Annotated in this window: 212 protein-coding genes, 8 tRNA genes and 1 riboswitch (2 of these 221 only partly in view); of the genes, 117 read left to right on the top strand and 103 right to left on the bottom strand. The window is 35.8% G+C overall.

Going from position 1 to position 230686, the window contains the following annotated elements; all coding sequences use genetic code 11:
* The 11 genes in view from F1847_RS04960 to F1847_RS04910 are tightly spaced (at most 24 nt apart) and all read left to right on the top strand, a layout consistent with a single transcriptional unit that may run on beyond the window.
* A protein-coding gene (locus F1847_RS04960) for a hypothetical protein (protein ID WP_150071986.1) crosses the window boundary here: on the top strand, positions 1 to 365 show its 3' portion. It extends 631 nt beyond the left edge of the window; the window shows 365 of its 996 coding nt (coding positions 632–996); its start codon lies beyond the left edge, outside the window; it ends in the stop codon at positions 363 to 365.
* Positions 366 to 384: 19 nt separating this feature from the next.
* Positions 385 to 1179: a MinD/ParA family protein gene (locus F1847_RS04955; RefSeq protein WP_150071985.1), complete on the top strand. Its 795-nt coding sequence runs from the start codon at positions 385 to 387 to the stop codon at positions 1177 to 1179.
* 18 nt (positions 1180 to 1197) lie between these two features.
* Positions 1198 to 1947 (top strand): sigma-70 family RNA polymerase sigma factor, encoded by a 750-nt coding sequence (locus F1847_RS04950; RefSeq protein WP_150071984.1) that lies wholly within the window; start codon positions 1198 to 1200, stop codon positions 1945 to 1947.
* 5 nt (positions 1948 to 1952) lie between these two features.
* Positions 1953 to 2336, top strand: a complete 384-nt coding sequence (locus F1847_RS04945; protein WP_150071983.1) for a response regulator — start codon at positions 1953 to 1955, stop codon at positions 2334 to 2336.
* Between the two features lies 1 nt (position 2337).
* Positions 2338 to 3141 carry a hypothetical protein gene (locus F1847_RS04940; protein ID WP_150071982.1) on the top strand — a complete coding sequence of 268 codons (804 nt, stop codon included), beginning with the start codon at positions 2338 to 2340 and terminating at the stop codon, positions 3139 to 3141.
* Positions 3142 to 3143: 2 nt separating this feature from the next.
* Positions 3144 to 3485, top strand: a complete 342-nt coding sequence (locus F1847_RS04935) for a hypothetical protein (RefSeq protein ID WP_150071981.1) — start codon at positions 3144 to 3146, stop codon at positions 3483 to 3485.
* 4 nt (positions 3486 to 3489) lie between these two features.
* A complete protein-coding gene (locus tag F1847_RS04930) occupies positions 3490 to 4290 on the top strand; it encodes a hypothetical protein (protein ID WP_150071980.1) in 801 nt (266 codons plus the stop codon).
* A gap of 24 nt (positions 4291 to 4314) precedes the next feature.
* The gene (locus F1847_RS04925; RefSeq protein ID WP_150071979.1) at positions 4315 to 4686 is read left to right on the top strand and encodes a PleD family two-component system response regulator; all 372 of its coding nucleotides are present in this window, start codon (positions 4315 to 4317) and stop codon (positions 4684 to 4686) included.
* A gap of 3 nt (positions 4687 to 4689) precedes the next feature.
* On the top strand, positions 4690 to 5718 hold the full coding sequence (locus tag F1847_RS04920; RefSeq protein ID WP_150071978.1) for a chemotaxis response regulator protein-glutamate methylesterase: 1029 nt from the start codon (positions 4690 to 4692) through the stop codon (positions 5716 to 5718).
* Positions 5719 to 5722: 4 nt separating this feature from the next.
* A complete protein-coding gene (locus F1847_RS04915; protein WP_150071977.1) occupies positions 5723 to 6544 on the top strand; it encodes a protein-glutamate O-methyltransferase CheR in 822 nt (273 codons plus the stop codon).
* 17 nt (positions 6545 to 6561) lie between these two features.
* The gene (locus tag F1847_RS04910; protein WP_150071976.1) at positions 6562 to 7455 is read left to right on the top strand and encodes a DnaJ C-terminal domain-containing protein; all 894 of its coding nucleotides are present in this window, start codon (positions 6562 to 6564) and stop codon (positions 7453 to 7455) included.
* 28 nt (positions 7456 to 7483) lie between these two features.
* Here F1847_RS04910 and F1847_RS04905 read toward each other — a convergent pair whose 3' ends face one another.
* Together F1847_RS04905 and F1847_RS04900 are read right to left on the bottom strand one after the other, a co-directional pair.
* Positions 7484 to 8080 (bottom strand): HNH endonuclease, encoded by a 597-nt coding sequence (locus tag F1847_RS04905; protein ID WP_150071975.1) that lies wholly within the window; start codon positions 8078 to 8080, stop codon positions 7484 to 7486.
* A 2-nt stretch (positions 8081 to 8082) separates the two neighbouring features.
* Complete coding sequence (locus tag F1847_RS04900; protein ID WP_150071974.1) at positions 8083 to 9132, bottom strand: hypothetical protein; 1050 nt, start codon at positions 9130 to 9132, stop codon at positions 8083 to 8085.
* 264 nt (positions 9133 to 9396) lie between these two features.
* Here F1847_RS04900 and F1847_RS04895 point away from each other — a divergent pair, with 264 nt between their 5' ends.
* The 5 genes from F1847_RS04895 to F1847_RS04875 all read left to right on the top strand — a co-directional run bounded on the left by F1847_RS04895 (position 9397) and on the right by F1847_RS04875 (position 12891).
* On the top strand, positions 9397 to 9777 hold the full coding sequence (locus tag F1847_RS04895) for a hypothetical protein (RefSeq protein WP_150071973.1): 381 nt from the start codon (positions 9397 to 9399) through the stop codon (positions 9775 to 9777).
* 2 nt (positions 9778 to 9779) lie between these two features.
* A complete protein-coding gene (locus tag F1847_RS04890; protein ID WP_150071972.1) occupies positions 9780 to 10715 on the top strand; it encodes a ketopantoate reductase family protein in 936 nt (311 codons plus the stop codon).
* A gap of 261 nt (positions 10716 to 10976) precedes the next feature.
* Positions 10977 to 11318, top strand: a complete 342-nt coding sequence (locus F1847_RS04885; RefSeq protein WP_150071971.1) for a helix-turn-helix transcriptional regulator — start codon at positions 10977 to 10979, stop codon at positions 11316 to 11318.
* 18 nt (positions 11319 to 11336) lie between these two features.
* Positions 11337 to 12617: a permease gene (locus tag F1847_RS04880; protein WP_150071970.1), complete on the top strand. Its 1281-nt coding sequence runs from the start codon at positions 11337 to 11339 to the stop codon at positions 12615 to 12617.
* Between the two features lie 34 nt (positions 12618 to 12651).
* The gene (locus F1847_RS04875) at positions 12652 to 12891 is read left to right on the top strand and encodes a thioredoxin family protein (RefSeq protein ID WP_150071969.1); all 240 of its coding nucleotides are present in this window, start codon (positions 12652 to 12654) and stop codon (positions 12889 to 12891) included.
* Here the strand turns inward: F1847_RS04875 and F1847_RS04870 are convergent.
* From F1847_RS04870 to F1847_RS04845, 6 genes are all read right to left on the bottom strand, one after another.
* On the bottom strand, positions 12883 to 13533 hold the full coding sequence (locus F1847_RS04870) for an energy-coupling factor ABC transporter ATP-binding protein (protein WP_150071968.1): 651 nt from the start codon (positions 13531 to 13533) through the stop codon (positions 12883 to 12885). The genes F1847_RS04875 and F1847_RS04870 overlap by 9 nt on opposite strands.
* A gap of 10 nt (positions 13534 to 13543) precedes the next feature.
* On the bottom strand, positions 13544 to 14293 hold the full coding sequence (gene cbiQ, locus F1847_RS04865) for a cobalt ECF transporter T component CbiQ (protein WP_150071967.1): 750 nt from the start codon (positions 14291 to 14293) through the stop codon (positions 13544 to 13546).
* 12 nt (positions 14294 to 14305) lie between these two features.
* The gene (locus F1847_RS04860) at positions 14306 to 14929 is read right to left on the bottom strand and encodes a hypothetical protein (protein ID WP_150071966.1); all 624 of its coding nucleotides are present in this window, start codon (positions 14927 to 14929) and stop codon (positions 14306 to 14308) included.
* Entirely contained in the window at positions 14919 to 15524 is a 606-nt protein-coding gene (gene cbiM, locus F1847_RS04855; RefSeq protein WP_150071965.1) for a cobalt transporter CbiM, read from the bottom strand. The genes F1847_RS04860 and cbiM overlap by 11 nt, the downstream gene beginning before the upstream one ends.
* Positions 15525 to 16322: a DUF4198 domain-containing protein gene (locus tag F1847_RS04850; protein ID WP_150071964.1), complete on the bottom strand. Its 798-nt coding sequence runs from the start codon at positions 16320 to 16322 to the stop codon at positions 15525 to 15527.
* Positions 16323 to 16429: 107 nt separating this feature from the next.
* On the bottom strand, positions 16430 to 17653 hold the full coding sequence (locus F1847_RS04845) for a 2,3-bisphosphoglycerate-independent phosphoglycerate mutase (protein WP_150071963.1): 1224 nt from the start codon (positions 17651 to 17653) through the stop codon (positions 16430 to 16432).
* Positions 17654 to 17749: 96 nt separating this feature from the next.
* Here F1847_RS04845 and mtgA point away from each other — a divergent pair, with 96 nt between their 5' ends.
* The gene (gene mtgA, locus F1847_RS04840; protein ID WP_240702766.1) at positions 17750 to 18574 is read left to right on the top strand and encodes a monofunctional biosynthetic peptidoglycan transglycosylase; all 825 of its coding nucleotides are present in this window, start codon (positions 17750 to 17752) and stop codon (positions 18572 to 18574) included.
* A gap of 6 nt (positions 18575 to 18580) precedes the next feature.
* On the opposite strand, the gene F1847_RS04835 is transcribed toward mtgA, so the two are convergent.
* Entirely contained in the window at positions 18581 to 19012 is a 432-nt protein-coding gene (locus F1847_RS04835) for a hypothetical protein (RefSeq protein WP_150071961.1), read from the bottom strand.
* A 298-nt stretch (positions 19013 to 19310) separates the two neighbouring features.
* On the opposite strand from F1847_RS04835, the gene F1847_RS04830 reads away from it, so the two are divergent.
* The 7 genes from F1847_RS04830 (at position 19311) to F1847_RS04800 (ending at position 25398) form a co-directional block, all read left to right on the top strand.
* The gene (locus tag F1847_RS04830; RefSeq protein ID WP_150071960.1) at positions 19311 to 19823 is read left to right on the top strand and encodes a BCAM0308 family protein; all 513 of its coding nucleotides are present in this window, start codon (positions 19311 to 19313) and stop codon (positions 19821 to 19823) included.
* 3 nt (positions 19824 to 19826) lie between these two features.
* On the top strand, positions 19827 to 20684 hold the full coding sequence (locus tag F1847_RS04825; protein WP_150071959.1) for a universal stress protein: 858 nt from the start codon (positions 19827 to 19829) through the stop codon (positions 20682 to 20684).
* A gap of 13 nt (positions 20685 to 20697) precedes the next feature.
* Positions 20698 to 21732 carry a sodium:calcium antiporter gene (locus tag F1847_RS04820; protein WP_150071958.1) on the top strand — a complete coding sequence of 345 codons (1035 nt, stop codon included), beginning with the start codon at positions 20698 to 20700 and terminating at the stop codon, positions 21730 to 21732.
* 6 nt (positions 21733 to 21738) lie between these two features.
* Entirely contained in the window at positions 21739 to 23013 is a 1275-nt protein-coding gene (locus F1847_RS04815) for a folylpolyglutamate synthase/dihydrofolate synthase family protein (RefSeq protein WP_150071957.1), read from the top strand.
* 199 nt (positions 23014 to 23212) lie between these two features.
* Positions 23213 to 23566, top strand: coding sequence for a Rho termination factor N-terminal domain-containing protein (locus F1847_RS04810; protein WP_150071956.1), 354 nt, complete (start codon positions 23213 to 23215; stop codon positions 23564 to 23566).
* A gap of 12 nt (positions 23567 to 23578) precedes the next feature.
* Positions 23579 to 24466 (top strand): phosphoribosylaminoimidazolesuccinocarboxamide synthase, encoded by an 888-nt coding sequence (locus F1847_RS04805; protein WP_150071955.1) that lies wholly within the window; start codon positions 23579 to 23581, stop codon positions 24464 to 24466.
* 8 nt (positions 24467 to 24474) lie between these two features.
* Positions 24475 to 25398, top strand: coding sequence for a ParB/RepB/Spo0J family partition protein (locus tag F1847_RS04800; protein ID WP_168194270.1), 924 nt, complete (start codon positions 24475 to 24477; stop codon positions 25396 to 25398).
* Positions 25399 to 25406: 8 nt separating this feature from the next.
* On the opposite strand, the gene holA is transcribed toward F1847_RS04800, so the two are convergent.
* Genes holA through F1847_RS04785 form a run of 3 tightly spaced genes read right to left on the bottom strand, consistent with a single transcriptional unit; the run spans position 25407 to position 31120 of the window.
* Positions 25407 to 26489 carry a DNA polymerase III subunit delta gene (gene holA, locus F1847_RS04795; RefSeq protein ID WP_150071953.1) on the bottom strand — a complete coding sequence of 361 codons (1083 nt, stop codon included), beginning with the start codon at positions 26487 to 26489 and terminating at the stop codon, positions 25407 to 25409.
* 6 nt (positions 26490 to 26495) lie between these two features.
* Positions 26496 to 27932 carry a pyruvate kinase gene (gene pyk, locus F1847_RS04790; RefSeq protein ID WP_150071952.1) on the bottom strand — a complete coding sequence of 479 codons (1437 nt, stop codon included), beginning with the start codon at positions 27930 to 27932 and terminating at the stop codon, positions 26496 to 26498.
* Positions 27929 to 31120, bottom strand: coding sequence for an EAL domain-containing protein (locus tag F1847_RS04785; protein ID WP_168194269.1), 3192 nt, complete (start codon positions 31118 to 31120; stop codon positions 27929 to 27931). The genes pyk and F1847_RS04785 overlap by 4 nt, the downstream gene beginning before the upstream one ends.
* A gap of 204 nt (positions 31121 to 31324) precedes the next feature.
* Here F1847_RS04785 and F1847_RS04780 point away from each other — a divergent pair, with 204 nt between their 5' ends.
* The 6 genes from F1847_RS04780 to hisC all read left to right on the top strand — a co-directional run bounded on the left by F1847_RS04780 (position 31325) and on the right by hisC (position 37315).
* A complete protein-coding gene (locus F1847_RS04780) occupies positions 31325 to 31774 on the top strand; it encodes an Rrf2 family transcriptional regulator (protein ID WP_150071950.1) in 450 nt (149 codons plus the stop codon).
* A gap of 22 nt (positions 31775 to 31796) precedes the next feature.
* On the top strand, positions 31797 to 33128 hold the full coding sequence (locus tag F1847_RS04775; RefSeq protein ID WP_150071949.1) for a cytochrome ubiquinol oxidase subunit I: 1332 nt from the start codon (positions 31797 to 31799) through the stop codon (positions 33126 to 33128).
* Positions 33129 to 33152: 24 nt separating this feature from the next.
* The gene (gene cydB / locus F1847_RS04770; protein ID WP_150071948.1) at positions 33153 to 34172 is read left to right on the top strand and encodes a cytochrome d ubiquinol oxidase subunit II; all 1020 of its coding nucleotides are present in this window, start codon (positions 33153 to 33155) and stop codon (positions 34170 to 34172) included.
* Between the two features lie 136 nt (positions 34173 to 34308).
* Complete coding sequence (locus F1847_RS04765) at positions 34309 to 35055, top strand: ABC transporter ATP-binding protein (protein WP_150071947.1); 747 nt, start codon at positions 34309 to 34311, stop codon at positions 35053 to 35055.
* 14 nt (positions 35056 to 35069) lie between these two features.
* Positions 35070 to 36224, top strand: coding sequence for a SufD family Fe-S cluster assembly protein (locus tag F1847_RS04760; protein ID WP_150071946.1), 1155 nt, complete (start codon positions 35070 to 35072; stop codon positions 36222 to 36224).
* A 2-nt stretch (positions 36225 to 36226) separates the two neighbouring features.
* Positions 36227 to 37315, top strand: a complete 1089-nt coding sequence (gene hisC / locus F1847_RS04755; RefSeq protein WP_150071945.1) for a histidinol-phosphate transaminase — start codon at positions 36227 to 36229, stop codon at positions 37313 to 37315.
* Here hisC and F1847_RS04750 read toward each other — a convergent pair.
* On the bottom strand, positions 37304 to 39010 hold the full coding sequence (locus F1847_RS04750) for a bacteriohemerythrin (RefSeq protein ID WP_150071944.1): 1707 nt from the start codon (positions 39008 to 39010) through the stop codon (positions 37304 to 37306). The genes hisC and F1847_RS04750 overlap by 12 nt on opposite strands.
* Before the next feature lie 241 nt (positions 39011 to 39251).
* Between F1847_RS04750 and F1847_RS04745 the strand changes: the two genes are divergently transcribed.
* A tRNA-Pro gene (locus F1847_RS04745) sits at positions 39252 to 39325 on the top strand.
* A gap of 209 nt (positions 39326 to 39534) precedes the next feature.
* Here the strand turns inward: F1847_RS04745 and F1847_RS04740 are convergent.
* Positions 39535 to 40539, bottom strand: a complete 1005-nt coding sequence (locus tag F1847_RS04740) for a chordopoxvirus fusion protein (protein ID WP_150071943.1) — start codon at positions 40537 to 40539, stop codon at positions 39535 to 39537.
* A gap of 567 nt (positions 40540 to 41106) precedes the next feature.
* Between F1847_RS04740 and F1847_RS04735 the strand changes: the two genes are divergently transcribed.
* Positions 41107 to 42687: an MBL fold metallo-hydrolase gene (locus F1847_RS04735; RefSeq protein ID WP_150071942.1), complete on the top strand. Its 1581-nt coding sequence runs from the start codon at positions 41107 to 41109 to the stop codon at positions 42685 to 42687.
* Positions 42688 to 42706: 19 nt separating this feature from the next.
* Positions 42707 to 44560, top strand: a complete 1854-nt coding sequence (locus F1847_RS09535) for a sugar phosphate nucleotidyltransferase (protein ID WP_370516789.1) — start codon at positions 42707 to 42709, stop codon at positions 44558 to 44560.
* Here the strand turns inward: F1847_RS09535 and F1847_RS04720 are convergent.
* From F1847_RS04720 to F1847_RS04710, 3 genes are all read right to left on the bottom strand, one after another.
* Positions 44523 to 44597 (bottom strand) — tRNA-Ala (locus tag F1847_RS04720). The two genes, F1847_RS09535 and F1847_RS04720, sit on opposite strands and share 38 nt — an antisense overlap.
* A gap of 70 nt (positions 44598 to 44667) precedes the next feature.
* Complete coding sequence (locus F1847_RS04715; protein ID WP_150071941.1) at positions 44668 to 45333, bottom strand: bacterio-opsin activator; 666 nt, start codon at positions 45331 to 45333, stop codon at positions 44668 to 44670.
* Positions 45334 to 45349: 16 nt separating this feature from the next.
* The gene (locus tag F1847_RS04710) at positions 45350 to 46237 is read right to left on the bottom strand and encodes a KaiC domain-containing protein (protein ID WP_150071940.1); all 888 of its coding nucleotides are present in this window, start codon (positions 46235 to 46237) and stop codon (positions 45350 to 45352) included.
* A 361-nt stretch (positions 46238 to 46598) separates the two neighbouring features.
* Here F1847_RS04710 and F1847_RS04705 point away from each other — a divergent pair, with 361 nt between their 5' ends.
* The 4 genes from F1847_RS04705 to lnt are packed head-to-tail and all read left to right on the top strand — an operon-like array spanning position 46599 to position 51571.
* Positions 46599 to 48197 carry an L-lactate permease gene (locus tag F1847_RS04705; protein WP_150071939.1) on the top strand — a complete coding sequence of 533 codons (1599 nt, stop codon included), beginning with the start codon at positions 46599 to 46601 and terminating at the stop codon, positions 48195 to 48197.
* Positions 48198 to 48199: 2 nt separating this feature from the next.
* Positions 48200 to 49186 (top strand): ADP-glyceromanno-heptose 6-epimerase, encoded by a 987-nt coding sequence (rfaD, locus tag F1847_RS04700; protein ID WP_150071938.1) that lies wholly within the window; start codon positions 48200 to 48202, stop codon positions 49184 to 49186.
* Positions 49177 to 49995 (top strand): transporter associated domain-containing protein, encoded by an 819-nt coding sequence (locus F1847_RS04695; protein ID WP_150071937.1) that lies wholly within the window; start codon positions 49177 to 49179, stop codon positions 49993 to 49995. The genes rfaD and F1847_RS04695 overlap by 10 nt, the downstream gene beginning before the upstream one ends.
* Positions 49973 to 51571, top strand: a complete 1599-nt coding sequence (gene lnt / locus F1847_RS04690; RefSeq protein ID WP_150071936.1) for an apolipoprotein N-acyltransferase — start codon at positions 49973 to 49975, stop codon at positions 51569 to 51571. The genes F1847_RS04695 and lnt overlap by 23 nt, the downstream gene beginning before the upstream one ends.
* Here lnt and F1847_RS04685 read toward each other — a convergent pair.
* The 15 genes from F1847_RS04685 to F1847_RS04615 all read right to left on the bottom strand — a co-directional run bounded on the left by F1847_RS04685 (position 51537) and on the right by F1847_RS04615 (position 64978).
* Positions 51537 to 52112 carry a UbiX family flavin prenyltransferase gene (locus F1847_RS04685; protein WP_150071935.1) on the bottom strand — a complete coding sequence of 192 codons (576 nt, stop codon included), beginning with the start codon at positions 52110 to 52112 and terminating at the stop codon, positions 51537 to 51539. The two genes, lnt and F1847_RS04685, sit on opposite strands and share 35 nt — an antisense overlap.
* Positions 52094 to 52531, bottom strand: a complete 438-nt coding sequence (gene rnhA / locus F1847_RS04680) for a ribonuclease HI (RefSeq protein ID WP_150071934.1) — start codon at positions 52529 to 52531, stop codon at positions 52094 to 52096. Before rnhA ends, F1847_RS04685 begins: the two co-directional genes overlap by 19 nt.
* Positions 52532 to 52597: 66 nt before the next feature.
* Positions 52598 to 54220: a methyl-accepting chemotaxis protein gene (locus F1847_RS04675; RefSeq protein ID WP_150071933.1), complete on the bottom strand. Its 1623-nt coding sequence runs from the start codon at positions 54218 to 54220 to the stop codon at positions 52598 to 52600.
* A gap of 35 nt (positions 54221 to 54255) precedes the next feature.
* Positions 54256 to 54729, bottom strand: a complete 474-nt coding sequence (locus tag F1847_RS04670; protein WP_150071932.1) for a chemotaxis protein CheX — start codon at positions 54727 to 54729, stop codon at positions 54256 to 54258.
* A 51-nt stretch (positions 54730 to 54780) separates the two neighbouring features.
* Positions 54781 to 55263: a chemotaxis protein CheW gene (locus F1847_RS04665; RefSeq protein ID WP_150071931.1), complete on the bottom strand. Its 483-nt coding sequence runs from the start codon at positions 55261 to 55263 to the stop codon at positions 54781 to 54783.
* A gap of 17 nt (positions 55264 to 55280) precedes the next feature.
* Positions 55281 to 57983 (bottom strand): chemotaxis protein CheW, encoded by a 2703-nt coding sequence (locus F1847_RS04660; RefSeq protein ID WP_150071930.1) that lies wholly within the window; start codon positions 57981 to 57983, stop codon positions 55281 to 55283.
* 121 nt (positions 57984 to 58104) lie between these two features.
* On the bottom strand, positions 58105 to 58962 hold the full coding sequence (locus F1847_RS04655) for an LD-carboxypeptidase (RefSeq protein WP_150071929.1): 858 nt from the start codon (positions 58960 to 58962) through the stop codon (positions 58105 to 58107).
* Positions 58941 to 59711: a type III pantothenate kinase gene (locus F1847_RS04650; RefSeq protein WP_150071928.1), complete on the bottom strand. Its 771-nt coding sequence runs from the start codon at positions 59709 to 59711 to the stop codon at positions 58941 to 58943. Before F1847_RS04650 ends, F1847_RS04655 begins: the two co-directional genes overlap by 22 nt.
* A gap of 7 nt (positions 59712 to 59718) precedes the next feature.
* Entirely contained in the window at positions 59719 to 60540 is an 822-nt protein-coding gene (locus tag F1847_RS04645; RefSeq protein WP_150071927.1) for a 50S ribosomal protein L11 methyltransferase, read from the bottom strand.
* A gap of 61 nt (positions 60541 to 60601) precedes the next feature.
* Positions 60602 to 61834: a M48 family metallopeptidase gene (locus F1847_RS04640; protein ID WP_150071926.1), complete on the bottom strand. Its 1233-nt coding sequence runs from the start codon at positions 61832 to 61834 to the stop codon at positions 60602 to 60604.
* Positions 61835 to 62911: a prephenate dehydratase gene (gene pheA / locus F1847_RS04635; protein WP_150071925.1), complete on the bottom strand. Its 1077-nt coding sequence runs from the start codon at positions 62909 to 62911 to the stop codon at positions 61835 to 61837.
* Positions 62904 to 63140 (bottom strand): YlxR family protein, encoded by a 237-nt coding sequence (locus F1847_RS04630; RefSeq protein WP_150071924.1) that lies wholly within the window; start codon positions 63138 to 63140, stop codon positions 62904 to 62906. Before F1847_RS04630 ends, pheA begins: the two co-directional genes overlap by 8 nt.
* Positions 63133 to 64398: a transcription termination factor NusA gene (gene nusA, locus F1847_RS04625; RefSeq protein ID WP_150071923.1), complete on the bottom strand. Its 1266-nt coding sequence runs from the start codon at positions 64396 to 64398 to the stop codon at positions 63133 to 63135. Before nusA ends, F1847_RS04630 begins: the two co-directional genes overlap by 8 nt.
* A gap of 17 nt (positions 64399 to 64415) precedes the next feature.
* On the bottom strand, positions 64416 to 64883 hold the full coding sequence (rimP, locus tag F1847_RS04620) for a ribosome maturation factor RimP (protein WP_150071922.1): 468 nt from the start codon (positions 64881 to 64883) through the stop codon (positions 64416 to 64418).
* 23 nt (positions 64884 to 64906) lie between these two features.
* Positions 64907 to 64978 (bottom strand) — tRNA-Gly (locus F1847_RS04615).
* A gap of 190 nt (positions 64979 to 65168) precedes the next feature.
* Here F1847_RS04615 and F1847_RS04610 point away from each other — a divergent pair.
* The 5 genes from F1847_RS04610 to F1847_RS04590 are packed head-to-tail and all read left to right on the top strand — an operon-like array spanning position 65169 to position 71557.
* Entirely contained in the window at positions 65169 to 66461 is a 1293-nt protein-coding gene (locus tag F1847_RS04610; protein ID WP_150071921.1) for an adenylosuccinate synthase, read from the top strand.
* Between the two features lie 7 nt (positions 66462 to 66468).
* Entirely contained in the window at positions 66469 to 67860 is a 1392-nt protein-coding gene (locus F1847_RS04605; RefSeq protein WP_150071920.1) for a biotin carboxylase N-terminal domain-containing protein, read from the top strand.
* Positions 67861 to 67871: 11 nt separating this feature from the next.
* Positions 67872 to 70082, top strand: coding sequence for an acetyl-CoA carboxylase carboxyl transferase subunit alpha/beta (locus tag F1847_RS04600; RefSeq protein ID WP_150072760.1), 2211 nt, complete (start codon positions 67872 to 67874; stop codon positions 70080 to 70082).
* 27 nt (positions 70083 to 70109) lie between these two features.
* Positions 70110 to 70769 carry a hypothetical protein gene (locus F1847_RS04595; RefSeq protein ID WP_150071919.1) on the top strand — a complete coding sequence of 220 codons (660 nt, stop codon included), beginning with the start codon at positions 70110 to 70112 and terminating at the stop codon, positions 70767 to 70769.
* Complete coding sequence (locus F1847_RS04590; protein WP_150071918.1) at positions 70757 to 71557, top strand: biotin--[acetyl-CoA-carboxylase] ligase; 801 nt, start codon at positions 70757 to 70759, stop codon at positions 71555 to 71557. The genes F1847_RS04595 and F1847_RS04590 overlap by 13 nt, the downstream gene beginning before the upstream one ends.
* Here the strand turns inward: F1847_RS04590 and carB are convergent.
* From carB to rpsT, 4 genes are all read right to left on the bottom strand, one after another.
* Positions 71545 to 74799, bottom strand: a complete 3255-nt coding sequence (gene carB, locus F1847_RS04585) for a carbamoyl-phosphate synthase large subunit (RefSeq protein WP_150071917.1) — start codon at positions 74797 to 74799, stop codon at positions 71545 to 71547. The two genes, F1847_RS04590 and carB, sit on opposite strands and share 13 nt — an antisense overlap.
* 47 nt (positions 74800 to 74846) lie before the next feature.
* Positions 74847 to 76655: a SurA N-terminal domain-containing protein gene (locus F1847_RS04580; protein ID WP_150071916.1), complete on the bottom strand. Its 1809-nt coding sequence runs from the start codon at positions 76653 to 76655 to the stop codon at positions 74847 to 74849.
* Positions 76656 to 76965: 310 nt separating this feature from the next.
* Positions 76966 to 77042, bottom strand: a tRNA-Ala gene (locus tag F1847_RS04575).
* 6 nt (positions 77043 to 77048) lie between these two features.
* Positions 77049 to 77330 (bottom strand): 30S ribosomal protein S20, encoded by a 282-nt coding sequence (gene rpsT, locus F1847_RS04570; protein WP_150071915.1) that lies wholly within the window; start codon positions 77328 to 77330, stop codon positions 77049 to 77051.
* A gap of 97 nt (positions 77331 to 77427) precedes the next feature.
* On the opposite strand from rpsT, the gene F1847_RS04565 reads away from it, so the two are divergent.
* On the top strand, positions 77428 to 78579 hold the full coding sequence (locus F1847_RS04565) for a DUF3108 domain-containing protein (protein ID WP_150071914.1): 1152 nt from the start codon (positions 77428 to 77430) through the stop codon (positions 78577 to 78579).
* A gap of 2 nt (positions 78580 to 78581) precedes the next feature.
* On the opposite strand, the gene gltX is transcribed toward F1847_RS04565, so the two are convergent.
* The 3 genes from gltX to kdsB are packed head-to-tail and all read right to left on the bottom strand — an operon-like array spanning position 78582 to position 81576.
* A complete protein-coding gene (gene gltX, locus F1847_RS04560) occupies positions 78582 to 79988 on the bottom strand; it encodes a glutamate--tRNA ligase (protein WP_150071913.1) in 1407 nt (468 codons plus the stop codon).
* Between the two features lie 50 nt (positions 79989 to 80038).
* Positions 80039 to 80845, bottom strand: a complete 807-nt coding sequence (amrB, locus tag F1847_RS04555) for an AmmeMemoRadiSam system protein B (protein WP_150071912.1) — start codon at positions 80843 to 80845, stop codon at positions 80039 to 80041.
* 2 nt (positions 80846 to 80847) lie between these two features.
* Positions 80848 to 81576: a 3-deoxy-manno-octulosonate cytidylyltransferase gene (gene kdsB, locus F1847_RS04550; protein WP_150071911.1), complete on the bottom strand. Its 729-nt coding sequence runs from the start codon at positions 81574 to 81576 to the stop codon at positions 80848 to 80850.
* A 141-nt stretch (positions 81577 to 81717) separates the two neighbouring features.
* On the opposite strand from kdsB, the gene infB reads away from it, so the two are divergent.
* The 15 genes from infB (at position 81718) to F1847_RS04475 (ending at position 98722) form a co-directional block, all read left to right on the top strand.
* Positions 81718 to 84372, top strand: a complete 2655-nt coding sequence (gene infB / locus F1847_RS04545) for a translation initiation factor IF-2 (protein ID WP_150071910.1) — start codon at positions 81718 to 81720, stop codon at positions 84370 to 84372.
* 27 nt (positions 84373 to 84399) lie between these two features.
* The gene (locus F1847_RS04540) at positions 84400 to 84690 is read left to right on the top strand and encodes a DUF503 domain-containing protein (protein WP_150071909.1); all 291 of its coding nucleotides are present in this window, start codon (positions 84400 to 84402) and stop codon (positions 84688 to 84690) included.
* Positions 84691 to 84703: 13 nt separating this feature from the next.
* Entirely contained in the window at positions 84704 to 85057 is a 354-nt protein-coding gene (gene rbfA / locus F1847_RS04535) for a 30S ribosome-binding factor RbfA (RefSeq protein WP_150071908.1), read from the top strand.
* A complete protein-coding gene (locus F1847_RS04530) occupies positions 85050 to 86030 on the top strand; it encodes a bifunctional oligoribonuclease/PAP phosphatase NrnA (protein ID WP_150071907.1) in 981 nt (326 codons plus the stop codon). The genes rbfA and F1847_RS04530 overlap by 8 nt, the downstream gene beginning before the upstream one ends.
* Positions 86017 to 86967, top strand: coding sequence for a tRNA pseudouridine(55) synthase TruB (truB, locus tag F1847_RS04525; protein ID WP_150071906.1), 951 nt, complete (start codon positions 86017 to 86019; stop codon positions 86965 to 86967). Before F1847_RS04530 ends, truB begins: the two co-directional genes overlap by 14 nt.
* Positions 86968 to 87855 carry a lysylphosphatidylglycerol synthase transmembrane domain-containing protein gene (locus F1847_RS04520; protein ID WP_150071905.1) on the top strand — a complete coding sequence of 296 codons (888 nt, stop codon included), beginning with the start codon at positions 86968 to 86970 and terminating at the stop codon, positions 87853 to 87855.
* The gene (locus F1847_RS04515) at positions 87846 to 88460 is read left to right on the top strand and encodes a MarC family protein (protein ID WP_150071904.1); all 615 of its coding nucleotides are present in this window, start codon (positions 87846 to 87848) and stop codon (positions 88458 to 88460) included. The genes F1847_RS04520 and F1847_RS04515 overlap by 10 nt, the downstream gene beginning before the upstream one ends.
* Positions 88461 to 88516: 56 nt before the next feature.
* The gene (locus F1847_RS04510; RefSeq protein WP_150071903.1) at positions 88517 to 89899 is read left to right on the top strand and encodes an amino acid permease; all 1383 of its coding nucleotides are present in this window, start codon (positions 88517 to 88519) and stop codon (positions 89897 to 89899) included.
* Positions 89900 to 90112: 213 nt separating this feature from the next.
* Positions 90113 to 91396: a TolC family protein gene (locus tag F1847_RS04505; RefSeq protein ID WP_150071902.1), complete on the top strand. Its 1284-nt coding sequence runs from the start codon at positions 90113 to 90115 to the stop codon at positions 91394 to 91396.
* Positions 91393 to 92595, top strand: coding sequence for an efflux RND transporter periplasmic adaptor subunit (locus F1847_RS04500; protein WP_150071901.1), 1203 nt, complete (start codon positions 91393 to 91395; stop codon positions 92593 to 92595). Before F1847_RS04505 ends, F1847_RS04500 begins: the two co-directional genes overlap by 4 nt.
* Positions 92580 to 93269, top strand: a complete 690-nt coding sequence (locus F1847_RS04495) for an ABC transporter ATP-binding protein (protein WP_240702866.1) — start codon at positions 92580 to 92582, stop codon at positions 93267 to 93269. Before F1847_RS04500 ends, F1847_RS04495 begins: the two co-directional genes overlap by 16 nt.
* Positions 93253 to 94470, top strand: a complete 1218-nt coding sequence (locus tag F1847_RS04490; protein WP_150071900.1) for an ABC transporter permease — start codon at positions 93253 to 93255, stop codon at positions 94468 to 94470. The genes F1847_RS04495 and F1847_RS04490 overlap by 17 nt, the downstream gene beginning before the upstream one ends.
* Before the next feature lie 29 nt (positions 94471 to 94499).
* Complete coding sequence (locus F1847_RS04485) at positions 94500 to 95675, top strand: ABC transporter permease (protein ID WP_168194268.1); 1176 nt, start codon at positions 94500 to 94502, stop codon at positions 95673 to 95675.
* A 45-nt stretch (positions 95676 to 95720) separates the two neighbouring features.
* Positions 95721 to 97877, top strand: a complete 2157-nt coding sequence (locus F1847_RS04480) for an ATP-dependent helicase (RefSeq protein ID WP_150071898.1) — start codon at positions 95721 to 95723, stop codon at positions 97875 to 97877.
* A 5-nt stretch (positions 97878 to 97882) separates the two neighbouring features.
* The gene (locus tag F1847_RS04475) at positions 97883 to 98722 is read left to right on the top strand and encodes a hypothetical protein (RefSeq protein ID WP_150071897.1); all 840 of its coding nucleotides are present in this window, start codon (positions 97883 to 97885) and stop codon (positions 98720 to 98722) included.
* Here the strand turns inward: F1847_RS04475 and mfd are convergent.
* Positions 98705 to 102118, bottom strand: coding sequence for a transcription-repair coupling factor (mfd, locus tag F1847_RS04470; RefSeq protein WP_150071896.1), 3414 nt, complete (start codon positions 102116 to 102118; stop codon positions 98705 to 98707). The genes F1847_RS04475 and mfd overlap by 18 nt on opposite strands.
* 314 nt (positions 102119 to 102432) lie before the next feature.
* Between mfd and F1847_RS04465 the strand changes: the two genes are divergently transcribed.
* On the top strand, positions 102433 to 105885 hold the full coding sequence (locus F1847_RS04465) for an AAA family ATPase (RefSeq protein ID WP_168194267.1): 3453 nt from the start codon (positions 102433 to 102435) through the stop codon (positions 105883 to 105885).
* Here the strand turns inward: F1847_RS04465 and F1847_RS04460 are convergent.
* The 8 genes from F1847_RS04460 to F1847_RS04425 all read right to left on the bottom strand — a co-directional run bounded on the left by F1847_RS04460 (position 105836) and on the right by F1847_RS04425 (position 115363).
* A complete protein-coding gene (locus F1847_RS04460) occupies positions 105836 to 106189 on the bottom strand; it encodes a PilZ domain-containing protein (protein ID WP_150071894.1) in 354 nt (117 codons plus the stop codon). The genes F1847_RS04465 and F1847_RS04460 overlap by 50 nt on opposite strands.
* A 12-nt stretch (positions 106190 to 106201) precedes the next feature.
* Positions 106202 to 108850, bottom strand: coding sequence for a valine--tRNA ligase (locus tag F1847_RS04455; RefSeq protein ID WP_150071893.1), 2649 nt, complete (start codon positions 108848 to 108850; stop codon positions 106202 to 106204).
* Between the two features lie 34 nt (positions 108851 to 108884).
* Positions 108885 to 109769 (bottom strand): acetylglutamate kinase, encoded by an 885-nt coding sequence (gene argB / locus F1847_RS04450; RefSeq protein WP_150071892.1) that lies wholly within the window; start codon positions 109767 to 109769, stop codon positions 108885 to 108887.
* A gap of 12 nt (positions 109770 to 109781) precedes the next feature.
* The gene (locus F1847_RS04445; protein WP_150071891.1) at positions 109782 to 110123 is read right to left on the bottom strand and encodes a cupin domain-containing protein; all 342 of its coding nucleotides are present in this window, start codon (positions 110121 to 110123) and stop codon (positions 109782 to 109784) included.
* Between the two features lie 10 nt (positions 110124 to 110133).
* Positions 110134 to 112215: an STT3 domain-containing protein gene (locus F1847_RS04440; protein ID WP_150071890.1), complete on the bottom strand. Its 2082-nt coding sequence runs from the start codon at positions 112213 to 112215 to the stop codon at positions 110134 to 110136.
* Between the two features lie 93 nt (positions 112216 to 112308).
* Positions 112309 to 113469: a lytic transglycosylase domain-containing protein gene (locus F1847_RS04435; protein ID WP_150071889.1), complete on the bottom strand. Its 1161-nt coding sequence runs from the start codon at positions 113467 to 113469 to the stop codon at positions 112309 to 112311.
* Complete coding sequence (locus tag F1847_RS04430) at positions 113439 to 114227, bottom strand: sugar phosphate isomerase/epimerase (RefSeq protein ID WP_150071888.1); 789 nt, start codon at positions 114225 to 114227, stop codon at positions 113439 to 113441. The genes F1847_RS04435 and F1847_RS04430 overlap by 31 nt, the downstream gene beginning before the upstream one ends.
* Before the next feature lie 5 nt (positions 114228 to 114232).
* Positions 114233 to 115363, bottom strand: coding sequence for a DegT/DnrJ/EryC1/StrS aminotransferase family protein (locus F1847_RS04425; protein WP_150071887.1), 1131 nt, complete (start codon positions 115361 to 115363; stop codon positions 114233 to 114235).
* 100 nt (positions 115364 to 115463) lie between these two features.
* Here F1847_RS04425 and F1847_RS04420 point away from each other — a divergent pair, with 100 nt between their 5' ends.
* The 10 genes from F1847_RS04420 (at position 115464) to F1847_RS04375 (ending at position 121599) form a co-directional block, all read left to right on the top strand.
* Positions 115464 to 116258, top strand: coding sequence for a glycosyltransferase family 9 protein (locus tag F1847_RS04420; RefSeq protein ID WP_150071886.1), 795 nt, complete (start codon positions 115464 to 115466; stop codon positions 116256 to 116258).
* 98 nt (positions 116259 to 116356) lie between these two features.
* On the top strand, positions 116357 to 116965 hold the full coding sequence (gene yedF, locus F1847_RS04415; protein WP_150071885.1) for a sulfurtransferase-like selenium metabolism protein YedF: 609 nt from the start codon (positions 116357 to 116359) through the stop codon (positions 116963 to 116965).
* A 78-nt stretch (positions 116966 to 117043) separates the two neighbouring features.
* Positions 117044 to 117117: transfer RNA gene (locus tag F1847_RS04410), tRNA-Met, on the top strand.
* A gap of 25 nt (positions 117118 to 117142) precedes the next feature.
* Positions 117143 to 117352, top strand: a complete 210-nt coding sequence (locus F1847_RS04405; RefSeq protein WP_150071884.1) for an amphi-Trp domain-containing protein — start codon at positions 117143 to 117145, stop codon at positions 117350 to 117352.
* A gap of 14 nt (positions 117353 to 117366) precedes the next feature.
* Positions 117367 to 117438 (top strand) — tRNA-Cys (locus F1847_RS04400).
* Positions 117439 to 117463: 25 nt separating this feature from the next.
* Complete coding sequence (queD, locus tag F1847_RS04395; protein WP_150071883.1) at positions 117464 to 117838, top strand: 6-carboxytetrahydropterin synthase QueD; 375 nt, start codon at positions 117464 to 117466, stop codon at positions 117836 to 117838.
* On the top strand, positions 117798 to 118466 hold the full coding sequence (locus F1847_RS04390; protein WP_240702865.1) for a radical SAM protein: 669 nt from the start codon (positions 117798 to 117800) through the stop codon (positions 118464 to 118466). Before queD ends, F1847_RS04390 begins: the two co-directional genes overlap by 41 nt.
* 44 nt (positions 118467 to 118510) lie before the next feature.
* Complete coding sequence (locus F1847_RS04385; protein ID WP_150071882.1) at positions 118511 to 119464, top strand: RNA polymerase sigma factor RpoD/SigA; 954 nt, start codon at positions 118511 to 118513, stop codon at positions 119462 to 119464.
* Complete coding sequence (locus F1847_RS04380; RefSeq protein ID WP_150071881.1) at positions 119424 to 121031, top strand: lipopolysaccharide assembly protein LapB; 1608 nt, start codon at positions 119424 to 119426, stop codon at positions 121029 to 121031. The genes F1847_RS04385 and F1847_RS04380 overlap by 41 nt, the downstream gene beginning before the upstream one ends.
* On the top strand, positions 121006 to 121599 hold the full coding sequence (locus tag F1847_RS04375; protein ID WP_150071880.1) for a hypothetical protein: 594 nt from the start codon (positions 121006 to 121008) through the stop codon (positions 121597 to 121599). The genes F1847_RS04380 and F1847_RS04375 overlap by 26 nt, the downstream gene beginning before the upstream one ends.
* Positions 121600 to 121609: 10 nt before the next feature.
* On the opposite strand, the gene F1847_RS04370 is transcribed toward F1847_RS04375, so the two are convergent.
* The 7 genes from F1847_RS04370 to F1847_RS04340 form a co-directional block, all read right to left on the bottom strand.
* Positions 121610 to 122827, bottom strand: a complete 1218-nt coding sequence (locus F1847_RS04370; RefSeq protein ID WP_150071879.1) for a hemolysin family protein — start codon at positions 122825 to 122827, stop codon at positions 121610 to 121612.
* On the bottom strand, positions 122827 to 124092 hold the full coding sequence (locus F1847_RS04365; RefSeq protein WP_150071878.1) for a hemolysin family protein: 1266 nt from the start codon (positions 124090 to 124092) through the stop codon (positions 122827 to 122829). The genes F1847_RS04370 and F1847_RS04365 overlap by 1 nt, the downstream gene beginning before the upstream one ends.
* Entirely contained in the window at positions 124089 to 124928 is an 840-nt protein-coding gene (locus F1847_RS04360; RefSeq protein WP_150071877.1) for a hypothetical protein, read from the bottom strand. Before F1847_RS04360 ends, F1847_RS04365 begins: the two co-directional genes overlap by 4 nt.
* 9 nt (positions 124929 to 124937) lie before the next feature.
* The gene (locus F1847_RS04355; protein ID WP_150071876.1) at positions 124938 to 125540 is read right to left on the bottom strand and encodes a hypothetical protein; all 603 of its coding nucleotides are present in this window, start codon (positions 125538 to 125540) and stop codon (positions 124938 to 124940) included.
* A gap of 114 nt (positions 125541 to 125654) precedes the next feature.
* Positions 125655 to 126074 (bottom strand): universal stress protein, encoded by a 420-nt coding sequence (locus F1847_RS04350; RefSeq protein ID WP_168194266.1) that lies wholly within the window; start codon positions 126072 to 126074, stop codon positions 125655 to 125657.
* A 13-nt stretch (positions 126075 to 126087) separates the two neighbouring features.
* A complete protein-coding gene (locus tag F1847_RS04345; protein WP_150071874.1) occupies positions 126088 to 127233 on the bottom strand; it encodes a cation:proton antiporter in 1146 nt (381 codons plus the stop codon).
* 26 nt (positions 127234 to 127259) lie between these two features.
* A riboswitch (Fluoride riboswitch) is annotated at positions 127260 to 127331 on the bottom strand.
* A 21-nt stretch (positions 127332 to 127352) separates the two neighbouring features.
* Positions 127353 to 128162, bottom strand: a complete 810-nt coding sequence (locus F1847_RS04340; protein WP_150071873.1) for a prenyltransferase/squalene oxidase repeat-containing protein — start codon at positions 128160 to 128162, stop codon at positions 127353 to 127355.
* Between the two features lie 298 nt (positions 128163 to 128460).
* Here F1847_RS04340 and nikR point away from each other — a divergent pair, with 298 nt between their 5' ends.
* Entirely contained in the window at positions 128461 to 128883 is a 423-nt protein-coding gene (gene nikR / locus F1847_RS04335) for a nickel-responsive transcriptional regulator NikR (RefSeq protein ID WP_150071872.1), read from the top strand.
* Positions 128884 to 129000: 117 nt separating this feature from the next.
* Positions 129001 to 130617, top strand: coding sequence for an acyl--CoA ligase (locus tag F1847_RS04330; RefSeq protein WP_150071871.1), 1617 nt, complete (start codon positions 129001 to 129003; stop codon positions 130615 to 130617).
* A gap of 37 nt (positions 130618 to 130654) precedes the next feature.
* Here F1847_RS04330 and rnr read toward each other — a convergent pair whose 3' ends face one another.
* Positions 130655 to 132802: a ribonuclease R gene (gene rnr, locus F1847_RS04325; protein WP_150071870.1), complete on the bottom strand. Its 2148-nt coding sequence runs from the start codon at positions 132800 to 132802 to the stop codon at positions 130655 to 130657.
* A 5-nt stretch (positions 132803 to 132807) separates the two neighbouring features.
* On the bottom strand, positions 132808 to 133089 hold the full coding sequence (locus F1847_RS04320) for a hypothetical protein (RefSeq protein WP_150071869.1): 282 nt from the start codon (positions 133087 to 133089) through the stop codon (positions 132808 to 132810).
* Positions 133090 to 133250: 161 nt separating this feature from the next.
* Here F1847_RS04320 and F1847_RS04315 point away from each other — a divergent pair, with 161 nt between their 5' ends.
* Both F1847_RS04315 and F1847_RS04310 read left to right on the top strand, forming a co-directional pair.
* Complete coding sequence (locus F1847_RS04315; RefSeq protein ID WP_150071868.1) at positions 133251 to 133712, top strand: hypothetical protein; 462 nt, start codon at positions 133251 to 133253, stop codon at positions 133710 to 133712.
* A 318-nt stretch (positions 133713 to 134030) separates the two neighbouring features.
* Positions 134031 to 134168: a transposase gene (locus F1847_RS04310; protein ID WP_150071867.1), complete on the top strand. Its 138-nt coding sequence runs from the start codon at positions 134031 to 134033 to the stop codon at positions 134166 to 134168.
* Between the two features lie 274 nt (positions 134169 to 134442).
* On the opposite strand, the gene F1847_RS04305 is transcribed toward F1847_RS04310, so the two are convergent.
* The 3 genes from F1847_RS04305 to F1847_RS04295 are packed head-to-tail and all read right to left on the bottom strand — an operon-like array spanning position 134443 to position 138444.
* On the bottom strand, positions 134443 to 135645 hold the full coding sequence (locus F1847_RS04305) for a glycosyltransferase (protein WP_150071866.1): 1203 nt from the start codon (positions 135643 to 135645) through the stop codon (positions 134443 to 134445).
* Positions 135642 to 136265, bottom strand: a complete 624-nt coding sequence (locus F1847_RS04300) for a DUF5752 family protein (RefSeq protein WP_150071865.1) — start codon at positions 136263 to 136265, stop codon at positions 135642 to 135644. The genes F1847_RS04305 and F1847_RS04300 overlap by 4 nt, the downstream gene beginning before the upstream one ends.
* Positions 136258 to 138444: a bifunctional alpha,alpha-trehalose-phosphate synthase (UDP-forming)/trehalose-phosphatase gene (locus F1847_RS04295; RefSeq protein WP_150071864.1), complete on the bottom strand. Its 2187-nt coding sequence runs from the start codon at positions 138442 to 138444 to the stop codon at positions 136258 to 136260. The genes F1847_RS04300 and F1847_RS04295 overlap by 8 nt, the downstream gene beginning before the upstream one ends.
* Before the next feature lie 113 nt (positions 138445 to 138557).
* Between F1847_RS04295 and F1847_RS04290 the strand changes: the two genes are divergently transcribed.
* The 7 genes from F1847_RS04290 to F1847_RS04260 all read left to right on the top strand — a co-directional run bounded on the left by F1847_RS04290 (position 138558) and on the right by F1847_RS04260 (position 144402).
* Entirely contained in the window at positions 138558 to 139022 is a 465-nt protein-coding gene (locus tag F1847_RS04290; RefSeq protein WP_150071863.1) for a helix-turn-helix domain-containing protein, read from the top strand.
* Between the two features lie 86 nt (positions 139023 to 139108).
* On the top strand, positions 139109 to 139543 hold the full coding sequence (locus F1847_RS04285) for a hypothetical protein (RefSeq protein ID WP_150071862.1): 435 nt from the start codon (positions 139109 to 139111) through the stop codon (positions 139541 to 139543).
* A gap of 271 nt (positions 139544 to 139814) precedes the next feature.
* On the top strand, positions 139815 to 141245 hold the full coding sequence (gene gatB, locus F1847_RS04280; protein ID WP_150071861.1) for an Asp-tRNA(Asn)/Glu-tRNA(Gln) amidotransferase subunit GatB: 1431 nt from the start codon (positions 139815 to 139817) through the stop codon (positions 141243 to 141245).
* Positions 141242 to 142366, top strand: coding sequence for an S-methyl-5-thioribose-1-phosphate isomerase (mtnA, locus tag F1847_RS04275; RefSeq protein WP_150071860.1), 1125 nt, complete (start codon positions 141242 to 141244; stop codon positions 142364 to 142366). The genes gatB and mtnA overlap by 4 nt, the downstream gene beginning before the upstream one ends.
* Positions 142356 to 142979 carry a redox-sensing transcriptional repressor Rex gene (locus F1847_RS04270; protein ID WP_150071859.1) on the top strand — a complete coding sequence of 208 codons (624 nt, stop codon included), beginning with the start codon at positions 142356 to 142358 and terminating at the stop codon, positions 142977 to 142979. Before mtnA ends, F1847_RS04270 begins: the two co-directional genes overlap by 11 nt.
* A gap of 35 nt (positions 142980 to 143014) precedes the next feature.
* Positions 143015 to 143455 (top strand): dUTP diphosphatase, encoded by a 441-nt coding sequence (dut, locus tag F1847_RS04265; RefSeq protein WP_150071858.1) that lies wholly within the window; start codon positions 143015 to 143017, stop codon positions 143453 to 143455.
* Entirely contained in the window at positions 143452 to 144402 is a 951-nt protein-coding gene (locus tag F1847_RS04260; protein ID WP_150071857.1) for an FAD-dependent thymidylate synthase, read from the top strand. The genes dut and F1847_RS04260 overlap by 4 nt, the downstream gene beginning before the upstream one ends.
* A gap of 49 nt (positions 144403 to 144451) precedes the next feature.
* On the opposite strand, the gene F1847_RS04255 is transcribed toward F1847_RS04260, so the two are convergent.
* From F1847_RS04255 to F1847_RS04240, 4 genes are all read right to left on the bottom strand, one after another.
* Positions 144452 to 144685 carry an FmdB family zinc ribbon protein gene (locus tag F1847_RS04255; RefSeq protein WP_150071856.1) on the bottom strand — a complete coding sequence of 78 codons (234 nt, stop codon included), beginning with the start codon at positions 144683 to 144685 and terminating at the stop codon, positions 144452 to 144454.
* A gap of 125 nt (positions 144686 to 144810) precedes the next feature.
* Positions 144811 to 145338, bottom strand: a complete 528-nt coding sequence (infC, locus tag F1847_RS04250; protein WP_150071855.1) for a translation initiation factor IF-3 — start codon at positions 145336 to 145338, stop codon at positions 144811 to 144813.
* An 81-nt stretch (positions 145339 to 145419) separates the two neighbouring features.
* Positions 145420 to 147363, bottom strand: a complete 1944-nt coding sequence (gene thrS, locus F1847_RS04245) for a threonine--tRNA ligase (RefSeq protein ID WP_150071854.1) — start codon at positions 147361 to 147363, stop codon at positions 145420 to 145422.
* 40 nt (positions 147364 to 147403) lie between these two features.
* A tRNA-Val gene (locus F1847_RS04240) sits at positions 147404 to 147478 on the bottom strand.
* Between the two features lie 201 nt (positions 147479 to 147679).
* On the opposite strand from F1847_RS04240, the gene lpxD reads away from it, so the two are divergent.
* Complete coding sequence (gene lpxD, locus F1847_RS04235; protein ID WP_150071853.1) at positions 147680 to 148702, top strand: UDP-3-O-(3-hydroxymyristoyl)glucosamine N-acyltransferase; 1023 nt, start codon at positions 147680 to 147682, stop codon at positions 148700 to 148702.
* A 34-nt stretch (positions 148703 to 148736) separates the two neighbouring features.
* Here lpxD and F1847_RS04230 read toward each other — a convergent pair whose 3' ends face one another.
* Together F1847_RS04230 and F1847_RS04225 are read right to left on the bottom strand one after the other, a co-directional pair.
* Positions 148737 to 148895: a BFD-like (2Fe-2S) protein gene (locus F1847_RS04230; RefSeq protein ID WP_150071852.1), complete on the bottom strand. Its 159-nt coding sequence runs from the start codon at positions 148893 to 148895 to the stop codon at positions 148737 to 148739.
* Between the two features lie 20 nt (positions 148896 to 148915).
* Positions 148916 to 149434, bottom strand: coding sequence for a flavin reductase family protein (locus tag F1847_RS04225; RefSeq protein ID WP_150071851.1), 519 nt, complete (start codon positions 149432 to 149434; stop codon positions 148916 to 148918).
* 333 nt (positions 149435 to 149767) lie between these two features.
* On the opposite strand from F1847_RS04225, the gene F1847_RS04220 reads away from it, so the two are divergent.
* Complete coding sequence (locus F1847_RS04220) at positions 149768 to 150652, top strand: GGDEF domain-containing protein (protein ID WP_168194265.1); 885 nt, start codon at positions 149768 to 149770, stop codon at positions 150650 to 150652.
* Here F1847_RS04220 and tadA read toward each other — a convergent pair.
* The 6 genes from tadA to kdsA are packed head-to-tail and all read right to left on the bottom strand — an operon-like array spanning position 150642 to position 155280.
* Positions 150642 to 151112, bottom strand: a complete 471-nt coding sequence (gene tadA, locus F1847_RS04215; protein WP_150071849.1) for a tRNA adenosine(34) deaminase TadA — start codon at positions 151110 to 151112, stop codon at positions 150642 to 150644. The two genes, F1847_RS04220 and tadA, sit on opposite strands and share 11 nt — an antisense overlap.
* Positions 151113 to 151117: 5 nt before the next feature.
* Positions 151118 to 152761 (bottom strand): 4-hydroxy-3-methylbut-2-enyl diphosphate reductase, encoded by a 1644-nt coding sequence (gene ispH, locus F1847_RS04210; protein ID WP_150071848.1) that lies wholly within the window; start codon positions 152759 to 152761, stop codon positions 151118 to 151120.
* Positions 152758 to 153510: a DNA repair protein RadC gene (gene radC, locus F1847_RS04205; RefSeq protein ID WP_150071847.1), complete on the bottom strand. Its 753-nt coding sequence runs from the start codon at positions 153508 to 153510 to the stop codon at positions 152758 to 152760. Before radC ends, ispH begins: the two co-directional genes overlap by 4 nt.
* A 9-nt stretch (positions 153511 to 153519) precedes the next feature.
* The gene (gene lptC, locus F1847_RS04200) at positions 153520 to 153999 is read right to left on the bottom strand and encodes an LPS export ABC transporter periplasmic protein LptC (protein ID WP_150071846.1); all 480 of its coding nucleotides are present in this window, start codon (positions 153997 to 153999) and stop codon (positions 153520 to 153522) included.
* Positions 153966 to 154499, bottom strand: a complete 534-nt coding sequence (locus tag F1847_RS04195) for an HAD family hydrolase (RefSeq protein WP_150071845.1) — start codon at positions 154497 to 154499, stop codon at positions 153966 to 153968. Before F1847_RS04195 ends, lptC begins: the two co-directional genes overlap by 34 nt.
* Positions 154465 to 155280 (bottom strand): 3-deoxy-8-phosphooctulonate synthase, encoded by an 816-nt coding sequence (gene kdsA / locus F1847_RS04190; RefSeq protein ID WP_150071844.1) that lies wholly within the window; start codon positions 155278 to 155280, stop codon positions 154465 to 154467. Before kdsA ends, F1847_RS04195 begins: the two co-directional genes overlap by 35 nt.
* 77 nt (positions 155281 to 155357) lie before the next feature.
* On the opposite strand from kdsA, the gene F1847_RS04185 reads away from it, so the two are divergent.
* From F1847_RS04185 to F1847_RS04150, 8 genes are read left to right on the top strand one after another with little or no spacing between them, the layout of a single operon-like run.
* On the top strand, positions 155358 to 156935 hold the full coding sequence (locus tag F1847_RS04185) for a radical SAM protein (RefSeq protein WP_150071843.1): 1578 nt from the start codon (positions 155358 to 155360) through the stop codon (positions 156933 to 156935).
* A gap of 52 nt (positions 156936 to 156987) precedes the next feature.
* Positions 156988 to 157293, top strand: a complete 306-nt coding sequence (locus F1847_RS04180) for an MTH1187 family thiamine-binding protein (RefSeq protein ID WP_240702863.1) — start codon at positions 156988 to 156990, stop codon at positions 157291 to 157293.
* A 16-nt stretch (positions 157294 to 157309) separates the two neighbouring features.
* Positions 157310 to 158512, top strand: a complete 1203-nt coding sequence (locus F1847_RS04175; RefSeq protein WP_150071841.1) for an argininosuccinate synthase — start codon at positions 157310 to 157312, stop codon at positions 158510 to 158512.
* Positions 158509 to 159165: a fructose-6-phosphate aldolase gene (gene fsa, locus F1847_RS04170; protein ID WP_150071840.1), complete on the top strand. Its 657-nt coding sequence runs from the start codon at positions 158509 to 158511 to the stop codon at positions 159163 to 159165. The genes F1847_RS04175 and fsa overlap by 4 nt, the downstream gene beginning before the upstream one ends.
* Before the next feature lie 35 nt (positions 159166 to 159200).
* Positions 159201 to 159794: a phosphatase PAP2 family protein gene (locus F1847_RS04165; RefSeq protein ID WP_168194264.1), complete on the top strand. Its 594-nt coding sequence runs from the start codon at positions 159201 to 159203 to the stop codon at positions 159792 to 159794.
* A gap of 28 nt (positions 159795 to 159822) precedes the next feature.
* A complete protein-coding gene (locus tag F1847_RS04160) occupies positions 159823 to 161181 on the top strand; it encodes a glycosyltransferase family 39 protein (RefSeq protein WP_168194263.1) in 1359 nt (452 codons plus the stop codon).
* Positions 161182 to 161183: 2 nt separating this feature from the next.
* Positions 161184 to 162515, top strand: coding sequence for a DNA repair protein RadA (gene radA / locus F1847_RS04155; RefSeq protein ID WP_150071837.1), 1332 nt, complete (start codon positions 161184 to 161186; stop codon positions 162513 to 162515).
* A 2-nt stretch (positions 162516 to 162517) separates the two neighbouring features.
* Entirely contained in the window at positions 162518 to 163123 is a 606-nt protein-coding gene (locus tag F1847_RS04150) for a TVP38/TMEM64 family protein (protein WP_150071836.1), read from the top strand.
* On the opposite strand, the gene hisF is transcribed toward F1847_RS04150, so the two are convergent.
* The 3 genes from hisF to cutA all read right to left on the bottom strand — a co-directional run bounded on the left by hisF (position 163113) and on the right by cutA (position 164572).
* Positions 163113 to 163892 (bottom strand): imidazole glycerol phosphate synthase subunit HisF, encoded by a 780-nt coding sequence (gene hisF / locus F1847_RS04145; protein WP_150071835.1) that lies wholly within the window; start codon positions 163890 to 163892, stop codon positions 163113 to 163115. The genes F1847_RS04150 and hisF overlap by 11 nt on opposite strands.
* Positions 163893 to 163977: 85 nt before the next feature.
* Positions 163978 to 164181, bottom strand: a complete 204-nt coding sequence (locus F1847_RS04140) for a zinc ribbon domain-containing protein (RefSeq protein WP_150071834.1) — start codon at positions 164179 to 164181, stop codon at positions 163978 to 163980.
* Positions 164182 to 164239: 58 nt separating this feature from the next.
* Positions 164240 to 164572 carry a divalent-cation tolerance protein CutA gene (gene cutA / locus F1847_RS04135; RefSeq protein ID WP_150071833.1) on the bottom strand — a complete coding sequence of 111 codons (333 nt, stop codon included), beginning with the start codon at positions 164570 to 164572 and terminating at the stop codon, positions 164240 to 164242.
* 184 nt (positions 164573 to 164756) lie between these two features.
* Between cutA and ndk the strand changes: the two genes are divergently transcribed.
* Both ndk and thiL read left to right on the top strand, forming a co-directional pair.
* Entirely contained in the window at positions 164757 to 165179 is a 423-nt protein-coding gene (gene ndk / locus F1847_RS04130) for a nucleoside-diphosphate kinase (RefSeq protein ID WP_150071832.1), read from the top strand.
* The gene (gene thiL / locus F1847_RS04125; protein ID WP_150071831.1) at positions 165179 to 166120 is read left to right on the top strand and encodes a thiamine-phosphate kinase; all 942 of its coding nucleotides are present in this window, start codon (positions 165179 to 165181) and stop codon (positions 166118 to 166120) included. Before ndk ends, thiL begins: the two co-directional genes overlap by 1 nt.
* A 57-nt stretch (positions 166121 to 166177) precedes the next feature.
* Here thiL and F1847_RS04120 read toward each other — a convergent pair whose 3' ends face one another.
* The gene (locus tag F1847_RS04120; RefSeq protein ID WP_150071830.1) at positions 166178 to 166621 is read right to left on the bottom strand and encodes an Hsp20/alpha crystallin family protein; all 444 of its coding nucleotides are present in this window, start codon (positions 166619 to 166621) and stop codon (positions 166178 to 166180) included.
* A 194-nt stretch (positions 166622 to 166815) separates the two neighbouring features.
* Between F1847_RS04120 and clpB the strand changes: the two genes are divergently transcribed.
* The 12 genes from clpB to rsfS all read left to right on the top strand — a co-directional run bounded on the left by clpB (position 166816) and on the right by rsfS (position 180662).
* A complete protein-coding gene (gene clpB / locus F1847_RS04115) occupies positions 166816 to 169407 on the top strand; it encodes an ATP-dependent chaperone ClpB (protein ID WP_150071829.1) in 2592 nt (863 codons plus the stop codon).
* Positions 169408 to 169541: 134 nt separating this feature from the next.
* Positions 169542 to 170048, top strand: coding sequence for a ribosome hibernation-promoting factor, HPF/YfiA family (gene hpf, locus F1847_RS04110; RefSeq protein WP_168194262.1), 507 nt, complete (start codon positions 169542 to 169544; stop codon positions 170046 to 170048).
* Between the two features lie 3 nt (positions 170049 to 170051).
* Positions 170052 to 170924, top strand: a complete 873-nt coding sequence (gene rapZ, locus F1847_RS04105; RefSeq protein WP_150071827.1) for an RNase adapter RapZ — start codon at positions 170052 to 170054, stop codon at positions 170922 to 170924.
* Positions 170917 to 171351 carry a ribosomal protein S18-alanine N-acetyltransferase gene (rimI, locus tag F1847_RS04100; RefSeq protein WP_150071826.1) on the top strand — a complete coding sequence of 145 codons (435 nt, stop codon included), beginning with the start codon at positions 170917 to 170919 and terminating at the stop codon, positions 171349 to 171351. The genes rapZ and rimI overlap by 8 nt, the downstream gene beginning before the upstream one ends.
* Before the next feature lie 15 nt (positions 171352 to 171366).
* Positions 171367 to 175545, top strand: coding sequence for a PEP/pyruvate-binding domain-containing protein (locus tag F1847_RS04095; protein ID WP_168194261.1), 4179 nt, complete (start codon positions 171367 to 171369; stop codon positions 175543 to 175545).
* Complete coding sequence (locus tag F1847_RS04090) at positions 175542 to 176762, top strand: type I glyceraldehyde-3-phosphate dehydrogenase (RefSeq protein ID WP_150071824.1); 1221 nt, start codon at positions 175542 to 175544, stop codon at positions 176760 to 176762. Before F1847_RS04095 ends, F1847_RS04090 begins: the two co-directional genes overlap by 4 nt.
* Positions 176763 to 176777: 15 nt before the next feature.
* Entirely contained in the window at positions 176778 to 177206 is a 429-nt protein-coding gene (nusB, locus tag F1847_RS04085) for a transcription antitermination factor NusB (RefSeq protein WP_150071823.1), read from the top strand.
* Positions 177193 to 177882: a (d)CMP kinase gene (cmk, locus tag F1847_RS04080; protein WP_150071822.1), complete on the top strand. Its 690-nt coding sequence runs from the start codon at positions 177193 to 177195 to the stop codon at positions 177880 to 177882. Before nusB ends, cmk begins: the two co-directional genes overlap by 14 nt.
* Entirely contained in the window at positions 177879 to 178187 is a 309-nt protein-coding gene (locus F1847_RS04075) for an HNH endonuclease (RefSeq protein WP_150071821.1), read from the top strand. Before cmk ends, F1847_RS04075 begins: the two co-directional genes overlap by 4 nt.
* A 1-nt stretch (position 178188) precedes the next feature.
* Positions 178189 to 180033 (top strand): glutamine--fructose-6-phosphate transaminase (isomerizing), encoded by a 1845-nt coding sequence (gene glmS / locus F1847_RS04070; RefSeq protein WP_150071820.1) that lies wholly within the window; start codon positions 178189 to 178191, stop codon positions 180031 to 180033.
* Between the two features lie 38 nt (positions 180034 to 180071).
* Complete coding sequence (locus tag F1847_RS09345; protein ID WP_150071819.1) at positions 180072 to 180275, top strand: DUF6485 family protein; 204 nt, start codon at positions 180072 to 180074, stop codon at positions 180273 to 180275.
* Positions 180276 to 180278: 3 nt separating this feature from the next.
* Positions 180279 to 180662 carry a ribosome silencing factor gene (gene rsfS, locus F1847_RS04060; RefSeq protein ID WP_150071818.1) on the top strand — a complete coding sequence of 128 codons (384 nt, stop codon included), beginning with the start codon at positions 180279 to 180281 and terminating at the stop codon, positions 180660 to 180662.
* On the opposite strand, the gene hflX is transcribed toward rsfS, so the two are convergent.
* Entirely contained in the window at positions 180556 to 182334 is a 1779-nt protein-coding gene (hflX, locus tag F1847_RS04055) for a GTPase HflX (protein WP_150071817.1), read from the bottom strand. The two genes, rsfS and hflX, sit on opposite strands and share 107 nt — an antisense overlap.
* 499 nt (positions 182335 to 182833) lie before the next feature.
* On the opposite strand from hflX, the gene F1847_RS04050 reads away from it, so the two are divergent.
* Complete coding sequence (locus F1847_RS04050; RefSeq protein WP_150071816.1) at positions 182834 to 183931, top strand: glycosyltransferase; 1098 nt, start codon at positions 182834 to 182836, stop codon at positions 183929 to 183931.
* A gap of 356 nt (positions 183932 to 184287) precedes the next feature.
* Here F1847_RS04050 and F1847_RS04045 read toward each other — a convergent pair whose 3' ends face one another.
* The 15 genes from F1847_RS04045 to F1847_RS03975 all read right to left on the bottom strand — a co-directional run bounded on the left by F1847_RS04045 (position 184288) and on the right by F1847_RS03975 (position 200272).
* A complete protein-coding gene (locus F1847_RS04045) occupies positions 184288 to 185403 on the bottom strand; it encodes a glycosyltransferase family 4 protein (protein WP_150071815.1) in 1116 nt (371 codons plus the stop codon).
* On the bottom strand, positions 185388 to 186509 hold the full coding sequence (locus tag F1847_RS04040) for a hypothetical protein (RefSeq protein ID WP_150071814.1): 1122 nt from the start codon (positions 186507 to 186509) through the stop codon (positions 185388 to 185390). Before F1847_RS04040 ends, F1847_RS04045 begins: the two co-directional genes overlap by 16 nt.
* On the bottom strand, positions 186473 to 186727 hold the full coding sequence (locus tag F1847_RS04035) for a hypothetical protein (RefSeq protein ID WP_150071813.1): 255 nt from the start codon (positions 186725 to 186727) through the stop codon (positions 186473 to 186475). Before F1847_RS04035 ends, F1847_RS04040 begins: the two co-directional genes overlap by 37 nt.
* A gap of 1 nt (position 186728) precedes the next feature.
* Complete coding sequence (locus F1847_RS04030; protein WP_150071812.1) at positions 186729 to 188024, bottom strand: nucleotide sugar dehydrogenase; 1296 nt, start codon at positions 188022 to 188024, stop codon at positions 186729 to 186731.
* The gene (locus F1847_RS04025; RefSeq protein ID WP_150071811.1) at positions 188017 to 189231 is read right to left on the bottom strand and encodes a glycosyltransferase; all 1215 of its coding nucleotides are present in this window, start codon (positions 189229 to 189231) and stop codon (positions 188017 to 188019) included. The genes F1847_RS04030 and F1847_RS04025 overlap by 8 nt, the downstream gene beginning before the upstream one ends.
* Positions 189228 to 189992: a DUF2334 domain-containing protein gene (locus tag F1847_RS04020; protein WP_150071810.1), complete on the bottom strand. Its 765-nt coding sequence runs from the start codon at positions 189990 to 189992 to the stop codon at positions 189228 to 189230. Before F1847_RS04020 ends, F1847_RS04025 begins: the two co-directional genes overlap by 4 nt.
* Positions 189982 to 190623, bottom strand: a complete 642-nt coding sequence (locus tag F1847_RS04015; RefSeq protein ID WP_150071809.1) for a class I SAM-dependent methyltransferase — start codon at positions 190621 to 190623, stop codon at positions 189982 to 189984. Before F1847_RS04015 ends, F1847_RS04020 begins: the two co-directional genes overlap by 11 nt.
* Positions 190614 to 192533, bottom strand: coding sequence for an asparagine synthase (glutamine-hydrolyzing) (gene asnB, locus F1847_RS04010; RefSeq protein WP_150071808.1), 1920 nt, complete (start codon positions 192531 to 192533; stop codon positions 190614 to 190616). The genes F1847_RS04015 and asnB overlap by 10 nt, the downstream gene beginning before the upstream one ends.
* 10 nt (positions 192534 to 192543) lie before the next feature.
* Entirely contained in the window at positions 192544 to 193782 is a 1239-nt protein-coding gene (locus tag F1847_RS04005) for a glycosyltransferase (RefSeq protein WP_150071807.1), read from the bottom strand.
* Between the two features lie 18 nt (positions 193783 to 193800).
* Positions 193801 to 194808: a bifunctional 2-polyprenyl-6-hydroxyphenol methylase/3-demethylubiquinol 3-O-methyltransferase UbiG gene (locus tag F1847_RS04000; RefSeq protein ID WP_150071806.1), complete on the bottom strand. Its 1008-nt coding sequence runs from the start codon at positions 194806 to 194808 to the stop codon at positions 193801 to 193803.
* Positions 194808 to 196127, bottom strand: coding sequence for a lipid II flippase MurJ (locus tag F1847_RS03995; protein ID WP_150071805.1), 1320 nt, complete (start codon positions 196125 to 196127; stop codon positions 194808 to 194810). Before F1847_RS03995 ends, F1847_RS04000 begins: the two co-directional genes overlap by 1 nt.
* A gap of 209 nt (positions 196128 to 196336) precedes the next feature.
* Positions 196337 to 197545 carry a tyrosine--tRNA ligase gene (tyrS, locus tag F1847_RS03990; RefSeq protein WP_150071804.1) on the bottom strand — a complete coding sequence of 403 codons (1209 nt, stop codon included), beginning with the start codon at positions 197543 to 197545 and terminating at the stop codon, positions 196337 to 196339.
* Positions 197546 to 197588: 43 nt separating this feature from the next.
* Positions 197589 to 199094 carry a uroporphyrinogen-III C-methyltransferase gene (gene cobA / locus F1847_RS03985; protein ID WP_150071803.1) on the bottom strand — a complete coding sequence of 502 codons (1506 nt, stop codon included), beginning with the start codon at positions 199092 to 199094 and terminating at the stop codon, positions 197589 to 197591.
* 27 nt (positions 199095 to 199121) lie between these two features.
* On the bottom strand, positions 199122 to 200036 hold the full coding sequence (gene hemC, locus F1847_RS03980) for a hydroxymethylbilane synthase (RefSeq protein ID WP_150071802.1): 915 nt from the start codon (positions 200034 to 200036) through the stop codon (positions 199122 to 199124).
* Between the two features lie 20 nt (positions 200037 to 200056).
* A complete protein-coding gene (locus tag F1847_RS03975; protein ID WP_150071801.1) occupies positions 200057 to 200272 on the bottom strand; it encodes a zinc ribbon domain-containing protein in 216 nt (71 codons plus the stop codon).
* A 182-nt stretch (positions 200273 to 200454) separates the two neighbouring features.
* Here F1847_RS03975 and F1847_RS03970 point away from each other — a divergent pair, with 182 nt between their 5' ends.
* From F1847_RS03970 to F1847_RS03950, 5 genes are read left to right on the top strand one after another with little or no spacing between them, the layout of a single operon-like run.
* Entirely contained in the window at positions 200455 to 203541 is a 3087-nt protein-coding gene (locus tag F1847_RS03970) for an AIR synthase-related protein (protein WP_240702861.1), read from the top strand.
* Between the two features lie 28 nt (positions 203542 to 203569).
* Positions 203570 to 204895, top strand: a complete 1326-nt coding sequence (gene hisD / locus F1847_RS03965) for a histidinol dehydrogenase (RefSeq protein ID WP_150071800.1) — start codon at positions 203570 to 203572, stop codon at positions 204893 to 204895.
* Positions 204892 to 206238, top strand: a complete 1347-nt coding sequence (locus F1847_RS03960; protein WP_150071799.1) for an ATP-dependent 6-phosphofructokinase — start codon at positions 204892 to 204894, stop codon at positions 206236 to 206238. Before hisD ends, F1847_RS03960 begins: the two co-directional genes overlap by 4 nt.
* Positions 206238 to 208085 carry an ATP-dependent zinc metalloprotease FtsH gene (gene ftsH, locus F1847_RS03955; protein ID WP_150071798.1) on the top strand — a complete coding sequence of 616 codons (1848 nt, stop codon included), beginning with the start codon at positions 206238 to 206240 and terminating at the stop codon, positions 208083 to 208085. Before F1847_RS03960 ends, ftsH begins: the two co-directional genes overlap by 1 nt.
* Positions 208082 to 209743: a hypothetical protein gene (locus tag F1847_RS03950; RefSeq protein ID WP_150071797.1), complete on the top strand. Its 1662-nt coding sequence runs from the start codon at positions 208082 to 208084 to the stop codon at positions 209741 to 209743. The genes ftsH and F1847_RS03950 overlap by 4 nt, the downstream gene beginning before the upstream one ends.
* 63 nt (positions 209744 to 209806) lie before the next feature.
* Here the strand turns inward: F1847_RS03950 and queF are convergent, their stop codons facing one another.
* Positions 209807 to 210178 carry a preQ(1) synthase gene (gene queF, locus F1847_RS03945; RefSeq protein WP_150071796.1) on the bottom strand — a complete coding sequence of 124 codons (372 nt, stop codon included), beginning with the start codon at positions 210176 to 210178 and terminating at the stop codon, positions 209807 to 209809.
* A gap of 209 nt (positions 210179 to 210387) precedes the next feature.
* Between queF and F1847_RS03940 the strand changes: the two genes are divergently transcribed.
* The 5 genes from F1847_RS03940 to F1847_RS09335 all read left to right on the top strand — a co-directional run bounded on the left by F1847_RS03940 (position 210388) and on the right by F1847_RS09335 (position 215070).
* Positions 210388 to 212103, top strand: coding sequence for a methyl-accepting chemotaxis protein (locus F1847_RS03940; protein ID WP_150071795.1), 1716 nt, complete (start codon positions 210388 to 210390; stop codon positions 212101 to 212103).
* A gap of 56 nt (positions 212104 to 212159) precedes the next feature.
* Complete coding sequence (locus F1847_RS03935) at positions 212160 to 212930, top strand: MBL fold metallo-hydrolase (protein WP_150071794.1); 771 nt, start codon at positions 212160 to 212162, stop codon at positions 212928 to 212930.
* Positions 212931 to 212945: 15 nt separating this feature from the next.
* Positions 212946 to 213809: a methyl-accepting chemotaxis protein gene (locus F1847_RS03930; protein ID WP_150071793.1), complete on the top strand. Its 864-nt coding sequence runs from the start codon at positions 212946 to 212948 to the stop codon at positions 213807 to 213809.
* A 156-nt stretch (positions 213810 to 213965) separates the two neighbouring features.
* Positions 213966 to 214610 carry a radical SAM protein gene (locus F1847_RS09340; RefSeq protein WP_240702859.1) on the top strand — a complete coding sequence of 215 codons (645 nt, stop codon included), beginning with the start codon at positions 213966 to 213968 and terminating at the stop codon, positions 214608 to 214610.
* A 31-nt stretch (positions 214611 to 214641) separates the two neighbouring features.
* Entirely contained in the window at positions 214642 to 215070 is a 429-nt protein-coding gene (locus F1847_RS09335) for a hypothetical protein (protein ID WP_240702857.1), read from the top strand.
* 31 nt (positions 215071 to 215101) lie between these two features.
* On the opposite strand, the gene F1847_RS03920 is transcribed toward F1847_RS09335, so the two are convergent.
* On the bottom strand, positions 215102 to 215995 hold the full coding sequence (locus F1847_RS03920) for a TIGR01777 family oxidoreductase (protein ID WP_168194260.1): 894 nt from the start codon (positions 215993 to 215995) through the stop codon (positions 215102 to 215104).
* Between the two features lie 42 nt (positions 215996 to 216037).
* Complete coding sequence (locus tag F1847_RS03915) at positions 216038 to 216808, bottom strand: undecaprenyl-diphosphate phosphatase (RefSeq protein WP_150071791.1); 771 nt, start codon at positions 216806 to 216808, stop codon at positions 216038 to 216040.
* Positions 216809 to 216971: 163 nt separating this feature from the next.
* On the opposite strand from F1847_RS03915, the gene fmt reads away from it, so the two are divergent.
* Positions 216972 to 217904: a methionyl-tRNA formyltransferase gene (gene fmt / locus F1847_RS03910; RefSeq protein ID WP_150071790.1), complete on the top strand. Its 933-nt coding sequence runs from the start codon at positions 216972 to 216974 to the stop codon at positions 217902 to 217904.
* Here fmt and secD read toward each other — a convergent pair.
* The 8 genes from secD to F1847_RS03870 all read right to left on the bottom strand — a co-directional run bounded on the left by secD (position 217897) and on the right by F1847_RS03870 (position 230076).
* A complete protein-coding gene (gene secD / locus F1847_RS03905; protein ID WP_150071789.1) occupies positions 217897 to 220479 on the bottom strand; it encodes a protein translocase subunit SecD in 2583 nt (860 codons plus the stop codon). The two genes, fmt and secD, sit on opposite strands and share 8 nt — an antisense overlap.
* A gap of 18 nt (positions 220480 to 220497) precedes the next feature.
* Positions 220498 to 221331 (bottom strand): metal ABC transporter substrate-binding protein, encoded by an 834-nt coding sequence (locus tag F1847_RS03900; protein WP_150071788.1) that lies wholly within the window; start codon positions 221329 to 221331, stop codon positions 220498 to 220500.
* A 132-nt stretch (positions 221332 to 221463) separates the two neighbouring features.
* On the bottom strand, positions 221464 to 222615 hold the full coding sequence (locus F1847_RS09215) for a chordopoxvirus fusion protein (RefSeq protein WP_168194259.1): 1152 nt from the start codon (positions 222613 to 222615) through the stop codon (positions 221464 to 221466).
* Between the two features lie 324 nt (positions 222616 to 222939).
* Positions 222940 to 224076 carry a chromate efflux transporter gene (gene chrA, locus F1847_RS03890; RefSeq protein WP_150071787.1) on the bottom strand — a complete coding sequence of 379 codons (1137 nt, stop codon included), beginning with the start codon at positions 224074 to 224076 and terminating at the stop codon, positions 222940 to 222942.
* Between the two features lie 324 nt (positions 224077 to 224400).
* Entirely contained in the window at positions 224401 to 226917 is a 2517-nt protein-coding gene (locus F1847_RS03885) for a cation-transporting P-type ATPase (RefSeq protein WP_150071786.1), read from the bottom strand.
* Positions 226918 to 227192: 275 nt separating this feature from the next.
* Positions 227193 to 229151, bottom strand: coding sequence for a hypothetical protein (locus tag F1847_RS03880; protein ID WP_150071785.1), 1959 nt, complete (start codon positions 229149 to 229151; stop codon positions 227193 to 227195).
* A gap of 3 nt (positions 229152 to 229154) precedes the next feature.
* Positions 229155 to 229601, bottom strand: a complete 447-nt coding sequence (locus F1847_RS03875; RefSeq protein WP_168194258.1) for a DUF3617 family protein — start codon at positions 229599 to 229601, stop codon at positions 229155 to 229157.
* 402 nt (positions 229602 to 230003) lie between these two features.
* Positions 230004 to 230076 (bottom strand) — tRNA-Glu (locus tag F1847_RS03870).
* A gap of 386 nt (positions 230077 to 230462) precedes the next feature.
* Here F1847_RS03870 and F1847_RS03865 point away from each other — a divergent pair.
* On the top strand, positions 230463 to 230686 hold the 5' end (the start) of the coding sequence (locus F1847_RS03865) for an aldehyde ferredoxin oxidoreductase family protein (protein ID WP_150071783.1). 1576 nt of this gene lie beyond the right edge of the window; only the first 224 of its 1800 coding nucleotides appear in the window; its start codon is at positions 230463 to 230465; its stop codon lies beyond the right edge, outside the window.

Genomic DNA, 230686 nt, shown 5'->3' with positions numbered 1-230686 from the left:
CCCAAAGTTTAAGTAAATATGATTACATCTTGGTTGATACTCCGGGAATTAATAAAAAATTTAGTATATTGGATTTAGAAGAACTTTCGCAAGCTCTCTCTTTTTTGAGGTTCCAATGGGTAGTTAAGGCTACTGAACATTTTGAGTTTGGGTTAAGGTTGTGGGAAAAGATAGAAAAACTTCCAGTAGAGGGAATTTTTTTAACCTTTACGGATAAGATAAAAAACAGCCTACCTATAATTTGGTTGTTAGAAAGTAACCTTCCTCCTTTAACATTTATTTCCAATGGAGAAAGGGTGCCTGAAGACCTTGTAAAAGCTGAAGAAGAAATTTTAATAAAGTTATTTTTAAGAGGTTTTGAATAAAAAAAGAGTTGGAGGTTTTATGAGAAGCATAGCTGTTGCAAGCGGAAAAGGTGGGGTAGGTAAAACCAGTTTTGTGATAAACCTTTCGTTATCACTAACTCAGCTTCAACAAAAAGTTTTGATTTTTGATGCAGACCTTGGTCTGGCTAATGTAGACGTGATGCTGGGCATTTCCCCTAAGTATGACATAAGATATGTGCTTAACGGTGAGATGAGCCTAAAGGATATCATCTACCCCACAGAATACAACTTTGATATCATACCAGCAGGCTCTGGAGTGGTAGAACTTACCCATCTGACCTCTATACAAAAACTTTTGTTAAAAGAACAGATGGAAGAGGCTTTTAAAGGCTATGATTATTTAATTTTTGACTCTTCAGCCGGTATTTCAGAAAACGTGCTTTTTTTCTTTTTATTAGGGGGAGAAAGGATAGTCCTTTGTACTCCAGAACCAACCTCTATAGCCGATGCTTATGCTTTGATAAAGGTAGCTTATAAAAAACATCGTATCAAAGATTTTTACTTGGTGGTCAACATGATAAACCAAGAGGAGGACGGAAAGAAAATATATCAACAATTGCTTTATGTCCAAGAAAAGTTTTTACCAGAAATAAAACTTTCTTATCTTGGTGGTATCCCATATGATGAATGCGTAAAAAAAGCCATCAGGTCTCAAATCCCTTATCTCCTGTTATGTCCTGAAAAACCTTGTAGTTTAAAGATTAAAGAAATAGCCTATAAACTTATGAAGTATAACCCACAAGCCTCTCAAGGTTTAGAGGCTTTTTTAGAAAGGGTAGTTTCTTTAGGATAAAGAAGGAAAGGATGATTTATGGTCCCTAAAATCATCAATAAAATACTTTATCAAAAACCCCCTTTAGAAAAGGTAATAGAGGAGTTTTTGCCTACTATTAACTACTGGGCTAATAGATATGCTTTTCAAGGACAGCCAGTAATAAGCAAAGAAGATTTGGTATCTGTAGGAGTTATAGGCTTGATAGAGGCTTATCATCGTTATGATCCAACTAAGAAAGTAAAGTTTAGGACTTTTGCTGAATTTAGAATTAAAGGGGCTATGCTTGATGAAATTCGAAAAATAGATATAATACCAAGAAGTATAAGAGATAAAATAGATGAATTAGAAAATAAAGTAAAAGATTTATATAAAAATTTAGGAAGAATGCCAGAAGAAGGAGAAATCGCCCAGGCTATGAACCTTAGTTTAGAGGAATATCACAAGTTTTTAGAACACATAAAGGGCATTACTTTCATAGACATTCAAAGTTTTAAACAAAAGATGCCAGACTTAGAAGAAGAAGATATTTTTGAATTTATAGGAGATACTAAGGAAGATCCTTTTGAAAAGTATTCTCTCAAAGAGCTTCAAGAGGGGCTTGAAAAGGCTTTAGAATACCTTACCGAAAAGGAGCGTTTGGTTTTAGCCCTTTATTATTATGAAGGGTTAACGATGAAAGAAATCGCCAAGGTTTTAGAGTGTACAGAAAGTAGAGTTTCCCAACTTCACAACCAAGCTATAATTAAACTTAGAAGTATTTTAAACCAACCTAAAACAGGAGGTTAAGGGTTATGTCTTTAAACACAGACCTTAAAGTTCTGGTAGTAGATGATTTTGCTACGATGAGGAAGATTATAAAAAACATTTTGACCCAGTTAGGTTTTAAAAACATTTTTGAGGCTGACGACGGCACTTCAGCTTTGGATTTACTTAAGAAAGAAAAGATAGACCTTATCATTTCTGACTGGAACATGCCTAAGATGAGTGGGCTTGATTTATTAAAAGCAGTGAGAAATGACCCTAATTTAAAAGACATTTTGTTTGTGATGGTTACGGCTGAGGCACAAAAGGATAATGTTATCGAGGCTATTAAACATGGGGTTAATCAATACATAGTAAAACCTTTTACTCCTGAAACTTTAAAGGAAAAATTAGAAAAAGTCTTAGGAGGATAGTTTGGACGAAGAGCTAAAAAAAAACTTAGAAGAAATTAAAAAAGAAGTAGAAGAACCGTATTCTCAAGAGGAAAAACGGGTTGAATCTCAAGACCAAAAAGAGGTAGGTTCTGAAGAATTAAAGCCTGAAGAACAATCAGTTAAACAACCAGAGGAAAATCTTCTTTCTCCTGAAAAAGTTTCAGGTTTAGTAGAAGAACTGGTAGAAAAACCTGAAGAACCTTACTCCCAAGAAACAACCGTTGAACAAAGTGATAAAACTAAAAAATTTAGTCTTTTAAAAAATATATGGTTTTGGGGTATATTAGGTTCTATAGTTTTTCTTTTGGCAGGGGTTTACCTTATCTATAAAATTCTTTTTTTTCAGAAACCTCAAGAACCCCTTAAGACAGAGCTTTCTTCAGAAAAGACAGAACCTTCCTTTTCTAAGGAAACACCTGTTAATGCTACCGAAACTTCTAAGGTAGCTAAGATCATAATTTCCAAAATAGAACAAAAAGAAAACTATTATCCTTATAAATTTGAAATAAAAGAACTTTTAATTCCGGTAGAAAACAAAAACTACCTAAACGTAGACTTAGTGTTTTATTTTGATAATAGCACAACGATGAAAGAAATAGTAAACCAAGAAACCGCTTATCGGGAGTTTATTTATGAAAGATTACAAAAAGTACCTATATCTGTTTGGTTTGATCTTAACAAAAAAAAGGAGCTTGAAGAGGGTTTAAAAGAAGAGATGAAGAAAAAGGGATTACTTCCTGTCCCTCAAAAAATTGAAATAGAAGGGGTGGTGTTTAGAGGTTAAAAATGGGTAGTCTAACCATTACTTTTTTAGTCCTCTTAGTGGTGGTAGACCTTTTGATGATAGCAGGTTTTGTGTTTTTTTATTTAAAGTTTAAGAGGGTTTTTGACCTTCCTTGGGAAGAAATTAAAGAAAGCATAGACAGGGCTCAAGATTTGGTTAAAAAGTTAGAAGAATTACAAAAGACCAGTAAAACTTCAAGAGAGGGTCTTTTAGAAAATAGGTCAGTTAAAGATCAGGTGATTTATTTTTATGAAAAGGGTCTAACTCCTAAAGAAATAGCAAAACGTCTTAAAATAAGCGAGGCAGAAGTAGAGGTTATTTTAGCTTCTAAAAAACTAAGGTAAGCTTATGCAAATTACCGCTCCTGCTCCAATACTCTATCTTCCTGAAAACCTTTGGTTTCTTTTCAATCGTCCGGGAAGGGAGCTTATCATTAAGGTGTTGGGGATAGAAGGTAAAACCTTAAACCTTGAGTTAGGAGGGGAAAAATTTCAGGCGAGAATAGCAGGGGCAATTAATCCAGAAGATTTTAAGGTAGGAGAAAACATAAAAGTAAAGGTTTTACAAACAGGTAATCCTGTAGTCTTACAGGTTATTTCTGGAGAAAAAATCAGTTCTGACTTAAAAATTTTATATCTTATTTCTCAAGTAGGAAAAAGGGAAGGGGAACAAAAATTTCATGTTAAAGAAGAGTTAAACCTTCTTTCTACCCTCTTAACAGACCTTTTTGTCAAAAAAGACAAAAAGACTAAATCCTTAGAAGAAGGTATTAAAGAACTTTTAGGAGACAAGGTTAAATCTTCAGCCCTTGTTTATCAGGAAGATAAGTTGTTTATCCCTTTTCTGTTTAACGATGAACGTTCTTGGGGATATGTAGAGTTAGGGCCCCCTCAAGAAAGAAAAGGTAAGGTAAAACTTTTTTACCTTAAGTTTTATGGAGAATATTTAGGATTGGTTGAATGTTTTATAAGCTATGACGAAAGAGAAATCCTTTTAGAGCTTTATTTTTATAACCAAGAGGCCTATGAACTAGCAAAAAAAGAGTATAAAAATTTAAAAGACCTCTTTATTTTAAACCAAATTCAGTTTATAATTAAATTATATCTTGAGGAAAGTTTACCGGGTTATATTTTAGAAAAACAGGTTTAAAAAGTTTTAAAGAGGTAAAGTTAGATGAAGAAAGCACTAGTAGTAGATGATTCAAATGCTATAAGGCAGATAGAAAGAAAATATTTAGAAGAAATGGGGTTTGAAGTTCTTGAGGCAGAAAACGGTGAAGAAGCCTTAAAGGTTGTTAACGAAAACCCCGACATTCAGCTTATTTTGCTTGATTGGCATATGCCAGTGATGAACGGCTATGAATTTTTAGTGAAACTGCGGTCAAATCCTAAATGGTCTGACATTAAAGTTATGATGGTTACTACAGAAAATCAACAAAAAAGTGTAATCGATGCCATCTTGGCAGGGGCTAACGAATATTTGATGAAGCCTTTTGATAAAGAAATGCTTGAAACAAAAATTAGGTTTCTTCTGGAGGGTTTCTAATCGATGATTCGTGTCCTTGTAGTAGATGATTCCGCTATTATGAGAAAATTGATAGTGGATATATTGAAAGAAGAAAAAGATATAGAAGTAGTTGATACCGCCAAAAACGGGAAAGAAGCTATAGAAAAAGCTAAGACTTTAAAGCCAGATGTTATTACTTTAGACATAGAAATGCCTGAAATGGATGGGATTGAGGCGCTTAAATTTTTGAGAAAAGAAGTGCCTTCTACTAAGGTTATCATGTTTTCTTCTTTAACCCAGGAAGGGGCTAAAGCCACCATAGAGGCTCTTGCGTTAGGGGCTTATGACTTTGTCCCTAAACCCTCTACCAAATCTTTTTTAGAAAGTGTAAAACAAATCAAAGACCAGCTTATCCCTAAAATAAAAAGTGTTGTTCCTTTAAAGAGGATACAATCTATCTATCGACCTTCTCAGGTTAAAAAGGTTTTTAAAAAAGAAGATTTAAAAGTTTTAGGGATAGGGGTTTCTACCGGGGGACCACAAACTTTAATGCAGATTATACCTAAGCTTCCTAAAAGTTTTCCTGTACCTATCCTTATCGTCCAACATATGCCTCCTGTTTTTACCAAACAGCTTGCTGAGCGTCTTGACTCTCTTTCTGAGCTGAAAGTAAAGGAAGGTGAGCAAGGAGAACCTGTCCGGTCCGGTATGGTTTATATAGCCCCTGGAGATTTTCATATGGTGGTGAAAAAAGATAATGCAGAACCTAAAATTAGACTTCATCAAGGCCCTCCTAGAAATTTTTGTCGTCCTGCAGTAGATGAACTTTTTGAATCAATAGCCGAGGTTTATGAGGGTGCTTCTGTAGGGCTTATTCTTACAGGTATGGGTAGCGATGGAAAAGAAGGGGCTAAAAAGATAAAAGAACAGGGTGGGGTGGTTTTAGCGCAGGATGCTGAAACTTCTATTGTTTTTGGAATGCCAAAAGCTGTAATAGAAGCAGGTTTAGCCGATGAGGTTTTAAGCCTTGATCAAATACCCCAGAGATTAAAAGAAATTTTTAAGGTGTAAAAAGATGCAAAGAGAAATTTTTGAATTTTTTACCACTTTAGTTGAAAAAATAAGCGGTATTTCTTATAAAGAAGGTAAGGAGTATCTAATAGAAAGTCGTTTAAATGAACTTGCTTTAACCTTAGGGTATAAAAACCTGGAGGACCTTTATAGGGTTATAAGGAGTAAGGCAGATTATAAACTGATAAACGAGATTGTAGATTCTCTTACCACTAACGAAACTTACTTTTTTAGGGATCAGCATCCCTTTGATACCCTTAAAAATAATATTTTACCCGAGTTGTTTAAAAAAAGAGAAATAGAAAAGAAAATTTCTATTTGGTCTGCCGCTTGTTCTACAGGACAAGAGCCTTATAGTATCGCTTTGCTTCTTCATGAATACTTTCAAGCCTATCTCAAAACTTACCAGATAGAAATTTACGCTACAGACATATCTAAAAAAAGTATCGAAAAAGCGAAAACAGGGGTTTATAACCAAATAGAGGTTAACAGAGGGTTACCTGTAGTCTTTTTAGTTAAATACTTTAAACAAGAGGGTGCCAACTGGAAGATAAACGATAACCTAAAGAACATGGTTCGTTTTGACTTGTTAAACCTTCTTGAGACCTCTCAAAAGGTTAGAACTAAATTTGACATTATTTTTTGTCGTTATGTGCTTATTTATTTTGCCGCTGAGACTAAACAAAAAGTTTTTAAAGACCTCTGGAATGTGTTAAAACCTGGTGGTTATTTGATTTTAGGAGCAACAGAAATAGCTCCGGTTTCTTTCCCTGACATGGAGAAAAAGGTTTTAGGGAAGACGGTTTGCTATTATAAAAAAGACTAAACTTTGGCCTTTGAAGTATGAATTTTAAACAGTTTAGTTCCTTTGAAGAGGCAAAAAGATTTTTTAGAGAAAGGGTTAAAAAACTTCATCCTGACAGAGGAGGAAATAAAGAGGAATTCTTAGAACTTATAAAAAACTATGAAGAGTTTTTTCAATCTTATCAAAAGATTTCTAAAATCAAAGTCTTACAAAGACCTATTTTAAAAGGAAATTATTTTTTCTCTGTCCTTGAGTTAACCGTAGAAGAGGTTGCCCTTGGTGGAAAAAAGAAGGTTGAAATCCCTGGAGAAGAAAGGGTATGTCCAAAATGTGAAGGCTTAGGTAAAAAAAGAGAGGGTCCTATTTCTAAATGTGGTTTTTGTAAAGGTGTAGGTTTTGTTGAAACGTTTGACCAAAGGAAAGAAACCATTTCTTACCTTACCTGTCCTTATTGTAAAGGTCAAGGGGTAATCCTTACTGAAAAATGCGATGAATGTAAAGGTAAAGGTTATGTTAAAGTGCTCAACGAGTTTTGGCTGGACCTTCCTTTAGGATTAAAGGAAGGAGATTATGTTTTTGTAGAAAAAGAAATACTTGGGGTTGACTATGACCTTTATTTAGAGGTAATCATCAAACCTCATCCTTATTTTTCTCTCCAAAACGGAGATCTTATATACCGTTGTCAAATTCCTTTCTGGGAAGTCCTTATAGAAGATTTTATATCTATCAAGACCTTAGAGGGGGAGGAAAGGGTTCCTTCTAAACTTTTTACTGAAGGACGTCCGGTGATCCTTAAAGGAAGAGGTCCGTTTTTGCCTGACGGAAAGAGAGGAAACTTAATCGTGGAATATCAAATCTATTTACCTCAAAACCTTACTCAAGAAGCTAAAGAGTTATTGAAAAAATTAGTGGACTTAATAGAAAAAAATTAATCTTTTTTATAAAAATTTTTTAAACTCTTTAATCGATTATTCCTGCAAAGTCTAAGAAGACTTTCCAAGTTTCCTTTTTATTTTTAGGAAACTCTTCTAAAATAAGGGCCTGCCACTTGGGAGGCTTAGGTGGTTTTAAAAGCCTAAGTCCTGCTTCTTCAGGGGTTTGATTCCCTTTTTTTAAATTACATTTTTTACAACAGAGGACTACGTTAGTCCAGACGGTTTTACCACCTCTGCTTTTAGGGATCACATGGTCTATGGTCCTATCCTTGGGATTTTTTAAAATTTTTCCGCAGTATTGACAGGTAAACCTATCTCTTAAAAACAAATTTTGTCTTGAAAAAATAACCTCGTTTTTAGGAAGGCTTTCATAAAAAGGCAAGTAAATGGCTTCAGGTATAAGGATAGAGATAGAAGGACTTTTTATTATCTTAGCTCCGTTTTCATAAAACATACTTATCTTTATCCAATCGTCAAAGGTATGGGTGGTCCAATCTGGGGTTATAACCTTAGCTGTACCTTTTACCAAATGGCAAATAGCCTTCTGAACAGTGGTTATTTGGACTGCTTGATAATACTTGTTTAACACTAAAACTTTTTCATGTAGGAGCGATTTTCCCATGTTTATAAATTAAGAGCTTTTTTAAACTGTTTAAGCCAATCCAAGGCTTTTAAAGCTAAATCCTCAGGAAGGCTTCCTAAACCACAAGCCGGAGTAAAAAGACTTCTTTTTAAGATTTCTTGTTCAGCAAAACCGGTTTTGTTAGCCAGATCCTTCAATTGGACCTTAAACCGATTTAATATCTCCTCAAAACTTACCTCCTTTAACTGGGCACTGTCTGTAGGCACAACCCCCCAAGCTAAATACTTATCTTCTTTCTTTAGAAAGTTTTTAATATCTTCTGCATAAATACTTAATTTTTCGTAAAAATTAAAACTATCAAAACTTAAGATATCTATTTCAGAATTTAGGGGAAGGTCCCAGGAGGTATTGGCGCAGATATGAATACCTGTTAGAAGGTTAAAATTTTTAAGACCTAAGGCTATTTCGTTTAACATGTTAAGGACTTCTTCTTTGGTAATGGTAATAAAGGAAGAAGAACCAAAACCTGCAAGACCTGGTTCATCAAGAAAGATGATGACTATCGGTGCGACCTTTTTAAGTTTTAATCCTTGGGCTAAGGCTTTAAGAAAAACAAACTTAACGATAAGGTCTTTAAGTTCATCTTTAAAAATAGGACTTTCTCCAGTATGAAGTTTTAGTCCAGAGGCTAAGGTAAACGGTCCGGTAATTTGACCTTTTACTAACCGGGGATTTACCTCAGAGGCTATTTCTAAAAAGACCTTAAAACCTAAGGAGGTAGCCTCAGTTAACTCAAACTTAGCTAACTCATTTAATTGATTTTCTTCAAGGATTTTAAGGTAGGTCTCGTAAAAGTTTAACATTTGTTCTTCGAACTCAGGTGAAGAAGTATCTAAACATTCTTTTTCCCAGTTAAAACCAGGAAGACCTTCGTTAAACTGAACCAACATTCCTTCATTTTTGCGTTTAGAAAGTTGAGGCCAGGCAGGGATGTCTAAATATTCGAACACTAATTTTACAGCTTTTTCAGCCTCAAAAAAAGGAAGGCTTCCTATGTGGGTGGTTTTAAAGTTTTCAGGAAGGATACCCATCTATCGTGCCTCCTTGTCAGTTTAAAAGTCTAAAGTTTTTATAACTTTAACTAAAAATTTTAAAAAAGGCAATACAAAGGTTGAAAATATCTTGTTTTTTTATCAACCACGCAATTTAAAAATGAAAGAAAAATCAAACCTTTATTTTACATAATATACATTATCGGAAGTTAATAAACAAAAACTTAAAAGTTCAACCTACCTTTATCTGATAAAAAATGTTATAATTAAACTTTCAGAAACCTTGATAAAGGAGGTTCTAAGGTGAAATCTTGGTTTATTTATGTGTTTGGGAGATGGATTTTGCTTTCTGGTATAGCCGGTGCATTGATGCAATATCTTTTAAGCGATATGCTAAAAATACACACCATACCGGCTTTTCTTCTTAATCAATTTATCTTGGCTAATGTCTTTTGGTTTATAGATAAAGCTATTTTTAGAGGTTATTTTAGCATTCCTCACATTACCCTTTGGCAAATAGAAAAAAACGTAAAATGTGCTGATTGCGGAGTTATAGGAGAAGGATACAGGGTGGTAAAGGCAAAAAATTATGACCGTCTAAACGACCCTGAACCTGAATTTAGGTGCTCTACTTGCAGAGAACGTAAGCTTGAAGAGTTAAGAAAAAGAGGCATAGAGGTGTAACCATGAAAGTGTTAGCGTTTGGGTTAGGTGCCTTAGGAACGGTTTTTGCAGTTTCTTTAAAAAATGCAGGTTATGAAACCTATGCTTTTATTAAAGAAAACCACCTTTCCCAGTTAAAACAACCCCTTCGAATTACCGGTCTTTTTGGAGAAAAACAAGCTGTCATAGACGGATATTTTACCCAACCTAACGACCTAAAATCTTTAGACCTTGACTTAATAATCCTTACGGTCAAGGCTTTTGATACCGAGAAAGCCCTTTTGCAGATAAAAGAATTTATAAAACCAAACACTTTGCTTTTGATCGCACAAAACGGTTATGGAAACTACGAAAAGGCTACCCAACTGATCCCTAAAAATCAGATAATTCTTTCAAGGATTATTTTTGGGGCTAAGTTGATATCTCCTGGGGTGGCTAAGGTTACTGTTTTTGGGGACGACGTAGTTATAGGACAACCAGAAAACACCATCCCTAAAGAAACGTTAGAAAACTTAGCTAAAGTTTTTACTCAAGCGGGAATTCCTACCAGGGTATCTGAAGAGGTTTATTCCATCCTTTGGGAAAAAATCATCTACAACTCAGCCTTAAACCCCTTAGGAGCCCTTTTAGAAAGGACCTACGGAGAACTTGCCGAAAACTATGAAACTCGATTTCTTATGGATAAAGTTATAGAAGAAATTTTTGAAGTCTTAAAGGCCTATAATATTAAAATCAGATGGGATAACCCAGAAGATTATAAAAAACATTTCTATCAAAAACTTATCCCTCCCACAGCAGCCCATTATCCTTCTATGTATTATGACCTCAAAAACAGAAAAAAAACAGAGATAGACGCTCTAAACGGAGCCATCGTAAACCTTGCCGAGCAAAAGGGACTAAAAACTCCTGTTAATAAGTTTATTACTCTGATGGTCAAACAAATAGAAACAAACTTTTAATCCTCTCTTACTTCTTCAAAGATTTTTAATTTTTAATCGGCATTGTTTACCGTCTGTTCGTTCCCAAATCATCCAAAATCAAGGAATTGTTTTCTAACCTCTTCTAAAGTGTTTTTTGTTTGGCTTATAAGCAAAATTTAATTTTAAAATGGAAATACCGGTGTGTTTAAAAGTTTTTTTAAAGTATTAAAAATTACCCTTGACATATTGTTATTTAGCTATATAATAATTTTTAAAAATAACTAAAGGGGGTTCGGTTAGATGAACCTAAAATATAGGTTTTCTAAACTTTTCAAAGCCCTTTCTGACCCTACCAGACTTGAAATTTTAGTCTTATTATCCATAAGACCTCATTGTGTTTGTGAATTGGTAAACATTATAGGTTCTTCACAGCCTACCATTTCAAGACACCTTCAGGTATTAACCGAGGCAGGGATAACTGTTTATAAAAAAAATAAATCTTTTATCATATATAAGCTTTCCCCTCAAGATGAGTTTATAGCCAAAGTCATAGAGGTTTTCCTTGAGGAAATAAAAAAACAATCTTTATACCAACATATAGCCGCTAAAACCACCATGGTTTCTGAATTTTTAAATCCATAGAGGTTATAGGAGGATTAGATGTGGAAAAAAGAACTTAGATTTTTATTAGCTGCTGGGTTTATTTTTTTATTTTTTTATTTTTTGCCTTTTGATCAAAGGGTTATAGTAGGTTTAAAAGAAGCTGTTTATTTAACGCATGAATACGCAAGAGAACATGTCATTTTTTGTTTATTACCTGCTCTTTTTATCGCCGGAGCTATTTCCACGTTTTTGTCTGAGGCTTCGGTGATGAAATATTTAGGTGCGCAGGCCCCTAAACATGTTTCTTACAGTGTAGCCAGCGTCTCAGGGGCTATTCTCGCTGTCTGTTCTTGCACGGTCCTTCCTATTTTTGCAGGAATTTATTTTAGAGGTGCAGGTATAGGTCCTGCTACCACCTTTCTTTACTCCGGACCGGCTATAAACATTTTAGCCATAGTGCTTACCGCTAAAATTTTAGGTTTGAACATAGGTATTGCAAGGGCTATAGGAGCAATATTAGGAAGCATTTTAATAGGACTTTTAATGGCTTACCTTTTTAGAAAAGAAGAAAAAATAAGGTTAGGTGAGATGGAATTAACCGAAGAACCTGAAACCATCCCTTTTTATCAAAGGGTTACCTTACTTGCTACTTTAGTAGGTATTCTGATTTTAGCTACCTGGGGAGGTAAAACAGGTATAGCTGGGATTATTTTTTCGTTAAAGTGGTATCTCGTTTCTTTTTTAGTTTTATTACTTGGTGTTGAAGTGGTTTTTTGGTTTGGAGTTTCTGCTACGATGTTATTGATTACAGCCTTACTGGTAGGGTTAACCCAAGTTGTTTTTCACGAAAAAGAAATCACTTTTCTCGTGGGTTTGATAGGATTTAGTTATGCCCTTTATAAAACCAAAGGTGAGATGGAAAAATGGTTTCAGAACACCTATCTTTTGGGAAAACAAATTTTACCGCTACTTTTAGCCGGAGTTTTTGTAGCAGGTTTTTTCTTAGGAAGGCCTGGACATGAAGCCTTTCTTCCTTCCTCTTATATAGCCTCTTTAGTGGGTGGTAATTCCCTTTGGGCTAACTTTTTTGCCAGCCTTGTAGGGGTTTTGATGTATTTTGCCACTTTGACCGAAGTGCCTATTGTGCAAGGGCTTTTAGGGTCTGGTATGGGATATGGTCCTGCTTTGGCACTTTTGCTTGCTGGACCAAGCGTAAGTTTACCCAGCCTTTTGGTGTTGAAAAGTATTTGGAGGGTTAAAAAAACCTTAGTTTATGGAGGCTTAGTAATTGTTTTATCTACTATTTTAGGATATATTTTTGGATTTATAACACGATAAAAATTTACTAAAAATTTCAGGAGGAGGTTAAAACATGACGAAATTTGTAAAGGTTTTTGGTCCAGGGTGTTTAAAATGTGAAACTCTTTATGAAAACGTCAAAAAAGCCGCAGAAGAATTAGGAATAGAGACTTTCATAGAGAAAGTTCAAGACATTAAACAGATGGCTCTTTTTGGAGTTTTTAAGACCCCAGGATTATGGATAGATGGACAAGTAGTTTCTCAAGGAGAAGTTTTATCTGTGGAAGAGATTAAAAAGCTGCTATCAAAATAGTTGAAAAAGTTTACCTTTTTCCAATTTATAAATTTTATTGGTAACCTCTTTGAGAAATTCTATTTCATGAGAAACTATGAGATAGGTAGATTGCGTCTTTAAAAATTCTATCAGTTTGGTTTTGCTTTGGTCATCAAGGCCTGAAGAAGGTTCATCTAATAGATAGCAGAGAGGGTCCATGGCAAAGATTCCGGCTAAAGCAACCAGCTTTTTTTCTCCTCCTGAAAGCTTATAAACAGGACGTTCTAAAAGATGGGATATACCAAAAAATTGGGCTACCTTTTTTATTATTTCTTTAACCTCTTCTGAAGTTTTTCCCATATTAAGAGGGCCAAAAGCTATGTCTTCTTTTACCGTGGGGCAAAAAAGTTGAGAGTCTGAATCCTGAAACAAAAGGCCTATCTTTTGTCTTATTTCTATAAAGTCTTTTTCTTCTTTCCTTTCTTTTTCTAAAATAACTATCCTTCCTTTTAAGGGTTTAAGAAAACCCATAATAAGGTAAAGAAGGGTGGTTTTCCCTGCTCCATTATGACCGATAAGCCCTATTCGGTCCCCTACCCTAACCTCTAAGTCTAAACCATCAAGCACCACACGGTCGTTATACTTAAAAATTAAGCCTTTGAGTTCTATCAGTTTTTCCATAGAAAAGATATTATAAATTAAAAAAGTAAATTAAAAAGATAACCGCTATGGAGAAAAAAGCGAAAACCAAGTCTGAAGTTTTTAAGAAAAAGTGGTTTAAAACCGGGAAAAAACCTTTGAAACCTCGAGCTAACATGGCTCGGTAAACCTCTTCTGACCTCTCAAAACTTTTAACCAGAAGAGAGGCTACTAAATAACCATAGGTTTTGTAGGTTTTAAGGTCGTTTTTAGGAACAAAACCTCTTGCCAAGGCTGCTCTTTTTATTTTAAGATATTCTTCATGTAAAACGGTTATATACCTATAAAAGACAAAAAACACGGTTACCAATTTTGCCGGAACCTTAAAATGAAGCATAGCGTGAGCTAAAGCAAAAACATTAGAAGTGCCAAGTAATGCAATCGTAGCCATTAAAATGGCATTACATTTTAAAGTAATAATAAGGGCTTGGTGTACACCTTCTAAACTAACCTTAAAATAAGCAGTCTCTATTATATAAGGATTTGATTTATACATAAAGGGGACAAAAACCCAGAAAAATAACAAAAAACCATTAGCCGGAATAAGTCGGTTTAAGACTTTTTTAAACTCAAGTTTCGCTAAGATAAGAAAAACTATACCGGTAATTAAATAAAGAAAAGGAACCAACAACCCCTTGGCAGCGATACATAAACTCACAAAAAACAGAAAAACTATAATCTTAACCCGAGGGTCAAAAGAATGAAAAATAGACCTTCCCTCAGCAAAAACCTCTAAATGCATCTTTCTATAACCTTAACTTTTCTTAGCTTTTAACATAGCCAACAAACCTAAAACCCCAACGATATAACCTATTCCTCCTAAAATGTCTTGCAACCTAACCCTGTTTAAATCTTTTTTTAAATCTAAAAAATTTACCTTAAAGGAGTTTAACTCTTCGTCTAAGACCTCTTTTACTGCAGCCTTTATCAAATCTTTATCTATTTCTACTTGTCTTGTATTTTTTACATCAATTTTTTTGATATCTTCTTTATTTTGCATGTTAATCATTTCTTTTTTTGTGTCTTTATTTGCAGATTTATTCGCAAGAGGTTCTTCTTTTATCCCTTCTAACTTTTTTTCTGCCAGATGTCCTTCTCCTGCTATCAGTCTTACCAATAAAGGCTCTTTTTCGTTGATTTTAATTTCAAACCTACCCTTTTCGTCTGTTATGGTTTGGGCTATTTTGTTTCCTTTTAAGGAACAAACTTCCACAGTGCATTTAACACAGGGAGCACCGTTAGCAAAGTAGCCTTCTCCAGAAACCTTCTCTCCTTCTCTAAACACAAACAGGTTAACCTTATGGGCTAAACCAATATCATAAAAAGTTAAACATAAAAATAGTAATAATCCTAATCTACTAAAAAATCTAAGCTTCATTTTTTAATACCTCTGGTTTTATTTTTAGGAGATATACCAAGATAAACCCGGTTACCAACCCTTCTACCACCGCGATAGGTAGATGGGCTATAACCAGAGTTTCACAAAGCACCAAAAATTTTTTTTCGGTAAAATAAAGGGAAAGGGCGGTTAAAAACCCAGCCCCCAAAATACTTAAGGTTCCAGCTAAAAAACCGGATACAAAGGATAGTTTCTGATTATCCTCTGCAATAAATCTTTTAAAAAGATAATAACAGACCACCCCAGGGAAGGCCATGTTAAAGGTGTTTATCCCTAAGGTGGTAAACCCTCCAAACTGAAAAAAAAGTGCCTGAAGCAACAGACCTAAAAAAACCGCCACAAAGGTGTTCCACCCAAGAAGGATACCTACCATCCCGTTTAGTACTAAATGGGCGGCTGAAGGACCTATCGGCACGTGAATAAGAGAGGCAATAAAAAAGGCGCTTGAAAGCACTGCCACTTCAGGAATTTTTTTGACAGAAAGAAGCTTTAAAGCAATAGCTAAACCGGTTAAGGTTAATCCCCATCCTGCTATCAAAACAGGTGGGGAAAGCACTCCTTCTGAGATATGCATTTATTTGCCACCTCTTTTAGGTTTGGGATAAGCCTTTACCCAAAGGACTGCGTCTAACTCTAAAGGATATTCCTTTCCATCAGCACCTTTTATCTTTCCACCATCGGTAATCGCTGAAAAACCCCACCATCCTTCCCAAGGTATGGCATACTCAAAAAAGCCGTTGGCATCTGTTTTTACTACTTGGGTAACCAGGCTATCATAAGGGGCTTTTAACCCTTGGGTATTAAGATATTCTACCTCAACCTCAACATTAGCCGCAGGTTTACCGTCAACAAGCACCTGTCCTTTAAACAGGTTGCCTTCCCATAAAGCAAAAGGCTTAACCATAGGGATGATTTCTGCTTTAAGGCCTAAAGGCTGATCCCATCCATCTTCTTTACCAAACGCAGAAATAATCACCTTGGTGATCTGCTGAATGTATTTTTCTTCAGCTGGTTCAAAGTAAGGTTCTGGGTCTACATAAAGCTGATATACCCCAGGTTTTTTAAGGTTTAAATTGGTGATATATTTAGGCACCTTTTGGTTGCTTCCTTTGGTAGAAGGAATTAACTCTATCTTCCAGTCAACAGGAATTATTTCTCCTTCTACGATAAGCTCACTTTTTTTGATCTTAAAATTCATATGAGGTCCACCTTCCATCGGATGGGTAAAAAGTGACTCCACCTTAACAGGTTTATTTTGGATCACCACATTGTCTACCTCAGGCTTTAAAACTAAAAAATGGGCACAAGAAAAGGTAGCACTAATCAAAATAGTAGATGTGCTTAAAATTACACTTTTAAAAATTTTTCTCATTTTTATCCCCCTTTTTTAATTTAGTAGCTACAAATGATAGCTATAAACCTAATTTTAATTTTGTCAATAGCTAAACTTAACGATCGTTAAAAACTGACCATTAAGGTTTAAGCCCCGAATTTTTTAAGTCTTCCTGCATGGGCTAAGAGAAGGGGCATAAGTTTATAGGCATAAAACATCCCTAACTCACCTTTTAGACATTCTCTTTCAGTAAATCTTTCAGAGGTATTACCTAAAACATAAGGAGAAAAAATAAGGGTAGGCACAGGATGCCAAGAATGCCCCTTCATAATACATGGGGTAGAATGGTCTCCGGTGATACAAAGGACTGTAGGGTTTAAATTTAAAATTTCAGGAAGGCTCTGATCAAAAGTTTCTATTATTTTTACCTTCCCCTCGGCGTTTCCGTCTTCTCCGTAAGAATCGGTTTTTTTTATATGTATAAAAAAGTAATCGTAGTCTTCCCAAACTTCCTTTAAAGTTTGTATTTCATCTTTTATATCCATGCCTTTAAAAGAAAGTATTTTCATCCCTACCAGGCTTGCCAATCCTTTATACATCGGATAGGTAGCTATACAACATGGGTTTAGTCCGAACCTTTCTTGTAAAGTAGGAAGATTAGGTTTTACAGAAAAACCTCTAAGCAGCACAAAGTTAGCTTTAGGTTCATCTTTTAAAATTTCTGAAGCTTGAGTAATAAACTTAGAGACAACCCCTATTATCTTTTTCACTTCAGGTGTGGGAGAGGAAAGCGGTAAGGGTGCTTTTCCTAAGACTTGAGGGTCTGTATCGTTTATTAGGTTTACGGCTTCAGGTACCTTTTCTGGAAACCTGAAAACCACCACAAAACGATGTTCCATCCCAGGTTTTAAAATAATCTCAACATCCTCTATGTTTTTTATCTTTTCAGAAAGTTTAGCGATCAATCTTTGGTTTTCTTCGGTTGGTATTCTTCCTGCCCTTCTATCTATCACGATGGGGGTTTGTTGATGGTATTCTACGGTAGCAAAATTTCCTCTTACTGCAACGTCTGTGTCTCTCAATTCTATCCCTACCCCTAAGGCCTCTAATACTCCACGCCCTATGGTAATTTGAGAAGGGTCATATCCAAAGATACCAAGATGTCCTGGACCGCTGCCTGGGGTTATGCCATAGTCTACAGGAATATGAAGTCCTGTAGCTGATTTTTTGGCCAATCGATCGAGGTTCGGGGTATAAGCTAACTCTAAGGGAGTTTTTCCTTCTTTTACAGGTAGGTCCCCTATTCCGTCAAGGACTACTTTGACAATTTTCCCCTCTCCTTTTTTGATAAGACCTTCAACAAGCCCCATCGTTTTCCTCCCTTTTGTTTTTTCTCTATTTTATCATATAATTATAAAACCATGAAAACTTTAAAACTACTTTTTTTGTCGTTAGGAATTGGTTTTTTGGGTTATTTGGTCGGTTATCCACTGTTAGTTGATGTATCTTCTTTAAAAACTCAAAATCCAAAGCTTACGGCTATGATGAAATATAGGATGAAACAGTGGGAGAAAGAAGGGAAAAAGGTCCAAATAAGACAAATCTGGGTTCCCTTAAGTAGTATCTCTCCTTATCTAATCAAAGCGGTATTAATAGGAGAGGACGACAAATTTTATAGGCACGAAGGGTTTGACTTTGAAGGTATCAAAAAAGCCTTAGAAAAAAATTTGAAAGAAGGAAAACTTAAATATGGAGGAAGCACTATTTCACAACAGCTTGCTAAAAATCTTTATTTGAGCCCGTCTAAAAACCCTATAAGAAAAATCCAAGAGGCTATCATTACCCTAAGACTTGAAAAAACTTTATCAAAAAAACGTATTTTAGAGATATATCTTAATGTTGCAGAATGGGGAGAAGGTATTTTTGGGGCTGAAGCAGCGGCTAAACATTATTACGGAAAAAGTGCTAAAAACCTTACCCCTTGGGAAGCGGCAAGATTGGTAGCAGTACTTCCTAATCCTTTAAAATATAATCCTTTAGGAAATCAACCTTATGTAGAAAAAAGAAGTCGATTAATCTACTTTATCATGAAAAAAAGAGGTATCATAAAAGAAGAATATAAAAATATAGAAAATGAAACTGAAGACATAACCGAACCTGCTCTTGACTCTCTACAGTCTGAAACACCTGAAGAAAAACCTACCCAGCCTGTATCAGAACAAACACCGGTTTTAGAGCCTACTAAAGAACCCCCATTAGGAGAAGATAAAAACCAAGAAAAAACAGAATAAAGAGTTTTAGTATATAGATTTATCCTTCCAAATTTCTTCTAAGCGTTCTGTTTCTGCATCTTTTTCTTGGATAGACTTTTCCCAATCTATTTTTTTCTGAAACAGTTCTACCTCATGTTTAATCAGCTTTTCTTTAAACTCTGGATGAGAAAGATAAGGAAGGGCTACGTTGAGGAAACCTTCTTTCATGGTAGAAAATAGCTGATTTATCTGGTCTTCAGGCACAAAATTTCTTTCTTTCCTATAACGGTAGTAAACCTTTCCGTCGGTTTTTTCCAGAAAAAGATTATAATAAGTGTCATTAGCAAAGTCTTTTTTTTCAGGTTCAACCCCGACCTGGATTAAAAGCCCTACCAACCACCTGTCTCCAGCAAGTCTTCTGGAGTAATCCCATATTTCTAACGTTAATCCATTTTCAAGTTGTATCTTATCAACCATTTTTCCCTCCCAAAGTGGTATATGATGTTTAGATGGTGGTAACCATCTGTAAGCCATAAAAGTAAATTTAATAGAGAAACCCTAAAAGTCAACCTATAATAGTGTAGCCTTGGAGGTAATCTAAACTATCCACATAATTAGAGAATAAAGAACTAAAAAAGCATCTTATAAAAGGGATTGTCTAATTATCATCCAACAGAAAATTTATAACCAATCGTTGGTTTCATTGACAACAAGCAGATAAGTAATTATATTTTTAAAAAGAAGTAAAAATTAAAAGATTTCAAAAGGAGGATTTATGAGTAAAAAAGGAGATAAATGGATTAAACATAGGTATGTGTTTGAAACCAACGAAGATCCCTATGCAATGAAAGAGGCTCCTTCTGGAGAGGCTATTTGTCCAAGATGTAAGGCTGTGTTTAAAGATAAACGTTGGGTTATAGACGAAGAGTTGTACGAAGAGTTGAAAGAAAGCGATAGTGTTCCTCAAATTATCTGTCCTGGTTGTAGGAAAGCTATGGACCAATATGCAATGGGTTATCTTTATATTTCAGGAAACTTTTGGGAAACTCATAAAGGGGACATCATGAAGCTTCTAAACAACGAATATGAAAGGGCACGTAACATTAATCCGTTACATCAAATCATAACCATCAACGAAGAAGACGGTAAAACCGTTATTGAAACTACTACCGACCATTTAGCCCAAAGATTGGGAAGGGCTTTATATAGAGCTTATAAAGGAGATTTAGAGTTTAGATGGTCTAAAGGAGATAAATTAGTAAGAGTATACTGGTATAGAGACAAATAACCGATGAGTTTAACCATAGCCTTTGCCATAGATTTTAAAAAATTAACCCCTAAAGTAATAACTTCTGGTCTTTTCCTAAAAAAATATTTTCCCGAAGTTTCTAAAATAATCCTCTTTCATGCTATAGAATACTTTTTAACACCTCCTGCCTATTTACAGCCTTACTTAGAAAAAGAAAAACAAAGATTAGAACAAGACCTAAAAGCCCTTAGTCAAAGTTATTTCAACGAAGAAATTAAAAAAAATATAACCATCGAGACCAAAGTTATCTTAGGAAACTTTTGGGAGGCACTTTCTAAGTTTATCCATCAAGTTAATCCTTTTGTCGTGGTTTTAGGTTATTTACCCCATCTTTTAAAAGTACCTACTGCAGAAAAAATGGTTGAAAGATTAAACTGTAATTTTTTGGTGGTAAAAGAGACCCCGCTTACTAAACTTAAAAGATTGGGGTGTCTTATAGACTTTTCTGAATCAAGTAAAATGGGTTTAAACTTAACTACTCTTTTAAGTAGGAATCCTGAGGTAGAGGTATTCTGTTTAAATGTGATACAACCACCAGATTTTATTAAGAAAACTTTCTTAAACCATGATCCTTTAGAAGAAGAAATAAACCAAAGAAATCGCCTTTGGCAAGAATGGTTGAAAAGTTTTTCAAACAATCAAGAGTTTATCCAAAAATTAAGGTTTGAAATCGCTGTGGGCAATCGGCTTGAAAAGATAGAAGAATTCGTAAAAAAACAACAGATAGATTTGCTAATCATGGGTAAAAGAGGTAAAATGGTTCAAAAAGGTTTAGGCTCTATCGCCAGAGAGGTTATCAAAAAAATCGAAATCCCTATTTTGGTAGTAGATAAAGTTTAAAAAGGGTTTACTTATGGATGTGATTTTACTAATTACAGCATTATTAATAATATTAATCTGTGCTGAAGTTTTTACTAATGGAGTAGAAAACCTTGGAAAAGCACTTTCTTTATCTCAAGCGGTGGTAGGTAGTGTGTTAGCGGCAGTAGGCACAGCCCTTCCAGAAACGATTATCCCCTTGGTAGCCATCCTTATGTATAAAGGAGAGGAAGGTTCTGCCATAGGAATAGGGGCAATTTTAGGAGCCCCTTTCATGTTGGTTACCGTGGGTTTGTTTTTAGTAGGTTTAGGCGTTTTCTTAAGCTATTTTTTGAAAAGAAGAAAGGTTTTAGAGGTCCATCTTGAGCCTCAAACCTTTAAAAGGGACTTTACTTTTTTTTTGATAAGCTTTTCCTTAGCGATCTTTTTTCCCTTTTTCTTAGAAAACAATCGGTTTGTACATTATGTAATTGCTTTTTTATTGCTTATTAACTATATAATCTATCTTTTTTTTACCTTTCGTGCAGAAAGTTTAGAGCTTGAGTCTGAGGAAAAACTTTATTTAGGAAAATTGGCAGAAAAGTTATTAGGTATCAAAAAATTTTCAAAAGTTCATATGGTGTTTTTATCTTTTACTCAAGTGTCTTTAGCGCTTATGTTGATGGTTAAAGGTGCTCATCTTTTTGTAGAAAAATTAGAAATTTTATCTCGTAATTGGGGGTTAAATCCTTTACTTTTTGCCCTTTTAATTGCTCCGGTAGCTACTGAACTTCCTGAAAAGTTTAACAGCTTAATCTGGACGATGAAAGAAAGGGATATTTTAGCGCTTGGTAATATGACCGGAGCTATGGTTTTTCAGTCTACCTTTCCTGTAAGCGTAGGACTTATTTTTACCAACTGGCAAGTAGAGGGCTTGGCTCTGATTTCAGCCATTATCGCCATAGCCTTAGGAGGTTTATATCTCTTTTTTTTAACCTTTTTTAAAAGGGTTCCTCTTTATCTTTTTCTAATATCTGGATGGTGTTATTTAGTTTACGGATATTTAGTAATCAAAAGCTTTTTCGGTTAAAATTTTATGTCTTCAATTTTAACCTGGTTATACAACTTAGGTTTTCATCGGATAAGACCTGGTTTAACAAGAATTACTAAGGTCTTAGCAAGGTTGGGAAATCCTCAAAAAAAATTAAAAATCATTCATGTTGCTGGGACCAACGGAAAGGGGTCTACCTCTGCTATTTTAGCTGAACTTTTAAAACACCAAGGTTTTAAGGTGGGACTTTATACTTCTCCTCATCTTTTTAAGCTTAACGAAAGATTTAAGGTTAACGGCCAAGACATACCGGATGAAATCCTTGAATCATTAATAAAAGAGGTTAAAGAAAAATCTCAAGATTTAAACCTAACCTTTTTTGAGGTTACCACTGCCGTTGCTTTTCTTTATTTTTTTCAAGAAAAAGTAGATTTTGCTGTGATTGAATGCGGTATGGGTGGAAGGCTTGATGCAACCAACGTGATTTTTCCTAAGGTAAGTATAATTACTAACGTTGGCCTTGAACACACTAAATACTTAGGAGATACTTTAGAAAAAATAGCCTATGAAAAAGCAGGAATTATCAAAAGAGGGGTTCCCTGTGTTTTGGGAAACATCAAGCCCCAAGCTTTGCCGGTGTTTCTTCAAAGATTATCTCAAGTAAAAGCACAAGGTTATTTTTTAAACAAAGATTTTAGGGTTATTAAAAACAAACAACTTTGGGATTATCACGGAGAAAAGACCTTTAAAAATATGTTTTTAAACCTATTAGGAGATTACCAAGGGGAAAATTTAGGTTGCGCTTTAAAAACCCTTGAGATATTAGAAAACAATAAATTTTTATCTATAGATGAAAAGGCGGTAAGAAAAGCCCTTAAGCAGGTTAGGTGGAAAGGGAGATACGAAAAAATAAAGGTGAAAACCAAAGAATTCTTGATAGACGTAGCCCATAATCTTGATGGAGTAGAAGCTTTGGTAAAAGACCTTATAGCCAAAGAAGGCTATAAAAAGAGGTTTTTACTTATTTTAGGGGTTACCAACGAAGACGGACAAAAACCTTATTTGGACATGTTTTTAAGATTAGAACAAGTTAGTAAAAAAACCTATATATGCGAGTTTCCTTCTCAGAGAAAAATAGTCAGCCTTGTAGAATGGAAACAAACTCTGAAAAATAAGGCCCAAAAGGTTGAATTTTTTTCTTCACCTGATAAGGCTTTAAAGTCTGCTTTAAACGAAGAAATTACTAAGGTTTTGGTTACCGGTTCTATCTATTTTGTGGCAGAATTTTTGAAAACCTTAACTCTTCACCTCGAAACATAGGGCTAAAGGTGAAGAGGCTAACCTCAAATTAAGCCTTTATCCGAGGGGGCATCCTTTTTCTCCTATCCCACAAAATGAGGACTTCTTTAAATTTTAAGAAGCTTTTTAGTTTATTGATTTCTTTAAATTTTATGATAACTTAAAGAAAATTTAGCTTTTAAAATATTTTTCAAATTTCTTAGAGAGGAGGTTAAGGGCGATGGAAGAGGTAAAACAAGAGGAAACCAGAGAACTTCCTAAGTTGGAAAAAAAGCTTGAAAAGATGACCATCAAGGAATTAAGAGAAATTGCCTTACAAATACCAGAAATTTCAGGCGTTCATGGAATGAACAAAGAAGAACTTATATCTGCCTTGAAAAAGGTTTATGGAATAAAGGAAGAGCCTAAGAAAATTGGGGCTTCTATGAGAGAAATCAAAGCTAAGGTTAAAAAATTTAAAGCCTTAGCCGAAGAAGCTAAAAAGAATAGAGATTGGGTAAGATACGAAAGGTATAGAAGATTAGCCGCTGCTTTTAAAAAGAGAACAAGAAAACTTGCTAAGTCTATAGCATAAAAGAGGAAAGCTATGTCTAATGCTGTGTTGGAAACCAACTTAGAAAAAGTTTCTCTTTTAAAAAGGGGTAAGGTTAGAGACATCTATGACCTTGGAGATAAGCTTTTAATCGTTGCTACAGATAGGATTTCAGCTTTTGACGTGGTCCTTCCCACCCCTATCCCTGATAAAGGGAAAATCTTAACTTTAATGAGCCTTTTTTGGTTTGACTTTTTAAAAGACTTGGTAGACAACCATCTTATTACTGCAAACGTTGAGGAATATCCAGAGGTCTTGAAAGAATATAAAGAAATTTTAGCTCAGAGAAGTATGTTGGTTAAAAAAGCAAAGGTTTTACCGGTAGAGTGTATCGTGAGAGGTTATATCACCGGGTCTGCCATGAAGGAATATCAGCAAACCGGCCAGGTTTGTGGTATACCTTTGCCTCCGGGTTTAAAAGAAGCTGACAAACTTCCTGAACCTATTTTTACCCCTTCAACCAAAGCAGAATTAGGAGAACATGACGTTAACATCACCTACGAAGAGATGGAAAGATTAGTAGGTAGCGAGGTTGCTCAGTTTTTAAAAGAAGTTTCGTTAAAGATTTATAAAAAAGCCTCAGAGTATGCCGAAACCAAAGGAATTATCATCGCAGACACAAAGTTTGAGTTTGGGGTTTATGAAGATAAGATTATTTTGGTAGATGAGGTTTTAACCCCTGATTCTTCAAGATTTTGGCCTAAAGATGAATACCAGCCTGGTAAACCTCAGAAAAGTTTTGATAAACAATTTATAAGAGATTGGTTAAAATCTATTTCTTGGGACCCTCAACACCCTCCAACCATTCCTGAAGAAATAGTGCTAAAAACCCGTGAAAAGTACTTAGAGGCCCTTTATAGACTTACTGGAAAGACTTTATAGTGTTGAACTTGTTTTGGGAAAAAATAGACCTTTCTTACCTGAACATAGAAGACAGGACCTATCTTTTTTCTTTTCCTAAAAGAAAAGACTTATTACTTGAGAGTATCAAACGATGTGGGGTCCTTCAGCCCCCTATCGTTTATCTTAAAGAAGACGAATCTTTTCAAATAGTCTGCGGAGAAGGCCGAGTTTTAGCTTGCCAAACCCTTGAAATCAAAAAAATTCCAGTGTTGATTTTAAAAAATAAATCACCTAAGGACCTCTTGCTCCTTTCTTTAGAAAGCAACCTTTTTCGGAATTTAAACTTGGTTGAAAAGGCGGAGTTTATTAAAAAAGCTCTATCTCTTTTTAGCTTAGAACAAATAGCAAATTTGATGGAAAAAATAGAACTTCCTTCTAATAAAAATTGGCTTGATATTTTACTTGAGATAAGTAAGTTAGACGACGCATTTAAACATTTGATCGTTAAAGATCAATTAAACCTTCATGTTTTGAAATTTTTTAAGTTTTTAAGTCCCACAGAAAAGACAGAATTTTTAGAGATGATAAATTTGCTTAATTTAAGTTTTAGTGAGCAAAGAGATGTTTTGGAAAAACTTTTAGACTTAAAACGTCGTTTAGACCTCCCCTCTTTACTTACTGAGGAGCTAAAAGAAGCCTTAAAGCAAAAGGATTTTAACCAGAGAAGAAAAATTTTTTTGGAAAGATTAAAAACCCTTTACTACTCGAACCTCTCAACCAAGATGTTAGTTTTAAAACCTCTTTTAGGAAGGATACAAAAAGGCGGGGTAACCGTAAAACAAGACCCCTACTTAGAAAAAAAAGAAATTGAGCTTGCTTTTAAGATTAAAAGTACTCACGAATTATCAGAAAAAATAAAATTTTTAACAGAAAATAAATCAGTTTTAGAGCAGATTTTAGAAACTATTTAAGACTTTTATTAATTAAGACTTTTATTAACCAAGGTTTTTTGCCAGAGGTTGATAAAAAGTTCTTTAAAGACCAGATAAGGATTTTTAAACTCCTTTTTTAGGGCTATTTCAGCCCTGTATAGTTCTTCAAAAACTTGGGGTAGGTTTTTGATTTTTTCTAAATATTTTTTAAGGTTAAAAATTCGGTAAGGGTGGCGTTCGGTTAAGACCTTAGGAATTTCTTCTAAAGGGCTATTTTTGGTCTCCTCCCATTTTTTGGCAAAATGGCTAAACCTTTCCTCCTTTTTCAATTCAGGATGTTTTTCTAAAAACTCCTGTAAAATGTGTAATAGTTTGAAAAACTTATAAAGGTAGCCTAAAATTTTATGAGGCTCCTCTTTGTGGTCTAACAATTGGGCTACTATTCGGTAGGCCTTTTCAGGCCCGGCTTTAAAAAAGCTATCCTCTACCATAAAAAGCATTTCTTCCTCAAGAGGGATGGTAACCGCCCATATATCTTCTTCTGAAATCATCGGTTTATCTTTGGCATAAAGAAGAAGCTTATCAAGCTCGTTTATAAAATGTTGATAGTCCTTCCCCACCAAAGAAAGAAAAAGCTCGGTGGTTGCCCTATCCATCGTTTTGTTGGCATTTTTAAGTCTAAAAATAAGTTCTGTTTCTAAAAAGTCTTCTTCTTTTTTAAAATCAAAAAATAAGATAGCTCCTTTTTGCAAAGCAAACTGATACAAAAGTCTATTTTCTTCAAATTTTTCTGCAATAATAAACCAAGTAAATACCTGATTTTCTTTTTCTAAACTTTTTACGATTTCTGCTTCTTTAGAAGGTTCTAAATTTTCTCCGCCTAAGATTAAGTAAAACTTTCTTAATCCAAAAAGTCCTTCTTGATAACCTTTTGTCTTTGCAAAAACCTTTTTATCTTCTTTATCGTTTAGGTTATAAGTTTCTATCGTAGTCCCTTTGTCCAACAAAAGGGTATAGATTTCTCTTGCCTTTTCTTTGCATAGTTTTTCTTCGCCTATAAAAAGATAGACAGGTGCAATACGGTTTTTCTTAGCAAGTTCTAAAGTTTTAGAAAAGGTCAGGACCGGCATAGCCGTTTATTCGCTTAATATATCCTGAATTTGGTCTGGTTTAATCAACCTTATTAGATTGGTAGACCCAACCTTTCCTACAGGGTATCCCATCGTTAAAACTAAGGTATCTTGTTTTTTTATCAAGCCTTCTTGATAAGCTTTGCACAAAAACTCTTTTATCATCGCCTCTGTCGTGTTTATCTCAGAAAGAACAAGATAAGGATAGACCCCCCAGATTATCGTAAGACGCCTTAAGACTTTTTCGTCATGTACGTTGGCTAAAATCAATTCCTTAGGTCTAAATTTAGCTACCCTTATGGCTGAACTTCCGGACTTGGTGAAAACAACGATGGCTCTTGCTTTAACCTCAGAGGCCAGAACGCAACTACTGTAGGCAATAGCAAAGTCTGAAGGTACTTCCTGACAGGTTTCCTTCAGGTAAGGATAGATTTTTTCTGCTTCTTGGATGGTTCTTACCATGGTTTTTACGCATTCTACAGGAAAGTTGCCGATAGCGGTCTCGTCTGAAAGCATAAGAGCATCGGCACCGTCTAAGACGGCGTTAGCTATGTCTGAAACATCTGCCCTGGTAGGCATGGTAGAATTTATCATAGAGGTTAACATTTGGGTAGCAATGATTACAGGTTTGCCTAATTTTTTAGCTTTTTCTACCAGTTGTTTTTGTATTACAGGGACTTTCTCTATAGGAACCTCTACCCCTAAATCCCCTCTTGCTACCATCAATCCATCTGCTACCTCTAAAATCTCTTCTATGTGTACTAAGGCGTTCTGGGTTTCTATTTTAGCAAAAACAAGCTGTCCATTACCAAACCTTTTTACTATTTCTTTACAAGCTATCACATCATCTTTTTTGTTTACAAAGGATAGAGCCACAAAGTCTATTTCATTTTCTAAGCCAAAAATCAGGTCTTCTCTATCCTTGGAGGTAAAAGCCGGTATAGAAAGGGAAACGCCTGGAAAGTTTAACCCCTTTTTAGAAGAAATAACCCCTCCCTGCACCACCTCGGTAATAACCTTGTCTTCTAATTTTTTTATTACTTTCAATTTTACCAGGCCATCAGCTACATAGATAAGGTGTTTCTCTTTAAGTTCTTTTAGTATTTCGGGGTATTCTACCGAAACCTTTGCACATTCTTCGGTTTTTTCCCCTAAAATCTTAGTCTTATGTAATTCCAGCACTTCTCCTGCATGGACTAAGAAGGGTTTTTTAACCTCTCCTATCCTAATTTTCGGACCTGAAAGGTCTTGTAAAATACCTACAGGGATTTTTAATTCAAAAGAGGCCTTTCTGATAAGGTTTATGCTTTGTTTATGATAGGCATGGTCTCCATGGGAAAAGTTTAGTCTAAATACGTTAACACCGGCTTTTATAAGTCTTTTTATCAAAGACAGGTCCTGGGTCTTGGGTCCTATGGTAGCTATTATCTTGGTTTTTTTCATAGTTCAGGCTTTTTATAGTTTTTTATATATTCTAAACACTCTTCCTCTGACATAGGTTTGGCAAACAAAAATCCCTGGAAGTAATCACAACCTAAACTTTTTAACGCCTCAAACTGTTCTCTGGTTTCAACCCCTTCGGTTACGGTTTTTATGTTTAGCTTTTTGGCTAAAGAAATGATGGTTTCTAAGACGAAATAAGTTTTTTTATCGTTTAAAAAATCTTTAATAAAAACCTGGTCTATTTTTAGAAAATCTATCGGAAGGTCTTTTAGGTAATGTAGAGAAGAATATCCTGTTCCGAAATCGTCTACAAAGATGTTTATTTTATAAAACTTTAATCTTTTTAAAAGTTTGCTTGCCTGCTCCAGATTTGCAGCAAGAGCATGTTCTGTGATTTCGATGCCTAAGCAACAAGGTATAAGGTGTAAAAGTTCAGCTTTTTTATACAGAATTTCAAAAATGTGCATGGTTTCTAAACTTTTTGAAGAGATGTTTATTGAAATGGGTTTTTGAAATCTTTGTAGGTTTGCTAAGTTTTTTTCCACACTCAACCATTCAAACTCTTTTAGATAAGGACTGTTTTCTAAATATTCTATAAAATCTCCGGGAGGAAAGATCTTTCCGTTTTCTTTTATCCTGACCAAGGCCTCAAGGCCAACTATCTCAAGCTCTGAAGAAAAATAAGGTTGATAGTAGAAGACAAACAAGTTCTCTTGCACGGCTTTTTTGACCAGCCTTTCTACGAAAAAGATATTTTCTACCTGTTTTTCTACGTAAGGGTTAAACACCTCTATCACATTTGGACCTTTTTTCTTAACCTCGCTTAACAAGATGTTAGCTTTGCGCCATAATTCAAGGAAGTTGTTACCGTCTTCTGGATAAAAAACGATACTTCCCTGAAACTCCAAAAGCAACCTCTCTCCCGGTTTGACCTCTATAGGTTGGTTAAAAATTTGATGTAGCTGTTTTATCAAATTATAAGTTTGCTTTTTATCGTAATCTACCAGAAAAAAAGCAAAACTATCCCCTACCGGTCGTGAGATTAAAGCGTTAGGAAAGGTTTCTTTTAGTCTTTGGGCAACGGTTATCAAAACCTTATCCCCTGCCTCAAGCCCATAAAAATGGTTTATGTAAGAAAAGTTATAAAGGTCTAACAGGACAAGAATCCCCTCTTTTATCACATTAGATATTCCAGTTATTTTTTGAGCAATGCCTTGATAGTTTAAAAGGCCTGTAAGAAGGTCTTGGTTTAGTATTTTTTGCTTTTCCATCTCAAAAACTATTTCTTTAGTCAAATTTTTACCTGAGATAACTATCTTTTTTTGGTCAGAAAATCGCACCGATCCTAATTTTAACTCAAAAAAATGTCGGTTTTTAGATAATAAGATGGATACGATTTTTTTTATAATTTGTCCTTTTTGTAAGATTTGTTCTACTTCTTCAGGAGTAATCCCTAAAAAGCTGAAAAGATTGATACTAAAAACGTTGTCTTCTAACTCCAACTGTTTATAACCGGTAGAGTTTATGTATTCTATCTGCCCCTTATCGTTAGAGATGATTAAAATTTCATCGCTCTGTTTAATAAATTCGTTAAAAATTTGGACCCTAAAAGCAAGGTCTATTTTTTTTAAAACAAAGGAAAGGTTGTTTTGTAGTTCCTCTAAAAGCTCGAAATACTCTTCGGTAAAAAAATTAGGTTCTTTAGACCAGAGGACTAAGACATGAGATACCCTTTGCCCTTTCAAAACAGGAAGGCTACAAACCGACCTTACTTTAAATTCTTTAAGTTTTTCTAAGACTTCTTGAGGATAGGGATGTTGGTTTACGTCTGGTATTAAGTTTATCTTTTTTTCATGAAAACTTTTGTAAAAACTAAAAGTCTTGTTTTCTAAAGAAAAAAAGTTTTTCTCTACAGAGGTGATAAAACTTAAGCTTTCGGGATAGTAAAACATAGGCTTTACCTGTTTAGTTTCTTCGTCAACCTCCCCAACCCAAACTCCGGCTAAATCTAAAGCGTTATAAAGCACCTCAGAAACCTTATGAAACATCTCCTTTTCTGAATAAGTTTCTATCAGTAATCTGTTGACCTCTTTTATTACCTCTATAAACTCTTTATACCTAACCTCAGGGGTTACGTCTATACCTAAGGCTATACCTGCAAAATCTCCTTGAAAAAGGACGGTATTTGCATAAATATTAAACATTCTTTTCCGTCCTTCCTTAGTTTTAACAGGGATTTGATGATAAACAGCAGAGAAAAACTCCCCAGTACATCTTCTTTTTATTCTTTCGCTTATAAGAAGCTTAATTTTTTCATTAAAAAGAAGATCTTCTAACTTATAGTTTTTTATGTCTTGAGGTTCATATTTTAGAGCTTTTAATAAATATTCATTAGTCATTAGGATTTGGTTGTCTCGGTAGATTAATACCCCTAAATGAGGTGATTTATAAAAGGTTTCATAGATTAAAGCTTTTTCCCATAGGTTTGACAAAAGGTCTGGTAGTAAAGAAAAAGTTTGGATCAATTTATCTTCTTCTTGAGAGATAGGTTCTACCTGAATGTTTTCTATGATAAAAAGGTTTAGAAAAAAATCTTTTAACCACAAAAAATAAGAAGAGTTGGTATTAATTAAAAAAAAGTGACTATAATAAGAATAAAGGGGTAAAAAAGTTATGGTTTCATTTATTAGGTCTTGGTTTTTTTTAAAAAAGTCCTCAGATAAGAGGGCTAAATCTATCTGATCCTTTAAAAAAGCTTGTTTTATTTGCTCTTGGGAAGGATAAAAAATAGGTAAAATTTGAGTTAAAGGTACAGGAAGTTCTTGATAAATGTTTAAAAGAAGATTAAGCAGACAAGAATTTTTTAGAAGCCCTAATTTAAAAAACTCTTTTTGTTTTAGTTTTGAAACCTTTTCTTTAAAGAGCAATCCAAAATCTTTATGTCTGATCTCTTGAATTTTGGCTACAGGAATAAATCCCTTTTTTCTACTTTCACAGGTAGCACAAAAAGAAGCAAAATAAAGGTCTGGGTAAGAAGTTGTGGAAAGGTTAAATTCTTCTTCTAAGTTTTGAAAAATTTTAAGTTCTACTTCTAACCCAGTTTTTTGGTTTATCTCTCTGGCTATTCTTTCCCAAAAGGAGGCTTTATCCTTTTGACAGCTGCAAACCCTAAAAACTATTCTATCCATCGCCATTTCCGAAACAATTTTGTTAGTTTTTTATTATTATACTCAGTCAATACATATAAATCAAGGGCGATAATATTTTAACCATTGTACTATACTTTTTTATAAAAAATGTGGGATTTTGTTATTAAATTCCTATTGACGTTTTAAATTTTTTTTTTAAAATAAAATTTAAGTGGACTAGATTAATCTACTTAAGGAGGGCTTTTGGAGTTTACGGCTGCACAAGACTATGCTATAAGGATGGTTCTTTATCTTTCTTGTATTTTATTGTCTAAGGGAAAAATCATTGCTTCCAGAGAGGAAATTTGTCAACAAATGGGGATACCTAAGGCTTTTTTGGCTAAACTAGCTCAATTTTTAGAGAAAAAGGGGATATTAGCCATAAAAAGAGGAAAAAACGGAGGATATTTACTGGTTAAAAACCCTGCTGAGATATCTCTTTTAGAGGTAGTTGAGGCTTTTGAAGGCCCGATAACCTTTGCCAGGTGCTTTGTGAAAAAAGAACAATGCAACAGGATATCTTTTTGCCCGGTTAACAAGGTTCTTCAAGAAATAAACCAGTGTTTTAGAGAAAAGCTTTCCTCTTATACTTTTGATAAGCTTGCTAAAGCAGAATTAATGCTTTATCAGGAGAAACAACAAGAGAAACGATAAAAACCAAAAGGGAGGTGGTTTTATGGATGTGTTATGGTTGTCGAGGCTTCAGTTTGCAGCCGCTGCTATGTTTCATTTTTTGTTTGTTCCGCTTACCTTAGGGTTATCTTTTCTTACCGCTATCTATCAAACGTTATGGCTTAAGACCGGGGATGAGGATTTTAAAAGGGCAGCAAGGTTTTGGGGTAAGATTTTTCTTATCAACTTTGGTTTGGGGGTGGTTACAGGGATAACCTTGGAGTTTCAGTTTGGTACCAACTGGCGTTATTATTCTGAGTATGTAGGAGATGTCTTTGGTCCTTTATTGGCGATAGAAGCTACTTTAGCCTTTTTCCTCGAATCTACCTTTATCGCGGTATGGTGGTTTGGATGGAATAGACTTAATCCTAAGATTACTACCACTGCTATCTGGTTAACTACCATCGCCTCAAACATTTCTGCTGTTTGGATTTTACTTGCTAACGGCTGGATGCAAAACCCCGTAGGCTTTGAGATAAGAAACGGAAGAGCAGAGCTTACAAACTTTTGGGAGCTTTTAACCAATCCTTTTGGTTGGTCTCAAATTTTACATGTATTACCAGCCAGTTTCAGTCTTGGTGGATTTTTTGTCTTAGGTGTGTGCGGTTATCATTTACTTAAAAAGAGGGAATTAAGTTTCTTTAAAAAATCTTTTAGAATAGCCGCTATTTGGACCCTAATTTGGGCTATAGTGGTAGTTGTGCTTGGACATCACCATGGAGCTGTAGTAGCTAATACCCAGCCTACTAAGTTGGCTGCGATGGAGGCTCTCTGGGAAACTAAAAAAAGTGCCGATTTTGCTCTTTTACTTATTCCTGACGAAAAAAACGAGAAAAACGTGGTAGAGGCTTTTAAAATACCTGGGATGGTAAGTCTTCTTGCCTATCACAATTTTAATGCCGAGGTTAAAGGGCTAAAGGAATGGCCTAAAGAAGAAAGGCCTCCTGTTGCTCTTACTTTTTGGAGTTTTAGGCTTATGGTTGGGCTTGGGTTTCTTTTCCTTTTCCTTGGTTTATGGGCTTGCATAAGAAGAAACAGCCCAGAAAACTGCCCTACCCTTTTAAGGCTCCTTATCGTTAACATTCCATTACCTTATATTGCCTGTCAACTTGGTTGGATAGTAGCTGAGGTAGGAAGACAGCCTTGGATAGTCTATGGGATGATGAAAACCCAAGACGCGGTATCTCCTATTTCTGTTACCCAAGTAGCCATTTCTTTTCCTGCTTTTATCATAGTGTATGGGATTTTAGGTTTTATCTGTTTTTGGCTGATTCTAAAAACAGCAATCAAAGGACCTGAAAAAGAGATAGAAGTAGCTAAAACTTTAGGATATTAAAATAACACAAAAGGAGGTGAAAACATGGAAGGGAACATCTACCAGATAATATGGTTTATCCTCTGGGCTGTGCTTTGGACAGGTTATTTTGTTTTAGATGGGTTTGACTTAGGGGCTGGGTCAGCCTTCTACCTTCTCGGCAAAAAAGAAGAGGAAAAAAGGGCCATCTATCAAGCCCTTGGTCCTTTTTGGGACGGAAACGAGGTTTGGTTAATCACCGCCGGAGGGGCTACCTTTGCCGCCTTTCCTAAAACTTATGCGGTGATGTTTAGCGCCCTTTATTCTGCTTTGCTTTTACTTCTTTTTGCCCTTATCATCAGAGGGGTTTCTATAGAATACCGTAATAAATACGACAAACCTGTTTGGAAAACCCTCTGGGACTTAGGATTTTTTTTAGGAAGCATACTACCGCCTTTTCTTCTTGGGGTGGCTTTTGCCAACATCTTTCAAGGTATCCCAATGGATGAAAAAGGTATCTATCATGGCTCCTTGTTTACCTTACTTAATCCCTTTGGACTTTTAGGTGGAATACTCTTTGTATTTTGTTTTGCCGCCCATGGTTGCAACTGGATTGCCTTTAAAACCAACGGAGATTTAGCAGAAAGGGCGGCTACTTTGTCTAAAAAATTTACGGCCATTACCTTGGTTTTAGCAGCCCTTTTCTTCTTTGGTGCCTATCTTTCTACCAATCTATGGCAAAATTATTTTAATTTCCCCTTGCTTTTAGGTTTCCCTATTTTATCTATAGCAGGATTTTTGATGGTTTTCCCTTTACTTACCAAAAAAAACTTTTTGGGGGCTTTTTTAGCCTCGGCTGTAGGTATCTTAGGTTTTTCTGCTTGGGGGTTTACAGGCCTATTTCCCAACATGCTTCCCTCTTCTTTAAACCCAGCCTGGAACCTTACCATCTATAATAGTTCTTCAAGTCTCCTTACCCTTCAGATAATGACCGTAGTAGCTTTGATCTTCGTACCTATAGTCCTTGCTTATACCTTCTGGGCTTATAAAACTTTTAGTTTTAAGATTTCTTCCAAGGAAAATTAACTTGAAAAGATAGGGGGCTATATGTGTCCCCTATCTTTTATTTTAAACCAATCAATTTTTTTGTTCCTTGACTTTTTACATTTTTAAATTAATTTGCTAAACATAAGGTTTAAAATCTTTGAAAGAGGTGAGGTAGATGAAAAACTTATTAGAGATAGAAGACCTTTGGGTTGAAGTAGAAGGAAGAGAGGTTTTAAAAGGCATTTCGCTAAAAATTCCAGTGGGCGAAACCCATGTAATCTTTGGTAGAAATGGTTCAGGAAAAACTTCTCTTTTGATGACCATCATGGGTTTTCCTACTTATAAGGTAAAGCATGGTAAAATCTACTTTAAAGGAGAGGATATAACCAACCTACCTCCTTATGAAAGGGCTAAGCGAGGAATAGGAATTATGTTTCAAAGACCACCTACCATTAGAGGAGTAAAACTAAGAGATATTTTAAAACTTTGTGCTAAAGAGAACAACGTTAAAATAGAAGAACTTGCCAGAAGTTTTAACTTTGAAGCCTTTTTAGACAGAGAGGTAAACAAAGGTTTTTCAGGAGGGGAAATAAAAAAAAGCGAACTCATGCAATTACTGGTCCAAAACCCAGACTTAGTCTTACTTGATGAGCCAGAATCTGGGGTAGACGTAGAAAACCTAAATCTTATCGGTCAGATGATAAAAAAGTTATTGCAAAAAGATACCCCTCACAAACCCAGGACCAAAAGTGGTTTAATCATCACCCATACAGGGTTTATTTTACAGCATGTTGCGGCAGACCTGGGTTATGTGATCATGGATGGGGAAATCTACTGTACTGGCAACCCAATAGAAATCTTTGAAGGTATACAAAAAGTTGGATATGAAGGTTGTAAAAACTGTTTGAAAAGACTGGCATAAAAGGAGGAAAAAACATGGCTGAAGATAACCTTCTCAAAGAATTTAAATCCGCTAAGGAAGGTAATATTCCTAAAGACCTTTCTGAGCTTACCGAGGAAGAAAAAGAAAGACTAAAGTTTTTAGGGCTTGATTCTTCTTTAAAACGAGAAGGAGAATATGTCCAAATAGACGCTAAACCGGTTTTATGTAAAAAACAGGTAGAAGGCCTTGAAATCCTTCCGATAACCGAAGCTTTGAAAAAATACGATTGGATCTCAGATTACTACTGGAAACTTCTTTCTCCTGACAAAGACGAGTTTACTAAGGCTACGGCTAAGGACCTTGACGATGGCTATTTTATAAGGGTTCTTCCAGGTTATAAAATAGTATATCCTGTGCAAACCTGCCTTTATATAAGGACTGAAAAGGTGGCCCAAAAGGTTCATAACATCGTTATAGTAGAAGAAGGAGCAGAGTTAAACTTGATTACCTCTTGTTCGGTTCATCCTCATGTGGATTCTGCTTTTCATATAGGTGTTTCCGAATTCTTTGTTAAAAAGAGAGCTAAGCTTACCTTTAGCATGCTTCACGTTTGGGGTGAACAAACCATGGTTAGACCAAGGACCGGGGTTTTGGTAGAAGAAGAAGGGTCTTACATCTCTACTTACGTAAGCCTTTATCCGGTAAAAGACATACAAACCTCTCCGGTTTGTAGGCTTGTAGGTGAGGGAGCTAAGGCTTCTTTTGTAAGTATCATAGCCAACCAACCTGGTTCTAAAATAGACATAGGTGGAGAAGTGTGGTTAGAAGCCCCTAACACCAGGACCGAAATCATCTCAAGGACGGTGGTTTATGGAGGAGAAAACATAGCCAGAGGTAAAATTGTGGCTAAGGCACCTAAGGTTAAAGGGCATTTAGAGTGTCAGGGACTGATGCTATCTGACCAAGGCATCATGAGGGCTATACCTCAGCTTGACAGTCATTTTTATGACGTAGAGCTAACCCATGAGGCAGCAGTAGGTAAGATAGCTAAGGATGAAGTAGAATACCTTATGGCAAGAGGATTAAGCGAAGATGAGGCAACCTCACTTATAGTAAAAGGATTTTTAACCGTTAAGGTTGAGGGTATTCCCCCCATGCTACAAAAACAGATAGATAAAGTCCTTGAAACCGCTAAACTGGGGTTTTAGCTATGGAATTTAAACCTTATTTAAAAAAACTAACCCCCTACCCTCCTGGAAAAACCGTTGACGAGATAAGAAGAGAATTAGCAATAGAAGGCCCGGTTTATAAGTTTAACTCAAACGAAAACCCTTTAGGTCCATCTCGCAAAGTGGTTAAGGTAATAAAAGAACTTGCTAAAACAGTCCATCTATACCCAGAGGCAAGCTATATAGAGCTAAAAAAAGCTCTTGCCGAAAAATGGGGGCTTTCTCCGGAAAATTTCGTGTTAGGAAATGGGTCTAACGAGGTTATCGAACTGGTTTTTAAGGCGTTAGTAAACCCAGGAGATGAGGTTTTGGTAAGTCAACCCAGCTTTTTGATGTATGAAAAGTTTGCTCAAATCTATGGGGCTAAGGTTAAGACAGTCCCTCTTGATAAAGACCTAAAGCATCATATACCTGGTCTATTAAAAAAACTCTCTAGAAAAACCAAGGTTATCTTTTTAGACCATCCAAACAACCCTACAGGAAGCGTTTTAGGACCAAAGGATTGGGGACTTTTGTTTAAAAACCTACCAGAAAACGTTTTGGTGGTAATAGATGAAGCTTACGGAGAGTTTATAGAAAACCCAGAAGTCCCTATAGGTATAGAATTTTTGCAAAACGGTTTTAACGTGCTGGTTTTAAGGACTTTTTCTAAAGCCTATGGCCTTGCAGGTTTGAGGTTAGGTTATGGTATGGCTGAAAAAAACTTAGTTAAAGTTTTGGATGCGCTAAGACAACCTTTTAACCTAAACCTTTTTGCTTACAAGGCTGGTTTAGCAGTCTTAAACGACCAAGCTTATCTAAAAAAAAGCCAAAAGGTGGTAAAAGAAGGTAGAAAATACCTAACCTATGAGCTTTCAGCCCTTGGTTTTAAGGTATATCCTTCAGAAGCCAATTTTATCATGGTCGATTTTGGCAAGTTTTGTGAAACCATCTACCAGAGCTTGTTAAAAAAGGGACTTCTTCTTAGACCGCTTAAACCTTATGGCTTTCCAAATGCTTTAAGGATTACTATAGGACTTCCAGAACAAAACAAAATTTTGGTTGAGGCTATAAAAGACCTACTTGGTTAAGTAAATTTTTACAAAATCCTCTACAGGCATGGGCTTTCCAAGATGGTATCCTTGAAGCAAGTCTACCTTAGACTTTACCAACATATCCATTATCTCTTGGTTTTCTACAAATTCGGCTATGGTTTTAACCTTTAAATCCTTAGCTAATCTTACGATACCCCTAAGTACCTTTAGGTTATCCTCTGTTTGTAGACATTCTTTAACAAAATCTCCGTCAAGTTTGATAAAATCAGGCTTAAATTTTAAAAGATAGCTAAATGAGGCATAACCAGCCCCAAAGTCATCTACCGCTAAAAAGATGTTGTTTTGTCTCGTTTTTTCTTTGATAAGAGGCACAAGGTCTACAAAATTAATAAGCGAAACCTCAGTAACCTCTAACACCATTTTACATCCAACCTTTTGGGTTAAGGTTATCCAATCTTCTATTTCGTAAATCAATCGCTCAAACTTTTCAAAAGAGGTAATAGCTCTGTTGATAAATAGCATATAACCCTTAAACTTGGGAAGTTCTGGATGGTTTTTCAACTTTTTAAACATTATCTCCTCTAAACGGTCTAAGTAGCCTAAATTTAAAGCAACTTTAACAAATTCTCCTGCTGAAATAACCCTGTTCTCTTTTTCTGAATAGATCCTAAGTAAAACCTCACCCCCCACCACCTTTTTGTGTTTGGTTGAAAAGATGGGTTGAATAAAAGGAAAGACCAACTCCTTTTCTAACACCTCGTCTAAAATGCTTTTCACTTCATCAGTTTTTTTTATCTCAAGATAGTCCTGTTCGGTAAACATTATCCAGCGGTTTTTACCTTCTTCTTTAGCCTTTTTAAGAGCTATCTCAGCCTTGATCAAAAGGTCTTTTGGGTCGGTTCCATGCTTAGGATACAAAACTACTCCTAAGGAAATTTTAAACTTTATAAACTCAAACCTTTCTTCTTCTAACAGTTCAAACCTATAGTTTTCTACGACCTTAAAAACCTTTTCTATGGTTTGAAATGTCCTTAAAAAGCTTTCATTATCTGTCAAAAGGATAGCAAATCTGTCTCCTTCAAATTTACCTAACCAAAGGTTAGGCTCTTTTAGTTTGTTAGAGAGATGTTTAGCAAAATCTTCTAAGATCAGGTCTCCTACATCGAATCCATACCTAAGGTTTATAAAATAAAAATCGTCTATGTCAAAAATCATAAAAGAAATAACCTCTCTCCTGTGGTTTATGAGTTCGGTAAATTTTTCTAAAAGTTCTTCTTTAGAGAAAAATCCATATACCTTATAAAGGTCTAAGGGTGTTTCAATCGGAAGTCCTGTAAGGTAAGTTTTTATGTGTTTGTCTAAGGTTAAGATATGAGATAAAAGCCATTTTTTTAGAAAGCTGAGAAGCTCCAATCCAAAAGCTTTTAAGTCCTCTTGGGGAAGCTTGGCATAAAACTCTTCGATTTTTTTGATAAAATCCTGATGAGCCCTTTTATGTTGAGAAAGTTTGGGATAATCATGACTTTCCATAAAGGCTTCTTCAGCCTCAAAATGATATTGAGTATAATCGCGCAACTCTTGTAATATTTCCAAGATATTCTCTCTAAGGAACTTTGGTTTTAAAAATAAGGTAGTATACAATCTATTGATAATATGCACAAGCATTTTATGTTGATTATCTATAAACTTGATCCCTATTTCAAAATCAGAATTCCATTCTATATAATCCATAAAAACCCTCTTTTAAAGATTTTATAAATTATTTAAAAATTTATTATACAATATTAATTGCAGTTAGTTAAGTTCCAAAAATTTATTAACTCTAAAATTAATCTCGGATTAGCCGAGGGAAACCACAGAAATGTTTTTTTGAAAAAATTACTTAGCCTAAGAAGATAAGAGGTGAGAACTCGGTCGGTAAAATCTTGAAAAATTTGTTAAAGGGTTTTTAATATAACAAATGATAAAATTTCGGGGCGTAGCTCAGCTTGGTAGAGCACCGGCTTCGGGAGCCGGGAGTCGCAGGTTCAAATCCTGTCGCCCCGATGTTTTTTGGTAAATAAATTCTTTAACATCCCCTAAAATCCTTTTTTATGGTTATAACTCCGTGATTGGTTTGCAATGTTGTTTTAAAATACTTGTTTCCTTCAACAATACAAATATTTCGGCTGGTTTTAAGAAGCGTTTTATTTGCCCATTTTATGATATTTTCCAGTGTTTTTTTTTGGTCTTCACAATCTAAATAATATTGAGAGTTAGTCGAAGTCGTAGGAGAAATAGATTTTAATTCCTTTCTCTTTAGCGTATTCCTCTACTTGAGGTGAGGTTTGATAGGTTACGCAGAGAAGGAGTTTTTCTTCTGGAAATATTTTTTTGAGGCGTTCAACTTTTTTCAAGAAGGCATCTATGTCTGATTTTTTCAACTGGGTTTTTGCTTCACCCAGAATGACGATTTTTTTATCTCTTATTTTTGCCCTGCCAAGGATGTTTACCTCTTCATAATGTTGAGGACTAATTTCGACAAACTTTCTTACAAGCCGTCCTTCTATTTCGACTCCGAAGTTTTCTTTGAGAAGTCTGGGGAGGGCCTTGTAGGCTCTGTCTTCTAAGGAATAGCCAATAGCATGGCTCAAACCACCGAGTTGTTCCCTTGTAATCTTGTGTTCTTTTATAAGGCAGTTTAATCTTTCTTCAGTTTTTTTCTGGGCTTCAGCAAGCTGGTCTACCCTGATAGCAAGCTGATTTAGTCTTTCTTCAGTTTTTTTCTGGGCTTCAGCAAGCTGGTCTACCCTGATAGCAAGCTGATTTAGTCTTTCTTCAGTTTTTTTCTGGGCTTCAGCAAGCTGGTCTACCCTGATAGCAAGCTGATTTAGTCTTTCTTCAGTTTTTTTCTGGGCTTCAGCAAGCTGGTCTACCCTGATAGCAAGCTGATTTAGTCTTTCTTCAGTTTTTTTCTGGGCTTCAGCAAGCTGGTCTACCCTGATAGCAAGCTGATTTAGTCTTTCTTCAGTTTTTTTCTGGGCTTCAGCAAGCTGGTCTACCCTGATAGCAAGCTGATTTAGTCTTTCTTCAGTTTTTTTCTGGGCTTCAGCAAGATCATTTACCGATTTTGTTAGTTTTTCTATTTCTGCTTTGAGTTCAAGGAAATCTTCCCTTTTTACGATTTCACCAAGGAATTTAACAAGTTTAATAAAGGCGGTTTTTGTTTTAGGGTCTAATTCTTCTAAGGTTTCGTAAAGGTCAATCGGTATTACTTGCATTTTATCTGGTCCTCAAGTTTATCTCATAGTAAATATTAAGCTTAAATTTAAAGTTTATCAAGCCCTTTTTATATTTTTTGTGGTTACTATTTTGATATGACTTTAATGTTTCTCATCTTAGAGAAAAGCTAAAAGAAATTCATGGAATCCGTTTAAGTTAAGAGACTTTAAGACAAATACTTATTAAAGGCGGTTTACACGAACCAAGGAATAAAAGAAGGCTATACCGCAGAAAGAGAAGGATGCCAAAGGCTGAACTTCTTGTTTAGATGGATTCTTCTCAACATAGATGGCTTGAGCATATAAGTGAGCCCTGTTGGTTTGTTGCTATGATAGATTTCATGGAGAAGGGGATTGAAACTAAAAAACTGAAAACTAAAGATGTAACATTTCAGACTGGGAATAAAATGTGATATATCTTTAGTAATAACAAGCCCTTTTTTATTTTTTCTTGGCTTTCTAATAGTTATTGAACTTTATTGTCGATGATTTTTGGTAGAAGAATAGAAAAGTTGTGATAAATTAATAAAAATTTAGAAAAGAAATTCAGGTTAAGGGTGTTACCTTATGGAGATTGCTTCAATTCCTAAGGCTTTTGAACTTTATAAAGGCTTAGATGAACAAGCTTTTTTTATAAAAATGAAAGTATTTGTTCCAGACAGACCAGGCTCTTTGGCAAGGCTTGCTGAGCTTTTTGGCAAAAACCAGATAAACATCGTTTATTTCTACTACAACCGGTCTGAACATCCTAACAGGGTTATCATAGAAGGTAAGTTTAAGGATATAAGTTCCTGGGATAGAGTTTATCAAAGTTTAGCAGAGCAAGGCTTTTTTGAAGAAATCTATCAAGAAAATTTTGAGATTACCGAGCCCGAAGGGGTTTTTAAACTGGCTATATTTGTAGAAAATAAGCCAGGCACCTTAGCAACCATCGCTAAACTGCTAAAAGAATACCAGGCTAATGTGGTTTACATGACCTTTAATGAATATCTTTCTGAAAACAAGGCTATTATTGCTTTTTATCTTTCAGAAAAACAAAAGGCACAGGAACTTTTATATTCTTTAAACCAAGCAGGTTACCATTATAGCTTAGAGTATTTAGGGAAAGAAGAAGAAACCAATAGGCTTTTAGGATTAAACCTTCTTGAAAGGTTTTATTTTAACCTAAGAAAAGTCCTTTCAGAAGAAGAGGTAGCAGAAATAAAAAGATTGATAGAGGCTTCTAAGTATCTTTCTGAAAGTTTGATTAACTTTAATAAAGAGGCTGGAAAAAACTTGGAAGCCGGTGAAGTTTTCGGAAACATCCTTAACTTTGCCATTTACTCAAGGACAAAGATAGGTCCTAACTTTTCTTTTACACGTTTACCCAGCATCCCTTTAGGAGACGCCATCCTACACACCTTTAAACCTCCTACTGGAGGAAACCTTTATGTATTTCAAGTAGACCATGAATATTATCTGATAGACACCTGCTACGGTATTTACTATCAAGACATAAAGGACATGTTTTATAAGCAAGGGATAGATCCTGAAAACATCAAAAAAATTTATCTTTCTCATGCTGACGCAGACCATGTAGGACTTACAGGACATTTTGAAGAGGAGTTTCAGACCGAAGTATGGTGTCATAAAGATGCCTTAGGGGTTATGGAAAAGGAAAATCGAGTTTATGGGGTCCCTACCCCGCTTTATGAGCTTAATCATTATTTTACCATTTTGGTAAACTATTTTACCAAGACTAAATTTCCTAAAAATCCTAAGGTGTTTAACCATCAAAAGGTTTATGAAACTTTAAACGGTTTTCCGGTGATAGATTTTTTTAATATAGGAAGTCTAAAGTTTAAGGTTATAGAAAGTTTAGGTGGGCACATCCCAGGACAGGTGTTTTTCTTATGTGAAGAATTTGGCCTTCTTTTTACTGCAGACTACCTTCTTTATGTCCCCAGTCTTACAGAAGAAGAAAAAAAGGTGCTTAACATACCTAAATTTTTGATGACAAGCACCAACGCTAACTCATCTCTTTTTAAAAAAGAGATGGAACTTTTGAAAGTTTTGGCAAAAAACCTTGATGAAAAACTTAAAACCCAAGGTAGAGGCCTTATTATTTTCCCGGGGCATGGAGACTATTATCCTGCACGGGTCCTTTAATAGGGTAAAAGACAGGTAGATGAAAATTAAAGCCTTTATTCTTGCAGCAGGCTTAGGCACAAGACTCCGTCCCCTCACTGAAGAACTACCTAAGCCTCTTATTCCTTTATTAGGAAAACCTATCATCGAATACGTATTTAATAATATAATTAAGCTAAACCCTGAAGCTGTGGGGATAAACCTACATTACAAACCAGATAAAATTTTAGATTGGGCAAAAAGGTTTCCTTATAAAGGATGGTTATGTTTTTCTTATGAAGAATGCATTTTAGGTACCGGAGGAGGTTTAAAAAAAGCCAGCAAATTTTTAAAGGATGCCTTGTTTGTAGTGCATAACGCCGACATCCTTGCAGAAATAGATTTAAAAGAGGTTGTTAAGTTTCATTTAGAAAAAGAGGCTGTAGCTACTTTAGTGGTAAAACCTAATCCTTTAGCGAATAAAGTTTTCATAGACGAAGAAGGCAGGTTTTTAGGGGTTGAACCCTTTTATCCCCCTCAAAAGTTTTATCAAAAAACCGGGTTTACCGGTATAGCTGTTTATAGTTCTAAGTTTTTAGATTGCTTGCCTGAAGGTCCGTCTTCGGTTTTAGACGGATGGATAGAAGCCTTAAAAAAAGGCTGGCCTGTTTATACCTACGAATTAAAAGGGGTATGGTTTGACATAGGTAACCCTGCTTCTTATTTAAAAGCCCTTGTACATCTCTTAAGAATCCAAGGAGAAAACTTATATCTTTGTCCAGGGATAAATACAGACGGGGTTGAGTTTCAAGGCTATGTTTCGATAGAAGAGGCTTATCAGCTTAAAGAAGGAAGTTTTTTAGAAAACGTGGCAGTAATCTTCCCTGGGGGTAAAGTTTCAGGAAGTTTTAAAGATGGAATTTTAGGGAAAGATTTCTTTATCTCGGTCCCAAGGGAAGCATTTTTACAACCTTCTGAAGAAGGGTTTTTGATAGGATATGGAGGTTCTGACAGAAGATTTTATCGAAAAAACGGTTTAATTAAGATGAAGGTAGACCATATAGACGATGATTTTTTTAGAACGGTAGAATACCAAAAGTTTTTAAAGAAAAATGGAGTAAGGGTCCCTTCCATTTTAGGGGTTTATTCAGAGAAAAAAGAGATAATTTTTGAAGATTTAGGAGATCTATCCCTTTATACTTGGCTAAAAGGCAAGAAAAACCTAAATCTAATAAAAAATATGTATCAAGCCGTGCTCGATGAGGTGGTAAAGCTTCATACCATTCCTTTAGACCGTTCTTGCTTAAAAATGTTTAGGGTTTTTGATTATGCTTATTTCAGATGGGAAACCAATTATTTTAAGGAAAAGTTTTTAGAGGCTCTGGCAAAAATTTCGGTTAACCAAAAATTAGAGGAAGAGTTCGAACGGTTAGCAAAAACATCAGATAGTTTCCCTAAAAATCTGATACACCGAGATTTACAATCTCAAAACATAATGATCAAAAAAGGTCTTCCCTATCTTATAGATTATCAAGGAGCAAGGATAGGCCCTGCTGGTTATGACATAGCTTCTCTTCTTTGGGACCCTTATTATCGACTTGAAAAACAACTCAGAGAGGAGCTTTTGGAATACTATATAGAGACTCGCCAGAAAAAAGACCCAACCTTTGAAAAAGACATATTTTTAGCCAGCTTACCCTATTTAAGAGTGCAAAGGCATCTACAAGCCCTGGGGGCCTATGCCAATTTAGCCTTGTTTAAAGGAAAAAAATATTTTTTAAAATTTATTCCTCAAACCCTTGAATACCTAAAAGAAGAAGTAAAACTATTAAGACTTTTTCAGTTGGAAAACACGCTTAAGGATTTAGAAAAAGAAATGGTGGAGCCGGTGGGACTTGAACCCACGACCTCGTGAATGCCATTCACGCGCTCTCCCTCTGAGCTACGGCCCCAGATAAGGTTGAAACTTTTTATAAAATAACCTGTTTGTGTGTTTTGTCAATATCTAATCTTTTAAAATTTTTATTCCTCATTCTGGGCTTTTTTTAAGGTTAAATAGTCCTTTATCTCCTTTAAAAGTTGGGCAGGATTTTTAATAGGGTATTGGATATGGGTTATAATTTCCTCTAAAGAGACCCCTTTTACCGAAAGTCCGGCAAACTTTTCTTTTAATACCTCCGGGGTTTCTATAGGATATTTTAGTCCTTTAGATTTTTTAAGTACTAAATAAGCCCAAGGGATTTCTAAAGTTTTGGCTATGTCTTCTGCCACCACAGAACAATAATGTAGCAAGGTTTGGGCTTCATGACCTTGTTTAATCTCTTTGTAAGCTAATTTAGCGATACCTCCTGCGGTGTGAACCTTTAACTCTTTAACCTCTTCGTTAACCAATTCCTCAAAGGCTTTTATTTTTTGTAAAGCAAGCTCTGGGTCTGCCCTTAAGATATTTTTTACGGTGTTTTTAGTAAGCCCTACCTTTTCTGCGATTTCTTCGTCGGTTTTTACGTATTCTTCTTTTAAGACCACCACAAAGGCAGCCCTGGCTAAAGAGGGTAACCAAGTAAGGGTTCTAAACTCAGCAAGCTTGCTAAGACCACCTAAAAGGTCTATGGCTTTAAAAAACACACGACTAACCAAATGCTCTAACTCTGCCTCTGAAACGGTAGGACTACTTATTTGTATAACCATCGTTTCCCCCCCTTTTTTATTTTTGAGAAATAGGTTCCTTTATTACCACCAACCCGGTTTCAGTAATTTCAAGAAACCGGGTTTTGGTGTCATGACCACACATCCTGCAACCATCTATCCTAAACAGTCTTACTATCTCTCCTATTTCTTTTTTATACATTTTGGCTTTAAAACCCGAATCGATAAGCTCCTTAGCTAAAACCATCGTTCCATCAACTATATGACCCACGGCATATCCACCGGCAGCCTCAGCGGTAAGTTCTTCATGTCCACTTCTTTTTTGAGATACAAAAAGGGCTGTTTGATACCACTTTTTCATAAAATTATAAAGCCTTCTCACCACATTTCTGGCTAACATTTCTTTCGTCTCAAAAAGACCGGTTACTGAGTCTATGATCGTAAAGTTGGCTTTATAGGTTTGAATGGCATAAGCTAAGGTAGCTAAAAGGTCAGGGAGGCTTTCCCTAAGTTTGGTTGAAGAAGCAGCGTCTATAAGAATGAGATTGTCCTCAAAATCCTTAAAATTTAGGCCCATAGCATTAGCTCTAAGCTCTAAGGAAGCGGCTAAAAAATTAGCCGGAGTTTCTACCGTAATAAAAGCTACCTTTTCTCCTTTAGAAGCTTGTTTGACAGCAAATTGTTCTACCATTAAAGACTTCCCTGTATCAGAGACCCCGGTGATGTTAAAAACCGAATAAGCAGGAATTCCTCCTAAATGTTTTTTAACCAACTTGCCGTTTTCTGAAACCACTATATAAAAAAGGGGGTCAAGCCCTTCTATTCCTGTAGGAACACCGTAAAGTTTAGGTGCCTTTTTTAAAGCCTCTCCACCCTTATAGATGGATTTTAGATCAGGTTCCCCTATTCCGTAGAGATTCTCCTTTTTTTCTTGGGTCTTTTCCATCTTTTAACTCCTTACCGGTTTTTATAAAAAAATAAGTTTTATATTATTCTTTTTCAAGAAAGAAAAAACTTATTTAGCTAAGAAAATAGCAGAAAATAGAAATTTTTAAAATCTTTGGGGACATCTGGTGGTACCTCTTAAAACCTAAAGAGAAAAAAATACATGTATGAAAATATCTTAACCATACTTGAAATAAGAGCTCTTAGGTTTCATTTTTTTTGTGAAAAAAGTTTCATTTATATGGATTTCAATAGTAATAAGATTACTTTAAAAAAAAGTCCTTTAAGGTTGATTTTTTAGCAAAAAATGCTAAAGATTTAACTTGTTATTTGGTTAACTAAAATCATTAAGGGGGTTAACTATGGAGGTGTTTTTAGCGGTTTTTCCTCTTTTGGTGGTTTTTTTAGGGATGGTCTTTTTTCATCGCTCTGGAACCTTTGTTTCTATCCTTGGATGGGTGCTTGCGGTTTTGGTAGCGGTTGTTTACTTTAAGACCCCTTTTTTTGTGGCTTTAGGGGCTACTTATATGGGTATTGTCAAGGCCTTGGGCATAACCTTAGCCGTGCTTTTTACGATGTTTCTCATCTTTTTAATGAGAGAAACAGGGGACCTCAAAAATTTAATAGACTATATTAAAGGAATAGTAAAAACCAAGGAAGAACAAACCCTTTTTTTGGGAATGGGTTTTGGGTCCCTTAGTACTGCCCTTGGAATGGTTACCCCAGCGATGTTCCCCCCGATTTTCAGGATTTTAGGTTTTTCTCCAGTAGCTGCCATAGCTATCAGCATCCTTTGTTATGACCCGCTTACTTCTTTTGCCTTGTTTTCTATCCCGATTACCTTACCTGCTAAAGTAGCCCTTTCTTTTGGGATTAATCCTCCTGGTATAAATGGGCTTGAGGAATTTATCTGGGATTTTACGTTTAAAATCAGTCTTTTTTTACCTATAATTTCTCCTTTTTTTGCCTTTCTTATGATTTATACTGTGGGAGGTTGGGGTGCCCTTAGGAAAAACTTTTTACCTGGATTTTTATCTGGACTTGTCCTTTCCCTTTCTGCCCTCTTCTGTGCTTATACCAGAATTTTTCCTGTAGAAATCATAGGAGTAATTTCTGGTTTAGCTACGATGGTTTTTGTATATTTTTATTATAGGCTGAAAAACGTAAACGGACCAAGTAGCGAAGAGAGGGTACGTTTTAGTTTAGGTATTCTAAAATCGGTTTCCCCTTTTATCCTGCTTATAATCTTTTCTTTTATTGTAAACCTTGCTCCTATAAAAGCAAAGCTTGCCTCAGCCTTAGGAGATGCAGAGGTAATACATGTTTTTGCAGATAAAAAAGAAGACTTAAACATCCTTAGCAATGTATGGTTTTGGATTATGGTGGTTTCTATCTTTTCTATTTTTATACTTAGGCCTTCTTCAACTCAACTTAAAAACGCCTTTTTTCTCTGGATGAAACGTTCTTGGGGTCCGTTTTTAGCCTATTCTTTGTTTTTTGCCGTAGCCTTTATAATGGCCTGGTCTGCTATGGATGTAATCGATGGAAAACTCGTTCCTACACCTTATTTTAAGGACTACAACATGGACCGGTTGATAGCCCTTTTTCTTGCAAACACCTTAGGTGATTTATATCCAATTTCTGCACCTTTTTTGGGAGTTTTGGGGACCTTTGTAGGAGGAAGTTCTACTGCCTCTAACGTTCTTTTTGCCAAAATTCAGTGGGAGGCAACCCTTTCTACCGTAGGAGCCGGAGCCTTTATGTGGATTTACGCAGCCCATTCAGTAGGAGGTGGAATTGCTTCAGCCATAACTCCTGCTAAGATAACCAACGCAGCCGCTACCATCGGTGTAAAAGGTAAAGAAGAAGGACAGTTTATCAAAGCGGTCATTCTGCCAGTGCTTGCAATAACTTTAGTTTCTGGTATTTTAACGTTAATCTTTATAAAACTTTGGGGATAAACATGCAAACACCTCGCATAATAGTAACCGGCGGCGCTGGTTTTATAGGTTCTAATTTGGTGGAAGCCTTAAATCAAAAAGGAGAAGACCGTATCCTTATAGTCGACCATCTAAAAGAAAGCCCTAAGTGGAAAAACCTCTTAGGGCTTAAATTTTTAGACTATATCCAGAAAGATGAATTTTTAACCCGGATTGAACGAAACCATTTTAAAGAAGTTAAGGCTATCATTCATTTAGGTGCCTGTAGCGACACAACCGTTAATGATTTTGACTTCCTCTATAAAAACAACTACCTGTATTCCCAAAAATTAGCCCTTTTTTCTTTATCACATGGGATAACCTTTATCTACGCCTCTTCTGCCGCTACCTACGGTGATGGTTCTCTTGGCTTTTCTGATAACGAAGACCTTATCCCTAAGTTAAAGCCTTTAAACCCTTACGGATTTTCTAAACAGCTGTTTGACCTTTGGGTTTACTATAATGGACTTACTGACCAGGTGGTTGGCCTAAAATATTTTAACGTTTTTGGGGAAAAGGAGTTTCATAAAGAACAGATGAGAAGCGTTGTTTTAAAGGCTTACGAACAGATTAAAAAAGAAGGAAAGGTAAGACTTTTTAAGTCTTACCATCCTGACTATCCTGATGGAGGACAGCTACGGGATTTTATTTATGTAAAAGACGCAGTAGAAGTTACCCTTTTCTTTTTAGAAAACCCAAAAATAAAGGGAATTTTTAACGTAGGAACTGGTAAGGCTCGTTCTTTTAAAGATTTAGTCACCGCTGTGTTTTCAGCTTTAAACCTTCCGGTTAATATTGAATACATAGACATGCCAGAAAATTTGAAAAAACAATATCAATATTTTACTCAAGCAGACATTACCAAATTAAGAAAGGTAGGTTATAATAAAGAAATGTATACCCTTGAGGAGGCAGTAAAAAGCTACGTTTCTTGGCTAGAACGACAAAACCTTTTTAGCCTATGGGGATAGACTATCTATCAGAGTTTTTAAAAAAAATCTTTCGTATTCCTTCAAGATCCTCTAAAATATCTGAAATAGAAGAAGACATCAAAGAGGTTCTTGAAGACTATAAGGAAGAAAAGGTTGTTTCTGAGTTTGAAGAAAGACTTTTCTTAAACCTCATAAACCTTAAAGTCATAGAGGTAAGAGAAATCGTCATTAACAGACAAGAGCTGATAGGGTTTGATCTATCTTATAGCTGGGAAGAAATCTTAGAGATTCTTTCTCGTCATCCTTTTTCTTTTTATCCAGTATATCAGAACGTTTTAGACCATTTGGTAGGATATGTATCTCTAAGAGACCTTGTAAGAGGTATTAAACAAAAAACTTATATTTGGCAAGACTGGATCAAAAAGCCTCTTATCATACCTGAAACCCTCTCGCTTATGCAGGCTATAGAAAAAATGGTGGAAAAACAAGAAGAAGTAGCTTTTGTAGTAGACGAGCTTTCAGAGATAACCGGAATGATAAGGTTAAAAGACATTTTGTATGAAATCATAAAGCCCTCACCTTCTTGTCCATTACCAGACTCTCAAGGCTGGTTGTTAGTCCCGGGCACTTTTAAGATAAGAGAAATAGAAAAGTGCTTTGGGATAGAATTATCTAAAGGGGATTTTGAAACCATTTCCGGGCTCATTATAGAACATCTTAAGCGCATTCCAACCTCAGGAGAAAGAATTTTACTTCCCTCTTTAGAAGTAAAAATCATTCAATCAGACGGAAAAAAGATAGAACTTTTAAAGGTTAGAAAAAGAGATGAAAACCCTGCTGGATCTTAATCTGCTTTTGTCTTTTCTTTCAGGAATTTTTCTTACCTTAGCTTTTCCTAAATGGAATCTTTGGCTGGTAGCTTTTTTGGGGTTGATACCTCTTTTTTGGAGTTTAAGCTTAGCTAAAAGTTCTATTAAAGCCTTTATCTATGGTTTTGGGTTTGGTTTTTTTCATTTTACCACTTTGCTTTACTGGATAGTCTATACTTTAACTAAGTACGGAGGACTGAACCTTTTTTTTTCTATGTTTTTACTCCTTATTGTGTCGGCTTATCTTGCCCTTTTTTATGCCTTGGGATTAAGCATAGCCTATAGATGTCAGCTTTTTAACCAGCCTACGTTGGTAAAAGGTTTTTTAGTAAGTTTTGTCTGGGTAGGTATAGAATGGCTTAGGGCTAACCTTTTAACCGGTTTCCCTTGGGGTCAGATAGGTTATGTGGCTGCTAATTTTTCTCCTCTTTTACAACTGGCTGAAGTAGGCGGAGTTTGGGTGTTAAGTTTTTTTCTGGTTTGGGTTAATTACTTTGGCTTTTTGTTGTTAACCAAAACTACAGAAACTAAGAATTGTTTTAAGGTTTTGATAAACCCGCATACCTTGGCCTTTTGTTTCTTAACTGTTTTGCTCTTGTTTTCTGGTTTTTATCTAAAGGTACGCTGGGAAAAACTGGTTAAAGAAGAGACTAAAGAGTTTAAAATAGCCCTTCTTCAAGGAAACATTCCTCAAGAAATAAAGGAATCTAAACAGATAGAAATCTCGTTTCAGGTTTACAGAAACTTAGCTTTAAATGTCCTTAAAGAAAAACCAGACTTGATTTTGTTTCCTGAAACAGCTTTTAATTTTTATTTTCCCTATGAAACCAAACCTACCGCTGAACTTCTTCTTTTCCTTGATGAACTTAAAAATGAGGGGAAAAAGTTTAACTTGGTCCCTCGGGTGGTTTTTGGAACTTTTAGATTAAGCTATACCCAAGGTCAACCTAAGGCTTATAACAGTCTTATCGTCTGGGATGGTAAGGATTTTGTAGACTTTTATGATAAGGTAAAGCTTGTACCGTTTGGTGAATATGTTCCTTTATTAGAATATTTCCCGTTTTTAAAAAAGATTTCTGTAGTAACCGATGTTCTAAAACCAGGTTTTTCAAAAAATCTGTATCTACCTTTAGATAATGGGTTCATCAAGGCCACCCCTCTTATCTGTTTTGAAAGTGCCTTTGGTGAGATTTTAAGAGAAAGGCTAAAAGAAAACACCCAGTTGGTCTATATCGCTACCAATGATGCCTGGTTTGGTCAAACTTCAGCCCCTTATCAACATTTTCAGATGGCAGTAGTTAGAGCAGTAGAGGCAAGAAGGTTTACCGTTCAAGTAGCCAACTCTGGCATCTCAGGAATAATAGACCCAACCGGCAAAATCCTTACCCAAACCCCCCTTGAAAAAGAAGCTGTGATTACCCATACCGTAAAACCTCTTTATCAACCTACCCTTTTCACCAAGACCGGACCCATCCTTGGCATAGTCGGTTTTGGGATCTTGGCTTTGATGGGATTGGTTGTTATTCTTCCTCGCAGATATCTTCCCAACCTTTAAAACCCTGTGGTTTAAATCCTAAAAATAAAAGCAGTCTTTTAACAAAAAACCTAAGCAACTCTTCTAAGGTTTTAGGCCTTTGATAAAATGAGGGCATAGCCGGAAAAATGACCGCCCCTGCTTGTAGACAAACTTCCATGTTTTTTAAATGGATTAGGTTTAAAGGGGTCTCTCTTACTACCAGAACCAAGGTCTTTTTTTCTTTAAGCATAACGTCTGCCGCCCTTTGAAGCAGGTTTCTTGAAACACCATGGGCAATAGCCCCAAGGGTGCCCATACTACAAGGTATGATAACCATCCCAGAATACATAGAAGACCCACTCGCAGGACCTGCGGTAATTTCTGTCTCTTGATATACTCTTGAGGCTAAGTTTTTAAGTTCCTGCCAAGAAGTGTTCAGCTCTGTCTCCCAAACCTTTTTTCCTGCCTCGGTAATGATAACCTCTGCCCTAACCCCTAAGGTCCTTAATTCTTGAAGAAAAACCTTGGCATAAACCGCTCCACTTGCCCCTGTTATCCCTACTAAGTATTTTTTTTCCATTTTTCCGCACTTTTTTTGGCTATTTGGTCTACTTTTTCGTTAAAAAGGTCTCCGCTGTGGGCTAAAACTTTTTTAAAAGAAACCTTGTGTTTTTGAAGAAGGGCATCAAGCCTTTCCCAGAGTTCTCTGTTTTTAACCGGTTTTCCGTCTGATGTCTTATAACCTCTTTTTTTCCAGTTAGGAAGCCATTCTGTAGCTCCTTTGATTACATACTCTGAATCACAAAAAATCGTAATCTCTGTAGGCTCTTTAAAAACTGAAAGACCTTGAATTACTGCCTCAAGCTCCATTTGATTGTTTGTAGTAAAAAAAGCCCCTCCAGTAATAATATGTTCTTTATCATCTTCTAAAATCAAAACCGCCCAGCCTCCAGGCCCAGGATTCCCTAAACAAGCACCATCTACATAAACCTTAACCATAAAAACCTAAAGAGGGTTGACTGCTTTATAACCTTTTAAGCAGCCAACCCAATCAATCTTTTAGTTTTAAACCCTAAACTTTTCTACAGAGGCCTTAAGTTCATTACCCAGTTTGGCAACCTCTTCGGTGGTAGCAACCACCTGTTCTACTCCAGCCTCTAACTCTTTAGTAGCATCAGCAACGCTTCCTACATCCTTTGCCATAGCCTCAGCCGTTACACTCATCTCTTCTGTTGCAGAGGCTATGCTCTGTATCATCTCTTGCAGCCTCTCGGCGGCATCTGCTATCTTAGCTAAGATATTGGCAGCTTCTTCAGAAAGCTTAGCCCCGGTCTCTACCTTTTCACCGATTTCATCTACCTCTCTTTTAACCTCAGAAACCACACTTTTTATCTCTCTTATCGTATTTGCTATCTCATCGGTAGACTTGTTGGTTCTTTCAGCAAGCTTTCTTATTTCTCCTGCAACCACAGCAAAAGACTTACCGTGTTCCCCAGCCCTTGCCGCTTCAATCGTTGCGTTTAAGGCAAGAAGGTTTGTTTGTTCGGCTACGTCTTTTATAAACTCTATTACGTTTTCAATGGCTTTGGTTCTTTCTTCTAAGGTATACATAACCTCTTTAAGCTTATCTGCGGTTTTTTCGATAATCTTTACTTCAGAGGCGGTTTTTAAGGTATAGTTTTCTCCTTCTTTTGCAATTTCGGCGGTTTTTTTAGATTCTTCTAAGATGTTGGTTGTGTTTTTAGCGATGTCAACCACAGTTATGCTCATCTCTTCGGCGGCAGAGGCGATTTGGGTTGCCTTTTGGGTCTGGTGCTCAATGCTTGACTTAAACTGCTTGGTTATGGCTGAAAGCTCTTCGCTTGAGCCAGCAAGGGCAACCGATACATGCTTAACCTCTTCGATAAGGTTACGAATGGCTAAAAGAGACTCTTTTAAGTCTGCACTCATAAGTCCTATTTCGTCACGGCTGTCCACAGCAACCTCAACCGCAAGGTCTCCTTCTCTAACCCGAGAAAGAGCTTGCCTAAGCTTATCGATAGACCTTCTGATAGAAGTAGTAACCCCAAATACAACTGTTATAGAAATTAGTACAAAAACTATACCAAAAACAACCAAAACTACAAAAAGTCTTTTTATTATAGATAAAACTTCAGATGCTCCTTCTTCAGCAGCATCGCCGTAAAATTTAACCAATTCGTCAAGGCTTTTTTCTATGACATGGGTTTTGGGTATTACTTCTTTTTCATAAAAAGCTATAGCTTCTGCTGTATTGCCTGCTAAGACAAGCTCAAGCGCTTTGTTGGTGACCTCTCTGGCAGAAACTATAGCATCTTCTACGGCTTTTAAACGTTTTTTTCCCTCCTCTGAACGGGTAGTGGCTTTGAGAAAATCTATGGCTTTTTTATATTCTTCCCGGGCTTTAAGTATAGCGTTATAATACTCTTTTCTTTTTTCAGGATTATTTGCTAAAAAAAGTTTGGTTATATTATAATGAACTCCTACCATGGCTTCTCTTCTTACCTTAGCGGCTGCAGTGATTTTATCAGCCCTTTCGTCTAAATCCTTTACGTCTTTATTTATGATATAAAGAGAATACAAGGTAAAAAAAGAAATACAGCCTACGATTAATAAAATAATTCCAAAACCAGCAATCAATTTTTTAGTGATACTCCAGTTCTTAAACATAGGTTTCCCTCCTTTTCATTAAATTGTTAAAAGACTTATTTTTTTCCTAAACCAAACTCAACGATAAGGTCAAGCCCATCTCCCAAGCTATACAAGAAGGAAACCCTGGGGATTTTGCTTGGTATTTCTATTTTATGGTCTACTCCGGTAACGATAGAAGGGGTGGATCCTTCAAGCTTTAATCCAAACTTTTCAAGTTCCCTTCTAAAAACACCGCTTATCTGGTTGGTAAGCTCACCGGCGGCGTCAACCGCCTCTTTGTTAAGGTCTGTGGTTTCTTCCCCTAAGATGTTTTTCATAAACTCAAAGATGATGCCCTTGTTGTAGCTCACGATAAGAACCCCTTCGAGCTTGTCTGAGGCTAACCCTACGATTACTGAAACATCCTTAAAGCCTTCGTTGTCCTGCCTTACTTTGGTCTCTTTTAAAACCGGTGTTTTCATGAGATACATTCCGATAACCTCTTCTACAGCCTTTTTTACACAATCTGCGATAGCCTGAGCGTTCATCTTTTAAGCCCTCCTGTTATTAGGATTGGTTAATTTTTTAAACTTTTAAAGCTAAAGCAGTTTATCTACATCAAAGATAAGTAATATCTTATCAGGAAGTTGATATACGTTTTTTATGTATTCCTTAGAAATACCTTCCACTTTTTCTGGTGGTTTTTCTACCTTATCAAAGGGGACTTCTAAAATGTCTCCTATCCTTTCTACTACAAAAGATACTGGGGCCTCTCCTTCGTTTTTTATGATAAGGTTAATCGTAGGCTTAATCTGTTCTTTTAAGTTAACCCTTTTAGCAAGGTCCATCACCGTTACTATTTGGCCTCTTAAATTCATAATCCCTAAAATATAATCATCTGCTAAAGGAACCGGGGTTATTTCAGTATCTTTGTTTATCTCCATGATTAATTCTGCTGGGATTCCGCACAAAAAGTTGCCTAAATAAAAGGTAACAAAGGTTATCGTTTCTTTTACCGCCAACTTTTGATCTTTTTCCTTAGATAAAAGAACTTTTTCATCTTCTTTTTTTACAATATCCATATCTATTTACCTCCTTTTTAGCTTAAAAGCTGATTAATCCTTTCAAGCACCTGGTCTCTTTGAAGTTTTACTTCATAACCGTTTGCACCGAGTTCAAACACCTTCTTCTTAATGTCCTCTCCTGCAAGGGCGGTAACTACGATTACTGGAAGTTTGCTAAACTGTGGATTTGCCCTTAGTTCTTTTAACAGCTCAAAGCCGTCCATCTCAGGCATCTCAATGTCTGTTATTATTAAATCAAAGTGTGGGTCAATGTTTAATTTTTCTAAAGCTTCGCGTCCGTTTTCTACACAAACCACCTCAAACCCCATAGCAGAAAGGTAATTTTTCATCATATTTCTAAAGAAAGGTGAATCCTCTGCCAATAAAATCCTCTTAACATGTATTTCCTCTTCTTTTATTTTGACGATAAACCACTCTGGATCATACATTTCTATAACTTTATAAATGTCTATAAAAAGAACGGTTTTTCCGTCTATAATCTTATGTCCTAATATCCCAGGATGGTTATACAAACCTTCTTCTATTTCAAGGGTGGTTTCAAAAGTATCAACTACAGCCGAACAAAGGATAGCACAAGTCTTGTCTCTTTCGGTAAAGAAAAGGACGGTATACTGGTCTTGATAAGGAAGTCCTTGCAAAGGTAGGTAGTTTTCAAGTCTGATAACTGGAACCACCTTTTCTTCATAAAGAATAACCTCTTTTCCTCCTACAATCTGTAGTTCTTCTGCTTTTACTTTGTCAAGCCTTGAAATAAGGGCTATAGGTAATGCCAAACGGTCAGGTCCTACGTCAAAGAGAAGTAAGAAATAGGTTTCTTCTTTAGAGGTTTTGATGGTGACACCTTTCATGTCATGACGTTTCTCTACCTCTTCTACACTTAATCCTATATATTTAGAAAGTCCAACCACATCAAGTATTAACGCCAATGCACCATCACCCATGATGGTAGCACCTGAATAAACCGGTATATCTTTAAACCATTTTCCTAAGGGTTTTACCACGATTTCTTCAGAGTTTAAGATTTCATCAACCAGCAGTCCTAACACCCTCTCTCCAGTGGTTAAAATAACTAAATTTTTAGATAATCCATCTTTAGATACCCCATCACGAGACCCTTGTTTTAAGATTTCGGTTAATTTTAAGACTGGTATGATTTCTCCTCTTAGTCTATAAAACTCTGTATCTCCTACCTTAAGAAGGTCTTTTTCAGGGTCAATGCTAACCAGCTCTTTTAAATTAACCTGCGGAATAGCATAGCGCCAACCATGAGAAGTAACGATTAAAGCAGGGATAATCGCAAGGGTAAGAGGTATTTTAATCCTAACCGTAGTGCCTTTACCATAGATGGTATTTATTTCGATCGTTCCTCCTAATTTCTCGATGTTTGTTTTAACTACATCCATCCCGACGCCACGACCTGAGACTTGGGTAACCTTTTCAGCGGTAGAAAAGCCTGGCTTAAAAATAAGCTGCAGTAAATCGCTTTCTCGAGCTCTTTGAGCTTCTTCTAAGGTTAAAAAGCCTTTTTCTACCGCTTTCTTGCGGATTTTTTCAACATCTATTCCTCTTCCGTCATCTTCTATTTCTATGACCACTTGTCCGCCTTCTTGATAAGCCCTTAAATACAGGGTTCCTTCTTCTCTTTTCCCCATTTGAACCCTTAATTCAGGGGGCTCTATACCATGGTCTATAGCGTTTCTAACTAAATGGGTCAAAGGATCTTTGATGGATTCAATGATTGAACGGTCTAACTCGGTCTCTGTTCCCTCAAGATGAAGGTTTACTTTTTTTCCTAAGGATTTAGCAAGATCCCTTACAATCCTTGGGAACTTGTTAAAGACCATACCTATAGGCTGCATTCTCGTTTTCATGATGGTTTCTTGTATCTCAGTAGTAATCATGGAAAGAGCCTGAACGCTTCTGGTAAGGTCATCATCCAGTATTTTTTGTGCAAGCTGAACCACGCGGTTTCTGGCTAACACCAACTCTCCTGCTAAATTCATAAGGGTATCAAGAAGTTTTACGTCTACCTTGATATGAGTCTCTGTTAGCTCAACATGGGGGGTTGCAGTTTGAGGGATTTCTTTCTTCTCTTTTTCGCTGACAACTCTTTCCGCAACTGCTTTTTCTGCAACCGCTTTAGGTTCTTCCTCTTTTTTCTTTTCTTCTTCTTCTTCCTTATCTGTTTCTTCTTTAACCTCAACCTTTTCAACTTCTTGAGGGACTTCTTCGGTAGGTTCTTGTGCGTTAGGTTCTTGGGTTGTTTCTTGAGAAGGTTCTTGAGAGGCCTTTTGCATAGGTTCTTCTTTACCTTCTATCCTTTTTTTAAGCTTTTCTGTAAAGTTAGATAAGCTTACTAAAAACTCAAGTAGATTATCGTCTATAGGTTCTTCTTTTTGGGTTTCTAAATGTTGAACGATAAACTTTATCCAGTCAACCGCCTTAAGCAACATATCGATTATATCTTCTTCGGGTTTGAGAAGACCATCTCTGATTTTAGAAAGGATATCTTCTGAAAAATGGGCGATAGATTCCAGAGATTTAAAACCAAAAAACCCTGAAGCCCCTTTTAGCGAATGCATAGACCTAAAAAGAGAACGAATGACCTCTAAATTTTCCTTATCTTTCTCTAATTCAAGAAAACCTTCTTCTAAATTAGTTATTGCCTCTTTTGCTTCGACTAAGAAATCTTGTAAAATATCTTCATCAAATACCATCGTCTTACCTCCGTAGATAGTTTCCGTAAATAACTTATAAAAAAATTTTATTTGAAAAAATTTTTTTGTCAAACTTTAAGGATTATTTAATTTTTAATTGTTAGCTTGTTATAGTTTGTTTCTAACCTACTTTTTGAGAAAAAAGTGCCCTATTTTTAAAAATTTTTAAACATCCCCGTTTTCCTAAAAAGAAAGGAAGGTTGTTTGAGGTATGTCCTACAGGAAACCCATACCCTACTGGGAGATTTTTCTTTAAATAGGGTAAAACTTTTTCTAAGAGGGGTTTGACTTCTGATATTCCAAAGTCTCCTACAGCCAAACCTTTGATCTTTTCGGCCCCAACCGTAAAAATTATCTGAAGAAGCGCCCTTTCTATCCTGTAAGGTTTTTCTTTAGTTTCCTCTATAAAAAGAATAAAAGGTTCATCTACAGAAAAATAAGGGGTCCCGCACAGGCTGGCTAAAGTAATTAAGTTTCCTCCTAAAATCAAGCCTTCTGCCTCCCCCTCGATTAAAGCCCTTCCTTCTAAAATTCTTTCTTTCTTTTTTCTTAAAATCAAACCTAAAAGCTCTTTCCAAGCCTTTTCTTTTAAATAGTTTAGACTAACCACATTAGGAGCATGTATTCCAGTTTTTTTAAACCTTTTATATAAATAAAGATGAAGGGCAGTGATATCGCTAAAACCTATCAAACAAGGCTTAGGATAAAACTCAACATCCTTTTCTAAAAACCCATCTAAATAAGGAAAAAGCTTAACGCACCCAAAACCACCTCTTACTGCCCACAGATAGTCCAAAGAGGTATCTTTTAGCAGGGAAAAAAGTTCTTTAGCTTTTTGATAGGGGGTTTTTGAGGTAAACTCAACCAAGGAAAAAACTTCAAGCCCAGCGTTTTTAAGAAATGCTAAGGCTTTTTCGTATTCTTCGAGGTCAGGAAGACTTGCCGGAGCAAAAATGGCTATTTTAACCGATTTTTCCATAGAAAATAAAGCCCTTCCAGGGTAAGATAGGGGTCTATTTTTTCTATCGTGGTAGTAAGAGGAACTAAAAACTTAGCTAAACCTCCAGTAGCTATAACCTTAGGATTGCTACCCATTTCTTCAGAAAGTTTTTTTACTAAGGTATCAGTAAGCCCGGCAAAACCGATTAAAAGCCCGCTTTTTAAGGCTGAGACAGTATCTTTGCCGATAACCTGTGAAAGAGGCTCGCTTAGGTCTATTTTGGGAAGTTTAGCTGTGCCTTTAAATAAAGCCTCGGTAGCGATAAAAATTCCTGGAGCGATTGCACCGCCAAGGTAGACCCCGGTAGAAGAGATACAATCAAAGGTTATGGCTGTACCAAAATCAACTATAATCAAAGGACCTTTATATTTTTCCCATCCTGAAAGCGCATTAACTAATCGGTCTGCCCCAACCTCGCAAGGATAAAGGAGGTCTAAAGGAATGTTTACGGTCTCATGATTTGCTATCAATACCTCTTTAGCTAACCATCTTCTACCTAATTCAACCCACCAGTTTAAAACAGGAGGAACCACACAGGCTATCGATAAACCTTTTATGTCTTTAAGGGGTATCTGATAGAGGTCTAAATAGGCTTTTAGTTTTACCAATAATTCTTCAGCTGAAACGGGAACTTCGGTTTTAAAACTAAAAAGGGCTTTTAGCTGTCCGTTTTCTGCAAAAAAACCACAGGTGGTAGCGGTGTTGCCTATGTCAACAGTAAGAAGCATAGCCTTTCTAACCTCCTTTAGCCAGGTTTTTTAACAGCCAACAAACCCAGGTTTGAGAAGTTTTCCTTATAAGTAATTGTAAAGGAAGGTTTGCAACCTTTTCTAAGAGTTCTTTTTCCATTTCTTCGTTAAACCCTGAAAGGAGATAATACTTTGCCTGCCAAAAATGTTGGTTTTCAAAAAGTTTAAGCAAAAGAAGGCGGTAAAGGTTTCCAAGGACTACTTCAGACTCTATCGGTAAAAGGTCTAAGATGTTCCCTTGTTTTAGTGTGGCTTGGTCTAACAGATTGTTTAAGCGCAGATTGTGTTGGGTAACCTTTACACAAAGAGGGTTTAAGTCAACCGCAAAGACCTTAGCACCAAGCTTTGCCCAAAAAAGGGTTAAAATCCCGCTTCCACAACCTATGTCTAACACGGTTTTAGGTCTGTCAAAGCGATCATAAAGCTCCCAACTCAACTCAAGCATCATAGAGGTTGTAGGATGTCTCCCTTCCCCAAAAACCACGCTTGGGTCAAATACTAAATCCCAGTTTCCTTCAACCCAAACAGGTGCTATAGTAAGATTACCTATTTTAATAGGTTGGGGGAATCTGTTTTCAATCCATTGGTTATAAGGGATAACATCTTTTGCATAAACTTTCAAACTGTACCGATTAATAAGCTTTTCTATCAGCTCGTCTTTAGGACAGTGAAAAAAGAGAATCGCCATCCCGTCTTCTTCCCAAAGACCTATAAAATCTTCATCTTCGAGTTGGGTTAATTTGGGATGCGCAGGTTTTAAAACGTATACATAAAGGTCTTTGTAGATCTTATGTTTGCCTTTTAGCATGTTTATCTAAAATCTTTCCCTAAAATTTTAAATTTGTATTTTAAGAACCTTTTTATCCTTATCAACCTAAAAATTCAAAAAACAAAATCACCACCAGGTTTAGCATCAAGAAAGTGATTAGCGTTAACCTAATTTTTAACCAATGTTTTTTAAAAACATACCTTCCTGAGAACGCCTCCTGCAAAAAACAGACCCTTTCAAAAATACCATAATGATGCCAGCTTTTTCGGTAGAGTTGCCCAGAAACCTCACCTATTTTTATAAGAGAAGAGATTATCCCTTTTGGATTTCCAAGAATTTTTAAGGCATAAAAATCAGCCTCTCTCTCAAACTGCCTTAAAAAATAACCAAAAACATACCTTACATAAAGGTAAGCCAAAAAAACTATTCCCAAAACTCCTAAGGTCTCTACAAAATAAGGAGGTAGCCTTTTTAAATAGGCTTCAAAACCCAATCCTAAAAATTGATTTAAAAATAAAAGTATAAAAAAAATTGAGGTTAAAAACAAAGGAAGTCCTATCAAAACCAAAAGCAACCATAATCCATGTCTATTTTTTATATGTCCAAGTTCATGGGCTAAAACCCCTAAAAGTTCTTCTTCGTCTAAAAGGTCTAATAAAGGCTGAGAGAAAAAGATATACCTAAACTTAGGGAAAAAACCTATAACCCCGGCGGTATAAACCTTTTTTCCAAAGTCTTGAAGCACATAAATCTCTCTTATCGTAACCTTAAAGGTTTTAAAAAACCCTAAAACCAATTCTCTGGCCTTTAAGTTGGTTAACACTTTTACCGGAAAAAATTTTATCATCATTACCGGAGAAAGAAACAATGCCACTATTAACAACAAAGGATAAGTATAACTTTCTAACCTAAGGTTAAAAATGGCTAAAACTTCTTCGGTGAAGACCAAAAAAAGGATCGGGCTCATCATACCAAGAAGTATTTTTAAATAGGTCAAAGAAAATTCAAAAAGAAAAACTCTTACAAAAACTACGTAATGTAAAAACCACAAAAACCCTAAAAAAGATGAAAAATAATATCGAGATAACCACGATTTAACCCCAAACAGACCAAGGTCAACCACAAATAAACCCATTACTAAAAGATTAAAAAAATTAAACATCACAATAGAAAATTCTTTAGACCTCAAAAATTTTTTACAAAATAGAAGGGTTAAAACAAATAAAATTTCTTTGAGAACTAAAAAAGAAATAGGAAAACTAAAGGAGGTTTCAGGAAAAAGTTCAAAAAGAAGAAATCCTACCCAAAGATAGATAAGGTCTTCATAAAACACTTAAGCTTGCCCTTTCGGATAGGAGCCTAACCAAATTACCTGCAGACAGTGGTTTTTCATCTCTTCTATACATTCTTTAACCGCCGGTTCTTCAATATGACCTTCACAATCAAGAAAGAAAATGTATTTCCAAGGTTCGTTTTTAGAAGGTCTACTTTCTATTTTAGTAAGGTTTATCTTTCTTTTGGCAAAACAACCTAAAACCTCAAACAAAGCACCTGGTCTGTCTGAAACACTAAAAATAAGAGAAGTTTTATCTTTACCAGTAAAAGGCATTTCTTCTTTTCCTATAATCCAAAATCTGGTGGAATTGCCTTTTATGTCTTCTATGTTTTTAGCCACCACCTGAAGATGATAGAGCTTAGCTGCCATAAGGCTTGAGATAGCAGCCACCTTTTCATCTACCGCCGCCCATTTAGCCGCAAGCGCGGTTGAAGGCACTGTATCCACAGGCACATTAGGTAGCTTTTTTCTTAGCCATTTTCTACATTGAGCTATAGCCTGTGGATGAGAAAGCACCTTTTTTATATCCTCAAGCCTACCTGTTTGATTTAACAAATGGTGAGAAATAGACTGGTAAATCTCTCCGCAGACCTTTAATCCATACTCATAAATAGCATCAAGGGTGGTAGCCACAACCCCTTCGATAGAGTTTTCTATCGGCACCACACCAAACTTAGCCCTCTCACTTGAAACCTCTTCAAAAACATCTAATATGGTTTCTACTGGAATAAGCTCAGCAGAAGTCCCAAAATATTCTAAGGCTGCTATATGGCTAAAGGTAGCTTCAGGTCCAAGATAGGCTACTTTAATCTTTTCTTGAACGCTTCTACAAGCCTTTATAATTTCAGAATAAATAACCTTTAAGGCTTCTTCTGGGAAAAGTCCTTGATTCTGTTTAAGAACTCTGGTTAAAACCTCTCTTTCTCTAATAAGGTCTAAACTTTGGGACCCAAGTTCCTCTTTTAGCTTACCTATGGTTTTGGCTAATTCTAAACGCTTTTTTAACAGGAAAAGAATCTGGTCGTCTATTTTATCTATCTTATGCCTTAGTTTTTTAAGGTCTTCTTTATTCATCTGAAGAAAGATTTAATCTTAAAGCCCTTAAAAGTTTAGCCCTAACTTTAAGGTTGTCTTTTTTATCAAAACATTCTTTACATAAGTAGGCACCTCTACCTTCGAGCTTTTGCTCTGGGTCAAAAACAAGGTTGCCTTTTTGGTTTGTAAACCTAAAAAAATCGGTCTTAGGCGCCCTTTTTTTACAAAAAACACAGGTTCTTTCAGGAATATGTCCTTTTTTAACCAACTTGTTCTTTTTTAGCTTTTTCTAAAATTTGCTCTACCTGGTCTAAACTTAATTTGGTAAGTTCTGCTATTTTTTCGGCAGGGGTTTCTAAGAGAGTTTTTAGGTCTTTTATACCTGCTTCGTATAAATAGCCGGCTACTTCGTCTGAAAGACCTGTTACTTTAATAAGTTTCAAAAACTCCGGTTCTTGCCTTCTTAAAAATTGGGTTTCACTTAAAATGTCTATTTTCCAACCTACTAGCTTAGATGCAAGCTTAACGTTTTCTCCTTTTTTTCCTATCGCAAGGGATAACTGGTCATCAGGGACTACTACCTCTAACAACTTGCTTTTTTCATCTACTATTACCTTGCTACACTCCGCAGGGGCTAAGGCGTTGTAAACAAACTTAGCTGGGTCAGGGTCCCACAGCACCACATCTATCTTTTCTCTATATTCTCTTTTATCGGCTTTAGAAGCCAAGTTTATTTCCTCTAAAACTATCGAAATACGAGAACCTCTAACTCCTATGCAAGCTCCTACAGGGTCTATGTTTGGGTTATTAGAGGTAACCGCTATTTTTGTCCTTGAACCAGGTTCTCTGGCTACAGATACGATTTTTACAATCCCTTCTTGTATTTCAGGGACCTCCTTTTCAAAAAGTTTTTTTACAAAGGCAGGATGAGAACGAGAAACTACCAACTGAGGTTCTTGTTGTCTGTAAACCTCTATCAACAGAGCTTTTAGACGGTTTCCTCTAATGTATTTTTCTCCAGGAACTTGTTCTTCTTCAGGAAGAAGGGCCTCTGCTCTGCCTACAGCCAAAATTACCCCTCTTTTGTCAAACCTGTGAACATATCCACTTACAATGTCTCCAAGTTTATGCTTAAACTCTTCATAAACAATCTGTTTTTCCGCCAGTCTTACTTTTTGGGAAAAAAGCTGCTTTACTATCTGAGCAGCGATCCTTCCAAGTTCTTGCAGTTCTATTTTTTCTCCTATAAGGTCTCCTATCTTAGCCTCTATTCCCATTTTTTGTAAATCTTCTAAAGCTACTTCTGTTTCCGGATTAGAGACTTGGGATACTACCTCTTTTAGCTTGTAAATGTCTATCGTTCCGGTCTCTTCGTCGTATTTTACCTCTATTTTAACTTTGTTGCCGAATTTCTTTTTCGCTGCTGTCTTTATACCTTCTAACAGAGCTTCAATCAATACCTCTTTAGAAAGTCCTTTTTCCTTACTTAAAGCCTCTATAACCTTTTTAAGGTCTCCCTGCTGCATAAAGGTGTACTCCTTTTTTAAAATTTTAACTCTGGCTGGAGATTAGCTTTTTTAACCTCGTTTAAAGGCAACCTCCAAACCTTTTGGTCTATTTCTAACAATAAAAAGTCTTCTTCTATTCCTAGAATAATCCCTGAAAAATTTTTACGCCCTTCTAAAGGGGTTTTGAGGACCACCTTAGCTTTTTCTCCTCGAAATCTTTCAAAATCCTCTTTTTTGACCAACGGTCTTTCTATCCCTGGAGAAGAGACTTCTAAATTGTATGAACGATGAATAAGGTCTTCTTTATCTAAAATTTTACCAACCATTTCACTAACTTTGGCACAATCTCCTATCGTAACCCCTCCAGGTTTGTCTATAAACAACCTTAAAACCCAACCGTTTCTTTCCCTTCTCCATTCAAGGTCTACCAATTCTAAACCTTTTTTTATAATAGGTATCTCAACCAGCTCCCTAATCTTTTCTTTTAAGTCTTTTTCTATCATAATAGCCTTAAAAATAAAATAAGAGCGGGCGACGGGATTCGAACCCGCGACCCCCAGCTTGGGAAGCTGGTGCTCTACCCCTGAGCTACGCCCGCTTTTTAAACTTTTTAATAAAAAATATTATAAATTATTTCTTCAGTTTGACAAGTTTGTTTTTAAAAAATTAGAAATGTTTGAGGTATTTTGTTTTAACCATGAAACTTTTGGATATAACTTTGATAGGATTTGCTTTAGAAATTTTTATGGTATAATTTAAAATTTGGGAAAAAAATTAGGAGGTCTGTGATGCCCACCTTGGTTGTGGTTGGAACTCAATGGGGAGATGAAGGAAAAGGAAAAGTGGTTGATGTGCTTACTGAGCAAGCGGATTTTGTAGTAAGGTTTCAAGGAGGAAACAACGCAGGGCATACTTTAGTGATAAATCAAAAAAAACATATTTTACATCTTATCCCTTCTGGTATTTTTAGACCTAACACGATTTGTGTTATCGGAAACGGGGTGGTTGTTGACCCTGAAGTTTTGATAAATGAAATAGAAAAGCTTAAGAAGGAAGGAGTAGATATCTCTCCTAACAAACTGATAATTAGCGAAAAGGCTCAAACTATCATGCCTTATCATAAAGCTTTAGATATAGCCAGAGAAACTAAGGCTGCCCAAAACAAAATAGGCACAACCTGTAGAGGTATAGGCCCTTGTTATGAAGATAAAGTGGCAAGAAAGGGTTTTAGATTGATAGACCTTACCTATCCTGAAACCTTTAAAGAAAAGCTTAAAAAATTTTTAGAGGAAAAAAATTTTTTATTAAAGTATCTTAATGCAGAACCATTAAGGTTTGAAGAAATTTATGAAAAATACGTAGCCTTTGGAGAATATCTAAAACCTTATCTTACAGATGTTTCTCAAGTATTATGGAACGCCCAAAAGTCTGGAAAAAACATCCTCTTTGAAGGGGCTCAAGGTACTTTTTTAGACATAGACCATGGCACCTATCCTTATGTGACCTCTTCTAACACCATAGCAGGTAATGCTTGCTGTGGAAGCGGTTTAGGTCCTACTGAAATTAATTCTGTATTAGGAATAGTTAAAGCTTATACCACCAGAGTAGGAGAAGGTCCTTTTCCTACAGAACTTCACGATGAACTGGGAGACATTTTAAGAGAAAAAGGAGGAGAATACGGCGCAACTACAGGTAGACCGAGAAGATGTGGTTGGTTAGATTTAGTTATGGTAAAAACTGCACTAAGGTTGAACGGCCTTACTAATTTAGCCGTTACTAAACTTGATGTGCTTTCAGGGTTGAAAACCATAAAACTTTGTATAGGTTATAAGTGTGAAGGAGAAGTTATCGACTTTTTCCCTTCAGATCTTGAAAAACTTAAAAAGGTGGAACCTGTTTATCAAGAGCTACCTGGTTGGGAAGAAGACATTAGTCAAGTTAAAAACTTTAAAGAACTTCCAGAGTCGGCTAAAAATTATATAAAATTTATAGAAAACTATCTACAAGTTCCGATAGCTCTTTTATCGGTTGGACCTGAAAGAGAAAGCTGTTTTCTGTTGAAAAATCCTTTTAATACATAGGCTACTTATGAAAGAAAGGGTCTTAATCGCTAACAGAGGGGAGATTGCACTTCGCATCATGGAAGCCTGTCAAGAATTAGGGGTTGATTATGTGGTAGTTTATACCAAAGAAGATGAGGAGTCTTTGCATGTAAGGCTTGCAGAAAAAAAATATCGTATTTGTGATTACCGAGATATGAATGACCTTTTGGCCGTGGCTGATGAATCTGGTTGTACCGCAGTACACCCAGGGTATGGTTTTCTTTCAGAAAATTATCGTTTTGCCAGGAGGGTAGTTAAGAGGTCAAGACCTCTGGTTTTTATCGGGCCCTCTTGGGAGGCTATAAGAGATTTAGGAAATAAACTTTTTATGAAAAAACTTGCTAAAGATCTCGGTATTCCTGTTATCCCTGGGACTACAGAGCCTGTTTACAACGAAATAGAGGCTGAACTAAAAGCAGAAGAACTTTTGGAAGAACTTTCTTCTTTAGGGATTCAAAAGCCTTCTCTTCTGGTAAAGGCTGTAGCTGGCGGCGGTGGGATGGGTATTGAAGAGGTTAAAAACTTAGATGAACTAAGGCCTACTTTTAGAAAAATTAGGGCTTACGCTAAAAGACTTTTTGGAGATGAAGGGGTAATTATCGAGGGCAAAATCCCAGTTTTTCAACATTTAGAAGTACAGATTTTGGGCAGTAAGCACGGAGAATATGTACATTTTGGAACCAGGAATTGTACTATCCAGAGTCCACATAAACAAAAAAGAATAGAGATAGCCCCTGGTTTTTCTTCTCAACAAACCTACAACTTTGATCCCCAAAAAGTGGAAGAAGAGATTATAAACTATTCGATAAAACTTGCCAAAAACTTTAATTATGACAGTGTAGGCACCTGGGAATGGCTGGTTACCCCAGACGGAAAGTTTTATTTAATGGAGGTTAACACCAGGATCCAAGTAGAAAACGAAATATCTGCTAAAATTTCTTTTATTCATAATAAACAGGTAAACCTTATAAAAGAACAAATAAGGATAGCCTTTGGGGAAAAGTTAGGTTATTCTCAAAAAGACATAAAATTTAAAGGGACAAGCATAGAATATCGTCTGATTGCTGAAGACACTAAAAGAGGGTTTGTGCCTTTAAGTGGAACTATAAACAAGTTTAGTTGGCCAAAAGTGCCTTGGCTTACGATGAGAACTCATGTTCCTCAGGATAAACCTTATACCATTCCTACTCAGTTTGATCCCAACCTTGCCTTAGCTATTATCTATGGCGAAACTTTTGAAGAAGCTAAAAAGAAAGGATTAGATTTCTTAGACCAACTCATCATAGAAGGGGTTACCCCTAACGGAGAAAAGTTAGAAACCAACATTTCCTTTTTAAAGGAAAAAACAGAGCTTTTATATAAATTTTTAGAGGCGTAAAGCCTATGCAAATGGAACTACATAAAAAATTAAAAAACCTTTTAGAAACCGCTACCTATATTAGAGATATTAAAGGAGAAGAGTTTTTTGATATAAGTTCTTTGATAAATAAAATCTCAGAAGTTTATGACAATTTTTATAAGTACGAGCAAGTTTATTTAGAAGATTTTATCCAAAAAACAGAAAAACAGCTTGAAGTGCTTTTAGAACAAGGAGAAAAAACATTAACCCCTTATGAGATAGTAAAAATCACCAGGCATCCTCAAAGGTTTACCCTTCAGGATATTTTAGAAAATGTTTACGACTCTTATATGGAGCTTGGGGGTGAAGGAGAGCTTAATATAGACCCTGCTGTGGTTTGTGCTAAAGCTATGATCGTAAGAAAGGTAGGAGACGAAATATTTTTTCATCAGGTAATGGTTATAGGTCATGAAAAAGGACATGGAGAAGAGTTTAGAGAAGGAGGAAGTGCTAAACCTTGGGGTAATGAAAAAGCCTTGCGTTATATGAAAATGGCAGAAACCGAAGGGATTCCAATACATTTTTTTATTTTTACTCCTGGGGCTTATCCTATAGAAGATTATCCAGGAGCAGCGCAACAGATCGCAAGAAATCTTTATTATATGGCTAAATTAAAAGTCCCTATAATATCTTTTATCTCTGAAGGAGGGTCTGGAGGGGCTGAAGCTATAGGTTTAGCTGACATGAGACTTATGGCAGAAAAAGGATATTATTCTGTAATAAGTCCTGAAGGGGCAGCTGCTATAGAGGCCAAAATAAGAGATGGCCGCCCTCCAAGAGAATTGGTAGAAAAATGTGCTAAAGCACTTAAACTTACCGCAAAAGATAACCTCCAATTTGGAACGATAGACAGAATTATACCAGAACCACCACTTGGAGCCAGAAAAAAAGATTATGAATTCTTTAAAAGATTAAAAATAGAATTGATAAAAGCTACAGATGAGGTTGTCCTTCGAACAAGAAGTATAAAATTTTTAAGAAAATATGCCGTTTCTAAACAAGAAACAGAAAATTTTAAATACTATGTAAACTGGGATTTAGACGAAGATGAAGTAGAAATTTTAATAGAAAATCGCTATAAAAAATACAGAAAGATGACCCAATGGGCGATTTATGAAAGCAAAAGTCTGATTAAATCCTTTTTTGACTTGGGACATAATGTTAGCGTTAAATTTAAAAACGAACTAAAGTATAAAATTTTAAGACAAGGACAAAAAACCTTTAAGAAGTTTTTGGACGAATTAACCAGTGAATCTACCCTTCTTTTGAAACCTGTTTCTGACCCGATAAAAACGGTCTATAATCTTATTGTAGGTAAAAAAATAAGCACTAAGGTTGTCACCCCTTCTTTACAAGATGAGGACATCCCTACTTATATAAGCCCTTTAGCGTTAGAAGATAAAACGGTTACTTGTCCTCAGGCTGAAAAACATGGATGTCCAGACCTTTGGGTACCAGACCTTTACGGAGAATTTTGTGGCGTTTGTCCTAATTGTGGCTATCATTTTCCCTTAGAATATAAGTGGTACCTAAACAACATTTTTGACAAAAACAGCATTCGCACGTTTAACGATGAAGTCTTTTCCACCAATCCCTTAGAGTTTGAAGGTTATGCAGAAAAACTAAAGGCAGCAAGAAAAAAAACCGGACTTAACTCAAGCCTTATATCCTTTGAGGCTAAAATAGGTGGAATTTCGCTTATAGCAGTGATGTTAGTAGCAGAGTTTAGGCAAGGAACAGTAGGAGTAGCCGAAGGGGAGAAATTTATAAGAGCAATAGAACTGGCTAAGCTTACCAGGCGCCCGTTTTTAGCTTTAGTTCATACTACTGGGGGTATAAGAATACACGAAGGCACGTTAGGTGTAGTTCAAATGCCAAGGTGCACGATGGCTGTAAGAGACTATGTAGATGAAGGAGGGCTTTACATCGTTGTGTATGACAACAATTCTTATGCTGGACCTATAGCCAGTTTTTTAGGGTCTGCACCTTATCAGTTTGCCTTAAAGTCTACCCGGTTGGGCTTTGCTGGTCCTCGTGTGATAAAAGAGACTACAGGACAAGACATTCCTCCTGATTATCACAGTGCAGAAAACGCCTTAAAAAGAGGACACATCCAAGGTATTTGGGACAGACGAGAACTTCGGAAAAAACTTTTTACTGCTTTGCTCACGATGGGTGGTAAAAATCTATACTATAGATAAAAAATGCTAAACAACAAGGATTAAACCATGAGGATAGAATATGAACATTTAAATCGTATGCTTCAAAAATTTAAAAGTAATCCATATAAAATTTTTAAAGTGAATACGATACATACTGGTTATATCAGAGAATTTTTGGTTAAAGAAGGAGATGAAGTAAAAGGTCCTTCAGGTAAATGGTTAGAAAAACCAGGAACTCCCCTTTTTGTGTTGGAAAGAGAGAAAAATTTAAAAACTATAAGGGCCTATATCGATGGTTGGGTGCAAAATTTAAGAACAGACCTTCTGGGAAGGTTTGTTGAAGCTGAAGAAACGATACTTGAAATTAAACATCCTCTTTCTCAAGAAGAGGTAATTTCCGAAGTTTTAATGTCAGCTCTTTACATCATCAAGGCTCCAGAAACAGCAAAGTATGTTTTAAGCCCTTTGTTAACAGCTAAGATAGAAAAAGAAGGACTACACAAAGTAAAAGTCAAAAAAGGGGATGAACTCTTGATTATGACGTTTATGAAACGCGAAACCCCTATTTTCCTAAATGCGGAAGGCACTTTTCTTATTTATCGGGTTTATTTCAAACCCTTTCAACTGGTTGAAAGGGAACAACCTTTGCTTGGACTCTGTCCTGAGGAACAACTTCCCTATTTAGAAAAGATAGTTTCTCGTATCAAAGAAGAGTGGCCTCTTTAACCTCATTTTTAAATTTAGACTTTTCAGAATTTTTTCCAGAAATAGGTAGAGAAGTTTGGCATTTCCCTACCCTTTCACGGGCTATCCAAACCTCTAAAGACCTTATTAAATTGTATCCAAGAACAGCTAACGGAAGGATAGTAAGAGGAGATCTTCTTTTAGAGGCTAAAGGTAGGTTTGACAGAAAATGGTTTGCGGAAAAAGGTGGGCTTTGGGTAGCCTTAAGTTTATATGATGAATTTTTAGAAAATCATGCCTCTTTAGTGTCATTCATACCTGGACTTGCCATGGTAAGATGTGCTCGATATTTTGGTATTTATCAAGCTAAAGTTAAGTGGATAAACGACCTACATGTAAACGGTAAAAAAATCGGTGGGGTATTGATCGAAAGATTTAACGATTGGTATATTATAGGTATAGGATTAAACATTAACAATCCTCTTCCCAAAGGTATACCTTCTGAAAGTTTTAGAAATTTGTTAAAAAAAGAAATACCTGTTTTAGAAGTTTTAGAAGTCTTAATCCATTGGTTAAGGTATTATTTTGGATTTTTAAGGTGGTTTGAACAAAAGCACCTTGAGGAAGAGCACTTACCTAATTTGATTATAGAAGATTTTAAAAACTTTTCTGATACCTTGGGAAGGTGTGTAGCCTATGGGTATAACATAGATCGGGATGATTATTTGATAGCCCAAGCTATAGACATTACCTCTTCAGGGAAATTAGTCCTAATTTCAGAAGAAGGTCCTATAGAAGTTTCAACAGGAGAAATTCTTTATCTTTTATAAAATTTATAATCAAGATAGTTGTAGTATTTTTGTAGAGATGAGAAAGAGAGAGATTTCATCTTTAGACGTTTAATGCTTTCAACCATAGCCCTTGCACAAGAAAGGGTAGTAGCATAAGGTATGTCTAACTCCATGGTATATCTTCTGATAAGATAGGCATCTTCTTTACTTTCCTTACCTTTGGCTGTATTGATGGCAAGAACTATTTCTTTATTTTTGATAAGATCTAAGATATTAGGCCTTTTAAGGTCAGAAATCTTAGGAACCTCTTTTATCTTTATTCCAAAGGATGAGAGAAACTTACAGGTTCCTTCTGTACCTATTAAATTAAACCCTAATTCTTGTAAGGTTTTAGCTATTGGGATGACAAGAGGTTTATCTTCATCTTTTACTGAAATAAAAACCGTTCCAGAGACAGGAAGTTTCATCCCGGCGGCAAGTTGAGCTTTGGCATAGGCTAAAGCTGGGTCCCAATCTATACCCATTACCTCACCTGTAGACTTCATCTCAGGGCCAAGTATTACATCAACCTTAGGAAACCTTTTAAAAGGAAAAACCACCTCTTTTACGCAATAATAAGGTGGTATAACCTCTTTAGTAAATCCGATGTCTTTTAAAGAGTATCCTAACATGATCCAGGTTGCGAGTTTGGCTAAAGGAACCCCGATGGCCTTAGATACAAAAGGCACAGTTCTTGAGGCTCTGGGATTAACCTCTAACACATAAAGTTCATCATCTTTGATGGCAAATTGAATGTTTATGAGTCCCTTTACTTCTAACTCTTTAGCTAATAATTTGGTGGCTTCCTTTATCTCGTTTAAAAGTCTTGGGGCTATGTGAAGAGGGGGTAGGATACAGGCAGAATCTCCGGAATGAATGCCTGCTTCTTCTATATGCTCCATGATACCTGCTACTACCACGGTTTCCCCATCTGAAATAGCATCTACGTCTATCTCTATAGCATCTTCTAAAAATTTATCGATTAAAATAGGATGTTCAGGGTTTACCTTGACCGCAGCAGAGATAAAATCTTTAAGATCTTCTTCAGAGTAGACTATTCGCATGGCCCTACCACCTAATACATAAGAAGGACGAACAAGTAAAGGATATCCAATGCTATTAGCTACTTTGATGGCCTCTTCTTCGCTATAAGCGGTGCCTGCTTTAGGTCTTTTTAGGTTTAACTTTTCTAAAAGCTGCTCAAATTTTTCTCTATTTTCTGCCCTGTCTATGTTTTCCGGAGAAGTACCTAAGATCTTTACACCATGTTTATAAAGAGGTACTGCAAGGTTTAAAGGAGTTTGTCCTCCAAACTGAACGATTACTCCATCAGGATTTTCTTCTTCATAGATGTTAAGAATATGTTCTAAGGTCAGGGGTTCAAAGTATAGCCTGGTTGAAATGTCATAATCTGTGGAAACGGTTTCAGGGTTTGAATTTACCATTATGGCTTCAACCCCTTTTTCTTTTAAGGCTAAAGAGGCATGCACACAACAATAATCAAATTCGATACCTTGCCCTATTCTATTAGGCCCTCCTCCTATGATTAGGACCTTTTTGTTTTTAGTAGCCCTACCTTCGTTTTCTACCTCATAGGTAGAATAAAAATAAGGGGTATAGGCTTCAAATTCAGCAGCACAAGTATCTATAAGTTTAAAAGTCGATTTTACTCCCAAGGATTGTCTATATTGTCTTACTTTATGAGGGTCAGTGTTGGTGAGAAAACCTATTTGATAGTCTGTAAATCCCATTTGTTTCAGTTCTCTAATCTCTTCTACGGTTAAAGTTTCTAAAGGTCTACCTTTTATCTCTTCGCTTTTATCAAAAATTTCTTTTAGATGATAAAGAAACCATGGGTCTATGTAGGTAAGATTATAGATATCTTCAACACTAAATCCGGCTTTAAAAGCCTCTCTTATATAAAACAACCTTTGACTGTTAGGTTTAACCAGTTTTTCTTTAATAACCTCCTTAGGAAGGACTACTCCTTGATCTGAAGGAGACTTTCCGTCGGCTCCAAACCCAAATCTTCCTATCTCAAGACCTGCAATAGCCTTTTGCAAAGCCTCTTTAAAGGTCCTACCTATGGCCATCGTCTCTCCTACAGACCTCATAGAAGTAGTAAGTTCATCTGGAGATTCTGAAAACTTCTCAAAAGTAAACCTGGGAATCTTAACCACCACATAGTCTATGGTTGGCTCAAAAGCAGCTTTAGTCTCTTTGGTTATATCATTAGGTAGTTCGTCTAAGGTATAACCTATCGCCAGTTTAGCAGCGATTTTAGCTATAGGATATCCGGTAGCTTTACTGGCTAAAGCCGAAGACCTGGAAACTCTGGGGTTCATCTCGATAACAACCATGTCTCCGTTTTTAGGATTAACCGCAAACTGAATGTTTGACCCTCCTGTTTCTACCCCTATCTCTCGAATGATAGCCTGAGCAGCACTTCTCATCCTCTGGTATTCTAAATCTGTAAGGGTTTGAGCCGGTGCTACGGTGATAGAATCGCCGGTATGAACCCCCATGGGATCAAAGTTTTCTATAGAACAGATGATAACCACATTATCCTTAAAATCTCTCATAACTTCAAGCTCAAACTCTTTCCATCCAAGCACTGACTCCTCTAACATCACCTGATGGATAAGGGACATCTCTAAGCCTTTTTCTGTGATTTCTCTTAACTCTTCTATGTTATAAGCTACTCCTCCTCCTGTTCCTCCTAAGGTAAAACTAGGCCTTACGATGATCGGAAAACCAAGTTCTTTAACGGCTTTTTCTATTTCATTTAAGGAAGTGATGATTAAACTCTTAGGCACCTTTAGTCCGATGTTTTCCATCGCCTTTCTAAAATGTTCTCGACTTTCAGCCTTTTCTATAGCTTTAGCGTTAGCTCCTATTAATTCGACTTTGTATTTTTCAAGCACCCCTTTCTTGGCTAAAGCAAAAGCAATGTTTAAACCTGTCTGTCCACCTAAGGTAGGAAGCAACGCATCAGGCCGTTCTTCTTTTATGATATATTCTATTACCTCAGGACATAATGGCTCTATATAAGTGTGATCTGCCATTTCAGGGTCTGTCATGATGGTTGCTGGATTGGAGTTAACTAAAACTATTTCATAACCCTCTTCTTTTAAAGCTTTACATGCCTGACTTCCTGAATAATCAAACTCACAAGCTTGACCTATGACAATAGGCCCTGAACCTATAATTAAAATCTTTTTTATGTCTGTTCTTTTAGGCATATTCCTCCCCTTTTATCTTTATCGTTTAAAACTTAAAAAATTTTTAGCTAAAACTTTTCAAATAGAGAATAAGTTTTTATTTTAGAAGCCTTTAAAAGATTTTGATACCAATTTTTAAACCATTTGTCTCTTTTTTGGGCTAAAAGGGTTGAACCCGTTTGTTGGATTTCTATATTAGAAATCGTTCCATTAAAGTTTTTAATGGCTTTTACGGCAAAAACTTTGAGCTCATCTTTTTCCCAAGTAAAACTTTCTATCAACTTTGGAGCACCTACAGTAGCAAAAAGTTGAGCTACGTTAGGAGAAAATAGTTGAGAGGCCTGCAACCTGGTTAAACGGTGTTCTTTTACTGTAAAACCTTCTTTTTCAAAAATTTCTTTGGCAATCTCTTTTTGAGCTTTAGCTTTTTCTAAAAAGGATTTAACCTTTTGTTCACAAAGCTCTTTACCTTTATTAGCCAGATAGTCCTGTTTAACCTTTTCTTTTACCTCGGCAAACTCTAAAGACCTTGCAGGTTTTTTGTCAAAAACCTCTAAAATAACAAAACCCTTAGAAGTTTCAAAAGGGGCTAAAAACTCCCTTTTGGGAGCTTCAAATACCTTTTTAGCTACTTGGGGATTTTGAAAAAGATTTAAAAAGTCTTTTTTAGTAAGCCAATCGGTCTCTAAAAGTTTTATTTTATTTTTTTCAGCCCATACTTTTAGATCATTCTCCTTCATGATTTCAGAATAAATTTTGTTAACCTTTTCTTGGGTAACTTTTCTTATTTTCTCAGTTTTAAGAAACTTATAGATATCTCCTTTTACCTCATCAAAAGAGGCCACCCCTTCTGGCTTGACAGCCTCAACCCCTATTATTATATAACCTGAAGAAACTTTGAAAGGCCCTAAAATTTGACCTTCCTTAGCCTGCTTAAGGACTAATTTGATCTCATCTGGTAGAGCACCCTCTTCTACCCATCTAGCTTCAATCTTAAGGTCGTTTAGGCTTTTTATCTCACTTTTAAGCTTTTGTGCTTTTTTTAAAGAAGCGTCATCTGTACCTTCAACTATCAAGGTTTTAATCTTAGCCCTAAAAGGCTTTCTAAACCGGTCTAAATTTTGTTCATAAAACCTCTTAGCCTCAGCCTCGGTTACCTCAACCGAGGTTTCATAAGGCACAACCAAATAAATCAGCTTAACCTTTTCTTCTTCTTTATAAATATCTCTATGGGCAAGATAATAGTTTTCTAAGTCTTTTTCTGTATAACTTATCTTTTCTATGCAGGTTTTTAAAGGTAAAACCCCTTCTAACAGGTCTAATTCTTGTTTAGAAAAGGTTAAATAATCCTTAACTTCTTCGTCAGAGACTACGATAGGGGTAGTAAGAACTAATTCTAATCTTTGCTGCACGATGTCATAATAAATTAATTTTTCAAAAAATTTAGGGGTTGTGCCTAATTCTTTTAAGACCATCTGATATTTTTGAGGGCTAAACCTTCCGTTTTCTTGGAAAGAAGGTATTTGAGCTATACTAAGACTAACCTCTTCTGGTAAAACTTTTATTCCTAATTTCTTAGCATAGTCTTCTAAAAGTTTCATCTTGATAAGTTCGTCAAGGACTTGTTTTTTAAGGTTTAATTTCTTAAGGTCTTCTTCGTTGATTTCACCAAAGGCCTGCTTTAAACGAAATAACTGGAAATTATAAAATTCTTGAAATTCCTTAGCGGTAATAGGGATTCCGTTCACCTTAGCGACTAAGTCTCTTTCGGAAGTAACAAAACTTCCGATACCCCAAAAAACGAAAACGAGGATAATGACAGCTAAAAAAGTTTTAGCAAAAACTGAAGTAGCGCCTTTTCTTAAAAAATCAAACATAAAAACACCTTAATAAGTTTTTATAAATATACCAAAAATTTTTTAAATTGTCAAAAACTTTTTAAACGGTGTTTGTATTTTTAAAACTAATGGAAAAAACTAAAATGTAACAAGTAGCTCTTTTCTACTAGAGAGTTTTTAACATTTTTTAACCTGTAAAACGTAAAAAGGACAACTTAGTTTTATAAACAATTTGAAGGAGATTTAAAAAGGTTAAAGAGGTTGTAAAAAACAAGAAACTTAGTTAAAAGACTTATGATTATAAACTTTTATAATAAGATTACTAAACAACCAAATTATTTGATTCTCCTGGTGGAGATGAGGGGATTCGAACCCCCGACCTCCGGAGTGCGATTCCGGCGCTCTCCCAGGCTGAGCTACATCCCCTTATCTTTAGTGGGTAGTAGCTTTGATTTTGGCTGATTCAAACTTTTTAAAAAGCTTAGAAATTTTGTTAGCAGCCTTTTTCCAATGAAAAATTCCTTTTGAGACCCCTTTATGAATCAAACTTTGAACGCCTCTTAATTGCGATTCAGCTTTTTCTAATTCTTTGGAGTTTAAATAGTTTAAAAACTTTTTAATCTCAGTTTTAACCCTACTTTTAAAGGCCTTGTTTCTTAGCCTTCTTTTTTCGCTCTGTCTTAAAGCCTTCTTAGCAGACTTGTGATGTGGCACTTTATTCCCCTCCCTTTCCTTTGTTAAGTTTTGGATTAAAATTTATAGTAAAATATAATTTTGTCAAGGTTTGTATAAAAACTTTTGCTAAAAATCGATGAGTGCTTACATAAAAAAAAGATTTAAACCTTTTGTTTCTGCATTTAGTTTGTCATTGTTATTTCATACATTTTTCTTTATTTTTTTAGTGTTAACCCCTAATACTAAGGAGTTTTTCAATTTTTATTTAGAAGAATTTTTTAACTTAGAAAACATATCTTTTTCTAAAGAGGATAGATACGCTTTTCAAAATAAACAAAAACTAGCTAAAAAGGAATTTTCTAAAAAAACTGCAACACCTACCCCTAAGAGTGAGCTTAAAACCCATGAACCTGAATCCTTCAATCAAGCCTTCCCCGCCTCTTCTCAAGAGTCTTCGTCCCCGCCTCAATCTAATCCTTTCGTAAATCCTTCTGAAGAAAAAATTGGATTGGAAGCCCAAAACTCAGAACCATCTAATGGGTCTCAAATTCAATCTGGTTTTGCCAAAAGCCCTTCTGAAGAAGGGCTTTCTTCACAAACCCAAAACTTAGAACCTTCTTCACCCATTGGTTCTAAAGAAAATGTGTCTTTACCTAAAAGACTTGTTTACGAGATTTTCTACGGACCTTTTAAGTTAGGAGAAACGGTTATCCAGATAGAAGGGGCTAAATATACGGCGGTTGTTTACACTACTGGTTTAGGAAATACCATCTATCCTTATTATGCCAAATGGGAAACCTGGGTAGATGAACAAGGTAATCCATGGAAAACAATCGTTTATTCAAAGGACCGAGAAAAGGAAAGGAAAAAACTTATCTTTTTTGAAAAAGAAAAAGGAATAGTTTTAGTAAAAAAAGATTTAAAATCAGATAAACCAGGAGAAACCTTTAACTTAGCCTATCCTATTTATGATGAACTTTCCTCTTTTATAAAATCTTGGTTAAACGATTATCTAAGCCAACCCAGAGTAGAGTTCCCAATCTATGTAAAAGAAGAAAGGAAGTTGGTAAAGGTTTCTTCTTATAAGGAAATCCAATGTGCTTATCAAAATAAAGAAAAAATTTGTTTAGAATTAAAGGTTAGACTTCCAGAAACCAGCGAGCTTTTAAGCAGAAATAGAGAAGTTCGGGTCTATCTGTTAAAAGACGAAAGATATCCTTTAGAAATAAGGGGGAAACTCCCCCTTTTAGGCAGCTTAGTCGGTAAACTTAAAGAGGTAGTAAAATAGATTTAAAAACTATTTTCAAAAATGTAATTTAAAGCTTTCTTAATACGAGAAATTGTTCTTTCCTTTCCCAAAACTCTTATGATTTCAAAAAGTCCTGGGCTTACCGTTTTTCCAGTAAGGGCTATTCTGATGGCTTGAGCTATGTCTTTTAACTTAAAACCATAGGCTTCTGCTAAACTTCTAAAATATTCTTCTAAGGTTTTATCTTCTAAAGGTAGATTTTCCAAGTCTTTACAGACCTTTTCTAATACAGGAACCATTTGAGGTATGAGAAACTTTTTGGCTCCTTTTTCGTCATAAGAGATCTCTTCTACTAAATAAAAATCCATCATCTCTGCAAGTTCTACTAAGGTTTTTCCTCTGGTTTTTACGGTCTCTATAGCCTCCAATAAATATTCTTCAGGAAATCGAGTAAGGTCATATTTTTTTGAGAGGAAAGGTTTTAGGTGTGCAAGTAAAAATTGATTGTTGCTAACTTTTATCCAATAGGCGTTGACTGCTAAAAGTTTGTCTGGGTCAAACCTTGCAGGAGAAAGGTTTACGTTTTTGATGTCAAACTTTTCTATTAATTCTTCAACGGTAAAGTATTCTTGATCTCCAAAACCCCAGCCAAGCCTTGCCAGATAGTTTATCAACGCATTAGGTAAAAAACCTGCTTCTCTATACTCAAGAATAGACTTAGCACCGTGCCTTTTTGAAAGTTTAGCCCCGTCAGGTCCAAGCACCATCGGAATATGAGCAAACTTAGGAGGTTCAACCCCAAAGGCTTGATAAATAATTAATTGTTTTGGGGTATTAGAGATATGATCATCTCCTCTTATTACATGGGTTATACCCATGGTAATGTCATCTATCACTACCGCAAACTGATAAGTGGGGGTACCGTCTGAGCGAAGTATTACAAAATCGTCCACTTCTTCTGCGGGAAAAACAATCTTTCCTCTTAAAAGGTCTTCAAATATGATTTCACCAAATTCAGGGGCTTTAATCCTTAAAGCCCTACCCTCGCCTGGTCCTAAGTTTTTATCTTTACATGTTTTGTCATACCTTGGTTTTTGTCCGCTTTCAAGCATTTTTTTCTTCTTCTCTTCTAAAACCTCTTTAGGGCATTCACAGTAATAGGCTTTTCCTTCCTCAAAAAGTTTTTGGGCATACTTCTGATATAATTCGAGTCTTTGACTTTGAAAATAAGGTCCTTCATCCCAGTCAAGCCCAAGCCATTTTAAAGCCTCTAATATAGAGACCACATATTCCTCTTTAGATCTTTCTCTATCGGTATCTTCTAACCTTAAAATAAATTTACCTTTATGATGCCTTGCATAAAGCCAGTTAAAAAGGGCAGTTCTTGCACCGCCTAAATGAAGGTGCCCTGTTGGGCTTGGGGGAAAACGAGTAATTACCTTAGCCATCAACCATCCTCCCTTTGTCTATTTTAAAATTTAAAACTTAATAGATGAGGTTAATATATGACTATTCCTCCGTATCCTACGACAGAAGAATAGTCTCTGATTATGTCTCCAGAGGTAGCATAAGCGATGAGTTCTCCTTTGGTAGCCCCTAAATGCTTGCAGGCAACTATATTAATCGCTACAGGAATAACCCCGCACATGCTTATGTTGTTTTCTACCACCACTTTTAAAAGTCCTTCTTCTGAAAGAGATAAAATTTCCTTGATAGCCAAAGAATCTTTATATTTAGCTGTTTCTTGAGGCACGTAATGGCTAAAGTCAGAGCTTGCAACGATAAAAATCCTTTTTTCTGGAAAAAGACTAATGGTTTGAGCAAGGGCTATCCCAATCTCTCTTATTTCTTTAAGAGAAATCCATCTTAAACAAATAGCCACAATTTCTACCTTTGGGTTTATATACTGCAAAAATGGGACTTGAACTTCTAAAGAGTGTTCATGTGCATGGGCTAAAAAATCCTCTGAAGCCAAGGGACAAAGTTCTATAAAACGGGTAGTAAAGGTTTTGTTTATTTTAGCCTCGCCTAAGGGAGTAATAAAAGAAGTTCCATTAAAAACAGCGATGGGTTTACCCATACCGGTATGGTTCGGACCTAAGATAACGGCAATATCAGGAGGGACTATTTTTCCATAGACAGCTCCGGCTACATGTCCTGAATAAAAATACCCAGCATGAGGCAACACCCCACCTTTAGCAGGTATTTTAGTCTCTGAAAATTTTATAAGCTCGGCAAGATGTTTCTCTAATTCTTTAGGATTGTTGCTATAAAAATAGCCGGCTACTGCAGGTTCTCTTTTCATTTTTACAACCCTCTTATTTTTTTGAGTTTTTCTAAATCTTCTGGTGTGTCTATCTCAGGCACCTCTTCAGAAACTATACTAACCGCTATTTTATATCCATGTTCTAAGGCTCTTAACTGTTCTAATTTTTCGGTCAGCTCGAGTGTTCCTGGAGGGAGTTTTACAAAAAGGTCTAAAAATTCTTTGGTATAAGCATAAACCCCTATATGTTTTAAGTATAAAGGAGGTTCTCCTGGGGGTCTAAAATAGGGGATAAGGTTTCTTGAAAAATAAAGGGCATAGCCTTGAAGGTCTAAAACCACCTTAACCTTGTTGGGGTTGGTAAGGTCTTCATCTTGTTTTATAGGAGTAGCAAGGGTAGTCATTTTAGCCTTTTTAGAAACTAAGGGCTCTATTAAAGGTTGAAAATAGGCTGCAGGAAAAAAAGGTTGGTCTCCTTGAAGGTTGATTACTATATCTTCAGGGGCAAGACCAAGGATGTCAGAAGCCTCAGCTATTCTGTCTGTCCCACAGATATGAGTGTTTGCAGTCATCAAGGCCTTACCTCCAAACCTTGAGACTTCCTGTAAAATCCTTTCATCATCAGTAGCCACCCACACTTCCTTTATACCAGAACTTAAAGCCCTTTCGTAAACATGTTGGATCATAGGTTTTCCTTCTATATAAACTAAAGGTTTGCCTGGAAAACGAGTAGAACCGTAACGCGCTGGTATGATGATTACCTTTCTCATGGTTTCATAATTTAAACTAAATTTGTAAAAATAAAAGAAGGACTTGAATTTTCACGCTTTAATATTAAACTTAAGTCATCTTTTATAAAATGGGTAACTTTTAACTTGCCAAAGTATTTTTAAATCTAAATAGAGGTTGTTATGGCCAAAAGAGTTAAAATTATTGAATTAGCAGAAGAACTTCATGTAGAACCTAAAGAGTTGTTAAAAAAACTTAAAGCCGAAGGTTTTCAGGTTAAAACTACTTTGTCCTCTATATCAGAAGAAGAAGCAGAAAAAATTAGAATGCTTCATGGAAAAAAACATGAGATAATAGTTTTTAGAAAAGAAGAGATTGAAGAAATACATAAAGAGGAAATAAAAGTAGAAGAAAAAGTTGAAGAACCTAAAATAGAAGAAGAGCAGCCTAAAAAAAAGAAACTTTTTTTAAGAAAGAAAAAAACAGAAGAGGAACCTAAGAAAGATGAAAAGGTTTCTTTGATAGAAGCCTTCGATGAAGAAAAAGCACCAGAAGCTTCTTTAGAAGCTGAACCGTTTAATAAAGAAGAACCGTTAGAACCAGCAGAAAAAACTGAAACCTCTTTTCAAGAATTTTCGCAAATAGAAACTCCTCAAGAACAAATTTCTCAACCAGAAGTTTCTCAACCAAAAATTTCGCCAACAGAAACTCCAAAATCAGAAACTCCTCAAGAAGTTTACGGAAAAAGGGTGGTTACAGAGTTTAAACCAAGAAAGGAAAGAGGATTTAAGCCTAAAGATTCATCAGTGCCCCCTACCCCTTCTAAGGAAGAAGTTGTTGTACCTGTAGAGCCTAAACCGTTAGACAAAGAGGATTTCAAAAAGAAAAAAAAGGACAGAGAATTTAAAGAAGAAAAGAAAAAACCTAAGAAAAAAGGTGGTTTTGTTAAAAAAGAAAGGTTTGATGAATTTTTTATAGAAGAAGAACCGGTTGCCTTGTTTGAAGAAAAGCAAGAAGTCGAAGGTTTAAAGCCTAAGGAAAAGAAAGAAAAAACTTCTGAAAGACCCCCTACCCTTCCTCCTAAGGAAAAGAAAATAAAAATCTACGAAACGATTCAGGTTAGCGAGCTTGCTAAAATGATGGGGGTAAAGGTTGGTGAACTCATCAAAAAGGCTTTACAGATGGGAATGCCGGTTACCGCTAACCAATCTATCGATGCAGATACCGCTGCCATTTTAGCCGATGAGTTTGGTTATCAAATAGAAAAAGCTCCTATTGAAGAAGAAATCCTTTTACAATACACTCCTCCTTCACCAGAAGAATTAAAACCTCGTCCTCCGGTAATAACAGTTATGGGACATGTAGACCACGGTAAAACTAGTCTTTTAGATGCCATCAGAAAAACAGATGTAGCCAGTAAAGAGGCCGGTGGTATAACCCAACATATCGGTGCTTATACCGTAAAACTGGAGGCTGGAAAAACAATAACCTTTATAGATACCCCAGGTCATGAGGCCTTTACTTCTATGAGGGCAAGGGGTGCTCAGGTTACGGACATAGTGATCTTGGTAGTAGCAGCAGACGATGGTGTGATGGAACAAACTAAAGAGGCTATAGAGCATGCTAAGGCAGCTAAAGTACCTATAGTGGTAGCCATCAATAAAATAGACAAACCTGATGCTAATCCTGATAGAGTTAAATCTCAACTGGCTGAGTTAGGTTTAGTTCCGGAAGAATGGGGTGGCGATACTCTAATGGCTAATATTTCTGCCAGAAATAAAATCGGTATAAACGAACTGTTAGAGTTGGTACTTCTTCAAGCTGAAATGTTAGAATTAAAAGCTGCTTATGATAGACCTGCAAGAGGAAGGATTATAGAGAGTAAACTGGATAAAGGGAGAGGGCCAGTAGCTACAGTGCTTGTTCAGGAAGGAACACTTAAAGAAGGAGATATCTTTGTAGCCGGCCTTACCCATGGAAGGGTAAGGGCGATGTTTGACAGCTATGGAAAAAGGGTTAAAGAGGCAACCCCTTCTGTCCCGGTAGAAATTTTAGGTTTTGAAGATTTACCTCAGGCAGGAGATGATTTCATCGTTTTAGACAGTGAAGAAAAAGCAAGAAAGATAGCAGAGTATAGACAAAGAAAGGCAAGAGAAGCAGAGACAGCCAAGGAAGTTAAAATTTCTTTAGAAAAGATTTTCGAAAAACTTAAAGAAGGTGAACTTAAAGAATTAAACATCGTGCTTAAGGCAGACACTCAGGGAACTTTAGAAGCCTTACAAGCTTCGCTACTTAAAATTTCTACTGATAAGGTTAAAGTTAACATCATCCGCGCAGGGATAGGGGCTATTTCTGAAAGCGATGTTATGTTGGCTTCTGCCTCTAACGCTATCATTATCGGTTTTAATGTAAAACCCAGTTCTCAGGCAAGAGATTTAGCTAAAAAAGAGGGAGTAGATATTAAGTTTTATGACGTTATTTATCAACTTATCGACGATGTAAAGAAAGCAATGGCTGGATTACTTGAACCTGAAATAATAGAAGAAATAAAAGGTTTAGTAGAAGTAAGGGCTATATTTAAAGTGCCTAAGGTTGGGGTAGTTGCTGGATGTTATGTAAAAGAAGGAGTTATCAACAGAAACCATCAAGTAAGAGTGATAAGAGATGGGGTGGTCGTTTATACCGGTAAAATAGCCTCTCTTAAAAGGTTTAAAGAGGATGTCAAAGAGGTAGCCGCCGGTTATGAATGTGGAGTAAGGATAGAAGGGTTTAACGACGTAAAAGAAGGAGACCTTTTGGAAACTTTTGAGCTTAAAAAGGTGACTCAAGAACTCTAAAAGTTGTATAAATTGAAAGGTGTGTAAATGGTGGTTGGAGTAGCTAAAATAGAACTTTTTATTCCTGAGCCCAATTCTTTAAAAGCTAAAAGGCAGGTGCTAAAGGCCTTAACCCAGAAAATAGAGGCTAAGTTTAGAAAAGTTTCCTTGGCAGAAGTAGATGGGCACGATCTTTGGCAGAGGGCGGTATTAGGGATAAGTGTGGTAGGAAAGGATCAAAAATTGGTTGATAGCAAAATAAATGATATTCTTAGCTTTATTCAAAAAGATGGAAGGTTAGAAATCATAAACGCAGAAATAGATTTTATTAATTATTAAGGTTTTTTATCTAATGTCATACAGACCAGAAAAAGTAGGCAGTCTTTTACAAGAAGTTATAACAGAAATTTTGATGTATGACCTAAGCGACCCGGTGTTTAAGCAGCTTATCACGATAACCGAGGTTAAAATAGGCGGAGATTTAAGAAAAGCGGTAGTGTTCTTTAGAGTGTATGGTGAGATCCCAGCTGAAGAAGTTAAAGAAGCCTTTAACAGGGCTAAAGGTTATATTAAAAAACTGATAGGAGAAAAAATTACTTTAAAATACATGCCGGACCTTGAGTTTAAGTTAGACGACCGAGAAGAAAAAGAAAGGCAACTTGATAGCTTGTTTGCTAAGATTTCTAAATCCAAAGGAGATGGTTAATCTGGAAATCCTCCTCCAAAAAATTGACAAAAACCGAGACTTTATTTTAGTAACCCACGTTAACCCTGACATAGATGGTCTTTCTTCTATGTTAGCTTTTGGTTTTTTTTTAAAACACCTGAAGAAAAATTTTTATCCAGTGATAGAACGCATACCTAAAAAAGCCGAATTTTTAAAAGGTTTTGAATGGTTTATCCTTCCGGAACAGCTTCCTCATCTTGAGAAGGCTTTGGTTGTTTTGTTCGATGCTTCAACCCCTAAAAGACTTGCTTCAAACGTAGCCCAAAGGTTAACCCCGTTTAAAGATTACGTAGTGATAGACCATCATCAAAAAGAGGAAAATCTCTTTGAAGAAGATGTGCTTTTTATCATCGACCCCAATGCCCCTTCTACTTCAGCCCTCCTTTTTGAGATTTTTAAAAAATTAGGGATAGAAATTACCTACGAGATGGCAGAAAATCTTTTAGCCGGTCTTTATTTTGATACCGGAGGCTTTAGATACGAAAACACCAAGGCTCAGACCTTTGAAATCGCTAAGGAACTATGCGAAAAAGGGGCAAATCCCTCTTACATAGCTAAAAATCTGTTTGAGCAGATAAGTATAGAGGAGGTAAACCTTTTAAAAACCATCCTTAACCGTTTAGAGACGATAAAAACGCATCCTTTTTGTGTGATGTCTTACCTTACCTTTGAAGACCTTGAAAAAAACCCGGTAGAAGACCTTAGTTATTTGGCTAATTTTTTAAGAAGTTTAGAAGGGGTAGACATAGCTATTTTAGTGAAAGAGTTTGAAAAGGGTAAAATAGCGGTAAGCTTAAGAGGCAGAGAGCCTTTTGAAGTTTTAGAGATAGCTAAGCATTTTGGTGGAGGAGGACACAGATACGCCAGCGGTTTTAAGCTTGAAGAAAAAGACCTTCAAACCTTTCTTTTTGATTTGAAAAAGTTTATGAGAGGAGTTTATGAGAAAAGATAATCAGCTAAACGGAATACTTGTGGTTGACAAGCCTGAAGGTTTAACCTCTACTCAAACCTTAGAAAAAGTAAAAAAAATATTAAAAATTAAAAAAGCTGGCCATGGAGGGACCCTTGATCCTATAGCTACTGGAGTTTTACCCATATTACTTGGAAAAGCTACTAAAGTAGCCCAAATATTTTTAGAAGGGGATAAGGTTTATCAAGGGGAGATGCAATTAGGAATTAGTACCCTTACCTTTGATATTACCGGAGAGGTAGTCGCACAAAAACCCATCCCAGATTTTTCCTTAGAAGATTTAAAAAAAGGTGCTCAAACCTTTTTAGGAGAGATAGACCAGATTCCTCCACCCTTTTCTGCTGCCAAATTTAGAGGAAAACCTCTTTATAAATACGCAAGGGATGGACTTCTAATACCAAAGGAACCTAAAAAGGTTAAGGTCTTTCGGTTTGAAATTTTAGACATAACCCTTCCTTACGTGAAGTTTGAAATACATTGTTCTAAAGGTACTTATATTAGGTCTATAGTAAATAGTTTTGGGGAGAGGTTGGAGTGTGGTGCTACACTAACTAAACTTAGAAGGTTAAAAAAAAGTATTTTTACCATAGAAGAAGCCTTAACCTTAGAAGAAATCTCTCGGTTGGTTCAGGAAGATTACGAGGGTTTGGTAAAAAGAATAATTCCTGTAGAAAAATCTCTTGAATTTTTACCTAAAATATTAGTGAGTGAAGATTTTTCTCAACGGATACAAGAGGGTAGACCTATGCATACTTCTTCTTTTCTTTCTTTCATCAAATTTCAGAAACTTACCCTATCCCCCTATCATGAATGGATAAGGATTTTAAACCCAAAAGGCAAGTTAGTAGCCATTATCGAAAACCCATTAAAAAACCTCTCTAATGAATACATAAAATATTTCAGAGTTTTTAAAGACTAAATGAAAAAATTTAAACAGCTTATAAGCATTCTTATAAGGTTTACGATTACCTTTGGTATTTTGTTTTTTTTGTTTAAAAAGACAGACTTTGCTAAGCTAAAGGAAATTTTTAAAAACCTTTCCTTTTTTCCCTATCTAATAGCCCTTTTATGTTTTAACAGTTTTCAACTGATGGTAGCCTTAAGATGGCAAAAACTTTGTGAAAGCTGGGGTTTTAAACAAAATTATTTCTTCTTTCTAAAAAGTTATTTGATGGGATTTTCTTTAAACACCGTTATGCCAGGGATAGTAGGCGGCGACATCCTAAGGACCTTTCTTTTAACAAAAAAAGGACTTCCTTTTAAAAAGGCCACCTTTAGCGTTATGGTAGACCGTTTTTACGGACTTTTAGGTATATTTTTTATCCTTTCTGTCTCTCTTCCTCTATATGGAGGTTTTTTACCAATAAACTTTTATTACTTTATTATTTTTATTACTTATTCAGTAATCATAGGTTTTTTCTTAATTTCTTTATTTTTTACCAAGATTTATCCTAAGGAATATTTTAATCCTGTTCGTCTACCTTATAATCTTTTTCCGGTGCTACTTGGGATTTTAATCCAAGTTTTATTTGTCTTACAGTTCGTTTTTTTAGGTTTGGCTTTGCATTTACAGATAAATTATTCGTATTTTTTTGTAATCATCCCTATTATTAGTTTTTTAGCAGCCTTGCCTCTTAGTATTTCAGGATTAGGGGTTAGAGAAGGTAGTTTAAGTTATTTTTTATCTTTGTTGGGTTTTTCTATAGAACATGGTATATCCTTAGGTATGTTAGGCTATAGTTTAATCCTTATTTCTGCCCTTCCAGGGATATATTTTTATTTAAAAACAAGGGTATCATGGAAATAAGTTTTTTGTTTAAAAGTTTTATCACCCTTTTTACCATCATAGACCCGATTGCCGGGGCTCCTTTCTTTTTAAGTATAACCGCAGGCTATCCTGAAAAAGAACGTCAAAAAATCGCCTTAAAAGCAAGCCTTACAGCTTTGATTACTCTTTTAATCTTTTTTTGGTTAGGTAGATATGTTTTGGCTTTGTTTCAAATTTCTCTTTCTTCTTTTAGGATTGCTGGTGGGACACTTCTTTTTATTACCGCTTTGGAGATGCTTTTTGGTAAGACTACCCAGGTAAAAACTTCAGAAAAAGAGGCAACCCAAGTAAAAGAATTGGAAGACCCATCGGTAGTCCCCTTAGGTATTCCTTATTTAGCCGGTCCTGGTGCGATTACTACAGCTATTATTTTAGGTGAAAGCCCTGAGTTTTCCGTAAAATTAGCCCTTTCGGGGACAATTTTTCTGGTAATACTTATTACCTACTTTATATTAAGCGCCTCAACCAAAATTTTTAAGCATCTTGGAGAACTTGGAACTAAGGCAGTGGTAAGAATTTTAGGTCTTATTTTGGCAAGTATTGCCATAGAATACATCATCACAGGACTAAAAGAAAATTTTTAGCCAAATTTTAGAAAAAACTTTTTTCTTTTAAAAAATTTTTTGTATAATATAAAGCTATGGAGATTTTTAGAAAAAAATCTTTTGATGCAGTTAAACAAACCTCAAAACTTAAACGAGCCCTTACACTAAAAGACATTGTCTTAATAGGGATTGGTGCGGTAGTAGGGGCAGGGATTTTTGTAGTAACGGGACAGGCAGCAGCCTCCTATGCAGGTCCTGGTATTCTACTTTCCTTTATTCTTGCAGGTATAGGGATTGGGCTCACCGCCTTGGTTTATGCTGAATTTTGCTCTGCCTTTCCGTTAGCTGGAGGTGCCTACAACTATGCCTATTTTGTGTTGGGAGAGTTTTGGGCTTGGTTGGTTGGTTGGAATGTGCTTTTAGAATATGGAATAGCTACGGCAGCAGTTTCTACCGGTTGGTCGGGATATTTAAGGGCTTTTTTAGAAAACAATTTGCATGTGCATATCCCTAAGGCTATTTCCGGTCCTTTTAATCCTGCTCAAGGCACATATGTAGACCTTTTTTCCCTTTTAGGGGTTTTGTTGATTTTCTTTTTAGTAACCATAGGTATCAGAAAAAGCGCACTTTTTAATAACGTGGTCGTGGTTTTAAAAATAATCACCTTGTTGGTTTTTATAATTTTTGGACTTAAGCATGTTAGATGGGAACATTTTCGTCCCTTTTTGCCTTTTGGTTGGGAGGGGGTGTGGAGAGGTGCTGCGCTTATCGTGTTTGCTTATTTAGGGTTTGATGCGTTAGCTACCCTGGCAGAAGAAACCAAAGATGTAAAAAGAACACTGCCTAAGGGTTTAATCCTTTCTCTTTTGGTCATAACTTTACTTTACATTTCTGTAGCCTTCGTGTTGGTAGGTGTTTTACCTTATTGGGAATATGAAGGAAAACCTGATGCCTTAGCCTATGCCATGTATAAAATAAATGAAAAGTGGGTAGCAGATTTTATTTCCTTAAGCGCTGTGATTACCATTACTTCGGTCATGTTGGTTATGGCCATAGGTTTTACCAGGATCCTTTATGCGTTAGCAAGAGATGGATTATTGTTTAAGCCTTTTGCTGAAATTCATAAAAAATTTTACACCCCCTACAAAGCCTCGATCACCGGCGGTCTTATTCTCTGCTTTTTTGCTGGTTTTGTCCCTCTAAAAATTTTAGCTGAGCTTATCAACATCGGAACACTTTTTGCTTACTTTATAGTAGGTGTAGCCATTTATTTGGTTAGGTATCGCCCTGATTATCAACCTGCCTTTAAGATTCCTTGGGCCCATATTTTAATCCCGATTAATCTTTTGTTTTTACTTTTTATCATGAGTGGGTTACCGATGGATACCTGGATAAGGTTTATTTTGTGGAGTTTCTTGGGGATTTTGGTCTATTTTTTGTATGGTTATAAACATAGTTCTATAAACTCTAACTCTTAGGATGTAATAGTGTGGTATGTTGAGAAAAATTTTCATTATATTATCAGGGATAACCAAGCTCTTTGTTTTGGGATAATCTTACCTATTATTTGGGGCAATAGGAACAATAAGTTTAGAGCATCTAAGGTAAATGTTGACAAATAAAAAATTTAGGTATAACTTGCTTAAGCAAGCACTTACATTATTATTTTATGGTTTTAGAGGGATAGTTTTATGAAAAGAGTAAATTGTGTGTTGTTTTGTTTATTTTTTTTAATCTTAGGGTTTAAGCCTCCTGTTTTTGCTAAAGAAGTTTTATCTTTAAAAGATCTTATCCTTTCTGGTCTAAAAAACAACCCTCAGATTCAGATTGCAGTTAAAAGTAAAGAACAGTATGTTTTTCAAAAAGATTATGTAAGGTCAAGTTTTTTTCCTTTTCTTTATTTAAAGTACGAGTTTGACAGAACTGATCCAGGCAAAGGGCTTCCTAACCGAGAGGTCCATGCTTTTGGTCCTTATCTAAACTGGAATGTTTTTTCTGGTTTTTCTACTTGGCATTCCTATCAAGAAACTTTAAAACTTATTTCTGCTCAAGATTTTGCGGTAAAAAGGACGATTTTAGACGTTTCTTTAAACATTATCCGAGCTTATTTAGAGTATTTTAAGCAAAAAGCTTTATATGAAGCGGCTTTATCCGACCTTGAAGACGCTAAGATCCTTCTAAAGTTAGCTAAAAAAAAATATGAGGTAGGCCTTTCTCCTTATGCAGATGTGCTTGATGCTGAGGCTAAGGTAAAACAGGCAGAGTTTAACGTTACTAACTATAAATATACAGCCGACATAGCGAAAGCTCAGGTTTTAACCTTGATAAATTATGACATAACCAGAATAGAAGAAATAGAATTTTTACCTTTACAAGAAGAAGACTTAGAGGTAAAAGACTTTAATTTTTATCTCAAAACCGCCATTGAAAAAAGACCAGAGCTTAAAGCAAAAGAAAGCGAAGTTTTTGCACAGGAAGAAAGGGTAAAAAGTGTAAAAGGAAAGTTTTGGCCAAGCATAGACCTTTTTAGTAGTTATTATCAGGTAGACGATAAGTTTTTTCCTGACAAAAATAACGAGTTTGTAGCAGGTTTTAGGGTGACTTTTCCTATTTTTACAGGTTTTCAGCGTTTGGCTGAGTTAAACAAAGAAAAGGTAGGTTTAGAACAAAAAAGGTTAGAAAAGGCAAACATTGAGCTTCAAATAAAACAGGAGGTATTTACCAGCTATAAAAACTATCAGACAACAAAAGAGAGTTTTGAAAGTGCCCTTGTTTGGTTAAAAAGCATGGAAGAAGATTACCGAGTAGTCCAAAAAAAATATGAAACCGGACTGGCAAGTATTGTAGACGTAACTACCCTTTTGGCTCGTCTTTCAGAGGTAAGGTCAAAAGTAGCGATTTCTAAGTATAATTTAATTTATTCTTTTTATGAGCTTTACAGGATGTCTGGGACTATTCCGGAGTTAGACCTATGAAAAGGTTTTGCGTTTTATGGTTAATCTTTTTTTTGTTTTTTTTAGTAGGTTGTCAGAAAGACAAAAAGAAAAAGGATGTTGCCCTACCATCTTCTTCTACTAAGGTAGAAAGAGGGAGTATTTATTTAGAGGTAACTGCTACAGGAGCGGTAAAGCCTCAGGTTGGTGCTCAGGTAAAGGTAGGTTCAAGGGTTTCTGGAAGGGTTGAAAAACTTTTGGTAACCACAGGAGATAAGGTTAAAGCTGGGCAACTTATCGCTATCATAGAACATCAAGACCTACAAGAAGAGGTGAATAGAACTTTTAATCAGTATAAAGAAGCCTTGGCTAACTTAGAAAAGATTAAAAAAGTTTACCCTTCTCAGATTGCAGCTCAAACCAAGAAGGTTAATTCTGCTATAGCAGAACTTCTTCAAATAGAAAGAGAGCTTAAAAGGAATAAGGTTCTTTTTCAAGAAGGTCTTATTTCAAAAAACGACTTAGAAAGATTAGAAAGGGATTATGAGGTAAAAAAATCTACCTTAGAATATGAAAAAGCTAACCTTGAAGCCTTAAAGTCTGAATACGAAAAACAATCAGAAATAGCTAAAGCTCAAGCAGAGAGTGCTAAAAGTGCTTGGAATGCAGCTAAGGTTAAACTTAATTATGCCTTTATTTATTCTCCTATTTCAGGTGTGGTTTCAGAGGTTACGACCCAACAAGGGGAAACGGTAGTTGCTGGTTTAAATGCCCCTACTTTTATAACCGTGGTGGACCTCTCTAAGCTTCAGGTAGAATGTTATGTAGATGAGACAGACATAGGAAGGATTGCTGTAAGCCAAGAGGCTACTTTTACTGTGGACAGTTACCCTAATAAGGTATTTAGAGCTAAGGTAAAAACCATTTATCCTGGAGCTATCATCAAGAATAACGTAGTTTTTTATGATGTAGTGCTTGAAATTTTAGACCCTTATGAAAATTTACTACGTCCGGAGATGACAGCCCAGGTTACCATAATAGCAGGTAAAAAAGAAAATGTGCTTTTAGTTCCTTCTAAAGCAGTAAAAATAGACCCACAGGGAAATTATTATGTAATGGTAAAAAAAGGGGATAAATGGGAAAAACGAATAGTAAAAATAGGTTGGGAATCCCGCGGAAAAACCGAAATTTTAGAAGGACTTAAAGAAGGTGAGGAAGTAGGTTTGTGGGAAACAAGATAGTAGTCTTAGAAAACATTCAAAAAACCTATCAAATAGGTAAAGTCTTTTATCAAGTGTTAAAAGGGATAGACTTAGAGGTAGAGGAAGGAGATTTTTTAGTAATTATGGGGGCTTCTGGGAGTGGAAAAACCACCCTTTTAAACCTCATCGGTCTGCTTGACAAACCAACCTCAGGCAAGTATTTTTTAGACGGTGAAGAGGTAAGCCATTTAGATAGTAAAAGATTATCTTATATAAGAAATAGAAAGATTGGGTTTATTTTTCAGGCCTTTCACTTGGTACCTTGGGCTAATGCTTTAGAAAACGTTTTATTACCGTTACTTTATAGGCCCGAAGGGATTTCTAAAAAAGATAAAGAAAGGGCTGTTGCCTTGCTCGAAAGATTAGGTTTGGCAGATCGTATTTATGCTAAACCTACTGAGCTTTCAGGGGGTCAACAACAAAGGGTAGCCATAGCCAGGGCATTGATAACCTCCCCTAAACTTCTTTTGGCAGACGAACCTACTGGAAACCTTGACAGTGCAAGTAGTAAAGAAGTTATGAATATATTTAAAGAATTAAACGCAGGAGGCCTAACTATTATAATGGTAACCCATGACCCAGAAATTGCTAAAACCGGAAAAAAAATTAAGTTTATAAAAGACGGAATTTTTGTAGATGAAAAAACATTTTGAATCGGTTTTCTTAAAAGATGTTTTAAAAGAACTTTTTTCTAATAAAATCAACTTAGTTTTTATGCTTTTAGCTTTAGTTATAAGTTTGACAGCCTTAAACACCATTTATTCTTTAGGAGAATCTGCCAAAAAACAGGTTTTAGACGTATTAGCCAACCTTCAATTTGGTAAAGATGCTATGTTGGTCATAGCAGGGGGAGGAAAAATTGTAGGGGTTACAACTACCAGGGCAGATACGATGAAAATGAAAGACGTAGAAGATATAGAAAAGCTTGAGTTTGTAAGATTAGTTTCACCTTGGGCAAGAGGCATACTTGAGGTATCTTATAAAGGTTTTTCTGAAAAAATAAGAATAGAAGGGGTTACACCGTCTTATACCATAGCCAACAACTGGTATCCCAAAGAAGGAAGGTTTTTTAATGAAGAAGACTTGAAAACTATGGCTAAGGTTTGTGTATTAGGTGCTGAGATACCTCAAAAACTTAATACAAAACAACTTATAGGTGAAAAAATCAAGATAGGCGGAGAATATTTTGAGATTATAGGGATTTTAGAACCAAAACCTTCTTTTGGGCATTTTAGACATGATGAAAGGATTTTAATTCCTTTAACCACCGCTATGAGAAGGGTTTTTAACAAAGACCATTTAGATGCGATGAAAATTCTTTTTAAAGAAAATACTGACGTTAATCTTGCTCAAGAGGCCATAAGAAACCTCTTGAGAAAAAACCACAATCTTTATGGGATACAGCCAGATGATTTTAGGCTTATTACTCCGGACATGGCTATAGAAAGATTTACTGCTGCTACCAGAATTCTTACTGTGTTTTTATTAGCTATTTCGGTAATCAGTTTAGTAATAAGTGGAGTTATCATCATGAATCTAATGTATGCTAACATCGAGGAAAAGTCTTCGGTGATAGCCTTGAGATTAGCCTTAGGGGCAACCCCCTCTCACATCATCAAGCATTACCTTACCATTGCTCTTATAATAGCCTTAATAAGTGGTGTTATAGGTTGGATTTTGAGCTTAGGGTTGATGAAACTTATTTCTTTCTTTAGTCCTTTAAAACCTTTATTTTCTTGGAATACTTTTTTTATAAGCCTTTGTTTTTCAACATTAACCACCGTTATTTTTAGTCTTATTCCTGCTTATAAAGCCACTCAAATAGAACCGTCTATTTTATTAAAAAGCCTATGATACTAAAGTATAAACTACTTTGGGGTGGTTTGTTTCATAAAAAATTAAGGCTTATTTTGTCTATTATAGGTATCATAATAGGGGTATCTTCTTTACTTTTGATGAACGCCTTTGGAGAAGCTGCTAAGGTTAGAACCTTAAAAGAGATAGAAACCTTTGGCCCTGAGGTTTTTATGGTGGTTGCGGGAAATGTAAAAGTTTCTGCAGGAAGGGCCATCCAAACAGAAATCACTACTACGCTTAAACCAGAAGATGCAGAGGCTTTAAGAAAGATAAGTGGTATCAGGTTCATCTCTCCATACTTTACCGGAGATGCGATCGTAAGATTTAGTGGAAATACAGTAAGCACCATATTAAACGGGGTAAACGAAGAGTACATAAAACTAAGAAAATTTCCGTTAGAGGAAGGTAGAAATTTTTTTAAGGATGAAATATTAAGCTATAAAAAGGTGGTTATCTTAGGGAACAAGGTTAAAAACCAACTTTTTGGCAAAGAAAATCCGATAGGTCAAACGATATTGATAAACAAACTGCCTTTTAAGGTTGTCGGTGTTTTAGCCCCTATAGGGATAGACGCAAGCAACGCAGACCAAGACGACCAAGTCATCATACCTTATACCATAGCGATTTCTGCGGTTTATAATGTTGACTACATAAGAGGTATTTTTATCTCTGTAGAAAATCCTTTAGACCTTCCTGTTATTGAAAATCAAATCGATTCAATCCTTTCTAAAAGGCACAAAGTTACAGAAAAAAACAAAGATTTTACCATTGTTAAGGCTGACGACATCCTCAAAGCTAAAACCCAAACAACCAACCTTTTTTCTTCTTTGGTGAAAAGTGTTTCTATTCTTTGTTTGGTAGTAGGGGCTTTAGGGGTTACTGCCATTATGACCCTTGCGGTTAACGAGCGTAAAAAAGAGATCGGTATAAGAAAGGCGGTAGGTGCTAAAGAATGGGATATTCTTTTACAGTTTTTGATAGAAAGTGTGCTGGTTACTTTAGTAGGAGGTTTTATAGGTGTAAGTTTAGGGGTAGTCCTGACCCTTATTTTGTTACCTCTCTTTAATTACCCTCTGATATTTCCGATTACACCTATCCTTACTTCAACCGGATTAACCATTATTTTTGGGATATTTGCAGGAGTTTATCCCTCCTATAAAGCCTCAAAGGTAGATCCTATCGTGCTTTTAAGGTCCTTTTAAGCTTCTTGTAAAAACTTTTTAAAACATTATAATAGAGTTATGAAAATGTTTACGGTAAGTCAGTTAGAGTTTTTAAAAGAGTTAAATCCTGCTCAGCTTGAGGCGGTCCAAACGATTTTTGGGCCTCTTTTGGTGATAGCAGGGGCAGGTTCAGGTAAAACGAGAACCCTTACCTCAAGGATGGCCTATTTAGTAGCCCAAGGGGTTCCACCTGAAAAGATATTACTTTTAACCTTTACTAAAAGGGCTTCAAAAGAGATGATACAAAGAGCAGGAGCTCTTTTAAAAACTGATTGTGATAAAATCATAGGAGGAACCTTCCATTCTATCTCACAATATATGCTTAGGTTTTATGGATATCTTTTAGGTTATCAGTCTAACTTTACTATCCTTGATAGAAGCGATTCTGAAGACTTGATACATCTTTTAAGAAATAGTTTAGGGTTTGCCGATGCCAAAAAAAAGTTTCCTAAAAAAGAAACCTTGGCTACCATTTACAGCAAGATGGTTAACCAACAAAGGACTCTTGAAGACCTTTTGAAAACCTATTATCCTCAGTTTTTAGATTTTTATTATGAGATAGAAAGGCTTTTGATAGAGTATCAAAACTACAAGAAAGAACATCATCTAATGGATTATGATGACCTTTTAGTCAATTGGCTTAGCATTTTAAAAACTTATCCCCAAATAAGAGAAGAAATCGGAAAACGTTTTGAGTTTATCATGGTAGACGAATATCAAGATACCAATACCCTTCAAGGTGAAATCATCAGATATATGGCTGAAAGGCATCAAAATGTAATGGTTGTGGGAGATGATTCTCAAAGCATTTATGGATTCAGAGGGGCTAATTATAAAAACATTTTTGATTTTCCTAAGCTTTTTCCAAATACTAAAATAATCAAACTTGAGCAAAATTACCGTAGCACCCAACCTATTTTAGACTTAGCCAACCATATAATTGCTAAATCTAAAATAAAATACACCAAAAACTTGTTTACCTTGCGAAAGGACGGAAAAAAACCTGTTTTGTTTTATGCTGAAGACGAGACAGAGTCAAGCAAGTTTGTAGCAGAAAAGGTTTTAGAACTCCGAGAAAAGGGAATAAAACTCTCTCAGATAGCGGTGCTGTTTAGGTCTGCCTCTCATTCGTTTGATTTAGAAATGGAACTTACCAAAAGAGGTATACCTTTTATCAAATATGGGGGATTAAAACTTTTAGAAGCGGCCCATATAAAAGATTTTCTTTCTATTTTAAGGATACTTAGCAATCCTAAAGACTTTTTGTCTTGGAACAGGGTTCTTTTACTGCTTGAAGGTATAGGTCCAAGAACAGCAGAAAAGATAATAGAAACTCTAAAACAAGCTAATAATGACTTTTTCTTTTCTTTAGAAAGACTTACCTATAGGTTTTCTTTTTTAGAGTTTAAAGCTCTTATTTCTTTAATAACCGAGGTAGTTAAGTTTAAAGAAAAACCCTCTAATTGTCTTCTAAGAGTCTGGGACTTTTATCAACCTATTTTTCAAAGAGTATATTACGAAGATTATCACCGAAGAGAAAGAGACATAGAGGCCCTTTTAGACCTTTCAGAAAAATATGAGACCTTGGAAGAGTTTTTGACAGACCTAATGTTAGAACCCATAGAGATCTATGAAAAGAAGCCTGCTGAACTTGACGACCATTTAGTCCTATCAACCGTACATTCAGCAAAAGGATTAGAATGGCATACCGTTTTTATTTTATCTCTTATAGATGGTAGGTTTCCCTCGGTTTACAGTTTAGAAAATGAAGAAGAGTTAGAAGAGGAAAGAAGGCTCTTTTATGTAGCGGTGACCCGTGCAAGAGAAGAACTTTTCCTTATCTCTCCTATGACTACCTATGTAAGAGGAGAAGGAAAAACCCTTGCCAAGGTTTCTAAGTTTATAAAAGATTTAGACCTTAATTTATTTCAAGTTTACCATAAAAAAGAAGAAAAAAAACTCTCCTTAAAGGATTCTAAAAACGGTGGTCAAGACATTAAACCCAGCTTTACAAAAAATCTTTTCCGTTTTAAAATAGGAGATTTAGTAAAACACCCTCATTTTGGGATAGGAGAGGTGATGGAAGTAGTTGGTGAAGAAAAAGTTAGGATAAACTTCCCTCAAAAAGGACCTACCCTTCTTAATCTAAAATATACTAAATTAGAAAAAATTATTAATTAAATCTTATGCTTGATAAGGTAGAATTAGCCACCAAGGTTAAAACTAGTATACTCCAAAGAAACATAGCTTTAGGTTCTTTAGATTATCTTCCTAAACATATAAAACCACAACTTGACCAATGGTTAAATAAAGCGGTACTTCTTTATGGTCAAAATAAAGTTGAATACTTAACTATAAAACCAATAAATGATAAAAACCTTGTGATAGAAGTTTCTGATCCTTCACATTTTGAATTAGGAAAGATAATTTTGGTGATTCTCCCAGATGGACAGCAACGCTATATTTTTCAATGTTTAATCAAAAAAATAGAAAATAATTATTTAGAGATAGAAATTTTATCCCCTAGGTATGATCAAAGGATTAAACTACCCGGTAATATTCCGGTTTTTATGTCGATAATAAATAAACATGCTTTTAATAAGTTCTTAGAAGAAGGATATTATTTGATACGAGAAAGCAACTTTAGCCTAAATTCTTCTCAAGACCTTAAAGACCTTTATTTTTATGACCTTATCATAGATAACCAAAACAACGTAGAAAGTAATTTTAGAAATTATATTTCTAAAAACAATCTGATGGGAATTTTGATAGACATAAGCAGTGGAGGAGCTTGTGTTAAAGTGCCAACCCTTTTATTATTTTCTGAAGAGGATTTAAACGAAATTTTTATGTTTTACCTAAAGTTTGAGATCGTGTTAAAGGAAACAAAAATTAAATGTGGACTTCTCTCATCTCTTAGAAATTTTAGGTTTGAACAAACCTCAACCTATTTACACTTCATGTTTTTACTTTCTTTTAAAAATGAAATTTGGCAAAAAATAAAATCTTTACTGAGTTTTACCTAATATTTCGTTAATTTTTTCTAAAATCTTAAGAGATAGATCTACTGGGTTTTGATCTGAAAGTTTAAAAATAACTTTGATCCCCTTTTTGTCTTGTTTAGTTAGAAAAGAAAATCCTTCTTTATTAAGAGGCCTAAACCAAGGTAAGATTTCTTTTTTTCTTACTAAAAACACCAAGTCTTTTCCTTTTAATTCTAACAAAGGAATTTTCAGTTCTTTCATGTAAAGTTTTATGAGGAAAATTTTAACCAAATTTTTTATAGGGTCAGGCATTTCTCCATATTTATCCTTTAAAAATTCTATAAACTCCAACAGGTCTTCTTTGGTTTTATTTATTACCAGCTCTCTATACAAGCTCAATCTTTCTTCGCTTTCAGGTACATATTCCTTAGGGATAAAAGCAGGGACTTTTAAGTTAACTTCTGGTTCCCAATCTTCTATCTCTTCGCCTTTTAAGGCTTTAATGGTATTTTCAAGAAGTTCTAAATACAGCTCATAGCCTACGGTGTTGATATGTCCTGCTTGCTTTATACCAAGAAGTTCGCCAGCTCCTCTAATTTTTAAGTCGCTTAAGGCTAACTTAAAACCTGCCCCTAAATCTGTAAATTTCATCAAGGCTTTAAACCTTTTTTGTGCGTCTTCTGATAAATTTTTTAAAGAGGGCACAAGGAGATAAGCATAAGCTGCTTCTTGGGAACGCCCTACCCTTCCTCTTAACTGGTAGATGTCTGCCACTCCCAACATATCAGCCCGGTTGATGATGATGGTATTCGCAGAAGGGATGTCTATTCCACTTCCTATAATAGGAGTGCATACCAACATGTCTATTTCTTTATTTAAAAATTTATATAGATTTTTTTCTATAAGGTCTGGAGGCATCTGTCCATGAATGGTTTCTAATCTAACCTCTGGACAGAGCTTTTTAACATAGTTTGCCAAAGAACGTAGACCTTGTATACGAGGGTTTACTAAAAAAATCTGCCCCCCTCGTTCAAGTTCTTTTTCTATGGCATACTTTATAACCTCTGGATCGAACTTAGCCATTACAGTCTTGATGGGTTTTCTACCCTCGGGAGGAGATTCGATGACTGAAAGTTCAAAAACCCCAAGTAAACTTAACTGTAAACTTCTTGGAATAGGGGTAGCTGAAAGAGAAAGAACCTTTACATTTTTTTTGAGTTGTTTTAACTTTTCTTTTTGTTTGACCCCAAACTTATGTTCTTCATCGATAACTATCAGTCCTAAGTCTTTAAACTCTACATCATGAGAAAGTAGCCTATGAGTGCCTATCACTACCTTAATTTCTCCTTCAACCAACCCTTTTAAAGTTTGTTTTTGCTCTTTTTCAGATCTAAGCCTTGATAAAATTCCCACCTTTATTCCAAAAGGTTCAAGTCTTGGCTTAAAGTTTCTATAATGCTGTTCGGCTAAAATGGTAGTAGGAACAAGAAAAGCTACCTGTTTTCCTGAATAGGCTGCCACAAAAATAGCCCTTAAAGCTACCTCTGTTTTCCCAAACCCTACATCCCCTACTAAAAGTCTTTCCATAGGTTTATCACTACATAGGTCCTTCAAAACCTCTTCTATAGCGATTTTTTGGTCAGGTGTTTCTTCATAAGGAAAAGTAGCCCTAAATTCTTCATAGGCTAAGGCAGGGAAAGAAAGAGAATAACTTTTTAAAGCCTTTCTCTCTGCATAAAGCGAGAGCAGTTCTTGTACCACCTCTGTCAGTTCTTTTTCTATTTTTTTCTTTTTCAGTAGAAAAGATTTTTTCCCCAGTTTATCTAATTTAGGAGGTTTTTCCGTTAATCCTACATAAGGATAAAGTTCATCTAACCTAAAAACAGGTAAATAAAGTTTATCTCCTCCTTCGTATTCAATCTCTAAAAATTCCCCTTCCATCCCATCTATAGATAATATGTTTAGCCCTAAATACTTACCTATTCCATGGACCCTATGTACTACCAAATCCCCTGGCTTAAGGTCTTCAAATTTTCTAAAATAACCTTTGGCCCTTTTAACTCCTTGTTTAGGACTTTTTCCTCTAAAATATCCTCTTCCAAAAAGCTCAGCTTCTGAGGTTACCCAAAGTTTTTGGTCTTTAAGATAAAATCCTTTTCTTACATAACCTTGTTTAAACTCTAAACCTTCCAAGTTTTCTAATCCTCTACTTTTTAAACCTTCTAAGATTATTTGAGGGGTATAAGGTTCTGAAGTTACCAACCAAACCTTATCTCCTTCTTCTAAAGCCGACTTCAAGAGTCTAAACCCTACCTCTATTCTCTCTGTAGGGTTTAATACCAACGGGTCTCTTTTAATTACCTCTACTTCCAAAACTTTTTCATCAAGAGAAGCACTTGCCAAAAGTTTTCCAGCTTTTATTACTAAACCTTTTTCAAACCAACTAAAAAAATCTTGGGTACTTAGATATACTTCTTCTGGTTCAAAAAACAATCTTTTCTTCTCTTTAGCTTTAAGAGCGTTAACATGAATTTTTTCCCAAAACATTTCTACCTTAGTTTCTATAAGTTCTGGTTCATAAAGCAAAAAACAAAGTTTGGAGTTAATATATTCAAAAGGAAAGCTTAAGCGTTCATGAAAAATTGGAAGTAGAAATTCAGGATTTTCGGTAAAGCTTTTTTGTTCTATTTGGGCTAAAACCTTAGATAAATAATTTTCTTCTATCTTTTCTTTTAAGCCGAATAACCTTTGATAAAGGATTTTCAAATCTTCAGGTAAAAACAACTCTTTACATGGTATGATGCTTACCTCTTCCAAGGTTAAAAAACTTTTTTGGGTATCTGGAGCAAAATGTTTTATGGCTACAACTTGATCTCCAAAAAATTCAATCCTTACAGGATATTCGTAATTTGGAGACCAAAGGTCAACTACCGAACCTTTAACCGCAAACCCACCTTTTTCTCTAACCACCCCTACCCTTTCATATCCCAGTTCTAAAAGCCTTAAAAGTAACTTTTCTCTTTCTACTTTTTCCCCTAAAATAAGATAAAGATACTCTTTTTGTAAAATCTCCTTAGGAATCACCTTTTTTAAAAAACTGCAGGCATCGCCAGCTATGATTTTATAGTTTTTAAGGTTCCAAAGCACCCCTATTCTTTCCACCTCTTCTTCAGAAGAAGATAACATCTCTTTAAAAGGAAGTAGGTCTACCCCAGGATAGAGTGCAATCTTTTCTTCAGAAAAAACCTTAAAGGCCTGGAAAAACTCTTCTGCTTGAGAAAATTCAGGGAAAATAGCAAAAAATACACGGTCTTTAAGCAAAGAACCTTTTATGCCTTCAGCAAGAAGATAGGCTAAAAAAACAATATTATCAGAATTTATAATTAAATTATAATTTTTACTATTTAAAAGTTCTTCTAATTTTTTAGCTAAAAACATTTTAAGTCCTACATAAAAGTTTTTATCAAAAACTTGGTTTAAATTTAATTAAAAAAAACTAAAATTCAACCCAAAACTTTTCTTCTAAAATATCTATAATCTATATTAAGCCTTTATCGATAGAGAATTCCCAAATTGTTCTCCCGTTTTCTTTTGAATAAATATGAATTCACATGATAAGCCTTTAACTATGTCTAAAGTAAAGATTAGAAACACCTTTCTTTTTAATTTGGGCAACGCTTTATTGATATTCTTTAGAAGAAAGATTATAGGATCGATAGTGCAATTTTAGGATTAAATGATATAATATTTCTGTGTTTCTAAAGAAATTAGAAATCTATGGTTTTAAGTCCTTTCCATATAAAGTCACCATCCCTTTTTCTGCAGGGATTACAGGGATTGTAGGACCTAACGGAGCTGGTAAAAGCAACGTTCTTGATGCTATTAAATGGGTTTTAGGAGAGCAAAGTTCTAAAAAATTAAGGGTTAAAGAACTTTCAGACCTTATCTTTGCAGGAAACGAAGAGAAAAAAAAGGTTGATTTTGCCGAAGTAAGGATGACCATCAACCATGACCCTCCTGTATGGGAAAAATATAAGGATTTTCCAGAGGTAGTCATCACAAGACGATTTTACAGAAACGGAGAAAGTGAATTTTTTATCAATCAAAAACCTTGTAGACTTAAAGATATTCAATTTTTATTTTTAGAATTAGGTATTAATACCCAATCTTACAGTATTATAGACCAAGGGGAAGTTTCTAAGTTCATAGAAATGTCTCTTAAAGAGAGAAGAGTTTTTTTAGAAGATTTAGCCGGTGTTTCCAAATTTAAAGTTACCGAAGAAGAAACCAAAAAAAATCTAAAGCTTACTGAAGAAAACTTGATAAGACTAACCGACATTCTTAAAGAAGTAGAAAATCAGTATTATCATCTTAAAAATCAAGCTGAAGAGGCTAAAAGATATCTTAGCCTAAAAGCAAAATTAGAGGACCTAATCCTAAAAAAGAACCTATATTTATGGAAAAAAAACAACGATGAAAAACAAGAAATAGAAGGTAAAATCATAGGTCTTAAAGATGAAGTTTTAAAAAAAGAAAAAGAAATAGAAAGCTTAGAAAAAGAAGAACACCGTCTTTCTCAGGAACTGTTAAACTTAGAAAGACTAATAAGAAGTTTAAAAGACGAAATCGAAAGCAAAGAAAAGGTCTATAAAGATTGGGAGGGTCGTTTTGTAAGTCTTTTAAAAGAAGAAAAAGAACTTGCTCACAAGATTGAAAAAGAAAAGTTAAAAGAAGAAACTGAAAAAAGACAGTTTGAAGCCTTAGAGAGCGAAAAACAAACCATAGAGGAAAACTTAAACCGATTAAAAGAGCAAGCAGAAAAATTAAAAATTAATTTAGAAGAAATTAGGTCTAAAAAAGAAAATCTTTTAAAAATTTATGAAGAAAAAATTTCTCAATTTCAAAGGCAAGAAGAAACTTATTTTAATTTGCAAAAAGAACTTGAAAAAATATCTGAAAAAAGGCGAGTTTTAGAAAGAGAAATACAAAACTTAATCAAAGAAAAAGAGGCTACCGAAAGGTTTTACCAAGAATTAAAAAAAGAAAAACAAAAATTAGAAAAAGAAAATATCTTATGGGATAAATTTATAGAAGAAAAAACAGAAAAATTACAAAATCTGGTTAAAGAAGAGGAAATTTTAGTTAAAGAAATAGAAAACCTTACCCAAGAAGCTGACCATCTCAAACTTACTGTTGAAAGCCTAAAAGCAGAAAAAAAATCTTTAGAAGAAAGGATTTCACTTATCAATAAAATCTTACCTAAAAAAGATAAACAGTTTTTAAAAAATTTGCCGTTTAAACTTGAATTTTTACCGAATTTTTTAATAGTAAAAGAAAAAGAAGACTTAGACTTGTTAGAATCAGTTTTTAAAGAGGATTTGAACGCTCTTTTAGTAGACGGAATTGGATCTTTAAAAGCAGTTTTTGATGGTATCAAAGAAAATGAAGTACTTTTCTTTAAAGACCAAACCCTTTTATATAAACTTACCATAGAAAAAAAAGAAGAACTCACCCCAAAACTATTAGAAGATTATCAGAAGGCTCCTCGTTTCATTTATGTTAAAAAAGAGGGCATTCTCTTTACTCCTTTAGGTTTTATCTATATCTTAAAGAAAAAATTTGAAGGGAAGATAAGTCTTCAAAAAGAGTTAGAAACCCTTTTAGAAGCTAAAGTTCAGATTGAAAAAAGACTTCAAGAACATATGCTGCAGTACCAAAAGGTTAAAGAAAAGATCTCGTCTTATCAAAATAAACATAGCCTCTTTTTAAACGAAATAAAAGGTTTAAAAGAAGCGATAGAAAAAATTCATAAAGAAAAACAAAATTTTAACCTTTCATGGGTAAAAATTGAAGAAAAAGAGGGATATTTAAAAGATAGAGTTCAGCAAGTTTATCAAGGAATAGAAAGGTTAAGCCAAGAAAAAGAAGAAGTTGAAAAACATTTTCAGATTATCCAAAAAGAAATTAATAAACATAAAGAAACCTATCAAAAGCACAAAAACGAAAAAAATAATTTAGAAAACCAAATAAAAGAGATAGATTCTTTGTTAAACAAGTTATTACAAGAGATAGTTCAAATAAAAACCCGTAGAGACGGCCTTTTACAAAGAAAAGCCGAAATCCAAAAACAGACAGAAAGATTTAAGAACAACCTTAAAACCTATCAACATTCTGTAGATCTTCTTAAACAACAGCTTCAACACATAAGAGAACGTTTAAAAGAGGTAAAACAAAAAAAGGACCAGATTTTTCAAGAAATAGAAAATTTTAAAAAGGAACTCGAAACTCTCTATCATCAAAAAACAGAATTAGAGAAAAACTTAAGAACTTTAGAACAACAAAAAAGGCAGAAAGAAAAAGAAATTAAAAACATAGAAACTACTATTTACAACTTAGAGATAAGACTTACAGAAAAAAAACTTTTTTTAGAAAATTTAATCCAGGTTTTAGAAGGAACTGATTTTAATTCACTGGCTCTTGAAGCTGAAAATCTATATACTCAGGTAGATTTAAATGATTTAGAAAGAGAAATCCGAGAGCTGAAAGAGGCACTAAAAACCTTTAATGAGATAAATCTTGCAAGCATCAAAGAGTTTGAGACGGTTTCAGAAAGATATTATCAACTTCTTAACCAAAAAGAAGATTTAGAAAAAGGAATAACTAAGCTTCAAGAAATTCTTGAAAACCTTAAAAATCTATCTAAAGAAAAGTTAGAAACTACCTTGCAGGAAGTAAACCAGAAGCTTTCTGAAATCTTTTCTTTGATCTTTAAAGGAGGGGACGCCCAACTTGTGTTTACTGGAGATGACCCCTTAACCGCTGGGCTTGATTTTCAAGTAAAAATTCCAGGCAAAAACATAAAACATCTAAACATGCTTTCCGGAGGAGAAAAAGCTTTGTGTGTACTCGCTATATTGATAGCCTTTTATCTGGTAAAACCAGGTCCTTTTTGCATTTTTGACGAAGTAGATGCTCCTCTTGATGAAAAAAACTCACTTAAATTCATTAGATTATTAAACCTTATCAAGAAAAATTCTCAAATCATTTTGATAACCCATAACCCTAACGTTATGAAAGAGGTAGACACCCTTTTAGGGGTGACGATGGAAGAAAAAGGAATTTCTAAAGTATTTATTATAAAGCCCTATGAAAGGGTTAACGAAGGTAGGTATCAAGAAGATTGGTTAAAGCATGCTCAGAGATAAGAGAACTTAAGGTTTCTCTGTCTTTCATCGATATTTCTATAAACTTAATCCCAAAATCAGTGTTAAATCTTTCTCTTTTTATCCATCTAACTTCGGCCTTACATTTAATGGTGCTTTTCCATTTTATAACTAAATTAATAATATCTCCTTCTTCTATAGGAATATCTCTATCGGTTTTTAATCGAGCACCTTCTATGCTTAGGTCTAAAATTTCTACTGGAAAAACCTGACCTCTTTCAGTACCAATTTTACCCTCTAATTTAATCTTATAACGAGTATAATATCTTTTATCTCTTTCATGCATAAAAAATTTTCTTTAGATCCCTTTAAGATCATAAATATATTGAGTTACTATTTTTACTCGGTTTATAATCTCTTCATAGGTTTGCCTTTCTTTTTCTACCACTTCCTTAGGGGCTTTTTCTAAAAATTCTTTATTGCTAAGCTTTCTTTCGATCTGTTTTAGCTTAGATTCAAGTTTTTCTTTTTCTTTGGTTAATCTTTGTATCTCTTTGTCTGAATCTATTAAATCTCCCAAATTCATTAAAACTTCTCCTTCAGAAAGGATATAAGAAACTTCTCCTCTACTCTTATCATATACTTTTACTCCCTTAATATTTTTGACCTTGGCTAAAAATTCGATTACCTCTTTTTCCTGAGAAAGAAGTTTTAAATATTGATCTTTGTCACACCGGTAAATAACTTCTAAATCGGTCTTAGCAGTAAGCCCATACTCTGCTTTAATATTTCTTATCCCAACGGTTAACTCCTGTAAAAATTTTACCGCATCCTCGGCTAACTCGTCTATCAAACCTTCGTTAAACTCTGGATATCTACTTTTTATTATATGTTCTGATTCTCTTTTAGTCAAATGTGCCCAAATTTCTTCGGTAACGAAAGGAATAAAGGGATGTAACAATTTCAAACAGTTGGTTAAGACCTTTATCAACACCCTTTGAGTCTGTCTTTTTGTATCTTCCTTTTTAAGATAAACCTTTGCTACTTCTAAAAACCAATCGCAAAACTTACCCCAGAAAAAGTGATAGACCTCCATCGCCGCCTGATCAAACTCAAACTCCTCAAGCTTTTCCCTGACTTTTTTAACCGTTCTTTGTAACTCAGAAAGTATCCATCTATGCCATAAAGGTAGGTTATAGTCTTCTTTTTCGCCTTCAAAAGAATAACCTTCTAAGTTCATTAAAACAAACCTACTTGCGTTCCAGATTTTATTGATAAAATGTTTAAAACCTTCTATCCTGGCTTCAGACAGTTTTATGTCTCTTCCTTGGGCTGCTAAGGCTATCAGGGTAAATCTTAAGGCATCAGCTCCATACTTATCTACCATAAGTAAAGGGTCTATGACATTACCCCTGCTTTTACTCATTTTTTGTCCTTTTTCATCTCTCACTAAAGCGTGGATATATACCTTATGAAAGGGTATTTGTCCCATAAAATGAATGCCCATCATAATCATACGGGCTACCCAGAAAAAGATAATATCAAAGCTGGTAACCAATACAGAGGTAGGATAAAAAGTGGTTAAAGTTTGGGTTTTCTCAGGCCAACCCATCGTAGAAAAAGGCCAAAGAGCTGATGAAAACCAAGTATCAAGCACGTCTTCATCCTGAAAGACATTTTTAGACCCACAATTAGGACATTCTTCTACTATATCTTCTTTGCTAACGATGGTTTCATTACAATCTTTACAATACCAAACAGGGATACGATGTCCCCACCATATCTGACGCGAGATACACCAATCTCTTATGTTTTTCATCCAGTCAAAATAAAGGTTGGTCCAGTTTTCAGGAATAAATTTTATAAATCCATATTCCACAGCCGCCATAGCAGGTTGGGCTAAAGGTTTAGTAGAGACAAACCATTGTTTAGACACCAAAGGTTCGATTACTGTATCACATCTATAGCAATGCCCTAACACCAACTTATAATCTTCTTCTTTTTCAAGAAACCCTTGAGCTTTCAAATCCTCTAAGACCTTTTTCCGGGCTTCATATCGTTCAAGACCTTTATAGGGGCCAGCTTCTTCTGTCATAAATCCGTCTTCACCTATTACTTTTACCAAAGGCAGGTTGTGTCTCTTAGCCATATCAAAGTCTGCGAAATCATGAGCTGGAGTAACCTTTACCGCACCGGTTCCAAATTCTGGGTCAACCGCCTTATCTGCTATAATAGGGATTTTTCTGCCTAATAACGGTAAGACCAAAAATTTTCCTATCAGACTTTTATATCTTTCGTCTTCCGGGTTTACTGCAACGGCTGTATCACCAAGCATGGTTTCAGGTCTGGTAGTGGCTACTACTACAAAACCGCTACCATCTTCCAAAGGATATTTTAAATACCAAAGTTTACCTTGTGTTTCTTTCATTTCCACTTCTAAATCTGCCAGGGCAGTTCCACAACGAGGGCACCAGTTTATGATATAATCTCCTCTATAGATAAGACCTTCTTCCCAAAGTTTAACAAAAACCTCTCTAACTGCCTTCGAGAGCCCTTCGTCCATCGTAAACCTTTGATAAGACCAACTACAGCTTGCACCTATTTTTTTTAATTGCTCTATGATGATGTTACCACACCTTTCTTTCCAGCTCCAAACCCTTTCAATAAATTTCTCCCTGCCCAAACTCTGCCTGGTTAAACCTTCTTTAGCAATTTCCCTTTCTACTACATTTTGAGTAGCTATCCCTGCATGGTCCGTCCCAGGAACCCATAAAACATCATATCCGTCCATACGTTTATAACGAGCAAGCACATCCTGTATGGTATTGTTTAAGGCATGACCTATATGTAAAACCCCGGTTACATTGGGGGGAGGGATAACAAGCGAAAACTTAGGTTTATTATCATCATATGTAGGTTCAAAGTATCCTTTTTCTTCCCAAACTCTATACCATTTTTCTTCTACCTTCTTAGGGTCATAACTTTTATCTAAGTTTAACTCGCTCAAAGCTATCCCCCCTTTTATAAAAATTTTTAAAGTTTTAATCTATAGGTAATATTTGGGTTCCTAATCCTTCATCGGTAAAAAGTTCTATAATCAAACTATGAGGGATTCTTCCATCTATAATATGGACTTTATTTACCCCAGCAGACAAAGCCTTTTTAGCGCTTTTTAACTTTGGTATCATTCCTCCTTTTGCTACCCCAGACTCTATCAATCGGTCTATGTCCTCTATAGTTAAGGTTGAAATTAACTCTCCTTTTTCATCTTTAACCCCTTCAACATCAGAAAGGTAGATCAACTTCTCAGCCTTAAGCGCAGCTGCTAAGGCCCCTGCTACTAAGTCTGCGTTGATGTTATAGGCCTCTCCTTCTGGTCCTATACCGACAGGAGCAATAACCGGAATAAAATCCTTTTCTATCAAACTAAAAAGCACCTGAGGATTAACTTCTTTTACCTTTCCTACCCTTCCTATGTCTATAATCTCAGGAGGTCTATCTTCTCCTCGGTATTTATAAACCTTCATTTTTTCTGCTACGATAAGCTCTCCATCCCTTCCAGAAAGACCTACTGCCTTTACTCCGGCTCGGTTTAATAAACTAACGATGCTCTTGTTCACCGTTCCTACAAGCACCATTTCAACCACATTCATCGTCTCTTCATCTGTAACCCTTTGTCCTTCGATAAAAACAGGCTTTAACCCCATTCGTTCCATAACTTGATTAATCTGCGGTCCTCCTCCATGCACTATAACAGGACAAATCCCTACATATCTCATCAAGGCAATATCTTGAGCAAAGTTTACCTTAAGAGAGGGATCAACCATCGCATGCCCACCGTATTTAATCACCATTATCTTTTTATAGAATTCTCTAAAATAAGGTAAAGCAGAAATAAGTATCTTAGCCTTTTCTACGATGTCCATAAGCAAAACCTCTTACCAAAGGGCTGGGGCATGAATGATATAACATCTCATAGGTACTTCTCCAGTTACCTTTAAACCGTGCTCTTCTTTAGGAAGAATGGCTACAATATCTCCTGCTTTAATAGGTTGCCAATGTCCGTTAAGATATATTTCGCCTTCTCCTTGTAATACAAAGATAGTGTCAGCCTCTTTTTCATGGGTATGTATAGGAAGTTCTGTGCCTACTGGAATCTCAAGGATGGTTATACTTGCCTCACAACAAAGTTCTTTAGTAGCTATGAAACCTATTTTTACTCCCTCAAATTTAGGATGAGGTTTCATTTCAACATCTGCGATGTTTATTTTAATACCCACCTTGCCCCTCCTATTTAATTTTTTCTTTTACCCTGTAGACCACCATGTGCGGAAAATCATCTAAAATCAATTCAAAATAATCAGGATTATAATCTCTTAAAATATACATTTTATTAAATAAAGTGTCAGCTACCATAGGATTAAGGATAAAAACGGCAGCATGGTTTTCTTTAAATTTTACTATTTCAACTATTATACCATTTTCAAAAAACCTTTTTTCTATCATGCCCTTAGGGTCTTTAACGATTAATTTTTTTATAGGTACACTCTGTCTGTCGGTGCTAATCACTCCAGAGTTTAAGTCTAACTTTGCCCCTATATCCTGGCAATCAAGGATATTATCAGCTATCATGGTACATCTTTCAGGAACGATAATGTTTCCATGAATACCTTGTTTTTTATCAAAATCATAACTTCCAAAATAATGGATCCAACCAAATTTTGCTATCAGATCTTCAGTAAAAACCCAGTAAACAGGATTTTTTAGCTCCTCAGCAAAAGTCCCATCTTGCACTTTTTTAACCAGTTCTTTAGCACTAATCCCCTTTTTCAACTCTTCTGCAATCCCTTTTAACCCATGGTTAGTAATAAAAGAAGTAATAAACCAGCCTTCTTTAGGGTCTCCTGTGGTAAAACTTCTAGCAATAAAATAGGTTTTAGGAGAATTTTGAGAACCTCCATCGTGAAAAGTGGGCCTTCTTGAATAATACTGAAAGGCATAGCCATAATCCCACCAAGTCCAGATAGCCGCACCTTGAGGAGTTTTTTCTTTTAAATACTCCATATTTTTTACGATAGGGCTAAAAACCTTAGGATAACTTGCCATACTTATTATAGGTTTTTGCACTAAGATTACCAAAAGAAATACCAAAGTTCCTATCAGGTTTACCGTAAACAACTGTTTTTCTTTTTGTTTAAAGAGGTCTAAATAACCAAAAACTTTTTCAAAAAGAAAATGGACTAAAAACCCTAATCCAATTCCTATAAAAGGAGAAAGATACATGATAAATCTCGCTCCTGAAACAAAAGACAAAAATCCTATCCCTAAGAAAGGCAGTAAAAAGAACAAATTTTTGAAGTAATAAATAAAACAAAGAAGCACCCCTAAAATACCTAACAAACCTAATATTGCACTGTAAGACGCTGTTTCAAGGATTTTGTCTATAGGTTCTCTTTGAAGTTCTGAGATAGAAATAAAAACATTAGGGAAATCTTTAAAAAGTAGGTCTGCACTGGTAGTAGATTTAATGTTAAACACCAAAGTTTTTACTTGTAAAAATAGGTGATACGGTCCTTCATATAAATACCAAACTTGAGGAACGATAAGGATGGCTAAGTAGAGATAATCTTCCTTTACCAACTTTAGTTTTTTATCCCAAAAATATCTTATCAAAAACATCAAAACCAGCACAAAACACAAATTAGGATGGCCATACCATAGTTGATAAAAAAGAAGAAACAAAGAACTTAAACTAACCCATAGATATTTTAACCTCCTTTCCTCGGTTGAGAAAAACTTATAAAAAAAGTAAGCTGTTAAAAAAGGTAAGGTTAGGTTAAAGACATCGTGGTCTAACCTCATAAGGTTGGTCCTCCCCCAGTACATAGAAGAACCAACAGTCACCAAAGCCCCGATCAGTCCTGCATAAGGACAACCAAGGTCTTTAAAATAGAAAAAAAGCGGTATTACCACTGACACAGCCAAAACCGGTATTAAATAAAACGTTAGAGTCTCAAGAGAAAGGTTAAACCATTTAGAAAGATAAGCCCAGATAAAACTGATAAAATGTCCTGAGAACTGGTATTTTGCATAAAATATGTTTTTTTCATCAAGTTTAGCAGAAGAGGAATTATCTGGAAACACGCGATAATGGTCTATCTCCCCTGTTTTAAACCTTCCTTGCTTGATATCTTCAGCCACTCTTGCAAAAAAGAAAGAATCATATTCACTGTAAATAGGTTTTTCTTTAAAATAAAAAAAGTTTTTATTTTGCTGCCAAAAATTGACATCTTCAAATCTTATATAAAGTCCCCAAAAGAGAACAGCCGTTAACAGAAACCAAAGGTAATAAGACCTTAAAAATTTGTTCATCTTATCTTCTCCGGTTTTCAATTACTAAACTAACATGAAATTATATTAAAAATTTCACTAAAAACAAGTTCTTAAGAGGTTTGTTTCTTAAAATCATCGTTTAGATTTTTTATGTTTTTTAGATGAAGATTTAGATGAAGAATGTTTTTTTAAGTTTTTAGTTTTTTTTAAAGTTTTAGTTTTGTTTTCTTTTTTGGTTGATAAAACCTGGGGTTGTTCAGGATTTTCTATACTTAAGTCTTTTTCTGAAAGTTCAGATGTAGGTAAAGTTACTATATAATAAGTACCTTGAGAAGTGTTTTTTTCTATCAACCTCAGTTGAAGCTGATTTAGGTTAGCCTGAATTTCCTTTTTTTTACCTTGAGGTACTTTTAATAAATAGGTTCTTTCAGGAGGGGTTATCTGTCTTCTGAGTTCAGCGTTTAAGGTTAAGAGAAGATCATAGTTTATACGTCCGGCTACGGCAAAAACTTTGAGGTCTACTCCTCCGTTTACTTCCATCTCTTCATATTCTAAAACCTTAGATTCTAAAGGCTGAAATCCGTATTTTTGAGGATTTTTAATAATAAAGGTAATCGCCATCCATTGAGGAAGATAGGCAGCAGTTTCTAAAGGTAGGCTACCAGATTGTAAAAGTTGCCAATAGTCTATAAAATTTTTAGCCCTTAAAATCCTTAAAAGCCTCCCTTCTCCTAAATTATAACTCGCTACAGCAGGTCTCCAGTCTCCAAAAATGGCATAAAGCCTTTTTAAGTAGCTGGCTGCTGCGTGGGTAGACTTGATAAAATCTTTGCGTTCGTCAATCCAATAATCTATCTGAAGTCCGTAGGCTCTACCAGTTTTTTCCATAAACTGCCAAATACCCACTGCCCCTGCCCTTGAAATCGCAAAGGGATTGCATCCGCTTTCGATAAAAGCAAGATAAACTAAATCTTCAGGAATCCCATACTCTTTAAAAATATTTTTAAAATAAGAAAGATATGGGGTACAACGTTTTAACCATCTTTCGGTAACGTCCCTTTTATCTTTAGTAAAATATTTTATAAAATAAGCAACCTGGTCGTTTATGTCTTGAGGAAGGTTTTTAATAACCTTAGCAGGAAGTTCCTCTAAAACTTCATAGACTTCTTCATCTTGAGGATTAGGAGTTTGAGTAAAACCAGAAAAAACAAAAACACAACTAAAAAAGATCGATAAAGCTATCCTTAAAAACCATTTACTGACTATGCTGTAACCTCCCGTAATTTTTTCCATGTTTTGGTTAAAACCTCTAAATTAACATAAGTATCTTCTTCGTTGTGAGCTTCTGAGGTCAAAATAGGAACTATCTTTTTTTCTTTTAGGAAGTGAAAAACAGCCTCAAACTTTAAAACCCCCTTACCTACGGCTAAATGATCGTCTTCTTCTCCTAAATTATCATGACAATGTATTTCTTTTAAATAAGGATAAAGGGTTTGTAACCATTGTAGTTCATCTTTTTTAGAAAAGACCCTTCCATGGGCTGGGTCAAAACACCAACCAATCTTTCCATAAAAAGCTTCAAATATGGGCAGCATAAACTCCGGTGTAGGTTCATAAACATTTTCTAAGGATAAAAAAAGATTTTCCTCTCTAATAAAATCTAACAACTTATTTAGGTTCTCTATAAACTGTTCTCTCCATTCCTCTTTTATTTCATGATAATTGTAAGAATACCCAGAATGAAGAACTAAGTTTAAAGGCTGAAAAAGAGAAGCCCTTTCCACCGCAAGAAAGATCCTTTTAAAACTAACCTCTCTTATCCAAAGATCAACAGACCCTATGGAAAGATCTATAAAAGGTAGATGAACAGTGGTTAAAAGCCCTTGATTTTTTAGTTGAACCGCTATCTCTTTAAAAGTTGAATAAGGATAATTGTCTAAAGAAAAAGCATTTAAAGAAACTTCTACATTAATACGATGGGCTAAAACCAAAGGTAAATACTTTTCTTTTAAAAGGTTAAAAGGAATAGAAACAAACACCAAAGGGTTCATATTATTTAACCTCTTTGAAAAAATTCTTTTATCGAGTGGACTACATATTCTAATTCTTCTCTAGTTAGATAGGGAAAGAAAGGAAGACTTAAAACTTGTTTAGAAAGTTTTTCAGTCACAGGAAGCATACCATCTTTAAAACCTAATTCTTGATAAACCGGTTGTAAATGTAAAGGATGTTCATAATAAATCCTAGTATAAATCTTCTTTTCTTTCAGAAAAGCTTGAAGCTGATCTCGGTAGGGTGTGGTTATGGTAAAAAGAGCCCAACTGGGAAAGTAGGTTTTAGGAATTTCGGGAAGAAAAAGGTTGGGTTCAAGACCTTTTAGCCTCTCTATATAGTAAGAGGCCAGATTTCTCCTCAACTCTAATTCTTGTTTAAAATACTTAAACTTTACCAGTAAAATGGCAGAATGGATCTCGTCTATCCTTCCGTTGATACCGTGGTATTCATAAAAATAGGGTCTGGTTTGACCATGTTCTTTTAGAATTCGAACCCTTTTTTCTATTTCTTCATCTGAGGTAAACACCATCCCAGCGTCTCCAAAAGTAGCTAAAGGTTTGGTAGGATAAAAAGAGGTTGCAGAGGCTAAACCAAAAGTACCAACAGCTCTGTCAAGTATTTTAGCCCCAAAAGCTTGACATATGTCTTCTATAAGAATGATCCCATTTTCTTGGCAAAATTCCTCGATCCTTTCCAAATCAGCAGGTATACCGTATAGACTTACCACTATGACTGCAGACGGCTTTTTACCTCGTTTAGTAAGAAAAGCATAAGCTTCTTTTAATTTTTCTAAAGAAACATTATAAGTCCTTTCCTCTACGTCTACAAAAAAAGGTATAAAACCGGCCCTTACTACTACCTCCGAAGTAGCTATAAACGTAAAAGCTGGAACTAATACATAACTTCCTCGAGGTAAGTCTAAAGCCTTAAGTATTAAGTATAAACCTTCGGTGCCAGAAGAAACCCCTATGCCATAAAAAATATCTAAAAAAGAGGCCAACCTTCTTTCTAATTCTTTAGTATAAGGTCCGTTAAGATAAACCCCGCTTCTTAATACATTAACCACCTCATTTTCTATTTCCTGTCCATATTTTGCATAACCTCTTTTTAAGTCTAAAAAAGGAACTTCCATTTTTCTCCTCTTTACTTAAAAGTCTTACCTATTATACTTTATTTATTTAGGTTAAACAACCATTAACCTTTTAATTGCTAAAAAAAATATCAGTCTTGCAATGAAAAAAATACTTTTTTATCGAAGAGGAGGATTAGGTGATACTCTTCTTACTTTTCCTGTGCTTGAAGTTTTAAAAAAACAAGGATATAGAATTGCTGTCATAGGGGTCAAGGCTTATTATAGGTTAGCCCAAAAGGTAGGTTGGGTAGATGAAATTTACGAAGACCTTTATCCGCAGGTTTTAAACCGTCCTTATGACCTAAAGATTTTTTTCTCTAAGAACGGAGGGATATACCCTTTTCCTGATAAAAGAATATGGATAGTAGATTATTATTTTAGGTATTTAAAATTACCTCAAATCTATTCTCAGACTTTACCTATCGAAGGGTTAAAAGAAAGCCCTTTTAAAAATAGAATAATCCTTCACCCAGGCAGTGGTTCTCCTAAAAAAATTCCAGAATTTTTACTTTTTAGAAAGATAGAAGAATTTTTGAAAAAAAAGGGCATGGATTATATCTATGTGGTAGGAGAGGCTGATCAGTGGGTAAAAGATTTGACCTCTAATTTTTGGGAAATAGAAGACCTTGAATTTTTGGCTAAAGCCTTCAAAACTGCCAGAGGTTTTATAGGGCTTGACAGTGGAATTTCTCATTTAGCAAGCTATGTAGGGATAAAAACCTTTGTTTTTTTTGGTCCTACAGACTATATAGTATGGCACCCCATAGGACCTAACCTTCAGATAATCACCTTAGACTTAGAATGCAGCCCTTGCTTTCCTAAGGTATGTGCTGAAAGCCCTTGTTTAGACCCTGAAAAATTATTTTTACAGTTTTTAAAAAAAGCAGATTTATAGATTTTATTTAAATAGTTTTATTTAAATTTTCTATTAGAGACTTTCTCGAAAAAGTGTTAATTTTTATCTGGTGGAAACTAAAAAATAGGAGGTAAGCAATGAAGACTTTGGATGTAAAGGGACTTCCCTGCCCACAACCGGTTATCCAAACTAAAGATTTTTTAGAAGGTTTAGAGGAAGGGGAAGTTTTTCAGATAGTTTTAGATAATCAGGCTTCAGCTAATAACGTTAAAAAATTCTTAAATTCCCAAGGTCATCAATTAATTTCTGAAACAGAAAAAGGAGAAGAGATTATATTGGTAGTAAAGAAAGCGGGTTCTAAAAAAGCGGTAACCTCTCTAACTATTTCTTGTGAGGTAAGTTCTGAAAAAAAAGACCTTTTTGTCATCATCGCAAACGATGTAATCGGAAAAGAAGAGGTTTTAGGTAAAGTTTTAATAAAGGGTTTTTTTGAAACTATGTTAGTGCAAAATCTTTTACCAGACAGGATGTTTTTTATGAATAAAGGGGTGTTTTTAACCACTAAAGATGAGGAAATACTACCTATTTTGAATGAATTAGAAAAAAAGAGGGTTGAAATTTTTTCCTGCGGAACCTGTTTAAAATATTTTGGATTAGAAGACCAACTAAAGGTGGGCAAAAGAGCAGGTACAGATGTGTATTTAGAAGGGATATTTTATTTTAAAAAAACCTTGTGGATTAGTTAAAAAGTAGTTAAAATTAATCCATTAAGGGCCTTGACAAGCTTATTAAAAATGTTTAAATATTAATTTGAAAATTTAGATGGCGGCGTAGCTCAACCGGTTAGAGCATGTGGCTCATATCCACAGGGTTGGGGGTTCAAGTCCCTCCGCCGCCATTATCTTAGATGATAAGAGGAAGGTATGAAAGATAAAGTAGAAGTAAAAACTATAGTTTCTAAAACTGAAGCAGCTAATCTTTTAAAACAGATTGCAGAACAAATAGAATCTACTGGTCAAGTTAAAGTTGGAGAGGTTTTGGTAGATCTTCCAGAACAATTTGAGTGTGAAATAGAATATAAAGTTAAGGACGACAAAAAGACTTTTGAAATAGAATTTAAGTGGAAAGCTTAGAACCCTTTTATAGTGGCGGCGTAGCCAAGCGGTAAGGCGACGGCCTGCAAAGCCGTGAATCCGGGGTTCGAATCCCCGCGCCGCCTTTAATCTTTCTTTTTTTTAAATTTTATGTTCAGATTAAAAGTACAAGACTACTTTTCTTCAGCCCATTTCTTAAGACACTATGAAGGACCTTGTGAAAAACTCCATGGACACAACTGGAAAGTAGAAGTAGTGGTAGAAGGAGAAAAACTAAACGAGCTTGATATGCTTATAGATTTTAAATTGCTTAAACAGGCTTTAAGGGAAACTTTAGAAAAAATAGACCATCGTCTTTTAAACGACATTCCTTATTTTTTGGAGGTTAATCCTTCTTCTGAACGTATCGCTCAGTATATCTTCCAAACCCTTAAAGAAAAGCTTTCTTCTTATCCTAACCTAAGGCTTAGAGAAGTAACTGTTTTTGAGACAGAAAAGGCCTGTGCCACCTACCTTGAACCTTAAGTTATCTGAAAATTTTTTTTCTATCCAAGGCGAAGGACCTTTTTCAGGTTATCCCACCTTTTTTGTAAGACTTTATGGTTGTAATTTAAAATGCCTATGGTGTGATACTCTTTATGCAAGAGAAGGAGATAGATATTATACATTAAACGTCAATGAAATAATAGAAATATGGGAAAAGAACTATTCTTTAAGTCCTTATATAACCATAACCGGTGGAGAACCTTTACTGCAAACGGCGATTTATCCTTTAATAGAAAAATTTTTAGCCAAAAAATGTATAGTTTCTATTGAAACCAACGGAAGTTTATCTCTTAAAGACCTTCCTTCCCAAGTGGTTAAAGTTGTAGATTTAAAAACTCCTTCTTCTGGAATGGCAGAGTATAACCTTTATGAAAACATATCTTTTCTTAATTCAAAAGATGTAATAAAGTTTGTGATACAAGACAGAAAGGATTTTGAGTTTGCCCTTAAAAAAATAAAAGATTTAGACCTTCTTTCTAAAACACAGGTATTTTTCTCTCCGGTATTTGAGAAACTTTCACCTAAGGAGCTTGCCAAATGGATTTTAGAAATAAAGCTTCCGATAAGGCTACAGGTTCAACTTCACAAACTTTTGGATTTAAAATAAAAATTGATTTGTAAACCTTTAATTTTTATGCTAAAATAATCACTATGAAAGAAGAAAACCTTTACGAATTAGACCAAGCTTCATCTGAAGTTTCTCCTCAGCTACCGGTTGTTTTAGAAGAAAGTCTTCCTGCTAAGTTTGACCCTCTACAAAAATATCTTCGAGAAATCAGCAAATATCCTGTTCTTACTAGAGAAGAAGAAGAGCAATTAGCTAAAGCTTATTATGAAACGAAAGACCCCCGTTTAGCTTATAAACTGGTAGTATCAAACCTTAAATTGGTCGTTAAAATAGCCCTTGAATTTCAAAAATTTTGGGCTCACAACTTTTTAGACCTTATTCAAGAAGGTAATTTAGGCTTATTACAAGCAGTAAAAAAATTTGACCCCTATAAAGGGGTTAAGTTTTCCTATTATGCCTCGTTTTGGATAAAAGCTTATATTCTTAAGTATATCATGGACAACTGGAAGCTGGTTAAAATGGGGACTACCCAAGCTCAGAGAAAGCTTTTTTATAAACTCCGTAAAGAAAAAGAAAAACTTGCAGCCTTAGGTTTTGAACCAACTTCTTTTGAAATAGCTAAACGTTTAGGGGTTAAAGAAAAAGAAGTAGAAGAGATGGAACAGAGAATGTTTTCTCAAGACCTAAGCCTTGAAGCACCTGTAGCTCACGATTCTGAAGATACTTTGGCCAACTTTTTAAAAGATACTAGACCTACCCCAGAAGAAATTTACGCTAAAGAAGAAGTTCTCTCTAAGTTTAAACGACTTTTAAAAGAATTTGCCCAAACTTTATCTGGCAAAGATTATATCATTTTTTATGAAAGGTTGCTTGCTGAAGAACCTAAAACTTTAAACGAACTTTCTCAAAAACTGGGTATTTCTAAAGAGAGGGTTAGGCAAATAGAAGAAAAAATTATCAAAAATCTTAAAAAATTTCTTGAAGAGAGGCTTCCTGATGCCCAATATTATACCTTGGCGCTTCCTGAAAATCTTTAGTGTTTTTTTAGGTGGAATTTTTGTCTTTCAACTTTTTCTCCCTGTTTATTCTTTTGGTTCAGACCATAATGGATTAGCCTATTATTATTTCCTTTTAGCTCTAAGACAAGAAAATCCAGAAAAAGCAGAAAAATACCTAAAAAAAGCCATAAAACTTGACAAAAAAAACCTTTATCTTCAAAGGCAATTAGTTTTATTCTATATTCAAAACAAAAAACTTAAAGAGGCTGAGACTTTAGCGGAAAAACTTCTTTTACAACATCCTAACGATAAAGAAATAAACTTATTTTTAGCTAAAATTTATCTTTTGGGAAACCGTCCTTATAAGGCAGCTAACCTTCTCGAAAATCTCTTAGAAAAAGACCCTAAAAACGAAGAAGTTTTAAGCCTTCTTATAAGCATTTATCTTGAAAAAAAAGACTGGAACGCTGCTCTTTCTAATTTAGATAAGCTCTTAAAAATAGATTCTAATAATTATATTGCTTGGTTGTTTAAAGCAAGGGTTTTAAAAGAATTAAAGAGAAATAAAGAAGCTAAAGAGGCTTATCTAAATGCCTTAAAAACTTCATCTGATAATAAAGTAATTTTGATGGAGGTACTTAAATTTTTAGAAGAAACTAATGATTTTCAACAAGCAGAAGAGATTTTAAAAATTCTTATTCAAAAGTATCCTGTAGATGAAAATTTTTTTAAATTATTAATCGGGTTTTACTTAGAAAAAGAGGCTTGGGAAAAGTCTGAAAAAATCCTGAAAGAAGTTCCAGAAAGCTTAAAAGATAAACCTGAAATACTTTTTTTCTTGGGTTTATCTTTAGAGAAACAAAAAAAACTGGATGAAGCTTTAGACGTTTATCAAAAAATATTACCTGAAAATGAATGGGGATTAGAGGCTTCTAAAAGGATAGTCTTAATTTTGAGAAAAAAAGACCGAAAAGCAGCCTTAAATTATCTAAAAACCTTAGAAGAAAAAGCTAAAAAAGATAAAAGCTGGTATGTGTTGTTAATAAGTTCAGCTGAAGCCCTTGATCTGTGTGAAAAAGGTATACAGTATGGAGAAGAAGCGATTAAACTTTTTCGAGATGAGGTAGACTTAATCCTTAGCTTAGCTTCAAACTATGCCTGTTTAGAAAACTATCAAAAAGTTTTAGACCTTACCCTTCCCTTGTTGAAAAAATTCCCTGAAAATCCACACATTTTAAATTTTATAGGTTATAGTTATGTAGAGTTAGGAAAAAATCTTGAAGAAGCAGAAGAAATTCTCCAAAAAGCCTTACAACTTAAACCTAACGACCCTTATATCCTTGATAGTTTAGGATGGTGTTATTCCAAGATGGGAAAAATTGACCTTGCTCTTGAGTATTTAGAAAAAGCGGTTCAAAATCTATTTGAAGAAGAAGCGGTTATTTTAGAACATTTAGCCGACATTTTAGTTATCAAAAAGGAAACCTCTAAAGCTTGTGAGTTTTACCAAAAGGCTTTAAAGGCTTCTTTTCATCTTAGAGACACTGAAAGGATAAAAAATAAGCTTCAAACACTTGGTTGTGAAAAAAACAATTCCAATAATTAAAATTCTTCTTTGGATTGGGTTTAGTGTTTTAATAGTTTCTTGCGGGAAAAATTTTTTCGATTCTTTGCCTGAAACTCTATCTGAGAAAATCTATGTAGGTAGTGTATGGATTAACCTTGAGGTAGTTAAAGACGAAAAAAAAGAAATCAACGCCACCTACGGAGATTTTCAGTTAAGCTCTAACTTTTTTTATTTAAGATTAAAAAATCCTTTTGGTGTTACTTTAGGGATTATATCTTGGGAAATAAGTAATAAAAATCAAATAAAAATATATGATTTTTTTAATCGTAAAATAATAGTGGTTTCCTTTTCTAAAGATTTTAATCCTGAAGACCTCCCTTGGTATTTTATAGGAGCTAAAGAAAAAGAAAAAATATGGGAATTTTCTAAGGGTGCTGTGTTTTATCGTTTTGATAAAGAGTTTAAGGAAGGCGAAATTAAAGTCGATAGTTTTCGGGCCTCTTGGGAGATTAAAAACCTAAAATACACAGAAAAACCTCCTTGGGACCCTATGTTTTATCAGAAAAATCTTGAAAAAGAAGCTACAGAAGACTTAATCCAACTTTAAGTTTTAAAAATTAGTTAGGTTTAATCTTTATCATAACCTCTTCTACGGTTTGCGGAGTTGCTTTTAAAATTTTCATTTCTAAATTTTTGTAATAAATCACCTCGCCCTCACCAGGAATCTTCCCTGTAATAGAGTAGATAAATCCGTTTAAAGTTTCATAATCTCCAGACGGAATAGGAAGGCCTATTTGTTGTAATTTTTCTATTTCTATAAATCCTGTTACTCTATAGACATTTTCAGAAATTTTTTGATATTCAGGTACGTAATAATCTAAAGCATCTCTAAACTCTCCTAATACTTCTTCTATCAAGTCTTCTATAGTAACAATTCCGGTAGTAAACCCATATTCATCGACGATTATCGCAAGCTCCATTCCAGATTTTTGTAAAGCTGAGAGAACGTCATGAGCATGTGCCATCTCAGGAAAAAAAATCGGAGTTTGGATAAAATTTTTTAAAGGCTTATTAGGTTCTAATAAAGTTTTGCCTATTAAATGTTGAACTTTAACGATGGCTTTAAGATGTGAAACGTCATTTTCATAAAGAGGTATATAAGAAAAATTATATTTTTTGCTAAATTCTATAGCATCTTTTACGGTTGCATCTAAAGGTAAGGCTTTTACTTGACTTATAGGTATCATAACTTGAGATACTTTTTTCTTAGCAAAATCTATAATTTTATGCATTAATTCTTTTTCAGTACGATCTATCTCTTCTTCATAACGTATAAATGTAAGAAAAATTTCTCTAAATTTGCTTAAAAAAATAGGATTTTTTTCTTGAGGTTTCAGTAATTTTTGGGCTAAAATAGTATTAACATAAACTAAAGGCCAAAAGATAAAAGAGATATAATAAATAAGAGGAAGTAAGTATAAAATTAAAGGATAAGCAAATTTTTTACCTATAGTTTTAGGAATAACCTGTCCTAAAACTACCATAGCAATGGGGACTAAAGTTGAGGAGATAACCAGTCCTTTTATCCCAAAATCTCTAATCAAAAAATAAGGAGTAAAAATACCGTTACCTACTACACAAAGGGTAATACCCAAAAGGGTAGTAGTAAAGAGCCTTTCTGGATTTTCCCAAAGTTTAAAATAAATCTGGGTTACCTTTTTTTTGTAATCTAATTTTTCCATAAGATATCTTTCTACAGAAATAAAAGCCATTTCACTACAAGCAAAAAAGGCTTCTCCTAACACAAAAAACAAAAAGGATATAAAGCCTATCATCAATCCTCTCTCTCAGGTAATTTTTCTATTTCTACCCAAAGAATTTTTCTCCCTTTAACCTTTTTTACCGTAAATCTATAGCCACCATAAACTACGCTTTGTCCTTCTTCAGGAATTTCTTTAAAGAGGGCCAACAAAAATCCGTTTAAAATTTTTATATCTTTTAAATGTTCCTCCTCTATTTCAAGTCCCAAAACTAATTTTAAGTTTTCTATGAGCACTTTTCCGTGAACCAACCATTTGTTTTCACCTATCTTTTGAATAAACTCTACTTTGGCTTCTTTTTGTTCGTATATTTCTCCAAAAAGCTCTTCTAAAACGTCTTCTAAAGTAACCAATCCTTTAACCATTCCGTATTCATCGACCACTATGGCTATCTTAAGGTGCTTTTTTTGAAACTCAAAGATCAAATCTCTTAACTTGAAATTTTCTGGCACATAAAAAACTGGTCTTGTTAATTCAGAGAGCCAAGTTTTTCCTAAAAACTCTGGAGAAAAATTTCTTATTATGTCTTTTATATACAAAATACCAAGAAGGTTGTCTAAGGAGTCTTTATACACAGGAAACTTATTATAAGGCATATATTTAATCTTTTCTAAGAACTCAAGGGTGATAGGGGTGTCTTTAAAGGCTACTATCTCAGAACGTGGGGTTAAAATGGCAGAAACAGAGATTTTTTCTGAAAGAAATAACCCTTTGATAAAAATCTTTTCTTTCTCTGTAATGTTTCTTTCTAAATAGGCCTTTTCAATAATATAAAGAATGATTTGTTCTACCGGAGAAAAGGTTTTAGAAAGCTCTTTTTCTGTAGGAAAAAACCTTTCTAAAACTCCATAAAATAAACTATAAATTTTTCTGATCGGCCAAAAAAGATAGTAAAAAAAATAAATGATATAAATTACCTTAGTGATAAGCCAATCTTTAGTTTTAAAACCTACTATTTTAGGTAAAAAATCTCCCATCCAAAACATGATAAAGCCAAAGATAAAAAAAGCTAGAGTTTTACCTTTGTCAGGAAAGATAGAAGAAAAAAGTTTGGAACCTAAAAAACTGGTAAAAAAATCTACTATTTCATTACTTGCGATAAGGACTACTAAAAGCTCCTCAGGCTTGTTTAACATTTCTAAAAATTTTTGAGGTAGACCTTTAACCCTTAAATTAGCGAGTTCTATACGAGAAATAGAAAAAATACTTGCTTCTGAAGAACTAAAAACCATAGAAGTTAATATAAGAAGCAAAATACCAAAGAAATAAACTTCTATCATCTATCTAATAGATACATCACCCAAGAAGTTGATGAGTTATGCTCTAAAGAAACAGAAAAACCTAATAGATCGTCTACCTTAGTTTTAAATTCATAAAGCTTAATACCGTCTTCAAACTCATTTTTTACCAAATGTTCATGTTTTTCTTGCCATAATTCTAAAAGTTCAGAAGAATTGATAACCAACCCGTTAAAAGCTAAATGTGAACCAAAATCGATGTAAGGTCCTATTGCTTGCCAAGCCTTAATTCTTTGTTTTAGATTTGGTAGCTTCTCTGGGAAACTTAAACTTGTTGAAATCAAATAATTTAAATCTTCAATAGGTTTGAAAGAAAAATCTTCTCCTATTACTTTTTCTTTAAAAACCTGGTGATACTGCCATTCCAATTTCTCCAATTCTTTTTTAATCTCATACATAGAAACATCTAATTTCTCTGCTAAGAAAAGGTTTATTATCGATGACTTAATTCTTACTTTTTCTTCTTCTAAAACTTTATCGCCCTTTATACTATAAAAAATCTCTTTAAGCGATTCCTCTAATACTTCTTTAAACTGACTAAAGTATTTTAAGTTTTCAAGATTTCTAAAATTATATCCCCATTCCTCTAAACTTGAGACTTCTTTTTTTAACTCTTCTAAGTCAATCCCTAAGTCTGGTTTAAAAGATAAAAATTGGACTTTTTGTTGTAAATTTTGATGGTCTTTTATAAACCTAAACCAGTTTTCTTTAGTAATACTAAGATCTAAAACCAACAGTTTTTCTACCAATTTGATGATTTTTTCAACCTCTTCTAAACCCAAAAAAGTCTGAGGATAGAGCAGTAAATTATAAACCATAAAGCTCCCTTAACTTATTATTTTGGCAAAAATACCCTTTAAATATTCTAACTGTCGGTTATATTCTTCGTCAAGCTTTTCTTTAATTTTAGCCCATTCTTCTTTAAACTTAGGATGATTTTCTGGTTCCACATGCACTTCAGTCCCTAACTGATTGGCTAAAGCTTGCTCTAACAACTCTATTTCTGCAGAAAAACGTTTAATCATTTCTTGATAGATAGCCTCTTTATGGGTATTGTATTGGGTTAAAAGTTTTTCTATTTCTTTTAAGAGCCTGTCTATCTCAGGCATTTTTTCAAAAGTTAACTTTAACCCCTGGAGAGCCTTTTTAGCGTCTTCCAGTTGATACTCAGTGTAAGGTAAAACTATATTTCTTAAAAATACCTGAATAACTCCTTTTAAAACGGCTTTTTTTTCTTGGGGTTGCTTGTTTTTAAGCATCTCTTCTAATTTTTCTTTAAAGTCATGAAAATCTTCTCTCAAAAACTTAGCAGCAATTTTTTGTGCCTCTTCTTGCAAGGCAAGAAGCCTGAGTTCTTCCTTAGAAGCCTTTCCTATTTTTTCTGCCTTTTCCAAGGCTATCTCAAGGGTACTTCTGATTTCATCAGGCATAAAATGCCCTCCCCTTTTTAAGGTATAAGGTTATGTTAAAAAATTAACATCTAAAAACCGTTTCGGCAAGGTATAAAAGGATGCATAAGGGTAAAAAAATATCTTGAAAAGAAATTATTTTATTATCAACACCGAACAGGGTGCTCTTTCCACTACTTTATCTGCTGTACTTCCTAAAACCCTTCTTCTTACATAAGAATATTTACTGGGACCAAGAATGATTAAATCAACTCCGGATTCTTCAGCCATGTTAACGATAATCTCGGCTGGTTTTCCATATTTTATCATAGAAGTTATTTTTATATTTTTATCTTTGGAAAGCCTTTCTACATCTTTAAGCACCTCTCCGTAGTATTTTAAAGCCTGTTCTTTTGCTTCCTCCACCTCTGAAATCATTTCTGCATATTCAGGCACCTTAGCCACTGAAATAACTAAAACTTCAGCCCCAAGAGTTTCAGCCAAAACCAACCCTTTTTCTAAAGCCAATAAAGACCCTTCAAAACCGTCATATCCTATAAGAATTTTCTTAAACATATCGGCCTCCATATTATTTGTTTTTAAACTTCATGTCCATTTCCCTTTTTCTCGGATAGAAAAACTTTTGAGCAATAAAGGTGGGGATGATGGCAGAAAGAATAACCGCTACAACAAGTAAAGAATACTGATTTTTATCTATGATACCGTTTCTAAGACCATAAAGGGCTGAAATCGTCCCAAAAGTAAGACCTGTACTCATAAGAAGGGTATTATACATGTTTAACCTAAAAGGAAACTTAAAAACCATTCCTGTAGGATAAAGTCCTAAAAACTTAGAGACAACCTTAGCCAAAAGAAGCACAGTAAGAATTCCTAACCCCTCCCAAACAGCCTTCAGGTCTACTAAACTTCCTGCCTTTAAAAAATAAAAAGGGGTTAAAAGGGCGATCGTGGAAGCCCTCATCCTTTTTACCAGCTCTCTGTTTTTTAGAAAAAGATTGGCAAGCACTGCCCCTACTAAATAAGCTGGCAATACCGCCTCACTCCCTGCCTTACTGGCGAGAAAACCCAAAATACAAAGAACCACAAAGATAAATTTAACCTCGGGTTCGCTGGGATGGTTTTTTACATAAGCAAAGTACCTTTTGGTAATAAATGGAAGGATAAAAAGTACCCCTAAGGTTATTACCACAAAGAGCCAGAAGATAGCCCCTAATTTTGTAAAAAGCAACCCTAAGGCGATAACCGTACCAAGGTCATTTACAAAACAAGCAGCCAAAATAAGTTTACCCAGAGGTTTTTCATTAAGCCCTGTCTCCACCATTACCGCGTATACCACCGCTACCGAGGTAGTAGAAAGGGCAATCCCTGCAAGTTGGGCCTGCTTTATCCCCCAACCAAGCACAAACTGACTTATCGCCCAAGCTCCAAAGAATGGAGCAAAAAAACCAACAAGACCCAAAACAACGGCTTCTTTCCAGTAGTTTTTGATAACCTCTGTCTCTAACTCCGCTCCAGCTAAAAAGGTTAAAATTACCGCCCCAAAACTGGCTAAGAAGTTAACCCAAGGAGTTACTTCAGGATGTATAGTATTTCCTGCTATAATACCAACGATAAGTTCTATTAAAGCAGCAGAAATGGCTAATCTAAAGGAAATAAGACTTGCGATAAAGGCTAAGAAAAACCAGATGGTTGCTTGATACCAAAGTTGATCCATCGCCTACCTCCTTTACAAAAACTTTTAAAGAGGTAGGCGTCATCAGCCTCTGCGAAGTTTAGAGGCGATTAACGGGGGACGCCATCCCCGAAATTAAGGGTAAAGTATAAAAAAATTTTTTATAATGTCAAGAGAGTTATCAATTTAAAACATTCTAACGCATAATAGGTAGCTTCAAGAAAGGCAGTTCCCCCTGGTTTTCTTGCAAAACCACCTTTTCCTACATAACAACTTACGATAAACGCTTGAGTTTTGTTTATGTTTTTAGGCTTAATTTTTAAAAAAAAGTAAGAGTTTAACGCATAAAATGTGTTCTCTATATAAGAAGTAGTTTCAGGATAAAAACCATAACCTCCGTCTGGATTATAACATGCCTTAAGCCAACCTAAAAGTTTAGACTCAGAAAAAGAGAATTTAAGACCACCCTCTTTTTGCAACCAAAGAAGCTGATAAACCTCTTTTACGTTTTCATTCCTAATTTCTACAGAACAACTTATATCTAAATTTAACCAATTTAAACTTTTAGCTATCTTAACACCATAAAAAATCTGTTCTAAATCACTCAACCTTTCTCTGAGAAAATTAGTACACCAATCTTCTAAAAATTCTAAAAATCGGTTAGGAGGTTTAACCAAGGTTTTAAGGGTAATGTTAGTTAAATAAAAGAGTGTTTTTGCGGAAAAACCAAATTTTATAGCATGTTCTATGTTTTTCTTTATCCAAACTTTTAAGGCGTGATCTTTAGAGGGATTATATTTTAAATTTGGATCAATTTTTTTAAGAACTTCCATTCCCGATAAGGCATAATAGGTATCTTCTACTGTAGAAGGAAGAAGTGGAGTTGCTCCAAAGCCACCGGTTGGCTTTTTTCTGGCTTGAATGAACCTGAAAGTTTCTTTCCAGACTTCTTTTTTCAAACCGAGAAACATAAATACTTTTCGCTTTAGTGGTTACTATCAAAAATTTATCACCGTTAAATGGTTTAACAAGGCTTTGTACAGACGAAATTTTAAATGGTTTATAGAGGGTATCCCAGAAACAGTTTACTCAAGAGTTCGAAGTACTTTTTCAGTAAAATGTAGTATAAAAAGCCTTTATAGTTTTTATTTCTTAAAATTCTCTAATAATATCTTTACAAATTTTTGGTTTTTTGTTAATATAAATTTATTACGGTTGCGGATCAATTTTAGAAATAAAGTTAAATAAATTTTATAAAAGGGGGATAGCATGGAAGAATTAGCACGTTTTGGAATTTCTATTCCTAAAGAGTTATTGAAAGCCTTTGATGATTATATAGATCGTAAGCATTATGCCAACCGTTCAGAGGCAATTAGAGACCTTATACGTCAAAAGTTGGTAGAGGAAGAATGGAGAGAATCTAAGGAAGATGTAGTAGGGGTTATTACCTATCTTTATGACCATCATAAAAGAGAACTTACCGATAGACTGGTAGAAATACAACACGACTATTACGATAGGATTATTACTACTCAACATCTTCATGTAGACCACAATAGATGTTTAGAAATAATCTTAGTCAAAGGCAAAGCTAATGAAATTAAAGATTTAGCCGATAAGATTCAAGCTCAAAAAGGAGTGTTACACCTAAACGTTGCTTTGACTACTTTGGGAAAAAGTATCCCTTCTTAATCTTTCCTCCCCGTTTTGTGAAAATTTTATTTTAGTTATTGCCTTTTGAGTGATCTTTGTATATTCTCTTCTTTTTAGAAATTTCTAATTATTTTATTCTTTAGACGGGGGTATTTTATGGAAAAAGATCTGCAATATTATTATGAGGTAGTTCGTACCTTTAGCCTAGAAGTTCCAGATAAGTTTTCTTTTCCTTTAGATGTTTTTGATAAGTGGGGCAACCTTCCTGCTTTAATTTGGACAGATGGTAAAGAAGTTAAAAAGTTTACCTTTGAAGACCTTACCATCCTTTCAAGCAAGTTAGCAGGAGGTTTAAGAAAATTAGGAATAGGTAAAGGAGACAACGTTTTGATGTTTTTACCCAACAGGTATGAATGGTGGGTTTCTGTTTTAGCGATAATGAGGTTAAACGCGGTTATCGTGCCTTCTACGGTAATGTTAACGGTTAAAGATTTGGAATACAGATTAAAAGCCTTAAACATTAAAGCCATCATTTCTGATGAAGAAAACGCCAAAAAAGTAGAGGAAGCGGTAAACCTTACCAACTCAAAGGCTATTCTTATCAACCTTGATGAAGTCTCAGGTTGGGAAAAATATAGAGAACTTTTAAACGCTGATCCTTTTATAGGAGAAAGAACCTTTTCAGAGGATACGGCTATCATCTTTTTTACCTCAGGAACTACAGGTCCTCCTAAGATGGTTAGGCATAACCAAGTCTCCTATCCCTTAGCCCATCTTATAACCGGAAAGTTCTGGTTAAATCTAAAGCCTGGAGTAATCCATTGGAACCTCTCAGATACAGGTTGGGCTAAGGCTGCATGGTCAAGTCTTTTTGGCCCTTGGAACATGGGAGCAACCATTTTTGTAAGAAGAAGAGGTAAAAAGTTTACGCCGGATGTGATGATAGAAACCTTGAAAAATTTTGAGGTAACCTCTCTTTGTGCTCCTCCTACGGTTTATAGGATGTTAATCAAAGAAGTCCCTTTAAAAGACCTTTCTTTTCCTACGGTTAACCATTTTGTCTCAGCTGGGGAACCTTTAAACCCTGAAGTAATCGATATATGGAAAGAAGTTACTGGCAAGTATATCTATAACGGATATGGCCAGACTGAAACAGTAAATACTATAGCTATGTTTCCTTTTATACCTATGCGTAAAGGTGCTATAGGACTTCCTGCTCCAGGATTTCACGTAGAAATCATAGATGATAACGGCAAACCTTTAAAACCTTATGAAGAAGGAAATATAGCTATTAAAGTTGTTCCTGAAAGACCGGTCGGTCTTTTTAAAGAATACATAGGTGATGAAAAAGAAATGGCGGCGGCTTTTAAAGGAGATTGGTATTTTACCAGAGACCGAGGCTATAAAGATGAGGATGGTTATTTTTGGTTTTTAGGAAGAGAAGATGATATTATCATCAGTTCAGGTTATAGGATTTCTCCTTTTGAAGTAGAAAGCGTGCTAATCAAACATCCTGCGGTTAAAGAATCTGCTGTGGTAGCAAGTCCTGATGAGATAAGAGGAGAGGTGGTAAAAGCCTTTATCGTACTAAAAGATGGCTTTCAGCCTTCTCCTGAACTGGTAAAAGAATTGCAAAACTTTGTCAAAACAGAAACAGCACCTTATAAATATCCTCGTAAGATTGAGTTTGTAGAAGCACTTCCTAAAACAGTTAGCGGAAAGATTAAAAGAAAAGAGCTAAAATTAAAAGAGTTTGGACTTTGGCCTAAATAAAAGATTTAATGCTTTTGCTTGCTTAGGGGGCTTTCCTCTAAGCAAGCAAAAAATTGATGTAAAACCTTCTTAAATCTACCTCTTTTACTTTTACTCTTACCGTTTGACCTATTTGAAAAGTTTTACCTGTTTTTTGTCCTCTTAAAGCAATACCTTTATCGTCTAAAACATAAAAATCGTCTGAAAGATCTATAAGCCTCACTACCCCGGTTACCATATACTCTATCAAGTCTACAAAAAAACCAAAAGCAGTGACCCCGGTAATGATACCTTGAAACTCCATTCCTATCTTATCTTTCATAAAAAAGGCTTGAAACCTTTTTAAAACTTCTCTTTCTGCTTCTTCAGCCGTTCTTTCGCGTTCAGAAAGATGCTTACCCATTTTTTCTAAGTCTTCTTCTTTATAAACTGGTTTTCTTCTTTTTAAAGCAGCTTTTAAAGTTCTATGAACCACCAAATCAGGATACCTTCTTATTGGAGAAGTAAAATGACAATAACAGGTTGAAGCCAAACCAAAATGTCCTATGTTCTCAGGTGTATATTTAGCCTGTTTTAAAGATCTTAGCAATAAGTGGTTAAACAGAGGCGCATATGTTTTGCCGCTAAACTGAGAGATCAATTCTTGGAAAAATTGAGGGGTTATTTCTTCAGGAAAGGTAACCTCTATTCCATAATTAAGAAAAATCTCAGAAAGTTGCTTTAATTTATTGATATCAGGGGATTCATGTACTCGGTATAAAAAGGGATAATCTTTTTTAGTTAAATATTCTGCTACCGCTTCATTAGCTGCTATCATAAAGTCTTCTATCAACATATGAGCTAAATTACGCTCCCGTTTTACTATATTTTCTATCTCTCCTTTTATGTTAACTATAATCTCAGGCTCTGGCAAATCAAAATCTAAACTTCCACGTTTTAATCTTTTTTCTCTTAAAATGCAAGCAAGTTCAGCTGCTGTATCAAGCATAGGATAAAGGTCTTGGTATTTTTTGATAACTTCCTTATCGCGATCAACCAACATCTGTTTAACTTCTGTATAGGTTAAGCGCGCATGAGAATTGATAATCCCTTCATAAAACTTCTGGTTAATCATCTCTCCTTCAGGGCTAAAATCTATCTCTACTACCATAGCTAATCTATCTACTTTCGGATTTAAACTACAGAGATGATTAGAAAGTTTTTCATGAAACATCGGAACCACCATCGTTGGGAAATAAACGCTGGTCCCTCTGAGATAGGCTTCCTGGTCTAAAAATGAATTTTTTTTCACATAATGGGCTACATCGGCTATCGCTACCCAAAGTTTATATCCTTTTGAAGTTTTTTTAACACAAACCGCATCGTCAAAATCTCTTGCATTTTCACCGTCTATGGTAACTAAAGGGATGTGGGTTAAGTCTTTTCTTCCTTTTTTATCCTCCTCTCTTACTTCTTCTGGTAATAGTTTTAATTCAGAGATCAATTCTTCAGACCACTGATGAGGAAGGTCATAAGCATATATTACAGCCCAGGTATGAGATTCAAGTTTAAGCGGGTCTCCTAAATCTTTGATTATTTCACCTACAGGGAATCCGTATTCTGAAGTAGGTTGAATTATCTTAGTTACTACTAAATTACCTTCTTTGGCTTTATTAAGCTTTTTTTTAGGTATATAAATCTCAAAAGGAATCCTTGGGTCTTCTGGTTCTACAAAATAAGCCTTTTTTCTTTTTACTAAGTAGCCTACTAAATTTTTTCTTTTTCTTTCCACAACCTCAAGAATTCTACCCTCTGGTCCCTTTGAAATTACTCTATCTATTCTTACTAACACTATATCTCCATCTAAAGCCTTCCCTATAAACCTTGGTGGAATAAAAACCCATCCTTTTTCAGTTTCTACAAAACCATAACCGTCGGGATGAACTTTTAGTCTTCCTTTTACAATAGAAACTTGTTCTGGAAGGCTATATTTTCTTTTCTTTATTTTAAGAACCTTTCCTTGAGATTCTAAAAGATTTAAAATCTCTTTAACCTCAGCCCTCTTTTCCTTAGAAAGATTTAAACGATGATATATCTCTCTTAATAAAAGAGGTTTGTTGGCTGATTTTAAAACATCGAAGATTTTTTGGTGAAGGTCATCTTTCTTAACAGGTCTGCGACTGTTTTTTTTCTTAGTAAAAGGTCTTTTTTTCTTTTTTGACGGCATTTAGATTACTTAAGGTTTAAATATTGGATGGCTTTTTCTAAATCTGCCTCAGGCACGGTTATATGAAGTCCTGATTTAGGCCCTTTTCTTACATAAAATCTCAAATCCTCTGCAGTCTTAATATCTTTCTCAACCACAATATTAGAAAGGCTTCTACTGCCTTTGTGACATTTTAAGCATTTAAAATTTTCAGACGCAACCTGCAAGGTTTGAGATGAATAAGCTAATAACATCCCCCCAAAAAGAAGTACAGATAATACAACAAAATTATAAAATCTTATTTTCATAAATCCTTCCTTTTAATTGTTTTTATTTTTTATAAAATAGAACAGATAAAAATTTTTGTCAACCACCTAAAATAGATATCTGTCCACCTAAAATAGATATCTGTCGTTACTATTTTGAAATGTCACATTTTATTCCTATTTTAAAATGTCACATCATTAAAATGACCTCCTATAAAACCAATAGAACTAAAATCCTCTCTTATGCCTTATCAGGTAAACCCACCTTTAAAGAAGCTTCCTTAGCCCTCGGCTTAAGCTATAGACATACACTCAGGCTCAAAGAAAAACTTAAAAACCTCGGTCTCCTTGGACTTCAAAGAACAAAGCCCAAAAAACCTCCTAACCTTAAAATCACACCAGAACTAAGAAATACCATCATCTCCCTAACACAAAAATACTACTTTGACTTCAATGTGCTTCACTTTAGAGACAAACTTATAGAGAACTATGGTATTAATCTTATCTACAAAAGCCTAAGGAAGCTTCTGATAATAGAAGAAGGACTACATGAACCAAGAAAAAAAGGAAGGTATATAGGAGACGGAGAAGGATGCCCAAAGCAGGGATGCTTGTTCAGAAGGATTCTTCTCTTCATAGATGAGAGGTTTGGTTTAAAGAGATAATTGATGAAAGGAAAGGGTAAAATAGATAACCCCATGACATCTCAAATTAGGAATAAAAGATGACACGACATGGTGGGGTGTCGTCCTAATGAGGGGCGTAAGCCCCGAAGGATCTACGAGGTCCTTCGCTGCCCTTCGGGCTATCGCCCTCAGGGCTTCGGCTAAGGGCGACGGGAAAGGAGGTCCTTCGGCCTTGCGGCCTCAGGGTGAGAAATGGGAACTCAGGAGGAAATAAAAAAAACTAAAACTTTAACCAAACTACCCCTGAAGGATTTCTTACAAAGTACGGGAAGGTTCAGGATTTAAAAAGTTTCCCGGGTGAGGAATGGTGGTTTTCGTCCTGCTATACTTCCTGAAAGAAGGAGGGCTGAATTAGACCTTACATCTACTGTTATTAGCCTTTATGCAGTGGGAGTAAGCACAAGAAAAATTTCTCAGTTTTTGGAAAGTATTTAGGGCGCATACTATTCACCTCAAAGCATTTCTCGGTTAATAAAGGTAACTTGCCCTTATCGTCAAAAATGAGGTACCAAAGGAGGATGTAGATTTAGCTTAGGGATAAAGCCTTATGGGACAAGAGAAATAATTGGATTTTGGATATTTGAGTCTGAAGGAGTAAGGGGTTAGCTCAGTGGAAAGATTATATATTTGTAAGGGATTTAATGAGATTAAATTTGAGAACCACTATTCTTTTCTCGGAAAATTTTTTAAATGATAAAATGGATCCCCCCTAAGAAAGGATTTTATGAATAATCAAAAGATAGTCTCTTAGATGGCGGGTGATTAGGTAGCGATGTTTGACCCTTTCCTTTGCGTGATATCCCATATCTTTTCTTAGGCTATCGTTTGATAAAAGTTGTTTGATTCTCAAGGCAGCACCCTCTGCGCTTTCTACCAAAAATCCAGTAATACCATGCACAATCTGTCTCCTTATTCCCCCTACATTTGCTCCAACAACTGGCTTCTCTTTCCACATGGCTTCAGAAACCACAAGTCCAAAACCTTCTCTGATAGACTTTTGGATCACCACAGTGGCTCCCCTTTGAAAGGCATTTACTTCCCTGTGGCTATCCGGTGGGAGATTTAATACAAAAACATCCTTTTCTTCAGCGGTCAAATTTAAAAGCTCTTTGTAAACGGTTTCTCCCTCAGGGTCATCTGTGGCATATCCTCCCACAAACACCATCTGACACTTAAAATTTTTTCTTACCATTTTAAAGGCCTCTAAAGCCCCAAAGGGATCCTTCAGTCTGTCAAAGCGGGAAACCTGCAGGATAATAGGTATTTCAGGGTCTACACCAAACTTAATCAGAATCTCTCTCACCTCTTCATCTGGAAGGTCAACATTTTTTGGATGAAGGGGATCTATTGAAGGTTGAATGATGTATACTGGTAGGTCCATTTTTTCATACACAAACTCCGGCAGGTGGAAAATGGCTGCATCGTAAGAACCTAAAAATTTTCTAACGAAGTCCCAAGCGGTTGGAGCAGGGGTGGAGGTATCAATGTGACACCGCCAAATCCACTTTTGCCCCTTTTCTTTATTCACTACAAGACCTATAGGTTGAGGATCATGCACTATCACCACATCGTAGCTGGAAAAATCAATCTTAGTTAAGTTTTCATAGACGACCTTAAGATAATACACAAACTCCTCGCTTGTAATCGTTTCCTCTAAAGGAAGATGAAGCATGTTGTGAAGCTTTTTTGTAAAGTTAAAGAATCTTTCATCTCCTTCAAAGACCTTCCAGTCAGTTTTTATATCAAGCTCGTTCATCAAAGGAACCAAACCTTTTAATATCTCCGCAACCCCACCACCTTTGTAGGTAGAATTTACATGCAAAACCCTTATATCCTTTAACCTCTTAGCTAAAATTACAATCTCGTTTATTACCTCTTCTCCAACGATGGGTATGTACTTTTCCAACTTCATTCTTCACCCAATATTTTTATAATTTCCCTTTTTATGTCATAAAGTGTCATCATAAAAGGATGAATTCTGTTTATTTTTTCCGCCTTTTTGACTTCTCCTATGCTATGCAACCATGAAGAATAATCATTGATTATGGTCTTTTTGTTAAGCCTCGCAGTTATGAAGTGATAAAAAATTGAATGGATACTTGATTTTTTAATTCCTTCTTTAAATTCTTCAAGGTTATTTGATTCACATCCTAAGTCTATGATTTCTCTTTCCACTGTGATAAAGTAGAATGGCGTTAGCTCTTTTTGCAACATGCTTGAAGAGAGATTTTGTTCTATCACTTTAATTAGGACTTTTCTTAAATCTTCTAAATCATAGTAATCCAAAGGATCTATAACAGACACCTTTTCCGCTAAGATTACTAAGCCATTTTTGAAAAACCAAAAGGCAAAACTATTTGTGTAGTAGGTGGGTAAGTTATGGTAGTTAAAAATGTTTATGTAAAAGTGATAGAAGATGGAAAGCTGGTCTATAGTTCTTAAGGATTCTAAGAAGTCGGAAAGGCTTTTGGCACTCCTTCCTGTGGATTTGGTCACCCACAACTCTGATTTAAAACAAAAAGTGTTACTCATGGGAGGCCAAGATTTCAAGAAGATTTCTTACATCAGCGTAAGACTTAAGGCTATACTTAGCGTTGGAAGTGCCCATGCCAACCTTAATGGTAACTGCCTCTTTGGGAAGTTTCAAAAAGAGGTCTTCATCGGTAGTATCGTCACCAATTGCAAGTATAAAGTCAAAATTGTCATCCTTTAAGAAGAGATTTGCGGCAACACCTTTGTCAATCCCAGCAGGCCTCACTTCCACTATCTTGTTTCCCAAAATCAAATTTATGTCTGAAGTTCCAGTAAACCCTAAGAGTTCATCAACAAGCTCTGCTACCCTAAGGTTGGCCTGCTCAGGATCAGCGTTGCGGTAATGGAAAACAATTGAATACTCCTTTTCCTCAATAAAAGATCGAGGAAGACGGTCCACATAAACCTCCATAATACTTTTTATTTTGTTTTTAATCTCAGAAGACATAAATGCCGTTGCTTCCCAGTCTTTACCACGCCTCTTGATAAAAAGCCCATGCTCGCAGATAAAATTCAAGTTTAATCCTTTAAACCACCTTTCCAAATCTTCTTTTTTCCTTCCAGAGATAAGAATTACCTCGGTGTTTGCCAGCTGAGACAGGGCAGAAAGAAAGGAAAGAAGATGAGTATCTGGTTTGGCTAAGCTTGGCCTGCTGGCAAAAGGTACAAGGGTTCCGTCGTAATCAAGGAAAAGAATCCTTTTGTTGGCTCTATGAAAGGACTCTTTAAGCTTTTCTATCAAGGCTGGAGTTAAAAGTTTGGTAGCTAATTTCATCCTTTCTGCAATTACCTGCTCCAAGCTTGAGAGAAAATCTGTCCCCCACTTAAGTATGTCATACCTTCTGAGTCTTTCTTGCATAACGCTCATCCGTTCCCTCATCTCTTCCTCAGAAAGCCTTAAGGCTTTTTCTATAGCATTCGTTAATTCCTCTATAGAGTTTGGATTTACGATCAACGCCTCCCCAAGTTCCTTTGCACTTCCAGCAAACTCAGAAAGTATAAGAACTCCTTTCCCATCTCTCCTTGAAGCTACAAACTCCTTAGCGATAAGATTCATTCCATCTTTTAAAGATGTAACTAACATTACGTCCGAAGCCAAGTAATAGGCAGTGAGTTCTTCAAAGTTGAGAAATTTGTTGTAGTAAAGCACTGGAGTCCATTCTATTGTCCCAAAGGTACCATTAATTTCGCTTATCTTCTCTTCAAGACTTCTTTTCATTCTTTGATAGTGCTCTACGCCTACCCTTGAGGGCACGATTATGATAAGCAGAACTACTTTCCCTCTGAGGTCTGGTCGCCTCTGCAAAAGTCTTTCGTAAGCCAAAAGGCGGTTATAAATTCCTTTAGTGTAATCAAGCCTATCGATAGAAAATATTATTCTCTTTTCTCCAAACTGTTCCCTTATTCTTTTGACTAAACTCTTTATTTTTCTTTTTCGAAAAGCATTGTTAAAAAGCTCAAAGTCTATGCCCATAGGAAAGGTTTCCGCTCTTACAACTCTGTCTTGATAGAAAAAGGTGCCTGACTTGTGGTCAATGCCAAACATCCTGATAAGGGTTCTTAGGAAATTTGTGGTGTACTCGTAAGCATGAAAGCCTATGAGGTCTGCTCCAAGCATCCCTTCCATCAACTCCTTTCTCCAGGGAAGTTGCATAAATATGGATGGTGAAGGAAAAGGTATGTGTAAAAAGAAACCTATGGGTAAGTTTGGGAAAAGGCTTCTCAACATTGACGGTAAAAGGAGAAGATGATAGTCATGAACCCAGACTACAGAATCGGGGGTAACATGTTTGGCCACTTCGTTACAGAAAACTTTGTTTACTGCAACATAGATTTTCCAATACTCCTCATCATAGTCCACATAGCTTAAAAACTCGTGAAAAAGAGGCCAAAGAACTTTATTGCAAAAGCCATTGTAAAACTTCTCAAACTGTCTAGAAGAGACGGAAACAGGGTGGGTTTTTAGCCTTTTAAACTTGCTTATTAGCAGGTCTATAGCAGAAGAGCGTAAGTAAGAACCGGGCCAGCCAACCCAGATGTAATCTTTAATTGAACTTTTTTCGAGAAAAGTCATCAACCCAGAAACTAAACCACCAGGGCTTCTGCTTATAGTCAAATCAGAGTGTACGGTGACTGGAAGCCTGTTAGCGACTACGATCAATTTTTTTGAAAAATTCATTAAAAAAAATATTAAACACTAAAAATATTATTTCAAGACCCATACATCGAGTATGTCGTTACTATTTTGAAATGTCACATTTTATTCCTATTTTAAAATGTCACATCATTAAAATGACCTCCTATAAAACCAATAGAACTAAAATCCTCTCTTATGCCTTATCAGGTAAACTCACCTTTAAAGAAGCTTCCTTAGCCCTCGGCTTAAGCTATAGACATACACTCAGGCTCAAAGAAAAACTTAAAAACCTCGGTCTCATTGGACTTCAAAGAACAAAGCCCAAAAAACCTCCTAACCTTAAAATCACACCAGAACTAAGAAATACCATCATCTCCCTAACACAAAAATACTACTTTGACTTCAATGTGCTTCACTTTAGAGACAAACTTATAGAGAACTATGGTATTAATCTTATCTACAAAAGCCTAAGGAAGCTTCTGATAATAGAAGAAGGACTACATGAACCAAGAAAAAAAAGGAAGGTATATAGGAGACGGAGAAGGATGTCCAAAGCGGGGATGCTTGTTCAGATGGATGTTTTGCTTCAGCTAATTCACCACAAGCCAAAGGTAGGATAGAAAGGCTTTTTGGTTTTCTGCAAGATAGATTGATCAAGGAGCTAAGGCTTAAGAAGATAAAGGATTATGAGAGTGCGAACAAGTTTTTGGAGGAAGAGTTTTGGCCTTGGTATAATAACAGATACATGCTTCAGACAGAGAGTGTTTACAGGGAATTACCAGAGGGGTTAAATCTTGATTTGGTATTTAGTGTGAAACAGATTAGGAAGATGAATAGGGACAACACTATAAGGTATAAGGGGAGGTTGTATCAGTTGTTAAGTGGTAGCGGGATTAGCACTTTAAGTGATAAAGAAGTGGAGGTTTGTGAGCAGGTAGAGGGGAAGATAAAGATTTTATACAGGGGGAGTGAGGTTCAGTTTGAGGAGATAATGGATGAGAAGAAAGTGTTGGATGAAGAGGAGATTTTGAGTAGAAGAGCGAATATGAGTGAGTGCAGGGTAAAAAAAGAGGAATGGAGACCGTCGTCTCAACACCCTTGGAGGAAGATTTTTAAACTTAAGAAAAAGATGACACCATGACATTCCAATTTAGGAATAAAAGATGACATTGACATTAGTAATAACACCACCTAAAATAGATATCACAAAAATCTTCTATCTTGCTTCTGTTTTAAGCATAAACGAGACATAGGCTTTAAAGGCTGTCTTTCCAAAAGAAAAAAGCCATCTTTTAGGAGGTTTTTGAAGAAAACTAAACACTTGACACAGGATAAAAAAATTGTATGATAAACTTTTGAATTGTAACCGCAACCTTGATTAAAAATTTAACCTCATATAAAAGGAGTGGTTTATGGAATTTGAGACGGTCATAGGGCTTGAAGTTCATGCGCAGCTCAATACCCAAACCAAGATGTTTTGTTCCTGTTCTACCGAGTTTGGAAACCCACCTAACACTCAAATTTGTCCTGTATGCACAGGTCAACCTGGGGTACTTCCTGTAATCAACAAAAGAGCAGTAGAATTTGCCTTAAAATTAGGATTGGCCTTAGGTTGTAAAATAAATAAAGTTTCGGTGATGGCCCGTAAAAACTATTTTTATCCAGACCTCCCTAAAGGATACCAGATCTCTCAATACGAGCTTCCTATAGCTGAAGGCGGAGAAGTAGAGATAGAAATAAACGGCACCCGAAAGACCATCCATTTAGTAAGGATACATATGGAAGAGGATGCCGGCAAACTTATCCATGATGAAAAGCAACCCTTTTCCTATGTAGATTTTAACCGTTGTGGGACTCCCCTTTTGGAAATAGTTAGTGCACCAGAAATTTCTTCTCCTGAAGAGGCTGTAGCCTACTTAAAAACTTTGAGGCGAATCCTAAGATATTTAGGGATTTGTGACGGTAATATGGAAGAAGGAAGCTTAAGGTGTGATGCTAACGTTTCAGTGAGGCCCAAAGGAAGTGATAAATTTGGAACCAAAGTAGAACTTAAAAATATGAACTCTTTTAAACACGTTGAGAAAGCCTTATCCTATGAAATCAAAAGACAGATAGGGATGCTGCTTGAAGGGAAAACCATCGTACAAGAAACCAGACTTTATGATGAAGCCACTCAAACCACCCATCCTATGAGAGGAAAAGAGGAAGCTCATGATTACTGCTATTTCCCTGACCCAGACTTGATAGAAATTCAAATAGACGATGACATGTTACAAAAAGTAAATAAGGAACTTCCTGAACTTCCTCATGTGAAAAAACAAAGATTTTTAACCCAGTATAAGCTTACCCCTTATGAAGTAGAAATTTTAATAGAAGAAAAGGATTTTGCTGAATTTTTTGAAGAAACCTTAAAATATTATCCTAACCCTAAAGCAGTTTCTAACTTTATGCTTACTGAGGTTTTACGCTATCTAAACAGAGACAACATAACCATCAGCCAGTCAAACCTTACCCCAGAAATTTTAGCCCAACTTCTTAAATTGGTAGAGGATAATCTTATTTCTATAACCATAGCTAAACAAATCTTTCCTGAGGTTTATGAAAAAGGGGTTGCACCTAAAAAATTAGTAGAAGAAAAAGGGTTGGTGCAAGAAAGCTCAGAGGAAAAACTAAGGGCTATTTGTGAAGAAGTTATAAAAGAAAATCCGGCAGAAGTAGAAAAATATAAAGCAGGAAAGAAAGGTTTGCTTGGTTTCTTTGTAGGTCAAGTTTTAAAGAAAACCCAAGGAAAAGCTAATCCCAAGGTTGTTAACAAACTTTTAGAGGAGCTATTAGAAAAATGAAAAAAAACATAAATCTAAAGGTTCCTCCTCAAGCAGATTTTATCCAAACCTGGAGATGGACTGATGAAGGGTTATTTTTGCTCGACCAGAGGAAATTACCACAACAGGAAAAATATATTATTTGCAATACAGTTGATAAGGTTAGAAAAGCCATCAAGGATATGGTGGTAAGAGGTGCCCCTGCTATAGGAATATGTTCTGCCATCGGATTTACCATAGGAATTAAAAACTTTTTAGAAAAAAAGAAAAAAATCTCTATCCAGAGCATAAATCAAGAGGTTAAAAAAATCAGCTATCTTTTAGAAACAGCAAGACCTACGGCAGTTAATCTTAAATGGGCTGTTAACAGAATGAAAAACGTTTGTGAAAATTTTCTTAAAGAGATTGAAAAAGAACAGATCACTTTAGAAATTTTAAAGAGGTTGTATTTCTTTTTAGAGGAAGAAGCGTTAAAAATATGGGAAGAAGATATAATAGGAAATCTCGCTATGGCAAAATTTGGTAAGGACCTTATTCCTGAAGGTGGAGTGCTTACTCATTGTAATACAGGAGCTTTGGCTACTGGAGGATATGGAACAGCTTTAGGTGTAATAAGAGAGTCTTATAAACACAACAAAAAGATTTTTGTGTTTGTAGATGAAACCAGACCTTTTTTACAGGGGTCAAGGCTTACTGCTTGGGAGCTTAGCAAGCTTAAAATCCCTTATGCCATCATTACCGATAACACAGCAGGGTATCTTATGAAAAAAGGACAGGTTAAAGCCGTTATAGTAGGGGCTGATAGGATTGCGAGTAATGGGGATACTGCTAACAAAATAGGCACCTATAGTTTAGCTGTTCTTGCCTATCATCATCAGATACCTTTCTTTGTAGCCGCTCCATCTTCTACGTTCGATTTAGAAATTCTTTCAGGTGAAGAAATACCGATAGAACAAAGGCCTTCTAAGGAAGTTCTTTATTGCGTTAAATCAAAAATTGCCCCATTAAACGCAAAGGCTTACAACTTTGCCTTTGACATAACTCCTGGGGAATTAATAACGGCTATCATAACAGAAAAAGGGGTGATATATCCTCCTTATAAGGAAAACATACTTAAGACCATAAAAGGGAATGAAAATTAAAGACATACCAGAAAATACTTTAGAAAGGTTAATTTTTTATCTTAAAATTTTGGAAAATCTTGAAATTAAAGGTATAACTTCTATTTCTTCAGAGGAATTAGCAGAAAGAGCAGGGGTTACTTCAGCACAATTAAGAAAAGATCTTAATTTTTTAGGCACGCTTGGGACCAAAGGCGTAGGTTATAATGTTAAGACTTTAAAGTTTAACTTAAAAAAATTTTTAGGAAGGTCTCAAGAGTGGAACTTGGTTTTAGGTGGAATTTCTCCTTTAGGGGTTTTCTTATTACAAACTAAGGAGCTACAGAAAGAAGGTTTTTATTTTATGGCAGCCTTTGATCACAGAGAAGAACACATAGGAAGGATTTATAATGGGGTTTCTGTTTATAATTTAGACCAAGTCTCTTATGTTTTTAAAGCCATTAGAGTAGACATAGGGGTTATTACCGCAGAGGAAGACGCAGAGGTCTATATCCAAGCTTTTTTAAATCAAGGATTAAAAGCCATTTTAAACCTAACTAAAATCCCTTTTTTTTCTAAAGATAACTCAGTCCGTATAGAAAACCTTTCCTTCTTATTAGGGTTAACCAAACTTTCTTACTTTTTAAATAAATAGTCTGAGGTTAAAAATTGAGTTTAAACGAGGTCAAGATGAAGGTAGAGATATGGAAAAAAGACGAAAGGGCTAAACTTCCTGAAAAAAGCACCAGCGGTTCGGTTGGTTATGACCTTTTTGCTTTAGAAGATTTAGAAATACTCCCAGGAGAGTTTAAACTTATAAGAACCGGTTTGGTGATGAAAGCCCCCTACCCTTACGCCCTATTTATCTTTCCTCGGTCGTCACTTTTTAAAAATAAAGGGCTTATCATGCCAAACTCGGCAGGCATCATCGATTTTGACTATTGTGGAGAAGAAGACGAGGTAAAAATCCCGGTGGTTAATCTTTCTCAAAAAACAGCCTTTATAAAGGCTCATGAAAAAATAGCCCAGGCAGTTTTTATCCAAGTAGGATTCCCTGAGATAATAGAAATCAAAGAACCACCACAAAAGAATTCAAGAGGTGGTTTTGGGTCAACAGGTGGTTATAAATGAAACTATCTGACTTAAGAGAGACTCAAAAAGAACTTATTTCTATAGTGTTTGAAAATTCAGACTTTAAGGCTCTAACTGATTTTTTGTTTTTTAGCTATTTAGGGGCAAGAATATGTTATGCTTCTTCCCATCCTTTAGCTCTTTTTTCTGAAGAAAAATTCAAAAATTTCGAAGCCTTTAAAAGTTTTCTTTTACATCTAAAGAAGTTAGAACATTATAGCGTCTTTGCCCATACTCCAGTTTTTGTAGACACAGCTAATATAAAAGACACTCATAAACTCCTTTTAGCACAGGTTTATTTTAAGGTTTTTTGGGATGAAGTTAACCAACAAGCCCTTTTTAACCTAAGACATCTTGCAGAGAATCTTTCTGATGAAGCCTTTGCTAAAGTTATAGAAACCCCACCTGATTTATCAGGTATTAAAATTACATATTTTAGGAAGCAGGACCTTTTATACAAAGGAAGTCTTTTAGATTTTACCTACCAAATTTTAGAAAAGAACCCTGACAACCTTTTTACTGAGCCTGAAATCATCATCATTCAACAAGAAAAACCTTATCCTTTCAACTGGATTGGTGTAATTACACATAATTTTTCAAGGATTTTTAGTCATCAATTTGTAAGACACACTTGGCTTAATTTTAACCAGCGTTCACATAGATATACAGAAGTAGATAAATTTGTAGTTCCTGGGGTGTTTAAACCTACTCATGTAGAGATTTACAAACAAGTTATTCAGCAATCGATGGGGTATTATAAAGAATTTATGAAGGAAGTTAAGAAAGAAAGTGCACGGTTTTTGGTCCCACAAGGGGTTGCTACTACTCTTTTAGCCACAGGACCACAGTTTGTTTGGGAGGATTTTATCAACAAAAGAGCCATTCCACAAGCCCAAGAAGAGATTAGAAACTTAGCTTATATTCTTAAAGATTATTTGTTTTCTTGATCTTTTAAATTTTATTCTTTTTTCTTACAGTTGTTATTAAGTCCTCAAATTAAGAACTTTCTTTAGAACTTTCTTGCTTACCGTTATCTTTTTGACCTTTTTCTTTTCGAGCATAATCTGTCACATACCACCCACTTCCTTTTAGAATAAAACCGGTATTACCTATAAGCCGTCTTAATCCTCCACCACATTTTTCACAAGTTTTAAGAGGTTCTTCAGTAATTTTTTGCCAAACCTCAAACCTATGTCCGCAAGCTAAGCACTCATATTCATAGATGGCCATAACCTCCTCCCATCCTAAAATTTTAGCGATTAAACTGTTAAACGATTAAATTAAGAAAAAATTCGTTGAAAATATAATGCAGAGTTTTTACTTTTAAAGTGGGTTCAACATAAAAAAATAAAAAATCATTTTTTTACCAAAGGAGCAAGGATGGTTATCAATTGTTTACCTTCAAGCTTAGGAGGACTTTCTATCTGAGCTTTATCTTTTACCGCTTCAAAAATAGCTTGTAAAACCTTGTCTGCCATTTCTGGATGGGATATCTCTCTTCCTTTAAACACTATCCTAACTTTTACCTTGTTTTTATCTTCTAAGAACCTGATAATGTGTTTAATTTTTACTTCTAAATCGTGTTTATCTGTTTTGGGGCTGAGCTTGATTTCTTTGGTTTCGATCTGTACCTGCTTTTTTTTAGCTTCTTTAGCTTTTTTTGCCTCTTGATATAAAAACTCTCCAAAATCCATAATTTTACAAACAGGCGGATTAGCTGTAGGGGCAATTTCTACCAAATCTAAACCATAATCTTCGGCATATCTCAGAGCTTCTCTTAGAGACACTATCCCAATCTGTTTACCATCAGGACCGATTAACCTTACTTCATTTGCTTTTATCTGCTCGTTAACCCGATATTTTTTCTTCAAATCTTTTTGCATATTACCCTTATCCTCCTAAACAAGATTTTTTTTAGAATTTTAAAGACTTTAAGACCAAAAATTTTAAAAGGAAGAGGATACTTAAGACCTTTCATTAAGTTGATAAACTGGGTGATTTTCTTTTTTTAATCTATCTATAAGATCTTCCAAAGATAGATTGTTTAAAATTTCCCCTGTGCGTGTTCTAAGACTTACTACTTGATTTTCTTCTTCTTTATCTCCAATTATTACCATGTAAGGCACCTTTTCTTGCTGAGCCATCCTTATTTTATAATTAAGCTTTTCACTTCTAAAGTCTCTTTCTACCCTAAAACCAGTCTGTTCTAAAGTCTGAGCCACCTTTTCTGCGTAAGGGATGGTTCTGTCGGTAATCGTTAGAACCTTTATCTGCACCGGAGCTATCCAAAACGGGAAAGCCCCGGCGTAATTTTCTATTAAAACCCCTAAAAATCTTTCTAAGGACCCTAATAAGGCTCTATGTATCATAATAGGACGATAAAACTTATTATCCTCTCCTACATAGACCAGATTAAACCTTTCAGGCAGGTTAAAATCTACCTGAATGGTAGAACACTGCCAAAATCTACCCAATACATCTTTTATCTTTAGGTCTATTTTAGGTCCATAAAACACCCCTTCTCCAGGGTCTATTTCATAAGATAAACCTTTGTTTTCTAAAGCCTTTTTAAGGGCCTCTTCTGCTACGTCCCAAACCTGTGGATCACCTACAAACTTTTCTGGCCTGGTAGATACAAATATTTTATATTCATGAAAACCAAAAACCTTTAAAAAGTAAATTACTAAATCCAAAACGTTGGTAAGCTCCTCTTCAAGCTGGTCTTCGCGACAAAAGATATGAGCATCATCTTGAGTGAATCCTCTAACCCTTAACAGCCCATGTAAGACCCCGCTTCTTTCAAAACGATAAACCGTTCCTAATTCACAAAAACGTAAAGGAAATTCTCGATAACTTCTTCTTTTTTGGTTATAAACATAAATATGAAAAGGACAATTCATAGGTTTTAATTGATAGGCTCTGTTTTCAAGCTCCATCGGAGGAAACATGTTTTCTGTATAAAAATCTAAATGACCAGAAACTTTCCACAGGTCTCTTAAAGCTATATGCGGAGTATACAACAACTGATAACCACGTTTAAAATGTTCTTCTTTCCAGAAGTTTTCTATTATATTTCTGAGGATAGCACCCTTGGGTAACCATATTACTAATCCAGGACCTATATCCTCTTCTATCGTAAAAAGTTCAAGCTCTTTACCTAATTTTCTGTGGTCTCTTTTTTTGATTTCCTCAAGCCTTTTTAAATGTTCTTCAAGCTCTTCTTTGTTAAAAAAAGCAGTTCCATAAATCCGCCATAACATGGGATTTTTTTCGTCTCCCTTCCAATAAGCACCAGAAACAGAAAGAAGTTTTATCGCTTTTATGTCCCCGGTAGAAAGTAGGTGAGGACCTCGACAAAGGTCTATAAATTTGCCTTGAGAATAGATGGAAAGAACTTCATCTTCGATTTCCTCTATAAGTTCAAGTTTAAACTCTTCTTTTAATGAAGAGAAAAGCTCTTTAGCCTCTTCCTTGCTGATTTCCTTTCTTTCTAAAGGAAGTTTTTGTTTGATGATCTCTTTAACTTTAGCCTCTATTTTTTGTAAGTCCTCTTCGTTAAAAGGACGAGAATAATAGATATCGTAATAAAACCCGTCTTCGATCGCAGGCCCTATACCTAATTTAGCCTCTGGAAAAAGTTCTTTTACCGCCTGGGCGAGAACATGCGAGGCTGTATGACGTAAAAACCACAAAGCATCTTGATCTTCAGAAAAAACCGGAGAAAGTTCGACGATCCCGTTTTCGGCTAAATTTTCTTTTATAAAAGTATGCCAGTCTATAAATTTTCCTTTAAGCTTAAAACCTATCGGAAGCTTTTTGATAATTTTTTTAACTTCTGGAATAAGTGTTTTTAAAGATTGACCTGATTGAAATTCAAACTCCCCGATACCTTGAATAACTATTTTCAAACCTAAACCCTTTTTTCTCCTAAAAGATTTTTAATAAAAATGGTAGGCGCGGGCGGGATCGAACCGCCGACCTCTTGCGCGTCAAGCAAGCGCTCTCCCACTGAGCTACGCGCCTGTAATTTAGTTCTTTTAAGATAACAAAATTTTGGGTTATGTCAAGGTAAAAATTTTAAAATTATTGCGAGAATTTTTAGTCTACTAAAGTTTGTCTTTGAAATTTTCTAACAACTTACCCTCTTGGATTTTAGAACAAAAGATAGTATCTTTATAATATCTTTTATAAAATCTTTTATAAAAAACCGAAAAGGAGGCTAATTTGAAAACCTACAAACTTTCTTTTATTGCCCAACTAATAAACGGAAAGCTTATAGGAGAAGACTTAGAAATAAAAGGAATAAATGCCCTCCCTCTTGCCCAAGAAGACGAAATGGTTTTTATCGATTCTTTAAAACGGGTTTCTCAGGCTAAAGAATCTAAAGCTAAGGCTGTGCTTTGTCCATTAGGTTTTGCCTCTTATCTTGAAGGGAAAGCCGTGATAGAGGTTAAAGATGTAAGGTTAGCCTTTGCCAAAATTACATATCTTTTCAAAAAAGAACCCCCGGTTAAATGGGGTATAAGTGATAAAGCTTTTATAGAGGAAGGTGTAGAAATAGAAGAACCGGTGGCTATCTACCCTAATGTATACATACAGTCAGGGGCTAAAATCAGAAAAGGAGCGGTGCTTTATCCAGGGGTGTTTGTAGGAGCTTTTTGTGAGATAGGAGAAAATACGGTGGTTTACCCTAATGCTGTAATCTATCCCTATTCTAAGATAGGGAAAAACTGTATAATCCATGCAGGGGTTGTAATAGGGGCAGATGGATTTGGCTTTGCTCAAGAACCATTAGAAGAAGGTTATAGAAACGTTAAAATTTATCACTTTGGAGGGGTTTTGATAGAAGATGAGGTAGAAATAGGTGCCAACTCTACGGTTGATAGGGCTGTTTTTGGGGCAACAGTGATAGGAGAAGGAACAAAAATAGACAACTCTGTTCAGGTAGGGCATAACGTTAGGGTTGGGAAACAAAATATCTTGGTTTCTCATACTGCCATAGGAGGAAGCGCTGTTTTAGAAGACTTTGTTATGATAGCCGGACAAGTAGGCATAGCCCCTTCAGCAAAAATAGGCAAAGGGGCTAAGGTCGCAGCCAAATCAGGAGTGGTAGGAGAAGTCCCAGCTAACGCTGAGGTAGCAGGTATTCCGGCTATCAAGGCTAATGTTTGGAGAAGAGCGGTGGTAATCTTTGAGAAACTTCCTGAAATTTACAAAGAACTTAAGAAATTCCTAAAGACTTTTTAGCTTCTTCCACAATCCTGTGGACCTCCCCTAAACATCAGGTGCCTTTGGGGTTTCTAATATGGCATTCGCATTGACCTTTCCTTTTTTTATCTACGATAAACCCTAAAATCTCAGACCGACCTTGATTTTCTTTTACATCTCTTAGGATGTCTTCTTTAGAAAAACCAAAACAATAGCACACTAATTCTGACATCTTCTCCCTCTCTCAATTTTTTATTCTGCTATAAAAACCTGTTTTGCACAAAACACAAAGGACTTGCCTGACCTGTGCAAAGGTAATTTCCAAAATTCTTTAAATCCCTCTTCTTCAAAGTCTTTGGCCTCCCAATATAACACCTCTCCTACATAAAACAGATGGTCTCCTACAAGCAATCTTTCTCTTACTTTACATTCAAACATGGCCATACCTTCCTCTAATAACGGTAGGTTAAGATTAGGACTCGGCTTGATTTTGATGTTAAAAGCTTTGATTTTATCGGTTTCTCTACCTTTAGTAGACCCTACCTTAAAGATAAGCCCATAATCCTCTGTTAAAATTACCGAAAAAGCTTGATGTTTATCGATAAGCTCTCTTGTATAATGTTTATCTGCACAGGCAAAACCGATGGTAGGGGGTTCAACCGAAATAGGGGTTATCCAGGAACAAGCCATAAGATTTACTTCTCCTTCTTTAAAATTCCCGCTCCCTATGATTACAGCCGGTCTTGGATGAAGAGCCCTATAAAACTTCATACTTCTCCCCCCCCCTTTATCAGTTTTTACTCGTAAGTTTTCACTCCATTTTGCTTTGTATAATAAAACAAAAACAGACAAATTAAAGAGGGACAAAGACTTTAATTTTCAACACGTGATAAGTTGTTTGGTAGGGCTATTAAAACCTTAGCCGACTTAAAAAAGATGGCATACCGCTTGATAGTTAATATAAATTAAAGTAATTTTTTCTGGAGGATAATTTTTACCAATATAACATTTTAAAATAGTACTTTTTTTTAATAACCGAAAAGGCTGATATTGACAAAAAAAATTTTTATATTAACGTTTTAAACTATGTTAGTAGAAAATATTATGATCAAAAATTTAGTTACAATTAATCCTGAGACAAATATCGTGGACTTAATCTATAATTTTATAGATAAAGAAATCGGAAGTGTTTTGGTGGTAAATCAAAAACACGAACCGATACACATTATAACTCTAAGAGACTTGCCAAAAATTTTTCTTGTTTCTCCTGCTCCTAATACTGTATCTGAGGCACTTCAAGCCTTAGGAAAAGACAAAAAAACACTTATTACGATTAACGGTGAATCATCCCTTTTTGAAGCTATAACCCTTATGCATCGGTTTAATATCAGTCACCTTCCGGTAGTTGATAACACCTATAAACTTATAGGGATGGTAAGTCTAAAAGATATTATAAAGTCTATGCCTAATCTTATCTATATCGACCATCTTACCGAACTAAACAACAGACTTTACCTTGATTTAATCTTACCCAAAATTATGAAAACTCAAAGCTCTATCGGATTTCTTATGATAGACATAGACAACTTTAAAAACATCAACGATACCTATGGTCATTTGATAGGGGATGAGGTTCTAAAAGCAGTTGCTACGACTTTAAGAAAAAACGTAAAAATTAGTGATGAGGTGATAAGATACGGAGGAGAAGAATTCTTAGTGATGCTTTATAGATGTGATTTAGAAAAGGTAAAGATGGTAGGAGAAAGACTAAGACAAAGGGTTGAAGAAATAAAACTTGAGAAGTATCCTGACCTTAAAATAACTGTAAGTATCGGTGGTAGCGAATATAATGGAGAGAAAGAAATAATGGAATGCATTTCCTTGGCTGACCAAGCCCTTTATAAGGCAAAACGTTTAGGTAAAAACCGAGTAGAAGTTTTAACCTTAGAAAATAAGGGCAACTGTTGCGAAATACCCCTTACTTTGTAGTTTCTCTTTTTGCTTTAAAAAAACTTCTAAGCAGTTCTGCTGCCTTTTCTTGTAATAAGCCTTCTCTTACCTTAATTCTATGGTTTAATCTTGGGTCGTTGGTGATTTGATAAAGGCTTATACAAGCCCCTGTTTTTTCATCCTTTGTAGCAAAGATCAATTCTTCTATCCTGGCAAGGACTAACGCATAGGCACACATCGGACAAGGCTCAAGGGTAACATAAACTTTGCAGCCTAAAAGTCTGAAATTCCCTACTCTTTGGCAAGCCTCTTTTATAGCTAAAATTTCAGCATGGGCAGTGGGGTCGTTTTGTTTTAAAATTTGGTTTCTTCCTCTACCTATAATTTCTCCGTTAGGAGACACAACAACCGCACCAACAGGCACCTCCTCTTCCTCAAAAGCCTTAAAAGCCTCTTTTAAGGCTTCTTCCATAAAAATTTTATCCTTTTCATCAAACATTTTGCCTAACCTAATCCTCTTATCAAAAATCCACAAACTAAAAAAATCAAAGAAACCAAAGTTACCAAAATCTCCAGATAAACCACCTGACCAAGGGGTCTTTTTTTGACCACTAAACTAAGAAAATAGGCTACTCCCCACACGATAAAAAACAACCCAAACTTAAGGTCTAAAAAAGCCGAGAAAAAGGTAAGTAAAACCCCAACTAAAACGATCAAGTTTAAAACCTTAAAAATTTTTTTAGGTTCATAAGAAAGGGTGGAAAGAAAAAAGTTTTTGGGTAAAAACCCATCTGTCTGAAAATAGACTATTTCTAAATAAAGCTTTAAATAAAAAATCACCAAAAGGCCTTGCAAAAAAATAAGTCCAAAATTTAAACTCCAAAAAGGATATAGATAAAGAGTAAGGGACGATAAGAAAAGAGCCTCCCAGAGAAAGGTTAATGAAGTACGATAGGTAAGAAGGTCTATAAGCAAAAGGACTATGGCTAAGCTTAGTATTCTCGATTTATATAAAATCCCTGCAACTAAAGCCAAAATTCCTGCTAACACCATAAACCCTAAAAGACCTTTCTCGTGTTGAGAAAGAAATTTATGTTTTATCGGGAGGAAAAACCTAAAGGTATCCTTTAAAAGTCTTTGGTTTAAAAGATATCTTAAAGTAGTAAAACTCCAAACAAACAAGGCAAGATAAAGAAATTGAAGATTAAACGGATGTTTAATCGCTGCCAAAATACCGAGAAAAACCGTAAGAAAGGTTAAAGATAAAGTGGTTGAAGTAAAACATAAGATTTTCAATAAGTTATAAAAAAAAGAAGTCTTTGCTTTTATATAATCTACAACCTCGTTTATCAACCAGTTAGGAGTTGAGGCTCCTGCAGTAATACCTATTATTTTATGTTTTTTTATCTCTTCCCAAGGTAATTCCTCAGGACTTTCAACCAAAAATACCTGTTTATTTTCTTTTTTAGCTACCTCTGCTAAACGGTTGGTGTTTGCACTAAACTTTCCGCCTATTACCACTATAGCTGAGCAATCTTTACAAAGATTTCTTACCTCGTTTTGCCTTACCTCTGTAGCATTACAGATGGTATTAATAATTTCTCCGTTGGGATAAAGAGAGATAATCTTTTTAGCAAGAAGGTTAAAAAGCCTTTCATCCTGGGTGGTTTGAGAAAGGATAACATATTCTTTAAGTGGAGGGAGGGTCGTTAAGTCTTCTTCAGAAGAAATCACATATCCCTTACCTTCGCAGTAACCAAGAATACCTTTAACCTCTGCATGGTCTTTATCTCCTATGATAACCACTTCTTTTCCTTCAGAAACTGCCTTTTTAGCCAACGCTTGGACCTTAAGCACCCTTGGGCAGGTTCCGTCTATTACTTTATGTTTTTGTGATAAAATTTTATAATCTTTGGGTGGAACTCCGTGGGCACGTATAACCACCACCCCTTGTGGAAGGTCGTTATTGAGGTCTTTTAACACTTTTACTCCAAAGGTATCAAGTAATTTCAACGTTTGGGGATTATGTATCAAGGGACCATAGGTGTAAATGTTAGACTTTTCCTCGTTTAAAGCTTTTAACACCAAATTAACCGCCCGTCTTACTCCCATGCAAAAACCAGCCTTTTTAGCGATCTTTATCTTCATAAAATCTCTCTCCTTATCTCAGCCTTAAGTCTTTCTATATCACCCTTTTCAGCCATACTGTAATATCCGTTCTTCCCTATAATAACATGGTCAAGAACCTTTATCTGAAGAAGCTCCCCAGCTAAAATAAGTCTTTTGGTAAGGACCAAATCTTCCCTTGAAGGGGTTGGGTCTCCTGAAGGATGGTTATGTACAAGGACGATCGATAAGGCCTTTTTTTCTAAAGTTTTTTTAAAAATCTCCCTTGGGTAAACCGCGCTTTCATGTAAGGTACCCTCAAAAAGGGTTTCCACCCCTAATACCTTAGACTTAGCATCAAGAAAAAGCACCTTTAGCACCTCTCGGTCAAGGTTTTGTAATTCATAGCGAAGGTATTCGTATACCTCTTGAGGAGACCTAAGATATTCGGTTTTTAAAGCTTTAGTTTTAAGGTACCTTCTTGCAACCTCGTTTATAACCTTTAGCGGAAGAACAGCCTTTTCTTTTAAACCTTTAAACGTTTTTAGCTCCTCTAACGGGGCATCAAGCACCTGGTCTAAGGTCTTATAATGATTAAGAAGGGTTCTGGCAAGTTTTCGAGTATCTCGATAAGGAAGACTAAACATCAAAAGAAGTTCAAGCAGGTCTTCGTCAGTAAACCTTTCTGGCCCTTCTTTAAGAAATCGCTCTTTTACTCTTGCTCTGTGTCCCTTGGCTTTTTCATAAGCCTCTACTAAGATTTTCTGACGATAAGTCTTTTCTTCAGTCATGTTTGATTTTTAGAGACTCATCTGAAATTGAGCCCTACCCTGCACTTTAAAATTTCCTTGGTCTATCTGATAGGTCATCCCCTGTCCTTTAACCATCATCCCTTTTTTCTTTACCAATACCTCTCTTTCGGTAAAAAGATAGTTTTTTTTAGGAAAAAAAATTAATTCTTCGGTGTATACCTCTCCATGGTCGTTGGTAATTAATTTTACGTTCCCCTGAAAAACCATTTTGTCTTCCTTAGGATAATAATATCCCCGTTTAGAGGAAATGTTTATCCCTTTGGTTGGGCTAACCACATTTAAACCTTCTGCTAAAAAGCTCCCCTCTTTGTCGCGTTTAAAAAATGAAGCCTTAAGCTTCCAAAGAAAACCTTCTTTACCGTAAAAACTATACTCTAAGTCTTTAGCTACGATACTAAAATCTTGGGACAGACCGTTTGAACCTAAGAATAAACTCAGGATAAATAGGATTGCAACAAATCTTGCCATTTTCCTTTAGCCTTTAAGATGAGGTCACAAACCTCTCTTACCGCTCCTTTTCCTCCAGGAAGTTTGGTAACATAGTCTACATAATCGTTTACTGGAGGCCATCCGTTAGGAACCCCTATAGCCAGCCCCACCCTTTTTAAAACCGGAAGGTCTATCCAATCGTCTCCTACATAGGCTATCTCTTCGTCTTTTATACCTTTTTCTTGTTTGATCTTTTCATAGATGGTTATTTTAGATAGCTCTCCTTGGGACACAAGAAGGATCCCTAATTCTTTGGCTCGATGTTGGGTTACCTGAGAAAACCTGCTTGAAAGTATGGCTACTTCAACCCCTATTTTTTGTAAGAGTTTTATTCCCATTCCGTCAAGCACGTTAAAATGTTTAACCTCTTCTCCCTCACTGGTAATAATAATCCTACCATCGGTAAGAACTCCGTCTACATCTAATAAAAGAAGTTTAATCTTTTTAGCTTTTTTTAGTACTTCTTGAGGAAATTCCATGTTTTTCTACCACAGTTCTTAAGTCTTTAATTTGAGAAAATAATGGTTCTAACCAAGCAAGAGGCAATGAGTTAGGTCCATCACAAAGAGCCTTTTCTGGGTCTGGATGCACCTCCATGAAAATACCATCTACCCCTACCGCAACCGAGGCCCTCATTAAATAAGGGATAAACTCTCTTTCTCCTCCTGACTTCCCCTCTCCTCCTCCAGGAAGCTGAACGCTATGGGTGGCATCAAAGATAACCTTATCACTAAATCCCTGCAAAATAGGTATACTTCTAAAATCTACCACCAAATTCCTATATCCGAAGGTATAACCTCTTTCGGTTGCCCAAACCTCCTTTGGGTTAAACTGCTTAGCTTTTTCTACCGCATATTTCATGTCCCAGGGAGATACAAACTGACCTTTTTTGATGTTTACGGTTTTACCTGTTTTAGCTGCCTCTACCACTAAATCAGTTTGTCGACAAAGGAAAGCAGGTATTTGAATAATATCTACTACTTCTGCTACAGGTTTAACCTGCCAAGTTTCATGCACATCCGTAGTAACAGATACACCTACTTTAATTTTTACTTCATAAAGCCAGGCAAGACCTTTCTCAAGCCCAGGACCACGATAAGAAAAAATAGAGGTTCTGTTAGCCTTATCAAAAGAGGCCTTAAATACATACTCAAAACCATGTTTAGTAGTTAAAGCTTTTAATTCCTTGGCTATAAAAAGGGCTAAATCAAGGTCTTCTAAAACACAAGGCCCTGCTATGATTAAAAACTTCTCCTTCATCCCTTACCTTTTGTAGAATTTTAAAAAGTATTTTATAATCAATTTGACAGACTTGCAAGCCCTATAGGCAAAAGTAGATGGATTATACCAAGTTTGAAAAAAATTTTTTCCGAAAAAAATGGACCGGAAGGACCTCTATAGCCTTGGTGTTTCCTAACCATTATGCCGTAGGAATGTCTAATTTAGGCTTTCTCTATGTTTATCAAAGACTAAACCTTTATCAAGAAATAGTCTGCGAGCGGGTATTCTTACCAGAAAAAAACCAAAAACTGAGGTCTGTAGAAAGCTTTAGGCCTCTTAAGGATTTTGACCTTATCCTTTTTTCTGTGCCCTTTGAGGTAGATTATATAAACGTATTAAAAATCTTAAAAGACGGAGAACTTGGCTTAGACCCTATCCAAAGAAAACAACCTGTTTTAGCAGGAGGGGTGGCTACTTGGTTAAACCCAGAGCCTCTTTCACCTTTTATAGATGCCTTTTTACTTGGTGAATGGGAAGAAATGGAACCTCAAATAATCCCCCTCTTGGTAGAATATTCTCAAGACAAAAAAACATTGCTTAAACATTTAAGTTTTTTACCTTTTGTCTACCTTCCCTCTCAACGAAATTCCCAAAAAATAAAGGTTTTAAAAACCAAAAATCCAACTCAGGTAGTATATTCCACCCTTATCAGTGAAAAAGCCACCTTCTCAGAAACCTATTTGATAGAGGTAGCCAAAGGCTGTGGAAGGGCTTGCAGGTTTTGTGCTGCAGGGTTTGTCTACCGACCTCCCAGAAGTTATCCAGAAGAAGTTCTGTCTGAAGTGATAGAAAACATACCAGAAAATTCTAAAGTAGGGATAATAGGGCTTGAGTTTGCTAATAAACAAGAAATCCTTAAGTTTGGACAAAAACTCTTAGAAAAAGGATGCACCCTTACTTTTTCTTCCTTAAGAATAGACGCTTTAAACGAAGATTTTTTAGCCCTTTTAAAAGGCACCAAAAGTATAGCGATTGCCCCAGAGACAGCCTCTCCAAGGTTAAAAAGGGTCATAAACAAAAACCTTACAGAAGAAGAGATTTTTGAGGCCTTAGAGAAGTTTCAAGAAAAAGGATTAAAAAACATCAAATTCTATTTTATGTTAGGCTTGCCTTTTGAGACCCAAGAAGACTTAGAAGAAACCACCAAGTTTATAAAAAAGCTCCTTGCTCAGGGTTTTCACCTCAACTTTTCTTTTACGTTTTCTTTTTTTGTGCCCAAACCTCATACTCCCTTTCAGTGGACTGAATTCTTAGGATTAAAAGTGCTTAAAGAAAAGGAAAGGTGGATAAAAAAAGAACTGAGACAGGTCAAAAACCTAAAGGTTGAACCTCCTGAAGAAGCCCTTTTACAAACCTTGATAGCAAGAGGAAACAAAGATTTAAAAGATTTTTTACTTAGTTTGGCTGAAGGGAAAAATCTTAAAAAAGCCCTAAAGATTCTACCTAAGGTCTCAGAATTTTTACGTCCTGAAGGGTCGTTAAAGATCTCCTTTCCCTGGGATAAAATCGATTTAGGAGTAAAAAAAGAATATCTCTGGAGAGAATGGCAAAGGGCTAAAGAGTTAAAATTAACCGGTTTTTGCAAACCTGAAACCTGCAAACTCTGTGGAGCCTGTGATAAAAAGAAAGTTTAACAAGTTGCTATCAAAAAAACTTATGGTAAAATAAATTATTATGAGTGTGTTGATGGGAATTAGCATTTTTCCGTTAGATAAAGGTGAGAGTGTAAGCTCCTATGTAGCCAGAGCTGTAGAGATTATCGAACGTTCAAACCATCCCTATGTAATGACCCCGATGGAAACGGTAATAGAAACAGAGACCATGGAAGAGGCCTTAAAAATCGCTGAAGAGTGTTTTAAGGCTTTAGAAAAGGACTGCAACCGTATCATAGTTAACATTAAAATCGATTATAGAAAGGGAAAATCAGGCCGTATCAAAAGTAAAATAGAATCGGTAGAAAAGAAACTCGGAAGATCAGTAAGTAAAGTCTAAAGGAGGTTTTTCTTTAATGCCTAAGAAAATAGTTTTAGCTTATTCTGGGGGGCTTGATACTTCAGTAATTTTAAAGTGGCTTATAGAAAAGTATCAATGTCCTGTAGTGGCCTTTTGTGCAGACCTTGGTCAAGAAGAAGATTGGGAAGAAATCAAACAAAAAGGTCTTAACTGTGGTGCAGAAAAGGTTATCATAAAGGACTTAAAAGAAGAATTTGTTAAAGACTATGTATTTTTTGCTATAAAGGCAGGTGCAAGGTACGAAGACTGGTATCTTATGGGAACATCTCTTGCACGTCCGCTTATTGCTAAAGAACAAGTAAAGATCGCCCTTGAGGAAGGGGCGGATGCAGTAGCCCATGGAGCAACCGGTAAAGGAAACGACCAGGTAAGGTTTGAGCTTACCTATTCAGCCCTTGCCCCTCAGCTTAAAGTTATTGCCCCTTGGAGGGAATGGGATTTCAAGGGAAGACAAGACTTGATAGCTTATGCCCAAAAACATGGTATCCCTGTTCCTGTCACCCCAGAAAAACCTTATAGTATAGATGCTAACCTTTTTCATATAAGTTATGAAGGTGGTATCTTAGAAGACCTCTGGACTGAACCACCAGAGGATATGTTTCTTATGACCCTTTCTCCTGAAAAGGCCCCCGATACCCCTGAATATGTAGAGATAGAATTTGAAAAAGGAGAGCCGGTGGCGGTTAACGGAGAAAGATTAAGCCCTGCTGCTCTTTTAAAGAAACTAAACGAATTGGGTGGGAAGCATGGTGTCGGTAGGGTTGATATGGTGGAAAATAGGTTTGTAGGGTTAAAAAGCAGAGGCATCTATGAAACGCCAGGGGGTACCATTTTGCATATAGCCCATAGGGCTTTAGAACAGATTACCCTTGATAGAGAAGTAATGAGACTTAAAGACAGCCTCATGCCTAAAATAGCAGAGCTTATCTATTATGGATTTTGGTTTAGTCCTGAGTTTCAAACCCTAAAGGCTCTGATAGAACAAACCCAAGAAAGAGTCTCAGGAACAATAAGGCTTAAACTCTATAAAGGAAACGTAATAGTAGCCGGTAGAAAAAGCCCTAACAGTTTGTATAAAAAACATTTGGTAAGTTTTGAAGAAAAAGAGGGATATAACCCTAAAGATGCAGAAGGTTTTATAAGACTTCAGGGATTAAGATTAAAAATTTACAACCTATCGGAGGAGGAAGGACTATGAAAATCTTTGTTGACACCGCTAAAATCGAAGAAATAAGAAAGGTTAAAGAATGGGGAATTCTCGACGGAGTGACCACCAACCCTACCCTTCTTTCTCAAACAGGTAAACCCTGGAAAGAGGCTGCCATTGAAATTTTAAAAGAGGTACCTGATTTACCTGTGTCTTTAGAGGTTTTAGCTACAGACTTTGAAGGCATGGTTAAAGAGGCCAAAGAACTTGCCAAGATGGGAGACAATGTGGTAATCAAAATCCCTTTTACCGTTGAGGGGATAAAAGCGGTTCAAGCCTTAGCTGCAGAAGAAATTCCTACTAATGTTACGCTGGTCTTTACCCCTATGCAGGCCCTTATTGCCGCGAAAGCCGGAGCTACCTATGTTTCTCCTTTTGTAGGAAGGATAGATGATATCTCTTATGATGGTATTTCTGTATTAGAGGAAATACTTCAGATTTATGCAGCTTATGGGTTTGAAACCGAGATCATTGCCGCAAGCATACGTCATGTAGACCACGTAAGAAAATGTGCCCTTTTAGGGGTTGATATTGCAACCATTCCTTTTAAAGTAATAGAACAGATGTTTAAACACCCTCTTACTGATATAGGCCTTACCAAGTTTTTAGAAGATGCTAAAAAAGCTAACATTTCTATCTTATAAACCTGATTATAAACCTGAAACTTTTAAAGTTTGCCTTGCTTTTATACCAGTTAGACCTAAAGCTTTTTTATATCGTCAATCATTTTAGAAACAGAGTTTTAGATTTTATTTTACCTTATTTTAGCCACCCAGATTTTATTTATGTGTTCTTTGTAATCACTGGGTGGCTTATCCTTAAAAAGAAAAACCTTTGGCAAAGTTTACTAATATGGCTCTTTTTGGTTTTAGGCTATCTCTGGGTAGACTTTAGTTGTGCTAAACTTTTAAAACCCTATTTTCAAAAACCAAGACCCTTTTTAGCCCAAGAAAAAGTATATTACTACACCAACCAAAGCTACCGCTACCTTAATCAACCAATAAAAAAGGAATCAAGCTATAGTTTTCCTTCAAACCATGCCTCAAACGTTTCTTTTGCCTCGGTTTATTTAAGCCTTTTTTACCCCCCGTTTGTCTGGGGTTGGACTTTGTTTATGCTTTTGGTAGGTTGGTCAAGAATATACTTAGGGCACCACTACCCTTCTGATGTGCTGTTTGGTTTTCTTTGGGGTGGTTTTTGGGGATGGACGTTTTATCTTTTGGTTAAAACCCTTTTAAACAAACTTTTGTATGGCACCAAAAAGACTGCCTAAACCTCTCATTTTTTTGATTTTTCTGTTCTTGTTTAAACTTTTTTATCTTTTCTCTTTAAACCTTCCTCTTTCCTATGACGAATCTTACTATTGGGATTGGTCAAGGCATCTTGACTGGGGGTATTATAGTAAACCCCCGATGGTTGCCTGGTTGATCGGTCTTTTTACTTCTTTATTAGGGGTTTCTGAATGGATAGTGCGCTTACCTGCCCTTTCTTCTATTTCTTTATCAACCTTGTTTTTTTATCTTATCCTTAAAAAACGCTTACCTTCTGAAAATAAACTTTTCTTAGCCTTAGCTTGTCTTAGTTTAATTCCTATACTTACTGTTTACAGCTTTATCATAACGATAGACCCACCTCTTTTACTTTTCTGGACAGCCTCGCTTTATTTTTTTCTAAACTATTTAGAAAAATCCAACCTAAAGCATGCCTTTTTAACAGGTCTTTTTATGGGACTTGGGGTCCTTACCAAGCAAACGATGCTAAGTTTTGTGTTGATAGCTTTTTTCTATCTGTTGGTTTTTAAAAGAGATTTTTTAAAAAATCCTTTTACCTACCTGATGTTTGGATTACCTTTTTTAATGTTTTTACCTAACCTTTATTGGAACTATATAAACGGGTTTGTGATGGTTAGACATACAGAGGAACATTTTTCAAGGACCGGAATAGACTTTCTTAAAGGTATAAAACTTATAATAGAAGTATTATTACTCTACACCCCTTTAGCTTGGGCCTTTATCTGGTTTTCTCTTAAAAACTTAAAAAGAGAACTCTTTAAAACCAAAGATTTTATCTATTTTCTTGGTTTACCTTCCTTAGCGTTTTTAGGGCTTTCTTTTGTAGTAGAAATAAACGCAAACTGGATATTACCTTTTGTAGTCTCTGGGCTTTTATGGGTAGTTTATAACCTTTCTTTTTCAAAGGCAAACATTTTTTTAAGACTAAACTTAATTTATGGGGCTGTTTTTTTAGTTTTAGCCTGTTTGTTTGGGGCTTTTCCTGAGAGGTTTCCTGACTTTACCAGAGAGATTTTAAAAAAATTTTTAGGTTGGAGAGAACTTGCTTCTTATGTAGAGACTTTTTACGACGGAAAGACCCCCATCGTTGTCTCTTACAGGGACATAGCCTCATCTTTAGCCTTTTACTTGAAATCCCATCCAGAAGTTTACGTAGTCCAAAAAAAAACTTATCCAGAAAATCAGTATCATCTTTGGAGAAAGGAGGTTGATTTAATAGGAAAAGAAATTATCTATATTCAAAAAAACCCTAATCCTCCCAAAAAACTTAAAAACCCTGTTAAAATTGGAGAAGTCCGAGTTAAAATATCAGAAAAGTCATATAAAGAGTTTTATATCTGGAAAGGAATTTGGGATAAAGAAGTATAAAAATGGCTTATTTTTGTCAAGAGTGTGGATACAAGAGCCTTAAGTGGCTTGGACGCTGCCCTGAATGTGGTAGCTGGAATACCTTGGTCGAAGAAAAAGAAAGTCTTATAAAATCAAAGAATAAACTCAAGCAAGAAACTAAGGAAATAAAAATTTTAAAACTTTCAGACATAAGGTATGAAGAAAAACCAAGGATTTTAACCGGAATTAGCGAGTTTGATTTAGTTTTAGGAGGAGGAATCGTTCCCGGGTCCTTTATTCTTATAGGAGGGGACCCGGGAATAGGCAAATCAACCCTGCTTACGCAGGTAGCCGGTATTCTTGCAGAAAAGGGATTAAAGGTGGTCTATCTTTCTGCTGAGGAGTCGGCTGAACAGGTAAAACTAAGGGTTGAAAGATTAGGCTTAGGGGCTAAAGTCTTTTTTGTAGGGGATAACAACCTTTCAGCAGTGATAGAGGAATTAAAGACCTTAAAACCAGACCTTCTGATAGTAGATTCAATACAGACGGTTTTCTTACCTGAATTAGAAAGTCCTCCGGGAGGGGTTTCTCAAATAAGAGAGTGTGCTAATGTTCTTATGCGCTTTGCAAAAGAACAAGGGGTAATAACCATCGTGGTAGGACATATCACCAAAGGCGGAATTATAGCAGGACCTAAGGTTTTAGAACATTTAGTAGACGTAGTCCTGTATTTAGAAGGAGAAAAGGAAACAGGGTTTAGACTTTTAAGGGCGGTTAAAAACCGGTTCGGTCCGGTAAACGAGATAGGGGTTTTTTTGATGACCTCTAAAGGCCTTGCTCCCCATGCTCAGTATGAAGACCTTTTTTTGTCCGGAGAGGAAAACGCCGCTATCTTTTGTGTAATAGAAGGCACAAGACCTCTTTTGGTTGAAGTGCAGTCTTTGGTAGCCAAAAGTTTTCTTGCTGTACCAAGAAGAACAGCGGTAGGTTTTGACCCTATAAGGCTTTCTCTATTGGTTGCCATTTTAGAAAAAAAATTTCATTTTAACTTTACCAATCAAGACATCTATGTAAAGGTTTCAGGGGGTTTAAAAATTACCGATCCTTCTGCAGACATGGCGGTAGCGGTTTCTTTGGTTTCAAGCCTGTTAGAAAAACCTCTTCCTCCTAAAACCCTTTTCATAGGAGAAGTCGGACTTTCAGGAGAGATAAGACCGGTAAGAGATATAGTGCTTAGGTTAAAAGAAGCAGAGAAAAAGGGAATTAAAAAAGCCTTTGTGCCTGAAAGGATTGACCTTTCAAATCACAGTCTTTCTTTAGAGATATTCCCTTGTAAAAGATTAATAGAGGTTTGTGAAAAACTTTTCAGGTAAAAATGTTTGAAAACTTTTTAAACCTCTGGAACCATAGAGAAGAAATAAGGTTTTTTGTTGAAAAACATCCGGTGCTTGGTGCCTTTTTGTTTGTAGTCCTTCAAGCTTTACAAGTAGTATTAGCCCCTCTTCCTGGAGAATTAACCGGTTTTTTGGCTGGTTTTCTTTTTGGGGGTATCTATGGATTTGTGCTAAGTATGTTAGGTTTGATGTTAGGTTCCTTGGTTTCCTTTTATATAGCAAGATTTTTAAGGAAAAAATTTTTTAAAAAATATAAAAACTCTCCTACTTATTTAAAAGTAAAAAAGGTTTTCCAAAAGCACGGCCTTACTGGTATGTTTTTGCTGTACCTTTTTCCTGGTTTTCCTAAAGATTTTCTCAACTATTTACTCGGTTTTATGCCTGTTTCTATAAAAGGATTTATGGTAGTTTGTTTTTTAGGAAGGATACCTGGGACTTTTGCCCTTTCTTTGCAAGGAGACGTAGTGTTTGGAGGTCACCCTCAAAAAATAACCATAGTAACCTTAGTTTTTGCTATCGTTTTTCTAATTTTTTTGTTAATAAAAAAGAGGATAGAAAATTGGTTAGAAAAAGACCCTACCATTTAGTCCTTACTTTTACTCCTTTTTGGGCTAAATAATCTTTGATTTCTTTAATGGTATACATTCCATAGTGGACCATAGAGGCTATAAGGGCTGCGTCTGCCTTACCTTCGGTAAGGACTTGATATAAATGTTCTGGGTGCCCTGCCCCGCCTGAGGCAATAACTGGGATATTAACCGCCTCTGCTATCATCCTAGTAATGGTGAGCTCATAGCCTTCTTTGGTTCCGTCAGCGTCTATAGAATTAAGACAGATTTCTCCAGCCCCTAAATTTTCTGCCTCTTTTGCCCACCAAACAGCATCAATCCCCATCGGCTGTCTTCCACCTTTTATCCATACTTCATATCCAGAAGGTATTTTAGAAGAAGGTTCTACCTTTTTAACATCCATACCAAGAACGATACACTGAGACCCAAAAGCCTTAGCCCCTTCATAAATCAGTTTAGGATTAAGCACAGCCGCAGTGTTTACTGAGACTTTTTCAGCCCCTGCCAATAAAACCTCTCTCATATCCTCTACAGATTTAATACCTCCCCCCACTGAAAAAGGAATAAAAATCCTTTCCGCGGTCTTTCTAACCACCTCTATCATAATACCCCGATGCTCGGCACTAGCGGTGATGTCATAAAACACTACCTCATCTGCCCCTTCTTGATAATATTTTTCTGCCATTTTTACCGGATCGCCTACCTCAACATTATCTTTAAACTTAACCCCTTTCGTGGTTTTCCCATCTTTTACATCCAGACATACGATAATCCTTTTACTTAACATCTAAAACCCCTTTTTAGGATTTCTAAACAAAGGTATTTCTAACCCAAACATTTTAAAAGGCAACCTGCCTTTTAATTTTTTAACATCAGCTAAAACCAAAACCTCCTCCACAAGAATTCTTTTTATAATCTCCTAAGCCCTTGGTTATAGAACATACATTAGAAACCACCCTTTCAACCTTTTCTGAGCTACAAAAAGGACATTTAACCTCTTTTTCATCCTCTTTGGCAAACACAAGTTTTTCAAAAATCCTTCCACAATCATAACACCTAAACTCATAAATAGGCATAACCATTCTCCTCCCTTTATCCTTAAATTTAGCTTCGTAGTAAAATAATAAAGATTTTTTAAATTTCAAGCCCTGTTTCTTTAAAAAGCCATTTTAAAAAACAAGGAGTAACTTCAGAAACCTCGATTTTAGCAATACAAGGACAAGAATAAGAATGATGTTTAAGCACCTCTTTTTCTACCTCTGAATAAAGAGATTCTCTGGTTTTCACGATTAAAACCGCTTCTTGAGAAGACTCTATTTTCCCTTCCCACCAGTACATAGAAGTGATGTTGGACAAAAGGTTGATACATCCACAAAGTCTCTTTTCAAGTAGAAGTTTTCCTATTTTTAAGGCTTCTTCAGAGTTAGGAAAAGTTATGTAAACAAAAATCACTTTATCCTTGCCCATCCCTATACTCCTCTCTAATTTTTATCAACTCTTTTATCGACTTTTAAAGAAGTTAAGTTTTAATTATAATCTAACTTTTTAATTCTACAAAAAACATTTTACAAAAACTAAACTGTTTCCTCTCTGTTGGAAAAAAGCAAAAAAGTTTTATAATTGAGAAAAATTTTTTAGGAGGGAGGAGCATATGGAAAGGACTTTAGTTATGATCAAACCAGATGGGGTTCAAAGAAACCTTATAGGAAAGGTTATCAGCCTTTTTGAAGAAAACGGGATTAAGGTTGTGGCTTTAAAAAAGGTTAAACTTTCTAAGGAGCAGGCGAAGCAATTCTATGCGGTTCACAAAGAACGTCCCTTTTTTGAAAGTCTAACCGACTACATGAGTTCTGGTCCTGTGGTTGCTATGGTTTTAGAAGGAGAAAACGCCATCACCAGAGTTCGCGAAATCATGGGAGCAACCGACCCCAAAGAGGCTAAGGAAGGAACTATAAGAAAACTTTTTGCTATAGACAAAGAAAAAAACACGGTGCATGGTTCAGATAGCCCTGAATCAGCCGCTAAAGAAATACCCTTTTTCTTTAGCGACTACGAACTCCTTTCTGCTGAATAATGACCGAAAAAGAATGGATAAACTACTTAAAGAAATATCTTTTTGAAAAACCTCCGGTAGTTAAAACCTATAATGAGGACTGCACGGTTATTCAAAAAGGGAAAAGGGAATTTTTACTTTTTACCACCGATGCTTTAGTAGAAGGTGTTCATTTTAAGCTTGATTATTATTCTTTTTTTGATTTAGGGGTTAAGTTAGCCAACTCCAACTTAAGCGACATAGCCGCTTGTGGAGGGAAGCCCGAATGGGCTCTCCTTACCTTAGGAAGTCCTATCCCTATAGACCTCACCTGGGCTGAACCTTTTATCCAAGGACTTACCCAAAGTTTAGCCAAATTTGGTGCCTTTTTGGTAGGAGGGGATACGGTTAGAAGCCCCTTTTTCTTTTTTAGCCTTACTTTGTTTGGTAAAACCAAAAATCCTCTTTTACGTAAAGGGGCCAAAGAAGGGGATTTTATCTTTGTATCAAGGCCATTAGGAGGAAGCTCAGCTTTTTTAAGAATGATTAAAACCTATCCTTTAAAAGACATTCCAGAAAACTTAAAGACAGCTCATCTTTATCCTGAGCCAGAAATAGCTTTAGGAAAAGCACTTTCTAACGAAGCTTTAGCCACTTCAGCCATAGACCTTTCTGATGGACTGTTGATTGACCTTTGGCGTATATGCGAAGAAAACGGTGTAGGAGCTGAATTGAACCAAGAGGCCATCCCTGTAGAAAAAGGCGCCACTTTTGAAGAAGCTCTTTCAGGAGGAGAAGACTACGCCCTTCTTTTTACAGTTTCACCTTCTAAAGTAAATCAAATAGATAAGGTTGAAAAAAAGCTTAAACGAAAAATTTTTTGCATAGGAAGGGTTTTATCTGAAAAAAATCTTTATCTTATTACCTCAGAAGGAAAAAAGATAAAAATTAAACCTGAAGGTTTTGACCATTTTAAAAAATAAGCCCCGGAAAGGTTTTCCCGGGGCTAAACCCTAAACACCTATCTTCGGTTTAACGACCTACTTTTCTACATTAATTTTAATAACTTTTTTCTTCTCTTCTGGTTTTTTAGGTAAAACTATTTTCAATACACCATCTTTATAAGTAGCCTCAATCTTTTCAACGTCAACTTCACAGGGAATAGGAATAGACCTCATAAAACTTCCATAAAACCTTTCTACCCTATAGAAATTTTCCTTCTTTTCCTCTTCTTCTTTTTTCTTTTCACCTTTAATAAGTAAAACATTGTCTACAATGCTAATTTCCATATCCTCAGGATTTACACCTGGTACATCAACTTTTACGATAACATTATCTTCTGTTTCCGAAATATCTACGGCAGGAACCCAACTTATACCTTCCCATCTTTCTGGTATCACTTCTTTACCAAAAAAATCCTGCCATATACGGTCCATTTCTTTTTTTAATTCTTGTAATGGACGCCAAAGGATTATGTCTGCCATATTAATCACCTCCTTTTATAATTTTTTGATTATATTTTTTGATAACAAAATAAGTATGTAGAAAAAAATTTCAAGTTCTTTTTGACACAAAAATATCAAAATTTTATTGTGAAATTTTAGGGATTATATCTATTGAAACTCTCAATATTGTATTTAACTTTTAAATTAATTATAAAATATGTGGAGGTAAAAAAATGAAGCTTGATAGGTATACGTTTAAAGCGCAAGAAGCTTTACAAGAAGCCCAAAAATTAGCTGAAGCAAGAAATAACCCTCAATTAGAACCCGAGCATCTTCTATTAGCTTTGGTCACCCAAGAAGGGGGCATTATCCCAACCATACTTGATCGGTTGGGTGTAAACTCAAAAATTATAGCTACAGAGCTTGAAGAAATTATAGATAAGTTTCCTAAACTTACTCAAGGGGCTTATCAGTTATATCTTTCTTTAAACCTTAAGCAAATTTTAGACAAAGCCGAGGCATTAGCCCGAGAAATGAGAGATGAATACATTTCAACCGAACATCTTTTCCTGGCTATCATAGATAGTCCAACCAAAGCAGGAGAAATCTTAAGAAAAAGGGGAGTAAGTTTTAGCAATACCAAAGATGTTATTAATAAAATAAGAAAAGGACAAAGGATTACAGATCAAAACCCAGAAGAAAAGTATCAGTCATTAGAGAAGTTTGGAAGAGACCTTACTGCCCTTGCTAAAGCCGGTAAACTCGACCCTGTAATAGGTAGAGATGAAGAGATAAGAAGGGTTATGCATATCTTAAGCAGAAGAACTAAAAACAATCCTGTGTTGGTTGGAGAGCCAGGAGTAGGAAAAACAGCTATAGTAGAAGGTTTAGCTCAAAGGATAGTAGCAGGAGATGTACCTGAAATATTAAAAAATAAAAGAATCATTCAGTTAGACCTGGGTGCCTTGATAGCAGGTACTAAGTTTAGGGGAGAGTTTGAGGAAAGATTAAAGGCGGTGTTAAGAGAGGTTCAGGCAAGTGAGGGAGAAATCATCCTTTTCATAGATGAAATCCACACCTTAGTTGGGGCTGGTGCGGCTGAAGGGGCGATGGATGCAGCCAATATGTTAAAACCTGCTTTAGCCAGAGGCGAGCTGAGATGTATCGGAGCCACCACCATCGACGAGTATCGTAAATACATAGAAAAAGACCCAGCCTTAGAAAGACGTTTTCAACCTGTATATGTAGATGAACCTTCTCCCGAAGAGGCTATAGCCATCTTAAGAGGTCTAAAAGAAAAATACGAGGTCCATCACGGAGTAAAAATTACCGATAATGCTATCGTAGCTGCTGTAATGCTTTCTCATCGTTATATTACTGATAGATTTTTACCTGATAAGGCTATAGACCTTATAGATGAAGCAGCTGCCAAACTTAGGATTGAAATAGACTCTATGCCTACAGAAATAGACGAAATAGAAAGAAAAATTAAACAGTTAGAAATAGAAAAAGTTGCTTTGGAAAAAGAAACAGACCCCAAAGCACAGGAAAGACTTGCTAAAATTTTAGAGCAGCTTCAAGAACTTAAAAACAAGGTAGCTACTTTAAAAGAACAATGGCTTAAAGAAAAGGAAATTATTCAAAAAATAAGAAAACTTAAAGAAAGAATAGACCAATTAAAGGTTGAAGCTCAACAGGCTGAGCGAAAGGGCGACTTAAACCGGGTAGCAGAGATTATCTATGGTATCATACCTCAGCTCCAAAAAGAACTTGATGAAGAAAATCGTAAACTTGCCGAGCTTCAAACAGAACATAAGTTTTTAAAAGAAGAAGTAGACGCAGAAGACATAGCGCAAATCATCTCTAAGTGGACAGGGATCCCGGTAAGCAAACTTCTTGAAAGCGAGAGAGAAAAACTCTTAAAAATAGAAGAAAAACTAAAGGAACGTGTGGTTGGGCAAGACCATGCGATAACGGTGATTGCTAATGCCTTAAGAAGGGCAAGAGCTGGCCTAAAAGACCCCAATAGACCTATCGGTTCCTTTATGTTTATAGGACCTACAGGGGTAGGTAAAACCGAGCTTGCCAAGGCGTTGGCTGAGTTTATGTTTGATACTGAGGATGCAATGATTAGAATAGACATGACCGAATACATGGAAAAACATTCTGTCTCAAGGTTGATAGGTGCTCCTCCGGGCTATGTAGGTTATGAAGAAGGTGGCCAGCTTACAGAAGCAGTAAGAAGAAGGCCCTATTCGGTAATACTTTTTGATGAAATAGAAAAGGCCCATCCAGATGTTTTTAACATCCTTTTACAGGTGCTTGACGACGGAAGACTTACTGACGGAAAAGGCAGAACTGTTGATTTTAGAAACACTATCATCATCATGACCTCAAACGTAGGTAGTTTCTACTTCCAAGACCTTTCTTTAAACCATACTGAAATAGAAACAAAGATAAACGAACTTCTAAAGGCTACATTTAGACCTGAATTTTTAAACAGAATAGATGAAATCATTATCTTTAACAACCTGCAGAGAGAACATATCATAAAAATAGTTGACATCCAGATTAAGTACTTAAACGAGAGGTTGGCAGAAAAGAATATGAGTTTAGAACTTACAGAAAAAGCAAAAGAACTGATAGCTTCTTATGGATACGACCCGATGTTTGGAGCAAGACCTCTCAAAAGGGCTATCCAGCGTTATATCGAAAACCCCTTGGCCTTAAAAATCCTTGATGGTACCTTCGAAGAAGGTGATAAGATTATCGTTGATGTAAACGAACTTGGAGAATTTGAATTCAAAAAACAACCGCTTCATTAATCCTCCTCCTTACCCTATCTCTTATACCTATTTTTAAGAAAAAGGTATAAGGGATAGGGATTGAATTTTATATGAAAATTGGTAAACTTTATCATAAAAGATAATAAAATTTTATTCAAGGAGGTTTTTGAATGATGGATTTTAATTTCACTTTTAAGGGTCTTGATACATCAGAAGCTATCAAACAGTATGCAGAAAAAAAAATCAGTAAATTTGAAAAGTATTTTGAAGGTCCGGTAAACGTACAGATAGTGTTTAGAAGAGAAAAATTTAGAGAAATTGTTGAAATAATTCTTAAAGGAGATGGAGAAGTATTAGTAGCAAAAGAGGAAACTTCAGACATTTATGAAGCTATAGACCTTGCTTATGAAACCTTAGAAAAACAGGTTAAAAAGTTAAAAGAAAAACGTAAAGAATTTAGGAAAGGAAAAACTGTTGAAATATCTGAAGAAGCTTCTAGTCCAAACTACGAAATCAAAAAAATTGAGGTCAATCATCTATCTACCACAGAAGCTATTAAATGGCTTCAGAAAAACCATAAAGAGAGTTTCTTAATTTTTTATAATACCGACTATGATAAACTATGCGTAGCCTATATAAAAGACGATAAACCTGTGGTTCTTGTTCCAGAGTTTGCTTAAAAGATGCCTAATTTAATCATCATAAGCGGAACCTCTGGTTCCGGGAAAAGCACAGCCTTAAAAGCTTTTGAAGACTTAGGCTACCTTGCCATAGACAACTTTCCTACCAGACTTTTGGTTTCTTTTTTAAAAGAGGTTAAGGAGAGTTTGTCTGCAGACAAGGTAGCCTTGGTAATGGACATAAGGGATAAATATTTTTTATCTGAGTTTAAATATGTGCTTACTCAAATAAAAAGCTTAGGTTATTTCTGGGAACTCGTCTTTCTTGACGCCCGAACTAAGGTTATCATCTCAAGGTTTAACCTTACAAGAAGGTTACATCCCCTTTTAAAAGAAAAAGAATTAGGATTAGAAGAGGCAATAGAACTTGAAAAAAAACTTCTTGCAGAGATCAGACAACTGGCTACTCTTTTCATCGATACCTCTAATTATAACATCCATCAACTACGAAACGAAATTTTTAACAGATATAGAAAAAGGACCGATTTTAAAAACCTTGTGTTGCACTTTATTTCTTTTGGATATAAATATGGGCTTCCACCTGAAGCAGACTACGTATTTGATGCGAGGATGCTTCCTAACCCTTATTTTGACCCTGAACTAAAACCTCTTACCGGAGAAAATCGACTCATTAAAGAATATTTGTTAAAATCTGAGGTTACCCAACAATTTTTAGATTATTTAAAAAATTTTTTAAACTGGTTAATCCCTGTTTATTCTAACAGCAACAAACGCTATCTTAGTTTAGCCATAGGCTGTACAGGTGGAAGGCACCGTTCCGTAGCTTTGATAGACCATTTAAAAGATGAATTAAAGAATTTTTCATCGGATGTAGAAATTATTGTATCTCACAGAGACATAAATAAAGATGAGTAAGATAGAGGAGTTACAACAAGAAGAAGACCTTAAATTTATAGCTTGGTTAGAAAAAGAGCTTTTTGAAGAACCTTGGGATTACCAAACTCTTTGGGCTGAGTTTAAAAACCCCTTTTCTAAAATCTGGATCCTTAAACATCAAGAAGAAAAGCTCGGTTATCTTATTTTTAGACAAATTTTAGATGAGGCAGAAATTTTAAGAATAGGTATAAAAAAAGAGCATCAAAAAAAGGGGTTAGGAACCTTTCTTTTAAATGAGTTTTTGAGATATTTAAAAACTAATGGGCTAAAAAAAATCCATTTAGAATTAAGGGTAGACAATCAACCTGCACTTAAACTATATCAAAAAATGGGTTTTCAAGAGGTTTATCTTAGGAAAGGATACTATCAAAATACAGACGCTTTAGTAATGACTAAAACCCTTTGAAATCATGATAAAATGATGGAAAAGTTTACGTCTAAAGCTCTATTAGCCAACTTAGCCTATACTTTCGTAGAAGACGTCCAATATGAACCTAAATATAATGTTTTTTTAGAAATTTATGCGAAATTTCCGGGACTTAGGCAGCAAATAGAACATCTTTTAAAAGAAAGCTTTCACCCTTATAAAAACAGTGCTCTTGTTTTAGAAGAACTAAGAAGTTTCTTTTTAGCCAATCTTTCTTTATTAATCAAACATCCTTACAGAAACAGAGCTTATTGGTTGATTTTTGACCTTTTGTTTAAGTTTTTTGGTAAGGACCAGGACGTTAACATCAAGACCGCAGAAACTATCTTTTCTATCCTTGACAAAACGGCTGACCTTATAGACCAGGAAAGTTTTTATGAATTAATCCCGGTTTTTAAGGAAATTTTAAAGGCCATAACCAATCTTCCAGAAGAATATTTTTTAAATTTTTTAGAAAACTATTACTCTTTTAAACGTTTAATACAAAAATTAACCAAACTTTCCCTTTCGCGAGAACTTGAGTTAGTTTACATAGACCTTTTTAAAAAAGCCTATATTTTAACCTATACTTTGTGGGAAAAATTAGCAGAAACCTGTGAGGTTAATCTTATTCAAAAACTTTCTGAAAGTAATATAAAAGAATACTTTTTAACCCCAAGTTATTTTAACGACCTTCTTAAATGTTTAAACGAAGAAACGGTTAATTTGTCTCAACTTTTGTCCTTTCCAGACCATTTAGACCTACTTAAAAAGCTAAAAAATTTTATATCTTCTATCAATCAACTAAACCAACATCATATCTCAGATGAATTAAAGATTAATTTTCTTTTTGATTTGATAAAAGCTCCTCTACTTAGGCTTATCCATGAAGAACTGATCAAAGAAGTAAACCGAAACTTGATTTTACTTATAAACTCCAAACCTTCTCAAAACTTAGATGAGTTTATCATAAAATTTTTTGGTATCCTTAAAGAAAAACTTAATCTTTATCCTCGAACTGTCCTTGAATGCATAAAAAACATCGGAATTTGTATTTTAAACAAAAAAGAAGTCTATCTTATAGAGGTGTTAATAAACGAAATCATTAAGTTTGGTTTTCAACCTCCCCAAATCAGGGGAATTGGTCTTAACTGGAAGATAATCCAAAATCCTCATCATCTTATTAACATAAAAACTTGGCTTGAGATCTTTAAGGTTAATCCTGAATGGTGTAGCAGTCTTCTTGCTGCGATGATACTTAACCTAAAACTTTACGGCATTTCTATCAAAGATACCGACCTTTTTCAAAAAGAGATTACTCATCTACTTAATGCACCTATCAAACCGGTATATAACCTTACAAAACAGTTTTGTAAACTATTGCCTGTCTATTACAACGAAATCGGAGCTGAAGGCCTTATAAGAGACCTTTCAACCGAACTTGACGAGCTTTTCAAAAGAAGAGACACCTTAATCCACTTTTTAAGAAAATTTATCCACATCGAAAACTCAAGCTTAGCCGTTGAGTTTATCCAAAATATACTTAAATTCTGGTTTACCTTAGATGATACACATATTATTAAATATGTTCCGGAAACAGTTCATAATAAAATAAAAAATGAAGAAATAGAATTACATGTTCAAATGCAAAAATTAATCCAAAAGGTTTTTCAGGAAGCAAACCTAAAGGACTTTGAAGACCTTTTAAATATAGACCTTTATTCTTTGGAAAAAGCCCTTAAAAACATAGATTTTGACGAAAGCTATAAGAAAAAGTTTTATCTTACCGTTTATTTATACCATTTAGAGTATCAAAAATATTTTGGGGTTCTAAAAGATGTAAACCTTTTGTTGATGCAGTATGATGAAAGAGAATATCCTTTTATCAAAGAACTAAAGACACTGCTTCAAGAAGAACCCAAGGATTTGTATTTGCTCTTAGAAAAGATTTTAGGCTGGATGGAAGAGCTTAAAGGGGTCATTTTATCTCAACAAACCTATCCTCCTTTAGAAGAAATTTTGCAAAAAAGGCACATAGCTGCAGACATCCCCTCTATGTATGGAAGGTATAAAGAAAAAAAGTTTGACGCCTTAGGTCTCACCTTTCGTCTTGAATACTTAGCCAACCTTTTATTTGAAAAACTAATAGAGGGCTTTGATTTACAGTTTATTACCAGGGCATCTTTCTTTAAAATCCTAAAAATTTTAAAACTTTTCAAAAAAGCCCTTGAAATAGACGGAATTTTTTCGCAAAAGTTTGAATCCTCCCTAAACCTTTTAGAATATTCGCTAAAAAGTTATCCTCTCACTTACAATCAATACTTAGATATCTTTAGAGGACTTTTAGAGGGCGTTCAGCATATAGTTAAAGTTTACTATGTTAACCCCTATCTTAAGGTTTTTCCTTTAGTTTTTCAAACCTTAAACGAGGAAGAGATTTTATCAAAATATAAAAAATGTTTTTGTGGATTAGAACGAGAACAAATTTATTTTTGTATAAGTGAGGTGGTTATAAAAGATATCATAGGGGAGGCCTTTGGCTTAACCCATTTAGACCGGTTTCTCAAAAAAATCTACGACATCCTTTCTTCTTACTTAGAAAAAATAGCTAAACAGGACCTAAACTTGCTTATGAGTTATGACCCAAGGAGAACGGTTTCTTTTATCCATAAACCTAACTCCTTAGTAACCGACCTAATCTATCTCGGTAATAAAGGTTATATCCTTACTATATTAGCCCAAGAAGAAGGAATAAAAAATAAAATCCCTCCAGGATTTATCTTAACCACCGAAGTTTTTAGATGTTATCCCCTTATCCAAAAATATCCAGAGCTGTGGAATGATTATACAGAAAAAATTAAATATAATATCAATCTGTTAGAAAACATTTCTCAAAAAGTTTTTGGAGGAAAAGAAAATCCTTTAGTAGTCAGTATAAGAAGTGGGGCTGCTCTTTCTATGCCTGGGATGATGAACTCTATCTTAAACGTAGGGTTAAACCTTGAGACGGTAGAAGGGTTGGCTAAGGTTTCTGGAAATCTATGGTTTGCATGGGATACTTATAGAAGGTTTATCCAAAGCTGGGCGATGGCTTTTGGGGTACAGAGGGATTTTTTCAACCATCTTATGCGGGAGCATAAAAGAAAGTATAAGGTAAAGAAAAAAAGGGAGTTTAGCGGAGAACAGATGAAAGAACTTGCGTTGTTATACAGAAAAAGTGTTCAAGAATTAGGAATTCCTGTTTTAGATGACCCTTGGGAACAGCTTTTTAAAGGTATTGAACTTATTTTAACCTCTTGGTTTAATGAAAAGGCAAGGTCTTATCGTGAAATAATGCAGCTTTCTGACGAATGGGGTACAGCGGTCATCGTTCAGCAGATGGTTTTTGGAAACATGGGAGACCTAACAGGAACAGGGGTTACGTTAACCACCTCTCCGGTAGGAAAATTTCCGAGGATTATCCTCTGGGGAGACTACACCTCTTATAACCAAGGAGAAGACATCGTCTCAGGGCTGGTAAATGCCTATCCTATTTCTATAGAACAAAAGAAGATAGAAGAAAGAGAAGGACCTTCTTTACAAGAAGCTTTTCCTGATGTTTATAAAGCTTTACTTGATTTAGCCTATTATTTAGTGTATGAAAAAGGATGGGGCCACCAAGAAATTGAGTTTACTTTTGAAGGAAATGACCCAAATTCCCTTTATATTTTACAAGTAAGGGATATAATTCTTAGAGAAGAAAGAGAAATACCCTTCTTTAGCAAAGAATTACTTAAAAACTTAGAATACATAGGTAAAGGTATAGGTGTTACCGGTGGGTTGATTTCAGGTAAGATAGCTTTTGGATGGGAAGATATTTTAAGCATGGATACAGGAGAACCCTTGATATTGGTAAGATACGATACAGTGCCAGACAACATACGAGAAATCCACAGAGTAGATGGTATTCTTACGGCAAGAGGCGGACAAACCTCACATGCTGCCATAGTAGCTTCAAGACTGGGGAAGATCTGTGTGGTTGGTTGTGAAAACTTAAGTATAGACGAAGTAAAGAAAGAAGCCAAAATTAACGGACATGTCCTTAGGTTAGGGGATTGGATCACCTTAAACGGAATAACCGGTCAAGTTTTCAAAGGAAAAATCGACCTTTTAACCAAGGCTTCAAAATATAACCATATAGGAGGTGTATTATGAAGTTAGGCATAAACGGTTTAGGAAGAATTGGTAAACTTACTTTGTGGCATCATATAGCAAGAAAGTATTTTGATGAAATTGTAGTAAATGTTGGAAGAGAAGTGGGAACTTCTTTTTCAGATATAGCAAGCTACTTAGAAAAAGACAGCACCTATGGATGGCTTCCTGTTTATCTTTACGGACATAAAGGAAAAAGGGTTATTGAAAATTTAGACGAAAAAGAAGGAACGATGTATATAGACGGGGTAAAGGTAAAAATCTTGAGAACCAGTAGGAATCCTAAGGAAATAAACTGGAGAGAAGAAGGGGTTAAGTTGGTGATTGATTGCACCGGAAAGTTTAGAGACCCAAACGCAGACCCAGAAGGTTCTAAAGGTGCTGTTAGAGGACATTTTTTGGGAGGTGCTGAAAAAGTAATCGTTTCCGCACCGTTTAAGGTTAAAGAAAAAGAAAAAGGTATTCCAGAGGATGCGGTTACAGTAGTTTATGGGATAAACGAAGAGGTTTATCAACCTAACAAACATAACCTTATCTCCGCCGCTTCTTGTACTACCACCTGTTTGGCTTTTATGGTCAAACCACTTTTAGATTATTTTGGAGTAGACCGTATACTTTCAGCCTCGATGGTTACCGTGCATGCTGCTACTAGTTCACAAGTAGTGCTTGACCGTCTACCTAAGGAAGGCACTAAAGACCTTAGAAGAATGAGAAGCGTTTTTAATAACATCATACTTACAACTACCGGTGCAGCAGAGGCCCTTAGCTTGGTTATACCTGAGATGAAAAAAGTAGGTTTTATGGCAGAAAGCGTGAGAGTTCCTTTAACCACAGGAAGTTTAATCATACTCACGATAAACATTCAGGATGAAAGCATAGAAAACCATATAGACAGAGAACTTATCAATAACATCTACAAAGAAGCTGCCGCTACTAAGTACAAAGACTTTCTAATTTTTACTACAGAACAAAACGTTTCTTCAGATGTCATAGGCTATCCTAAGGCTGCAGCCATCATAGAAGGAAGCGAAACCCATACCAGGACAGCCACCGCCAAAGTTGACATCTGCAAAGCACTACCAGAAGTAGGCACAGTCTGCACCCACGTAGAAATTCCTATTACTCAGGTAGTAGTTTATGGATGGTATGACAACGAGCTTGGGTCATATACTAATATGTTAGGAGACCTTACAGTCTACATAGCAGAAAAGATGATATAGGTAGATAAGTAGGATATGATTAGAAGAAAAGGTAGAGAAATAGCTTTACAGATTTTGTACCAAAAAGAGCTATCTAAGGCCTCTACCGAAGAAGCTATTAATTTGTATAAAAAATTTCTTAACATAAACAGCCTTGAGGCTTTAAGTTTTGGCGAAGAATTGGTGAGGGGAATCTCAGAAAACTTAGAGTTTATAGATGGTATTATCCAAAAATATACCCCTTCCTGGCCTTTAGACCGAATAAACATCACAGATAAAAACATTCTTAGGATAGCGGTTTATGAAATGTTTTTTAGGCCTGACATTCCTGAAGTGGTTTCTATCAACGAAGCTGTTGAGCTTGCCAAACTTTACGGCACAGACGATTCTCCTGCTTTTGTAAACGGGGTATTAGACAGCATCTATAAAAAGGAAATAAAGGTACGCAAAGATGAAAAAGCCTAAGGTAATCACCATAGACGGACCTGCAGCCTCTGGGAAAACTACCGTTGCCAGACTTTTGGCTAAAACCCTTGGATATTCCCTTTTAGAATCAGGGGCTTTTTATAGGTTGGTTACTTGTTTGCTTTTAAAACATAACTTTTACGAAGATTTTATCTCAAAAAAATTGGACCCCAAAGATACCTTAGAAAAAATTTTCTCTTCGGTTACGGTAAAACTTACCCCAGAGGCTACCCAGATTTTTTATGAAGGAAAAGAGATTAATCACGAACTTAGAGAAATTCAGGTAGAAGAAAGGGTTTCAGTAGTAGCTGCCATACCTGAAGTAAGAGAGTTTATCACCGGTTTTTTAAGGAGGCTTGTTGACCATCGTTTAGTGGTGGCTGAAGGAAGAGACATGGGAAGTGTAGTTTTTAAAGAAGCAGAACTGAAAGTTTTTCTTACGGCAGATGAACAGGTTAGGGCTGAAAGAAGATATAAAGAAAAAGTTGAAAAAGAAGTTCTGCACTACGGAACGGTTATAGATAACCTTAAAAAAAGAGACCAGCTTGATAGTACAAGAAAAGTTGCTCCCTTAACCATACCAGAAGAGGCTCTGGTTTTAGACACCTCTAACCTTTCCCCTGAAGAGGTTTTACAAAAAATTCTTAGCCATTTAGAGAATTTAGAGAAAGCATGAAAGAAAAGTTTTTAAGCTTAGAAGAGTTTATAAAAAAAGAAAAGGAAAAAGCCCGCAAACTTAGACAAACCAGATGGTGGAGACGTCAATTAGAAAAAGGGGTATGTTATTACTGCGGAAAAGAGGTAGGTGCCAAAAACCTTACGATGGACCATAAAATCCCTCTTTCAAGATGGGGAACCTCAGACAGGATTAACATCGTTCCTTGTTGTAAGGAGTGTAATAACAAGAAAAAATACTTGTTACCCTGGGAATGGGAGGAGTACGTTAAAAGACTTAAAATTACTAATGTAGAAGAGGGATAAGATGTGTGGGATAATAGGATATATAGGGGATAGACAGGTTATTCCTGTGTTATTAGAAGGTTTAAGAAGGCTTGAATACAGAGGGTATGATTCAGCAGGGGTAGTTTTTTTTGAGAAAAACGAAATAAAAGTCATTAAAACCAAAGGAAAAATTCTAAACTTAGAGGAAAAACTTTTTAAACCTTTTCCTTCTAAAGCTAAGGCCCCTGGTCTTGGACACACCCGTTGGGCAACCCACGGAGAACCTTCTGACGAAAACGCTCATCCCCATTTTGATTGCCATAAATCTTTTGCCTTGGTTCACAACGGGATCATAGAAAACTATTATGAACTAAAAACCAAGCTTTTAGCCAAAGGTCATAGGTTTGTTTCAGCTACAGATACCGAGGTTATCGTTCATTTGATAGAAGATTTTCTAAACCAGGGTCTATCTCTTAAACAGGCCTTTTTTAAAGCTTTAAGAACGCTTAAGGGAGCTTATGCAGTAGCCTTAATCCATAAAAACCACCCTGATTTAATCTTAGTCGGTAGAAACCAAAGTCCTGTAGTCATAGGTTTAGGGAATCAGGAAAATTTTATAGCCTCTGACATCCCTGCCCTTTTGCCGTTTACTAAAGAGGTGTTGTTTTTAAACGATGGTGAGGTAGCGATAGTTAGCAAGGATAAAGTAGAAATATACGACCTATCAGAAAATCCGGTTTTAAGAGAGCCTTATCATGTTACCTGGGACATAGCCTCGGCTGAAAAAGGGGGTTTTGCCCATTTCATGCTTAAGGAGATTTACGAACAACCTGACGCTGTAAAAAATACGATGCTTGAAAGGATTGACTTAGACAAAAATCAAGTAGATTTTTCTAAAGAAGGATTGACCGCAGATTTCTTTAAAGATATTCAAAGGTTTTACCTTGTTGCCTGCGGTACCTCTTATCATGCTGGTTTGGTGGCTAAATATCTTATAGAACGAGAACTAAAGATTCCTGTAGAGGTAGATATAGCCTCTGAATTTAGGTATAGAGACCCGGTAATAAACGAAAAAACCCTTTTTATAGGAATTTCTCAGTCAGGGGAAACAGCAGACACGCTTGCGAGCTTACGGTTAGCTAAAAGCAAGGGGGCTAAAACCCTTTCTATCTGTAATGTAGTGGGAAGCACCATAGCCAGAGAAAGCAAGATAGTACTTTATACCAAAGCAGGTCCAGAAATAAGCGTTGCCTCTACCAAGGCTTTTTCTACCCAGGTTTTAATTTTTGTGCTTCTTACCATTTACCTAAAACAAATCCTTTTTAAAGAAAACGAGAAAGGAAAAAAGATAGAATCCTTGATCAAGTTGCCCTCTCAGCTTAAACTTTTTATAGAAAAAGTCCATCCTAAAATCAAACTTTTGGCCCAAAATTATTATCAAGCCTCAAACGTCCTTTATCTTGGAAGAAACATCCTTTATCCTATAGCCTTAGAAGGGGCTTTAAAACTCAAAGAAATCTCCTATATTCATGCAGAGGGCTATGCAGCAGGCGAGATGAAACATGGTCCTATAGCCTTAATAGAAGAAAAAGTGCCCACCATAATCCTTGCAGCCAAAGAAACCGGGATTGTTTACGAAAAAACTCTCTCAAATGCTGAGGAGGTTAAGTCTCGCAGAGGTCCTATCATTTCTTTGATAACTGAAGGGGCAGAAGAATTTCAAAAAATTTCTGATGAATATATAGAGGTACCCTTGACTTTTTATGAATTTTTACCTATTTTTTATGTCGTGCCTCTTCAGCTTTTAGCTTATGAGATAGCTACTTTAAGAGGATGTGACGTAGATAAACCAAGAAATTTAGCCAAAAGTGTAACGGTTGAATAAGTAATGGTTAAGTAAAAACTACAAGGAGGAGTAAACCTATGGAGTGTAAAAGGGATAAAAACCTTAAAAACTGTAACTGCACTTATGAACCTTGTCCTAAAAAGGGGATTTGCTGCGAATGTCTGCATTATCATAGAAAAATGAGACAACTACCTGCGTGCTTTTTCCCACCAGAATATGAAAAAACTTATAACAGGAGCTTCGAACTTTTTGCCAAGTTGGTAACGGAGGGAAAAATATAAGATATGGAAAGCAAAGTGTTAGCAGAAGAGATTTTAACTTTGCTTGAAGATAAAAAAGCAGAGGACATACTGCTTATTGATGTAAGAGATAAGGTAGACTATGCCGACTATTTTATCATATGCAGTGCCCATTCTACTAAACATACTCAAGGGCTATCTGAACATTTGATGTTCGAATTGGAAAAGATAGGGATTAAGCCCTTAGGAATAGAAGGTTTTGAACTTGGGCAATGGATAGTCCTTGATTATGATTCTGTGATCGTACATCTTTTCTATGAACCTATACGTCAGATGTATGCGCTGGAGGAACTTTGGTTAGACTTTCCTCCTCCGCGAAAGCAGGCTCAACCTCAAAAAGAGGTTTTTCAAGAGACCCAAGAGGAGTAAAAAGTTTTTCTTCGATTTTATTTAAGAGTAGGTCAAGGTTTTCTCCTTTTTTGGCTGAAATAGGAATGGCTTGATAACGACTGGAAAGTAGTTTTATAGCCTGCAGTTCTGAGGGGGATAAAAGGTCTATTTTATTAAAAACCATCAGCATAGGATAATGCAAAAGCCCCATTTCTTCTAAAATTTGATTTACTGCTTCTATCTGGGTTTCAAATTCTGGATGGCTTATATCTACGATGTGAAGAAGTAGGTCTGCCGAATAAAGTTCTTCTAAGGTAGCTTTAAAGGCCTTTTTTAATTCTTCTGGAAGGTTTCTTATAAAACCTACGGTATCTGTAATAAGAAATACCCTATTGTTTGGGGTTCTAATAGCCTTGGTTACAGGGTCAAGGGTTGCAAAAAGTTTATCCTCTGCTAAGTATTGGCTTTTAGCCAAAGTGTTAAACAAAGTGGTTTTACCTGCGTTAGTATAACCTATCAAAGCAACCGTTTTAAATTCTAACTTTTTTCTACGTTTTCTTCTCAGGTCTCTTTCTTGAGAGATTTGTTCTAACTCTCTTTCCAGCTTAGCGATACGGTCTTTTATCCTTCTTCTGTCTATTTCTAGCTTGGTTTCTCCGGGTCCTCTTCCTCCTATACCTCCGGTAAGCCTGGAGAAGGCATCGTCTTTAGCCCTAAGCCTGGGAAGGGTATATTTTAACTGGGCGATTTCAACCTGAATTTTTCCTTCTTTAGACTTAGCACGTTGGGCAAAGATGTCTAAAATAAGCTGGGTACGGTCTATAACCCTTAAGTCTGTATTTTCAGTAAGGGCTCTTACTTGAGATGGGGTAAGCTCGCGATCAAATATTAAAAGATTAGCCCGGGTCCTTAAGGCAAGCACCATCACCTCAAGCAGTTTTCCTTTACCTATTACATACCTTGGGTCTGGACTTGTCTTTTTCTGAACCACCTCCCCTACTACGGTTACCCCTGCAGTCCTTGCCAATTCCTTTAACTCAAAAATCCTTTCCTCTAAATAAGGTTCGTTAGACTCTTTTAAGAAAATGAGAATAGCCCTATCCTTTTGCTCGTCTACTTCTTTAAGGGGTTTTATCCTTTCAAGCTCATCCTCTAAGTTTTTAATAAGTTCTAAAAAGTTTTCTCTTAATTCCCAGACATAACAGGGCTTTAAAAAATAAAAAAACTGGTTTTCTTTTTCTGAAAAAGGACCTCCTGTAAAAAACTCTGGGTCAGGGATAATGTGGGCTATGTGAATTTTACCAGGCTCTCCGTTGGGGTTCACCTCTAAGGCACCAACCAAATCAAGCCTTAAAAGAGCAAGGTCTATCAGGTCGTCTTGGTCGAGTTCAGATTGATTAGATTTAGAAGTTAAAAGATGAGTATGGATAAAACGTAATCCTTTTAATCTGGCGATATGGTCACGATACCCTCTAAGCTCAGGTATTTCAATACGGTTAAAGGTACCTACTACTACGTAGTCTATTTCTCCTTTTCGGTTGATAAGCAAGCCTACTTGACGGTTTATCTCTGCTGATATCCGTGCAAGTTCTCTTGCCAGTTCATGAGAAATGATAGAAGCAGGAGGCACCCTTCTTCTATATAATCTCTCTAAGTTTTTTAATTCACTTGGTTTTAACCCTACCGTATTTCCAAAAACGTTATGTCCCATACCCCTCTATTTAATTTTAATTTTATTTTAATTTTAATACAAACTTATTTTCTTTAAAGGTTTAGGCTTTTTAATTCTTAATATTCCTCCTTTATTATCTTAAGCCGCCGGGCTAAAGGTTCTTCTAAGAAATTTTCTACTACCTTGATATTATTATAAAAATGGTTAAAATGTTTGCATACAAACTTACAGAGTAAAGATTAAATGATAGTAGTTACGGTAAAATGTTTTAAATGCAGGCGCACCTTTGATAAGGTGTTTCCTGATAATGAAATCTCGTTCATGTCAAAAACGATAACCTGTCCTTTTTGTCGCTCCCTAAACACTCAAAAGGTAATGGTAAGGCAAGTTCCTGATGAAAAAGAAACTAAATGCGACTTTATAATCGAATGTCTCAAAAAAGGCTGATAGGTCTTTTCATCCTGCTTTGAAAGCAGGACGAAAAATTTTTTAGCTTATTTTCTTTTAATTTTATAAAATTAAATTATAATCTTTTTTCATGCTATTCTTAATTATCGCTTTTTTGACATCCTTTTTTACTTGCTTTTTTCTCATTAAGAAGGCTAACGAAGCTTTTATTGACAATCAAGTAGGGGTCCAAAAGTTTCATCAGTGGAATGCTGTAAGGGTTGGTGGATTATCTATAATCTTTTCCTTGATAACCGTCAGCATAGCGTTTACTCTGGATCAAAAAGACTTTGCAAAATTACATATTCTTTTGGTTGTATCTTCTATCCCCGTTTTTTTAGGAGGATTTATTGAGGACTTAACCAAAAAGGTTGGTCCTAAAATTAGGCTTCTTTGTGGTATGTTTTCTGGATTTTTGGTTTATCTTTTTTTAGGAGAGACCCTTACCCGGGTTGACCTTCCGGGATTTGATTATTTACTTGCAAGTTATCTCCTTTTTTCTGTCCTTTTCACCGCTTTCGCCCTTGCAGGGGTTGCCAACGCCATAAACATCATTGATGGGTTTAACGGTCTTGCAAGCGGAGTTTCTATTATGGTTTTTCTATCTTATGCTTATGTATCCTTCTTAGTAGGAGATATGTTTCTTGTCTATACAAGCTTAACCATAGCCTCTGCCATCTTTGGTTTTTTCTTCTGGAATTTTCCTTTTGGGTATATCTTTTTAGGAGACGGAGGAGCATACCTTTTAGGTTTCTTGGCAGGTCTTACAGGAGTCCTACTTGTTGAAAGACACCAAGAAGTTTCAGCCTGGTTTCCTCTTTTACTTTTAATTTATCCAATTTATGAAACTTTATTTTCAATTGTAAGAAGAAAATTTTTAAGGTCCTCCTCTCCTTTTGAGCCAGATGCAGTACATCTTCATACGATAATTTACAGAAGAGTAATAAAATTAACTGTTGGGAATAAACTTCCCAACTTTTTACTAAATTCTCTTACTTCACCTTATTTATGGTTTATGCAACTTCTTTGCACGATCCCTGCAGTACTTTTCTGGAGCAAAACTTACGTTTTGATGATTTTTAGCTTAGCTTTTATTGTTTTTTACACCTGGCTTTACTTTAGAATAGTGAATTTTAAAACCCCTAAAATAATGATACATTTATTAAAAAAGTTTAAAGAAAATACATAATCCTTATTCGACAGAAATTATCAACTCTTCCTTTTAATCGCTTATGTTTATTCCTAAAATCTTGGTCTTTTAGTAGGAAAGTAGCTTAAATCAACCGAGGGTAAGAGATAGAATTTTATTTGCAGAAGATTTAAAAAGAAAGGTAAAGCTGAGAGGTTATTATACTTGATCTTTAAAGAAATAGACGAGAGACTTAACCAAGAAGATTAAAAGGATTTAATAGAGCTTAAATTGAGGACTACCATGCCCTTCCTAAAAATAATACTTACCTAATAAAAGAAGTATTAGAAATATTATAGCAGAAAGGGATGGTAGGTTACAAAAGTTAGGCCTAAATCTGATTAAAACTTTGCAGTTTAAAAAATTTTAACTTCTTTGATCAGTTCAAGATACTTACTTACAATAATCTTTACATCATACTTTTTTAAGACAAGATTCCTTCCTGCAGAACCCATAGCCTTTCTTTGGTCTAGCGGTAGCTCAGCCATCCTTTTCATAGCCTCGTAAAGACTTTCCCAATTTTTCGGTTCAACCAAAAAGCCATTAACCCCATCAATACACACTTCCCTGCACCCAACACTGTCCGTGGTGATTATGGGCTTTCCCATAGCCATAGCTTCCAACAAAACCCTTGGGATACCTTCTCTGTAAGAAGGCAAAACTACGCAATCTGCAAGGCAGTAAAAGGGCCTGACATCCTTTTGAAAGCCTATCCAATTAACCAAACCCTTATTTAACCACCGCTTTAACTCCTCCCTTTTGATAGATTGAGGATTTCCCTCATCCACATCACCGACTAAATAAAGTTCTACTTTTGAATTTTCAACCTTTAATTTTTCAAAAGCTTTCACGAGTTCCAAAAGTCCCTTATCTTTTAGGAATCTTCCAACAAAAAGGAAGATAAATTTTTCTTTTTTGTTTTCTTCGCAAAAAGAAGGAGAAAAGTAATCAGTATCCACGCCAGAGCTTTCTATTAGGTGTGCCTTTCTATCAGTTAAACTTTTTAGCTCTTCAGAGTCATCCCTATTTTGGAAAACTACAATTCTATTAAATCTAAAAGCTATTTTGTATAATAACTTTACTAAGTTTGTAAGCCATGTTTTACTTATGAACACAAACCCCAAACCAGTGACCACACTTATAGATGGAATGCCTAAAATACCACCCGCAATGGAGCTGTAGATGTTTGGCTTTATGGTAAAGTTTATTATCAAATGTGGTTTTAATCTTTTGTATAGTCTTAAATATTCAAAAAGAAGTAAAATATCTTTAAAAGGATTTTTACCTTTACGGTCAAGATTTTTTATTGGGTAAAACTCAAACTCTTTAGCCAAAAAAGATGCATACTCACTTTCGTTTGGAGATACCGCTATTACACGATATCCTCTAATTTTTAGTTCTCTCATTATATGAAGTCTAAAGTTATAAAGACTAAATGCCGTGTTAGAAGTAAATACTATGATTTTTTCCATCTTTTAAAAACCTCTGTAAGAAATACGCTATAACTTAAAGCAGAAAGAAACATAACGTAGCCGTATCTTTTTCTTACAATGGGACCTATGTTGGGTTCTGCTACTGTGTGAAACCATATAAAACCAAGAGAGATTAAAAGTATAATCCAAAGCCAAGGTTTCCCTCTATGCTTCCAAAGGGCAAAGGGCAAAAGTATCCAGGCTATGTAAAGATAAACAGATTCAAAGGGGGTTATGTATCTGGCAATAGTTCCACCCGTGGTAGAGCCCTTTGTAAACCAAAAACTTGGGAAAGGGGAAAACAATCCTACAACAAAAGCTCTTGGCGTATATTCCAAAAAGTCAGACACACTGTAAAACCTCATGTCCTCGTCTATACCTCCAGCGTGGCCCGCCAAATGCTTAGTCCATACCTCATTTCTCCAGTAAGCTAACTGGTAAAAAAGGTATTCCGCTTTATCTGGTATCCAAGGGTTCCAAAACCATTGCAGTTGTTGTGGTTGTTGTGCTGGTTGTTGTGCTGGTTGTTGTGCTGGTTGCTGTGCTGGTTGTTGTGTTGGTTGCAAATACCCGAAGAAAAGAAAAATTAAAAACGCTACAGATAAGGTTCTTAGGTATTGGAGTCCTTTTTCTTTGTTTTTTCTAAAAAGCTGAAAAACTATAATGATAAAAGCGACTAAGACTGTAAAACCGTGAAAATAATAGAATATTTTTAAAGAATACTCTCTACCAACGATTAAAAATGAAATAACACTTAAAGCTCCAAACAATATAGCCAACAAATTTTGAAATATATTTTTGGAAAATGCTAAGGCAATTGCAAGAAAAGTAGAGTAGATTCCCAAAATATAAAGACCATCCTTGTGAATTTGAGAAACCCAGGTAAGGGATGTAGGAAAAACTACAAATAAAGCGGAAAAAATCAGAGCATACTTTTTTGAAACTTCGAAGAGCGTAAGTAGATAAAAAAGTATTACTCCGGCACTGGCATGTAAAAATGCATTGTAAAACAACATAACCCAAGGTTTGTGTATACCAGTCAAGGCGTAAAACAGGGCAGTTATCCCTATCATAGATTGATAATGAGGGGGGGCTTTAAACTCCAAACAGACCATCCTTCAAGCTCTATTTTCTTTGCCAATTCTACCGCTTCTGAATGAAAGAGTATCCAATCTCCACCAACCATCAGACCATCCTTCCAATGGGCATAAGGAAAAAGCACGGGTAAAACAAAGAATTGAACTAAAAAGCCAACAAATATAGAGTAAAGATAAAACACTATCCATAATATCAAAAAATCAATAGACTTTAGCTTACCCTCCATATCAAAGCCTCCAGTATACAAAACCCATTTTTTTGGCCTCTTCCCTATCAAACACTCCTTTCACATCAAAAAGTATGGGAGGATCGTTGCAAAGCTTTCTTAGAGTTTCTAAATTAAACTTTTCTAAAAATATTTTATGTCTAACTACAAACAGTATGGCATCGTATGGTTTATGAAGCAAAAAGTCTTCTTCAAGGTCCACTCCATACTCTTCCTTCACCTCCTCTTTGTTAGTTACCGGATCGTATAGGATCGTGTTTACTTGAAAATCCTTAAGCTCCTTTAAAATTTCAAACACTTTACTGTTTCTTACATCTGGCACATTCTCCTTAAAGGAAGCTCCAAGCACTAAGACTTTGGCATCCTTTACTTTTTTTCCAGTTTTAATAAGATATTTTACAAGCTCGTGGGCTATATAGATTGGTATAAATTCATTTATTCTTCTTCCTGCCAGTATGAGCTCTGGCACATAGCCAACTTCTAAGGATTTGTGAGCAAGATAGTATGGATCTACTGGTATGCAATGACCCCCCACCAATCCAGGTTCAAACTTCAAAAAGTTCCATTTTGTTCCAGCTGCCTTTAGCACCTCTTTTGTGTCAAGCCCAAGCCGGTGAAATATAAGGGCAAGCTCGTTTATCAAGGCTATGTTTATGTCCCTTTGAATATTTTCTATAACCTTTGCCGCTTCTGCGGTTCTTATATCTGGGGCTTTATAAACGCCAGCCTTAATTATCTTTCCGTAGACCTCGGCTATAAGCTCAAGGGTTTCGGGAGTATCCCCCGCTACCACTTTTACGATTTTTTCTAATGTATGCTCTTTGTCTCCGGGATTGACCCTCTCAGGAGAGTATCCTACAAAAAAATCTTTCTTCCACTTAAGACCGCTTTCTTTTTCCAGTATTGGCACACACACCTCCTCTGTAGCTCCGGGATAAACAGTGGACTCGTATACCACCACACTACCAGGCTTCATATGCCTACCCACGGTCTCTGAAGCAGACCTGAGAAAAGAAAGGTCTGGATTTTTTAGCTTATCCACAGGTGTAGGTACAGCCACGATAATGAAATTGCACTCTCCAATGCGCGATGGGTCGCTTGTAAATTCTATGTTTTCCTGAGTTAAATCCTCTGCATCTTCCACTTCACCCGTTCTATCCACACCGCTTAAAAGCTCCTCTACCCTCTTTTTGTTTACGTCAAAACCAATTACTCTAAAATGTCTTGCTAAGCTTACAGCCAAAGGAAGCCCCACATACCCAAGCCCTACTACGCAGATTTTTAAATTTTCAACCATACAAAACCTCCATCCACTGATGTATAACCCTCTCAATCCTAAAATCTTCTGCTCTTTTTTTACTTTTCGTGGAATATTCCATCCTTAAACTCTCATCCCTAAGCATTCTATCAAGTTCCTCCACCCACATCCTTTCCTTTTCTTCCAACGGCTCCTTTGCTGATTTAAATTTTACATCAAAAACAGGCATAAGCACACCATACTCTGCAAACTCCGGCTTTTCAGTCTGATACTCCACATCAGTGTTGGGTGCCAGTATCTCCCTCGGACCACTTCTGCAATCAGAAGAAACAACTGGTACACCACAAGCCATGGCTTCAACTAAAGCGTTAGGAAATCCTTCCCAAAGGGATGGAAAGACAAAAAGCTTTGACCTTGCAATAAACTTAAAAGGGTTTTTTTGGAAGCCAAGAAAATAAACGTCAAAATCTTCAGAAAAGCTGTCTCTGTCCCAAACAAAGGTCCTTAGTCCAAGCTCTTCCGAAAGCGTTACTAAGTATTCCTTTAGCTCGCCTTCTCCAAGTATGACAAGCTTCAGATCTTTCTTGGTTTCTTTTAACTGCCTAAAAACTCTTAAAAGATACCACTGACCTTTCGGTTTGGTTAGTCTGCCAGCGGTGATGATTACAGGACCTTCAAATACACTTTCCCACTCCCTTAAATCTTCCTTTGCTAACTCCTCTATGTTTTCTATTGGATAAGGATTGTAAATAACTTTTATTTTCCCTTCTTCTATACCAAGTGATATCAAGCTTTTTTTAACTCCTTCACTTACGGCGATTAAAAGGTCTGCTCTTGGATAAAATAGTTTAACAAGCAGTTTATTAAACTTTCTAAATCCTACATGTCCTTTAACTTGATCCGTACGAACGGAAATTACCGTTTTGTGTTTTTTGTATAGCTTAGCAAAGACATTTACAAAATTTGCCCTTTCTAAAAAGGATATTACCACGGAATTTTCTCCTATGTTTTTTGCTAATCTATAGGCATATACAGGGATAAAAAAAGTCTTAAGTAAAGGATTTGTGTTCTTTAAATGGGAGCTTAGAAGTGTAGGTTCTTCTTCAATTTGATAGGCGATATCTTTTTCTAAAAGGAATAATTTCTCTGGCTTTAAATAATGCAGAAGTCTAACAAGAACCTTCTCTGCCCCACCCCCAGCTAAGGAATTAATAAGAAAGAAAATATTTCTATTGGGACTTTTCATTTCATCACGCGCTTGATAATTTTAAACCAGTTCTTCTTATTATCGTCAAACCAAAAGTTGTGGTTAATAAACCTTTCTAAAGCAGTCCAACTTCTGTTTTTTAATTCAACTTGGAAGAAATTTACAAACTGTTCTCTGCTACTTTGAAGCCAAAGCTCCAATTTATTAAAATCATCTTTTGACATAGTATTGGGATGTAAGCAGATGGTCCATACACCGAATGGAAATCTTATAAATTTCCACAGCTGTTGTGGAACAAAGAAGAAATTATTATACTTAAATGGATAAAAAGCAAAACAATCTGAAACAATTCTTATTTCTGTAACTTTTTCCAAAGTTTTTAAAGTATTTAAATCAAAAGTATGTGCTGGCGCCACCCATACATCTGGCTTAATGCCCTGACTCAGGAAAATCTTCCAAGCCTTCTCAATTTTTTCCTTTTGAACTTCATAGGGCAAGCCTGCAAACTCAGTTCTGTTATGTATGGGAATTAAAGACTTTTTCTTGTCTTTCAATTCGACGTAGACATGCTGATACCCATGCATGCCAATAGTCCATCCTTTACTTTTCCATCTTTTTACAATCTGCCAAAAGTCTTTTACAGGTTCGTTAAAGTGTAAGCTCTCATCTTTACAGTAAGGAATAACTGCTACAAGAGGTTTAAGATTATGTTTATCCAAGTATTGCTCTATTAGGTTCCACTTCTCTATGTCCATAGTTGGACAAGCATCATCAAGCCTGATTAAGTATTTAGCGCTCATAATCTACTCTCCATAGAAAGAAATCTCTATATCCTTCTCCATCGTCAAATATCTCTAAGAGCGTAATGCGCTCATCGTAACTTTCCAAATTATGAGAGTAAGTTTTATTTTCGTATGGATAGCTTTCTTTGTAATTATCAGTAAGTATATATTTAACTTTCTTTTTATCAATTATTGACCTTATGTAGTTTCTTAAATCATCTTGCGAAATGCCATGGATTACATTTACGGTAAGTAGGCAATCTATTCTATTAAATGGCAAAGAAAGAATTGTAGAAAAATCACCAACTATATACTCTGCTTCAGGGTTAATAATTTTAGCTAACTTAATCAAATCGCTGTTAATATCTATGCCTATTTTAGTGCTTGCATTAACTCTCCTTATAATCTCTCCTGTGCCACACCCAACTTCAACTACTATTTCTGGTTTAAGTGAGTTTACAATATTGACAACTATTCGTTTGTAATATCTGCAAAAGAAATTATTGTATATGTGCCATGGATCAATATCTATACCTATATTTTCTACTAATCTCTTTATCTTATGTCTATGATACAAACATTTAAAAGCTCCAAAAGGACCTAATTTCATCAATCTTTTAATTTTTCCTTTAATAAAAATCAAATCCATTTTTCCCTCCACAATTCAAACACGAACAAAAGCCAAAGCTTGTTGTGATTTACTCCTCTATCCATAAGATAATCGTCAAGTAGTCTTTTTACTGCTACAAAATCAAAAATACCCGCAGACCTTATCCTGTGTTCGCTTAGATATTCTATGTATAGCTCCTTCAAATCTCTTTTAAACCATTCATACATTGGCACTCCAAAACCTTGCTTTGTCCTATCCAAAAGCTCCCTTGGAACGTATTTATACAAAACCTTTCTAAGGATGTATTTACTGACTCCGTTTTTGTATTTGAATTCCGATGGCAATTGACAGGTCCATTCTAAGATCCTGTGGTCCAAAAAAGGCTCTCTTCCTTCCAAAGCAACAGCCATGGTTGCTCTATCCACCTTTACCAGTATATCATCTGGCAGGTAAGTTTTTAGGTCTGTTAACATCATTGAGCTCAAAAGGTCAAGTTTTGGCTCTTTGCTCCAGTCTGTTAATCTTCTGTAAGAATTAAGCCCAAGCTCTCTGAGGTCCTCCTCTAAAAAGTAGCTTACCGCAAAGTTATACATCTCCATGCTATCCTTAACTTTTAGGATATTTCTGAGCTTTATAAACTTGTCCCTAAAATTTGTGTATTTAGGCAGTATTGGTTTTAAAGTATTGTAGATCTTTTGAGCAAAATCTGGATGGATAACATCAAGAAACTTAGATATTAAACCTGAAAAAGGGAGTTTTGAAAGTTTCTTTATTCTGCCTGAAATTAGCCAATAACTTGAATATCCGCAAAACTGCTCATCTCCTCCGTCTGCGGAAAGAGAAACTTTTACCTGGGACCTTGCAAGTTTAGAAACAAGGTAGGTTGGTATGGCTGAAGAATCTCCAAAAGGTTCATCGTATATTTCAGGAAGCTTGGGAATAATCTCAAAGGCTTCTTTTGGAGTGCAGTAAAGCTCTGTGTGTTCTGTTCCAAGATACTTTGCAATCTTCTTTGCGTATTCTGCCTCGTTGTATTCCTTCTCGTAAAATCCTATGGTGAATGTCTTTAGCCTTATTCCTTCCTTTGCCAAAAGGGCACAAACGGTAGAGGAGTCTATGCCACCGCTGAGAAACATTCCCACTGGCACATCAGACACAAGCCTAAGCTTAAAGCTCTCCATAAGAATGTCTTCAAGCTCTTGGGCAAGTTCATCTTCTCCCTTCTTTAGCCAAATATCTTTTTTAGATTTCCCCTCTTCAAAAAAAGTTTCAATGCGCCAGAAAGGAAACTCTTCTATCTCTCCATTTGGTTTTACGATCAAAAAATGGGCAGGTTTTAGTTTGAAGGTATTTTTAAATATAGTGTATGGTGCAGGAATGTAGCCATACTGTAAATAAAGCGACAGACCTATAGGGTCTATCTCCTTTTCAAACTTTGGGTGTTTATGAAATGCCTTAAGCTCAGAGGCAAACATAAACAGGCCATTTTTGTAATAGTAAAAAAGAGGCTTAACACCAACCCTGTCTCTACAAAGAATAAGCTCTTTCTTTTCTTTGTCCCACAGGGCAAAAGCAAACATTCCTCTAAACTTTTGAACCGCTTGCATACCCCATCTGTGAAAAGCCTTCAAGATTACTTCAGTATCTGAACTTGAGAAAAACTTGTAACCTTCTCCTTCAAGCTCTTGCCTTATTTCCCTGAAGTTATACACCTCTCCATTGTATGTAATCACCAGATTTTCAAACTCCATAGGTTGGCGTCCAAGAGGGCTAAGGTCCAAAATGGAAAGTCTCCTGTGTCCAAAGGCTAAAGGTATGTCTTTATCTAAATAAACACCTGCATCGTCTGGACCACCGTGAGTGAGCGTATCTCGCATATTTAGAATGATTTTATCCATTAGATAATCTTGCTTATAGTTAAGGTCTAAGAAGCCAACTATGCGACACATTTACGGTATTTCAAACACCTTCTATCAATCTTTTCCATTCTTCCACAATTTTCTCCAAGCTGAAATCTTCAGCTCTTTGTTTCCCCTTGATTGAATAAGCTTTTCTAAGCTCCTCATCCTTTATCAGCTTTTCTAAAATTTCCACCCACATCCTTTCCTTTTCTTCCAACGGCTCCTTTGCTGATTTAAATTTTACATCAAAAACAGGCATAAGCACACCATACTCTGCAAACTCTGGCTTTTCAGTCTGATACTCCACATCAGTGTTGGGTGCCAGTATCTCCCTTGGACCACTCCTACAATCAGAAGAAACAACAGGCACACCACAAGCCATGGCTTCAACCAAAGCGTTAGGAAAACCCTCCCAAAGTGATGGAAAGACAAAAAGCTTTGACCTTGCAATAAACTTAAAAGGGTTTTTTTGGAAGCCAAGAAAATAAACGTCAAAATCTTCAGAAAAGCTGTCTCTGTCCCAAACAAAGGTCCTCAGTCCAAGCTCTTCCGAAAGCGTTACTAAGTATTCCTTTAGCTCGCCTTCTCCAAGTATGACAAGCTTCAGATCTTTGTAGGTTTCTTTTAACTGCCTAAAAACTCTTAAGAGATACCACTGACCTTTCTGTTTGGTTAGTCTGCCAGCGGTGATGATTACTGGACCTTCAAATACCCTTTCCCACCACCCTAAATCCTCCTTTGCTAACTCCTCTATGTTTTCTATTGGATAAGGATTGTAAATAACTACCACTTTTTCTGAGTTCATCCCAAAACTTCTTACCGCATCCAAAGCTACATCTTTTGATACTGCAACTATGTAATCTGCTTTGTTGTAGAAAATTTTAAAAACAAGCTTGTAGACAAAAAATAAGATTTTTCTTGTTATGTTGTCCCCAAAAAAAGGATCTTCTTTAAAGGTGGTTGTATAGTTTGAGTGTAGGGATAATATTACTTTTTGGTTTTTGAGTTTAGTTATGGCGTTGTAAAAGTTGGCAGGCTCAAGCAGGCTCACTACTGCATATGGTTTTATTTCCTTTTTTAGCTTTCTTATTTTGTAGTATCTAATGGGAAGATTGATAAGTTTTTTGACAAGATTTTTTGATGCTAGACTATTTAGAATTACTAATTCTCCATTTACATTATACTTAACAACATTTTCAAATAGAACTATGTAATTTTCGTAATCCCTAAGTCCATCTGTAAGATTTTTTAAAACTCTCTCTGCTCCTCCGCTCCATAAATGTGGTATTAAAAACATTAGCTTTCTCCTGACTTTTTAATCTTTAGCCTGAAAATAAAGATGACTTCCATTCCCTTTATTCCCTTTAAGCTTTCCCAAGTATAAGAGAGCAAAAGGTAAAAGAGCCAAATTTCTTCCAAGCTTTAATGCCTTCAATACTGTAGCACGTACCTTTTGAGATACTTTGTCCAAATCCTCCACCGCATACCCTCTTGCCCTTCTTTTGCTTCCAAGCACCATTACCTTAAGCTTATGCTTTAGGCCGTGTAAGTCGCCAAAGAACTTCCTTTCTACACAAAGAATCAAGTCCTTAAAAGTAAAATCCAGCCTTCTTACGCTTACCTCCGAAAACCCAGAAAGCTTTAAAACTTTTTCCAGAGAATACTTTGAAAAACGGAGAAAATGATGAGGTGGATAATCAACGTGAAAATACTTCCAATCAATATCTTTAGCAAAAGGCCTCTCCCTATTTGGCACAGTTCCAGCTATATAACCTCCTTCCTTTAAGAGCTCCCTGACCATTCTTAAAAACTCCCTCGGCTTATCCTGATGCTCAAGAACATCAAAGAAGGTTATAACGTCAAACTTAAGCCCTTCTTTCCTTGCGTACTCATAAAACTCTTCAAGATTCATGGCATAGATGGTGTTTGTGTTTAAGGCTTTCCTTGCCACTTCTACAGACTTTTTGTCAAAATCGATTCCCCACACTTCAAAACTCGCTTTCTTTGCATGTTTTAAAAACACACCATCGCCACATCCCACGTCAAGTAGCCTGCCTCTCACTTGTGATGGAAATAAATAAAAGAAAGGTTTGCACCGTTCAGGTAATTCTCTAATTCCTTCATGGAAAGTCACATAAACTTCAAATACTTCACTTTCATAAAACTCCGGGATAATCTTTAACGGCTCCCACCAATGAACATCGCAGTTTGGACACTCGTAGCGCTTGTATTCTTGGTTGTTGTAGGGAGATACATAAACCTCCCTGAAGCTATCTAAAGAAACTTTCTCCTCGCATATAGGACAAAAAATTTCAGTCCCCATCAGATCCCCTCTTTTTGCCTATAATATAGCACAAAATAACTTAATAAACAAATAAAAAAATATGCAGAAAAAGTTCCTAAGCATATTCCTTTTATCCCAAGGCGATACACAACGACAAAAAGGTAATTAAAAAAGGCATTGGCAAGGACACCAGCAACCGCTACGAAAAAAACCGGCTTTAGCCAGTTTAACACCTGAAAGGCACGGTACATGATAGGCCAAATAAACATAAAAGCAAGGCTTAAGGCATAATATCTGGTTGCTTCTGCTGTAAGTTCTACATCCGTCATGCTAAATCTTCCGTAGCCAAAGATGAATGAAACCGCTACTTTACCAAAAATAAAAATACCTAACGCAAAGGGAATACCTATCAAAAGGGAATACTTAATATAAAAGTTTATTTTTTCTATAGAGGCCTTTACTTCAGATAAAGCGGTTATTGCCATGTGCTCAAGCTTAACTACATTGCGAGGCACTGTTGCAACCATTAAACCATAAGTTAAGGCAGAAACCCCCTTCTCTCCTGTAAGAGAACCAAAAACTCTGTCAACAAGAATATAAAGATGAAAAACACCATATAAAGCAGAAAGATAGAAAAAGTGATTTAAAATTAGCATAACCCTTTCATCAACATAAAACTTTAAATGAATAAATTCCCTTGCTCTTGAAACCAAAAAAAGGGTTGCTAACCCTTGAGAAATCGAAAAAGAGATAGGAATCACTCTAAAATCGCGAAAAAAATAAAGACCTAAGGCCGTTAAAATAAAACTTGAAACCGAAAAAATTAGTTCTCCTAAAAAATACTCAGTAAACCTGCGAAGGCTTCTTAGGATTGCCCCAAAATGATGAAAAATAAAGTTTAAAAAAAGATATGGAAGAAGGAAAAAGTAGGAAACTTCTAAGTAGTCTTTAGCCTCTTTGCTAAAACCTATAGGAATTTGTTTTATAAGGGGAAAAAGCACTATTGAAAGGAGAGACAAAAAAGAAGCTAAAATTAGAGTAAAGGTAAGTAAAAGGGCTGATAACTTTTTAAAGGCTTCTTCTCCTTGGAGTCTTGCCTCAACTAAATTTGGGACTCCTATTGAGTCAAAGACATCAGCAAAGATAAGAAAAATCCCAAGCAGGGATAAAGCCATAAAAACCGCATCGGTTTGATAGCTAAAGCCAAGAAGGATAGCAATAGCTAAGTGCTTTAGATAACCTGCAAACCTTGCAAAAAGGTTTAAAAAAGAAGATCTTATTAAGGCATATCTTATACTCTCAGGTTTTGTGTTTAAGACAAAAATCTCTGATAAAATTTGTTTAATCTTAGATTTCAACGCAAATTACCTATCAACTTACTTATTTATTTTAGCTATTCATTATCTCATTTTTCTGCCTTCCTTTGGTTTTGTATCTTTGTCATTACCTCTATATCGCTTTCAACATAAAGTATAAAGTTTTCTCATAAAATCATTGCCTTAGGTCTCTAAGTCCACAATCTCAAGTGGAATAAAGCTCCTATGTCCGCAACCTTCTTACCTTAACACTAAATTACTACTACCTTTAGAAACTTCTTTTTTCCTACTCTAAATACATATTCTCCTGGTGAGAGCTCTATTTCTTCTTGGGTTAAAACCTCTTTGTTTAAATCTATAGCCTTTTGAGCAATAAGACGTCTTGCTTCAGAATTACTTTTTACTAAACCTTGATCTTTCAACAAACCAGGAACCCATATCTTACCTGCAGGTATATTTATGGTAGGCACCTCGGTAGGAAGTTCTTTTCTGCTAAAAACCCTCTCAAACTCTTCTTCTGCTTTAAGAGCTGCCTCTTTTGAATGAAACTGAGAAACTATGTAGCTTGCTAACCTTTTCTTTGCTTCCTTAGGATGTAGGTCTCCCTTCTCTACCGAAGTTTTCATCTTTTCTATCTCTTCTTCTGAAAACTCAGTAAGAAGGAGATAGTATTTCCACATAAGCTCATCAGGGATAGACATAAGCTTACCAAACATCTCTTGAGGAGGCTCCATAATCCCTACATAGTTGCCAAGGCTTTTGCTCATCTTCTGAACTCCGTCAAGCCCCTCTAATATCGGTAGCGTAAGAATAACCTGTGGCTCTTGCCCGTATTCTCTCTGAATGTCCCTTCCGATTAAAAGGTTAAAAAGCTGGTCTGTACCTCCCAACTCTACGTCTGCCTCAAGGGCAACAGAATCATAAGCCTGAAAAAGAGGATAAATAAGCTCATGAATGCTGATAGGAAGCCCGCTTTCAAATCTTTTCTTAAAATCTTCTCTTTCAAGTATCCTTGCAACGGTATACTTAGCACAAAGTCTTATCATGTCTTCGGCGTTCATTTTAGCCAACCACTGACTGTTAAAAACGATTTTGGTTTTTTCAGGGTCTAAAATCTTAAAAACCTGCTCTTTATAAGTTTTTGCATTCTCTAAAACCTGCTCTTTAGTAAGAGGTGGACGGGTTTCAGACCTTCCGGTAGGGTCTCCTATCATGGCGGTAAAATCCCCTATCAAAAAATAGACTTCATGCCCAAGATCCTGAAACTGTTTCATTTTTCTTAAAAGCACCGTATGGCCAAGATGAAGGTCAGGGGCTGTAGGGTCAAAACCTGCCTTTATTTTGAGAGGCTTCCCCTCTTTGTAAGACCTTTCAAGCTTCTTTATTAGCTCCTCTTCTTCTATCAGGTCAACCGTTCCTCTTTTTATAAGGTCTAACGCCTTTTTAATTTCCTCTTTCATCTTTTACCTCCCTATCATCCTTTAAAAAAGTTTTTAAAAAGATTTAACTTTTAAAATAACTCAAAAGGGCTTCTACCAAACCTTTTATCGTATATTCTTTAGCCTCAATCTGAGGGATGATGCCGTGGTTAATAAGTTCTTGAGAAGTTATAGGGCCGATAGAAGCAAAAATCACATTTTTCAGGTCTACTGGTTGGTTTAGTTCTGACAAAAGCTTAAAAAAGTTTTTAACGGTCGAAGAACTGGTAAAGGTAATAACCTCTATACCGTGTTTTATCTCTTGTTTAAAAATATCTCTGGTTTCTTCTGGAAGAACGGTCTGATAAAGTGGGATTACATCTACCAAAGCCCCAAACTTTTCTAATCCCTGAGGTAAAACATCCCTTGCCTCTTTTGCCCGAGCAAGAAGCACTTTTTTACCTTTAAGGTCTACCTTAGAAAATGCCTCTAAAAGTCCTTCTTGAGTATAATTTTTCTCAGGCATAAGGTCAGGTCTAATTCCCCATTTTTCTAAAGCTTCAGCGGTTGCCTTCCCTATCACCGCTATTTTTATATCCTTTAAGGCTCTTAAGTCTTTTCCGCTTTCTAAAAGGGCCTTTATAAAAAACCTAACTCCGTTTTCTGAAGTCAAAACCAGCCAATCATAAAGGTTTAGTCTTTCTAAAAAACTAAGCTCATAAATAGGTTCAACCTTTATTAAAGGAAGTTCGACCACCTCTGACCCAAGCTCTTCAAGCAAAGAAGTAAGCTTGCTTGCCTGCTCTCTGGTGCGGGTAACCGCTATACGCTTACCCAAAAGAGGTTTTTTCTCAAACCAACTAAACTGAGACCTTAATTTTACCACCTCACCTACTACTATTATGGCAGGAGGCTTTATTCCAACCCGTTCTGCCTCTTCTACGATGTTTTCTAAACATCCGGTAGCTACCTTTTGTTTAGGTAAGGTGCCCCACTGAATTAAGGCTACCGGAGTTTTTGGGTCTTTTCCTTCTTTTATCAAATTTTCTACGATATAAGGGAGATTTTTAACCCCCATCAAAAAAACTAAAGTCCCAAGCCTTGCCAAGGCTTTAAAATCTATCTTGCTCTCAGGTTTACCTTCTGCCTCATGACCGGTGATGATGGCAAGGGTTGAGGTATAATTTCTATGGGTAACAGGAATACCGGCATAAGCTGGAACTGCTATAGCAGAGGTAACCCCAGGTACCACCTCAAACGGGATGCCTTCCTTAAAAAGCTCTTCTAATTCTTCTCCTCCTCTCCCAAAAAGAAAAGGGTCTCCTCCTTTTAGCCTTACTACTATTTTTCCTTCCTTAGCTTTTTCAACCAACAGTCTATTAATTTCCTCTTGAGGTAAAGTATGGTCCCCCCCTTTTTTACCTACGTAAATTTTTTCTACCCCTTCTTTACAAAAAGAAAGAAGTTTTGGGTTAGCCAAATAGTCGTAAACCACCACATCTGCCTGTTCTAAGAGTTTTTTGCCTTTAAGGGTAAAAAGTTGTGGGTCACCTGGGCCAGCACCTACTAAATATACCTTCCCTTGGGTCATAAAACATCTCCTTTCTAAGTTCCCTTTTTAAATCCCCTGATATATTTCAGCTAAAATCTTATCTCCACCTAAGGACAGAAGGTGTTTAGCCAGTCTTTCTCCTAAGGCTTCAGGGTTTTGCGGGTCTCCTTTTTCTTTATACTTATAAAACCTTTCTCCTTCTAAATCACTGATAAAACCCACCATAAAAAGTTCATCACCTTCAAGCCAGGCATAAGCCCCAAGAGGAACCTGACAACCTCCCTCTAAGGTTTTTAAAAAAGCCCTTTCAGCCCTTATACATATTTCAGTAGGCTTGTGATGAAGGGCAGAAAGAAAAGTTTTAATCTTAAGGTCATCCTTTCTTGTTTCTATCGCCAAGGCACCCTGCCCTACTGCTGGGATCAACTCATCTATAGTAAATCTTGTGTATTCTATAGATAGACTTAATCTTTTTAATCCTGCTTCAGCAAGCACAATGCCTGCATATTGTCCTTCTCTCCATTTTCTTAAACGGGTGTCCACATTACCTCTTAAGGGTAAAATTTCTAAGTCTTTTCTAAGTTTTTTTAGCTGGGTCATCCTTCTCAGACTGCTTGTTCCTACTTTTGAGTTAGGCGGAAGTTCTGAGAAGGCATAATCTGAAACCCATACATCAAAAGGAGACTCTCTTTCAGGAATACAAGAGATTTCCAGTCCTTCGGCTAAAAAAGAAGGTACGTCTTTAAGGCTATGGACTGCTAAATCTATTTCTCCTCTTAAGAGCGCCTCTTCTATTTCTTTAACAAAAAGCCCTTTGCCACCGATTTTACTTAACGGAGCATCTAAAATTTTGTCCCCTGTAGTTTTAATGATAACCTTTTCAAAGGTTAGGTCTGGAAAAACTTTTTTCAGACGAGCGATTACCCACTCGGTTTGTGCTAAAGCTAACTTACTTCCTCTGGTACCAACCCTTATCTCCACAAAACCTCCATTTTTAGCATTTATCCACAGCTACTACATTTTCCGCTTTTACAGGTGCTACAGGCAGAACCTGCCGAGCTTACAAACTTAGACCCAGTCTTAAAAGCTACTTGAGACATAAGCTTGGTTACCTTAGGGCTCTTACATTTTTTACATCTTATCTCTTCGGTTGAACCCAAAACAAGTTCTTCAAAAACCTCTCCGCATTCCTCACATTTAAACTCATAAATAGGCATAAAACTTAATCCCCCTTATAAGCTTTTTAATTTTTAAGTTTTATTATAAAACGAATTTTAAAATAAACCCTTCTTACGTTTAGTCAAGACTTGAAAAGAAAAGGTCCTTTGCTTTACAGCTGGGATGGAAAAAATAAAAAATTTTTAGCCTTGTCTTTAGGGATTGAAAAAACGATTAAAAAATGATATATTCAAAACTTATGAAAGCGGTGAGAATAGAAGTTGCGATTAAACCAGAAATTAAAGACGTTTTTGGACTTAAAGTCCAAAAAAAGATTTTCACAGACCTAAACCTTAAGGTTGAAAAAGTAACTTTTATCAAGGTTTATCTGATAGAAGGGGATTTTAGCTTTGAACTTTTAGAAAGGTTTGCTCAGTCTGCCCTTTGCGACCCGGTCATTCAGGTTTATACCTTAGCTCAACCGATTGCCCTAAATTTAGGGGTTGATTTTGATTGGGCTTTAGAAATAGGATATAGACCTGGGGTTACGGACAACGAGGGTAAAACCGCTGAGGAGGCCCTGTCTTACCTTCTTGAAAGACCTTTAGACCCGCAAAAAGAAGGTGTTTACTTTGCTAAGCAGTTTTTAATAAAAGGTAGTCTTTCAAAAGATGATGTAGAAAAGATAGCTAAGGAACTACTTGCCAATGAGTTGATAGAAAGATGGTTTATCCTCAACAAAAAGGAGTTTTTAGAAAAAAACGGATTTAGTTATCCTGTGCCCAGGGTTACCGAATATTTTCCTCCGGTGGTGGAACGTTTTAATCTTAAAACCCTCTCAGACGAAGAACTACTTAAGCTTTCAAAAGAAAGGCTCTTAGCCTTAAATTTAGAAGAAATGAGAAAAATTCAGGAGTTTTTTTCAAACCCTGGGTTTATAAAAGCAAGGAAAGCGGTTGGGCTCTCAGAAGAAATCACCGACGTTGAACTTGAAAGTCTTGCTCAGACCTGGTCTGAGCACTGTAAGCATAAAATCTTTAACGCTAAAATCTTTTACAAAGATTTAGAAACCGGCGAAGAAAAAGAAATAGACAGTCTTTTTAAAACTTACATCAAGGCTTCAACCGAGGAAATCAGAAGAGAAAAAGGAGAGAAGGATTTTTGTCTATCTGTTTTTGTCGATAATGCCGGGGTAATCAAGCTTGATGAAAAATGGGCTTTAGCCTTTAAAGTAGAAACTCACAACAGCCCTTCAGCCCTTGACCCATACGGTGGTGCCTTAACCGGGATAGTAGGGGTAAACAGAGACCCCTTAGGCACTGGTATGGGGGCTAAGCTGATTTTTAATACCGATGTGTTTTGCTTTGCCCCGCCTAACTGGAACAAGCCTTTACCTCCCAGGATCCTTCATCCTAAAAGGATTTTTGAAGGGGTAAGAGAAGGGGTAGAACACGGAGGCAACCAAAGCGGTATCCCTACTATAAACGGTTCTATCGTGTTTGACCCAAGATATTTAGGCAAACCTCTTGTTTACTGCGGAACAGGAGGGCTTTTACCTTTTTACCTAAAAGATAAACCTTCTTGGAAGAAAAAGGCTAACCCTAACGACTTAGTAGTAATGATAGGTGGTAAAATAGGTAAAGACGGGATACATGGGGCTACCTTTTCTTCTGAGGCTTTACATGAAGGTTCTCCTGCAACAGCGGTACAGATAGGAGACCCTATCACCCAGAAGAAGATGGTAGATTTTATCCTTAAGGCCCGAGAAGAAAACCTTTATACCTCTATTACCGATAATGGAGCAGGTGGTTTGTCCTCTTCTGTAGGGGAAATGGCTAAGGAATCAGGTGGGGCTGAGATAGACTTGGCTAAAGCCCCTTTAAAATATCCTGGGCTACGTCCTTGGGAGATTCTTGTTTCAGAAAGTCAGGAAAGGATGACCCTGGCTGTGCCTCCAGATAAAATCAGAAGGTTTTTAGAACTGGCTGAAAAAATGGGGGTTTTAGCTACGGTCTTAGGCAAGTTTACCGATTCTGGCTATTTTCATGTAAAATATCAAGACCAAACCGTAGCCTACTTGCCTTTAGAGTTTTTACACGAAGGGGTGCCTCAGTTAAAACTTTTTGCTGAATGGAAAACCCCAAGTTATCCTGAAAAACTTGATTTTGAACCTCCTAAAGATTATGGAGATATCCTTAAAAATCTGTTAAGTTCTTACAACATCTGTTCTAAAGAATATGTAGTAAGGCAATATGACCATGAGGTGCAAGGAGGGAGTGTGATCAAGCCCTTGGTTGGGGCTGAAAACGACGGCCCAAGTGATGCGGCTGTCCTTCGTTATGACCTCACTTCTGAACGTGGGATAGTGGTCTCTCATGGAATATGTCCTAAGTTTTCAGATTATGATACTTACTGGATGGTTGCCAATGCTATCGATGAGGCTATAAGAAATGCTGTATGTGTAGGGGCTGACTTAGAACATATGGCAGGTCTTGATAACTTCTGTTGGTGTGACCCTGTAGAAGGAGAAAAAAATCCAGATGGACGTTATAAGTTAGCCCAATTAGTAAGGGCTAACATGGCTCTTTACGATTTTACTAAAGCCTATGGGGTGCCTTGTATTTCAGGAAAAGACTCGATGAAAAATGACTATTTGATGGGACTTGGGTTAAACCCAAACGAACCTAATCCCTATGGTGTAGGAACTATACTTCCTGACGGAAGCTTAAAAATCTCTATCCCCCCTACCCTTCTTTTTTCTGTAGTAGCCGTCATTCCTAAGGTTACTTTTGCCCAAACGATGGAGGTAAAAGCTCCAGGAGATCTGGTATATCTTTTAGGTTTAACCAAAGAAGAACTTGCCGGTTCAGAATACTTAAATTTGGTTGGAATAAAGGGAGGTTTTGTTCCTAAACCTGATGCTTTTATTAACAAAAAACTCTATTTAAGATTAAGGAATGCCATCTATGCCGGGCTGGTATCTTCGGCTCATGATGTGTCAGATGGTGGTTTAGCGGTATGTTTGGCTGAAAAGGCCTTTTCTGGTGGTTTTGGGATAATAGTAGACCTCACAGCCGTTGCCTATCAAGGAGAAAAAAGAGAAGACTTTATCCTTTTTTCCGAAAGCCCAGGAAGAATAGTGGTTACGGTAAAAAAAGAAAAAGCTCAAGACTTTGAAGCCCTTATGCAGGGGCTTCCTTTTTCACTTATAGGAGAGACTACCGAAGAACCTTATCTGATGATAAAAGGCTTTGGAGAAAAAGTATTGATTAGAGAACCTCTTAAAGAACTGAAAGAAGCCTGGCAAAAACCTTTTAAAGATTGGTAAAGAAAAGATTGATAAAGGGGTCAAAAACATGCCTCTAAGGGTTTTCTCCTATCCTTCTAAACAAGCAGAAAACTATCTTAAGAAACTTTTGAACCGGGTGGAAACTTTTCCTGCAAAAAAAGAAAAATACGTCAAAAACATAGGAGATAGGGTAAGAAAGTTAGGGGATAAAGCCCTTTTAGAGTTTACCCAGACCTTTGATAAGGTTTTATTAAAACCTTCAGATTTAAAGGTTAAGGAAAGCGAAATAGAAAGGGCCTACCAAGAGGTTTCAGAAGACCTTGTTAAGGCTATCAAGCTGGCGGTAGAAAAGGTTAGAAGGTTTCATGCTAAGCATTTACCTACTTCTTGGTTTATAAAAGAGGAAAAAGAGGTGCTTCTTGGTCAGATGATTACTCCGGTAGAAGCTGCAGGGGTATATATTCCAGGCGGTATGTCAGGAGAGACCCCTTTGATTTCTACGGTAGTTATGACTGCTGTGCCTGCTAAGCTTGCCGGGGTTAAAAAAGTGGTGATGGTGTCTCCCCCAAGAAAAGACGGAAGCCTACATCCAGGGCTTCTGGTTGCGGCTAAAGAGGCTGGAGTTGACGAAATCTATAAAGTAGGCGGTCCTTGGGCTATTTTTGGCCTGGCCTATGGGACTGAAACCTTACCTAAGGTAGATGTAATCTGCGGACCAGGAAACATTTACGTTACTATAGCTAAAAAATTAGTCTCCTCTCAAGTAGGGATAGACATCTTAGCAGGACCAAGTGAGGTGTTGATAATAGCCGATGAAACAGCTAATCCTGAGTTTGTGGTTTGGGACCTTCTTGCTCAGGCAGAGCACGATCCAATGAGCCTTTCAGTCCTTATTACCACCTCTTCTGCCTTGATAAGAGAAGTTAAGCGGCTTATCCCGACAGCCTTAGCTAAGGGTCTAAGAAGTGAAATAGCAGAAAAAGCCTTAAAGCAAAGGGGGGCAATTTTTAAGGTAAAAACCTTGGAAGAGGCCTTTTATCTTGCAAACCTTATAGCCCCTGAGCATTTAGAGCTGATGATAAAAGATCCGGTTGAACATCTCTTTCGGGTAAAAAACGCCGGTGCGGTATTTTTAGGTGCCTTTACCCCTGAAGCGGTGGGAGACTACATCGCAGGACCTAACCATGTCTTACCTACGATGGGACTTGCAAGGTTTTCTTCTTCCCTTTCCCCAGAAAAATTTCTAAAAAAAATAAACTTTATGAAATACTCAAAAGAGGCTTTGGCTGAAGAGGCTGCTAAGGTTATACTTCTTGCCGAAACAGAAAACCTACCTTCTCATGCAGAGGCTATAAGGGTTAGACTAAAAAACTTAGAAAGGGGGGAGTCATGAAAGACCCCTTTTGTTATTACGAATTTTTAGAAGAAATAACAGAACCTATCTCCACCGAGATAGAAACCTTAGGTCCTTGTAAAATACCTAACCCGATGCAACTTTCTCCCTCTTGTTTTATAGAAGATAGCACCCGTATTACCTTGAGACTTAACGTAGATTATTTAAAAACCCAAATAAACCAAAAGAAGCCTGTTCTTTCTTTAGAGGTAGCCGGTCCCAGACCTTACATCTATTTTGACCCTTCTAAGGTAAAGGTAGGTATAGTTACCTGCGGAGGGTTATGTCCTGGGATTAATGATGTGATAAGGTCTTTGGTTATGACCTTATATTATTCTTACGGAGTAAATAAAATTTTAGGGTTTAAGTACGGACTTCAAGGGTTTATCCCTAAGTATGGACATGAGGTGATCGAACTTTCCCCAGATAATGTAAAGGATATCCATTCTATGGGAGGCACCTTTCTTGGTACCTCAAGGGGCCATCAACCGATAGAGGAGATAGTTGACACCCTTGAAAGGTTAAACATAAACCTTCTGTTTATGATAGGAGGTGATGGCACCTTCAGGGCAGCCAATAAAATTAAAGAGGAAATAGACAAAAGAGGGATAAAAATCGGGGTGGTCTGTATTCCTAAAACGATAGACAACGACATTTGGTTGGTCTCAAAAACCTTTGGGTTCAACACCGCGGTAGAGATGGCTTGTTATGCCATAAGGTGTGCTCATACCGAGGCCATCGGAGTGCCTAATGGTATAGGGTTAGTAAAGCTTATGGGAAGACATTCGGGTTTTATCGCTGCAGCAGCTACTTTAGCCACAAGAGAGGTAAACTTTTGCCTCATCCCAGAAATGGACTTTGATTTAGAAGGACCTAAGGGGCTTTTAACAGAATTAGAAAAAAGATTAGAAAAAAGAAAACATGCGGTTATAGTGGTTGCAGAAGGAGCTGGCCAAAAGTATGTGCAAAAGGACCCCCCAGAATATGATGCCTCTGGTAACCTTAAGTTAGGTGATATAGGTAAGTTTTTAAAAGAAAAGATAGAGGAATATTTTAAACAAAAAAACATCCCTGTAGTAATACGTTATATAGACCCAAGCTACATCATTAGAAGTGTGCCTGCCAATGCAGAAGACCGAATTTTTTGCGGGTTTTTAGCTCAGTATGCGGTTCATGCAGGTATGGCAGGAAAAACAGGGCTTATGGTAAGCTACCTTAACGACCAGTTTGTACACATCCCTATAAAAGAAGCCGTTAAAAAAAGAAAGCAGGTTAACCTTAACGGCAGATTTTGGTTATCTGTTTTAGAATCTACAGGGCAAGGTCCACTTAAAAACAGCTGATGAAAGGGGCTCACAAGCTAACCTTAATACTTTTTTCTGTTTTTATTCTTTTAGTCTCTCTGGTAGCTTTAGAAAAATTTTATCCTAAGTATGAGCTCCTTACTTATAGTGAGTTTAAAACTCTGGTAAAGTTTGGTTTGGTAGACAACCTTACTTTAAAGCGTTTTGAAATAACCGGGGAATTTCGCCCCCAAGCTGCAGAAAAACTTTATGAGCTTAGAAACAAACCGGTAAAAATTTCTGGTTTTTTCAAGGTTTACCGCACAGAAGACCCTGACCTAATAAAACTACTTGAAGAAAAAGGGATAAGATACCAAGCTAAGCCCGAAAGCAACCATTGGGTTAGTTTGCTTTCATGGTTCATCCCTTTAATTATACTTATTGGTTTTTGGCTCTTCCTTTTTAAAAAATTTACCTCCTCAGACGGAGGTATTATAAGCTTTGGCAAAAGCAAGGCTAAAATTTATGTAGAAAACGAAATTCAAGTAACTTTTAAGGATGTAGCAGGGGTAGATGAAGCTGTAGAAGAATTAAAGGAAATCATCGAGTTTTTAAAAAATCCTGAAAAGTTTACTAAGCTTGGGGCTAAAATTCCTAAGGGGGTGTTGTTGGTAGGACCTCCTGGAACAGGAAAAACCCTTCTTGCAAGGGCGGTAGCCGGTGAGGCTGGAGTACCTTTTATCTCTATTTCTGGCTCTTCCTTTGTAGAAATGTTTGTTGGGGTTGGAGCTGCAAGGGTTAGAGACCTGTTTTTTCAAGCAGAAAAAATGGCTCCCTGCATCATCTTTATAGACGAAATAGACGCTGTAGGGAGGGTAAGAGGAGTTTCCCCTGCAGGAGGCACTGAAGAAAGAGAACACACCCTTACTCAACTTCTAACCGAAATGGACGGGTTTGATCCCAAAAAAGGGGTTATTATCATCGCAGCTACCAACCGTCCAGAAATTTTGGACCCTGCGCTTTTACGGCCAGGAAGGTTTGATAGGGTGGTAGTGGTCGATAGACCTGATTTAAAAGGAAGAGAAGAAATCCTCAAATTGCACTGTCAAAACATACCACTTGGTAAAGACGTAGATTTAAAGGTTATCGCTGCAAGAACACCAGGTATGGTGGGAGCAGACCTTGCTAACGTAGTAAACGAAGCAGCCTTGCTTGCAGCCAGAAAAGGAAAAAGTGTGGTTGAGATGGAAGATTTTGAAGAAGCCATAGACAGGGTAATCGCCGGACTTGCCAAAAAAAATCGTTATATTTCTCACGAAGAAAAAACCAGGATAGCCTATCATGAAGCAGGACATGCGGTAGTAGCCTCTATATTAACCCCACAAGAAAAAGTCCATAGAATCTCTATCATCCCCCGAGGGGTATCTGCCTTAGGTTATACCCTTCAACTTCCTACAGAAGAACGTTATTTAATGACCAAAACCGAACTATTATCCAAGATTTCAGTCCTTTTAGCTGGTAGGGCTGCAGAAGAACTGATTTTCAAGGAGGTTTCTACCGGGGCTCAAAACGACTTAGAAAGGGCTACAGAAATAGCAAGGGCTATGGTAATGGACTACGGAATGAGTGAAATTTTAGGTCCTCAAACCTTTAGAAAAAGAGAACATCTGTTTTTAGACGTTCCTTTTAAGGAAAGAGAACTGGTATCTGAAGAAATCGCCGCACTCATAGACCAGGAAATAAGCCACATTTTAAAAACTTGCTACGAAACCTCTGCCAAAATTCTTTCAGAAAAGATGGCAATTTTAGAAACTATTGTTAAGATTTTAATGGAAAAAGAAGTTTTAGAAGGGGAAGAGTTGGAAAGACTGCTTTATCAAAATCTACAAGGAGGAACTCCTCAATGAGGTCTACCTTTAAACTTTTAACGTTATTTTTTATTATTTTATTGGTTTATAAACCTGGGTTTGGTAGCCTTAGTCCTGAAATTTATGAACAGATTAAAAAGGATTTTTCTCCTGTTTTAGGGCTACTTATTGGAATAGAAGACCGTGAGCTTATTATCGATAAAGGTTTAGCGCAAGGTGTTAAAAATAAGGACATCTTTACGGTTTATAAAAGAGGCAAAAAAATAGTCCATCCTGAAACTCAAAAAACCTTAGGTTATTTGAAAGAACCTGTGGCTAAAATAGAAGTAGTTAGGGTAGATGAACACTTTGCTACCGCAAAAGTTATCTATCAAAAAGAACCTCTAACTGTTCCTATGCCGATTACCAGATATGCAGACCTTAAGGTCCTCATCCTCGCTGAACATCCTAACCCCACAGAAAACCTTTTTCTAATTTTAAAAAACAACCTTCCAGACTGTACTATAATTTTTGACCCAAACCTTAGGTTTAACCAAATAACCCCTGAATACTTGTTAGCCGAAAAATTTGACCTCCTTTTTGTAGAAGAGGAAAACAATATTAAAGTTTACAACTCAAAGTTAGACCTGATAAGATACTATGGAGGCCTTTCTTATCAAAGAGTTTCTGCCTCGACTTACTCTAAACCTGCTTCACCTACCAAAGCAGAGTCTAAACCCTTAGGGGTTTTACAACCTGCCCTTATAGGTAAGACCAAAGGAGAGGTTGTACAGGCTGAGTTTGCTGATATGGATAACGACGGAACCCCTGAAATGGTTTACTTTAATTCCCAAGGACTTTTTATCATCAAGATAAAAGGTGGTCTTTTGGCCCAGTATAAACCCTCTTCAGGAAAAATAGTAAACTTTTCTGTAGGGCCTGCTGGATGGATAGCCTTAAACGTCTACGACGAAAGGGTTGGGATGAAAAGCGAAGTACTACAATATACCAACCAAGGCCTTAATCCGGTTATCACCAACATAAACCTAATTTTAAACTTTGTAGATTACACAGCAAGAGGGATAAAAGATACCCTTTTAGGCCAAACTTTTGACCCTGAAAACTTCTTTGGAAAAGAAGTTTTTATTCTTAAGAGAGAAAACAACCAGCTTATCTACGCAACCAAATTAAACCTTTACGAAGAATACCAAAACATAGGAACGGTTTTTGTAGACTTTGATTTAGATGGACAACCAGAGATTTTAACCTATCTTGCTGACGGAAGGTTAGGCATCTATAAAAACAACCAGCTTCAGTGGACCTCTCCTTATGCAGTTGTCCAGCATTTTTATGAGGTTAGGCTTACAAAAGGGAAAAAAGGTCAAGAAATTGTAAAAAAAATAGTGCTACCTTTTGTAGCCCCTGTGGTTCAAAATGTTGGGAATAAAACCACTGTATTTTTTGCCTCAACAAGTTTTCCTTTAGAAACGGTTAAAAAGGACCTAAAATATCTTCCTTTAGACAGCGCTGTCTCTCAAGTCTTTGTCTTGGGTTTTGAAGGAAACTTCTATTACAAAAACCTTACTTCTGAACAAAGAGGATTTATTACCGGACTTGGAGTCTATGATAACTTTATTTATTTTACGGTAGTTAAAGGGAAATATCCTATAGATACGGAGACAGAGCTTTATAGCGCTATCGTAGGGAATAATCCTTAAAAATTTAAGGAAGTTTTAAAAATTTTACGGTTTTAAAGTTTCCAAGGTTTTAAGGCTAAGGTTTTAAGGCTTTTCTACGGTGATAACCGTATGAACATTCCCTCTGGGATGGAAATCACCTACTACCTTTAATTTTTTAGGTTCTAAAACCTTCCAGAGGGCATCAAAAATCTCGTTGGTTGCGGCTTCGTGAGAAATATAGCGATTTCTAAACTTGTTGAGCCACAGTTTTAAAGACCTTAGCTCGATTATTTTTTCATTTGGTACATATTCAATCTTGATAACCGCAAAGTCTGGATATCCAGACCTGGGGCAAAGACAAGTAAACTCTGGAAAAGTAATGGTTATGGTGTAATCTCTATCTGGATAAGGATTTGGCCAGGGTTCAAGCTTTGCCTGTTCTATAGCTAATTCACCATACCTTTTTTCTTCCATGTTTTTAATTATAACATCTTAACGAATTGATGTAAAGACTTAATGAAGACTTTATCAAAAGATTTCAGTTTTTTGTTGTTTTTTATAAAAAGTAACAAAAAGATAACGAAAACCCATATTTGCTAAAAAAATCACATTACCTTTAATATTTAATTAAAATTTATTAAATTTTTAAATATAAAAAGGTTGTTATAAACAGGAGGTGTGAAATGAAAAAGTTTGAAAACTTAAGTATCAAGGGTAAGCTTTTGATTTTAATTCTTTTTTCTTTAATCGGTTATGTGATTTTTTTCTTATTGCAGTCTTTTTATTTAAAAGAAGCAATTTTAAGAGAAAAGAAATTAGACCTGATGAACAAAGGAGAAATCGCCCTTTCTGTGGTTAAAAATTATTACAACCTTTATCAAGCAGGAAACCTTACAGAGGAAGAGGCTAAAGAAAAGGCTAAGCTTACCTTAAAAAGTCTTCGCTATGAAGAAGGGATTAACTATTTTTGGATAAACGATGGTACTTTACCTTATCCTATAATGATAATGCATCCAACGGTTCCTCAGCTTGAAGGAAAACCTCTTTCTGATTCTAAGTTTAATGTAGCCTATATGAGACAAACAGACCTTTCTGCTAAAGAAGAAAAGGTTAACAACCAAAACCTTTTTACCCTTTTGGTAGAAACTGCCTCCAAAACAGGACATGCTTTTGTGTGGTATAAATGGCCTAAACCATTAAAACAAGGAGGAGTAACCCAAGAGTTTTATCCTAAGCTTTCTTATGTGGTTAAGTTTGAACCATGGAACTGGTATATCGGAACAGGGATATACATAGACGACGTTGATAAAGCCTTTACCCAGGCTATAAAAAGGAACATTATAAAAACGGTTGTAATTATTTTTGGTATTTTATTTATCGTGGTTTTATTAGCCTTTTTATCTGTGCGGTCCATTTCTAATCCGATTTCTGAACTTGAAGAAAAAATAAGGCTGTTTGGACAAGGCAATTTAAACATTCAGTTTAAAACTCAAAGAAAAGATGAGATAGGTAAGATTGCTAACAGTTTAGACGAAGCTGTCAATAATCTTAAAGCCATAATTTTTAGTGTAAAGGATGTTTCAGAAAATTTATCTCAATTAGCCGTTGGTTTAACAAATGCTTCTAATCAGTTTAAAGACAATTTGGACTTGCAAACAGAAAAAGCTTCTCAAATTGCTTCTGCTGCCGAAGAGATGAGCATAACTGTGGTTGACATTGCTAAAAACACAACCAACATCTTAGAAGAATCTAAGAAAACCGCCGAAATCGCAAAAGAAGGAGAAAATTATACTCTTAAAACCGCCTCTGAAGTAAAGATTATCGAAAAAACCACAAATAAGCTTAAAGAGGTTATGTATACCTTAGAAGAAAGAACTAAAGCCATTGAAAACGTAATAGAGTTTATAAAAGACGTAGCCGAACAAACAAACCTTCTTGCCTTAAACGCAACGATTGAGGCTGCAAGGGCTGGGGAACACGGTAAATCTTTTGCCGTAGTTGCAGGAGAGATAAGAAAGCTTGCTGAAAGAACCAACAAGTCTACCGATGAGATAGCAAATACGATAAGAGAGATAAAAGGTGTGGTTTCTGAGGTTAAACAAGAGGTAGAAGACATAGGTAAAAAGGTAGAAAACGGTACCAAACTTTCTGAGGATGCTGCTGCTATCTTAGCTAAGATAGCAGATGCTGCCGAGAGATTGCAAGAGATGATACAGAGCATAGCTTCTGCAACAGAAGAGATGAGTGTAACGTCTGAGGCTGTGGCAAAGGATGTAGGAAGCGTTGCAGAAGGTGTGCAAGAACTAAAGAAAAACATTTCTATCCTTCTTGATACTACAGAAGATATTAAAAAGATAGAAGAGGAATTACGAGAAAAAACCTCTGTTTTTACCCTTTAACTTTTTTAATTTTTAGTTATAATTTTTAATTAAAATCCGTTAAAAGAGGAGAAGGTATGGAAAGAGAGCAGTTGATAAAAGGGATAGTCCTTTACGAGGACAGCGACCATAAGTTTATCTGGTTAGGATGGGAAGAAGAGGAAGAAGAAGGGTTAGTACAAACCAACCAATACTTAATCGTTAATAAAGGAAGAGGAATCCTTCTTGACCCAGGCGGAGTTTATGTTTTCCCAAGGGTTTTAGCGGCTGTTGCTAATTACATAGACATAGAAAATATAGATTATATCTTTTTCTCTCATCAAGACCCTGACGTAAGCTCAGGGATTATTACCTGGTTAGAAAATACCAACGCTAAAGTTTACATAAGCAAACTTTGGATAAGGTTTATTCCTCATTTTGGCTATAACTCTTTAAAACGAACCATTCCTTTAGAGGACAAAGGAGGAGAACTAACCTTACCTTCAGGAGATAAGCTTCTTTTTATTCCTGCTCATTTTCTTCATTCTAAAGGGAATTTTACAGTTTTTGATACGAGAAGTAAAATTCTGTTTTCTGGAGATATAGGGGCTGCAGTTTTTCCTAAAGGAGAAAGGTATCTTTTTGTGGAAAACTTTGAAAATCATGTAAAGCTAATGGAAGGTTTCCATAAAAGGTATATGGGAAGCAATAAGGTATGCAAAAAATGGGTAAATTTAGTAAGACCTCTTAATCCAACCATGATAACACCTCAACATGGTGCCATCTTTAAGGGAGATAACGTGAAAAAATTCTTAAACTGGTTTGAAACCCTTACTTGTGGACTTGACATTATCGACCAAATCTACTAATTAAGGGAGTAAAACATGTTTAAATTCTTTAAACAAGAAAACAAAAAGATAGATAGCTCTTCATTCTCTTCCCCTTATCCTAAGAATGTTAAAAAAATTGCACAAAAACTTTGGAAATTTTCTTACATAAAAAGTCTTTCAAATTATGTTTCTAATGCGCTTATCAAGGCTTTACAACTTTCTCAAGAGTCTGGAAAATACATTTCCTACTTGGTAGAAAGGTTTAATTTTGCCATAAACACCCTTTCTGAAAAAATTTTACCGATTAAAAATGAAACAGACAACTTGGTTAAAAAATCAGAAGAATCTAAAAAGAAAATAAATGTAATGATAGAAGAGGTAAAAGTGATAGAAAGTAGTCTTAAATCTTTTGTAGAAACTTCTCAAAAGATGCAAACCTCTTTTCAGGAGATTAAAAATTCTTTAACAGAAATACATAACATCGCAGAACAAACAACCATACTATCTTTAAATGCCTCTATAGAGGCAGCACGGGTTGGTCTTGCAGGAAAGGGTTTTACCGTCCTTGCAGAAGAAATAAGGAAATTAGCTAATAAAACCAATCAGTTTGCCAAACATATCAACGAAAGTATCCTTTCTGTAGAAAAAAACATCAACTTTTTTACTAACTCAATCTTTACCCTTAAAGAGAATTTAGATAAAAACATAAAAACCTTAAATGAACTGTATACTTTCGTAGAATCTAACTATAAAATGGCAGAAAATGTAGAACATCTAATAAACGACATGTTTTTAGCTATAGAAGACCAGGCTAAAATTACAGAAGAGATTACTCAAAACATGCTAAATCTTTCAAAAAATTTAGAGATAACAGAAAAGCAGCTCAAGTCTATAGTAATACAATTTAAGAAAATTTAAAATATATTGATTTTAGCCGGTTTTTAACTTTTACCCATTACCTTAATTTTATAAGTAACTTTTCCATTATCAAAATTTTCATGCTGTATCATAGAATTTAAGGTATCGGATGTGGACCCTTTATTTTATGGGTATATTGTTTTAAAATTTTAATTTATGAAAATCAAAACTTGCTTTATCTGTAAAAAACAAAGCCTGGTTATTTCTCAAACTATTGGTGTATGCATAGACTGCGTAAGGCTAAGGTTTAAAGAAGCAATTCCCTTTATTCAAAAAGCACATACTAAAACAAGAGAAATCTTTAATCTACCTAAAATTATTCCTAAGGAAAGCGAAGGAAAAACTTGTTCAATCTGTTCTCTCTCTTGTAAAATTCCTGATGAAGGTTTCGGATATTGCGGACTTAAGAAAAACAAAAAAAATTTTTTATCGGGTTGTGATGCACGATTAGCTAAGGTTTCTTGGTATTTTGACCCTTTACCAACAAACTGTGTTGCAGACTGGATTTGTCCAGGAGGCACAGGTATAGGTTATCCCCAATACGCTTACAAACCTTCAGCTGAACAAGGCTACTATAACCTTGCGGTTTTCTTTCATGCCTGTAACCTTAACTGCCTTTACTGTCAAAACTGGCGTTTTAGAGAGCTTACTTTTTCGAGTAAATGGGTTAGTATAGACTCTATGCTTTCTATTCTTAATGAAAAGATAGCCTGTGTATGTTTCTTTGGAGGGGACCCATCTCCTCAAGCCCACTTTGCCATAAAGTTTAGCCAAAAAGCTTTAAAAATAAAAAAAAAATAAAATACTTCGCATCTGCTGGGAAACAAACGGATTGTTTTCAAAAAATTTTTTAAAAAAAGCGGTAGAACTTGCTTTAGAATCTGGTGGGATCGTTAAATTTGACTTAAAAGCCTTTAGTAAAGAAGTTCATTTTGCCTTGACTGGGTACGGAAACGAAATAATTTTAGAAAACTTTGCGGAGGTAGCTCAATATTTTAACCAGAGAAACGAAGTTCCTTTACTTACAGCAAGTACCCTTCTTGTCCCAGGATATGTTGATGAAAAAGAGGTGGAAGGAATAGCAAAGTTTATTGCAAGTTTAAATCCAGAAATTCCCTATAGGTTGCTTGCCTTTTATCCCCATTTTTATATGAAAGATTTGCCTCTTACCTCAAAAGTTTTTGCCCTGCGTTGTATTGAAATTGTAAAAAATGCAGGCTTAAAAAAGGTATCTATAGGTAATATCCATTTATTGACTTAGTTTTTTAAAAACCTTTAAACTGCCTTGGTGGTTAGTTTTGTATAATATGTTTTAAAGCATTCTTTATTTCTGGATAATTAAACGTAAAACCTTCTTTTATCAATCTTTCTGGATAAGCTTTTATACTGGCAAGGATACTTTCAGCCAGTTCTCCTAAAACTAACTTTAACATAAATTTAGGAACCCTAAAAAAGGCAGGCTTTCTTAAAACCTCAGCCAAAGCCCTGGTAAATTCTTTGTTGGTTACAGGTTGAGGAGAAGTAAAATTAAAAACTCCTTCAAGGTCTATTTCTATCAAAAAAAGCAACCCGGCTACTAAATCCTGGATATGTATCCAGGAAAACCATTGTTTTCCGTTGCCTAAGGTTCCTCCTAATCCCCATTTAAACACAGGTAAAACCTTCTTTATCATCCCTCCCTTTCCAAGCACAATCCCAAAACGAGTTATAGCAACCTTACATCCTTTTTCTTTAGCTGCATTTGCCTTTTTTTCCCATTCTACACATACCTTAGCCAAAAAATCATCCCCTGGTGGGGCTGTCTCGTCTACCAAAACATCCCCTCTATCTCCATAATATCCTATGGCTGAAGCGTTTACTAAAAAAGAACCTTCTTTTAAAGAGTTAACGATGTTCTCTGTAGATTTAATCCTGCTTTCTAAAATCAGTCTCTTGTACTCTTCAGTCCATTTTCCAAATATGTTTTGGCCGGTTAAATTGATTACTACTTCAAACTTCGGAACTTCAGCTTGCCAACTTCCTTCTTTTACAGGATCTCCTACGATAAAATCACAACCTGAGAATCGAGTTTTAACTTTTTCTAAATCTCTTACCAAGAGGGTTGGTTTAAAACCTCGGTTTAACAGTTCAGACACCAAATAACCACCAACAAAACCTGTCCCACCAACCACAAGTATCTTTTTCATCATAAGGGTTATCCTTATCGATTTTTATTTTTATATAAAATTTTATCTTAAAAAAACTAAAAAGTAAATAAGACCTACTAAAATTCGATAAACCCCAAAGACAAAAAAACTATGTTTAGCGATAAACCTAAGAAAGGTTTTAACGGTTATTAAAGCGGTAATAAAGGCAAAGATAAAACCTACCAAAAGGGTTTGCCAGTCCTGGAAAGATATTTCTGAGTAGGATTTAAATAAATCATAACTGGTTGCAGCAAACATGGTTGGAAAAGCTAACATAAAAGAAAATTCCGCCGCAGCCTTTCGGTTAAGTCCTACCAACATCCCTCCTATGATGGTTGCTGCAGAACGAGAAACCCCAGGAACCATCGCTAAAGCTTGAAAAATTCCTATTAAAGGGGCTTTCTTCAGGCTAACTTCCTTAACATCTTCCATTTTCTTACCCTTCTGAAAGAGTCTATCTACAAATAAAAGAACTACTCCTCCTAAAATTAAGTTTATTACTACTAAAAGGTCATTACCTATAAAAAATTTTTTAATAATTTTATACAGCAGAAAACCTAAAACCCCTGTAGGAATAAAGGCTAAAATAATCCTTTTCCAAGTTTCAAAATCTTTTAAAAACCTCTCAAAATAAAGAAACAAAATCGCAAGAATAGAACCCAACTGAATGGCTATTTCAAAGGTCTTGGTAAAGTTAGTATGAGGAATTCCTAAGATATGAGCGGTAAGGATAAGATGGCCTGTAGAAGAAACAGGTAAAAACTCGGTTAAACCTTCTACTATCCCTAAAATCGCCGCATGAATAAGATCCATAAAGAACCTCCTGATTAAGATAAATATTTCAAGTTATTCACCTAACCAGCCTTTTATTTTTCTTAACTTTTGTTAAATTGATTAAACATAATCGATTTTTTGGTTTATACAACAAACAATTTTGATGATCCTATAAAAGATTTTTAATAGAAAGGGAGAAAAAATGAGGTATCGTATCGTTTATTTTGGAAGTCCAGAGTTTGCCATCCATCCTCTTGAGGGTCTTTATGAGAAAGAAAAAGTTCTTGCAGTAGTTACCCAACCAGACAAGCCCCAAGGAAGAGGATTAAAAACCTTACCCTGTGCGGTAAAAAGTTGGGCTTTAGGAAAAGGGCTTTATGTATTAGACCCTCCAAAGATAAAAGGAAACGAAGAGTTTTTAAAGGCTTTAAAAGACTTATCTCCAGAGCTTATCGTAGTTTGCGCTTATGGGAAGATTTTACCTAAGGAAGTCTTAGAGGTCCCTAAGTTTGGATGCTGGAACATACATGCTTCTTTATTACCTAAGTATAGAGGGGCTTCTCCTATCAACTGGGCTATTTTAGAAGGAGAAAAAGAGACAGGGATAACCATCATGCTTATGGATGAAGGCTTAGACACCGGTCCTATCCTTTTACAAAAAAAAATACCTATAAATCCAGAGGATAACGCCTTAACCTTATCCCAAAAGCTTAGCCAACTTGGAAAAGAAGCTATCTTAGAAGCCATAGAACTACATAAAAAAGGTTTATTAAAACCTACTCCTCAGCCTGATGAAGGGGTTTCTTATGCACCTTTGCTGAAAAAAGAGGACGGATTTTTTACCTTCGAAGACCCTGCCTGGCTTATAGAAAGAAAGGTAAAAGCCTTTATCCCATGGCCTACAGCCTATACCTATATCCAGGGAAAAATCTTTAAGGTTTACCAGGCGAAAGCCCAACCTTCCGAAAAGGAAATCCCAGGGAAAATTCTAAGAATAAACCAAGAAGGGCTTTTGGTGGCAACCTCAGAAGGAGCTATTCTGTTGATAGAAGTCCAGCCAGAAGGAAAAAAAAAGATGTCTGGGTTTGAGTTTGCCTGCGGCAGAAGGTTTAAACCTGGAGACCTCCTTATTTAAATTGCGGAAGTTTTCCTTTATGTAACACCTGTAATAAAGGCGAAGCTAAGAAAATAGAACTGTAGGTTCCAACGATAAAACCTATGGTTAAAGCTAAAGCAAAATCTCTTATCACGACCCCTCCAAACAAAAGAAGGCTCAAAGACCCAAAAAGAGTAGTAAGCACTGTGATTATCGTTCGAGAAAATACATCGTTAATACTCTTGTTGATAAGCTGATCAAAGTTAGCAAAACTGTATTTTTGCAAGTTTTCTCTGATACGGTCAAAAATTACCACCGTGTCGGTTAAAGAATAACCTGCCAAGGTAAGAAGGGCTGTAATAAAAAGTAGGTTGATTTCTTTTCCTAAAAGATAAAACAAAGCAAAAGTTACTAAAACATCGTGTAAAGTCGCTAAACCTGCAGCTATACCAAAATAAACGTTAAACCTAAAGGCTAAATAAACGATAATACCTAAAAGTGAGCCTAAAATGGCTAAAGCGGCTTTGTGTTTTAATTCCTTACTTATGGTAGACCCTATCTCCTCTTTGGCAACCACACTAAATTTATAATCCGGTAAATTTTTATTTAAAACTGAAAGAATATAATTTACTTCATCTGTAAGACTTTCCTTACTACTTTTTACCTTAAGAAGCACCATGTTTTCCTTTTTTATGTCCTGGAGCATAAAATCTTTTATTCCATTTTCTTCGAGGGTTTTTCTTAATAATTCTAAGTTAGGGGTTTTTTCACTGGAAAGATAGATTATCGTTCCTCCTGTAAAATCAATGCCCAAATTGGCTTTACCTAAAAACGCCTGCACCATCCCCAAACATCCAATCAAAGAAAGGATTAAAGATAAAATAGCAAAAGGTTTCTTAAACTTCATAAAATTAAAGTTTGGATTTTTGATTAATTCAAAAAACTTTACCTTAAATTCTTTACCTTTTTCATAAAGATATTCGTAAAAAATCTTGGTTACAAAGATAGCGGTAAAAAGATTTACTAAAATAGAGATAGATAAAGTCACTGCAAACCCTCTGATAGGACCGGTGCCAAAGATAAAAAGGATTAAAGAGGTGATAAGGACGGTTACATGGGCGTCAAAAATAGTCACAAAAGTTCTAGAATATCCTTGAAAAATCGCAGAAAACTCTGTTCTTCCTGTTCTTAATTCTTCTCTTATCCTTTCAAAAATAAGTACGTTTGAATCAACCCCCATACCTATGCTAAGGATAATACCTGCAATTCCTGGAAGAGTAAGGGTAGCTTGGAAAGCAGAAAGCAGGGCTAAAAGAAAATAAACGTTTAACACCAAAGCAATAACCGCGATTACCCCTGATATTTTATAATAAATAGAGGTAAAGACGATAACCGCAGTTGCTCCTATCAATCCTGCTATTATACCTTTTTTGATAGAGTCAGCACCTAAGGAAGGACCTATAGTAATATTTTGTAAAATCTTTACCGGAGCTGGTAAAGCCCCTGCCCTTAAAACTAAAGCCAGGTCAGAGGCTTCTTGCATAGAAAAACTTCCGGTAATTTGGGCCTCTCCCCCTGAAATTTTTTCTTTAATTACCGGAGCTGACCGAACCACTTCGTCAAGCACAATCGCTAAACGCCTGCCTACATTTTCTGCAGTAATAAGTTCAAATATCTTTGCTCCTCTTGAATCAAACTGGATCCATACATAAGGCTCGTTATTCTGCGGATTAATCCTTACCTGGGCGGTTTTTAAATAAGTTCCTGTTAGCATGACCTCTTTTTTTAGCACGATAGGCTTTTTGATAACCTTTCCGGTTTCCCTATCTTTTTCAACCACAAAATAAAATTGAGAATCTTGAGGTATATAAGAAGAAAGGACTTTTCTCCATTCTTCTATTGGGGCATCCAGAGAAATTTTACCTGATTCTACCAAAGACCTAACCAAAACTTCTAAATCAAGCCTTTGCATCGTCTCTTCGTCTACCAACCTAAACTCAAGTTGAGCGGTTTGTCCTATAATATTTATAGCTCTTTCTGGGTCTCTAAGCCCTGGTAGCTGAACGACTATCTTGTCTTTCCCTTGTTTGGTGATAACCGCCTCTGAAACCCCAAACTGGTCTACCCTGTTTCTTATTACTTCTAAAACCTGGGTTAAAAGGTTTTCTTTTATATAATCAATCTGTGTCTTAGATAAGGTTACCTCAACTAAAAAGACGCTACCTTCTTGGTATTCTTTGGCTATGGTTATCTCTTTAAAACCCTTTAGAACCTCTTCCTTAAAAGCCACCACATCTTTTTGGTCTTTAAACTTAAAAACAGCGCTGAGTCTATCTATCGATACGTCGTAGGTAGAGGAAACTAATTTATTTAGTTGAGCTTTAATGTCTTGAATATAGTTTTCAAATTGGTTTTGCATAGCTTTATCCATGTCAGGCTGTAAAACCAGATGGACCCCACCTTTTAAATCAAGTCCAAGCTTAAGCTCTCCTCGATAGACGTATTTTTTGAACCAAGGAGGAAGGTTAGGCACAAAAGTAGGTAAAAGTAAGAGACCGGCAAATCCTATCAAAAAAAGAAGAAAAAGGATTTTTAACTTGAGTTTTAGAGACAACCTTTACCTCCTGATGTCTTATTTTCCACAGCCTAAGGCATAACTAAACCAACTTAGATTATAGTCTAAAAGTTCTATAAAGCTACCTTGAAACCTATAGGTTCCTCCAGACCAAAGTTTTATCACCTCTACTCCTTTATTTTTAAACCAAGAAACATAGCGTTCAAACTCCGGGTCGGTTAAAAAAACAACCTTAGGATGCCTTTTTTCTACATTTTGTAATATCTCTGTAAGAAGTTTTACGCTAGGCTCCCCTTCTTTGTGATGTCCCTTAATAAGGGTTTTTTCTTTTATTCCGTAAGGCTCTAATAGATATCCAAACACAGGATGTCCTAAAATATAGACCTCTTTATACCTGCAATTTCTTAAGCTTTTAGCCTTTTCTTCTAATTTAACAAGATTGTGCAAAAACAGCTGCAACCTTTCATGATAAAAATCTCGGTTAAAAGGGTCTCTTGTCTCTAAAAAATTAACCAAATTTGAAACGAGCGCCTTAACCCTGCTTAAATCAAACCACAAATGCGGGTCTTTAAACCTGGTTTGTCCTTGCGCTAAAGTTAGTAAAGGTTTATTAGCCCTTATTTGATAGGTTTTCATAGCCCAATGTTCTGTACCTACGATAATCACCAAGTCTGCCCTTCTAATAAAGTTCCATTGAGAAGGAGTAGGCTCAAAACTATGAAAATCTTTGTTTTCAGATTGTAAGGTAATAACTTGATGCTTGGTAGAAACTATTTCTTTTACGATTTTTTCTAAAGCTGAGTTTGAAACCACAAGATTAAGGGCTAAGACTTTATTATTTCCCAAAAAAATAAAAATTAATAAAACACATAAAATTTTAAGGACTTTCATAAACTTCTCCCTAAGCTTATTTATCGTTTTAAAGATAACACGTTAGTTTTCTATGTCAATTTTTAGAAGATACTATTAATATTGTGAGTTTAAATTTATAAACGTAACCAAAGAGTTTTCATGAAAAGTTATCTAATCAAATTCATAGGAAAAATAGATTTTTAGTCCTTTGGTCTCGGCATAATTTCTAACTTGAGGAGAAGTTTGATGGGTAACCAGGACCAACACTTTTTTCTCTGGGAAAAACTTTTCTAACCTTTGCACTCGCTTGATAAATTGGTCTATATCAGATTTTTTAAGCTGCGCCTTGGCCTCACCTATAATAACTACAGGTTCTTCCCCAAGTTTGCCCCTACCTAAAATATTTATTTCTTCATATTTATTGGGTAAAACCTCTATATAGTCTCTTATGATCCTTCCTTCAACTTCAACGTTAAAATCCCTTTTAAGTAGTTTAGGAAGGTATTTATACGCTTCGTTTTCTAAAACATACCCTACGGTGTGTGCTAAACCACCGAGTTGTTCCCTTGTGATTTTATGAGCCTCTGCCAGCTTTTTATGAGATACCACAAGCTCTGCTACGATTTGGGAAAGACTTTTCAATTCTTCCTCAGTCCTCTTCTGAGCCTCTGCTAACTCATTTACTTTTTCTGCTAATCCATTTACTCTCTCCTCAGTCCTCTTTTGAGCTTCCGCTAACTCATTTACTTTTTCTGCTAATTCATTTACTCTCTCCTCAGTCCTCTTTTGAGCCTCCGCTAACTCATTTAGTCTCTCCTCAGTCCTCTTTTGAGCTTCCGCTAACTCATTTACTTTTTCTGCTAATTCATTTACTCTCTCCTCAGTCCTCTTTTGAGCCTCCGCTAACTCATTTAGTCTCTCCTCGGTCCTCTTCTGAGCTTCCACTAACTCATTTAGTCTCTCCTCGGTCCTCTTCTGAGCCTCCGCTAACTCATTTAGTCTCTCCTCGGTCCTCTTCTGAGCTTCCGCTAACTCATTTAGTCTCTCCTCGGTCCTCTTCTGAGCTTCCGCTAACTCATTTAGTCTCTCCTCGGTCCTCTTCTGAGCTTCCGCTAACTCATTTAGTCTCTCCTCGGTCCTCTTCTGAGCCTCCGCTAATTCTGTTACAGCTTTTGTAAGGTTTCTTACCTCATTTTTAAGTTCAAGAAAATCCTCTCTTCTAACCATTTCTCCCAAAAATTTAACCAATCGTATAAAAGCGGCTTTTGTTTTAGGGTCTAACTCTTCCAAAGTTTCGTAAAGGTCTATCGGTATTACTTGCATATTTCTCTCCTAATTTATAAAAATAATTTTAATCACAACCTAAAAACTTATCAAGTCTTTAACAATATTGTCTCATTAGTTATGTAAAGTTTTGAGGAATAGAAAAGGGCATAGGAGCTTCCCTAAAGATTAACACAAAAAATTACCTACCTTTTCATTCTTTAGAAGAATTTTTAACCTTGTTTCATAAGACGCTCAACAAGCTACTTAAAAAATATCTTGGAAAATCTTATACTTGAGGTGGTAAAGATATCTCCTAAGAAAAGGGTCAACTGAGAGGTTATTATACTTGATCTTGAAAGAACTACCAAAACTATAGATATTTTAAAAAATAATAGACGAAATAATCGCACCAATGAGAACTACATAAAAAATATTTATTTTTTTATAAAGAGCTAAAAAACTCCCTAAGGCTATCGTTAGTTTTAAAAAATTCCACTCTACTAAAATAATAAATTTAAAAGTTGCAAAAAGAAGTAAACCCGAAAAAGAGGCTAAAAGCCCTTTTTTTGCTCTTAAAAAGATTTTTGAATTTCTTATTTTTTCAGAAATTTCAGAAGCAAAAGCCATTATTATAAAAGAAGGGATAAAAACTGAAATTGTGGCTACTATAGCACCTAAAAAACCTCTTATTAAGTATCCTACAAAGGTTGCTGTAATGACGATAGGTCCTGGGGTTATCTGTCCAAGGGCAATTCCATCCATAAAGGTTTTACTATCAAGCCAATGTAGTCTATCTACAATTTCATGTAACATCAAAGGTACAGAGGCGTATCCTCCTCCAAAGGCAAAAAGATCTATTTTCATCATAATCAAAGAAAGTTTGAAAAGAAATTTGTCCAAGAAATAAAGAAAAATTAATCCTATAAATAGGATTAAAATAAAAATGCCTACAAAATTAAACTTTTTTGAGTTTTGGAATTTATGGTCAGGAGTGTCTTTAAAAATTATTTGAGAAAGAAGAAAACAAGCTATAATTATCAGGAAAGGACTAATTTTAAAAAGAAAAAGCAAAAAAGAAAAAATAGCTACGATTATCTTACCTACTGATTTAATTACAGGTTTTGCAAAACTTAAAAAAGCATTAGCAACAATAGCAACAACTATTGCTTGTAGACCAGCAAAAATAGAGATAACCTCTGGAAGGTTATAAGTTTTGGTATAAACATAGGATAAAAAAAGCATAAGCAGAAAAGCGGGAAGTCCAAAAGATATAAAACTAACAAGCCCACCTATATTTCCTCTGGTTTTAAATCCAACATAAGCTACAACTTGCATAGCAGTTGCACCTGGAATAGCCTGAGCAAGGGCAACTCCTTCCTGAAAGGTTTTTTCATCAAGCCATTTCTTTTTATCTACAGCTAAGTCCTGGATGTAGGCAACCATCGCAGGACCACCAAAAGCAGTAAGCCCAAGTTTTAAAAAAGAGAAAAATAAGTCTCTTATTCTAATAGGTTTCATTTTGTTTAAATTATACCTTTAAAGATTAAACATTAATCGTAAGAAATACCCTAAAATATTTACTTAGAGTTAATCATATTAATAATTCCAGATTTTACAAGCTTCTCTAAAACTTTTCTTTGCCTTTCGTTTAACTTCTTCATCTGAAAATTCCAAAATTATTTCCCAGAGGTTTCCGTTTCTTTTGTTTATCTGCTGGTAAACCTTAAAAGTGGAATAATCGTTTTCAAAACGATCTTACAGAGGATGGAACAATTGCACAACACATTCTTTCGCGAGACACGATAATAAACGCTTCAAGCTTAAACTTAGCTAATCTTAGCCTCACTTCAAGTCATGTCTCAAGAAAAACCACTTTCTAATCTCAATGGCTATAAAAGTCAAAACTGGAATGAACATCACATAAAGGAGCTCTCTAATACCAAGGATTACAGCGTGAAAATAGTGAGGAATCGCATAGATAGCCATAAGCTGAAGCAAGCCACCTATGAGGACTCCCAAGTATATGTAGGGATTTAGTTGCATGTACTGGACTGGATTTTTAAAGAAAGGCTTCTCGCCAATCTCTTGGATACCAACAGCCCACTGAGTAACTGCTGCTGAGGTAAAGCTTATAGTCAGAGCAACTTCGTAGGGATAAATATTCACAAGATATTTGAACAAAAAGAAATGAGAAAAAGCCATAAATAAACCATTGTAGACTATTTTGAACATCTGTTCTTTACCTAAGAAAACTTTCTCCGGTTTCTTAGGCTTTTCCTTCATGGGTTCCCCTTCATACTTAGTGAAGGGATAGGCTTTATCTTGAGCCCCATCGGTTACAAGGTTTATCCAGAGTATTTGCGTGGCGTAAAGCGGCAAGGGCAAGCCCATGATAATGGCTAAAGAGTTGTATAACACCTCAAAGACACTGGTAGAAAAAAGATATCTTATGACTTTAGATATATTTTTAGCAATGAGCCTCCCTCGCTTGATGGCATTAACTATTATCGCAAGGTTGTTGTCGGTGATGATCATCTTTGCGGCATCCTTTGCCGCTTGAGAACCCGAACCCATAGCTATGCCAAGGTCAGCCACCTTGAGGGCTGGCACATCGTTTACACCATCACCGGTAACCACTACGATTTCCTTCTTTGACTGAAGCACCTTTACAATACGGTATTTGTCATCAGGTACGGCCCGAGCAACTACTGAGACCCTTTTTAGGACCTCATAGAGCTCATCATCATTATACTTAGCGAGATCTTTCCCCTCTATCGTGAGGTCATTTTTAGAATGAAGACTCACCATCTCCGCTACTGCTCTTGCGGTGAGTAAATTGTCACCGGTTATCATTATAACCTTTATGCCAGCCTTTTTTGCTTGAAGGATAGCCTCCTTTACCCCTTCCTTTGGTGGGTCAAGAAAACCCATTAGGCCTAAGATCTGAAATCTTATTTCATCAACGTTTTTCGGTACGTCCTTTAGTCTTGCATAGCCAAAGGCTAAAACCCTTAATCCCTTTTTTGCAAGACTATCATGAATGGCAAAAAATTCTGTTGGACATTCACCTTCGCACATCTTAGAAAGGCTCTCAAAAGAACCCTTGATGTAGAAATCTATCCCCCCTTCTTTGGCTATTACCGCAGTAGCCATGAACCGCTTTTTCGTGTCAAAAGGCTCTTCCCAGACTCTTGGGTATTCTTCTCTTAAGACTCTGTAGTCAACCTCTTTGTCCTTTAACCATTCAAGAAGGCTCACTTCCAATGGATCGCCCTTTCCCTCACCATCTACAAGCTCAGCATCGTTGCAAAGGGCACAAGCTAAGATGAATTTTTCTTCATCAATGGTTACATAGTCAGCAACCTTAAGCTTCCCTGTAGTGATAGTTCCGGTTTTATCAGAACATATGAAGGTAGCACTACCTAAGGTTTCAACCGAAGGAAGGTACTTTGCTAAGACATTCTCTCGAGAAAGCCTTATGGCTCCTATAACCAGCGTTATGGTAACCACAATTGGAAACCCCTCAGGCACAGCAGACACAAGCTGAGCTATGGCAAAAAATACGATAGTTTTGGCTTCCCTTCCCTGGTGAATACCAATTAGAACGAGTACAGAGAGAAGAAAAACAAGAATAATGACCCACCTTTTACCTAAAGCGCCGAGAGCCTTAATGAGTGGGCTCTCAGGCGACTTTTCCTGCATCTTCTTAGCAATCTTCCCCACTTCGGTATTTTCTCCAGTAGCATACACCAGAGCGATGGCTTTCCCCTTAACAACCGTTGTTCCCTTGAAGACAAGGTTTTTTCTTGCATGGATTGGGGTATCCTCTTTAAGAACTACTTGGGCTATTTTCTCTGCAGGGATAGACTCTCCGGTAAGCAGAGCCTCATCTACCATCAAGCCTGTAGCAGAGATTAGTCTTAGATCAGCTGGCACAACATCCCCTTCTCCAAGCAAAACTACATCTCCAGGTACAAGCTCCCTTACATCCACCTCTACTTCTCTGCCATCCCTTAAAACTCTTACCTTAGCCTGAGCAAGCTTCCTCAAAGCCTCAACGGAAGCAAGAGCCTTTAACTCTTGATAGAAGCCTATCAAGCCGTTAGCCAAAACCAAACCAAAGATAACTATGGCATCTTTTAGGTCTCCAAGAAAAAAAGCTAAAAACCCGGCACAAATTAAGATCAAGATGAAGGGACTGGTAAACTGCCTGATAAAAACCTTAAGCTTGTTTTCTTTTTCTTCCTTTAACTCGTTGGGACCATAAAATTGCAACCTTCTTTTTACTTCATCCTGAGAGAGACCACCAACTGAAGCAGAAAGCCTTTGCAAAGCCTCATCTACGGTAAGTTGATGCATCATCTCTTTGATCTCAGAAATTCTTTTGTTGTAAAGATTATATCGTATTATACTCTTTTAGGCAAAAAATCCAAAGTATTCTCTCTGTTTCACTTCCCCTTAAAATTCCTCTCAAATTGATCCGTTGTATAAATATAACAATCCTTTTTTAGACACTACAATTATTTGAGGTATTAAAACATGTTGCCTATTCTACAAAAAATTGCTCTCTAATCTCGTTTAAAGAAATTAGAGAGCAATTTAAGCTTATTTTTTGGGCTTTTGGTTTATAAAGTCTATTCTTCTCTTATTACCATATAAATCACGCTCCATTGAAGGCCTCGTTGATTGATAGGGTCGTTATATATGTCTGCTTTTCTTATAGACAGGTGGTCGTAGTTTCCAATAGAGGAGACTAAAGCTCTATCTAAAGGAGGTGGATTGCCGTTTCCTGTGGTAATCTGAAGCAAGGTTTGATGGTCAAAATAAGAGAGATAAGGAGGATAAAGGTCATCACTTTTTGCCGCTATCTTTTGAAAGATTACTATAGTATCCCAAACAGCCCCTACGTTTTTGATGGCTTCATCCCATTTTTTATCATAAATGGCTTTAGCCAAGGAAAGAGCTCCTACTGTAGCATTAACTATTTCATCCCTGCTGGGTGAACCAGAATCCTTTTCTAAAACCATGTATACAAAAATAAGCGGAGAATTTACTTCTATAGCCTGCGTTTTGTTTGAACCTCCTCCATAGACGTTTACATCTTGAGAAAAAAGCCAAGAATCTCCCTTTTCTACCCCCTTCCCTTCATCAGTCCTTCCGTATGTCTCATAGTTTGGGCCAAAGGCTGTCCACAAAACATAAGGTTCTTCTCCATCACATCCTCTTTCCCAACCTTCGTCATCGGCACAACGATGGGACATAATCCCTAATAATCTAATTTTATACTTCTCGTTTGCCCCAAACTTTTTAACCACCAAACTTTTATCACTCCAATCTCCAATTTTTTCATCTATAGAAAAAACACCGACCCATATTGGAAGTTCCTTTTGATTACTTAGCTTAGGTAAGGTTAGCAGATAACTTCCTGTATTAGGAATATTTCCTATCACATACTGACCTCCTTGCCACTTTAAAATCAGTTTAACCTGTTGCTGATAGTTAGCACTTTCCCATCTTATGTTATAAGTTTTTCCCTCTTCCCAAGTATCATCACCGTTAGGATAGATTATATGTATCCTTGGTCCATCGGTAGGTATTCTGTCAACTTTCCCTTCTAATCCTTCTAAGGAAGATTTTTTATCTATTTTTTCTAACCTCAAAAACTTGTTTATAGTTTCTCTTTTAACCGGTTGGGTTTCCCCTATTTTTAATACTTCTCGGTTAACGATCCTTCTTTCTAATTTATGCTCATATTTAGTAAGGGTTTCAGAAACGTTTACTACTAAAGACTGCGGAACCTTTAAGCCTGATAGGTTTTTAGCCAAGCTTTCTTCAAACTCTGACTTGCCACCTGGATAACCTTTTATATGCCTCTTAAGTAGTTGAGACACTATCCACAACATTTCGGGATTTTTAGCGTTTTCGATGGCTTCCTCTATCTCAGTTTGTTGTTTTTGCAGCTGATAAGCCATCTTTTTAGCATGGTCGGTAGAAGAAACATAAACCGTTCCTTTGAGTATATGAGAACTTTCATTTTTCAAAATACCTTTTGCCTGTGTAAACCCTGAAAACTCACTCCCTACTTTTAACCAAAACTTGTACCTACTGCTTAATCCTTCTACCGGATAAAAAACTTTTTGTACCCCTAAGTTGTTTTTAAGTAAAAGAATAAAAGAAAGGTCCTTGGTTTTTGTCTCTTTATTTTGCTCATAAACTAAAGTTTGTAAAACCTCTTCTACCTTTTTAGGGTCTGATATAGGTACCTTTTTAAGCAAAGGTTTTTGTATCGTAAGTTTTTCAGGAACAAATTTAACTGAGACCTCTGTCCCTCCTTTTTGCAAAGGAACATAAAACTCTAAGGTTTCTCCTGGTTTTAATTCCAAATTAAGCTTAGAAATCTTTACCGCTTCAGAAGGTATAGGGTCTGTATGTCCTAAAACAGCTTTTTTAGGAGCTATCCATTGAAGTTGAACTGGTTGACTAACTTTTTGTAAAGTCTGTTTCTGTAAAGTCTGAAAAGATTGAACCCTCAGAGGTTGGACCACCAAACCCAAAAAAATTAAGCAACTTAAAAATAATAAACTTTTTTTCATGATTTACCTCCTATCCTCACATTTACCTACCCATTTACCTTGCATGGTTTGAACAAACTCAGTATCTTTACTTTTAACGATTACACGTCCATCAAACTGGTCTCCTTTGTAAACCATAGAACCCTGGTTAACGATTGTTTCTCCCTCCTCTTTACATTCCATAATCCAAGAAATACTGTTTCCTTTCACCTCCTTTTGCTTATAAACACAGTTCTGGTTTGAAGAGGACATAGCTTGCCCTTGGATAGGGATAGCCTCATCTTTAGTAATACATTGGGTATAGACCTGATTAGGAAGTTTTCCAGGGTATGAAGAAGACTCCATGCTAACCGTTATTTCCCATTTTCCTTCTTTTAAGTCTATACCTGAACTCTTACTAACTTCCTTTTTACTACAGGCTGTTCCCCAAAGTCCTAAAAACAAAATAAAGAACAAAAACAACTTTTTCATAAGATAACCCCTCATAATTTTTTAATTTTTTCATCTAATTTTAGTTTAAGAAACTTTCCCAAAAAAAGTCAAATCCCTTTAGACCTAATTAGGTCTTCTTTTCTTGGGTTTTTCTTTATTTTTTAAATTTTTTAATTAAATTTTATAATTTTATAATTTTATAAAATTGTAAAATTTAAACAGAAGACTTGAATAAAAGACTACTTGAAGTCTATCGGCTAAAGTCGATGGTCTTGCACCTCGGCGTGCAGTCAGTCAAAGATATTGCGCTCATAAATAAGCCAATCACGAGGAGTAAGCGACAGCGCGTTCTATATCTTCATATAGTTCAGATCAAGCGCTTAGAGCTGCACCGCAGCCGACCAGGGTTGTGCAAGGGGACTAACTTGACAACTTTTAGAGCGCCCCCAACGGGATTCGAACCCGTGTCTCTGGCGTGAGAGGCCAGTATCCTAGTCCACTAGACGATGGGGGCTTTTTGAAACTTTAATGTTTAAAAATATAAATGGTTTCTATCTTTTGTCAAGTAAATTTAGTAAGGGTTGTTTAAAAAATATTATGAAGCTCTATCTCTCGGCTCAAAAATAAAGAGGTAGTTTCCTTGTTCGATAATATTAAAATCACAAATTACAAAGATATACCTCTTTTGCTTAATTCAAGCTTGGTTGAAGAAAAAACTTCCTTTGACTTTCTAATAACGTTTTAAAAAAAAATAAACCTTCAAAAAAATTTTTTTATTAGATAAAAGAGAAGACATTGATATCTTTAAAACCTTTAACTAAAAAAATCAGTCTTGACTTTTTGTACAGTTTATTATATAAAACAAGTAAGTAATTACAAACATTTTAAGGAGGTGAACTTATGTACGGATATGCAGGTAAAATCTTAAGGATTGATTTGACAAATCAAGAGATCAAGGTAGAAGACCTAAATACCGAATGGGCTAAGAAATATGTTGGAGGAAGGGGGCTTGCCAGTAAGTATCTCTTTGAAGAAATAGACCCTAAGGTAGATCCTTTTAGCCCTGAAAATAAGCTTATCGTGGCTACCGGACCTCTTACAGGGACCTCTGTTCCTACAGGTGG

The sequence above is a fragment of the Thermodesulfobacterium sp. TA1 genome (genome assembly GCF_008630935.1).
Lineage (GTDB): Bacteria > Desulfobacterota > Thermodesulfobacteria > Thermodesulfobacteriales > Thermodesulfobacteriaceae > Thermodesulfobacterium.
The sequence above is the reverse complement of the archived record's forward strand: the minus strand, read 5'-3'. Positions and strand labels throughout refer to the sequence as shown.

Excerpts from the sequence above, each read along its gene's own strand:
- F1847_RS04955 (WP_150071985.1), top strand. The coding sequence starts at position 385 with ATGAGAAGCATAGCTGTTGCAAGCGGAAAAGGTGGGGTAGGTAAAACC.
- F1847_RS04950 (WP_150071984.1), top strand. The coding sequence starts at position 1,198 with ATGGTCCCTAAAATCATCAATAAAATACTTTATCAAAAACCCCCTTTA.
- F1847_RS04945 (WP_150071983.1), top strand. The coding sequence starts at position 1,953 with ATGTCTTTAAACACAGACCTTAAAGTTCTGGTAGTAGATGATTTTGCT.
- F1847_RS04935 (WP_150071981.1), top strand. The coding sequence starts at position 3,144 with ATGGGTAGTCTAACCATTACTTTTTTAGTCCTCTTAGTGGTGGTAGAC.
- F1847_RS04930 (WP_150071980.1), top strand. The coding sequence starts at position 3,490 with ATGCAAATTACCGCTCCTGCTCCAATACTCTATCTTCCTGAAAACCTT.
- F1847_RS04925 (WP_150071979.1), top strand. The coding sequence starts at position 4,315 with ATGAAGAAAGCACTAGTAGTAGATGATTCAAATGCTATAAGGCAGATA.
- F1847_RS04920 (WP_150071978.1), top strand. The coding sequence starts at position 4,690 with ATGATTCGTGTCCTTGTAGTAGATGATTCCGCTATTATGAGAAAATTG.
- F1847_RS04915 (WP_150071977.1), top strand. The coding sequence starts at position 5,723 with ATGCAAAGAGAAATTTTTGAATTTTTTACCACTTTAGTTGAAAAAATA.
- F1847_RS04910 (WP_150071976.1), top strand. The coding sequence starts at position 6,562 with ATGAATTTTAAACAGTTTAGTTCCTTTGAAGAGGCAAAAAGATTTTTT.
- F1847_RS04905 (WP_150071975.1), bottom strand. The coding sequence starts at position 8,080 with ATGGGAAAATCGCTCCTACATGAAAAAGTTTTAGTGTTAAACAAGTAT.
- F1847_RS04900 (WP_150071974.1), bottom strand. The coding sequence starts at position 9,132 with ATGGGTATCCTTCCTGAAAACTTTAAAACCACCCACATAGGAAGCCTT.
- F1847_RS04890 (WP_150071972.1), top strand. The coding sequence starts at position 9,780 with ATGAAAGTGTTAGCGTTTGGGTTAGGTGCCTTAGGAACGGTTTTTGCA.
- F1847_RS04885 (WP_150071971.1), top strand. The coding sequence starts at position 10,977 with ATGAACCTAAAATATAGGTTTTCTAAACTTTTCAAAGCCCTTTCTGAC.
- F1847_RS04880 (WP_150071970.1), top strand. The coding sequence starts at position 11,337 with ATGTGGAAAAAAGAACTTAGATTTTTATTAGCTGCTGGGTTTATTTTT.
- F1847_RS04875 (WP_150071969.1), top strand. The coding sequence starts at position 12,652 with ATGACGAAATTTGTAAAGGTTTTTGGTCCAGGGTGTTTAAAATGTGAA.
- F1847_RS04870 (WP_150071968.1), bottom strand. The coding sequence starts at position 13,533 with ATGGAAAAACTGATAGAACTCAAAGGCTTAATTTTTAAGTATAACGAC.
- cbiQ (WP_150071967.1), bottom strand. The coding sequence starts at position 14,293 with ATGCATTTAGAGGTTTTTGCTGAGGGAAGGTCTATTTTTCATTCTTTT.
- F1847_RS04860 (WP_150071966.1), bottom strand. The coding sequence starts at position 14,929 with ATGAAGCTTAGATTTTTTAGTAGATTAGGATTATTACTATTTTTATGT.
- cbiM (WP_150071965.1), bottom strand. The coding sequence starts at position 15,524 with ATGCATATCTCAGAAGGAGTGCTTTCCCCACCTGTTTTGATAGCAGGA.
- F1847_RS04850 (WP_150071964.1), bottom strand. The coding sequence starts at position 16,322 with ATGAGAAAAATTTTTAAAAGTGTAATTTTAAGCACATCTACTATTTTG.
- F1847_RS04845 (WP_150071963.1), bottom strand. The coding sequence starts at position 17,653 with ATGGGGCTTGTTGAAGGTCTTATCAAAAAAGGAGAGGGGAAAATTGTC.
- F1847_RS04835 (WP_150071961.1), bottom strand. The coding sequence starts at position 19,012 with ATGGTTGATAAGATACAACTTGAAAATGGATTAACGTTAGAAATATGG.
- F1847_RS04830 (WP_150071960.1), top strand. The coding sequence starts at position 19,311 with ATGAGTAAAAAAGGAGATAAATGGATTAAACATAGGTATGTGTTTGAA.
- F1847_RS04825 (WP_150071959.1), top strand. The coding sequence starts at position 19,827 with ATGAGTTTAACCATAGCCTTTGCCATAGATTTTAAAAAATTAACCCCT.
- F1847_RS04820 (WP_150071958.1), top strand. The coding sequence starts at position 20,698 with ATGGATGTGATTTTACTAATTACAGCATTATTAATAATATTAATCTGT.
- F1847_RS04815 (WP_150071957.1), top strand. The coding sequence starts at position 21,739 with ATGTCTTCAATTTTAACCTGGTTATACAACTTAGGTTTTCATCGGATA.
- F1847_RS04810 (WP_150071956.1), top strand. The coding sequence starts at position 23,213 with ATGGAAGAGGTAAAACAAGAGGAAACCAGAGAACTTCCTAAGTTGGAA.
- F1847_RS04805 (WP_150071955.1), top strand. The coding sequence starts at position 23,579 with ATGTCTAATGCTGTGTTGGAAACCAACTTAGAAAAAGTTTCTCTTTTA.
- holA (WP_150071953.1), bottom strand. The coding sequence starts at position 26,489 with ATGCCGGTCCTGACCTTTTCTAAAACTTTAGAACTTGCTAAGAAAAAC.
- pyk (WP_150071952.1), bottom strand. The coding sequence starts at position 27,932 with ATGAAAAAAACCAAGATAATAGCTACCATAGGACCCAAGACCCAGGAC.
- F1847_RS04785 (WP_168194269.1), bottom strand. The coding sequence starts at position 31,120 with ATGGATAGAATAGTTTTTAGGGTTTGCAGCTGTCAAAAGGATAAAGCC.
- F1847_RS04775 (WP_150071949.1), top strand. The coding sequence starts at position 31,797 with ATGGATGTGTTATGGTTGTCGAGGCTTCAGTTTGCAGCCGCTGCTATG.
- cydB (WP_150071948.1), top strand. The coding sequence starts at position 33,153 with ATGGAAGGGAACATCTACCAGATAATATGGTTTATCCTCTGGGCTGTG.
- F1847_RS04765 (WP_150071947.1), top strand. The coding sequence starts at position 34,309 with ATGAAAAACTTATTAGAGATAGAAGACCTTTGGGTTGAAGTAGAAGGA.
- F1847_RS04760 (WP_150071946.1), top strand. The coding sequence starts at position 35,070 with ATGGCTGAAGATAACCTTCTCAAAGAATTTAAATCCGCTAAGGAAGGT.
- hisC (WP_150071945.1), top strand. The coding sequence starts at position 36,227 with ATGGAATTTAAACCTTATTTAAAAAAACTAACCCCCTACCCTCCTGGA.
- F1847_RS04750 (WP_150071944.1), bottom strand. The coding sequence starts at position 39,010 with ATGGATTATATAGAATGGAATTCTGATTTTGAAATAGGGATCAAGTTT.
- F1847_RS04740 (WP_150071943.1), bottom strand. The coding sequence starts at position 40,539 with ATGCAAGTAATACCGATTGACCTTTACGAAACCTTAGAAGAATTAGAC.
- F1847_RS04735 (WP_150071942.1), top strand. The coding sequence starts at position 41,107 with ATGGAGATTGCTTCAATTCCTAAGGCTTTTGAACTTTATAAAGGCTTA.
- F1847_RS09535 (WP_370516789.1), top strand. The coding sequence starts at position 42,707 with ATGAAAATTAAAGCCTTTATTCTTGCAGCAGGCTTAGGCACAAGACTC.
- F1847_RS04715 (WP_150071941.1), bottom strand. The coding sequence starts at position 45,333 with ATGGTTATACAAATAAGTAGTCCTACCGTTTCAGAGGCAGAGTTAGAG.
- F1847_RS04710 (WP_150071940.1), bottom strand. The coding sequence starts at position 46,237 with ATGGAAAAGACCCAAGAAAAAAAGGAGAATCTCTACGGAATAGGGGAA.
- F1847_RS04705 (WP_150071939.1), top strand. The coding sequence starts at position 46,599 with ATGGAGGTGTTTTTAGCGGTTTTTCCTCTTTTGGTGGTTTTTTTAGGG.
- rfaD (WP_150071938.1), top strand. The coding sequence starts at position 48,200 with ATGCAAACACCTCGCATAATAGTAACCGGCGGCGCTGGTTTTATAGGT.
- F1847_RS04695 (WP_150071937.1), top strand. The coding sequence starts at position 49,177 with ATGGGGATAGACTATCTATCAGAGTTTTTAAAAAAAATCTTTCGTATT.
- lnt (WP_150071936.1), top strand. The coding sequence starts at position 49,973 with ATGAAAACCCTGCTGGATCTTAATCTGCTTTTGTCTTTTCTTTCAGGA.
- F1847_RS04685 (WP_150071935.1), bottom strand. The coding sequence starts at position 52,112 with ATGGAAAAAAAATACTTAGTAGGGATAACAGGGGCAAGTGGAGCGGTT.
- rnhA (WP_150071934.1), bottom strand. The coding sequence starts at position 52,531 with ATGGTTAAGGTTTATGTAGATGGTGCTTGTTTAGGGAATCCTGGGCCT.
- F1847_RS04675 (WP_150071933.1), bottom strand. The coding sequence starts at position 54,220 with ATGTTTAAGAACTGGAGTATCACTAAAAAATTGATTGCTGGTTTTGGA.
- F1847_RS04670 (WP_150071932.1), bottom strand. The coding sequence starts at position 54,729 with ATGAACGCTCAGGCTATCGCAGATTGTGTAAAAAAGGCTGTAGAAGAG.
- F1847_RS04665 (WP_150071931.1), bottom strand. The coding sequence starts at position 55,263 with ATGGATATTGTAAAAAAAGAAGATGAAAAAGTTCTTTTATCTAAGGAA.
- F1847_RS04660 (WP_150071930.1), bottom strand. The coding sequence starts at position 57,983 with ATGGTATTTGATGAAGATATTTTACAAGATTTCTTAGTCGAAGCAAAA.
- F1847_RS04655 (WP_150071929.1), bottom strand. The coding sequence starts at position 58,962 with ATGGAAAAATCGGTTAAAATAGCCATTTTTGCTCCGGCAAGTCTTCCT.
- F1847_RS04650 (WP_150071928.1), bottom strand. The coding sequence starts at position 59,711 with ATGCTTCTTACTGTTGACATAGGCAACACCGCTACCACCTGTGGTTTT.
- F1847_RS04645 (WP_150071927.1), bottom strand. The coding sequence starts at position 60,540 with ATGCTAAAAGGCAAACATAAGATCTACAAAGACCTTTATGTATACGTT.
- pheA (WP_150071925.1), bottom strand. The coding sequence starts at position 62,911 with ATGAATAAAGAAGACCTTAAAAAACTAAGGCATAAGATAGATAAAATA.
- nusA (WP_150071923.1), bottom strand. The coding sequence starts at position 64,398 with ATGCAGCAGGGAGACCTTAAAAAGGTTATAGAGGCTTTAAGTAAGGAA.
- rimP (WP_150071922.1), bottom strand. The coding sequence starts at position 64,883 with ATGATAGAAAAAGACTTAAAAGAAAAGATTAGGGAGCTGGTTGAGATA.
- F1847_RS04610 (WP_150071921.1), top strand. The coding sequence starts at position 65,169 with ATGCCCACCTTGGTTGTGGTTGGAACTCAATGGGGAGATGAAGGAAAA.
- F1847_RS04605 (WP_150071920.1), top strand. The coding sequence starts at position 66,469 with ATGAAAGAAAGGGTCTTAATCGCTAACAGAGGGGAGATTGCACTTCGC.
- F1847_RS04600 (WP_150072760.1), top strand. The coding sequence starts at position 67,872 with ATGGAACTACATAAAAAATTAAAAAACCTTTTAGAAACCGCTACCTAT.
- F1847_RS04595 (WP_150071919.1), top strand. The coding sequence starts at position 70,110 with ATGAGGATAGAATATGAACATTTAAATCGTATGCTTCAAAAATTTAAA.
- carB (WP_150071917.1), bottom strand. The coding sequence starts at position 74,799 with ATGCCTAAAAGAACAGACATAAAAAAGATTTTAATTATAGGTTCAGGG.
- F1847_RS04580 (WP_150071916.1), bottom strand. The coding sequence starts at position 76,655 with ATGTTTGATTTTTTAAGAAAAGGCGCTACTTCAGTTTTTGCTAAAACT.
- F1847_RS04565 (WP_150071914.1), top strand. The coding sequence starts at position 77,428 with ATGAGTGCTTACATAAAAAAAAGATTTAAACCTTTTGTTTCTGCATTT.
- gltX (WP_150071913.1), bottom strand. The coding sequence starts at position 79,988 with ATGGCTAAGGTAATTACTCGTTTTCCCCCAAGCCCAACAGGGCACCTT.
- amrB (WP_150071912.1), bottom strand. The coding sequence starts at position 80,845 with ATGAAAAGAGAACCTGCAGTAGCCGGCTATTTTTATAGCAACAATCCT.
- kdsB (WP_150071911.1), bottom strand. The coding sequence starts at position 81,576 with ATGAGAAAGGTAATCATCATACCAGCGCGTTACGGTTCTACTCGTTTT.
- infB (WP_150071910.1), top strand. The coding sequence starts at position 81,718 with ATGGCCAAAAGAGTTAAAATTATTGAATTAGCAGAAGAACTTCATGTA.
- F1847_RS04540 (WP_150071909.1), top strand. The coding sequence starts at position 84,400 with ATGGTGGTTGGAGTAGCTAAAATAGAACTTTTTATTCCTGAGCCCAAT.
- rbfA (WP_150071908.1), top strand. The coding sequence starts at position 84,704 with ATGTCATACAGACCAGAAAAAGTAGGCAGTCTTTTACAAGAAGTTATA.
- F1847_RS04530 (WP_150071907.1), top strand. The coding sequence starts at position 85,050 with ATGGTTAATCTGGAAATCCTCCTCCAAAAAATTGACAAAAACCGAGAC.
- truB (WP_150071906.1), top strand. The coding sequence starts at position 86,017 with ATGAGAAAAGATAATCAGCTAAACGGAATACTTGTGGTTGACAAGCCT.
- F1847_RS04520 (WP_150071905.1), top strand. The coding sequence starts at position 86,968 with ATGAAAAAATTTAAACAGCTTATAAGCATTCTTATAAGGTTTACGATT.
- F1847_RS04515 (WP_150071904.1), top strand. The coding sequence starts at position 87,846 with ATGGAAATAAGTTTTTTGTTTAAAAGTTTTATCACCCTTTTTACCATC.
- F1847_RS04510 (WP_150071903.1), top strand. The coding sequence starts at position 88,517 with ATGGAGATTTTTAGAAAAAAATCTTTTGATGCAGTTAAACAAACCTCA.
- F1847_RS04505 (WP_150071902.1), top strand. The coding sequence starts at position 90,113 with ATGAAAAGAGTAAATTGTGTGTTGTTTTGTTTATTTTTTTTAATCTTA.
- F1847_RS04500 (WP_150071901.1), top strand. The coding sequence starts at position 91,393 with ATGAAAAGGTTTTGCGTTTTATGGTTAATCTTTTTTTTGTTTTTTTTA.
- F1847_RS04490 (WP_150071900.1), top strand. The coding sequence starts at position 93,253 with ATGAAAAAACATTTTGAATCGGTTTTCTTAAAAGATGTTTTAAAAGAA.
- F1847_RS04480 (WP_150071898.1), top strand. The coding sequence starts at position 95,721 with ATGTTTACGGTAAGTCAGTTAGAGTTTTTAAAAGAGTTAAATCCTGCT.
- F1847_RS04475 (WP_150071897.1), top strand. The coding sequence starts at position 97,883 with ATGCTTGATAAGGTAGAATTAGCCACCAAGGTTAAAACTAGTATACTC.
- mfd (WP_150071896.1), bottom strand. The coding sequence starts at position 102,118 with ATGTTTTTAGCTAAAAAATTAGAAGAACTTTTAAATAGTAAAAATTAT.
- F1847_RS04460 (WP_150071894.1), bottom strand. The coding sequence starts at position 106,189 with ATGCATGAAAGAGATAAAAGATATTATACTCGTTATAAGATTAAATTA.
- argB (WP_150071892.1), bottom strand. The coding sequence starts at position 109,769 with ATGGACATCGTAGAAAAGGCTAAGATACTTATTTCTGCTTTACCTTAT.
- F1847_RS04440 (WP_150071890.1), bottom strand. The coding sequence starts at position 112,215 with ATGAACAAATTTTTAAGGTCTTATTACCTTTGGTTTCTGTTAACGGCT.
- F1847_RS04435 (WP_150071889.1), bottom strand. The coding sequence starts at position 113,469 with ATGGAAAAAATTACGGGAGGTTACAGCATAGTCAGTAAATGGTTTTTA.
- F1847_RS04430 (WP_150071888.1), bottom strand. The coding sequence starts at position 114,227 with ATGAACCCTTTGGTGTTTGTTTCTATTCCTTTTAACCTTTTAAAAGAA.
- F1847_RS04425 (WP_150071887.1), bottom strand. The coding sequence starts at position 115,363 with ATGGAAGTTCCTTTTTTAGACTTAAAAAGAGGTTATGCAAAATATGGA.
- F1847_RS04420 (WP_150071886.1), top strand. The coding sequence starts at position 115,464 with ATGAAAAAAATACTTTTTTATCGAAGAGGAGGATTAGGTGATACTCTT.
- yedF (WP_150071885.1), top strand. The coding sequence starts at position 116,357 with ATGAAGACTTTGGATGTAAAGGGACTTCCCTGCCCACAACCGGTTATC.
- F1847_RS04405 (WP_150071884.1), top strand. The coding sequence starts at position 117,143 with ATGAAAGATAAAGTAGAAGTAAAAACTATAGTTTCTAAAACTGAAGCA.
- queD (WP_150071883.1), top strand. The coding sequence starts at position 117,464 with ATGTTCAGATTAAAAGTACAAGACTACTTTTCTTCAGCCCATTTCTTA.
- F1847_RS04385 (WP_150071882.1), top strand. The coding sequence starts at position 118,511 with ATGAAAGAAGAAAACCTTTACGAATTAGACCAAGCTTCATCTGAAGTT.
- F1847_RS04380 (WP_150071881.1), top strand. The coding sequence starts at position 119,424 with ATGCCCAATATTATACCTTGGCGCTTCCTGAAAATCTTTAGTGTTTTT.
- F1847_RS04370 (WP_150071879.1), bottom strand. The coding sequence starts at position 122,827 with ATGATAGGCTTTATATCCTTTTTGTTTTTTGTGTTAGGAGAAGCCTTT.
- F1847_RS04365 (WP_150071878.1), bottom strand. The coding sequence starts at position 124,092 with ATGATAGAAGTTTATTTCTTTGGTATTTTGCTTCTTATATTAACTTCT.
- F1847_RS04360 (WP_150071877.1), bottom strand. The coding sequence starts at position 124,928 with ATGGTTTATAATTTACTGCTCTATCCTCAGACTTTTTTGGGTTTAGAA.
- F1847_RS04355 (WP_150071876.1), bottom strand. The coding sequence starts at position 125,540 with ATGCCTGATGAAATCAGAAGTACCCTTGAGATAGCCTTGGAAAAGGCA.
- F1847_RS04350 (WP_168194266.1), bottom strand. The coding sequence starts at position 126,074 with ATGTTTAAGAAAATTCTTATAGGATATGACGGTTTTGAAGGGTCTTTA.
- F1847_RS04345 (WP_150071874.1), bottom strand. The coding sequence starts at position 127,233 with ATGGATCAACTTTGGTATCAAGCAACCATCTGGTTTTTCTTAGCCTTT.
- F1847_RS04340 (WP_150071873.1), bottom strand. The coding sequence starts at position 128,162 with ATGTTTCTCGGTTTGAAAAAAGAAGTCTGGAAAGAAACTTTCAGGTTC.
- nikR (WP_150071872.1), top strand. The coding sequence starts at position 128,461 with ATGGAAGAATTAGCACGTTTTGGAATTTCTATTCCTAAAGAGTTATTG.
- F1847_RS04330 (WP_150071871.1), top strand. The coding sequence starts at position 129,001 with ATGGAAAAAGATCTGCAATATTATTATGAGGTAGTTCGTACCTTTAGC.
- rnr (WP_150071870.1), bottom strand. The coding sequence starts at position 132,802 with ATGCCGTCAAAAAAGAAAAAAAGACCTTTTACTAAGAAAAAAAACAGT.
- F1847_RS04320 (WP_150071869.1), bottom strand. The coding sequence starts at position 133,089 with ATGAAAATAAGATTTTATAATTTTGTTGTATTATCTGTACTTCTTTTT.
- F1847_RS04315 (WP_150071868.1), top strand. The coding sequence starts at position 133,251 with ATGACCTCCTATAAAACCAATAGAACTAAAATCCTCTCTTATGCCTTA.
- F1847_RS04305 (WP_150071866.1), bottom strand. The coding sequence starts at position 135,645 with ATGAAGTTGGAAAAGTACATACCCATCGTTGGAGAAGAGGTAATAAAC.
- F1847_RS04300 (WP_150071865.1), bottom strand. The coding sequence starts at position 136,265 with ATGAGTAACACTTTTTGTTTTAAATCAGAGTTGTGGGTGACCAAATCC.
- F1847_RS04295 (WP_150071864.1), bottom strand. The coding sequence starts at position 138,444 with ATGAATTTTTCAAAAAAATTGATCGTAGTCGCTAACAGGCTTCCAGTC.
- F1847_RS04290 (WP_150071863.1), top strand. The coding sequence starts at position 138,558 with ATGACCTCCTATAAAACCAATAGAACTAAAATCCTCTCTTATGCCTTA.
- gatB (WP_150071861.1), top strand. The coding sequence starts at position 139,815 with ATGGAATTTGAGACGGTCATAGGGCTTGAAGTTCATGCGCAGCTCAAT.
- mtnA (WP_150071860.1), top strand. The coding sequence starts at position 141,242 with ATGAAAAAAAACATAAATCTAAAGGTTCCTCCTCAAGCAGATTTTATC.
- F1847_RS04270 (WP_150071859.1), top strand. The coding sequence starts at position 142,356 with ATGAAAATTAAAGACATACCAGAAAATACTTTAGAAAGGTTAATTTTT.
- dut (WP_150071858.1), top strand. The coding sequence starts at position 143,015 with ATGAAGGTAGAGATATGGAAAAAAGACGAAAGGGCTAAACTTCCTGAA.
- F1847_RS04260 (WP_150071857.1), top strand. The coding sequence starts at position 143,452 with ATGAAACTATCTGACTTAAGAGAGACTCAAAAAGAACTTATTTCTATA.
- F1847_RS04255 (WP_150071856.1), bottom strand. The coding sequence starts at position 144,685 with ATGGCCATCTATGAATATGAGTGCTTAGCTTGCGGACATAGGTTTGAG.
- infC (WP_150071855.1), bottom strand. The coding sequence starts at position 145,338 with ATGCAAAAAGATTTGAAGAAAAAATATCGGGTTAACGAGCAGATAAAA.
- F1847_RS04230 (WP_150071852.1), bottom strand. The coding sequence starts at position 148,895 with ATGTCAGAATTAGTGTGCTATTGTTTTGGTTTTTCTAAAGAAGACATC.
- F1847_RS04225 (WP_150071851.1), bottom strand. The coding sequence starts at position 149,434 with ATGAAGTTTTATAGGGCTCTTCATCCAAGACCGGCTGTAATCATAGGG.
- F1847_RS04220 (WP_168194265.1), top strand. The coding sequence starts at position 149,768 with ATGATCAAAAATTTAGTTACAATTAATCCTGAGACAAATATCGTGGAC.
- tadA (WP_150071849.1), bottom strand. The coding sequence starts at position 151,112 with ATGTTTGATGAAAAGGATAAAATTTTTATGGAAGAAGCCTTAAAAGAG.
- ispH (WP_150071848.1), bottom strand. The coding sequence starts at position 152,761 with ATGAAGATAAAGATCGCTAAAAAGGCTGGTTTTTGCATGGGAGTAAGA.
- radC (WP_150071847.1), bottom strand. The coding sequence starts at position 153,510 with ATGACTGAAGAAAAGACTTATCGTCAGAAAATCTTAGTAGAGGCTTAT.
- lptC (WP_150071846.1), bottom strand. The coding sequence starts at position 153,999 with ATGGCAAGATTTGTTGCAATCCTATTTATCCTGAGTTTATTCTTAGGT.
- F1847_RS04195 (WP_150071845.1), bottom strand. The coding sequence starts at position 154,499 with ATGGAATTTCCTCAAGAAGTACTAAAAAAAGCTAAAAAGATTAAACTT.
- kdsA (WP_150071844.1), bottom strand. The coding sequence starts at position 155,280 with ATGAAGGAGAAGTTTTTAATCATAGCAGGGCCTTGTGTTTTAGAAGAC.
- F1847_RS04185 (WP_150071843.1), top strand. The coding sequence starts at position 155,358 with ATGGATTATACCAAGTTTGAAAAAAATTTTTTCCGAAAAAAATGGACC.
- F1847_RS04180 (WP_240702863.1), top strand. The coding sequence starts at position 156,988 with ATGGGAATTAGCATTTTTCCGTTAGATAAAGGTGAGAGTGTAAGCTCC.
- F1847_RS04175 (WP_150071841.1), top strand. The coding sequence starts at position 157,310 with ATGCCTAAGAAAATAGTTTTAGCTTATTCTGGGGGGCTTGATACTTCA.
- fsa (WP_150071840.1), top strand. The coding sequence starts at position 158,509 with ATGAAAATCTTTGTTGACACCGCTAAAATCGAAGAAATAAGAAAGGTT.
- radA (WP_150071837.1), top strand. The coding sequence starts at position 161,184 with ATGGCTTATTTTTGTCAAGAGTGTGGATACAAGAGCCTTAAGTGGCTT.
- F1847_RS04150 (WP_150071836.1), top strand. The coding sequence starts at position 162,518 with ATGTTTGAAAACTTTTTAAACCTCTGGAACCATAGAGAAGAAATAAGG.
- hisF (WP_150071835.1), bottom strand. The coding sequence starts at position 163,892 with ATGTTAAGTAAAAGGATTATCGTATGTCTGGATGTAAAAGATGGGAAA.
- F1847_RS04140 (WP_150071834.1), bottom strand. The coding sequence starts at position 164,181 with ATGCCTATTTATGAGTTTAGGTGTTATGATTGTGGAAGGATTTTTGAA.
- cutA (WP_150071833.1), bottom strand. The coding sequence starts at position 164,572 with ATGGGCAAGGATAAAGTGATTTTTGTTTACATAACTTTTCCTAACTCT.
- ndk (WP_150071832.1), top strand. The coding sequence starts at position 164,757 with ATGGAAAGGACTTTAGTTATGATCAAACCAGATGGGGTTCAAAGAAAC.
- thiL (WP_150071831.1), top strand. The coding sequence starts at position 165,179 with ATGACCGAAAAAGAATGGATAAACTACTTAAAGAAATATCTTTTTGAA.
- F1847_RS04120 (WP_150071830.1), bottom strand. The coding sequence starts at position 166,621 with ATGGCAGACATAATCCTTTGGCGTCCATTACAAGAATTAAAAAAAGAA.
- clpB (WP_150071829.1), top strand. The coding sequence starts at position 166,816 with ATGAAGCTTGATAGGTATACGTTTAAAGCGCAAGAAGCTTTACAAGAA.
- hpf (WP_168194262.1), top strand. The coding sequence starts at position 169,542 with ATGGATTTTAATTTCACTTTTAAGGGTCTTGATACATCAGAAGCTATC.
- rapZ (WP_150071827.1), top strand. The coding sequence starts at position 170,052 with ATGCCTAATTTAATCATCATAAGCGGAACCTCTGGTTCCGGGAAAAGC.
- rimI (WP_150071826.1), top strand. The coding sequence starts at position 170,917 with ATGAGTAAGATAGAGGAGTTACAACAAGAAGAAGACCTTAAATTTATA.
- F1847_RS04095 (WP_168194261.1), top strand. The coding sequence starts at position 171,367 with ATGGAAAAGTTTACGTCTAAAGCTCTATTAGCCAACTTAGCCTATACT.
- F1847_RS04090 (WP_150071824.1), top strand. The coding sequence starts at position 175,542 with ATGAAGTTAGGCATAAACGGTTTAGGAAGAATTGGTAAACTTACTTTG.
- nusB (WP_150071823.1), top strand. The coding sequence starts at position 176,778 with ATGATTAGAAGAAAAGGTAGAGAAATAGCTTTACAGATTTTGTACCAA.
- cmk (WP_150071822.1), top strand. The coding sequence starts at position 177,193 with ATGAAAAAGCCTAAGGTAATCACCATAGACGGACCTGCAGCCTCTGGG.
- F1847_RS04075 (WP_150071821.1), top strand. The coding sequence starts at position 177,879 with ATGAAAGAAAAGTTTTTAAGCTTAGAAGAGTTTATAAAAAAAGAAAAG.
- glmS (WP_150071820.1), top strand. The coding sequence starts at position 178,189 with ATGTGTGGGATAATAGGATATATAGGGGATAGACAGGTTATTCCTGTG.
- F1847_RS09345 (WP_150071819.1), top strand. The coding sequence starts at position 180,072 with ATGGAGTGTAAAAGGGATAAAAACCTTAAAAACTGTAACTGCACTTAT.
- rsfS (WP_150071818.1), top strand. The coding sequence starts at position 180,279 with ATGGAAAGCAAAGTGTTAGCAGAAGAGATTTTAACTTTGCTTGAAGAT.
- hflX (WP_150071817.1), bottom strand. The coding sequence starts at position 182,334 with ATGGGACATAACGTTTTTGGAAATACGGTAGGGTTAAAACCAAGTGAA.
- F1847_RS04050 (WP_150071816.1), top strand. The coding sequence starts at position 182,834 with ATGCTATTCTTAATTATCGCTTTTTTGACATCCTTTTTTACTTGCTTT.
- F1847_RS04045 (WP_150071815.1), bottom strand. The coding sequence starts at position 185,403 with ATGGAAAAAATCATAGTATTTACTTCTAACACGGCATTTAGTCTTTAT.
- F1847_RS04035 (WP_150071813.1), bottom strand. The coding sequence starts at position 186,727 with ATGGAGGGTAAGCTAAAGTCTATTGATTTTTTGATATTATGGATAGTG.
- F1847_RS04030 (WP_150071812.1), bottom strand. The coding sequence starts at position 188,024 with ATGGTTGAAAATTTAAAAATCTGCGTAGTAGGGCTTGGGTATGTGGGG.
- F1847_RS04025 (WP_150071811.1), bottom strand. The coding sequence starts at position 189,231 with ATGAAAAGTCCCAATAGAAATATTTTCTTTCTTATTAATTCCTTAGCT.
- F1847_RS04020 (WP_150071810.1), bottom strand. The coding sequence starts at position 189,992 with ATGAGCGCTAAATACTTAATCAGGCTTGATGATGCTTGTCCAACTATG.
- F1847_RS04015 (WP_150071809.1), bottom strand. The coding sequence starts at position 190,623 with ATGGATTTGATTTTTATTAAAGGAAAAATTAAAAGATTGATGAAATTA.
- asnB (WP_150071808.1), bottom strand. The coding sequence starts at position 192,533 with ATGTGTCGCATAGTTGGCTTCTTAGACCTTAACTATAAGCAAGATTAT.
- F1847_RS04005 (WP_150071807.1), bottom strand. The coding sequence starts at position 193,782 with ATGTTTTTAATACCACATTTATGGAGCGGAGGAGCAGAGAGAGTTTTA.
- F1847_RS04000 (WP_150071806.1), bottom strand. The coding sequence starts at position 194,808 with ATGGGGACTGAAATTTTTTGTCCTATATGCGAGGAGAAAGTTTCTTTA.
- tyrS (WP_150071804.1), bottom strand. The coding sequence starts at position 197,545 with ATGAAAGAGGAAATTAAAAAGGCGTTAGACCTTATAAAAAGAGGAACG.
- cobA (WP_150071803.1), bottom strand. The coding sequence starts at position 199,094 with ATGACCCAAGGGAAGGTATATTTAGTAGGTGCTGGCCCAGGTGACCCA.
- F1847_RS03975 (WP_150071801.1), bottom strand. The coding sequence starts at position 200,272 with ATGCCTATTTATGAGTTTAAATGTGAGGAATGCGGAGAGGTTTTTGAA.
- F1847_RS03970 (WP_240702861.1), top strand. The coding sequence starts at position 200,455 with ATGATATATTCAAAACTTATGAAAGCGGTGAGAATAGAAGTTGCGATT.
- hisD (WP_150071800.1), top strand. The coding sequence starts at position 203,570 with ATGCCTCTAAGGGTTTTCTCCTATCCTTCTAAACAAGCAGAAAACTAT.
- F1847_RS03960 (WP_150071799.1), top strand. The coding sequence starts at position 204,892 with ATGAAAGACCCCTTTTGTTATTACGAATTTTTAGAAGAAATAACAGAA.
- ftsH (WP_150071798.1), top strand. The coding sequence starts at position 206,238 with ATGAAAGGGGCTCACAAGCTAACCTTAATACTTTTTTCTGTTTTTATT.
- F1847_RS03950 (WP_150071797.1), top strand. The coding sequence starts at position 208,082 with ATGAGGTCTACCTTTAAACTTTTAACGTTATTTTTTATTATTTTATTG.
- queF (WP_150071796.1), bottom strand. The coding sequence starts at position 210,178 with ATGGAAGAAAAAAGGTATGGTGAATTAGCTATAGAACAGGCAAAGCTT.
- F1847_RS03940 (WP_150071795.1), top strand. The coding sequence starts at position 210,388 with ATGAAAAAGTTTGAAAACTTAAGTATCAAGGGTAAGCTTTTGATTTTA.
- F1847_RS03935 (WP_150071794.1), top strand. The coding sequence starts at position 212,160 with ATGGAAAGAGAGCAGTTGATAAAAGGGATAGTCCTTTACGAGGACAGC.
- F1847_RS03930 (WP_150071793.1), top strand. The coding sequence starts at position 212,946 with ATGTTTAAATTCTTTAAACAAGAAAACAAAAAGATAGATAGCTCTTCA.
- F1847_RS09340 (WP_240702859.1), top strand. The coding sequence starts at position 213,966 with ATGAAAATCAAAACTTGCTTTATCTGTAAAAAACAAAGCCTGGTTATT.
- F1847_RS03920 (WP_168194260.1), bottom strand. The coding sequence starts at position 215,995 with ATGAAAAAGATACTTGTGGTTGGTGGGACAGGTTTTGTTGGTGGTTAT.
- F1847_RS03915 (WP_150071791.1), bottom strand. The coding sequence starts at position 216,808 with ATGGATCTTATTCATGCGGCGATTTTAGGGATAGTAGAAGGTTTAACC.
- fmt (WP_150071790.1), top strand. The coding sequence starts at position 216,972 with ATGAGGTATCGTATCGTTTATTTTGGAAGTCCAGAGTTTGCCATCCAT.
- F1847_RS03900 (WP_150071788.1), bottom strand. The coding sequence starts at position 221,331 with ATGAAAGTCCTTAAAATTTTATGTGTTTTATTAATTTTTATTTTTTTG.
- F1847_RS09215 (WP_168194259.1), bottom strand. The coding sequence starts at position 222,615 with ATGCAAGTAATACCGATAGACCTTTACGAAACTTTGGAAGAGTTAGAC.
- chrA (WP_150071787.1), bottom strand. The coding sequence starts at position 224,076 with ATGAAACCTATTAGAATAAGAGACTTATTTTTCTCTTTTTTAAAACTT.
- F1847_RS03885 (WP_150071786.1), bottom strand. The coding sequence starts at position 226,917 with ATGCATCAACTTACCGTAGATGAGGCTTTGCAAAGGCTTTCTGCTTCA.
- F1847_RS03880 (WP_150071785.1), bottom strand. The coding sequence starts at position 229,151 with ATGAAAAAAAGTTTATTATTTTTAAGTTGCTTAATTTTTTTGGGTTTG.
- F1847_RS03875 (WP_168194258.1), bottom strand. The coding sequence starts at position 229,601 with ATGAAAAAGTTGTTTTTGTTCTTTATTTTGTTTTTAGGACTTTGGGGA.